Origin of the sequence: uncultured Dokdonia sp. (assembly GCF_947496725.1) — a bacterium.
GTDB lineage: Bacteria > Bacteroidota > Bacteroidia > Flavobacteriales > Flavobacteriaceae > Dokdonia.
The window spans coordinates 1-230,686 of the sequence record NZ_CANMDS010000003.1; the positions used below are offsets into that span (position 1 = coordinate 1).

The window sequence follows — 230,686 nt, forward strand, 5'->3', positions numbered from 1 at the left end:
GTAATTGATGTATTAGATAATGATGGTTTTGATCCTGCTGCTGATGTAGAAGTAACTGATGTTACAGATCCTGCAAACGGAACTGTAGTAATCAACGATGATGGAACAGTAACGTATACTCCAGATCCTGATTTCAACGGAGAAGATACTTTTGAATACACAGTAACTGTAACAAACCCTGATGGAACAACAACTACTGAGACTGCTACTGTAGTAGTAACAGTAACTCCAGATAATCCATCACTAGATGTATTTAAAGAAGGTAATTATGAGGATACAAATGAAGATGGAGTAGTGAACCTTGGTGACTCAATTATATACAACTTTATTGTTTTCAATAATGGTGATGTACCATTGAGCGATATTACTTTAACTGATGAACTAGTTGATGTAATGGGTGGACCTATCGATCTTGAAGTTGGAGAAAGTGATTCAATGACTTTTACAGCTATATATGCAATAACTCAAGAGGATATTAATACAGGAGCTGTATACAACCAAGCAATTGCTACAGGTCAAGATCCAGCTGGAGAAATAGCAACAGATGCGTCTGAAGATCCAACTGGTATAGATCCTAATAATCCTCTTAATGATCCAGATTGTATGGAATGTACTATTACAGTTCTTAATCAGGATCCGGAGATTGCAATCGTTAAGACTGGAACGTTCAATGATGAGGATGGAGATGGCTTTGCACAAGCTGGTGAGACAATTACTTATAACTTCACAGTGACAAATACAGGAAATGTAACAGTAACAAACATTATTGTAACAGATCCATTAGTAACAGTAACTGGCGGTCCTATTGATTTAGTACCTGGAACTAGTGATGATACTACGTTTATTGCTGAGTATGTATTAACTCAAGAAGATGTAGATGCAGGTATGGTAGAAAACCAAGCGCTTGTAACTGGTCAGGATCCAAATGGAGATGATGTAGTTGATACTTCTGATGATAATAGTACAGTAGAAGGAGAAGAGGATATAACAATCACAGATTTACCAGAAGATCCAGGAGCAATAGCAATTGTTAAGACTGGAACGTTCAATGATGAAGATGGAGATGGTTTTGCAGAAGCTGGTGAGACAATCACTTATAACTTCACAGTGACAAACACAGGAAATGTAACAGTAACAAACATTATTGTAACAGATCCATTAGTAACAGTAACTGGCGGTCCTATTGATTTAGTACCAGGAGCTAGTGATGCGACAACGTTTGTAGCTGAGTATGTATTAACACAAGACGATGTAGATGCAGGAATGGTAGAAAACCAAGCACTTGCAACTGGTCAGAACCCAAGTGGAGATGACGTAGAAGATACATCAGATGATGATAGTACAGTAGAAGGTGATGATGATATAACAATCACAGATTTACCAGAAGATCCAGGAACAATAGCAATTGTTAAGACTGGAATGTTCAATGATGAAGATGGAGATGGTTTTGCACAAGTAGGTGAGACAATCACTTATAACTTCACAGTGACAAACACAGGAAATGTAACGGTAACAAACATTATTGTAACAGATCCATTAGTAACAGTAACTGGCGGTCCTATTGATTTAATACCAGGAGCTAGTGATGCGACAACGTTTGTAGCTGAGTATGTATTAACACAAGACGATGTAGATGCAGGAATGGTAGAAAACCAAGCACTTGCAACTGGTCAGAACCCAAGTGGAGATGACGTAGAAGATACATCAGATGATGATAGTACAGTAGAAGGTGACGATGATATAACAATCACAGATTTACCAGAAGATCCAGGAGCAATAGCAATTGTTAAGACTGGAACGTTCAATGATGAAGATGGAGATGGTTTTGCAGAAGCTGGCGAGACAATCACTTATAACTTCACAGTGACAAACACAGGAAATGTAACAGTAACAAACATTATTGTAACAGATCCATTAGTAACAGTAACTGGCGGTCCTATTGATTTAGTACCAGGAGCTAGTGATGCAACAACGTTTGTAGCTGAGTATGTATTAACACAAGACGATGTAGATGCAGGAATGGTAGAAAACCAAGCACTTGCAACTGGTCAGAACCCTAATGGAGATGACGTAGAAGATACATCAGATGATGATAGTACAGTAGAAGGTGATGATGATATAACAATCACAGATTTACCAGAAGATCCAGGAACAATAGCAATTGTTAAGACTGGAACGTTCAATGATGAGGATGGAGATGGTTTTGCACAAGTAGGTGAGACAATCACTTATAACTTCACAGTGACAAACACAGGAAATGTAACAGTAACAAACATTATTGTAACAGATCCATTAGTAACAGTAACTGGCGGTCCTATCGATTTAGTACCAGGAGCTAGTGATGCGACAACGTTTGTAGCTGAGTATGTATTAACACAAGAAGATGTAGATGCAGGAATGGTAGAAAACCAAGCACTTGCAACTGGTCAGAACCCAAGTGGAGATGACGTAGAAGATACATCAGATGATGATAGTACTGAAGAAGGTGATGATGATATAACAATCACAGATCTACCAGAAGATCCAGGAACAATAGCAATTGTTAAGACTGGAACGTTCAATGATGAAGATGGAGATGGTTTTGCACAAGTAGGTGAGACAATCACTTATAACTTCACAGTGACAAACACAGGAAATGTAACAGTAACAAACATTATTGTAACAGATCCATTAGTAGCTGTAACTGGCGGTCCTATCGATTTAGTACCAGGAGCTAGTGATAGTACAACGTTTGTAGCTGAGTATGTATTGACACAAGCCGATGTAGATGCAGGAATGGTAGAAAACCAAGCACTTGCAACTGGTCAGAATCCTAATGGAGATGACGTAGAAGATACATCAGATGATGATAGTACTGAAGAAGGTGAGGATGATGTGACAATTACAGATTTACCTGAAGATATTGGATCTATTGCAGTTGTAAAAACTGGAACCTTCAATGATGAGGATGGAGATGGTTTTGCACAAGCTGGTGAGACAATCACTTATAACTTTACAGTATCAAATACTGGAAATGTTACGATATCAAATATTGTTATAACAGATCCATTAGTAGCTGTAACTGGAGGTCCAATAGATCTTGAGCCTGGAGCTAGTGATAGTACAACATTTGTTGCTGTATACACACTAACACAAGAAGATGTAGATGCAGGAATGGTAGAAAACCAAGCACTTGCAACTGGTCAGAACCCTAATGGAGATGACGTAGAAGATACATCAGATGATGATAGTACTGTTGAAGGTGAGGAAGATGTTACAATTACTATCTTACCTACAGGAGCAAATTCAATAGCTCTTGAGAAAACAGGTGAGCTTATCGATCTTAACGGTGATGGAGTATTTGAACCAGGAGAGATTATTCAATATACATTCACAGTGACAAACACTGGAGAATTAACTATTGAAGATATTGTAATTACTGATCCACTAGTTGATGTAGATGGAGGTCCTATTACATTATTACCAGGAGAATCTGATAGTACAACATTTACGGCTACATACCTTATCACTGAGGAGGATATCGAAAATGGAACAGTTATTAACCAAGCTACTGTAAGTGGTATATTACCTGATGGAGTAGAGTTAATTGACCTATCTGATGATCCTACAGATGATACAAATGTTGATATTAATGGAGATGGTAACCCTGATGATCCAACAATAACAGTAATACCAAGTGTTCTTAATGTAACAGATCTTGAAGTATTTACTGGTATGTCACCAGACGGTGATGGACAAAATGATGTATTTATTATTGAAGGAATTATAGACTTCCCAGATAATAATGTTCAGATTTTCAACAGATGGGGTGTTCAAGTGTTCGAAGGAAATGGTTATGATAACACATCAGTAGTGTTTAGAGGTATTTCAGATGGAAGAACTACTATCAATGCTGATAAGGAACTTCCAGAAGGAACATATTACTACCTAATCAACTATCAAACCGAGGACGGATTGAAACGATTAAGTGGATATTTATATATTAACCGATAATTAGAAAACCGCTTTCGCGAAAGCGTAATAACAATAACATCTAGTAAAATGACGATTCCGTTCAAACAACGGAAGTCATTTTACTAAATGATTTAAACTAAGATTAGAATGAAAAAGCTACATCTCATCGTATTGCTAGTGATTACGATGCTAAGTTTTACCGAAGTAAATGCTCAGCAAGATCCACAGTATACGCAGTATATGTATAATACCGTGGCAATCAATCCAGCTTATGCTGGAAACAGAGGAGTTACAAGTATTGTAGGACTACACAGAAGTCAATGGGTTGGTCTAGACGGCGCACCACGTACACAGAGTTTAAGTATACACTCACCTATAGGTGAAGGTAAAGTAGGGCTTGGACTTTCTATTGTAAATGATGCACTTGGACCGTCGCAAGAGACTTATGTAGGGGCAGATTTTAGTTATACAGTTAATACTTCAGAGTCTGGAAAATTAAGTTTTGGACTTAAAGCTGGAGGACACATACTAGATGTAGACTTCACTAAGCTTACATTATTTGATGTGACAGATCCTAGATTTTCTCAAAACATTGATAATAAGATCTCACCTATTATAGGTGCTGGTTTATACTATCACACAGATAATTTTTATGCTGGTGTAAGTGTGCCTAATCTTATTCAAACAGAACATTTTGATGTAGGTAATAATAGCAATGGAGCTAGTTTTATAGCAAAAGAGCGTATTCATTACTATGGTATAATGGGATACACATTTGATATAAGTGATCAACTTAAATTTAAGCCTAGTACTCTTGTAAAATTGGTTCAAGGTGCGCCATTACAAGTTGATCTTACTGCAAACTTTTTGGTAATGGAAAAGCTTCACCTTGGAGCGGCTTACAGATGGAGCGCTGCATTAAGCGGTCTTGTAGGTTTTCAAGTATCAGACAGTATGTTAATAGGGCTTGCTTATGATAGAGAGAGCACAGACTTAGGGGATACTGTCTATAATGACGGTAGTTTTGAAGTGTTTTTAAGATTTGAGCTCTTTAACGAGTATGATAGAATGTTAACACCACGATTCTTTTAATACAGTACTATGAAAAAAATTACATTATTTATATTTCTTCTTACTGCATTTTTTGGATACGCGCAGGAAAAGAAGATAGAAAGAGCAACAAAGAGATTTAATCAATATGATTATGTAAACTCTCAAGAAATTTATCAAAAAGTAGTTGATAAAGGATATGAATCTGGTGACCTCTTTAAAAGACTTGCAGACTCATATTATTTAAATGCAAAATATGATGAAGCAGCAACATATTATGGAAAGCTTATAGAGCAATTTCCAGAGGATGTAGAGCCAGAAGTATATTTTAGATATGCAACGTCATTAAGAGCAACAAAAGATTATTCATTATCTGATAAGATGATGGCTCGCTTTTATGACCTTGGTGAGGATGATACTAGAGCTGTATTATTTAGAAAAGCACCTGATTATCTTAGAGAGATTGAAAAGCAAAAAGGAGCTTACGATGTTTCTATCACTCAAATTAACTCTGGATACTCAGATTTTGGATCTGCATTGTATAAGGACAAATTGATTTTTGCCTCAAACAGAGATACAGGCGGTTATACAAAACGTGTGCATAAATGGAACGGTCAACCATTCTTAAACTTATACCAAGTAGATACTAGTAAAGTAGGTCAAGATGGTGGAACTAAGTTTGCTAAGCCATTTAGCGCAAACCTTAATACGCAATATCACGAGAGTTCTCCTGTATTTGCAAAGGGAGATAGTGTTATGTATTTCACACGTAATAACTATAGCAATGGCATCTTTAGTAAAGATAGTACAGGTACTAACCAGTTAAAGTTGTACCGCGCAAGTTATAAAAATGGCGCTTGGGGCGGAGTTAAGGAATTACCATTTAATAGTGATAATTATACCGTAGCTCACCCGGCTTTAAGCCCAGATGGTAAAAAATTATACTTCTCTTCAGATATGCCAGGTACTTTAGGTCAAGCAGACTTATGGTATGTAGTAATTAATGATGATGGTACGTATGGAGAGCCAGTAAATCTTGGTAATAGAATTAATACTGAAGGAAGAGAAAGTTTTCCATATGTAAGCGCAGCAAATGATCTATTCTTTGCTTCAAACGGTCACCCAGGTCTTGGAGGTTTAGATATTTTCTTAACTAATCTTGATGCAACTGGTGAGGATGTAACTATACTTAATATTGGAGAGCCTGCAAATACATCTAAAGATGATTTTGCATTCATAATTAATTCTGACACTAAAACTGGATTTCTTTCTTCTAACCGTGGTAAATCTGGTATAGATGATGACATCTATATGATAAGAGAGCTTAGAAGGCCAGAACCTCTTTGTGAAATATTACTAACTGGTAATGTAACAGATAAAAACACAGAAGAGCTTTTAAAAGGTGCTACTGTAGCTTTATATGATGATAAGAGTAATCTTATTGAATCTATAGTTACTGGTAGAAAAGCAACTTTTGAGTTTGAGCCAGAATGTGATGCAAAATATCTTTTAAGAGGATCTAAAGATGGATACACTACAGTAGAGAAAAGAGTGTCTACGCCTAATCTATCTGGTGAAATTCAAGAGTTTTTACAATTAGAACGTGCTGTTCAAATTGCAAAACCAGGAGACGATATTGCAAAAATATTAAATCTTAATCCTATATACTTTGATTTTGATAAGTACTATATAAGACCAGATGCAGAGATTGAGCTTGCAAAAGTACTAGTGTATATGGAAACGTATCCTTCTGTACGTATAGACGTAAGATCACACACAGATAGTAGAGGTAATGATGAGTACAACCGTACACTATCTCAAAACCGTAATGTATCTACTAGAGACTGGCTTATTGCAAAGGGAATTAATCCATCTAGACTTTCTGGTCGCGGTTATGGAGAGTCTCAGCTAGTTAATGAATGTTCAAACGGTGTTCAGTGTAGTGAAGAACAACATCAACTTAACAGAAGAAGTGAGTTTATAGTTTTAAGTAATAACTAACCTTACTTTCAATAATTTCAAGAGCGTCTCATATGAGGCGCTTTTTTTATGAGTTATTTGTATTTTTACAAAGCTTATGAAAGAAGAATTAGTCATCTTAGTAGATGAAAATGATAATAAAATAGGGTTAATGCCCAAAATGGAAGCTCACGAAAAGGCCTTACTACACCGCGCTTTTTCTGTATTTGTCTTCAATGATAAAAACGAGCTTATGCTCCAGCAGCGAGCGCTTCATAAATATCACAGCCCCGGCCTATGGACCAACACCTGTTGTAGTCACCAGCGCGATGGTGAGAGTAATATAGAAGCTGGTACCCGTAGGTTACAAGAGGAGATGGGTTTTACCGTTCCTCTAGAAGAAAGCATTTCTTTCATATACAAAGCGCCTTTTGACAATGGCCTTACAGAGCACGAGTTAGACCATATCCTCATAGGTCACTCAGAGCAAGAACCTGTTATAAATAAAGATGAAGTAGCGGCCTGGAAATGGATGGATTTAGAAAAGGTTAAACAAGATATAGCAAGTCACCCAGAACTATATACAGCTTGGTTTAAAATTATATTTGATAAATTCTATAACCACATTAAGCAATGAGAATAACTGCACACAGAAAAGCACATTTTAACGCTGCACATAGGTTATACAGACCAGACTGGAATGATGAAAAAAATAGCCAGATTTTCGGTAAGTGTAGTAATCCTAATTTTCACGGTCATAATTACGACCTTACAGTAAGTGTCACTGGTGATATAGACCCAGAAACCGGATTTTTGATAGATCTTAAAATTTTAAAGGATATTATAAAAGCTCAGGTAGAAGACTATCTAGATCATAAAAATCTTAATCTTGAGGTACAGGAGTTTAAAGAGCTTAACCCAACGGCAGAAAATATTGCGGTTGTCATTTATAATAGAATCAAAACAGTGTTAGAACCTAAGTTTGATCTGGAGGTGACTCTATATGAGACACCGCGCAACTTTGTAACCTATAAAGGAGAGTAAATGGCATTAAAAGTAGGAGATAAGGCACCAGGCTTTAGTTTAAAAAATCAAGACGGTACAGATGTTTCTATAGACTCACTACTAGGTCAAGTACCTCTAGTAATTTATTTTTACCCTAAAAACTTCACACCCGGTTGTACTGCGCAAGCCTGTAGTTTTAGAGATCAGTATCAGGATTTTACAGATGCAGGGGCAAAAGTATTTGGTATAAGTGCAGATAGTGTAGCGAGTCATAAACGATTTAGAGCAAAGCACAACCTACCTTTTGACACCCTTTCAGATCAAAAAAATAAAATACGTCGTTTATACGGTGTAAAGAACGAACTTCTAGGTTTGTTACCAGGACGAGAGACCTTTGTTATAGATGCCACAGGCACCGTTAAAATGCGTTTTAATAGTATGATGGCTGGCAAGCACATTCCTAAAGCACTTTCTGTAATAAAGGGGCTGTAATCTTTTTACGCTTTCGCGAAAGCGTGCTCACATTTACTTTTAATAATCGTAATGGTTTTAAAACAAAAAAGGCCTTCTATAAAAGAAGACCTTTTTGAGCCGATGGAGGGACTCGAACCCACGACCTGCTGATTACAAATCAGCTGCTCTAGCCAGCTGAGCTACATCGGCATTGCGGGTGCAAATATAATAGCATTTATATCATATTTGCAACCTCAATTTGAAAAAAAATTAAAGCTTATTAATTCTTTCAATAAGACCGCTTGCATCTCTCTCAAGATCAGTGCGTACGGCTTCTAAATTTTTTCCTCTATTTTCAACCTTACGGTCATTTACCTTTGCAATAAGGGTATCAAATGTCTTAATTGCGTCATCTATAATCGCTTCACCTTTAGCGGCATCTTCTTTTGGGTTAAGCGCTTCCCATACGTACACGGCATCAATGATGTCACCTAGTACAAAATTGATATCTTTCTTTAAATCTCTAATATTTGCCATAGTTCTTATTTTGAATGCAAAAATACTGTAATTTCTGAAGATGAGCTTCAGTTTGTGATGGTAAATTGAGCGTTGTTTATCAACAGAGTGGCATTAATTTGCCTTGCGCTCTTCGAGTAATCTTTTTACCTGTTTACCATATAGAGATTGCTTAGTCTTTCTCGGGAATGTCTTGTAAAGGGTATCTAGATAAGAAGTTGTAGCATCAGGAATCTGTGTCAAAAGTAGGTAAGGAGCTACCTCTTTGTCTTTATGTACAGATGCAAAGTTACCTGTGTAAAGATACTTCCTTTTAACAAGGCTTTGTAGTGAGTCATCATAGGCTACAATATCTTCTTGTAAACCGCTCTGTCTAGCCTCAAAAGAGCCCTTTATAAGATCAAGGTTTTTATCATTAAACTGCTTGTTCATATTTTGAAACTCTTGCCAGTACATTTGGTTTTCTGACCCTATTACTGCTGCAAATCCTTCAAAGTTTTTGAGTGATGTAGTGATGTTGATAGCTCCCTCTTCTGCAAAGAAAGGTATGCGATCATCATAGCCAGACTCATTTTCTTTACTTAGGTGTAAATAGTAAACCTCTGGCTCTTTTATGTCTAGTATAAATTCAAACTCTGGCTCTCCATCTATTTCTAGAGAGTCTATATTTACTAGTGCAGTGTCTTGTATATGCTGCACATAAAGAGTCCCTTTTTTAAGGCCTTTTACGGTTCCTGTAAGTGTTAAGTTACCAGATTTTGAACACGAGATAATTAAAAAGCTTACTAATAAAAGGTATGTAATTCTAGTCATAATATAGTCTTGTTAAGGCCGCAAATATCTCATTATTTTACAAACAAAACTAGCCTGCAGAGGCCATTTCCATTAAAATTGTACACAATATCGCACCATAGGTTCCTACCACGTAGCCAAAGACCGCTAGCAACACTCCCACACTCGCTAGTGACGGGTGAAACTCTGCTGCAACAACAGGAGCAGAGGCTGCTCCTCCCACGTTTGCCTGACTTCCCACAGCAAGAAAGAAAAAGGGCGCTTTTACTAGTTTTGCCACAAGTATAAGTAGGCCAGCGTGTATACCCATCCAGACAAAACCTATAGCTATAAGCCCTGGGTTATCAAGTATACTTAGTAAATCCATCTTCATACCTATGCTTGCAACCAGTATATAGATAAAAACACTACCTATCTTACTTGCTCCAGCGCCTTCATAGTTTTTTGCCTTTGTAAACGAAAGCAAAATACCTATTGCCGTAGCAATTGTAATCATCCAGAAAAATGTAGAGCCAAAAGACGCAAGGGCAGAGTCCTTAGGTATATCAGAAAACAGTGCAGACATACCACTCGCTCCCCAGTGTGCAATACCTACAGCGCCAAAGGCAAGTCCCAGCATTACCATAAGGTCATTAAGAGTAGGGTTGCGTTTTACACCTTCGGCAAAGGTTGATACCTTTTCTTTTAATTTTTCTATAGCTGTGTTATCTGCTTTAAGCCAGTTATCTATGCGTTTTGATTTTCCTATTCCTAGAAGTAATACTGCCATCCATACGTTTGCTACTACTATGTCTACGAGTACCATTTGCCCATACTTGGCAGGATTGTATTTATAAATTTCTAGCATAGCTGCTTGATTTGCACCACCACCTATCCAGCTACCTGCTAGTGTAGACAGCCCTCTCCATATCGCATCTGGACCAGCACCGCCCACCGTCTCTGGTGAAATGGCTGAGATTAATAAAATAGCAAGCGGCCCGCCTATTACGATACCTAAGGTCCCTGTGAAGAACATAATAAGTGCCTTTGGGCCTAGATTTACAATAGCTTTAAGGTCTATACTTAATGTCATAAGTACAAGAGAGGCAGGTAGCAAGTAGCGACTCGCTACATAATATAGCTGGCTACTCTCTGCATCTATTAATCCTACACTATTAAATATTGCGGGGATCAAATAGCATAATAGTAAGGCTGGTACAACGCCATAAAACTTACCCCAGAAGCCTGTTTTCTTTCCAGAGGTGTAAAATATGCCCGCTAGTGCAAGAGCTATGAGGCCAAAGACGATAGCATCATTTGTAAAATAAGGTGTGTTCTCCATAGTTGTGAGGGTGTTTACGCTTTCGCGAAAGCGTAAAAAATAATCGCTCCTAATTTATCTAGAAGCGTCCCGAAAATATGAAAATCCCTATAAATAGAGCCAGTAAGTGAGCTTTAAATTTATACTTCTGAAGCGTGGAGCAAAGGTGGTATCTGTAAAATAGTTGTCATTATAAACCAAAAATAAATCTGATAAAGGAGCAAAACGCCACTGCAATCTAGAGTTGATACCAAAGTTGTCTTGCAAGGTACTGTATTGAAGCAAGGTGTTCCAAAATAGATTTTTTGTAAATGTCACTTCCACACGAGGGCTTACGAGCCAGATGTCATTATCTGAGTAGGGGGCAGGAAGGTTTATTTTATCATAACGCGCATTAAAACCTATAATTAACTTAGGTTGTAAACGTAGTGTTGCTCCTGCTCTTAGTGTTAAAATCTCACCATTAAAGTAGTCTCCATAGGTAGCATTTGAGGTATATGAAAGTGCCTTTCTTCTATCTGAATTATACTCAAGCTCTATGCTATTATAACTATACTCACTGCCTTCTGGAAGTTCTAAACCTTCAGAGCGCGACGGGTCAAAGGTGTCAAAAAGCTTAGTAAAACGTGCTCGTGGCTTTACAGCGAGGCTGGCTGTATTTTTAAACTCTGCCTCCCACTGTGGAGAGAGCGTGCGATCACCTAGTGTGAAGTCTAGCTCTGGTCGCCACACATAAAATGAGTTGAGAGAGAATATATGTCTATTTATTGCTCCAGACTTGGGGAATATGAGGCGTTCAAGTTTTGAAAAATTTCTAAAGATATCTTTACGGGGTATAAAACCTAGGTCTGAGTTAAAGTCTTCGTTTACAAAGAGGGTAGCGCTGGTTGCTCTCCAGTTATTTCTATTATACTCAATTCGAGCTCCTCCAGAAAAGTCTTTGCGCTCTACACCAGGGGTAAAAGATTTGTGTAGGTAAAATTTACCGTTCCAACTGTTATCCTCATTTGCAAGATTATAATCTAGACCTACTAGTCTGTTATATTGCTCGCCAGGTTCTACAAAAGTTTCATTACCTGTGGCTTGTCTGTTTACAAAAATAGCAGAGATGTTTGACCGGCTAAAGACTCTATGCTGTAAGGCAATAACAGTATTATTATTTGCAGAGATCTCATTGCGCTCATCCTTTTCGGTTTGCATATTAAGTAGACCTACGCGCAAGTTATTATTCACTTTGCCACTTAGTCTTGCTCCAGCTACAATGTTATTTATAATGGTATTTCCCTCAAAGTCTTCTGCGATACCTATGCGTCTCGAAAAAAATGGATTTGCCGCTCTAGGATCTCCAAAATCTGCAAAGAGGTCACTATTTTCTATAAAAAACTGGCGCCTCTCTGGTAGCCCCACCTCAAAACGTGAGAGATTTGTGATGGCATTATCTACCTCTACCTGTGAGAAGTCTGGGTTAATGGTGACGTCTAGATTAAGACTATTACCTATAGTAAAACGAGCATCACCGCCCACTTTTACTTCTGTAAAATCATCTGGTAGTTCTCTATCTTGACCTGCTATCGCATTTATATATGGAATAATTGATATGGGACTTTTTGAGTTACCTAGCGGTTTTTCAAAAACCATATCTCCCATATAAGCCAGATTAAATATAAACTGATTTTGAGGTATGTTTATCCACGTGTTTCTAGTATTATCTTGAGTGTCAAACTGGTAACTGTTAAAGCGCCACCTGGTCTCGCCTTCTCTAAATTTAAAGGCACTCATAGGGATGGCCCACTCACAAATGTAATAGCCATCATACTGCTTAGTCTCACCTACCCATTTTGTGTCCCAGCTAGTTGTAAAACCTCTTAAGTCTGTACCACCTCCAGATACGAGAGCCTCGCGACGTATACCTAAGGGATTTGAGCCAAATAAGAAAGCATTGTTTCCATCATTAAAAGTGTCAAACATTAAAGTGGTATTATCACTTCCGCCAGCTCTAAAGTCACGCTTTAGCGAGGGTATCACATAGTCATCTCCTTGAGAAAATACTTTAATACCTACATAAAGTGTCTTGTCTGTATATAAAAACCTTATTTCAGATTGATATGGAGCCTGTATGGTATCTGTAGGGAAGTATTGCCAGAAGTTTGTTGCTGGTTTCGTCTCGTTCCATACTGGCTCATCTAGCGATCCGTCTACGGTAATGGGTGAATTTATAAATTTTACACCTACCTCCTTAGTCTGTGCATAGGTAGTAAGGCTCGCAACTAGTATTGCGATAGATAAAACGTATTTAAGCATTAATATTGATTGGTTATGCCTAAAAGTAAATAAAATGGCTATGCTATAACTTAAATTTAAGAAGCTTTTAACCCCATATAATAATCTTTATGCTTTCTGTTTAACGCTATAGGCATTACTCACGATTTATAAACGCACTTATTGTATCTATAAGCGCAGAGGCAATAGGTAAGGCGGTATTATTATATGTTTTTGAGTTTTCAAGATTGTCTTTACCGGTAATACGTAAGACGTGATTCATCCCCTCTATGTGGGATAAACTAGCTGTAGGAAGGGCAGCTTGTAGTTTTATAGCTTCTTCTGGAGAAGTTTGTAAATCATTTGTACCATCTATAATGAGAACAGGTATCTTAAGTTTTGCAATCTCTTCACTGGGGTTATAACGCATCCAGCTTGCCATAAACGGTTGCACGGCTGGCCTAAAAATAGATCCTAGGGCTGGAGAGTAGTCTTTTACCTTTCCTTTTTCTTTAAGTGTTTTAAAAGCTGTTGCCGCTTTGTCTTTAAGGTCTGGCATTTGCAATGCTATTTGATTAATAATAGATTGATCTATGGATTGTCCCGCTCCAGTGAGTGATATAAAACCACTTGTAGTTGTTTGTTGAGCAGCCACCATCCCTATGAGTGAACCTTGCCCGTGACCTATGATAAACACTTCTTTAAAACGCCCTTGTTTATTAAAGTAATCTATAACAGCCACTGCATCATCTATAAACATTGTGAAGTCCAGTTTATCTTCTTGAAGCGCATTTTTCTTTAGTAATGTAAGTACCCTCTTGTCATATCTAAAACTAGCGACACCCTCTTGAGCAAGACTTTCGGCGAGAAGTTTTAAGCTGTTATTACGCATCATTTGCTGGTTTCCATCGCGATCTGTTGGGCCTGAGTCTGGAATAATTATCGCAAGTTTTGAAGTGGGAGTTTCTGGGGTAAGCAAGGTTCCATAAACCATATCTGTGATACGCAGGTCACTTCTACCACTATAACTTTGAGAAAAGACACCAGTTTGTACGAGTAAACAAAGTATCGGTATAAGTAATTTTAGCTTTAGTGAAGTTTGCATTATTATATGAATTTATAGAGTTAAAGATAGTGTTGTTTACGCTTTCGCGAAAGCGGACTTATTCTTAATATTTTTATAACACAGAAGAAGGTTGATTCATTGTACTTTTGCTCAAAATTTTATACAATGCGTTATTCTTTACTTTTAGTTTTTGTTTTACTTTTTTCACTACAAGCCACTGCTTTTGACTGGGGAAAAACGGGTCATAGAACCACTGGTGCTATTGCTGAAAAGTACTTAACTAAAAAGACAAAAAGAGCTATTGCAGAATTACTAGATGGGGAGTCTCTTGCACTAGTATCTACCTATGCAGATGAGATTAAGAGTGATAAAAAATATAGATCTTTTGGACCTTGGCACTATGTAAATGTACCTTTTGATAGTTCTTTTGAACAGCACCCTAGAAGTGAGAAGGGAGATATTATAAGCGGTATAGAGAAGAGTATAGCTGTTATAAAGTCTGACACTGCTACAAAAGAAGATAAAGCATTTTACTTACGTATGCTTGTGCACTTTATAGGAGATTTACACCAGCCACTGCATAACGGAATTAGTGAAGATAAAGGTGGTAACGATTTTCAAGTACGATGGTATAATGATGGTACAAATCTTCACAGAGTATGGGACACACAGATGATAGAAAGTTACGGGATGAGCTACTCAGAACTTGCAGATAATATGCCTAGTCTTACTAAAAATCAAGAGAAAGCAATCGCCCAGGGTACTTATGTAGACTGGATGAAGGATAGCCGCGTTCTTGTAAAAGAAATCTATGCAAATACTGAAAAAGGTGAAAAGCTAGGGTACAGATATATGTATGACTACTTTAATGTTCTTAAAGGACAATTACAAAAAGGAGGTATACGTCTGGCTACTTTACTTAATGAGATTTTAGGCTAGTGGCCTAGCTTCTTCTTGCTTCTTAAACTGTTTTGGGGTTAGACCGTTATATTTTTTAAAGATACGCGTGAGGTGACTCTCATCTGTAAAGCCTAGTTGATAAGCTATTTCAGACACTGTAAAGTCAGTATTTTTGAGTCTATACTTAACTAGCTGTATTTTATACATTAAAATATAGTGATGTAACGAGTCTCCAGTTTTCTTTTTAAAATAGGCGCTTATCCCACTGCTAGTCATATTAAACTTATCTGCAATAGCACTTATTTTCATAAGGTCTGTGTCATATACGTGCTGTCGTATATAATTAAGTAAAGACTCTATAGTGGTATGTTGATCTTTATTACCTGTTTTCTTAACAGGTTTAATATCTCTCAGAATGTTTCTAGCTATAATACTCAAGGTGGTACTCACCATATTTGAGATATTATGCTTGTAAAATTCTTTACCCATCTCATACTCTTGTATAATTACATTGTGCATATGCCAGATGAGTGCCTTGTCGTAAGGATTTGTAATAATATCTCCCGGCATCTGGTTAGGACTATGTATAATACCTTCTATGCGATGTAGCCAGTACGACCTATCTGGTAGGTTCATTTTACTAGAAAATAATGACTCTGTAAATTGAAAATAACAAAACGAGGTAGTACCATCTATTTCAAACCAGTACTTATCTTCTGGTGCGATTAAAAATACATCACCAGTTGTATAGGTTACTATAAACTCGTTTACAAAATGACGACCCTTACCTTCTTCAATAAAAATTATTTGAAAATAAGATCTGAGGTCTGTATCCTGATGCTTTCCAGTTCTCTCAAACTGTTTAATAAGGAAAGTGTCTTGTAGGCTAAATTGTTGCATATTATGACTAAGTAGGGGCTTTAAATAGTGTACCTTAAGATACAAATTTAATTTTAGATTGCATAATTACTGCTTATTATCAGATTGTTACAAGTTTTTTACAATTTTTTATCAATATTTTACTAGTTTAGATTTACTATGCGTGCATAGCTTTGCGCCCGTTAGAATAGACGAGTGTAAGAGTACAAAGTTTGAGGTATTGTCACGTTTGGTTTTAAGGTTAGTTGTTAGTTCCTTTTTGCTCTTACATTCTATATATGTTCATAATATATACACTGTTTATCGCTTAGGTTGACTTTTTTCTGAGTTCCCTAGTTTTTTAGTTAATGATTTTTTTTGGTGACAATACCTCTTTTTTAAATCATAACAGTATCACATCCCTAGTAGAGATGCGCGATTATAATTATTTGATATAGTGACTTAGAAGTAAAAAATTGATGCTTAGTAACCCCTAAATTACTTATTGTTTTAAGCTTCTAAGTCTTATGTAAATTGGCTTTCATCCCAAGAAAGAATTCATCTACTCGTGACTTTAATCGGGTAGATAACTAAGGCAAACGTACCCCCTAAGCGTTTGCTTTTTTTATTTTACAACCCTAAAGGTTAGATTTATACGCGGCGTTACTTGTTTTGCAGTTTTTGGTACTGTATGCTGCCAGCACTCTTGCGTAGATCCTTTCATTAAAAGTAAACTTCCAGAGTCTAGCATAAGCTTTTTATTAATACTGTGATCTTTCTTATACCTAAGTTTAAAAGCTCTAGTTGCACCTAAGCTCACAGATGCTATTGCAGGGTTCTTGCCTAATTCTTTCTCATTATCTGAGTGCCACCCATTGCTGTCATTTCCATCTCTATATAGGTTAAGCAAGCAAGTAGAAAATGTAATACCCGTGACTGCTTCGACTCTTTTTTTTATTTCGCTTAAAGCGAAAGTAAATTCGAGCGGGTGCATCGTGATATTAGAGTAGGAGTAGGGCTTGCCATTATTACCATAGAGCGCAGTGAGCCTAGGTTGTGCATAGGTTTTTCCAAAAACGGTAATATCATCTTGTTGCCAGGGCGTTTCCTTATAAAGTATATTATAAAAGTGTAGCGCCTCTTCTTTTGAGAGAAAATCTTCATAATAAGTGATATCTCCATCCGGAATATCAAGATTGTATGGCTCGCTAGAAAATAAAGACATTTATAAGTATTGATAAGCCCAGTACATAAGTAAAAATTGTAACGGTAGTCTTAACCATAGTAACCACATTGGGAATTTACCTTTGTGTTTTTCATTAGTAATCATATCTATATGAACCGTAAAAAATACAAGGAGCATTAAAATAATACCCCACGCGGCATATACTCTGGTAGTATCAAAAAGAAGACCCACACCAAGTACAACCTCTGCCACACCACTCCAGAATACCATTGCTTTCTTATATGGTATGTAAGGAGGCATTATTGCTCCGTAAACACGTGGTTTTATAAAGTGCATCACACCTGCAATGATGTACATTGCAGCCATAATATATAAATGCCAGATCATAAATTTCTTTTGTTTTAAAGATACGTACTAAGGTCGTTTTATGAGATCTTTACTGGTTAAATATACTTCTTACTGCTCTCAACAACCGTTTCATTTGTAATCTGTAAATGTTTTGGTAGTCGGTTATCGCGAGGGAGTACGGCTAGGTAGCGATCTGTATTGCTAGTAAATACATTTTTATAAATAGGTTTTCTATTAAGATCGAGCATTATCACCAGCTCGTGTATAAACTCCTTGTGGTGTATGAGATCTGTACTACCTAAATGAAAGATACCAGAGAGTTTTCTATTTATAATATAATGTATCTGCTGGCGTAGTTTTGCATCTGTGGTAGTATTCATCACAAGATGCGGAAAGACCTCTATGGGATCACCTAGTAAGAGCTCATTTTTAAGAGCTTGTATACGTGGTGAGCCTACCCCAAAAACCATAGGCAATCGCACAATGGCATATTGTTCTTCTGGTAGATGTCTCATAAGGAGTGTCTCCACACGTATTTTTAACTTTCCGTATATGCTTTGTGAGAGGGTTTTATCATTTTCATAACTTGGGTAGTTTGAAAATGCGTCAAAAACATTTGCGCTTGATAAAAATATAATACGGCAACCCGTTTCTTGGGCATAACCCACCATAAGCTCGTGTGCCTCTAGCTGGTCTGTAAATGGACCTCGCAGCGCAGAGATAATTACAGAAGGCTGTATTTGTCGCAATAACTCATACACATCATCATTTACAAGGTCAAACTTTAAATAGTGCTTGTTATCACTATAAATTTTACCAGAATGATAGGTGCCATAGGTGTTATAATACCTGTACAATTCCTTGTATAGACCATTGCCTAAAAAGCCACTGGCTCCTAGTATGAGTATCTTATCTTTTGACTTTTTAAATGCGATAGCGTACTTATTTTGTATAAAAAATCCCAAATTTCAAAAAGTAATCCTTTTTGAAATTTGGGATTAATCTTTCGGTTTTTCTATCCTTTATAAAATGGAGTCTTTACAACGGTTGCAGGTACTCTTTTCTTGCGTATCTGTATAAAGATTGCTGAGTCCGCTTTCGCGAAAGCGGTATCTACATACCCCATACCAATACCTTTATCTACAGATGGGCCCATTGTACCAGAGGTAACGTGGCCTATTTTTGTACCTTCTTCTGTAACGATATCATACCCTTGTCTCGGTATACCACGCTCTGTAAGTTCAAAACCTACAAGGCGTTGCTTTAATCCTTCTTCTTTTTGAGCCTTAAGTGCATCGCTGTTTACAAAGTCTTTTGTAAATTTTGTTACCCAGCCTAAACCAGCCTCAAGAGGCGAGGTAGTCTCGTCTATATCGTTACCATATAAACAGTATCCCATCTCTAGGCGCAAGGTATCACGAGCCGCAAGACCTATGGGTTTTATACCCCAGTCTGCACCAGCTTCTAGAACCTTGGTCCATAGTTGCTCTGCCTCTTCATTTTTACAATAGATTTCAAACCCTCCACTACCAGTATAGCCTGTAGCACTTATAATAACGTTTTCAAGTCCAGCAAAAGGTGCTACCTCAAAGGTGTAAAATTTAATACTAGTAAGATCTACTTCTGTAAGGCTTTGCATTGCCTCGATAGCTTTAGGTCCTTGTATAGCCAGTAGCGAGTGCCCTTCTGATATGTTTCTAAGATCTGCATTAAAACCCTTTTCTGCGTTTTGTTTTTCTATCCAAGCCCAGTCTTTATCTATGTTGCTCGCATTTACAACGAGCATATATTGATCTTCTTTTATGCGGTAAACAATGAGGTCATCTACAATACCGCCCGTAGCATTTGGGAAGCAATTGTACTGCGCACCACCTACTTTTATTTTAGAAACATCGTTTGAGCATACCCATTGTAATAGGTCTAGCGCCTTTTCTCCAGAAACAAGAAATTCACCCATATGTGACACGTCAAAAACACCTACACCGTTTCTTACGGTATCGTGCTCTGCATTTACACCCTCATATGATACGGGCATATTATAGCCCGCAAACGGGACCATTTTTGCCCCAAGGGCTTCGTGTACTTTTGTTAAGGCTGTATTTTTCATATAAAATCTACTTCTTTTTGATACACAAATGTAAGGAAAGGTCCTTATTTGATAGATAAATTAAATCTAAATTATCTACGTATATCGAGAGTGATTTTTTAGCCTTATTAACGGGCAATTTTTATGCTTGAGTGTATGTGTCATTTTTTAAAATGCAGAGCTTAGCACTTTTTCCATCACTTCATAACCTGCTTTATTACAATGCACACCATCATAGGTGAGTAATGACTGCATCCCGTTTTGTGCATCTATCATCACACTGTGATAATCTATGTAGGTATGACCATTTTTAAGGGCGTAGTCTTTGAGTAATGTATTGAGTTCTGTGATTTTGTTAGCAGGTTGTAAACCAGTTTTCCAAGGGTAGTCATATACTGGAAGAATAGAACTTAAGACAACATCTATATTATGAACTGTGGCAAGCTCTGCCATCGTAATGATGTTATCATAAATAGTTTGATTTGAGGTAATCCCGGTGTTACCCGCAATATCATTTGTACCTGCGAGGATAACTACTTTTTGTGGTGCTAGGTTGATTACGTCTTTTCTAAAGCGTAGTAGCATCTGTGAGGTGGTCTGGCCACCTACACCACGATTTATGTAATGAGGATTCTCTTCCCAAAACTCTGGACTTGTACTAGACCATCCCTCAGTGATAGAATCTCCCATAAAAACAATACGTTGTGAGTTATTTGTAGTTTTTAACCGTTCATTGTCTTTTTTAAATTTTGTGAGTAGGCTGCTTTCAGAAAACTTGAGCCACTCTGGTGTGCAGTCTTCAGTGATTACCTCTGGTGTGTCAGCTGGATCACCTGTTTCTTTAGTATGTCCATATACCCACGAGAAGAAATCTGGCTCATTAAAAGCATTTGTCCAGCTGTCGTGGTTTACGTTAGGATATAAAGAAAATCTAGGTGTTTGACCGTTTTGCAGCAATGATTCTACCATAAGTTGAGAGTAGATTACTGGCACAACAGCATCTACCTCTCCGTGAAAAATCCATACCGGTGTTTGTTGTGCCCATCTCGCAGTATTTGCAGGATAGCCACCTCCACATATTGCCGTTGCAGCCGCAAAGGTATCTGGCTTGCTGGCGAGTAACTCATATGTACCCATACCTCCCATAGAGAGTCCACCTAGATAGATACGATTATGATCTATATAGGACTCGTCAAGCGTTTCTTCTAGTAAGGCAGTAACCGCTTGCATTGCCCAGGTAGGAGTAGGATTTGCAGGGTACTTAAAGACATTTTGGTTTTCTCCTCGCGTGACCTCAACATCTGCCCAGTAGTCACCTTTAGGACATTGCGGAAATATAACCACAGCAGGGTATTGCTCATTCATCTTCACAAAGAGATCACTGCCGTGTACAAGCTGAGCTTGGTTATCACTACCACGCTCGCCTGCGCCGTGTAAAAATAAATGTAAGGGGTATTTTTTACTCGTATCAAAATTCTCAGGATACAGTATTCTATACGGAAGTTCTTTGCCTTTATAAGCGTAGGTCTTAGCCTCAAAGGCTTTTAGTGCTTCACTAGACACTTGTTGAGCAGACATTTGTAAAGTTATGATACATAGCAAAAGCGATATATAATATTTCATTGCACTGGATTTTTGGTCTATTATCGGGTATAACAACTGTAGAAAGTTACTATTTTTTTGCACGATAATGATGCCGCTACCAGTATGATGAATGAAATAGGGTTATACACGCTTTCGCGAAAGCGTTATTCTAACAGGTAATTTTTAAGTTCTTGATAATCACTTATGGCGAGGGCATCTTTTTGAGCATTCATAAGTTCTTTTATTTGCTCTGGAAGGGCTAGCGGTCCTACTACTGGCTCTACAGCTGGTAAAAATTTTATAGGATGCGCTGTTTCTAAAAAGATACCGTGCGCATCTGGATGGTCTTTAAGGTATTCTTTTAGCCCCAAGTATCCCACAGCACCGTGTGGATCTGCAGTGTAGTTGTGTTCCTTATATATATCAAGCATCGCACCTCTAGTGGCATTATCACAGTATGAATATGATGAAAACTTAGTAGATAAAAGCTGTCTACTATTTTCAAAAAGCTGAAGCACTCTCACAAAGTTGCTAGGGTCACTTACATCCATCGCGTTACTTATGGTAGGTACGGTAGGAGTAGGGCTGTAATGACCCGTTTTCATAAACCTAGGGATAGTGGTATTGCTATTTACAGCAGCTACAAAGTGATGCACGGGCATCCCCATAAGGTGTGCCACCATACCAGCACAAATGTTTCCAAAGTTACCACTAGGTACAGAAAACACAATCTTATCTGCCTTGCCCTGTTTTTTTAATTCTTTATATGCAAATAGATAATACAGTGATTGTGGTAACCACCTAGCAACATTAATACTATTTGCAGAGGTAAGCTGTTTTATACTAGTGATGTCTGTGTCTAAAAATGCTCTTTTTACCATAGCCTGACAGTCGTCAAAGGTGCCGTCTACCTCTAGAGCAGTAATATTTTCTCCTAGCGTGGTGAGCTGTCGCTCCTGCACGTCAGACACTTTACCAGAGGGGTAGAGTATGACTACTTTTATACCGGGTACTTTATAAAAACCTCTTGCCACAGCGCCGCCAGTGTCACCACTGGTAGCCACTAGTACGGTTACTTCTTCTTGCTGGTTTTGCTCTTTAAGAAAATGACCTAAACATCTAGCCATAAAGCGAGCACCCACGTCTTTAAATGCCATTGTAGGCCCGTGAAAGAGTTCAAGCGTACCTATATGGTTTGTTATGGGAACGATAGGAAAGTCAAACGATAATACATCTGCTACAATTTCTCTAAGCGTAGTCTCATCCATCGTGTCACCTACGTACGGTTGCATCACTTGGTAAGCAATCTCTTCTTTAGACAGCTCTTCTATAGTTTCCCAAAACTGCGTAGGTAGTGTAGGTATGCGCTCAGGGAAATACAGTCCTTTATCTGGCGCAATTCCTTTTATAACTGCGGTGTCAAAGGTTACCTGTGGTGCTTTATTATTGAGACTGTAATAGTGCATTATTAAGAGAGTTACTTTATTGTTATAAGGTGTATCATTAAAAAGTAAATCTAATAGGTTTTACGGGATTTTTCACCATTTTACCGGTAAAAGGATAGATGTTAATATAGAATTATAAACTCATTACTAATTGAATAACAGTAGTTTGTGTAAAAAAATAAACGCTATTCATAAAGAATAGCGTTTGAGATTATACTTTGTTATTGCAAGCTTACTCTGCAAATGTTCCGTCTGCAGGTTTTTCAAATAGATTTTTATCTAGTTGAGTAGGTGTAGCTGTGGGTTTTGTAAAGTTCATTGCGTTGCGCATCTCGGTAGGTTGTCCTTCCTCTACATTATACCATTGTAGCTCACTAGGGAGTTGTAATCCATTTACTTCTTGCCACTTGTCATATTTAATGTAGCTGTAACGCTCGCTTGGACCTTCCTTACCATAGGTAACTGTATATGCTAGCCACGCCATTTGGTTTGTACTAGGATCTCTATAGATGATATAATTATCATCAGACGCGTCACCTACACCGTCCTCAAAGCTAATTTTTGTACCAGGGTAATCTACACCATCTTTAGATAGGGCAGGAGCCTCACTATACGTGATACCTTCATCACCTAGTACAAACGGCATTGCATAAAAGTAAAACATAAGATTGTGGTAAAAACGTGCTCTTTCTGGTTTAAAAGCAAGACTATCTTGCTTGAGCCATACTTTTTCTCCGTCAAAACCTAAAGTATATGCTGGTGTCTCGATACGTGTTTTTCTAGATTTTAAATCTACAGTATGTACTTCTTCTATATCACCTTTAGGAAGTGTAAAGCATAAGTTGTTCATTGCATTCCAAGTGTCAATACCTCCGTGCGCTTTAAAAATAGCGGCTATATCTTCTGGATATTCTCTTAGCGGTGTCTCAGCTACAGTTTCTTCTGTAATGGTAGTTTGCTTTGTTTCTGTCTTGCAACTTGCGAGCAGTACGATAGCTGCTAGTACGAGTAGATTGTTTTTCATTTTGAATTAGTTATAATTAGCTTGTTTTGTAGTAAAAATAGGCGATTACTTACAAAGGAGTTTAATCTTCTTCGGTGAGTTTAAAAAAATCGTTTACGGGTTTATTAAAAAGCGCAGATAGTTTTAAAGCAAGTACGGTAGATGGTACGTACCTATTCTTTTCTATTGAGTTTATAGTTTGTCTTGAGACGCCTATTTTTTTTGCGAGATCATCTTGAGTGAGATCTAGTATAGCGCGTTCTACCTTAAGAGAGTTAGTCATTTGCAGTGCTTTTAAAAACGTGAAAAACTAATATCTGGCAAAATAGTAATACCCATAGTACAAAGAAGTCGTTTACCGGTTTTAGTGTTGAGCCACCATCTACTATAGTCTCAGCACCTAGCGTAATAAATGGCATAATAAGCGTTTGTATCACTCCTAGTATAAAAGCAATCATATATGACTTCATACGCATACTCTTGATAAACTCATCTTCAATAGGCTCTTTGGCTAGAGAGACTATAAGTAAACCTATGAGCATCGTGTATTTTACAATCACCACTATTGTTGATTTTAGACTCTCATCTGTGATGATTATGCTAGATGCAAATAGCGATATAAAAGAAACTATAAATAGTACCCAACCCACTTTTTTAAAATGATGTGGTAGTTGAAACTTGCTAACCTTCCCTAGACTCCTGCGCTCGCACGCAATAATTTTCTTTATACTCATACTGATTTTCTTTAAGTAATTATAACTTAACTTTCCAAAATGGAAAGATATTTTATTATAATGTCAAATATACTTTACATTTTGTAATTATCAACTATTTTGAGCAACTATTTATCTAATCTTCAGAATATTCTACATTTGCGCTATGTCAAAATATATTTCTAGTCTTCAAAACCCAACGGTAAAACGTTTACTTCAACTTCAAGAAAAGTCACGCACTCGTAAGAAGGAAGGTGGTTTTATAATAGAAGGTAAACGTGAGATTAAGCTCGCTATCGCTGGCGGCTATACCATTACTGAGGTGTATTATGACGAGCAACTTATAACGCCATCTTCGGTAGAAGAACTTGTGGGGGCCAAGATATCCCTTACGAGCCTAGCAACCGAAGTTTATAAAAAAGTAGCTTACAGAGCAGGTACTGAGGGGGTGATCGCTTTCGCGAAAGCAAAAAAAACCACATTATCAGAATTACAATTACCAGTAAACCCACTCATACTAGTTGCCGAAGCACCAGAAAAACCTGGTAACATAGGCGCACTACTTCGCACAGCAGATGCTGCCGCGGTCGATGCCGTTATTATAGCAAACCCCAAAACAGATTTATATAATCCTAACATCATACGCTCTAGCGTGGGGTGTGTGTTTACAACACAAATTGCTACTGGGAGTACGGAGGAGGTTATCTCTTTCTTGCAAGAAATGGATGTTGCTATATACAGTGCCATATTACAAGAGGCGGTAGACTATGCAACGCAGGCATATACTGGTGGTAGTGCTATTGTAGTAGGTACAGAGGCTACTGGTTTATCTCCAGAGTGGAGAACGGTGGGTACAAATATTAAAATCCCTATGCGTGGTAAAATAGACTCTATGAATGTATCTGTAGCAGCGGGAATATTAATCTTTGAGGCTAGAAGACAGCGCTCATAGAGTAACGATTATTCTATAATCTCAATAGTCATATACACATTTTCTAGTGGCCACTCACTGCCGTCTACTTCTAGTTTATTAATTTCATCTATCACGCTCATACCTTTAGTCACGTGGCCAAAAACGGTGTGATCTCCATCTAGGTGATGTGCACCGCGAGAAGGTTGTACTATAAAAAACTCAAAAGGAGCGGTTGCATTACTTACATTTTGCTCGGTGTACTTAGCAGAAGAAAAAGCCCCTCTAGTATGCGTGTGTGAGGAATTTGCCTCATTAGGAATCAAGTAACTCCCAAAGCTTGACCGGTTGCGCGCAGTACCTTGTGTGTCATTATTACCACCCTGCACAACAAAGTTAGGCGAGACTCTATGAAACTGTGTTGTGTTAAAATAGCCATTCTTTACAAGCATAATAAAATTTGCTCTGTGTAGTGGCGTGTCCTCATAAAGTTGTACCTCAATATTTCCAAAACGAGTCGTAATTCTCACCTTAGTCTCAGGGTTGTTTTCTCCATAGGTAGTAAAGAAATCAATAACATCTTCTTGCCCTTTTATAGTAGGCTCTTTTATAGTGCCCATATCTGGTGAAGGATCTTGTTCATCAAGAGTTTCTATAGGTGTGATGGTATCTTGTATCACAACCTTTTTGGCTACAGATTTACTTTCAGATTTCTTATCTTGACAACTTGTGCTTAGAGCAAAAATTATAATAATCCAGAGAAAGGTGCGCATATATGAAGTTTGAGTCATTTTTAGAATTAGTTTCAAAAATAAGAAAACTACCGCTTCCCGGGCGTGATGTACAGCTTGAGATGGCACCACAAGAGCGGCTTAAAGAGCTTAAGGAAGAAGATATTGCAAAGCACAACCCTAGACAAGCTGGTGTGATGTCCCTTTTTTACCCTAATAATGAGGGGGAGACAGAGCTTATACTCATACTGCGTAAGACCTATAAAGGAGTACATTCTAATCAGGTAGGGTTTCCGGGAGGGAAAGTTGAGCAAGAAGATAGAGACCTCGCACATACCGCCTTGCGTGAGACAGAGGAGGAGGTAGGTGTTGCTCAAGATGCGGTCACACTCGTGCGTGAACTTACTAATATTTATATACCACCCAGTAATTTTTATGTACAATCATTTATAGGCTACGTGCAACATACTCCCGCTTTTAAAGCTCAAGAAACAGAGGTAGAAGATCTCATACCCGTACCACTCTCAGAATTCTTGTCTGATGAGGTTGTAATTACCCAGCGCCTCACTACCTCGTATATGGATGAGGTAGAAGTACCAGCCTATATGTTGCAAGGTCACGTAGTGTGGGGAGCTACTGCAATGATGCTCAGTGAGGTAAGAGCTCTTGTTAAGAAATCTTTAATATTGTAAGGTCTTTTGTATATTTACAGGCTGTTTGTAACCAAGTACGCTTTCGCGAAAGCGCACTCAAACGCACACAACTTTAAACTATTAAATGGGGCTATTCAAAAAAAATCCATTTGGACATATACTATTCTTAAAACGCTGGCTCATTCGTATTGCAGGAGCAATGACACACAGGCGTTACCGCGGCTTTAATGAGCTACAGATAGAAGGTTCAGAGATACTCACAAATTTACCAGATACTAACGTGCTTTTTGTGTCTAACCATCAGACCTACTTTGCAGATGTGGTGTCTATGTTTCACGTATTTAATGCGAGTCTAAGCGGTCGTACAGATTCTATAAAAAATATAGGTTACCTCTGGAGGCCAAAACTTAACTTATACTACGTTGCGGCAGGCGAGACAATGAAGTCTGGTTTACTACCGCGCATACTGGCTTATGCAGGAGCCATTACCGTGAGTCGTACCTGGAGAGAAAAAGGTAAAGAGATAGAACGTCAAGTAAACCTTAAGGATACAGAAAACATAGGTATCGCTCTGGATGATGGCTGGGTAATCACCTTCCCACAAGGAACCACAAAACCGTGGAAACCTATTAGAAAAGGAACGGCGCACATTATTAAAAATTACAAGCCTATTGTAGTGCCTATCGTGATAGATGGTTTTAGAAGAAGTTTTGATAAGAAAGGTTTGCGTATTAAAAAACGTGGCATCTTACAATCTTTTGAGGTAAAAGAACCACTAGAGATAGATTATGAGAACGACTCTGTAGAGAAGATTGTAGAGCAGCTAGAATATGCAATAGAGCAACATCCTTCTTTCTTAAAAGTGATCCCTACAGAAGAGATAGAGGCAGAAGAAGCACTCAATAAGAAAAGACAGTGGGAATACTAGCCTAGTCTAGAAATCCAACTAAAAAAGTAAAGCGATAATACCAGCAGGTATTATCGCTTTTTTTATGGTAAGGCAACAGCTTGACCTATTGCCTTGTATAGAAATTTAAACCCCCTACAGTTAAATTTCTAATTTCTTAAGTTCTCTATAATTTCTATTGAGCTTTCTTAATAATAACCCATAAATAATTCTATAAAGTCCCCATAGTAATCCAAGGGCTATAGTTATTACAATAATAAACTTGAGTGAGAGATACAGTAAATTCTCATCTGCAAGGGCTGGGTTATTTTGTATCATAATTGCATAAGCAATAGTAGAGGCAATCGCTACAAATGCCATACTAAACCAAATGTAGTACTTTACCGTATTACGCGTTTTGATAATATTTTTCATTAATACTTTTGCAGAGTCTGTGGCTTGTATTTTTTTGAAGTTTTTATAAAACCACACGGCAAAAACCACAAGAGCCGTAAGATGCACAACAAGTACGATAGTATCAAAGGTTTGTAACCCAAACTGTTTTTCAAAAGCTTTTGTCTCATTGTCGTTAAAAGCAAATGAGAGTACAATCCAAAAAGCAAATTCTATAAGACTTACAATAAATATAAGCTTCACTATAGAAGAAGACTTCTTAAGGAGCATAGGGTACAAATCTTCCTTTGTGTATTTAGGAAGGGTGTCTTCTTGTTTTTGCCAATCTTTTTTTAGCAATTCTAATTCGTCTACCATATGATTATGGGTTTAATATTTTCTTGAGCTTTTTCTTCACTCTATTCATCTTTACTCTAGCATTTACCTCTGTGATACCTAAGGTTTCTGAGATCTCGCTATAATTTTTATCTTCTAGATATAAAAACACAAGTGCTTTATCTATATCGTTAAGCTCCTTTACAGCACTGTACATTAACTTTAATTGTTGTTCTACCGTATCATCATACTCCTCAGAAGAGATGCGGAACATCACAGAGTCAAAATCTTGTGTTTGTACCGTTCTCTTAGACTTACGATATAAAGTGATGGCAGTATTGAGACCCACTCGGTACATCCAGGTACTGAATTTTGAATCTCCTCTAAACTTAGGGAAGGCACGCCATAACTGTATCGTTATCTCTTGAAAGAGGTCATTGTGCTGGTCGCGATTGTTTGTATACAACCTGCATATTTTGTGCACAATATTCTGGTTCTCCTCCAGTAGGGTAACAAATTTTTCTTCGGTGGTTTTGTCCAATGGTTGGTGGCTTTGTTATCTATAAGTAGGTTATTCTTACAAAGTGTTACACGCTGTTGTAAAAAGTTTTTTTATTTATTGAAGGACAGTGTGTTGGTGTGTGGTTTTCTTTATTACGCTTTCGCGAAAGCGTAATAACACCTGTTTTCTTAAAAAGAAAAAGCTCCTTTACCCAAGATAGGCAAAGGAGCTTTAATAGTAATTGTTTTTACTTAGTTCTTGATAATCTTCTGGCTTGTGCCATCTTCAAAGTTTACAATATAAACACCTGTGGTAAGTGTACTAATGTCTGCCTGTGTTACTTCCTTAGACGATATTAATACTCTACCTAAAATATCTATAAGTGTAAAGCTTGTGTTTTTTGTAAAGTAAAGTGTGTTACCTACGGTAGGGTTAGGGTAAGCCAAAGTTTGGCTAGCTTCTGCATTAAAGTCATCTGTTGTGAGTACATCATTTGCGAGTGTGTACACAGATACTGTAGAGCTTACCTCATTTGCCACAACTATAAGTCCCGTGTTTGTAGCGTTATCTTCTGGCTGTATGTAAACAATTCCTTCTGGAGCAAGATCACCTGCAGGATCTTCGGCATCTGGTGTTACATCGCGATTATTTACATAGGTTTCAAATACCGGTGCCTCTGGATCTGATATATTAAATACAGCTACACCACCTATGCGCTCAAGACCTACAAAGGCATACCAAACGTCATCTATCATTGCAAGGGTTACGGCTTCTGGTTCTGGTCCCTTATCATCAGATCTGTTTTTAAACGCATTTTCATCATCTGTAGCGTTAAAGATGGCTCCGTATACTTCATCTTCAGAAGTTATGCGCTCTAGTAAATCTCCACTGTCATAAACAATAGCACCTGTCTCTGCATTAAGAATAGCAAAAGAACGTCCACCATAAGAGTAAATCTGGTCTATATCTCCATCACCATCTATATCACCAGTAGCGCTTGTTGTTTTAAGTCTTCCCAGTGTTTCATTTTGTTGTAAGATACTTGCATTAGGATATGCAGTAGGATCAAGGTCAAGATCTTTTACACGCTCTTCTTCACTGTAGCCGTCATAATCTCTTGAGTCACCTTCATTTGCAATTACAAGGTATTGTGTGCCATCTACAGTATAGTTTGCAATAGCATCTGGTTGATACATTCCTAAAGTTTGCCAAGTAGACATAAAGACAAAGTCTAAGCTGTTTGAAGCATCTATAGCATTTTCTGGTAATTGGTGATCTTTATATCCATAAGGTATTATAGATGTGATTGTTGCAGCAGTGATATCTACTACCGCATATGCGTTGTTTTCTTGAAGTGATACATAAGCAGTAGCACCGTCGTCACTTACAGTAATATATTCTGGCTCTAAGTCTTGTGATACAGTTGCTCCTGGACCATAGATACGAACCCCAGCATCTGTAAGTTCTGTAAGTTGTGAATCAAAACTTGTAAAAGAAAGCGAAGTCACGTCATCTTGTACCACAGCCGCAGCGCCAGCTGCAAGGTCTATAATTGATACTGATCCTTCTGGGTCTACTGTATAATCTGCATTAGGCTCTCCTTCATTTGCTACGAGTACTTTTGATCCATCTGGAGTAAAGGTTAACATATCTGGTAAAGACCCTACCATTACATTTGATAAAACTGTACCGTCTGTATCCATAAATACAACTTGGCCATTACTTTGGTCTTCTGCACGTACAGCTACCGCTACAACACCATCATATGAAGATACGCTTGTTACCTCACTACCGTACGTGTCTAAAACAATAGAGTTTAGTACAGTAAGAGCAGTAGGGTCTGTAAAGTCTAAAATCTCTACAGCAGCATCACCAGCATTTGATACAAACAGTCTGCTTGATCCAGCGTCAAATGTTATAATCTCAGCTCCGTTTACTTCTATGTTATTTGAGAATACCATACCTAGGGTATTTGTTGCTGTAGGGGCGTGAGCCTCATCATCTACTACATATATTGCGTGTGATACTGTCTCACCCCCTGTAGCTCCTGTAATATCTGTAAGACTTAATGATACATAATAGTCTATAGAAAGGTCCTCATTATCTACAGGTGTAAAAGTTACTTGCTGTGTGGTAGCCTCACCTGTTACAAAGTTTACAGCATTATCTACTGTAAATGATTCATTCTCATCATTTGTATAACTTACTTCTACTACAGCACTTACGGTTGCAGACTCAGATATTGTAACTTCTAGTGTTACCGCACCTTCGTTTTCTGTAAGTTGTGTTTTTTCTTCTGTAAAAGTAATAGTAGGTAAAGTGGTTGTAGCAGCTTCATAAGTAGCTATTGGCCACGCGTTTGTTGCTGTTGCTTGTGTAGCCATATTATCATCATCATTTTCATTAGGCCCGCTAAAGCTCCAGTTTGCAATTACAAAAGTACTTCCATCTGGTCCTGTTTCATTTACTCTAGAAGCCCATCCATCTAGATATTCCCAAGCTTCTCCGTTTCCATCTACGTTTATATCACCAAAGGTGTCAATAACCGCATCATTCATAAAAAGCTCTACGGCATCATCTCCATTTATACCAGCAGCACCATTTACATAATCTGGATCAAAACCAAAGAACGTATTAAAGTTAGGTTGCTCAGACGCGATGTAAATAAAATCTCCGGCAGCTGCGCTTCCTTCTAGGCTAAGCTCAACACCATCTGTACCGCCTCCATTATTTGCAGAGCCAACACCATATATAGATAGGTCAGAAATGTCATTAAGTACATAAAGCTCTATAGCTTTAGGAGTTCCTCCAGATAGAGGCCCGTCATATACGCCCGTAATGATGAGGTCTTGAGCTTGTATACTACAGCTCAATAAGAATGTAAAAAGTAATAAAAAGTAATGTTGTTTCATCTGTGTGATTTTTGTGGTTGATTAATCCCTTAAAAGTAGAAATCTACCCACTAGATGATGAGATGTAAACGTTAGTAAACCTTTACATTTTGAGAAGTTTATCGCATATTTTACGTCTATAAAACCCTATGATAACTTAAAATTAAAACAAGGTTATTCGAGACTATGAAGGCTATTATATTCTGAATTATAAATAATTACGCTTTCGCGAAAGCGTAACCACATCAAACAAAAAAAATCCGTTGCCCTTTCAAACAACGAATCTTTTATGCAATCCTGAATTATAACGGGATAAAAGTATATCTAGAGCGTTACTCAATTGCAATGTTAAGGTTAAGAATGTATTAATACTTGGCCCTCATATAGGTAATCGCTCGTTCTATAATCTGTTTAAGTATGTCCAGATCTACATCTGCTAGTTTATTTATATACAGGCAGGCTTTACTCGTTTTATGTTTACCTAATGCCGGCAGAAGGTCATCTATAACACTAAAACCTGGCATAATATATATGCTCAAATTTTGCTTGCGAGGAGAAAACCCCACCATAGGCCAGTGTGCTTTTCTTCCAGAGGCATACACCATCTCATACTCATCATACCCTACAATACTATCTCCCCACATTACCGGCTTCTTTCCGGTTACGGTTTCCATAAGCTTAAGTAAGTAAAGACTGTCTCCTTTGCGAGTGGTATGTGCAAGAGCATTTATAAAGTCTACTGGAGACTGGTCATTTTTTTTGGTTTTTACGTCAGACACGGTGTAGGTAATTTTAAATTAGTTTTTCTTCCAGAGTGCATCTATTCCTTTACCTTCAAGTATAAATGGGATACAGCGATCTAGTCTCTTGCGCTTTGTGGCCTCTTGCTTTGCCTCATTTATATAATCTGCATAGGCGCGTTGTTTCGCTTTTGTGAGTGCAGTAAAATGTAGTTTAAGCTGTGCATCGTTATAGAGTTCATTTTTAAGCATTGTAGGCAATAGCACTTTCTTTACAGAGCGCACCACAGGCATTTTTTTACCATCTCGAGCATTTTGTATAGCCTCATCTACATAAGATGTAATGAGTTTTTCATCTATAATATCATCTTCTGTAAAGTGTAAGTGGCGCATTGCCTTGGTTTTTCCTTCTTGTGCATTACGCAGTATCTTACCAGCATCTGTAAGATAGACACCTTGATAAAACCATAAGCCATAGTGCTGCTTAAAAGAAGCAACACCTACTACATTATCATTATTAATGGTGTACACTGGCATTCCCCATTTTACATCTTCTACCAGATCTGTACTCTTGAGAAGCCCTCTTATTTTCTTTAAACTCGCTAGCCAAGGCACTTCTTGATTATAAAAATTATTCAGCTTTTCATCTTTAGTCATAACCTCAATGTACAAAATATTACAATTGAGTTGCAGATTATGACGGTTGGGAGTATTACGCTTTCGCGAAAGCGGGATTCCCTTCATATTTGTCCCACAATCAATCTAACGAACCACTTATGAAACCTCTTTTATCACTCTTACTCATTTTATCAAGTTATTTTCTCACTGCCCAAACCACCGTTTCTGGCGTAGTGACAGATCCCAAAGGCGTGCCAATAGAAGGTGCAAATGTATTTCTGGACGGTACTTATGACGGTGCAAGCACAGACGCAAGAGGCATATTTTCTTTTACGACTACAGAGACTGGAGAGCAGCTACTTAAAGTCACCTTCTTATCATACGAGCCTTATGAGATTTTTATGAATGTAAGCACTTTTAAAAACCTTAATATTAAACTACGAGAAGATATAAACTCACTAGAAACGGTTGTACTCTCTGCAGGTACTTTTGAGGCAAGTGATAACAGTAAAGTATCTGTTTTAAAACCACTAGATGTGGTTACCACAGCAAGTGCGCTAGGTGATTTTGTAGGTGCTTTACAAACCTTACCAGGTACCACCACAGTGGCCGAAGATGGTAGACTCTTTGTGCGTGGTGGAGATGCTGGAGAGACTCAAATTTTTATAGATGGCATACGCGTTTTTACACCCTATACACCTACGGCAAACAATACACCTACAAGAGGCAGGTATAGCCCATTTCTTTTTGACGGGATCACATTTTCTACCGGAGGATATTCTGCCGAATATGGGGAAGCCCTGTCTAGTGTTTTATTACTTAACACGGTAGATGAGCCAGATCAAAACAAAACAGACATCTCTATAATGTCTGTAGGGGCAGGGCTAGGTCTTACTAGAAAATTTGAAAAAAGTTCGCTCAGTTTGAGCACCTCATACATCAATCTGGCGCCTTATGTCGCGTTATTTTCTAATCGTAATAACTTTAACAAACCCTTTCAAGCACTGGCGGGAGAGGCTGTATATAGATATAGAACTACAGATGGACTTTTTAAACTCTATGCCGCTGGAGATCGCACTAGCTTTGATATCACACAAGAGGATATAAACAACCCAGAAGGATTTAATCTAGGGCTTACTAACAGTAATGTATATGTAAACTCATCATACACGGGTATGCTTAATGATACGTGGAGTATACAAACAGGAGGTAGTTATACGCTTGCGCGAAATGAAGCCAACATACAATCTACAACCCAGGTTCTAGACACAGAAAACAGTGCACACCTCAAGCTCAAACTAAAGAAAAGGTTTTCAAATAGATTTAAACTCTCCTTTGGCGCCGAACAGTTTATCACAGATTTTGATGAAGATGTCACCGTTGCGGTTAATGACAATATGTTTACTGCAAACTATGATTTTAAAAGTAACATCACAGCCGCCTTTGCCGAAAGTGATATTATCTTCTCCAGAGACTTTGCTATAAAACTAGGAGCGAGAGCGAGTTATACAGACTATATGAAAGATGTTACATTTTCGCCTCGAGCGAGTATAGCCTATAAGACAGGAGCAAAGAGTCAACTATCGCTAGCATATGGTGACTTTTATCAAAATCCGCTTAATGACTTTTTGAAGTTTAGTCAAGATTTTGAAGCTCAAAAAACTACACACTACATTGCAAACTATCAATACAGTGATAACGGTCGTATTTTTAGAGCAGAGGCTTATAGAAAGTCGTATAGTGATTTAATCACTTCTACAACAGAGTTTGCTAGCCCAGAGAGTGTTTTTACAAACGAGGGGAGCGGCTATGCACAAGGTGTAGACGTATTTTGGAGAGATAATACCAGTATTAAAAATATGGATTACTGGGTGAGCTATTCTTATCTAGATTCTGAGAGAAAATATCTCAACTATCCCGAGCAGGCGAGGCCTACTTTTGCTAGTCCTCATAGTGTCTCTATTGTGGCAAAGTATTTTGTAGAAGACTGGAAATCACAAATAGGGATGAGTTTTCAGCACAGTTCTGGTAGAACCTATACAGACCGAAACACCCCAGGTTTTTTACAGGCAAATACAAAGTCTTTTAATGACTTGAGTGTAAACTGGGCCTATCTTTTATCACAACAAAAGATATTATACTTCTCTATCAATAACGTGCTAGGTTTAAGAAACATAAATGGCTACCAGTATGCAGATACCCCAGACACAGCAGGAATGTTTAATAGGCGAGCGCTTAGGCCAGCAACAGATCAGTTTTTCTTTGTAGGTTTCTTCTGGACCATAAGTGATGATAAAAGTAGTAACCAGCTTGATAATTTATAAAACGCAAACTTTTTATAAATTAAGTATCTTAGTAAAAAAAAATGTAACTATTATGAAATACCTACTTTTTGTCTTTTGCTTTGTAACTTTAATTGCTTGCGGAGGTGATGATGATCAAGACACGCAGGATCCAGTGGCAGACTGTACTACAGAGATTCTACCTACTTTTAGTATAACCATACGTGATGCTAGTACTAATGCCTTGCTAGAAGATGTATCCATAACCGTTATGGACCAGACTTTTACAGCAGTATTAACAGAAGTTTCTCCAGGTGTTTATGAAGGCCCAGATGAGCGAGATGGTAGCTATACAATTAGAATAGAAAAAGAAGATTACCAGACGATAATTACAGCACAAATTACTCCACAAGAAGATGAGTGTGGTCTAGTAACTGAGGTGTTAAGTTATGAGCTAGAAGAATTATAAAACGTAAGATATATTTATATATAACAAGGCCTACAACAGTGTTGTAGGCTTTTTTTTATGCGAGTTTTGTAACATAGCTTTCTATATTACTACCTATAGTCACAATCAAAAACTTTAAAAATGAACGCACACGAAATAGATTATGAAATCTTCGGCGAGGAGATGCAGTATGTTGAGGTAGAGCTAGATCCTCAAGAAGGAGTCATAGCAGAAGCAGGAAGCTTTATGATGATGGAGGAAGGGATTCGTATGGAAACTATTTTTGGCGATGGCTCTGCAAAGGATACGGGGGTAATGGGTAAGATCTTTGGGGCAGGAAAGCGACTCCTTACTGGAGAAAGCCTGTTTATGACTGCATTTTATAATGATGTTGTGGGTAAAAAGAAAGTAAGCTTTGCTTCTCCATATCCCGGTAAAATCATTCCGATAGATTTAGGAGCGATAGGAGGGAAGTTTGTGTGTCAAAAAGATGCATTTCTTTGTGCTGCAAAAGGCGTATCTGTCGGGATAGAATTTTCGCGTAAGCTAGGTAGAGGGCTTTTTGGAGGAGAAGGTTTTATTATGCAGCGCCTAGAGGGCGATGGCATCGCGTTTGTGCACGCAGGCGGTACAATGCTTAAAAAAGAACTTGCTCCCGGTGAGCGCCTCAAAGTAGATACAGGTTGTATTATAGGCTTTGATAGCTCCGTAAACTATGATATAGAGTTTGTAGGAGGTATTAAAAACACCATTTTTGGTGGTGAAGGATTGTTTTTTGCAACCCTAACAGGTCCAGGAACGGTTTACATACAGTCCTTACCTTTTAGTCGTCTGGCAAATCGCGTACTAGCAATGGCTCCAAAAACTGGAGGAAATAAAAGAGGCGAAGGTTCTATACTAGGAGGACTTGGAGATTTACTAGATGGAGATAATAGATTTTAGATAATTAACTATTTTTTAAGAAGTTATAACGCCGTTTGTTAACACTTTTGTGATCATTATGTAGTATATTTATAGAATGGAATTCAAAAAAACCAGCCTATTGTTATAAAACTACCTTTAAAAGTCTAACCTATAAAAACCTTCGAATATGGCGAGAGCAATGTTTGAATACACGAAGACTATTCTTGATAAGGTAAGTTTTGATAGTTCATTATTTTGTAAAGAACTAGAAAAGGCTATTAAGAGATTATTACCTTACGAGATAGATGAATTAAGAATCTGGATCAATACACTTGTAGAAACAAGGCCAGATTTAGGACAATGTTTAATATATCTAAAACCGTAAAAAAAGCCCCGTACTACGGGGCTTTTTTAGTTATATATCTATTGTAATCAACCTATTTGTTAAGCGGACTTATAATCTGTACGTTTTGAAAAGTAATTGCACCTTTTACAACACCAGCTATGGTAGAACGCAACGCCTCAATAATCTGCATTTTTAGTTCACTTTTATGAAAAATGATACTCACTTCTCTAGCGGGAGATGGCTCCTTAAATTCCTTAAATAATTCTTTTTCCTTAATAGGCATATCTAAAGTATGTAGATAAGGTAAAAGCGTCATCCCTAGTCCCTCGTTTGATAACTTTACAAGTGTTTCAAAACTTCCACTTTCTAGTGTAAATTTTTCTTCGTCTTTGTTGCGAGGAGTAGTACATAAGTTAATAACTCCGTCTCTAAAACAGTGACCGTCCTCTAGTAGCAATAAGTCTTGAGTATCTAGATCACTAGGTTCTAACACCTCTTTACTTGATAATCTATGGTTGTTTGGCACATATGCCATAAAAGGCTCATAGTATAATGGTCGTTCTTTTATGTTTGGGTTTTCTAGAGGTGTTGCAGCTATGGCTGCATCTAGATGCCCCTCTTCAAGACGTTCCATTATTTGATCTGTATTAAGCTCTTCTATTTTGAGAGTAACCTTAGGGTATTTCTTTATAAAATTAGTAAGAAACATAGGTAATAACGTAGGCATTACTGTGGGTATTACACCTAGCTTAAACTCTCCACCTATATATCCCTTTTGTTGATCTACAATGTCTGTAATGCGATTTGCTTCATTTACAATATTACGCGCCTGGTGTACAATTTTTGCACCTATATCTGTAAGCTCTATGGGCTTCTTACTACGGTCAAATATTTGTACATCCAGCTGGTCCTCTAGCTTTTGTATTTGCATACTAAGCGTGGGTTGCGTAACAAAAGTTTTTTGAGCCGCTCTAGTAAAGTTTTGATGCTCTGCAACAGCAAGCACATATTTAAGCTGAGTTATAGTCATTGGTAAGGTTATCTATCACAAAAATAAGAAATGATTAATTATAACCCTCTACAAAGGTGATGAGAAGTAAACACCACAAACAAAAAAAGTCTGTGTACAAGACACAGACTTTTGAGTTGTTATATGATCCCAACATTACATTTTAATCTCAAGTTTTAAATCATCAGATGCTACTGTAAACTTAGCATCGTTCCAAGTAGGAGGACCAAAACCAGCACCACTTCCAGAAATTCCATAATCTTCTTTAGGCATACCATTTGCTTCAAAGTCCATACGGTTATTGCCATTCATATCGTGTAATGTGATAATACCATACTCACCTGGTTTTACATTTTCAAAAACGAGTGTAACTGTTTTATTTTCTGGTGTTGCAGACTGTGTGTCGAGAGGAGCTGCCTTCATAAAAGTTCCTTCTGTGTATAATGAGGCAGAGGCAGCTCCGTCATTATTTGTTAGGTTTGGGATAGTAACGGTTACAGTTACTCCAGATGCTTCTTGCCCAAAAGAAAAAGATGATACGGCTGCTAGTAATAAAAAGATAATTGTTCTCATAATGATTAGATTTTTAGAGTTGTTGTTTTTAATTGATGATGTAAATGTATCACCACACTTTCGTGAAAACAATCTGCTGTTACCCAACCGTCATTTTATGAGACTGAGTTGTAATAATCTAAATGTAAGAGCTCATTTTTAATAAGATAACCCTATTTGCGCTCTTATTTTATCTAGCATCATAATGAGTTCTTTACTCTTAGAAAATGTCATTACATCACTCTCAGTCTTTTTTAAGGCAAGCATCTCTTGACAATGTAGTATCTCATAATGATATCCATTTACATCATTAGGCGTAGAAAATTCTAGTGTTTCTGTCACTCCATTTTCGGTAAGGGTTACTGAGCTCGGTTCGTGAAAACGGCTGTTTATGATAATTTCTCCTTTTTCTAAAACAATATGGCAGCGTGTAGGTGTCTCCTCATCTATCGCCGAAAATAGTTGTGCCTCCACCCCAGTAGGGTAACGCAGTTTAATAGTACAGTTATGATCAACGCCAGTAGGGCCTAGAGTAGCCTTAGCATTTATATCTTCTGGATAACCAAGTAAAGAGAGCGCTGCAAAAACAGGATAGATACCTACGTCTAGTAAACTACCGCCACCAAGGGATTTATTGTACAGCCTAGAAGTCGTGTCAAACGGACTATTAAAACCAAAATCTGCTTTAAGTGATTGTATCTCTCCTAGGGTGCCACTAGCTACTTTGTCAAGTACAAATTTATAATGTGGTAAAAAGTGTGTCCATAATGCTTCCATTAGGAATGTTTTTTTCGCTTTCGCGAAAGCGATCATCTCCTCAACCTCATTAAGATTCATAGCAAAAGCTTTCTCGCAGAGCACAGCCTTGTTATTTGATAAACAGAGGAGCGTATTTTCCTTATGAAACATATGTGGCGTAGCGATATAAACAATGTCTATGTCTGGATCTTGCGCCATCTCTTCATAACTACCATAAGACTTTACAGCTTTGTAGGTGTTACCAAAGTTTACAGCCTTTTCTTTATCACGACTCGCTACGGCATATAAGTTTGCACCTTCGGTGAGGAGGAGGTCATTTGCAAATTTGCCAGCTATCTTTCCGCAGCCTAGTATTGCCCAGTTTGTCATAGTGGTTGTTATTTATAGGAGTATTTTGCTTTCGCGAAAGCGTTCAAAAAAGAAAATTACACATAGTCCTTATTAGAACTCCCAAAGCTTGCCTGTAGCAACATTGCTAGCCCCATCACAAGACCACAGCCTACTACATTAAGCCACAAGTACGGAAACTCTATAATATCATAATGTATCAAGCCGTAAACGATAATAATAATTACCTGCGTGATAAGCGCTGCGATAAATACGGCATTGCTTTTTACAAATTTGATAAAGAAGGCTAGTAAAAATATCCCTAAGATATTTCCATAAAAAATAGAACCTATAATGTTTACTAGCTGTATTAAGTTTTCAAAAAGGCTGGCCGTACAGGCTACAATAATGGCGAGTATACCCCACATAAGTGTAAAACCTTTGGTGCTTTTTACATATAACGCATCTGTCATCTCTCCTTTGTAGTTGCGCTTGTAAAGATCTACGGCTGTGGTTGCACCCAGTGCATTGAGCTCAGATGCGGTAGATGACATTGCAGCACTTAATATTACAGCAAGAAGCAAGCCTATAAGGCCATTAGGTAAGTTGTTAAGTATAAAGTGAATGAAGACATAGTCTTTGTCATTATTCTCTACTTCTGGAGCAGCTTTTGAGATAATAGTTTTTCCTTTTTTACGTAACTGTTTATCTCTAGTTTCATAGGTAGTGATGTAAGATAGCGTCTCACCATCTCGCTCATAAGTGTCAAGAGTAGGGTCTTGAGCATAGTTAAATGCTGCTTGTTTTTGTAGTTCTTGGTTTGTAAGAAGTTGTTCTTCTAGCGAGGCAAATTCACTTGCATAAATAGATGATTTAACTGCATCTGTCGCCGCGGGATTAAAGTGCAGCGGTGCACTATTAAATTGATAAAAGACAAAAACCATCACACCTACCAGTAGTATGAAAAACTGCATAGGTATTTTAAGAGCACCGTTAAAGAGAAGACCCATTTGCATTTCCTTTACATTTTTACCAGAGAGGTAACGCTGCACTTGACTCTGGTCTGTACCAAAGTAAGAGAGCATTAAAAAAGTACCTCCTAACAGACCTGTCCAGACTGTATATCTGTTACTAAGGTCAAAAGAAAAATCTAGAAGGTTCATTTTTTCGCCAGCACCGGCTATGCTTAGCGCATCTGTAAAGTTTATGTTTTCTGGAAGTTTGTCAAGTATGAGGTAAAAAGCAATTGCCATCCCTGCAAAGATGACTGCCATTTGTTGCTTTTGTGTAATACTCACCGCCTTTGTGCCACCAGAAACGGTATAGATAATCACAACGATACCTATAAGAATATTGAGCATTGTAAGATCCCAACCTAATACGGCAGAGAGAATGATGGCAGGAGCATAGATAGTAATACCTGCTGCGAGACTACGCTGTATTAAAAAGAGGATAGCAGCTAGTGAGCGTGTTTTAAGATCAAACCTACTCTCTAGATACTCGTAAGCAGTAAAGACCTTAAGCCTGTGGTATATAGGGATGAAAACAAGACATATAATGACCATTGCAATAGGCAGTCCAAAATAGAATTGTACAAATCCCATTCCATCATAAAAACCTTGCCCTGTGGTAGATAAAAAAGTGATGGCACTTGCCTGTGTTGCCATAACAGATAGACCTACGGTCCACCATTTTGATGAGTTACCGCCTTTTATATATTCTTCGGCATTTTTACTTCCTTGTGTTTTATAGGTTCCATAAACCACAATAAAAATTAAGGTAAATGCAAGTACAGCCCAGTCTATAGTTTCCATATTATGAGAATGAGGTCATTAAGAGATAGAAAGCAATAAAGTATGCTAGATTAAGCAATAAGATGATTGTGTATTTCTTCTTCCAGGTGTATGAGGATGGCTTGTTCATAATTACTGTTTAATATCTTGCTGCTCTTGTTTACCTACACTAAGCATATTTGCAAATAGCTTGTATGCCCCAGATACTCCAGCTGGTAACTCTCTAAAAAAGCTTAAGCCAGTGTAGATATAATGTCCTTTACCATATGCTGCGATGAGAAGACTTCCATCTTTTGTAGTTTCTCCCTTATCGTTCATTGATAAAATAGGCGTGTACTCACTAGACCATTTATTCGGAAAATAAAGACCTCGCTCTTGTGTCCATCCTTGAAAATCTTGTTGAGACAACTTGTTAGGAAAATTCATAAGTGGGTGATCTTTTGCTAGGATTCTCACCTCGCTATTTTCATCTGTCACACGGTCTCTAGAGAGTGTAAGCTCATACGGAGCGCCTATTTTTGTGTTGCCCCAGCGTCCAGAGGTGTTGTATTGTGCGATAAGTGTTCCGCCATCTTTTACATAATCTAGTAGTAGTGGTTGTTTTGCTTGCATCTCATCTACCACATTATAAGCACGTATACCTACAACCACAGCGTCAAACTGTGATAGCAACTCTGGTGTTATGGTCGCAGGATCTATCACTGCAACTTGATAACCTATCTGCGCGAGGTTATCTGGTACCGCATCTCCAGCTCCTTGTATGTAACCTATGTAGTTACCCTTGCGTGCAATGTCTAGTCGTACAACACGTGCTTTATTAGGCAAGAATAATGACTGCAGCGGGATGTGCGCGTAGTCTATTTTTATAAGCTCTTTAGTATACGTCTTTCCGCCAGAAACCACACGCGGACTCAAATCACCCTCGCTATCACCAGCCGGTGGTGTTACTGTAAATACAAACTCTTTTTCTTCTCCCTTATTTGCTATAGAAACATCATAACTAGCAGGTGATACCGTCCATCCAGATGGTTTATTTAGTAGTACAGTTCCTGTAAAATTAGCTTGATGTGCTGTGACTGTCACGGGTATTTTTTTTGATTCCGCTTTCGCGAAAATGATCACCTTAGACTCTAGTCTAGATGACACAGCTGGTACAATTTCAAAAGGCTCATACACTTCACCTTTTACTCTGTCATTGTATTTATAGACGATAGGTTTTGTAATACTTATAGGCACTCCCGAAATGACAAGGTCAAATGTGACTGTGTTTTCTTGTGGTGTTTCTGGTTTACCTATCATTTGCTGGTCTGCAACCTTGTACATACCTAAAGTACCTTCTTCTCGTAACCAGTATGCAGAGGTATCTTTAAAGTCATCACTTACTGAAAGGGTTGTTGATGTAGTATAACGCTCATTATTCGCTAGTGGTTGATTAGACGCCACTACGTTATCTGTAACTGTTACGGTAGCTTTTTTGAGAACTACAGACTGAGTACTTCTATTTATAGCTTCTATATCCAGTTTTATTGAGCTGCCTATGGTTGCATAATTTGTATCTGCTTTTGCTTCTAGGTATAGGCCTGTCACTGCAGTGATAATTGTCTCAAGTTCTTTAGACTTTATGTTTTTCCAGTGTGTGTCTTCTAGTTGTTGTACGAGGGCATATGCCTTCATAAGTTGTGGTATACTCTTATCTGGCGCAGTGAAGTCATAGGTGGCAACTACGTTGTCTAGTATTGTCTTTATTGCTTTTCCTCCTTTAACACGTGTCCAAGTGGTGTTAATACCTTGAAAAACATCATCGTTAGTAGGCATTTCTCCACGTAGTAACTCAAAATAAGTATCACTAGTACCACGCGAGCCTGTATTACCAAATCCTTGAGACTTATGCTGACTTCTACTAAGGGAAGATATTTCTGTATTTGATAACCCTAAGCCAGGGTAGAAGGTACCTACATCTACTTTTACAAGGTTAGACTTATCTGCTGCTTCAAATTTTTCTCTACTTCCATAAAACCACCAAGAGGTATTAAAGAATTGTCTTTGTGGTGACCAGGTATCTGTGTATTGTAATTGATTTGGATATTTTGCGGCATCTCCAGCAAGATCATATGCTTCTACAGAGAGCATTGCACTAGAGGTGTGATGGCCGTGTGTGCTTCCCGGTGTTCTGTGATTAAATCTATTAATGATTACATCCGGCTTAAAAGTACGTATCGCCCATACTACATCACCCAGTACTTCTTCTTTGTTCCAGATGGCAAGTGTCTCATCTGGGTGTTTTGAGTAACCAAAATCGTTTGCACGTGTAAAACGTTGCTCTCCACCATCTGTTGCGCGAGCGGCAAGTAACTCATTAGTGCGTATTACTCCTAAAAGTTCCCTTAGTTCTGGGCCTATAATATTCTGGCCACCATCACCTCTTGTAAGTGATAAGTATGCCGTTCTTGCTTTTACGGTATTTGCAAAGTAGGAGATAGCTGTTGTGTTCTCGTCATCTGGGTGTGCAGCAACATATAGTACAGAGCCTAAGAAATTTAGCTTTTTTAGGTCTTCATAAATTTCGCTAGCTGTAGGTTTACTGGGCTGTACAGTGATTCCTTGTGAGTACGCTTTCGCGAAAGCAAAAAAAGAAATCAGAACAAAAATCACATAGGATTTGCGTGTCATATTGAGAGTGTTGTTATCTCTCAAATATACCTAATATCAATGCCTAGGACGTTTTCTTTAAGTTTTCTTTAACGATTATACAGGCTTGTTAAAGTGGTCATTATCTGATGTAGGATCAATAGGCTCTACAATGCGTGTTGCGACTCCATCTTGTACTAAGGTGACTCCTTTTTGCATAATAAGACTGTTAGGGTAGGTGTGTAGACCGCCATCATCTGTGCGCAAATTCATATGGAAGCCTTTAATGTCTTCTATAATGGCAATAATGGGAAAATCCTTATCGTGTATCTTAATGCGATCACCTATCTTGTAGGGAAGGGTGAAAAATATAATTACACCAGAGGTCATATTACTTAATACAGACCATTGTGCAAAAAAGCCTACACCTATAAGAGCAAAAACCGAAGAGGCATACACGCCTATATCTCTAGCATTAAGGCTCCAGATAAGAAAAGCAAACACAGAGGCAATGAGGATAAGAATAAAGTCTACATACTTCATTACTAGATTTGCACGTTGCTTTACCTTATTTTTTCTATCTGAAAAACGATTTACAAAGTAAGAAATCACCATACGTAGGCCTATCATAACAACCGCTACGATGGCACTTTCTATAAGTTGCTCTCTGTATAAGTTTATAAAATCTATAGCCATTTTTTACGCTTAAAGTATATGATAGAACCTATAAAAATAAATACCATCGCTCCCCAGAAGTAGTAGTAACCATTTTGCATTTGTAACTCTGGAATGTGTTGAAAATTCATCCCATAAATTCCTGCTAGAAAAGTCATAGGTATAAAAATAGTAGCGATAATAGTAAGAACCTTCATCACCTCGTTCATACGGTTTGCAATGTTTGTTGAGTTCATATCCATTAGTCCTGCTATGGTGTCTCTATAAACCTCTACAGTCTCAATTACCTGTATGGTATGATCATAAAGATCACGCACAAAAACTTGTGTTTTTTTAAGTATGAGGTGATTATCTACTTTTTCTAGCTTATTTACAACCTCCCGTAGCGGAAAAATTGACCTACGTACTTGTATCACCTCTTTTTTGAGCTGTTGTATTTCTTGCGAATAGTTTTCTGAAGGGTTTGTATATATTCTTTCTTCTAGCTCTTCTATTTTATCACTTAGGGTCTCTATGATTATAAAGTAGTGATCTATCACCGCATCCATAAGTGCATACATTAGATAATCTGCTCCAGTAGTGCGCACCCGACCTTTAGACAGGCGTATACGATCTCTAATTCCATCAAAAACGTCACCATCATACTCTTGCATAAGCAAGACATAGGTCTTGCCCAGAATAAGGCTTATGTGCTCCGTGTTTAATTTACCATCTGTATCGTGATAGAGCATTTTAAAAACAATAAATAAATGATCTGGATACTCATCTAGTTTGGGTCGCTGGCTGGTATTTGCCACATCTTCCATCACCAGTGGGTGTAGGTCATACTTGTGTGATATATCTGTAAGTGCCTGTGTGTCAGAAAGACCATTTACATTTACCCAGGTAACCGTTTTTTCGTCTGTGTCTTTTGTGTAGCTGGATAACTCGTGTACCGTTTCTTCTTCTACAAAGGTTGCATTGTAGTCAAAAACATCTATGAGGACATCTTTTACTTCCTTTGTACCCGTATAAACTACGTGACCCGGGGCGTGCGACATTTGCTCTTTAATGACGCTTTTTGATATAAGGTTTACCGCTGTAAAGGGGTTAACTTTATTGAGTTGTTTACGTAACCTTCCCATTAGTTTAATTCTAATTCTGTACGCAAAGCTTCATCTGCAATACTTTTTTTACCCCAGTAGGCACTTTTAATGGTTTTCATCTTAGTGGCTGTCGTTGTCATAGGAGTGCCGTCACGCCCTTGAGGAAATGTCTCTGTCCAGCCCTCTATAGTATGAGGGAACTCAGGCGTAAATTGTATAGTAACTGTGCGTTTTAATTCTGGATATTCTATTGTGTAAGAATCCCCATTTAGGCTTCCTGTTGCTTGATATGCTGCAAGATCAATATGTGAGTTACGTATAAATTCAAGATTAGGTATAGCCTTAAATGATCCTGTAGGGAGCGAGGTTGGGTCAAGGCGTATTTGTGTCCATAATTCATTTTCTAGTATATCTTTTGGGAGACCCATTTCTTGGTCTGCCTCAGATTGAAAGTAGGAGTGAGAGGTCACTTCAAAGTCTTCTCTGTTATTAAGTTGTGCATATACGTGACCGCACCATTCTTGTGTGCTCTGTGATACTTTTATAGCGTGTTTTTTTTCGGTAATGGGATAAAATGTGCTGGTCATTATGGAATAGGGGTAGATGCCTGTTACAAACTTTTTGGTAGCATTGAGCTTTAGGACAGGGATGTTGCTATCGTTTTGGGCATCTGCTTTTACTTGTTCTTTTGGCAAGAAATCTTCGGTTACATAAATCAAGACTGCTGTGCCTGGTCTTATCTCGCCATATCGTGCTTGATCTAGTTTATAAGAAGAAATTTCGGCAGTGCCGGCATACCAGTAATCTTTCCACTCTTGAGATAAATTACGTTTTTCTGAGGTGGTGGTTTTAGCTGAGTCCGCTTTCGCGAAAGCGATATTATCCCCAGTCTCTTTTTTACAACTTATAAGTATCGCAGGTAGCGCAATAGCGGCTATAAAAAAGAATATAGTACGCTTTTGTGTAAACATTTTTTTTAAGAATCCCATAATTTATTTTTAACTAAAAGTACAGAAAAGCTACTAGTCTGCCAGCTGCATTAACGTTTCATAAACTTTATGCAGGGGCATACCCATCACATTAAAGTATGAACCCTCAAGACTTGTTACGGCTATGTAGCCAAACCATTCTTGTATACCATAACCACCAGCTTTATCATAAGGCTGGTAATTATCAATGTAGTAATTAATCTCTTCTTCTGTAAGCTCTTTAAAGGTGACGGTGGTCGTATCGTTTATCACGGTCTGACCTTCTTTTGTAGTAAAAGCTACAGAAGTAATAACCTGGTGGCTATTACCAGAAAGGGCTGCTATCATCGCATAGGCTTCATCACGATCTTCTGGTTTGTTAAGTGCTACACCATTAAACCATACTATGGTATCACTGGTTACGAGTATATCTGTTGCTTTTAAGTCTGTAAAAGCTGCGGCCTTAAGTTTTGCTAGATAATCTGTTATCTCTGGACCTTGTAAATGGTCTGGAAAGGTCTCGTCTACAGGTTTAAGTTGTATGGTAAAATCTAGGTCTAGTTCTTTAAAAAACTGCTGGCGTCTAGGAGATCCAGAGGCTAGTATGAGATTGTGATTTTTTAATTTTTCTTTAAGCATAGTAAATAGCGTGTATAAGTAATGGGATGATACATATACCTACAAACATAATTACTTTAAGGATGAGTGATATGTGTGAGAGCTCACTTTTTTTAGTCGCCTCCCATAATTTTGAACAGCAATATCCTAATGGTGCGATAATGGCAAAAAATACAGTAGCCACAGCTATTTTATAATCGTATAGAAATGTAAATGTATACCAGCTTATAAATGTGATTATTATAAGTGTAAGTATGACAGAAACTCTTGCTGTGCGTTGTGCGCCTAGTAATATGGGTAGCGTTTTATAACCAGCAACGTGATCTCCTTGTATGTCTTCTATATCTTTTACAAGTTCTCTTACAAGTGTGATAGCAAAGGCAAATATAGCGACCGACGTAAATACTGTAAATGCACCTAGTTGCTCCTCATTATTACTTGTGTCTATAGCAGGTATAAGTTCAAATAGTGGTACTAAAATAACCGAGAGAGCTACTAAGATACTTACAAGCAAATTACCTAATAAAGCATACTTTTTTATAAACCTAGCATAGAGGTATAAAAACCCTGCACTAAGTAAGAAGTATATAAAGTATATGGGGTGTCCCATCAGGCTTGTGAGGATAAAACCAAGCCCTAAACCAGTAAAGGTGAGTCCAAAATAAATGAGTTTTGCTTGTTTCTCATCTATAGAGACACCTACGGTGCGTTTTTTGGGCTTATTAATTTTATCTGCCACAACATCATAGCTGTCGTTAATGATGTATCCTCCTGCTGCAATTAACACCGTAGCAAGGATAAGGAACAACAGGCCTAGATTGCTTAATGTGATGTCAATATCATCTATTTGAGCAATGGCATACCTTATGACACATTGCATAACAATGATCATAAGAAGATTATTAAATCTTATGAGGTTTAGATACTTCAACTAGGGGTTAGGTTGTTTTATTAAAAATACATAATATCTCGTTAATGAGCTGCTGCATCTATATTTTTCATCCAGTTGCCTTGCACTTTAAGAACTTGCTCTATCACATCTCTCACACAGCCCTGACCGCCATTTTTATGTGAGATGTAATTTGAGATGTCTTTTATTTCTTTTACAGCATCTTGTGGGCAGCAGGCGAGACCTGCAAATTGCATTACGGGATAGTCTGGTATATCATCTCCCATATATAGTATGTTTTGTGCTGCGATATCCTTGTCTTTAAGATAAGTGTTAAGGTGTTCCATCTTATTGTGAGCACCTAGAGCAACGTCACTTATGCCTAGTTTTTGTAGCCTTGAGCGCACACCCTCATCAGTGCCTCCACTTATGATACATATATTGTATCCAGCATCTAGCGCTGCTTTTATGGCATACCCATCTTTTACATTCATCGTGCGGTGCATCTGGCCTTCTGTGGTAATATGTAGTTTACCATCTGTAAGGACACCATCTACATCAAATATAAAGGTGGTAATATTATGTAAGTATTCTTTATAACTTTTTTCCATAGGTAGTGTGTATCGCTTTTGTAAGAGCGTTATAAATATCTTTGTGATCTGGGTTTTCTAGTAAATCTAGTTGATTGTTTATGACAGCTATGTCACCTCTTTTTGCAGGGCCTGTTTGACTATTTGCAGGTCCATTTTCTAAAGCCTTTTGAGCTGTTTTTAAGATAAGTGGGTGTAGGGTTTTTACATCTACCTCATATTGCTCGCAGATGTCTTGAGCGATGGTATAGCAGTGGTTTGTAAAATTATTTGCAAACACGGCAGCTAGATGGAGCTGTCTTCTCTGTGTGCTATTTATTACTTGTACTGTATTAGATATCATCGCACCTAGCTCGCGCAAGGTTTTTTCATCTTCATCGTTATCTGCCTCTACTAGAATTGGTATTTCGGCAAAGTTTATAGACGTATCATCTTTAGAAAAACTTTGTAAAGGGTAAAAAACGCCTTTATTATGCTTTCGCGAAAGCGTACTCATAGCCGTATATCCAGAAGTGTGTACTACAAGTGTGTTATCAAAAGGAATTTGACTAGACACCTCTGCAATCACATCGTCACTCACAGCAATGATAGTCACGTCTGAAGGAGAAAGCTCCTCAATACTTACCGTATGACGAGCCATATTTTTAAAAGGCTTAAGGCTAGCCTCAGTACGGCCAGCTACTTGCATTACGACTGCACGGTTTTGTGCACCTAGTGCCTTTGCCAGATGCCACGCTACATTACCAGTACCCACAATGTTTACTTCTATCATAGTAGCAAAAATAGGCTTTTTTAAAACTGTTGAGGTTTCATATTTTATGAACCCTAGGTTTAAGGTTTTTAAGCCGTCGTAGGTTATCTTTGCACTCGTTAAAATTTGCCTGAATTATGCAAAAGAAAATCGCTTCTATTTTATTCTCCACACGCTTGATGGGGATCCTTTTTATAGCCTACTTTGTTGCAATGGCAGTAGGAACATTTTTAGATATAGGTCAAGAAACTTCACCTACGCCATACTCAAGATACTGGATTTATGATGCTTGGTGGTTTACACTTATTCATATTCTGTTTGTAGTCAACTTTATAGGAAATATATTCAGATATAAATTGTTGCGCAAGGAGAAGATAACGACATTAGTTTTTCACCTTTCATTTGTACTTATTTTAATAGGAGCGGGTATTACAAGATATATAAGTTATGAAGGTGTTATGCCTATTGAGGAGGGTTCGACCGAAAATTCTTTCTTAAGCGAGAAAACCTACCTTGATGTTTTTATAGATGGAGAGCAAAACGGCCAGCCTATGCGCCGTGCAATAGAAAAGGAGTTATCACTATCGCCTAGATTAAATAATGATTTTACGTGGACAGAAGATTTTGTGCACGATACAAATAACAGAAGTGACAAGACCACTTTTACTTTTGGTTTTAACAAATTTATAGATGGTGCTCAAGATGGATTTGTAGAAGATGAGAGCGGGTTATGGCACCTTAAAATTGTAGAGACAGGTACAGATAACCAGCGTCACGAGCACTTTCTAGTAGAAGGTGAGCTAGTGAATATTCACAATGTACTCTATGCCTTTAATAAGCCTACAGATGGCGCTATAAACATAGGGTTTGACGGTGAAAACTACACTTTTAAATCACCATTTGCAGGTTCTGTTACTGTAATGGCAACACAAGATGAGAGTGAGGTGCCAGAAGATGTAGAGCAGCCACTTAAACTACGAGCACTTTATAACTTAGGCGGCAAGTTACTCGTTATACCAGACCAAGCTATACGTGGTCGTACTGGTATTGTTGCAAAAGAGGTAAAAGAAAAAAATCAAGAGGATGCACTCTTTGTAGATGTAACCGCAAATGGCGAGACCAAAACAGTAGGACTACTAGGTGGTAAAGGCTATAGTAATGATAAAAAACAAATAGAGGTAGGAGGGCACAAAGTTTATCTAGCATACGGAAGTAAGTCTATGCCACTACCGTTTTCGATAAAGCTCAACAAATTTATCGCTAGAAGATACCCTGGTACACAAAATGTATACTCGTCTTTTGAAAGCCAGATAACGGTAGAAGATCCTGAAGAAAATTTTGATTACGAAATTTATATGAACCACGTTTTAGACCACAAAGGATTTAGATTTTTTCAAGCAAGTTTCTTTCCAGATGAGTCTGGTACGATACTTTCTGTAAGTCACGATTTTTGGGGAACTTGGGTTACATACATAGGTTACTTTTTACTGTACATAGGTATGATGATGATTCTTTTTGATAAGGGATCACGTTTTGGTGAGCTCAAGCGTCGTTTAGATAAGATTAAACTTAAGAAGTCTAAACTTATGATGATTGTGTTTTTGATTGCTTTCGCGAAAGCGGGATACGCACAAGAAGATATATCTAATCAAACTACCGAAGTAAGCAACGGAAACGTAGTCGTAAAAGACACCGTAGCTGTTACTGGAGAAAATATAAGTGACATTTTAGGACTTGACAGTCACCAAGGAGAGCCACACGAGCAGGCTATGCCCTCACAAGAAGAGATAAAAAGACTCATTGTAGAAAATGCAGTACCACTAGAGCACGCAGAAAAGTTTGGCCGTCTTATCATACAAGAAGATGGGCGTATGATGCCTATTAATACATACTCAAGTATGTTATTACGTAAGTTAAGTAGGAGTGATACTTATGAAGGCCTTACTGCAGACCAAGTAATGCTCTCAATGATGGAAAACCCGCAAATATGGAGTTTTGCAGAGATCATATACCTTCAAAAAGGAAATGATAGTTTACGTAATGTAGTGGGTGTACCGTCAGACAGAAAGTACTTTAAACAAATGGATTTCTTTACCTCAGACTTTAGGTATAAACTAGCTCCATTTTTACCAGAGGCATATGCAGAGGCAAACCCTACAAAAATTTCTAAAGAATTTATAGACGTCTCAGAGCGTATGAATCTCCTAGACAGAACACTGGTTAAAGAAGTTTTAAGAATATTCCCAAAACCAGATGATTCAAATAACACGTGGATCTCTCCTATAAAAGTAAAGGATGTCCCTTATCGAGCTACAGACTCTGTCATTGCAAATCAAATTTTTCCTGCTTATTTATTGAGTTTAAAGAAGGGTAGAGCTACTGGAGATTACACGGATGCAGATAAAGTTTTGCAAGGTATAGAGAAGTTTCAGCGCAGTCATAGTAATGATATAATGCCTTCTATAGAGAAGCGTGATGCAGAGATTTTTTACAATAAGTATGATGTCTTTACAAAGCTTTACTGGATGTACATGCTGGCAGCCGTATTTATGATGATTTTTGTTATTGCTGCTATTTTTAACAACAATAAGTTCATCAACTGGATGACTAAGCTCGGTGCAGCTGCGATTGTTGTATTATTTATTGTACACACCATAGGCTTGATATGGCGATGGTATATTGCTGGGCACGCACCGTGGAGTAATGCTTATGAGTCTGTACTATATGTAGGGTGGGCAACGGTATTTTTTGGCCTAGCCTTCGGGAGAAAGAGTCAACTTACTATTGCTAGTACTGCGTTTGTAGGTGCTTTTATATTATGGGCAGCCTCTATGAACTGGATGAATCCAGAGATAGAGAATTTACAAGCTGTACTAGATAGTTACTGGTTAATGATTCATACTGCAGTAATTGTAGCGAGTTATGGTCCTTTTACGCTAGGAGCTATTCTAGGAGTTGTCTCATTATTCTTAATGATATTTACAACTGAAAAAAATAAGGAAAAGATGGATCTTAATATTAAAGAGATAACCATCATTAATGAGCTTGCTCTTACAGTAGGTATGGTATTACTTGCCATAGGTACCTTCTTGGGAGGTCAGTGGGCAAACGAAAGCTGGGGGCGTTACTGGGGATGGGACCCAAAAGAGACTTGGGCGCTTATCTCACTTATCGTTTATGCCTTTGTGATACATATGAGATTGATACCTGGATTGAGAGGTAGATGGCTATTTAACTTTGTCTCTATTGTAGCATTAAGTAGTATTATGTTTACTTACTTTGGGGTAAATTACTACTTATCTGGACTGCACGCATACCAGAGTGGAGGTGATATAGCAGACCAGAAGATACTCATCACAGCGGTTATTCTTACGGTGTTTGGTACGGTATCATATATGAGATACAGAAAGTATTATATAAAGAAGAAAAAGGCTTAAAAAGCTAGATTTTGTAAATCACCAGAAGTCTCTAAACCAAGCTTGGTATAGAGACTTTTTGTTAATTGGTTTAAGCGATCTGTAGTTAAGTTATATTTTGAAGCAATAGCTTCATTACTTAAGCCCTTAGCAATGTCATCTAGTATTTTTACCTCTATATTTTCAAGTTTAAATTGGTAAATAAGAGATTCTAGATAATCATCATCTGTATCTTGTATATTTCTATAGGTATTTAATTCTTTTAGCTCTTCTACATACCTTTTTATTTTGTGCTTCATTATTACGCCCGTAGTTTGGATACCATAAAAGGAGAGTAATAGGAGTACGGCAATTAGGGTAAAGTTTAGTAAAGCAATCCCTGCTCCATCAAAAGTGCTACGCTCTAGCAGTGTGATTCCTAATAAATGAAAAACAAATACATTAACTAAGAAAAACAGGTTTACAGAATAAATTAGTAGGAGTATGTAACGTTTAGGTCCACTAGCAATTCTCAATATAAGAATCCAGAGAAGTGCAGTTGCTAGTATAGAACAAGAGTTAACCAGTATAAGCCCCCAAAGCATCTTAGTAATCACAAAATATATTAATGAAACGGTAGAGACAGCAATTATAGAGATCATTGCATATTTAATCCATTGCTGGTTTTTTCTCAAGTTGAGATAAAAAATCATAAAAAACAACGCCATTATACCTACAGAATAATGACCAAGTGCTTCCATATATAACGGATTACCTAGATTAATATCTAAAAAATTAAGGATATTATCTTGAGCTATTACACTGAGCAGTATGCCAAAAATGATAAATGCAAAAAATAGAAATTTTGTGTTTTTGACTATAAAGAAAAATATAAGCGTTGCAATAAGTAAAGCTATACTGGTCCCATAAAAGAACCCTATACCTAGCATATTCACTCGATCATTTTTTGCATACTCGCCTTCGTTAGAAATTGTTATAGGGAAGTAGGACTCCAGTGGGAAGTTACCTTTTAGATAAAGAGGAAAGCTGTGTAAATCTTTACTTATAAAATACGAGGGAAATCTCGTGTTATTCATTACAGAAATAAGCGCTCCATTATTATCGAATAATTCAAGATCAGTAACGTGTGCTGTCTGAAGTTCTAATATAGCTCTAGATTGAGATATATTATTTATTTTAAACCAGTAAACACCATTGTCTAATCCTAAGTTTTCTGATTCTAAGTCTGTAAAAACAGCACTTTTTGCACTTGTTATGTTATGTGTGCCAGAAGCATCCTTAAGATAAGTTATGGTCTCTGGTGGTAGGCTCACACTGCAAAGCAGGAAGCTTAAAAGAACCAATAGTAGTTTCATTTCTTATGATTTGGGACCATAAAGATATGATAAGCTATTGATAAAAACAAGTTAATCGATGAATTTGTGTATTTCATCGATTAACTTGTGTTTGCTACATAAGAATTAAACCATATCTTCAGGTCGTACCCACTCGTCAAATTCTTCGGCGGTTACGTATCCTAGATTTACAGCTTCTGTCTTTAATGTTGTACCATTTTTATGTGCCGTATTTGCTATTTCGGCAGCTTTGTAATACCCTATTTTTGTGTTTAAAGCAGTTACTAGCATTAATGAGTTATCTAGTAATTCTTTAATTCTTGCATCGTTTGGCTCAATACCTGAAGCACAGTGCTCAGAAAAAGAAACACAAGCATCACCTATAAGTTGTGCAGATTGTAAAAGGTTTGAAGCCATCATAGGTTTAAATACATTAAGCTCGTAGTGTCCTTGCATACCACCTACACCTACAGCGACATCATTACCCATAACTTGAGCACAAACCATTGTAAGTGCCTCACATTGTGTAGGGTTTACTTTACCTGGCATAATAGAAGATCCTGGTTCATTTGCCGGGATACTTATCTCACCTATACCACTACGTGGTCCAGAAGCCATAAGACGTATATCATTTGCAATCTTATTGAGAGATACCGCAAGTTGTTTTAACGCACCGTGAGTTTCTACGATTGCATCGTGAGCAGCAAGTGCTTCAAACTTATTATCTGCAGTACGGAACGGGTGACCAGAAAACTCTGCCATATACTCAGACACACGCTTTGCATATCCTTTAGGAGTATTAAGACCAGTACCTACAGCTGTTCCTCCCAGAGCAAGCTCTGCGAGGTGATCTAGTGTATTTTCTAAAGCTTTAAGTCCGTGATCTAGTTGTGATACGTATCCAGAAAACTCTTGACCTAGTGTGAGGGGAGTGGCATCCATAAGGTGCGTACGACCTATTTTTACCACGTTTTTAAAAGCATCAGCTTTCGCTTTAAGCGTGTCACGTAATGTGCGTACTCCTGGTATTGTGTTTTCTACAATCTTTTTATAACCTGCAATGTGCATTCCAGTAGGGAATGTATCGTTAGAAGATTGTGATTTATTTACATCATCATTAGGCGCTAGTGTTTTATCACCTTCACCTATTGTTTTTCCTGCAAGTTGGTGAGCTCTATTTGCAATCACCTCGTTTACATTCATATTGCTCTGTGTTCCAGATCCGGTTTGCCAGATTACTAGTGGGAACTGGTCATCGTGCATACCTGTAAGTATCTCATCACATACAGCAGCGATAAGATCTCTCTTTTCAACCGGTAGTACACCTAGCTCACAGTTTGTATAAGCAGCTGCTTTTTTAAGAATCGCAAAGCCGTGTACCACTTCAATAGGCATAGAGCCAGGAGCTCCTATTTTAAAGTTATTGCGAGAGCGCTCAGTTTGTGCTCCCCATAATTTATCTGCGGGTACTTGTACCTCGCCCATTGTATCTTTTTCGATTCTATATTCCATTGTGAATTATGTTAGAAATTTGGAACACAAATTTAAACATTTGGCTTCATTTTGCATCGTTGATAAGCTGTCAATAAATCTATTTTTTCTCTTGTGTGACATATATATTATCAAGTATCTTTGCTACAAATTAGAAAAGACACCATCCTATGTTCGATTTTGACCAATATTTAGGTTTTCTCGCATTTTTAACCATCCTTACTATAGGATTTTGGTTAATGATTTTCCTTCTTACTTTTGTAATCCCTTACTGGGTAGGAGGTTCATTTATTGAATTTATGAAAGAAAAAAGAGAAGAACGTAAGCTTAAGAGAGAGCAAGAGAACAACTAGTATCTCTCGCTTTTACGATATGTAACCTCCTGCAATTACTGTAGGAGGTTTTTTTATGCGCTTTCGCGAAAGCGTAGCTATACCCACAAAAAAAAGAGCCTCCGAAGAGACTCTTTTCATATTTATAATGGATTGTGGTTATTGTTTCACCTTTGTAAGGTCTACCTCATTACCATCTTTGTCTAGCATTTTTACCTCATCAAAGCCCATATCTTTAAACTGAGAAAACTGCGTGGCAGCATCACCTACTACTAGGTACGCCATCTTGTTTTCATCAAGATATTTATTTGCTAATGCTTTGTGCTGGTCTAGTGTCATATTTCTAATGACATCTTCTTCCTTCTCAATATAATCTGTTGGAAGGTCGAAAGCACTGCGCTCTTGAAGCATACCTAGAAGGGCAAACTGCGTCTCAAAGCGACGAGCATTAGATTTGATAAGCGCATTTTTTGTAAAGTCAAGGTCATCTTGCGAAATACCGTCTTTATATGCCTTAATCTGATCTCTAAAAATCTCAACAGATTCTCCTGTCGTATTAGTACGTACGCTAGATGATGCAGTAAATGTCCCTGGTATTTTAGATCCATTAAAGTAAGTACGTGCTCCATAGGTATATCCTTTTTCTTCACGTAAAATAAGATTTACAGCTCCAGAGAAAGATCCTCCCAGTTTATAGTTCATCACCTCTGCAGGGTAGAAATCTTTGTCTGTACGAGCCATCCCGATGTACCCTATATTTATTACAGATTGCTTTGCATTAGGAATGTCTACAAATAGGAGTGAAGACTTATCTCTATTATTTGCTACTGGATATTCTGGTATGGTAACTTCTTTTGCTTCCCACTTAGACTCTAGGTCACTTAGGGCTGCAAGTGCATCGCTCTTATCTATTTTACCTACAATATGAAAACGGCTCACAGATGGTGAGAAGTTATTTGCATAAAAATCTTTAAGATCTTGCATTGTAATTGCTTCTACAGACTCTTCTGTACCGCTCGTAGGGTATGAGAAGATGTGGTCTTCACCATAAAGCACTTTGTTATATACGTTGCTTGCCACCGCATTAGGGTTTGCAGAGCGACGTTTAATACTGTTTATAGTAGCTGTTTTGATACGACCTAGTTCTTCTTCATCCCAGCGTGGCTCAAACAGAATTTCTTCTACTAGATCCATAGTTGCGGCAAAATTTCGCGTAAGCGTGTTACCTTGTATTGTAATAGCCTCGCGAGAAGTGTACATATTAATACTTGCTCCCAGTAACTCGATAGCTTCTTCAAGCTCTTCTGGAGTTTTATTTGCAGTACCCTCCATCATTATATCTGTCATAAGGTTTGCAACCCCATTCTTTTCCATACTATCAAGTAGGTGACCTCCTTCTATTACCAGGTTAAAGTTTACTGTAGGAATCTCATTTTGAGAAATACCATATACATCTATCCCGTTAGACAACTCTGCTTCCCAAGATTCTGGAATACTTAGTTTTGGCGCATCTCCTACTACTGGTGGCGTAGAGCGATCTATTTTTGAAGGTGTTTTTACAATTTCCTTTGCCTCATCTTCTACAACCTTAGTAACATTCTCTGTGATTTCTTCTTCTACCACCTCTGCTTTTACAGAGTTCTCTACAATGAGATCCATCTGTCCTTTAGGTACAAAACTAGTTTGTACAAAAGGCTTACCTTTTATGTAAGTGTTATACACACGCATTACATCTTCTTTAGTAACCGCCTTGATGTTTTCTATGTCTTTTTCTATAAAGTCTGGCTCTCCAGCAAATACATTGTAACTCGCTAGTTGAAACGCTTTACCGTTTACACTACTTATACCATTGTAAAACTGAGTTTCAAGACCAGCTTTAATGCGCTCTACATCTTTATCTGTAACGCCTTCTGCTTCAAACTTTGCAATACCTTTATCTATACCTGCTTCTACTTGGTCAAGATCTACACCGCTATTTGCAGTAATGATGATGTGAAATTCACCAGCAATCTCTTGACTACTATTATAAGCAACTGTTCTAGAGGTAAGGTCTTTGTCTTTTACTAGCACTTTATATAAAGGTGCCTTTTTACCACTTGAGATGATTTCTGCTAGAAAGTCTAGTGCATATGCATCATTTGTGTATTGCTGTACTGTAGGATACACACGGTGTAGTTGTGGTGCTTGTGCAAAGTTATCTTCGTGGTATAGCTTCTTTGTTTCTGCTATAGTTACTGGCTGTGCTTCAAGTGGTGCAACCTCTTGACGTTTTTTAATCTCACCAAAGTACTTTTCAATAAGCGCCTTTGCATCTGTAGTTTTAAAATCTCCTGCTAGTACAAGTGTCGCATTATTAGGACCGTAAAACTTGTCATAAAACTCACGTACATCATCTACCGTAGCATTTTGTAAATCTTCTAGCTCGCCTATAACTTGCCAGTTATATGGGTGACCTTCTGGATAGATATTTTTATCAAGTACCCAGCTCGTATGCCCGTAAGGATTGTTATCTACACGTTGTCTTTTTTCGTTTTGAACAACCTCTTGCTGGTTTTCAAAGGCACTCTCTGTTACCGTATTAATTAAGAATCCCATACGGTCAGACTCTAGCCATAAAATAGTCTCAAGTGCATTATTTGGTACCGTTTCATAATAGATTGTACCATCTTTCCAGGTACCACCATTAAGGGTTCCTCCTGCATCTTGTACCGTTTTAAAGAATGAGTCTTGTGGTACATTTTCAGACTCTTGAAATAACATATGCTCAAAAAGGTGAGCAAAACCGGTGCGTCCCGTCTTCTCGCGGTTAGAACCTACCGCATACTGTATCGCAAGTGATACAATAGGGTCACTACTATCTTGATGTAAGATCACGTCTAGACCATTCTCCAGCTCGTACTTCTCATAATCAATAGATAGTTTTGCATCTTCTGCTACGGCGGTATCTTTATTACCCTCGCAAGAAGTACATAAGAGAGCAGTTACCATCACGGCAACAGCAATCATTTTAAAACTGTTTGATTTGATCATTTTTAGTGTTTTTTGATAATCCTCTAAGATAGTGAGACGGTAGTTTTTGAGTCTTAATTATTTGTTAAAGAGTGAGCTAGCTTTGAACACCATTGCTAGGTCTATCATTTTTTAATTTTAAATATCATACAGATTGGGTATATGTGTATCTATAAAAAAATATGAATAACTTTGACGCCTATCACAGCTTAGCACTACGGTAAACCTATGTTGCAAGCTTTTGTCTGTTACTACAACATTGTCATCAATACTTATAAATGAAAAAGATAAAAAAACCGCTCATCGCCATATTCATCATTGCAAACTTATATGCCATCCTTTGTGGCGGACTGTATTTTTTTCAAGACAACCTCATTTTCCACCCGCAGCAATTGCCGCAGGAGTATGCTTTTGATTTTGATGGCGATTATAAGGAGGTTTGGGTAGATGCGCCAGATGGAGCCCGGCTTAATGGCTTGCACTTTACGGTTACAAACCCAAAGGGCGTGATACTTTATCACCACGGTAATGCAGGCAGTCTCGCGCAGTGGGGACAAATCGCCCAGCCATTTGTACAAAAGGGCTACGCGGTTATTATTATGGATTACAGGCAGTATGGAAAGAGTGGGGGAGCACTCACAGAGGCGGCGCTTTATGATGATAGTTTGCTGTGGTACGCTTTCGCGAAAGCGCAATATCCCACAACACCCATAACGAGTTACGGCAGGAGCCTGGGGACGACCTTTGCAACCTATGTGGCGTCAAAAAAAGAAGTCACTAAGCTGGTGCTTGAAACTCCTTTTTATAGTATACTAGACGAGGCACAATCCCGCTTTTCGATCCTTCCGGTTGAGAAACTGCTCAACTATAGATTGCCTACGTATAGCTTTATAAATGAGGTGACGGCTCCTATAACCGTGATACACGGCACAGAAGACAGTGTGGTGGCTTATGAGCACGGTAAAGCCCTTTATGATAGCATTAGGACAACTACAAAGACTTTTGTAACTGTACCTGACGGTGATCACAATAACCTAAGCGATTTTGAGGCGTATCAAAAAGCGACGGCTACACTTTTTGAGTAGTTAGTCATTGGTATGCTCTTTAATCCACTTTGTGATAAAGGCAAGAACCTTTGGCGCCATAGTTTGTTCTATCTCTGAGTATTCAGATAGGGCACCGGTGGTGCTTTCTTGAAAGAGATGATTAAGATCGTCAAAGGCAACAGTTCTAGCATTCTCATTATTTCCAGCAGCAAAGGCTTCTTTTATAGCCGCAATATTTTGCTCATAAGGAACCTGAAAATCTTTCTTGCCATTGAGCGCAATAACAGGTGACTTTATAGCACTCAGGTAGCTCGCTGGTGTAGCTTTAAGGAGGCTTACTATCTCTGGGGTGGTGATTTGATCTGTAATAGCTTCTACTTGCTGTAAGGGAACCATAGGTCCCAGTTTCTCTTTGAGAGCGAGATTTACAGCATCTTTGATAGCCGCATTTGTACCGTCATTTTGTATAATAACATCATAAGCATAACCTAAGAGGTCTTGACCTTGTTTAATTTGTGCTTCTGGGACGTTCATAAGGCGCTCCATTGCTTCTTTTTGCGAGAGCATAAGTTCATTACCAGGTATGCCTGGTCCAGCAAGCATAACGGTAAAAGCCACATCTGCATTTGTAGCTGCTATTTGAGGAGCGATGATACCTCCTATACTGTGACCTATAAGACCTACTTGAGAATATTTGGTTTTCTTATACTTCTTTAAATAAGCTATAGCTGCTGTGGCATCACTTGTAAACTGTGCAATACCTGCCGTTTCAAAAGTACCTGTAGATGCACCCACGCCACGTTCGTCATAACGCAATACACCTATACCGTTACTTGATAGGTAGTCTGCAAGTACGTAGTATAGCGAGTGTCCAAACATATCTCCATCTCTATTTTGTGGGCCGCTACCACTTATAATCACCGCAATAGGCGGGTTTTTTATATCCTTAGGTAAGGTAAGTGTGCCAGCAAGGGTGATATTTTCTTCTTTGTTCTTAAAAGTCACCTCTTGTACATCATAATTAAAAGGAGCCTTAGGTTGCTGTGGTCTATTAAGTACGAGCGCACCTTTTGCGAGAGTAAGCGGTACGGGAAAGTTATTCTGTATCAAGTTACCTTGTATGCTATCATTTTTGGTCACGCCTATGTAGCGCATTTTAAACTGCGGAAAGTCTACCTTAAGAGTATCGTTTGTATAGGCCGTGTTTGCTGCTTTACCACCTGTAAGTCCTTGGCTCGGGATGTCCATTGTGGTGTGTAGGCTATCTTGTGGCTGCGTGATGTGAAAGGCAAAGTCTATGCTTTGACCTTGAAAGTTTACCGTTCCCTTCCAGTCGCCTGTGACGTTTTGGGCGTGTGATATAAAGCCAGTAAGGCAGGTAACGGCAAGAATGATAAGAGTCCTCATAGGTTTACTGTATATAAGTCTGTGACTAAGGTAGTTGTTATTATTGTGTTTTGATAAAGGGAAGGCACTTTTTCGCGAAAGCGTAAAAAAAGAAACCCGAGGCTCTCGCGCTCGGGAATCTAACCAACCAAAGTTGTTTTGCGTTTATAAACGCAGTGGGGGAAATGTATTACTTATACATTTTATCGTTTGGTTTAACTTCATAGGTGATGGTTGTTACCGTATCATCCTTGTCATTATATTTTTCTGACACCATATTTCCATTTTTGTCAAAATAGTTTACAGAGATACCCTCCTTTGTTTTCATAAGGTATACGTCACCTTTTGCCAGTTTACGCATTGTACCATACTCAGAGGTGTTGTTTTCTCTTGTTCTTTTTATGGCGTATCCATTTTGAGTTTCCTCTAGGCGAAAGTCTGAGTCGTTATAGGTGTATGTCACCTCTTTTTTTACCATTGTCTTACCACGTTGTAAGGACTGGTTGAGTTGCCCCTTGTCACTTTTTTTAACTGAGGTAGGGGTTACCTCAGTTTCTTTTACCGTTTTATATACGGTCTCATTACCTAGTGAAGACTTTACGGTCGTTCTAGTTTTTGTGATTTTTTCTACTTTTTCTTGTGCTTGTACGGCTGTTGCGGTACATACAGCTAGTGCTGCTATGATAAGTGATTTTTTCATCGGTCTTGTTTTTTGTTTGTACAAATTTAAGATCCTTTTCTGCTTATGATAGCCAACGGGATGGTAAGACTTTATTAAGCCTTTCCCAATATTACTGGGCTCGCAAGGCGATTAACTTAAATTAACACAAAAGTGATGCTTTCTGTGGCTCGTCGTATAAGCCACTCGGTAGATCAATAAAATAGGATTATCTTTGCACCCTAAAAATAAAGTGGAAAGAATGGTTTTCCGCTTTCGCGAAAGCGTACTACTAATACATACTATTATATGAAAGCTGGAATCGTAGGATTACCTAATGTAGGGAAGTCAACCCTTTTTAACTGTCTGTCTAATGCCAAAGCACAGAGTGCAAACTATCCGTTTTGTACTATTGAGCCTAACGTGGGTGTGGTAAATGTACCAGATAACAGGCTATCAAAACTAGAGGAGCTCGTAAGCCCAGAGCGTGTGATCCCTGCTACGGTAGAGATTGTAGATATTGCAGGTCTTGTAAAAGGGGCAAGTAAGGGAGAAGGACTAGGAAACCAATTTTTAGGAAACATACGTGAGACGGATGCAATACTGCACGTGCTACGTTGTTTTGATAATGATAATATTGTGCACGTAGACGGGAGTGTAGACCCTATACGTGATAAGGAAACGATAGATATAGAGCTACAACTCAAAGATCTTGAAACAGCCGATAAGAAACTTGAAAAGGTAAAACGTGCGGCTCGTACGGGTAATAAAGAAGCCCAGGCAGAAGAAGCAGCTTTACTTAAAATAAAAGAAGGTCTAGAAGCAGGTATTTCTGTACGTGCGATAGATATAGATGAAGATACACGCGAGGAGTTTGTAAAGCCTTTACAGTTTATTACAGACAAGCCAGTACTTTACGTATGTAATGTAGACGAAGATGCTGCTGTAGCTGGTAATGAGTATGTAAACAAGGTACGTGAGGCAGTAAAAGACGAAAATGCAGAGGTGATTGTACTTGCCGTAGGTACTGAGGCAGATATTACAGAACTAGATGATTATGAGGAACGCCAGATGTTTCTTGCAGATATAGGTCTTGAGGAGCCAGGAAGCGCCGTGTTAATACGCGGAGCTTACAAGCTGCTTAACCAGCAAACGTATTTTACAGCAGGTGTAAAAGAAGTACGTGCCTGGACGGTAAACATAGGAGCAACGGCACCACAAGCTGCCGGAGTGATACACACAGATTTTGAAAAAGGCTTTATACGTGCAGAGGTTATTAAGTATAATGACTTTGTGGAGTACGGTAGTGAGGCAAAGGTACGTGAGGCTGGAAAGCTAGGCGTGCAGGGTAAAGATTATATAGTAAATGATGGTGATGTGATGCACTTCTTATTTAACGTATAAACGATACTACTATATAAGACAGTAAAAAGCCTTTCTCAGCAATGAGAAAGGCTTTTTTTTGTGGATACTTTAGTATGCGACTATCTCAACAGTGTTGAGGAGTCTTGAGATTTTATCTGAAGTAGAGGAGACGATGGCGTGTTTTTTTACATACGCCTTGATATCATCAAGCACCTCACTATCTTCTACCTTGAGAAACTGCGAACTGTAAGACGTAAACACGGGGTCGCTACCTTCTTTATGTATCACTTCAAAAATGCTATGATGCCTTGGGTCTGTTTTTATTCTATTCTCATAGAGGTCTGTGAGATAAGCCTCGTCACCTTCTAGCACCTGAAAAAAATTACCCATCGTATGTAGTAAGATGCCACATACGCCTTTTTCATTATTTTGGTGATAGGTATGATCAAAGATCTCTTGTATCTCCTCATCTGTAAGATCTGGAGCTACTTTGCTAAAATAGCAAATGGTATACATTGGTTAGGGATGATTTGTTATGAGGTAAAGATACTATTAAAAGCGTTTTGTTGTTTATCAATTTTTTAAAATAGATAAACAAAATATATAAATTAATGATAGCTAGGGGAGTAGTGGCGAGAATAAAAGGGTGTATTGTGAGTGATGAAATTATTTTCAAAAAAACTCATTAAAAGGTTTTGGTAATTAAAAAAGCGCTGTATATTTGCACCCGCAATCAAGCAGATAGCTTGGTGAGACACTCAAGGAGAAATGGCAGAGTGGTCGAATGCGGCAGTCTTGAAAACTGTTGAGGGTCACACCTCCGGGGGTTCGAATCCCTCTTTCTCCGCAAAAGAAACCTGTAACGTATGTTACAGGTTTTTTGTTTTATACCAAGCCCCAAGCTCGCTTGGAAGGCGAAGGGATAAAACAAAAAACCTAACGAGCAGCGCTCGTTATGGTTTTATGCTTGCAAAGGATACCCACCCGGGATCACCGCAGGTAATCCCATTGTAATTTTTCTAACTAAAACAGAGGTAATAGAATTTCGAATCTCGAATAAAGAATTTCGAATAACGACCACAAATAACTAACAGCTAAGAACTACCGTCTACCGTCTACCGACTATTGAATATCAAATAAAGAATATAGAATGTAGAATAACGACTATAAAACAGCTCACGGCTTAGAGCTAAAATCTAAAAGCTAAGAACTACCGTCTACCGACTACAAACTACTAATAGCCAACCCCCTCAATTAAGCACCTCCTTAAGCGTTCCTTTTCTATAGCAGCGTTCTTCACCTAGGTATAGCGGGTTACCGTGTTTTTCTGACCAGAAGCCTTCTAATAGATCTTTGGTGATGCATTGATAGACCACGACGCCTTTATAGATAGTCTCATCATCTCCCTTGTAGTTAAAATTAATCACGAGGATGTTGTTTTTAAAAAAACCAGTTCCTTGTTGGCTCTGGCTACCGCTTATGAGCCAGTTTGCAATTACTCTATTGTTTTTATCTAGCGCTAGGGTGAGCTCACCCGTGTAAGGAGCAGCGTCTGGGCTTTGGTTGGTCCCTGTGATGGTATAGGTGCCTACGAGGTCTTTTAGGGTCATTGTGGTGGTGTAAGACGCTATTTAATTATTATTCAAGAAATTTACTAGATGTAGATAACAATTATATAGTGATCTCAAAAAATGGACTATTTTTTATTTTTTTTAAAATTCTCTGCTTGTGAGAAGATTTCCTCATAAACTTCATCTCTCTCAACTGGAGGATATCCAAATTCATCCAAGAGTAGAATGAGTCCAACTTTTAAAGCTGCTTTAATATCATTTCGCTTGCTCCAATCAGGAAATTTTGCTTGACTGTCTACAAGTTCTTTCACTTTCTTAGCTAACTCAATTAACTTGTCTTCTGGATACGTAAAATCATATTTAGCACACAACTCAAGAAGAATATCATAAAAAGCTTTTTCTTCAAAGTCTATTCCTAGTTCGTCGCCCGCATTAAATTCTTCTCGAACTTGCATTATCATTTCTGTTAATGCTTCAGCCATTTCATCATAGACTTCACTTCGTAAGATATCATTTTCGCTTCTATCATTATATTTAGCTACCAGAGCATCCATTTTCTTAGTAAAATCGACACCTTTTACCTTATTTACTTTCTTCATTTCTCCAATAGCCCTTGCTAGTAGTTTTTGAAGTAGTTTAATTTTTGTGTTAGGTAATTTAATCTTGTCTATTTTGGCTAAATAGTCATCATCAAAAATATCTTGTTCAGCTTCAGATTTTTCTCCTATTTTAAATATTTCTTCTACACCGTCACTTTGTAATGCATCTTTTATCATATCACGCACTTTTGCATTCATTTGTGCGGTGTCTGGTGCATCACCTTTTGTTAATTTGAAAACGATAGAACGAACTGCTAAATAGAAATGCGTATAATCTCTTTCCTTTTGGGTTAGCTTTTCACTTCCTGCACAAATGTCATAAGCCGCTTTTAAACGCTTTATTAAGCCCATAAAGCGAGTTTCAGCTTCTTTGGTTACTTGTGCAAATTCGGCGGCTTGATTCAAGGTATTTAATTGATCTAATGCAGAACCATTAAAGTATTTGCTATAATCAAACTTGTGAAAGAATTTACTTAATAGATCCAGGTGATTACGAACTATAATTAAGGAAGACGCTATATCTTCAAAGTTATCTTGGTCGCCTTTTCCGTATTTGGCTAAAGCCATATTCATAGCTTTTTTAATACCAATATAATCCACTACTAAACCTTTATTTTTACCTGCAAACTTTCTGTTAACACGAGAAATAGTTTGAATTAAGTTATGTTGCTGAATAGGTTTGTAAATATAAATACTGTCTAAAAACGGAACATCAAAGCCAGTTAACCACATATCTACCACAATGGCAATTTTAAAGTTTGACTTTTCATTTTTAAATTGACGGTCTAACTCTTTTCGATATTCTTTTGTACCTAAAGCTTCATACATTTCTTTAGGGTCATCTTTACCACGTGTCATTATCATTTTAACACGTTCCATTGGTTTTATTTCTCGTTTGTCTTTATCGGTTAATTCTACTCCGTCTTCAGCCTGCTTAATTTCGGCCCATTCTGGTCTTAATGTTATTAGGTTTTTATACAATTCATAGGCAATTGGTCTGCTAGGACAAACAAATAGTGCTTTTTCTTTTACAGTAGCGCCTTCAATAATTCTGTTTTCATAATGGTTTACAAAATCTACTGCTATTTTTTTGAGCACGTCTGGGTCGCCCAAAATGGCATTCATATTTGCCGATTGCTTTTTACTTTCTTCTACTTGATATTCATTAGCTCCTGCTTCGGCTGCTTCTTCGTAATATTCTTCAATTTTTGCTAGTTCGCTATTGTTTAAAATTACTTTTGCAGCTCTTCCTTCATATACAATTCTTACTGTTATTTCATCTTTTACAGATTCTGTCATTGTATAAGAATCTACTACTTTACCAAAGACATCTAATGTCGCATCTATTGGTGTTCCTGTAAAACCAACAAAAGTCGCATTTGGCAACGAATCGTGTAGATATTTAGCAAAACCATAGGTTTTTTTAACCCCTTTCTCGGTAACTTTTATTTTTTGGTCTAGATTGGTTTGACTTCTATGGGCTTCGTCGCTTATACAAATGACATTGGTGCGTTCTGTGAGCAATTCTAAGTCTTCGGTAAACTTATGTATGGTAGTCAGAAATACACCGCCAGATTCGCATCCTTGCAGTAATTCTCGCAAATGGTCACGACTTTCTACACTTACAATGCCATTATCACCTACATAATTTTTTGCGTTTGTAAATTGTGATGATAATTGGTCGTCTAAATCTGTGCGATCTGTGATGAGTACAATGGTTGGATTCTTAAAATATTCGCTTTTCATTAATAAGCGCGTTAAGAACAGCATTGTAAAACTCTTGCCACAACCTGTAGCACCAAAATAGGTCCCACCTTTGCCATTTCCACCTGGTTTTTGAGCTAGTTTTATATTGTCATATAATGCTCTTGCTGCATAATATTGTGGATAACGACACACAATTTTTTCGTCTTTTTTACTACTATCTGGTAAGTAAATAAAATTGCGAATAATATCTCTTAATCTGTTTTTATGCAACATTCCTTGAACAAGCGTAAACATTGAATCTATACCATCTACATCTTTCGCTAATCCAGAAACTCGTCTCCAAGCATAGTAAAACTCATAAGGTGCAAAAAATGAACCCGCTTTGTTATTTACACCATCACTAATAACACAAAATGTATTGTAGATAAAAAGTTGTGGAATATCTCTCTTATAACGTGTTGTTAATTGTACATAAGCATTGTGAATGGTAGTGTTTTCTTGTATGGCTGTTTTGAATTCAAACACCACTAAGGGTAAACCATTGATGTAGAGAATACCATCTGGAATACGTTTGTGTGTACCTACAATTTCTAATTGATTGACAAATTTATAGATGTTATTGTCGTCATAAGTTAATTCAGGTTCTGCAACTTTAATCGTTTCTATGCTTGCGCTTTTAACTTGTTTTTCTAAACCTGAAAAATCGATCAATTGCACATAGATATCCTTTTCACTTGGATCTTCCCTTTTTAGAATAAACCCGTCTGAAAGCATACGCATAAAACGTTTATTGCTTTCATATAAATCTGAGCTAGGTAATGTTTTTAATTGCAGGATAATACCATCTATCTCTGTATTAGAAATGTTCTCTATAGCATACTTAGAAGCTAAAAATGACCGTAAATCGTCTTCAAGAATAACTTCATCTTCTGCACGATTTAGTGTGTTGCCTAGATGGTGTGGATAGCCTTCATTTTCTAATAGTTCAGAAAAAGCGGTTTCTAGTTGTGCTTCTGTAAATTTTTGACCCATCCGTTATATTTATAAACTTTCGTAATATGCTTTTAATTGTATTATTTTTTGAAAATACGTTGCCCAACAATTGCAGCTGTTGACGCTGTAATAGATTGCTGCTTATCTATTAATACTTTTTTTACCTACCGATAACTCTTCATTTTTTAACTTAACATCAGGGTTACGCCAACTTTATAATGTTTTTACGGGTTGTTGGTGTACACTATATTTTGCCATAATTTTATGAATATCAAAGTATGTTATCTTTAAACCAAGCCTCACTAATGTTACAATTTTCAGAATTTGGTGCTGGACTGGCTTCATTAATTCTAATGTGAAGAGGCATAGGTACACAATTACCAAAAACAAGAGCTTCTCCTGGAACTTGCTGCTTTATTTTAATTGTGTAATCATCTGAGAAAAAAGGTAGTACAGAATATATAAACCTCATATCAACTTCATTTTGTATTCTATGAATTATGTAATTACCACATTGCGATAAGACTGTTGGTGAAAGTTCTGATGGACGTTGAGAAGAAATTATTAAGTACAGAGAAAATTTTCTACCTTCTCTAGCAATTCTTTCAAATACATTTTCTTTAAGAAGGTAGTCTACATCTTTCTTAATATATCTGTGTGCCTCATCAAGAATTAAGTGTACTGGGTTGTTTCTTCTTTCTTCTCCGATTTTAAATTTTCTATTATCAAAAATCATTCTACTAATAACACCAGTCATTAATTCTAATGCATCATTACCTACTTCACTTGAATCTACTACAACTAATTGACTTTCGTTATTTTCACCAATCCCAAATACTTTCTGTAAATAATCACTTGTATTATCATATTTGATATCATTGAATCGCATAAAATCGCAATCAGGATTTGTAATAAAATAATCCAATCTACTTAACATAGTGGAAGTAAACTCTCTAATCCGAGAATTTCCTTTTGCTTCCTCGTCTAAAAGAACAATATCAACAGCTGTCTTTAAAAATTTATGGTCAAAATATTCACCAGCTTTTAATCTTAAACTATTTGTATTTATTGCTTTGTCTTCTTCAACTTCTATTTTAGATAAATAATCAATTAAATCATTGTGATTGTTACCAAAACTGATATTACAATGAGAATCTAGTTCTTCTAGAAATTCAGTTAACTCTTCATATTTATACTCAGCATTAATTTCTTTGCATTTAATGATAATCCCTTTTGCTGCTGTAATTTTGGCAGTATCACTGTCTACCTGCGAAACAACATTTGCAAGAATATTTCTGAATTTCCATTTAAAATAGTTTACAAATTCTTCTTTTGCTGCATCAGCATCAGAATTGAAAATCTTATAAAATTTAAAGCACTCTTGTAGCACTTTATCCCAAAATGGTTTTTGTGTTCTATCTGATGCTAAAAGAAATCCTAACCATTCATCTAAATTCATTAAATAATATGGAAGATGAAATTTCACATATGGTGCTAAAACGGTGTTTGGTTTATAAAATCTAGTTGTGATATTTTCAAATATAGAATCGTCAAATGCTCGTGCATATTCACCATTTACATCGAATAGGATTGTTTTTGCTCCTTGTGCATAGTTTTCTTTTTTACGAAATACCTCCTGTAAAATATGTGCAATTGTATTTGATTTGCCACTTCCGCTATTACCTAATATTGCAGTATGAATATTAAAAAACTTATTAATGTTTAAATTAATTTTATAATTTATCATATTCTTACTCAAACCAATTTCTATTTCTTGGTGAATTTTAGGAGTATCATCTTCATCAGAGTGAGAGCTAGATAGAATTGCTTTAATATCATTAATAGTAACAATGTTTACATCACTATAAATTGATGGAAATATCCCTATTCCCATATTAAAATCACTTTTTGTTAAAGTACCTATTGGTTTTATAACTAGTTCTCTTGAACTATCTAAGTTATATGTTGAATATAATTTGCTCTCTGTATTATGGTCTAATACTGCTATTACTTCACAAATAATTGTATCACCTGATGGATTCTGAGTTTTTAAGTAGCTGCCAATATTTCCAAAATAATAAACTTGTCCTTCCAAACTCACTGTTGAAGTCTTGGTAGTATGGAAAAGCTTTATTCTGAACTTGTCAAATTCAACTGAGATGATTTTACCTATTTTCATTTATTTAGGTTTTCATTATAAAATTTCACAAATTCATTCAAACTATTGCTTTCTGATTTAAAAGCATTTACATTAGGCAAAATATCTTTTATGATGTTGTTGAAATAATGTAATTTTTGACCATCTGATTTTTCTCCCCATATTTTAAAAATCCTATCATCTTCTATTTTAAAGATATCTCTATCTGAAACATCATTAATTATAACAAGATTCATTGTTGAATTAGTCGCTAAAGCCTGATAAATGATATTGTTTACGTGTTCATCACTAAAACTATAACCAATTACAAATAAAACACTTAAAGGCTCTAAAAGCTTTCTTTGAAACTCTCTAAACATTTCAACATAGGGACTACCTAAACTTTTATTTTGCTTTGTAGGTGTAGGATAAACTAATACATTATTTTGTCCTTTTTGGGGATTATAGGTTTCTTTAATTTTAAAAAAAGTGTTTGCATTTTTTGTGTCTTCTATCCAATTTATAGAACCGTGTATTTTATAAAGGTGAACCATATTTTCTACTGGTTCAAACTTATCAATACTTGTATCCATTCTTTTTGAGAATGTATAATTAAACAACGCAGGATTAAAATATCTATTTAGACCACCATTAAACCCATTTATATAATGAATATTTAAACTATCTAAAGCTGTTTCATTAAACAAATCATTGTTGGTTGTAAACACATTTATACGTGATAAATCTTTATTTCTTAAAGCTGTTTTTCTATAAAATCGTTGGTAGTTTTCAATATTATCTTTGTATTTAACATCATCAAAGTCAATATTAATTTCATCAAAAATTATAGTTTCAATAATCTCAATTAATGATAGACACACTTTTAAATCGCTATTATCTTTATCGCCATCGTTAAGATAAACTCTATGCGAGTATAGTATACCTAAAACATCTTCAAGATTTTTGTCATCTACTCTAAGCTTAATTTTCTCAAATTCTTCTTTTATAAACTTATTGAGTGGTAATTCCAATCCAGCAATATGAGTTTCCACTTTGTCATACAATTGAGCCATTGTAGGTATAGCTCCAGCACTTGTGCCTGAACCAAACAAGAAGTGGATATTTTTCATATTGAATAATTCACTTATTTTGTTCTTTATAGACTCAATAGATTTATTTTCAACTTCTTCATTTGTATTTTTAATTTCAGTTAGTAAATCTGATTGCCCTTGAAAGAAATTTATTTTTAATTCACTCATAACTGATTTGATTTTAAGCTAGCTCCGTCTTAATATGTGATTGTGTCATTTTAGCTAACAATAGACTTTGGAGTTCTTTGAGGGTTTTAGTTTGAGAAATGGCACTTGATATATTATTCAAAATAGTATTCACTTTAATATCAAAATGTTCTTGTAACACAATGCTAGGTGTTAATATATTTCTAAAACCTAAATCGCCAGTTGTGATTTGAGATTGTGCAGAACCACTATCTAATTCACGTAAATTATCATTCTTCAAATAGAAATATAGAAAGAGTTTTTTTAAGATACTTTTATCAGGTTGTACAATAATACTAAGGTTGGTTATATAAGACTTTGGTGGCGATAATTCAACTCTTCCCGTTCCGCTTACGCCTCTGCATAATACTAAAATTTGTCTTTCTTTATACATATATTCAGAGTAGTAACCTCTAATTCCATAACCAGAAAAAACAGGGTAACCTTCAGGCAAAAACAAATCAGAATTAAGCATTTTTCCATATTTCAAATTAGAAATATCACCCAACCTCTCCACACTCCACCCAACAGGAATATCGGTATCCAATTCTTCATTATAGACCATTTTCCCACCAGAAGATTTATAAGGCATCTCGACTCCGCTCGATGTGACATAAGGAAACTCAAAATCTACAAACCAATGTTTGTATAAAGCTTGTGCAGTAGCTTCTAGGTTGGTGTTTATTTTTTCATTGAGTTGTATGCGGTTGGTTACCGTGTTGTACTCGGCTACTATTTGTTGTTGTTTTTCTATGGATGGGATGGGTAATTCAAAATCTAAAAAATCTTCCCATTCTAAACTACCTCTAACACCACCAACTGCGTGAAAAGTTGCTTCTCTGTCAAATTCTGAACGAGTAAACCACATCATTAAATAATCAGGTAAAAGTTCTTCTTCATCAATTACTTGAAAAACTGGATACGCTTGAGAAATGATTGCTTCATCAAAATCTTTTAATAATGCAACTGGCATTTTTCCATCTCTACGCACCTGCATCACACTACAAGCAAATTGGTTTTTTCGAATTATTTTATAATTCTTCATATTTGTACCAATGGTATTGGCTACAGAAGGAATGAATTGTTTCGAAATACTTAAACCTAATAAAGTAGTTACTTTTAACTCTTTATTTCTTTCATCTACAAGTTCTATATAATCACCAATTCGCTTATAATTCATAGCCAAGAGAATTAAAAACGTTTTGTAAATCGGATTTTGAGGCTTCTTCTTGTGCTAACAAGTCTTTAAGTTCGGTTTGCAAGCCTTTCATTTTGGTGTCAAAATCTATGTTTTCATCTCGGTTTACAAATTCAATGTATTTACTTGGTACTAGAGAGTAGTCTTTTTTAATGACCTCGTCTTTGGTGGCGCTGTAGCAATATTCAGGTATATTTTCAAAAGATTCTTTATCTGTTTGCCACGTATGGAAGGAATTGGCAATATCCTCAATTTGGGTATTCGAAAATTGTATGTACTTTTTCTCAAACGGTTCGCCCTTTTGGCGTAAGTCCATAAATAAAATTTCACTTTCGCGAAAGCGGTATTCTCTAGTTTCCGTTCCTTTACTAACAGTTTTTTCTGTTTTGTTCTTGTTTAAAATCCAAAGCGTTACCGAAATATTTGTGGTATAAAACATATTTTGTGGTAAAATGATAATGGCTTCTACCAAGTTGTTTTCAATGAGTTTTTTACGAATTTTATATTCTTCGCCGCCGCCAGAGAGTGCACCATTTGCCAATATAAAACCAGCAACACCGTTATCAGATAGTTTAGACACCATATTTAAAATCCACCCGTAATTGGCATTAGATTTTGGAGGTACCTCATACCCTTGCCAACGTGGGTCGTCTGTGAGTTCGTCTTTACCACGCCAGTCTTTTTGGTTAAACGGTGGGTTTGCCATTATAAAATCGGCTTTGAGATCTGGGTGTTGGTCTGCTCCAAAAGTATCAGCTGCTTTTTCGCCTAAGTTGGCAGATATACCACGTATGGCTAAATTCATTTTTGCCAGTTTGTAGGTGGTATTGGTATATTCTTGTCCATAAACAGAAACCTCTTTTTTGTTTCCGTGGTGGTTTTCTATAAACTTAACAGACTGTACAAACATACCACCAGAACCACAAGCAGGATCATAAATAATACCTTGGTAAGGTTCTATCATTTCTGCAATGAGGTTTACAATACTCTTAGGTGTATAGAATTCTCCTTTTCCTTTCCCTTCTTTAATAGCAAATTTGGCTAAGAAATATTCGTACACACGCCCTACAATATCGTTTTGCTTATCGGCAATGGTGTTTATTTCACTTATTTGGTCAATAAGCGAAGCCAGTTTGGTTTTATCTAATCCCAAACGCGAGAAGTAATTGTCTGGTAGTGCTCCTTTAAGCGCAGGATTGTTCTTTTCAATATTGTGAAGAGCGGTATCTATTTTAAGCGCTAAATCGTCTTGTTTGGCGTTTTCTTTTATAAAGCTCCAGCGAGAAGTTTCATTTAAGAAAAAGACGTTTTTCATATTGTAGAAGTCTTTCATTTCTACATACTTTTCTTTGCCTTCTTCAATGAGTTCTTTTTTACGTTCTTCAAATTTATCGCTGGCAAATTTTAAGAAGATTAAACCTAGCACAACGTGTTTGTATTCACTAGATTCTACAGAGCCTCTAAGTTTATCACAGGCTTGCCATAATGATTCTTCTATAGATTTTTCTTTTACTTGCTTTTTAGCCATTAATAGTATTTTCTGTTATTGATGTATTGGTTTGTTTTTTTTTCTTAAAACAAAGCGTCCTATTTTAAAAACTGTAATATAAGCACAATGAATTTTTTAAGTTTACGTGTTTCCGTAAAAATGTAAGATTTTACTGTTAAAATTTAATAATTTACTAGTTGGAGTTTAATGTCCAAACGCACAAAACCCCGCAACAATTTTACGGGGTTTTACATATCAAAAGTTTACTTTCTACAAGCTATTTTTTAGCTACTAACACCTACTCATTATCCACGGCAAACTCAGCCGTGGTATTTATATATAAAATCACTCCTTTTGCGCCAGCGGTAATCTGGTGTTGTGATACACCTGTAGCGCCAAAATAGCTGCCAAGCATCGTAGTTACCGGAGTAGTCGCTGTGGCTGCATTATAGCTCGCATCACCACTCACAATGACTGCTTTAAAATCTCCTTCACCTGTGGTGATGTTTCCGGTAAAGCCAGGCGCGAGGCGTAGGTAAAAACCTTTGTGCTTTTTATTAGTTTGTGATTGCCATAAGGCCGCCAGTGACACGCCGTCTAGATTGCCTGTTTTGTTAAGCCAGTTTATGTCTTTACCATTTAGCCATACCACATTTATATCGTGTACGTTAATAGGGCGCTCTGTGGTTTCAAAAGCTTCCTCAACAGGTTTTACTACGTAAGGCCCGTTATCTATCTCTACAAAAGCCATATTAGTCGCTGCGCGTGCCGCTGTGATGTGCGTCTCTCCAGAAGGTTGCGTCCAGAAGGATCCATCTGGCATCCAGAACTCACGGGCATCCTTATCTGCATTGTGAATCTCCCCATCTAGTACAACCGCTCGATAGGTCGCATCGTGTATGTGTGGAGGAGAGGCAAACCCTTCTTTAAATTTTACCAGCATACCAGAAGGTCCTTCTTTGGTGCGGTCTCCCCATAAGTTGGTCGCGCGCGGTCCATTCTCACCACGTGCAGGGTTAAGTGCACCCCAAGTAACATCTGTAGCGAGCATAAGCTCATAGGTAGCATCTTCATATGATGGTGCTTCTATAGCTGTGATGGTTTCTTTTTGTGTAGTTTGCTCTGCACAGCTAGCCGAAAGTATGGCAAAGGCTGCTGTGGCGATAAAATGTTTCATAGGCATCGCTTTTTGTGATTTATAATATGTTTTTTAAAATCTGTTGTGTCGTGGTGATTAAGTGTGTGCGTTTTTCCTCGCTGTAGGCATCTGTGTGTGCCCTGCCAAAGCTTCCTTTATCATTATCAAAATAATCACCGCTATGGCTTGCATAGCTAGGGTTTGTGGCTAAATCATATAAAATGCTTGCTCCTTTATCTGCTGGTGACCAGTGGTGACCATAGGCTTCTTTTACCATATTGGTATTAAGTAAAGAACCTGGGTTTACAGGGATAACCGTAAGTGCTGGTTCTTGTATTGCTAGGTGAAAGCTCCACATTAATAAAGCAAGCTTACTCTGTGCGTAGGTCTCTTGCTGGCTCTCTTCTTTAGTACCCGCTAGCACGCTATCTATTACAGATGACTGTGCTGCAGAGCTCAAGTTTATAATGCGCGTGTGATCGCCTTTTTTGAGTAATGGGAGTAGGGAAGTGGTGAGCAGGTAAGGCGCTATATAATTTACTGCCATACGCATATCAAGCCCATCTGCCGTAAACAGTTGACGGCTTTTAAAAATCCCTGCGTTGTTTATGAGCACATCTAGCGTTGTGAGTTTTTCTTTTACCTCACTAGCCATAGCACGCACTGCTTCCATACTAGAAAAATCTGCTACAAAACCGTCTATATTTTTGTTGTTAGATTCGGCTTTTATGGTGGCGATGGTCTCTGCTACTTTTGTAGCATTACGGCCGTGTATATATACGGTATGTCCCTCACTTGCGAGTTTGCTGGCTGTGAGTTTACCTATGCCGTCAGTACTTCCGGTAATTAATATGGTGTTGCTCATTAATATATATTTATGTTGATAAAAACTGGCAATAGTTGTACTGCCAGCTTTTTTAATTCTAGTGTTTCTTTAAGATAATAATTACGGCTACGTTACTTAAAAAGGTGCAACGGTATCTTTTGGGCCATCTGGTAAACTCCATCGCTGGCGAGCGGTCACGCTTTCTAACGCCACATCTTTAATGGTGTCGCTGTTGCTACTATTACCGTAGCTGCTATTACTACCACGTGGTATTTGCATACGGTCTCCATATAACCATACTACTAAATTACTGCGTTGCCCGCTGGTAATAGGGTGTGTTGCGTGTGGCACATTACCTCTATGGATGATTGCTTTACCCGGCTCAAAAATAGCTTGTACCGTTTTTCCTGAAGCTTTATCATAAAAATCGACCTCAGATCCTGTAAACTTTTCGTCTGGTAAGTTGATGTTGATATTTAAGGTAGCTGCAGAGGCATCTGTATGTGCGTGTAAATCTTTGTCTTTATCTGGGTTATACTGGATTGAAAAACCAAAAGTCTGATTGTCATAACCGTAAGTTCCTAATAACAAACGCGCTATAGGACGCATAAAACGGTCCATCATATCATTATAAAATGCCTGAAAATGAGGTGCCGCCAGATGACCTTCAGAACGCGGGTCTAACATCATTCCATATCGGTTTAACTGTATTCCGTAAGGCGCACGTTTTGGCACTCCAGAGTTTGCTACAGCTTCTAGATAATTACGAAAATCTGCTAAACGATCTAGATCAAAAAACTGTGCTACATAAACACCAGGTATAATTTCTTCCCACAAATCGGCAACAGCAGATTCTTTTTCTGGGTTTTCCCAAGCATCTTTAATGGCTTTACGTAATCTTGGGTCTAGCAAGGTTTCATCAGGAACTAATACATCATCTTTGTTTTCTATTTCCCATTCTGCCCAAGCAGCTTCTAGTAATTTACGATTTTCGTTCCAAAATTGAGAAACAGATGGATCGCGTCTTAATGATAATTCTCGTGATGGTACTTCTAAAGCACGAGCTTCTGCAAGTGCATTTGTATGTTCTATGGTACTCATAATATTATGTTTTACATATAGCTACTGCTATTATATTTTAAATTTATAACAGAACTGCGCACAAATGGCTGTTGGCTTTGGTAGTTGAAATGGTGGTTGTTGTAAAAAGCAAAGTTCTGTATTTTTTTAACCTTAAACACCTATAAAATAGATGTTTAAGGTTTAAGTCCTGCCATAGTAAGCCTATGGATGTGGTCTTAGTTAGTTACAACTACTTTACCTATTGCTTTACCACTCTCTAGTCTTGCATAAGCATCACCTACATTATCTAGCGCAAATGTGCTGTCTACTAGAGGTACTAGTGCTTTGTCTTGTGCGATGTTGCTTAGTTCTTTTAAAATCGCTCCGTGCTCTTCTCGCTTGTAGTTGTGTAACATAGGGATGAGCATAAACACAACGTGTAGTGATAAGCCTTTAAAGTGTGCTGGAGTAAGATCTAGGTTGCACATAGATACTGTAGTAGCAATTTGTGCATTAAGTGCTGCTGCCTCAAAAGACTTCGTAAGGTTATCTGCACCTACGGTATCATAAATAAGGTCAAAACCTGCACCATCTGTATATTTTGCTACATATGATGCTACCGTTTCTTCTTTGTAGTTAATTGCTGTTGCTCCATAACCTTCTATAATCTTTTGTTGTTCTGGTCCTCCACAAGTAGCATATACATCTGCGCCAAAGTGAATAGCTAGTTGTACCGCAACGTGGCCTACACCTCCAGATCCACCCTGTACAAGTACCTTTTGTCCCTTTTTAATCCCTGCACGCATTAACCCCTCATAAGCAGTAATTGCTACAAGTGGTAGTGATGCCGCCCCTGTCATAGATAAGTTGGCAGCTTTGTGAGCAATAAGTTTACTATCTGCTACGATATATTCGGCTAGCGTACCCTGTAAGTCGGCAAGGCCACCTACACAACCGTATACCTCGTCACCAACTTTAAAGTCATTTACACCTTCGCCTACTGCTTCTATCACTCCTGCAAAGTCCATTCCTAATATAGCTGGTGCTGCTGGTGATAAAGGTAGGTCTGACCCCATCTTGCGTATCATTGTATCTACCGTGTTCACACTAGAGGCTGCAATCTTGATACTCACGTGACCTGGAGTTACTGCTGGTTTTGCTACTTCGCTTGCTGTGAATGCGGCATTCTCACCGTATTCGTTTATAATCATTGCTTTCATATATGCTTTCTTTTTATAGTTTGTGTTGTGTGATTTTTTTATTGTATTTCTTGAAGGTCTAATAACATTCCTTCCCAGTTTTTCTGATTGTTATGGTCAAACTGAGCTCCATTTTCATCTGCGATGGTAAAACGTTTTATCGCCGGAGTTCTGCTAGTAGCTTGATAAAGTTGGTAAGCTTCCTCTTTTAAGGCCTCTTTTATAGGTAGATCTATAGATGCATATACGGCACGTTTACAAGCTGTAATTGCCTCTGCAGGAAATTTTGATATGCGTGTGGCAAGTGCGTCTACATAAGGTCCTATTTCATCTGGGTCTAGTGCTTTGTTTATCGTACCATACTGCTCTGCTTGGTCTGCATCCCAGTCTTGTGCACCTAGAATAATCTCTAGTGCTTTACCAAGACCTGCTTGTCGTGCCATACGTGATGCGCCTCCTCCACAAGGAAGAATACCCATACCTACTTCCATCTGCATAAACTTAGCTTTTCCTCTAGCTGCAAATCGCATATCTAGCGCTAGAGCCATTTCGTGTCCACCACCACGTGCAAATCCTTCTATTTTTGCGATAGTAGCTTGTGGTAAGTTGCTTAAACGTTCTAAAACCACTTGTAGATCTAGTAATGCCACTTCATCTCTGTGTACAGCCTCTGTAGACATATCTCTTAAAAGGTTGGTATCGTAATGACATACCCAGTAATCTGGATTTGACGATTCAAAAACAACTACTTTAACGCTTCTATCTCTCTCGAGACGTAGTGCAAGGCTGTTGAGGTCTGCTAGCATTTCTTGTCCTTGTACATTTACAGGGCCAAAATTAATTGTTACGGTGAGTACGCCTTCTGTTTGTGAAGCCGTAAATGTTTGGAAGTTTTTGTAATCCATCTTAGTACGTTTTAGTTTGTGAGTTTGTTTGATGATACAAATGTAGTGGGATAGGTCGCTGGTTTATTTGTATATAAAATGGTTAATTAGGTATAAATAGAGGTTATTAAGTATGTTATGATAATTTTAACGCTATAAAACCCTAAATTTGTCCCTAAATCATACTATTATGCAAGTATTAGAAGCTTATAAACCTTTTGAAATACAAGAAATGGAGTTGTCTGAGTGGAAACAACGCCCAGTTAAAAACAATTTTTTTGAACTTGTACTTATTGAAAGTGGAGAGGGTACGCAGTGTATTAATTACAACTTTTATGATTATAAAAAGGATAGTATCTTTTTACTACCTCCCTTAAAGTGTCATTCGTTCAATATAGAGAAGCGTACAAAATTTGTCTTTTTAAAGTTTACAAATTCGTTTTTCAAAAGCTCTAATAAAATGACGCTGGATAAGTCTGAGTGGTTTAAAGAAGCCGCCTATATCTTGTCTAACTATAACCAGCTGCCTGGCGATATCATTAAAAGTGATGTAGATAGGGAGCATCTCAAACAGCTTACAGCAATTATTTTGAGAGAGACTAGAAACTATGGAGAGGTCTCAGTATCGCTTATCTCAAGTCTTATGGTAAGTATATTAGAAGTGGTTATTAGAAATATAAAAAAAGGGAGTCACTATGAGATTGTAAATACAACAAGTGATGATAGAGCAACAAAAATGCTCACCTACATCAACGAGAATATTGCAAAAAGTGAATTACTTAAAGTAGATAGACTTGCAGAAACATTTATGATGTCTGCCACCTACGTAAGTGAGTTTTTTAGAAAACAGGTAGGGATGTCTTTGCGTGAGTATATTATGAAAGCCAAACTTAGACTAGTAGAGATACGTCTTCTCAATTCAGATTTTACCCTTACTGAAATCGCAGATGAGCTAGGCTTTACAGATGTAAGTCACCTCTCAAAAACATTTAAACGCTATACAGGCACTTCTGTAAGAGAGTTTAAAAATGCTGGGGAGTATATGCTACTTAAAAGAGCCTCTTGTGCTGTGAGTGCTTAAGATGTACTCGTTTTTTATAACCAATCAAATATTAATGTATGAGTGGAGGAATACTTTTTGAAGCAATTATATTTCTAGCCGGTGCCGTGATATGTGTGCCACTAGCAAAAAAACTAGGACTCAGTTCTGTAATAGGATATTTACTAGCCGGGATGCTCATAGGACCTTATATTTTAGGTTTTGTTGGGCAAGAAGGGCAAGATATACTGGAGTTTGCAGAGTTTGGCGTAGTGGTAATGCTCTTTATTATAGGGTTAGAGATCAAACCAAGCAGCTTCTGGGAGATGCGAAAACTCGTTATAGGTATGGGGAGTATTCAAGTATTTGGGACGATGCTGCTCACGTATGGCATTCTGTACCTAGCTGGCGTAGATTGGAAAATTGCACTTACCAGTGCAATGGCAGTCTCGCTATCATCTACAGCGATTACTTTACAAACTAATAAAGAAAAGGGCTTGATGGAAACTACCTACGGTACTTCTTCATTTTCTATTCTGTTATTTCAAGATATTATTGTCATTGTAATGCTTGGTGTGTTACCTCTTTTATCTAATGTGAGTGATGCTACTACAGCAAGTGAAGGTGGTCACGGTGGTCACGTGAGTCTACTAGATGACCTGCCTCTAGGACTGCAAGCTCTGGCTATTCTATTATCTATCGCTATTATTATAGTAGCGGGTAGGTATCTTATTGTCCCTATGTTGCGTCTGGTGGCGAGGTCAAAGGTGAGAGAGCTACTCGTAGCCTCTGCTTTACTTATAGTAGTGGGTATCTCGTTTCTTATGGAGTTAGTAGGGCTCAGTCCTGCTCTTGGAGCCTTTTTAGGCGGGGTCGTTCTGGCTACTAGCGAGTTTAAGCACGAGCTTGAAAGTACGCTAGATCCTTTTAAGGGATTATTACTAGGCTTATTTTTTATGGCAGTAGGTGCCTCCATAAATTTTATTGTTATTGCCGAAAATCCTTTATTGATTACCGGTCTTGTGGTGGGTGTCATCCTTGTAAAGGCAATTATATTGCTCATCACGGGATTAGCCTTTAAGCTTAAACTTGACCAGCGATTACTACTTATTGTAGGACTAGCACAAATAGGGGAGTTTGCCTTTGTATTGTTATCCTTTGCTTTCCAGCTCAATATATTTGAGAGAGAGCAGCTAGATATTATGCTCGTGGTTACTGCCCTCACAATGACTATTACACCTGTACTCTGGATTGTAAACGAGCGCCTTATTTTACCCCGCAAAGGAACTAAAGAACAAGAAAAAAGACCTATGGACGATATACAGTCTAACCATAAAGTGTTGCTTATAGGTTTTGGTCATTTTGGGAGTACTGTGGGCAGATTTTTACGTGCCCACGGTATAAAAACTACAGTACTTGATCTAGACTCAAATAGAGTAGACTTCTTGCGTAAAATGGGGTTTGAGGTATTTTATGGTGATGCAAATAGAATGGATCTTCTTGAGTCTGCTGGTATTGCAGAGGCAGATTACCTTATTTGTGCCATAGATAACCCAGAGCTGGTACGACGCATTGTAAAAAAGGTAAAGGATAAGTATCCTCACATTAAACTACTCGTGCGCGCCAGAAATAGATATGATGCTTACGAGCTTCACAATATGGGAATTGATCATATTTACAGAGAGTCCCTAGATACATCTGTAAAGATGGCGAGTGATGTATTGCACTTTATGGGCTTTGATCGAGAGGCTACAGATGAGCAAGCAGCCAAGTTTATACAGCTGGATGTAGATAGTCTAAAACGTCTTGCAGTAAGCCCAAAAGACGAGAAAGAATACATCTTTAGAGCAAGAAAGGAAATTGCACAACAAGAGGAATTGCTTAATAGTGACCTCCATATGGGAAGTAGTAGCCTGGGAGGTAAGCGTTCATAAAAAAAGCCCATCATAACGATGGGCTCAACTAGCAGACTAATTAAACAACTTAGTTAAAAGTTGTTTCGCCTTCATTAGGGTTATAGACATAGTTAAATGTGTAATATCTACTCGCGTCTGTCTGTGGGTCTGGACTGGCAGGTGCATCTTGATAGTAGCTCAGTATCTCAACTTTTGCATAGTTACCCTCGGTAGTTTTAAATACAAGTATTTGTCCTGGTATTGGAGAGACCACGTTGTTTTGAAAGTTGTAATTGTACCATCCATTATCACTTCCTGTAGGGATAGCAAACTCGCTTTCTGAGTCTTGTGTAAACGTAAGACCTTCTGCTGTAGTCACATTATCAAAAGTACTAGTAATGATAGCTGCTGCCGCATCACCAGTGCGTGTAGGCTCATCATCTGTGCCTGTTGCTACACCACCATTTACAGCAATGGTAGTACCTCTAAAGGCAATGTCCCAGGCTGTATCACTTGTAGTGATTGCTCCTGTCTCAAAGTCAAATTTTGTGAAATCACCTCCTATAGGTGCTCCTTGTCCGCCCGTTTGTGGCGCATATAGATTACTTACTTGCTCTGCCTCAACAGGGGCGAGTGTAACCGTAGTATCATCATCGCTGCTGCACGATGTAAAAGCAAGGATAAAGAGGGTTGCTAGTGTAAAAAAGTTCTTGTTCATTGTGTGTGTATTAAATAGTTAAAATTGATAATTAAGTGAGGCATACCCTTGTATGCCCGGTAAAGTTGGGATGTTACTATCTTTATAATCAAAGAGGTTATTTGCTCCTACTTGAAGCGTGAAGTCATTATAAAATGTTTTTGAAGCAGCAACATTGGTCGTTAGGTAACCATCTACAAAGCTGGTGTCGTAGCGATCTATTAGGTTATTACCGTTTGTGTCAAACTGTGCGTACTTACTACGGTAGAGTAGGCGTACATTCATAGCTATATCTAGCGATGGGATGTTATAAAATAGCTTTGCATTTGCATTATGGCGGGATCTATTAATGAGTCCAAAATGGTCTTGCTCTTCTATAACAACCGTCTGGTTAGTCGCTGGGTCTCGTGCAAAAACTTGCCCATCTCGCACCGCATCCCTGTTTGCATTGTTATATGCATACAGCAACTGGTATCCCGCACTAAGACGAAGATCTTTTGAGAAGGTGTAGGTGGCATTAAGCTCAAAGCCTGTGGTAAATACCTTATCAAAATTTGCATAGCTAAAGACATTTTGACCATTTTGTTTTCTAGCAATAATGCGTGTATCAATCAGATTTTTAAAGTCATTTCTAAAGCCATTGAGCTCTCCATTCCACTTTCCTTTTTTATAGGTGACGCCTAGGTTGTAACCTACAGAACTTTCGGCGGCGAGCGGTTGTGATAAGTCATCTTGAGAGATGAGTACATCTAGTATCTGGTCTTGATCTTGCAGTTCTTGAAGCTTACTTAACGCCACATTATAGCCCAATACGGTGTAACCCACGGCCGCATTTGTAAAATCAAAGTATAGCTGTCTAAAGTCTGGCGCTTTAAAGCCATACCCCACAGAGCCCTTAATGGCAATAGCATCTGTAGCCTCGTAGCGTAGGGCAATTTTTGGACTAAGTTGATTACTATATTCAGAGTGATTATCATAACGCAATCCTGCTATAACATTCAGTTTGTCTAGGGGTGTGGTGTCATATTGTGCATAGATGTATTGCGAGTTAAAACGTACTGTCTCGTCAAAAAAGGTACGATCTAGCTGGTCATACTGTAAGCCTATACCTGTTGTGAGTGATCCCGCTTTCGCGAAAGCGTAATTACCACGTACCTCTGGCCGCCATAATTTCTGGTTAAAGTCATTATCACTAAGCACTCCTGCCGAAATAGGGTCTTGTAGCAACTCCCTCGCTTGATAGTTTGTGTAGTAAAGTTCATAGGTAGTAGTGAGTGGGGAATCAAATTTTTGGTCTAATTTGAGATGGGTGTTATACTCACGCTCGTCTGTATCACCCTCGTATCGCACATTATCTACCGTAAGGCCAGCTTCCTGCTCTTGATCATATAATCTAGCAGAGCCAAACAATGAAAGCTTGTCACTAAAGTCATAATACACACGACCATTTACAGTGTAGTTTACAAATGGATTTACGGTCTGTCCTTCATTTTCTGGTGTGAGATCATAACCATTGCTAGAGTTTCGGTTTGCAAACAGGGCATATCTCAATTTTTCAAACCCCTGCTTGATGCTGGCTTGCACGTCTTGTGTGGTATTTGAGCCTATGCGATAGGTCACATCACCATCTAGCTGTTCTGATTGTGGCTTTTCTGTAATAATATTGATAACTCCGCCCAGCGCCTCAGAGCCGTAAAGGCTACTAGAGGGACCTTTTACCACTTCTATCTGTTTGATATTACCTACGGTGAGCCTACTCAAATCAAAGTTTCCCGCACTACGACCCACTAGTGGCACACCATCTATAAGGATAAGTATATAGTCTGATGAGATTCCTTGTATTTGCACCCCTTCAAAACCGCTCTCATCTGCAATGGTGATAATACCTGTTTGCTCATTAAGTATCTCTTGTAATCGTAAACTTCCAGATTGCTTTATGGTTTTTTGTGAGATTAAAGTTGCGGGTAGAGGGAGGGAAGATAATTGTCGTTTTGTGCGCGTAGCTGTCAGGATCACTTCTTCTAGTTCTTCTGGTGTTACAGCCTCTGGTTGCTCTTGAGAAAAAAGTGTTTGTGAGGTTATAACAAGTACTAAGCTTATTGCTAGTGTTTTAGGGTTCATTTTATTTAGATTGATTCTTAATAGTGGGCAAATATAGTATTTATTGTTATTTAGATTTAATAAAAATAACTATTTTTACACCACAAATTACTTAACAACATACCGATCAGATGAAAAGAATATTATTTACCCTACTTATAATAAGTATAGGATTACAAACCACAGCACAGACTAATAAAAAGGAGCTCGATAAAGAAGCTATAAAGAAGATGTGCGGCTGCTTTGAAGTGACTTTTAACTTTGCAGAGACCTTTACTTATAGCAATGACTCATTATATAAACCTTCAAAAAATAAGGTAAGCAAAGGACTAGAGTGGGCGCAACTCGTTACAGATAAGGAGAATCAAATTGAGATACAACACTTATTACAAGTAGGAAGCCCAGAACAACCTATGATTGTAAAACACTGGAGACAAAACTGGCTTTATGAAAACACAAACCTCTACTCATACAATGCAGATAATGTGTGGACTTACGAAAATAAAAGTGCAGATGAAGTAGCTGGACAGTGGACACAAAAGGTATATCAAGTAGATGATAGTCCGCGTTATGAAGGCTCTGCAACCTGGGTACACGTAGATGGTAAGAGCTACTGGGAGAATACCGCAAATGCACCTTTACCTAGACGAGAGTATACTACTAGAAGTGACTATAATCTTACGGTACGTGGTAATCGCCAGGAGATTACTCCTTATGGATGGGTACACGATCAAGATAATAGTAAGGTAGTGCGCACCGCAAACCAAGAAGATCAAGTAATAGCCAAAGAAAAAGGATACAATACCTACAAGCGCGTAGATGATAGTAAATGTGCTGCTGCTGCACAGTGGTGGGTAGATAACCAAGAAAAATGGGCGCTTGTGCGCACTAAATGGGATGAAGTTTACAACAAGAACAAAGACCTACACCTAGAGCAAAAAGTAGATAATAAAGTACTATACAAGCACCTTTTTGGCGAAGGATATGAAGATCAGGAAAGTATAGACCAACTTATAGAATCATTTGTAAAAGAATAATTATGAAAAGAGCACATAACATATTACTACTGGCTATTCTTCTAGCAAGTACACTAGTAAACGCACAAGACGATAACATTTTTCTAAATAGAGATTTTTGGAAAGGTGATGTCACAGTAAGTACTGTCGCACAAAAAATAAAAGAGGGTAACAATCCAGCAATACTCAATGCAAACGCCTTTGATGCTACGGTGTATGCACTACTTGAAAAGAAAGATGTAGCTGTAATTAAATATCTCCTCGCACAGCCAGGTAATGACGTAGCAAAAAAGACACACGACAGCCGTATCTATTTACACTGGGCTGCATATGCGGGTGATGTTGTGACTGTAACCTATTTACTTAAAGAGGGGTCTAGTACAACAGCACTAGACAGCCATAGTTTTACTCCGCTAGCTTTCGGGATTAATGCTGGGCAGGTTCATCCAGCCATCATTGATGCTTTTGAAGATGCAGGCGTAAACCTCACCGCTCAACAAAGTGATGCCGGTGTAAACTTACTTTTACTCGCAGCACCATCATTAAAAACAGATGCAGGTCTTGATTACTTTTTAAACAAAGGTTTTGACATAAATGCTACAGATACTAAGGGGAATGGCATTTTTAACTATGCCGCAAAAAAAGGAAATATAGATTTTCTTAAAACCCTTGTAGCACGTGGTGTGGCTTATAAGGAGCTTGCCAGTGATGGAGGTAATGCATTTATGTTTGCAGCTCAAGGTGGTCGTGGTTATAGTAACTCACTAGCCGTTTATGAGTATCTACAATCGCTAGGTCTTGTGGCAAATGTGGTTACAAAACAAGGTACGACACCTTTACACCGTCTTGCGTATAGCAACAAAGACACAGCTATTTTTAACTTCTTTATAAATGCAGGCGTAGATGTAAACCAGAAAGATAAAAGTGGTACAACCGCCTTTCATAATGCTGCTGCCAGAAATAATCTTGCAATCGTGCAGTTACTCGCAAAGCAACTTACAGATATTAATACAGTAAATGATAAGGGGCAAACACCACTTATGCTTGCTGTGGGCGGTAATGATATGAGTGTTGTACAATATATACTAGATAATGGTGGTGACGCTTTCGCGAAAGATAAAGCCGGTAACTCACTAGCATCATACCTTGTACAATCATATAGGGCTAGGAATCCAAAAGCTTTTGAAAGTAAGCTTGCTTTGTTATCAAAAAAAGGAGTGTCTCTTACCACTACACAAGCCGAAAGAAATACACCATTACATCTTGCAGTCTTAAAAAATGATGTAAACCTTGTAAAGCAGCTTCTCGCATATAAACCAGCCATTAATGCAAAAAACAGTGAAGGACTTACCGCACTTCACATTGCAGCAATGAAGGCAAAAGACGACCGTCTTATGAAGTTGCTTATAGCGAGTGGCGCAGATCACAAAGTAAAAACAGATTTTGAAGAGTCTGTACTAGACCTCGCTACCGAAAACGAACTATTACAGCAAAATAACATCCCTCTAACATTTTTAAAATAATGAAAAGTATCTATAAAATCATACCAGCCCTGTTACTCACGGGGCTTTTACTAAGTGCGTTTACTACAGCAACTACAAAACCTGTAAAGTGCCTTATCCAGATGACTAACTATAGTGGAGAAGGAGCCTACCTTGTAGTATCGCTTCTAGATCCTACCGGTGCGTATCAAGAGACACTTTATGTGCAAGGTAAAGACAGCGAGTGGTATAGTGAGATTACTGCCTGGTGGCAATTTTATGGGAAGCGCCGTCCTAATATAGATGCAATTTCTGGGGCTACCATAAGTGGTGGTGAGCGCACAGTAACTGTATTACAAATACCAGAAGATAAAATTGATCAAGGTTATAGTTTACGTTTTGAAACCTCTGTAGAAGATCAAGAATATTATGAAGATGATATTCAATTTGAACTTACTTCAGAAAACCTGAAAGCCAAAAAAGAAGGTAAAGGTTTTATACGCTACGTAAGAATGTTACCTCAGTAAGATACCTATGACCCTATCTATCTGGCGATATAGTCACTTTGTACTAGCCTTAGTTTCATCTTTATTTTTACTCGTCGCAGCTATAACGGGTGTTATACTTGCGGTAGAGCCTATTGCTCATCAAGCAAAAGGATATGATGTACGCGAGCTAGATAGCATCTCACTAGGCACTACAATAGGTGTAGTTAAAGAAAACTATGATGAGGTTTTTGCCCTAGAAGTAACCACTGCCGGATTTGTAAAAGCGGCCGTGCTTACCTCAGAGATGGAGACGCAAGATGTCTACATAGATGCGCTTACGGGTGAAACCCTTGCCATTGTACAAGAGCGCCCTTCCATCTATAGCTTTGCGACTAACTTGCACAGATCACTGTTTTTAAAAACCCTAGGGCGTGTCTTTGTAGGTATAATAGCGCTATTATTACTCGCTATAGCTCTTACAGGGTTTCTATTGCTTATACAGCGACAAGGTGGCCTAAGAAAGATATTTGCTAGAGTTCATAAAGATTACCCAGAGTTACGATATCACGTCTTGCTTAGTAGGTGGTTTATCATCCCCATAATTATAATTGCTTTTACAGGCGTCTATCTCTCTGCCGAAAAGTTTGAATTAATACCTACTCCACAAACAGAAGTAGCGGAGTACACCCCTCAAGATAATGCTGTGAGGTATAATCGTGTTACTGAGATACCCTTTTTTAAAGAAATAATGCTCAGTGACGTGCGTGAGGTGGCTTTTCCATTTTCTAGTGATCCAGCGGAGTATTATGAGATTGCACTTTCAGATAAAGAGGTTTATGTAAATCAAGCTACTGGTGAGATTGTAAGGAGTACTACATATCCATTTATAGAAGCTGTATCTAAGATAAGTTGGGTATTACATACCGGAGAAGGAACCGTCTTATGGTCTATCGTACTACTACTGGCTAGTATTTCCATTTTATATTTTATGTACTCGGGTTGTGTAATGAGCATAAAACGACTGTCAAAGAAGGGGAGAACGCTCAAAATGCCAGATAAGGATGACTGTGAGTACATCATTCTTGTAGGTTCGGAGACGGGTACAAGTCACTCATATGCACGCGCGTTGTATCACGACCTTACTGCTGGCGGTAAAAATGTGTTTATGACGATGCTTAACACGTATTCCGCTTTCGCGAAAGCGCAACACATCATCATTTTTACATCTACATATGGAGAAGGTGAGGCACCTACAAATGCCAGAAAGTTTATAAAAAATTTTAAAACCATATCACAACTCAACGAGATTGCTTATGCTGTGGTAGGTTATGGATCACGTGAGTATCCAGACTACTGTAAGTTTGCCATACAAGTAGATGCACTTTTACAAGCTCAAGCCGGTTTTATACCACAACTGCCGTTACATAAAATTAATAATGGAGATGTGGCTCAAGTAAAAGAATGGGGTGCACAATATGGAAAACGTATAGGTGTAACATTACCGCTAGACACTAAGAAAAAAGTAAAAAAGGCAGCTTTACAAGACTTCAAAGTCCTTAAAAGAACTGAAATAAATGTAGATGAAACCTTCATTATTACCCTACAGCCTGTAAGAAAGACCTCATTTACATCTGGCGATTTATTTGCAATCACACCACCAGATACAACAGTCGCTAGGCAGTACTCCATTGCTAGGGTAGGAGACACCATAGTTTTAAGTGTAAAAAAGCACAGTATGGGTAAAGGGTCTTCTTATTTATACAGTCTTAATGAAGGTACCGTTATTAAAGCAAGTATAAATCATAATAGCCCCTTTCATTTACCTAAAAAGGCTAGACAAGTGGTAATGATTGCAAATGGTACTGGTATCGCACCTTTTATAGGGATGCTAGATACAAAAGCACCTACGGAGTTTTACGTGTTTTGGGGAAGTCGTACAGCGGCATCTACTGCACTTTATGATGATTACCTCTTAGAAAAGTATGCAACAAACCCACGTGTACATTTTTATAAAAGTCACTCCAGAGAGGGAGACAAGCAATATGTGCAAGATGCTTTAAGAGTACGTCGCGACATTCTCCTTAAAGCGATTGAGGATAAGGGCGTCATAATGATATGTGGATCGCTGGCGATGCAAAACGATGTGCTTGACCTTCTAGAAGAAACGCTTGCTCAATACGGCACAACAGATATTGCAAGCCTTAAGGAGTCTGGACAGCTAAAAACAGATTGCTATTAAAAACAATGCTTATGTGTACTAATCTCAAAACACTTTCAAAAAATATAGAAGGAGAGCTCTCATACTGCAAGGGGTGTAAGGTATATCATCTTTATTTTAATAATATATACCTTCAGTTTACTCCTAGAGAGTTTAAGGCGTTTACCAAGTTTGTGTATGAGATAGATATAGATTACTGGGAAGCTTCTTGCCAGCGCGCATTGCTCAAGCGTAAGATACCTATACAATCTATGCAACAAAATCTGGCAATGGTTTTTAATCAAAGCGAGCTTAACGCACTTAAGGACTTATTAAAAGTTAGGACCAAAACAAACCGTTTACTCAAGCCTCACGAGATAGACTATATCTCTTTTCTAAATTAAACAAGCGTTAGATTTTCTTTAAGGATGTCCTTGAGAAAAAAAAATGAGTAATTGAGAGCATTATAATTACGACATTTGCTAAGTATTTCAAATTCAGCATATAAGTTGTTGTGAAGTAATATACTAGTAGAAAATATCATTTTGCTTTCGCGAAAGCGTAAAAAACACTCATTTTTACCACTCGTCGACACTTTTCTACCATCCGTCTACAGTAAAATGTGTGTTCAACTATTTTTCATCTAAGAATCAATTTTTAATATTCATATTTGTTGACATTTAAAAATAATGATTTGGGGTCAAAAAAATTAAAAGTTCTTTTAATAGAGGACGATGCTATTGAAGTTATGAAGCTTAAGAGAGCGATAAAAAAGCTCGAGATGCAACACGACCTCATAGAAGCAAAAAATGGAGAAGAAGCGCTTGCTATTCTTAAGGATGAAAATGTGGTTCCAGATATCATATTTTTAGACCTCAATATGCCACGTATAAATGGCATTGAATTCTTGAAAATTTTAAAAGAAGATGAGGTGTTAAGGTATTTACCTACCATCATACTTACAACATCAAGTAACCGAAAGGATGTACTAGAATGTTACAAACACGGAGTTGCTGGTTATATCTTAAAGCCGCTTAAGTATGATGATTACGTTCAGAAAATAGAACGCACACTTAATTACTGGAGTCAGAACGAACTAATAAAAGCATAATGAAAGGAATTGTATTTACAGAATTTTTAGATCTTGTAGAAGATAAGTTTGGACTAGAAATGGTTGACACCCTTCTTGCTAACTCAGAACTTCCGTCTAATGGAGTTTATACAGCAGTAGGTACTTATAGCTTTGCAGAGATGGTGAGTTTACTTACTAATCTAAATAAGGAAACTGGTATCGCTATAGACGACTTATTATTAGTTTATGGAGAGCACTTTTTTAGTGTAGTAAAGAAGAGTTACCCAGAGTTTTTACTTCAATTTAAAGATCCTTTTGATATGCTAGGATCTATAGAAAACCACATACACGTCGAGGTTATAAAAATATATCCTGATGCAGAGTTGCCTACCTTTGAAATTGTTAAACAGACTGAAAATGAGCTGGTAATGATTTATACGTCTAGTAGGGCGATGCACTCTTTTGGTAGAGGATTAATGAATAAAACATTTGAGCATTTTAATCAAAAAGCTACTATCTTAGTCGAGAAACTAAACGATAAGGGTACTGAAGTTAAATTCAGTATCACTGCAGATGAGTGAAGAAAAAATAAAAATGTATGAACGAGCGCTAGCTCGTGAAAAGGCGGCCCGAAAAGAGGCCGAACGTATTCTTGAAGATAAGTCTCGTGAACTTTTTTATAAAGGGCAAGAGCTACAAAAGGCAAATGAACAACTCGAAGGCCTTGTGCGGGAAAAAACCTCAGAACTTAAAGGGGTTTTTGAAAACATAGTTGATGCTTATGTAGTGACCAATCTTTTTGGTGACGTTTTAAAAATGAATGAAGCTGCAGAGCAGTTACTAGATTTTAATCTTTCAGAAAAGAAAAACCTCCTAGACACTTTACATAAAGATGATGTAGAGAAGGCTGCTACTGCTTTTCAAAAATTATACAGCACAGGCTCTCTCACAGGTTTTAATGTAAGGATTGTCGCTCACGGTAAAACAGTACTACTTGAACTCAATGCAAGTATCGTTTATGATGAAAATCAAATCCCAATAGCTGCACAAGGGATTGTACGTGATATAACCGCACAAAAAGCCGCAGAGCGTAAACTTCTCAATTCAGAAAACAGACTCTCTGCAGTGATCTCAAACCTTGAGAGCGGGATATTACTAGAAGACGAGAACAGAAAAGTAGTGATTGCAAACGAGCGTTTTTGCGACTTCTTTAATATGGCTAGTACTCCAGCTGAGCTCATAGGTCAAGATTGTACTAATGCAGCAGAGCGATACAAACACCTTTTTGAAAATGAAGAGCGTTTTGTAACTAGAATTAACACACTTATTAAACTTAAAGAGCAAGTAGTAGGTGATGAATTGCACCTCAAAGATGGCAGAATATTAGAAAGAGATTTTATACCCATCTATGAAGAAGGCATTTACAAAGGTCACCTTACCACTTACAGGGATGTAACATTACATAGAAGGTTTAGAAAAAATATTGAGGCAGAAAGGGCTAAGTACAGTAGTATCATTGCAAATATGGAACTGGGTCTTGTAGAGGTAGATAATGACGACAAGATTCTTATGGTAAACCAGAGTCTTGAAGAAATGTCTGGTTATACTGAAAATGAATTAATAGGCAAGAAGGGTAGTGAAGTACTTCTTGATGAGAGCTCAAGACAGGGACTCATAGAAGAAAATCAAAAACGCCTTGAAGGCTCATCAAACTCTTATGAGGTAGTCGCAGTGACTAAAAAAGGAGAAAAGAGACACTGGCTTATAAGTGGAGCGCCAAATTATGATCTAAGTGGTAATATTATAGGCTCTATAGGTATCCACCTTGACATTACAGCTATTAAAGAACTTGAATTACAAAAAGAGAGTTTATTACAAAAGCTAGCTTCTAGTAATCACGAGTTGCAAGAATATGCACACGTGGTTTCTCACGATTTAAAGTCTCCATTGCGTAGTCTTGATGCACTATTAACCTGGGTGAAAGAAGATAATGCAGAGGTACTGTCAAGCGATAGTTTAGAAAACTTAGACTTGATGGGTACCACGCTAGAGAAGATGGAGCAACTCATATCTGATGTGCTTGAATACTCAAGTGTCTCATCAGATGATAAAGAGGAGGAAGATGTATCTGTCTCTGGAGTAATAGATGATATAGAAAAGTTACTCCACATCCCTGATAATATACGTATAGAGCGAGAAACCACTTTACCTATTATAAAAGCAGATAGAGTGCGTATACAACAGCTCTTTCAAAACTTAATGAGTAATGCCATACGTTACTCAGATAAGGAACAGGGTGTTATTAAAATAGCTTGTAAAGAAGGAAAAACACACAATACATTCTCTGTATCTGATAATGGGATAGGTATTGAGAAAGAATATCATCATAAGATATTTGAGATCTTTCAATCCCTTAATAAACATAAGGACTCTACAGGTATAGGTTTATCTATAGTTAAGAAGATAGTAGACTTGTACTCTGGTGAAATTTGGTTAGAAAGTATACAGGGAGAAGGAACAACATTTTTCTTCACATTAAAAAAATAATAATATGAAAACAGTACAGTTACAGCGACAAAAAGATAAAGAATGGCAGTACCTGTCTGAAAATGTTTCATTAAAATCGCCTTTGGTTCTCGTTTTTGGTAACAGGTATTTGCTTGAGGATGCTGCTATTTATGAAGAAGTACGATCACTGTTTCCAGATGGCCACCTCATTTTTGGTTCTTCTAGTGGTGAGATTGTTGCTGGTGCGGTAAATGATGAGCACATTACAATTACAGCAATTGAGTTTGAAAAGACGCGATTTGAAGTACAAACAACGTCTATTATAGAAGCTCATAATGATAGTGAGCAAGCGGGAAGAACTGTGGTAGAAAAGCTGAGTAAAGAGGGGCTTAAGCACATTTTTGTAATTTCTGAAGGTAGCTCTGTAAATGGATCTGCACTTACAAAAGGAATGCAAGAGGCCGCACCAGAAGTTCTTATCACTGGAGGTCTTTGTGGTGATGATGCTCGTTTTGAGAGAACGCTTGCTTCATATAACCAGCAACCCAAAGAGGGAGAGATTATAGTCATAGGTTTTTATGGAGAAACCTTTGAAGCCTCCTTTTCAATCTATGGTGGCTGGACGCCTTTTGGTCCAGAGCGACTTATTACTAAGTCTGAAGGAAACGTTCTTTATGAAATAGATGGGAAACCAGCATTAGATTTATACAAGAGATACTTAGGAGATAAAGCAGAGGAGTTACCTGGGTCTGCACTCATATACCCGCTCAATGTGAAAAGTCAGGAAAATGAACAATCTTTTGTGCGCACCATACTTAATATAGATGAGGAGCAAAATGCGATGATACTTGCTGGTGATGTTCCTGAGAAGGCTACAGTACAACTTATGATGACTAATATGGATAACATAGCCATTGCATCAGAGACTGCAGCAAGTAGAGCGATGGAAGGAAGAAAAACACCACCAGAGCTTGCGCTACTTATAAGTTGCATAGGGCGTAAACTCGTACTAGACCAGCGTGTAGAAGAAGAGGTAGAGGAGGTAATGAGCGTGATAGGTAATGATACCACCATAGCCGGTATGTATTCTTATGGTGAGATTGCACCATTTTATGGTGAGCAAAGTTGCAAATTGCATAACCAGACAATGACTATCACTTTAATAAGCGAATAGATGAACCCGCTCTTAAAAAGACAAATACGAAAATACCTCCCAGAAGACTTAAAAGATAGAGAAGATCTAGCTGTGTTTATGGATGCTATTAGTGGCTCTTATGACACCTTAGACAATCAGTTCAAAATGACTCAGAGAGCAATGATGCTCAGTTCAGAAGAGCTTTTTGAGGCAAATAAATTATTAAGACAAGAAACAGCTCAGCAAAAGTCATTACTAGATAGGTTACAAGCTGTAATTCATAAAGCAAATCCAGATAATATTGATGAGAATGCAGAGGAGAGAAACCTAGCAGAGTACATAAGTGAGCAAGCAGAAGAGCTTATACGAGTTAATGAAAATCAAGAGTTGTTATTACAAGAACTTGCATTACAAAATCAAGAACTTAACGATTATGCTCATATCGTTTCTCACGACTTAAAATCACCACTACGTAGCATAGAAGCTCTCATAAGCTGGCTACAAGAAGATTATGAAGAGGCACTGGGTGATGACGGTAAAGAGCAAATAAAACTCATCGTATCACATCTAGAAAAGATGGATGCCCTCATCTCTGGTATATTGAGCTACTCCTCTATAGATAAGGACTTACGCAAAGAGCGAGAGATAGATCTTAATGCATTACTAGATGAAGTAGTAAATCTACAAGCTGTCCCTAGTAATGTTGAGGTGATTATAAAAAAGCTACCCGCGATCGTGGCAGATAAGGTAAAAATCCAGCAATTATTTCAGAACCTCGTAGGTAATGCCATTGCAAATATGGATAAACCAGAAGGTAAGGTGACCATAAGTTGCGAGATAGTCGCTCGGGCTCCCAGATTTAAAATAGCAGATAATGGTAAGGGTATCAACAAAGCTTACTTTGAGAAAATTTTTCAGATTTTCCAAAAATTAGATAGTAATACCTCAGGTACCGGCATAGGCCTCTCCATAGTAAAAAAGATTATAAACTTTTACGGCGGTAAGATCTGGCTTGAGAGCGAAGAAGGAGTAGGAACAACTTTTTATTTTACATTACCACATACTACATAAATGGAAAAGCCTAATCTAAGCTACATACAAGAACTTTCAGGTGGAGACGCATCTTTTGAAAAAGTACTCATCGGGGTGGTACAAGCAGAGCTTCCTGTGGAGATCGCAGAATATGAAGAGAATATGAAAAATTCCGCTTTCGCGAAAGCGGCAGAAAACGTACATAAAATCAAGCACAAGCTAGGTATAGTAGGCCTCGTAGATGGGTACGAACTTGCCATCACTTATGAAGCCGAACTTAAAGAAGATAACACACGCCTGGAACAAGCATTTAAAGACATCTTAAATAGCGTCATAGATTTTATAAAAGATTTATAATCTGTAAATTGCATATACAACAATAAATGCCTCATATGTTGAATTGTATAATTGTAGATGATGAAACTGCTGCGAGAACTATAGTCTCGCATTTATGTAGTCAAGTAGATAACCTTACTGTAGTAGATGACTTCCCTAACGCGATGCAAGCGATTAAGTTTTTAAATAAAAACGAGGTCGATCTTATATTCTTGGATATACATATGCCAGATTTTACGGGTTTTGACTTTATAGACTCGCTTAAAAATCCGCCAAAGATTGTTCTCACCACTTCAGACCGTGACTTTGCTATTGAGGCTTTTGAGTACGATTGTATTGTAGATTACCTAGTAAAACCTATTACATTACCTAGATTCCTTAAGGCAATGCAAAAGGTAGAAAGCTTTAAAGCACCTGTGGTTCAAAAAGCAGCTCCTGTTGTACAAGAAGCAAAGCAAGAAGAGTCAGAAAAAGAGATGTATGTAAATATAGACAGGCGTCTCATAAAGATTGTATTTGATAACATATTTCTTATCGAGGCAAAAGGCGACTACGTACTCATAAAAACCGAAGGGAAGAATTATACAGTACACTCTACACTTAAAAAGATAGAAGAAAAACTGCCAGACAGCTTGTTCTTAAAAGTACATCGCTCTTATATCATTAATATTAAGAAAATAGTTGATATTGAGGATAATAGCGTCCTCATAGCAAGAGATGTAATCCCTATAAGTCGTTCTAATAGACCAGAACTTATGAAGCGACTCAACTTGTTGTAATTTAGGTATTTCCATTCGTCTACAGTAAACTACCACTCGTCGATATCACGACTAGTGCTATCGAAAATTAAAAAATACAGAGTATAAACGACCTAATTTTGTTTCTATAATCAAATCCATAGAAGCATAATGAAATCAAATCTTTACTCACTAGCACAACAAGTTTTCTTAGTAGCTTGCTTAGTATGTACTTTTAATGTAAGTGCACAAGACACTCCATTTAACTGTGATTACAGTGCATACTTATTTCAGTATAATGATGTATATGCGATAGACCTAGCCTCTGGAAACTCTTTTCTAGCGGCCGAAAATATAACTACTGGTAACATTAACGCTGCAGCATATAACCCTGCAGATGGTTTTATATGGGGGTATTTATCTAGCCCATCAAAATCTATTGTGAGAATAGGTCAAGACTTTAGCACAACCGTTTTTACTATAGATGCACTTACCACGGGTAATAAGTATATAGGAGACATAAGCGCTACGGGACAGTATTATTTTAAAGCTGGAGGTAGTACGTATTATAAAGTAGACTTAGACCCAACCTCAAGTACATACACAGAGTTTTTAAGCACAGAGACGCTATCACAAAGCATTAACGTGCACGACTGGGCTTTTAATGCAGTAGATAATCAACTATATACTGTAGAAAAAAATTCAAACATACTATACCGTATTAATCCAGAAAATGGAGTAGTGCAGTCACTTGGAGAAGTACCTATCTTATCTGGTCTTAAATACACCTATGGTGCTGTATATTTTGATGCATCAGGGAGATTTTATGTCTCTGCAAACCAGACAGGAACTATCTATGTAATACAAAGTGTGCAAGACCTAACGGGAAGTAATAGTATGGATTCAAACCTCTTTGCTTTTGGACCATCTAGTAATAGTAATGATGGCGCTCGTTGCCCTACTGCACCAGTTTTACAAGAAATATGTGATAACGGTATAGATGATGACGGAGACGGTCTTACAGATTGTGAAGATCCATCTTGCTCTGGATATGGAGACTGTGCAACTATAGATCCAGAAGCTTCTACTGGAAATAAGGGCGGTCTTGAGAGTAACAATAGATTATCTAATGCAATTGCAAAACGTAATTTTAACCGTGCAAAAGAGAGCTATACATTTAATAAAGACCTAGCCCCACTTAAAGAAAAAACAGCAAACTATGGAGTGAGAAATGCACAGTCATTTACACTACAAGATTTTATCCCTCTAGAAGAAATAAATGAAGACTATGTAGTAGAGTCTACTCCAGAAGACCTTGTTGATATTACAAATGCTACAGAAGTATATGCTGTAGACTATATTAAAAATGATATCTCTACCGCTTCTATACTAGCACTCAAAACTGAAAATGGCGTATATGAGCACACTAAGTATATCTGTGATCGTTTACTAGGAGCAGAGCTTACCTCTGTGTCTACCATAGAGATTAATGGACAGCAGTTTATCAAATCCCTTATAAGAAATATAGACGGCAGTGTAGAATTTGTTTTAAGCCTTTCGGCGAAAGAAGTAAATAACGGAGCAGAGTTTGCCGTAGAGAGCCACTGGAATCTAGATCGCTATGAAGAAGAGGTAACCTTTTATAACTTCCAAATATGGGCAAACTCAATAGATGACCTTCATAAACTAGGACAACAATTATTAAACTTACTTGAAGTACAAAAACCAGTAACATCTTATGAGGTTACAACACCACCTACAGTTTTTGTAAAAAGCGGTAGCTATACAAATGGTGCATTACAACTACAGATTGTAAACACAAATGCAACAGAGAGTGTAACCTTTGATGCAGGTATAAGAGCTACAGAGACAAGTGATCTCGTGACAACTACCTCTATAATAGATCTAGGAGAACAGTACATCACAGAAGTTACTATTGACACAGGTTATTTATTTGACATAGGCTTTAGAATAGGAGATGGTATAAACACACCAGATGACTTATTTCTATCTGATGGGCCTTGGGGAGTAGATGCTTCGCAAGATGGTACAGAAGTACTCTCTTATGAGATTACAGAAAATGAGAATACCTATAGTGATGAGGTATATGCTATAGAGCGTAACCTTGCCTTCACAGCAACAACAACGAGTTATGTAGGAGCTTACAGAGCACTTACTCCACGTTTTCAGGCAGTAGATGTAAGTAACTATAACGCACTACAGATGAGTGTAAAAGGAACGGGTAACCTAGAAGTAACCTTTGTAAAAGCAAGCATAGAAAACTGGGAAGAACAGTACAAAGCAACCATTGAGCTTACAGATAGCTATCAAGAGATAGACTTCTCACTAGAGAACTTTGTAAACGGCTCTGGTGCACCACTAGTGCTTGATGATCTTGTAACGATAGTATTTACAATGGTATCTCAAGATGGAACAACACAAACTAAAGAGATGTTCCTTAATGACATAAGATTTGCAAACTCAGAAGCCCTTTCGGTAGAAGATGTAGATGCTACAGTAGAGGCGCTAGCCTTAACAAACTATCCTAATCCTTTTATAGGAGAAACTACGATAAGCCTAGCAAAACCAAGTGCAACGGTACAAATCACAGTAGTAGATATGCTAGGACGCATAGTAGACACGCAAGATATAACAACAAATAATGGAGGGTTAACAGCTGTATACACAGCTCCAAACCTACAGACAGGCATCTATACCTATAAACTAGTAGATAGTGCCTCACAACAACACAGTGGCAAGTTTGTCATAAAGAGATAAGTAAGTAGTTTTTTTGATTTGATTTGATGTTTGGCCATCACCGGGGACGGTGGTGGCTTTTTTTGTGGGGTGGGGTAAAATCTACTTCTAAACGAGAATACTACATTGCTGATTGCGCTTTCGCGAAAGCATACCTCAAGTAAGAGAAATAAAAGATCTTAACGCAGTGTTAAACAAGCTGTTAAAACAAGTCTTTATCTTCATAAACTCAGGAAGTCCTTATAATGAAAATTATAGGTTAAGATTAACTTAGAAGTACTTATTGAGGAGAATTGGACTAGGCTTGTGTTTTAACTTAGCGACTGCATTTAATCAATAAATTTATAAACACTAAAAAAGGTTTTTAAATAATTCTCTCTTCCAAAACATTCTAAATCGGCACTTTTAATCATTTTTGCATTTATTTCCCAAACGAAATCGCAATTTGCCTCTGTTCTTTTAATTCTATTATAGTACAATTTCCCATCTAAACTAATTCCATTTTTATCATTAGCATTTTTTAAAATACAGCAATGCTTAGGGTCAAGAGGTATTAATATAACATTCTCTTTATTAAACTGTTCCTTGAATTTATGGTTAATTAACTCTCCTTTGGGATTAAGTATTAAAAGGGGGTTGTCGCTTGTTATAAATTCAGAGTTATCAACTATTTTTACTATTGTTATTGTTTTGTACTCGTGTGTTTGAATAAAGTCAATGAGTGTATTTCCAATATGACTCGTTTTGTAATCTTCTTTTATTAAATCAATTCTATTTTGAAAACTTTCTGGAACTGATTTAAAGAAATAATTGAATTGTTTCGGTGTTCGACAATGAAGAGATAAGAGGCACATTAAAATTCTTGATCTATCGTCAAGAGATTCTAATTTTGATATTTTTGGGTTGATTAATAGTTCATAATATTTTGGATAATAGTTTTCTATTTCTCTAGAGTAAAATATTGATTCAACAACCATTGGTTCAGTTCCCTTGTCAATAGTATAGAAATGTTCTTTTGTGGTTGCTTTTTTTTAATGACGTAGGTTTCCTTAGCTCAATATTTGTTAATTCTACTTTAGAAACTTTTTTAAATTTTCGAAATATACTGTATCCATCATCAGAGAAGTTTTTTAAGTAACATTTTGGAATTGTATGTTGATCTTTAACTTGTTGCATTCTGATATTACAGTTAATTGCGCACAATAAAGTGAATGAAGCCCCCAATACCTATCGAGATTGCTAGTTTACTTTAATTTGCGGTCTTGTTAGTTTGACCTAAATATACAATGAATATTGTAGTTCTATGTTTCTTAAAACTAATAGTATACTAACACTATGAAGAAGTATAATCTGTATGTTATAACAACAAAAAAACGCCCAGCTGGGCGTTTTTTTAATATCAAATAGCGTCTTCAAGATTACATCTTTATAATTCCTTTTTCAAGCACTTGCCATCTCAGTTTTAAGCCTACTTCCATAAACTCAAATCCTGCTGCGGTTGCAGAGGCAATGTTACTGTACTTACCATAAGCACCCATCTGGAAGCGGTTTGATATCGCATACTGTACTCTGGCTTCTACGCGAAAAAGGGTAGTAGCCTCATCATCTTCTACTACTTGTAAACCTCCTGCTGCGTTTGCAGCATAGCTCCACTTTCCTGCCTGCCCGGTAAGATCTAAAAATAACTCAACTGCTTGGTATTTTGATGGACTGAAGTACAACGTAGGCACTTGATCCTTAAAACCTACATACTGGTAATTGATACCACCTTTAAGCGTTGGGTTTTTTGTAAAGTTGTAGTATAAAGAAGTGAATAGTAAGTTACGAGAGTTTCCATCTGTTTGCTGCGTGTGCATTAAACCAGTATACCACCCTAGATTTATGTTTGTTCCCATATTGTAATTAAGGGAATAGTTATTCATAAAGATTTTTTCATCTAGCAGTGCGGCGTTAAAATCTTGTAACGTCCTGCTGTAACCCACCTCTAAAAACTGAAGCGGAAAAGGTCTTGACTTTACAAAAATAGATCCATTTACATCTGTATACTCATTTGCATCTGCATCTGCTTTTACAAACCCTAGTGTTCCTTCTAGCCAGGTATTATTTATGACTCTATAATGAGCTCCAAGGCTTGCATTTGTGTTATAAGCCATCGTGTTTGTAGTCATATTTTCGGTAGTACGGTAGTTGTAAGAAAATATAGCCTTAAACCTACTTGTAAATGGCAAGGTAGCGGTAAGACCAGCCGAGTATGCTTGGTTATCACCATTATCTTCGGTGTATGCAGCTCGTGTTTCAATCACGGGAGCGAGGCTACTTTCTATAGTTTTCATTAACCCAGTAGCATCTTTCTGGTTAGGGTAGAAGGTTAAGGTATTTTTCGCGAAAGCGTAAGCCTCATCCAGATTACCCTGTGCACGGTATGCATTTGCAATCCCAAGATTTCCGTCAAAAGAGGCACTGTCCTTCTCAAGGATACCGTTATACACCTCGATACTCTTTTTAAAAGTCCCCGTGTACATCCCTAAAGTTGCCTTAAGGGCAGCCACGCGCGCATTAGTCGGGAAGGTGCTTTTAAGATCTGCAATGGCAGTTCTTGCTGTGGCATATTTTCCGTTCCAGATGAGTGCTTGTATGTAGCGCTCGTTTGCGGTAATGATTTTTGTAGTGTCCGCTTTCGCGAAAGCGATACTCTCCTGCGCCAGTGATAATGCAAGCTTGTCGTCCTTCTGTAAGTGAGCAACTAATGATTTACCCACTTGCGATGTTAAGGTATCAGAAAGCTTGCTGTACATTGTGTTTGCATTCTCATAATCCTTCTTTGCGATATAGGTATTTGCAAGCGCGCTTATGATTTGCTGATCGTTAGGCATATCCTCAAGAGCACTTTTAAGTAATTGTATTGCCGCATCATATTGAAAGGCAGTTGTGAGTTGGTTTGCCTTACCTAAACGCATAAACTTTTTTGACACCGCAGCATTTGCATTACCAGGTTGTACGGTAAGTGCCTTGTTTACATAAGCGATTGCCGCGTCATATTCTTTAAGGTTAGAAAGCGTGTTTGCATAACCGAGTAGGGCAGAGAAGCTTGTACTGTCTTTGGCAACGAGGGTTTCATAAAAGTCTTTTGCAGCGCCAAAATCACTATCCCATAAAAGAGACTCGGCATAGTTTAAGCCCACTTCAAAATCTGTAGGGTAGTCTGCTTTTAGGTTTGTAAAAAGTGTTCTTGCTTTGCCACTCTCACCACTCAACCCTAGAGCACGACCGTAACAGAGTCTTGCCGTTTTATTATCTGGGTAGTCTTCAAGCACTTCGCCAAAAAATGTTTTTGCCTCCTCATATTTCCCAGTTTCTAATAAAGTGAAACCTGCAGACATATCTTGGCTGTATGCTGTTGCACCTAATAGGAAAAGAATAATATATGTTAGTTGTCTCATTGCGTATGTTTTACAAGTGCAAGTTATGGCAATATACAAAGGATTCAATCTTAATGTATCTGCAATTCGTCGACACTTATCGTCGACTGGTGGAGGTTGCGTAGAGTGTGAGTGGAGTTTTGAGAGAAGTGTGCTGCGAACATCTCCCCAAGGTTCTATTTATTGTTCCTAAAGTCACTTGCCTCCAACATCTCCCCAACCCCTCTTCAAAGAGGGGCTTTCATCTTTGTGTACTCCTCCTCTTTGAAGAGGAGGCTGGGAGGAGATGTTTTGAGTTTGAGTTAGAAGATGGCTGCGAACATCTCCCCAAATGTGCCTTCCTCTCGTTCATACTTAACTCGTCGGAGGCAAGTTCAAAGAGGGGCTTTCATCTTTGTGTGCTCCTCCTCTTTGAAGAGGAGGCTGGGAGGAGATGTTTTGCGTTCGAGTGAGAAGTTAGTTGCCAACATCTCCCCAAATGTGCCTTCCTCTCGTTCATACTTCACTCGTCGGAAGCAAGTTCAAAGAGGGCTTCAAGTTGTCACTCCTCCTCTTTGAAGAGGAGGCTGGGAGGAGATGTTTTTGGGTTTGAGTGAGAAATATATAAATGTCGGGAGGAGATGTTTTGAATACGAGTAAGAAACAGAGAAGTTTACATAAGACCTTCTACACCCCAAAACCCACTCCTTATATAGTATCACATTAAACTTTCGCGAAAGAGACATAACCACAAAATATGCTTTAAAGATAAAACACGACCACTCGTCTACAGTAAAATTCTACTCATCGAAATTTCAACCGAAAGCCTCTTAATTGCTTGCATCTTTGTACCAGAATCAAACAACAAACTATTATGGGACTTACAGTAATAAATAACTCAAACACATTAAGAGTAGTACACAACGCTAGAAATACACAAGCTAGTAATACATTAAGTGTAGTACACAGAAAGGTAGATAAGCCGGTTATCCAGTTAATGACTTATTAATCATTAGTTATGATCGCTATACAACACAAAATCAAAAAGATACTCTCTCCCGAGCAAATATTTATGCTCAGTGCCTTTGTGGTAAATGGAGGAAACTACCTCTATAATTTAGGACTGGGTAGAGTACTAGGCCCTGGCGCCTTTGCAGATGCGGCTATACTTATCACCTTGCTACTTGTACTATCATTTGTTGCAATGACTTTTCAGCTAGCAGTTGCAAAGTTTACGACGGAGTTTGACAAGTCAAAACAAGAAGCATTTGTACAAAGAGCTTATAAACAAGCTACCACCTTTGGAATCATATTGGGTGCGGCAATTGTAGTTTTTGCAGGATCGCTGCAAACACTTTTTCAAACAGAATCTTCTGTAATGTTTACCATTTTTGGAATAGCAGTCCCACTTTATTTCATAATGAGCGTAAACAGAGGAAACCTTCAAGGACGTAAATCCTTTATTGCATTATCAATCACCTATCAATTGGAAATGGTATGCAGACTCGCACTTACATTTGCATTATTACTTTTCTTCAATATAGAATCGTCTGTCGCGGTAGCTACAGCAATCGCAATCTCTTTTATAGCAGGTGTATTTCCATTTAAAAAATTAACGTCTAAAAAGGCAGTGCAATCTGCCCTTACCTCAAAAGAGAGCAAGGCAGTTATGAACTTCTTTGTACTTACTGCGTGCTATGAGCTTACCCAAATCATTTGTAACAACAGTGATATACTCTTAGTAAAACACTATTTTCCATCTTATGATGCAGGATTATATGCATCTCTAGCGCTTATAGGTCGCGTAGTTTACTTTGTAACCTGGATGTTTGTAATGTTACTATTACCTACAGTAGTTTCTATGCGCAAGGAAGGTAAGAACTCTGTACCTGTACTTATGAAGTATGTAGGGTACATCACAGCCCTTGCTAGTGGTATTGTGTTATTTACATTTCTGTTTCCATCATTTGCAGTACAAATATTATTTGGAGAACAGTATATGTCTATTGCTCCATTATTAGGTTGGTATGCACTTGCGACATCTTTTTTTGCCCTATCTAACATTTTTGCCTACTACTATCTATCCCTAGATCATTATAAACCTATTGTAATTGCTGCCATTTTTGGAGTGTTACAAATAGTGTTAATCATATTATTCCACGATTCATTGTTTGAAGTTGTTTTAGCCCAAGTAGTTGCAATGGGAAGTTTACTCATTGCTCAATTACTTTATTTCTGGAAGATGCAAGTAAAGTAACAGTTTCCCCAAATTGTAGTTGCCCTCTTACATAAGCATTTGCTTTTGTGAGAGGGTTTTTGTTTTGACTAACTCAAGCCTATTAGGGAGGTCTATAAGATCCTTTTATATACTCCTTATCTATATCAAATCTCTATCTGGTGATATCTAATCTTAGTTACTGCATTATAGTGACTTAGCCTATGTGAGCTGTAATTGTAAGAAAGTGCAAAATCGTTTATCGAAGGTCAAATACCATTCGTCTATACTAACGGTCGAGTAAACGTTTTTCGTCCGCTTTCGCGAAAACAAAGTCCCATATTTGTACTATCAAAAAAACATAACTACTTATAAACAAACATTATGGCACTAGAAATAAACAACATTTACGGAGTAACTTGTATCAAAGGAAAAGTATCAAACACACACGTACAAGAAGTAAAAGGATACTTTAAAGCATTATTATCTGTAGAAGATAATGTCATCATAAATTTATGTGAGGTTAAAAAAGGAGCAAAGAAACTAGTAAGAGTTTTAGAAAGCTTACAAGCCGAAATCTCAGAACAAAAATCACTTAAGTTTTTCAGCTATCCAGAGCCAGCAGTTGCCGAATTATATGCGCAAATTAATAACCAGTCCAACTATTACCAGGCAGCAGCATAAGACAACACAAATTACTATAACAACATCAAATCTATATATTATGAAACTAGCAATCGTAACGGCCTATCCACCGAGCAAAGTAACTTTAAACGAATATGCATACCACTTAGTAAAGCACTTTCGTCAAAACCAAGAAGTAACAGAACTGGTACTTCTTACAGATGTAACTCCAGACCAAGCAGATATCACTTTTGAAGAAGATGGATGTGAGATTACAGTAAAGCAATGTTGGAAATTCAACAGCTTAAAAAATGTATTTTCTATCGCAAAAGCCGTAAGAGCAACTCAACCAGATGCAGTACTTTATAACCTACAATTTATGAAGTTTGGAGATAAGAAGGTAGCTGCAGCGCTAGGATTGTTTTCTCCTTGGGTATCAAAAATGATGGGAGTAAAAACAACGGTATTACTTCACAATATAATGGAAACTGTAGATCTTGATAGTGCAGGTTTTACAAGTAATAAATTAAAAATAAAGGCATATAACTTCATAGGCGAGATGCTTACTCGTGTGGTACTTAAAGCAGATACTGTGGCGCTTACCATCAGTAAATATGTAGACATACTAGAAGAGAAGTATAACGCAAAAAATTGTGTACTGATCCCTCACGGTACCTTTGAGATTCCAGAAGAGCCATCTTATGATGTTGCACCAGGTCCTTTAAAAATAATGACGTTCGGAAAATTTGGGACCTACAAGAAAGTAGAGATACTTATAGAAGCTGTTCAAATCGTAAGAGAGCAAACTGGTCGTGATCTTGAGATCGTAATTGCTGGTACAGATAGTCCTAACACGCCAGGATACCTAGCAGAAGTTCAAGAAGTATACAAACACGTTCCTAATCTTACATTTACAGGTTATGTGGAGGAAGAAGATGTACCTGTAATCTTTTCAGAAAGTGCGATGGTTGTTTTTCCATACACATCTACTACGGGAAGCTCAGGAGTATTACACCAGGCTGGGAGTTATGGTAAGGCAGTAGTAATGCCAGACTTAGGAGATCTAGGTATTCTTGTAAAAGAAGAAGGATATAGAGGTGAGTTTTTTAACCCAGAGAGTTTACATAGTCTAGCTACAGGAATCCAAAACCTTGTAACAAACGACGCTTACAGAACAGAAATAGCAAAGGCAAATTATCAAGCAGCTACAGCATTACCTATGAGCCGTATTGCTCAAATGTATATAGATGTTTTTAATGGCACATCAAGAAGAACAAAAAACACCACATTAATGGCAGCATAATTACCGGTTCTTAATGACCAAATAGGCATCGTCTTTCACCCCAAGTGTATTAACAATTCCAAAAAAAGCCTGTTTGTTCTTTCGCCACGGTAATCTACCAGCCACTTCACTCGGTATATCCCTAAAATCATAAAGTGTCCAAGAGAGATAGTGTATACTATCTCTTTTCTGGGTTTTATAAAACTCAGTATAATAAGCCGCTTGGTCTTCTTCATCTGGACCTATGGGATTCCATAAACCGTGATAAGCGGCAAGACCAAATTCTTGTAAAACCACAGGTTTACTAGTTACATCTGTAATTGATTTGTGAGCAGCACCTAGATCTTTGAGCTCTTTGTAATAATGATAAGAGACAATGTCTACTTTGTTTTCTAGATGTAATGCCGCCTCTGGAGAAGACCAGCCTATAGTTACTGGATGTGTATTATCTATAGTTTTGAGATAATCTATCGTTTGACTCAGCCACGATAATACCTCGCGTTGCCCACGACTTTCAAAATCTAGATTAGGCTCATTTTTTATATCCCACCCTAATAAAGCAGGATGGTCTTTTAAATGTGTTACGATACTATATAGATGAGCATTTGTAATAGTCCAATCTTGTATGCGATAATCTCCATAAAAGTCAAAAAGGGTGACCACAACCTTAAGATTTGCTGCTTGTGCTTCATCTAGAAGTGATGTGAGTTTTTCAAGCTTTTCTCGCGGAACACGCGCTTTGCCAAAATCCTCAAACCCAACAAAGACTCTTATAGAATTAAGCTTAAGATCATTAATAATTTTAAAATCTGTGGTGAGGGTATCTTTACTAAACGTAGCTCCAAAGGTATCCCAAGGGCTCCCTTGTGGGTAATAGTTAATTCCTTCTAACAATGCAAGATCAAGCGGGATTGTCTCTTTTTCACCATCATCTACTGGATGTGAGGCTACTTTTTCAAAATGTCGCACTCTCCAGAAGCCATCTTCCAGTAATAGTATGATTTTATAATCATCATTAAAAGAGCGCTCTACTAGAAATTGCTCATTTTTAAAAACTCGTTCTACACCTGTGACATTGCGATCTGTAAGTACAACCAGTGTACCGTCTGCACTATAAAATTCTAGCGAGAGATGATGGGTGAGGGTCGTACTTTCTATATATACGTTTGCCTCATTGTTTAAGGTGATTAAGTCCTCAACCTTTCCGCGGGCTTGCTCTGTAAAATGATCAAAAACTCCAGCATTTTCACCTGTGTAAAAAGCTCTATTTTTTACATACCAAGCGTCTAGATAATCTTCTTCTATGCTTTTAAGGTTTGCTTCTTCCATAGGTCTACCAGGATTCTCAATAGACTCCCACGTAACCTGAGGGACATAGTGACGCTCTTTTGTTTCATCTAGGTGAAGCATCTTACTTCTGTCTGCACCCGTGTTTAAAAAAGCAATCACCTGACTGATACCATAGAGGATACCTGCATTTATGAGAATAAATCCAGCCAAGATTAAGATACGATATAGCGTTTTATTGGTTTTCAATCTGTAATGGTGATTTTGTATGTAGCCTCGAGTCCTAGGGTCTCAACGTTTACATTATATGTTCCTGCTGGATAGTCTTCTTCTTTTAAATAAAAGACGGCAGATCCATTTTTGGTTAAGCCGTTGTAGGTGTTATTGTTTACAGTAACTTGTACGTCTATTCCATTTTGCACTAGCTGGCCTAGGTAGCTCGTAAGTGGGCCTACAGTTAGATTCCTTTCGGTGATTTGTGGTGCTGGGATGCTGTCTATGATAGCTGTAAACTCTTGAGTAATGGTTTTACTCTGTGCAATGCCTGTCGCTGCTGCTCGTACATTCCAAGTGGTAGGGAAGTGTGGGTGTAACGCTTTCGCGAAAGCGTACCCATTTATAGTACTCGCCGTAATCTGCCATTGGGCACCTGTAGCATTTGTCATAAAAAAGGTGACGAGTGTCCCGTCTGTCATTACATTACCGTGTGCATCGCGTATTTGCGAACTATTAAATGTGATGATTTCATTACCATCTGCATAGTTGTGATTACTACTTGCGGTGATAGTAAAATCTTGAGCAACATCTGGAAATACATCTGCTACCAACTCCTTAGACGAAATATTTTCAATCGTACTTCCCGTACTTACTCGGCCGGTCTTGAGTGGAGCATAAATACGTTTCCACACAAAGCCAGATGTAACCTCGTGAGATGTAGTTGTAATTTTAGATTTAAACTGTGACTTGAGAGCCACTTCTGTATTATCTGGCAGCGTGTTATCTAGTGTATCTGTAGGGATACTCACTAGCATCGTGTAGTCACGCACATTTGCAACAATACTACGTGGCCCAAGATAAGTTTCTACAGTGCCTAGTTGAGTAGGGTTGGATAGTAGTCTAAAACTTCCTTCTTGCGTAACATTATCATTAAGATATAGGCTATAATTTACCACACCACTACGTTTTGTAAAACTAGGAGGAATATAAAACTGTGGTGTATTATTAATCGCTTCGGGCTCTATAACAATCGTAGCATAGGTGCTAGAGAGAATGAGATAAGCCTGTCCCGTGGCAATAGCAGTGTCACCCATCGTGCTAATGTAGATTCCCTTTTCTGTAACTGTAGTATCCTCTATGTTATTTATAGATAGTGTTATAGGCGTAGCTGTTACTTCAACGGGTTCTTCTTTGCAACTAGACATACCGAAGCATATGAGTATACTCATATATAAAAGTAAATGCGATATGTGGGTGTGTCGCTTCATTATTTTGGATTACCTACATAGTTATTTGTGATGATGGTGATATATGCATACGGCATACCTGCTACAGATATAAACGTACGGTTAGTCCCAGCATCATTGCGTTGAGGCACCACCTTATCAGAGATACTCTGGTTAGGTAGTCCATTTACAGAGGCCGTAGCTAGTCCAGATGCAACCTCTGTAGGTAATGCATCTGTATAAAGTACTTCAGAAAAAGGGCGTTTGCGTTGCTGGCGCACACTCTCATCTATATATCTGCTTTCTACCCATAACAACTCCTTGTCTTCATTATAATAACCTATGAGTAGTTGTGGTATGGTCGCTTCCTCTATACTCGTATTAAAGAGAAAACCATTTAAGGTTGTGTCTTTTTGTGTGACATTAAAAAGGTCTGCAGCTTGGTAAAGATCTGTTGTTGCTACGTTTGCGCTTACTTGTACCTCAAAGTTTACTGGGATATCGGTAAGATCTACCTCTGTAAATGTATCTGGCTCGTAGGTAGTAGGCTTTTCTTCTAGCGCAGATGCCCAAGCAATACCCTCAAAGTTTATACGATATAGCGTTGTTTCCTTAGGCAGTAGTTTATGCTTTACTACATCTTTTGCATTAAATCTTGCCAGCTCCTCATTTTCTTCATTATATAAAGCTCCTGTCACAGAGATATCTGCAGGGATATTATCTACATTCTGTATTTCGCCTACAATAGCATAAGTTGTGTCTAGCTGTACCAGTCTTGCAGAGAGTACCTCTACAACGGGCTGTTTAAGTACATCTTCGTGAAAGGTTTGCTCTGAGGTGACGGCACGCTTACCGTGATTATAATACCTAGTGCCACTTTGTATGAGTAATTGCTCTGGTGGGATGTCTGGATCTACCTTTTGAGGTATAATGTACCACTTGCTTTTCTTCTTAATGAGCTCTAGCTCATCTTGAGTTTGTATCTCCTTGAGGGGTGTAATCCAGGTGGCATCTACGACACCTTGTGCAGTTGTGTCTGTCTTAGGGGTTATATCTATGTGCAAGCTATCTAGCTTTGCATATGAACTTAACAGACCATCTGAGACTGATATCTCAAGCATAAACTGGGAGAGTTTTTTATCACTCTCTGGATCAAGATAAGAGTGCGCACGCTCAAACTCTTTAAAATCTACAGCATCATAATAGGCCGTGACCACATTTCTTGCAGAGAGTTGTGTGGTGTTTTTTACATAAAATAGATATCCTGCATAGGCTATTATAATGAGTAAAACAATCGTCCATAAAATAGAAGCCCAGTATAATAAGGAGGGTGCTCGCTTGTATTTTGCCGCAAATGCAAAATATAATGGAAGCTCATTTTTTCTATTAAAAGATCGCGTCCACAAGGCACCTAGATGCAATAGTATTGCGAGTATTACTGTTGAGAATGGAATGATGCCCCACATAAGCTTTAAAACTAGCGGTGCATCTTCTCTAGGCAGCACACTAGGTAAGGGAGCAATACCTGCTTTTTCCCAAACCATAATACCGTTTTCTAGTAAGCTTAATCTGTGCCAGCCAGCAAAGTAGAGTAGTGGGTCATAAAATTTATCATTAGAAAACACATATTTTAAATGATACTTCTCCGGTACCGTAAGAAACTGCTGTAGTGAGCCTATTCCTTCTATACCTCTATATTTTGAGTTTTCGAGACGCTCTACCGCTCGTGTGGTAAGCTCTGGCAGCCTTCTAGCAGAGTGGTAATCTCCATCTACCGTGGTTGCCTGAGTTTGTGCAGAGAGCCACGCCATCTGGTCTCCAAAACCTAGTGGTAAGTAACGCCATTTATAATGCTCATCTTCATTTAAGAAGTTTACAATAGGCGTCATCTTAATTACATCTGGCTGGCTCGGTCTAAATTTTCCTAGGGTAATTGTAAAAATGGCAATAAAAATAAATAGTAGTGATAAAAATGCTCCAGATGCTCTATGCACCAGCGTTCCCCATTTTTCTTGCAAGTAGTCCTTATAATCTCCCTCTACAAAGCGATAACAAAATTCGCCAAAAACCGGCAGTGCCATTATAGATGCCCATAATGTAAAGCGGTCTAGTGTAAGGATATTAAAGGCATTTTCGCCTAGCATTGCCAGCGGTATAGGTGTAGTACCACCAGTACCCAAAATAAAAAGTAAAGTAAATGAGATGCCAAAAAATAGAAGGCGCTTGCTATAATATCTATAAAAGAAATAAGGAAGCAAGAACATTAAAAGTCCCCAAGGGATCACAAAGAACACCAGTCCAGAGGAGAGTACTTCAAGAAAGCTGTCACGCGACCCGTGCGGTATGGGCACCTGCGTGATGGGATTATTTTTAGTATTTACCCAATACGGTAAGATGCACGTGATGATAAGAAACAAGGAACATCCTCCAAATATGATGATGCGTCTTAGGTGGGTCCATACCGCTTTCGCGAAAGCGATAACAGTCACCTCTTTTGTACTATTAACCTTTTCTCTCGCGGCATCCATTACCACCATTCCTAACAGCGGGAATATGAAGAAAACCATACCAAAGATAGGAGTCACGTGATGTGAAGTAACTGTTACCGAGAGTAATGCCAGTGCTTTAAAGAGGTGTCGTTTGCGTGCAGTTTTTACCCAGAGATATATCTCCGGCAGGCAATGCATTAATACAGAGATACCTATAATGCTAGGAAGTTGCCCAAATATATGGAGCGTTTCTACAAAGGAAGAACTAAATACGGCTAGCACCGCAGCATAACCAGCGACCTTTTTATTAGGTATAAGCACCATCGTAAAGCGATACACTCCAGTAATAAATAGTACGACTCCCGTGAGGGCGACGGTAAACATCCCAAATTTAAGACCACCTATATAAGAGAGTGCTCCTATAGTTTGATGCACCAGTGGTGGGTATCCCATTACTGTAAAGCCAGTATACCAGCTATAACTCCACGGCTCAAACCAGTTAGTCGCATAGTGATTTGCAAAAAACAGGTGAATAAGAGCGTCATAAGTGCGCTCTACAGTAAAAAACATAGCCGTCCCGTGGAAAATCATTCCGAGGAGTACGGCACTTACTAAATATTTGTTAGTTCTAGACTGTTTCATTTGGGAGTGAAAAGATACCCTTTTTAATATTCTGATTCAAAGATAGTTCTTTCGATGAATGGTTCATCCTTCGACGAATGGTAACCGTCGATACAAAGAATCCAGCCATCGAAAATTCAAAAAAATAGCTGCAATCTGGGGGTATGTTTGTCTTGTAAAACAATAACAACACACAAAAACACACATTATGAAAACTGGAATAATCATCCCTTGCTACAACGAAGAAAAGAGACTTAACACAGAAGCATTTGTAAAATTCATTAAAGAAAACCGCGATTACCACCTATGTTTTGTAAACGATGGAAGTAAAGATAAAACGCTAGAGGTTCTTTATAGTATGAAAGAACAAGCGCCTAATGCAATAAGCATTGTAGATGTAAAAAAGAACTCTGGTAAAGCAACCGCTGTAAGAGCAGGAGCTAGATTCTTATACAGCAAGTCTACTATCTCTACGATAGGATTTATGGATGCAGACCTCTCAACAGACTTCAGAGATTTTAAGGACCTCGTTAAAACTCTGAAGACTGAGGGAAAGCTCGTAGTTTTTGGTTCTAGAAACGCTTTAGGAAGCGGTGAGATAGAGCGTAACTTTATGAGAAATATGTTTTCAAAATTTGTGAAGCAGTTTATCTTATTAATCTTAGGATTACCTATAAGAGACACGCAGTGTGGAGCAAAAGTATTTACAAGAAGCATCGTGCCTGTAGTATATGACAATGCTTTTACTAGCAGATGGTTGTTTGATGTTGAGATCTTCTTACGTCTTAAGAGCTACCTAGGAAAAGAAAATACAATGACGAACATCTTTGAGCAGCCACTTATGAGATGGGTACACGTAGATGATTCTAAGTTAGGAATGAAAGACGCTTTACAAATCCCAATGAATCTTACACAAATCTGGATGAACTATGCTTTTCAAAGCAATACAGCAGCCAGCGCAATCCCTACAGAATTTGCATTAGACACTATGTCTCAAGAATTTTCTATAGCAGCATAATAATTACTGTTTCCTAGTCCCCATAAAACATCATTATCCACATCAAATCTACTATTATGAACATCTATCCAATAAAATTTGAGCCTATTCTTCAAGAAAAAATCTGGGGAGGATCTAAACTACAATCGGTACTTAACAAGAAATGTACTAGCGATACGACTGGTGAGAGCTGGGAAATATCTGGAGTAGAAGGAAATATATCACAGGTAGCAAACGGATTATACGAGGGAGAATCACTGGTTTCTCTTTTAGAAAACCACACAAGTGAATTTGTAGGAGCTGCAAATTATGAACGATTTGGAAATGAGTTTCCGTTGCTTATAAAGTTTCTAGATGCAAAGACAAATCTTTCTGTTCAAGTACACCCAGATGATGAGATGGCACAAAGAGATCATAACTCATACGGTAAAACCGAAATGTGGTACATAATGGATCACGAAGAAGAAGCAGAGATCATATTAGGTCTTAAAGATAAAAATGCAAATACAGAGATCTTACGTGATGTGACAGGAGATAATGTATATGATGTATTTAATAAAGAAAAAGTAACAAGAGGCGATGCATATTTTATCCCTGCAGGAAAGATACACGCCATAGGAGCGGGGGTACTCGCAGCAGAGATACAGCAAACCTCAGATATCACCTATAGAGTATATGACTGGGATCGCACAGATAAGGAAGGTCAAAAAAGAGATTTACACCTAGACCAGTCTGTAGCAGCTACTAAGGAGTTTACTGAAGAGTGTAAGAAAGATTGCAAAGTAGAAGATAATGTATCACAGAATGTTGTTGCTTGTGATTATTTTACAACAAATAGCTTTAATGTAAATAGTACATTTCAAAGATCATTTACTAACCTAGATTCGTTTGTTATTCTTATGTGTGTAGAGGGTACAGCATCTGTAACTGTAAATGATAAAACAGAAATTATATCTATGGGCGAAACTATTCTCTTACCAGCACAATGTGATGAAGCTTCATTTTTTGCTCAGAATGCAAAGTTTTTAGAAGTGTATATTGATTAAGAAATAGATCTAGGGTATCACTGTGATGTAAACCTAATAATGTACGTTGTTGTTATTGTTACATTAAATAGATTAAGCATTACAGAGTAGAACTATTAGATCATAAATAAATCCGCATCAACTATAAAAAGTTGTTTGCGGATTGTTTTTTTAAATTCCTCATCGCCGTTTTTAAGAATTAATTTATAGTTATGTACGAGAGGGTAAGAGCTACGTAATATGTACTTCTAGTAACTTTACACCTTTTGTTATAAAGTCTATATGCTCTATAGTAGCTGGAATTAAAATAGTCTCACCTTTACTAAGTTCATAAGTAGTATTAAAACATTGTAAACTAGTCTTTCCTTCTACACATATATATATCACAAATGATTTTATGGAGCTGAGATCTCTAGAGAAACTATCTTTTAGATGTAATGAGTTCGTTTTAAAGTATGGGCTAAAAATCAGTTTATTAACCTTATTAGGGCAGGTTTCATAACCTGTTGCATAAGAGGCATAATGATTATAATCTATAGCGTCTAGCGCTAGATTGGTATGTAAGTCTCTCTTTTTACCAGTGGTTTTATCTACTCTGTCATAATCATAAATCCGGTAGGTGATATCTGAGGTTTGTTGTATTTCGGCAAGTAATACTCCCGCACCTATGGCGTGTACTCGTCCTGCAGGAATGTAATAAGCACTACCTTCTTTTACTTTTTCGGTGTTAAGAATTTCTGGGAGCGTGTTGTCTTGCAAATGTTCTTGATAGTTTTCTTGAGAGACTCTCTTATTAAATCCTACTATAAGTTCGGCATCTTTTTCGGCCTGCATAACGTACCACATCTCGTTTTTTCCATACGAGTTATGTCTTTGTCTTGCGAGGTCATCGTTAGGGTGAACTTGTATTGATAATGGACTTTTTGCATCTATAAATTTGATTAATAGCGGAAATGTCGAACCAAAGTTGTCATAAACACTTTGACCTACTAGCTCATCCTTATAGGTTTCTATCAGATCTTTTAGGGTTTTTCCGGATAATGGTCCTTCACTCACCTTAGTCTCGTTACCTGGCACACCAGACACTTCCCAAGATTTACCTATTGAGTTTTGCTCATAGTTTTTATTGAGTTCAGTTTTTAATTTTTCACCTCCCCAAATACGATAGCTGTAAACGGGGGTGAATTTAAGGGGATAGAGTGTCATCTTTATAAGTATTTTGTTGCAAATGTGCTTGCTATGTGTTGTAGATGGTATTCCGCTTTCGCGAAAGCGTCATTAAGATCTCTAGCTTTTTCCATTACAGAGGCTGCATATACAATCCCTATATGCTCTAGTTCAATTTTATCAAGATCAATTGCCCCACAGAAAGCGGCAACTTTACTGTTGTTTCTTTTTGCAGAAGTGATTACTCCTTGAATGGTCTTTCCAGAGAGTGTCTGGCTGTCTAATTTACCCTCACCAGTGATAATCCAGTCTGCATCTTTGATACGATTGTCAAAATCTGAAAGTGATTTTATAAGGTCTATGCCCGGGCTAAGCTTACCATTCAAAAAAATCTTTGCGGCTATGCCCATACCACCAGCAGCACCTGCACCTTCTATAAGTTGTGGGTTTATATTAAAATGGTTCTCTATTACTTGCGCTATATCTTTAAGTCCTTGGTCTAGCAAAGTGATATCATCTCGTGTTGCTCCCTTTTGAGCTGCATAAACCTGGGCAGCACCGTTTGTGCCGTAAAGGGGGTTTTTTACATCACAGGCGATTTCAAAATTTACATTTGCAAGACCTGGGTGTATTGCACTAGCGTCTATTGTGACAACGCTAGAGAGATTTGCACCTATGGGATGTACTGTGTTGCCATTTTTATCTAGAAACTGATATCCTAATGCTGTAGCCATACCCATACCACAGTCATTTGTTGCACTACCGCCTATACCTAGTATAATTGTTGTAGCGCCTTTATTTATAGCATCTACAATCATCTCACCAGTGCCTAAGGTGGTTGCGTTTTTACAATCTAATTGCTGCTCTGAGAGTAATTTTACTCCAGAAGCTTCTGCCATTTCTATAAAGGCTGTTTGAGTTTGTGATGCATATAGGTAAGTGGCTATTACTTTTTCAAAAAAAGGATTACTTACAGCTACATCTATATGCTCACCTTTAAGATAATAGTTTACAACCTCTATGGTACCATCTCCACCATCTGCCAGAGGAAGTTTAAGTATATCAATATCTGTGCAAACAGAATGTATCCCATTTATTACGGCATCACAAAACTGTAATCCTGTAAGGGAATTTTTGAACTTATCTGGTGCTAAAACTATCTTCACAATATCTCAAATTAGCTTAAAATACGTTGCATAGACATTGCAAGAATCACAATAACTATAAAGTAGCTCAAGAGGATAATTACTTCTCTTTTCCCTGCTTTATAGAAGAAGACTTCAAGACCTTCTTTGCGCTCTCGTTTTATAATGAGACTTATACTGTAAGCTACTGCCATAGTAACAATACATCCTATAGCGTTCCACCAGAACCAGAATATGGCAGGTACATAAAGCCATAAATACATATTAAAGAGTACACCCGCTACAATACCTATGTTTGCGCCTAGGGCGTGTGTCTTCTTAGTTAATATAGCAAGTATAAATGCGGCAAGAATAGGTCCATAAAAGATGGAGCTTATTTTATTAATAACTTCTATTACAGTACCTTCTATACTACCTGCAAAAAAGGCAAAAAATAAACATACTAGCCCCCAGAATACCGAAAGTAAACGAGAGTTCATTACATATTGCTTATCTGTCATATTAGGTTTAAAACGTTTAATAAAATCCTCAAGAGTCACTGCAGATAGCGAGTTTACCGTAGAACTCAATGAAGACATCGCTGCAGACATAATTGCCACTATAAGAATACCTATAATACCATTAGGTAAATACTTGATGATAAAAACAGGCACCATCAAATCTGCTTTTTTACCTTCTAAGGAAGAAATGTTAGTTTGATACACACTATCTAAAAGCTCTTGAAAACCTGCGTCTTGTATAAGTAGGGTTCCTAGCACGAGACCCATTATACAATAGGTAAGCGTTATGGGGAATCTAAAGAGGCCATTTGCAAGTAGTAATTTCTTTATGGTAGGCATTCCTTTTGCAGAGAGAAGGCGCTGCGACTGTGTTTGATCTGTACCGTAATATGAGGCGTATAAAAAGAAACCTCCTATTACCATAGGCCAGAACCCAAATTCATCATTCTTATCTGCATTATCAAATCCCCACTTAGAAAAATCTACAGCGGTAAGCCTATCTTGATCTACATTAGTCAAGAAGTTTTCAAAACCACCTAGCTCACTTATTCCATAAACAAGACACACTATAATACCAAAAAAGAGAATACACATTTGTATCACATCTCCCCATATCACAGCCTTCATACCACCTTGAAAAGAATATATCATCGTGATGACACCTATAATAAGCACAGAAATCCAGAAATCTATACCAATAGTGGCTTGTAAAATAAGCGCCATAGTATACACCATCACACCTGTCGCAACAGATCTACTTATCTGGAATACAAAACTTATAAGCAAGCGTGAGGAGGCGTCAAATCTTTTTTCTAGATACTCATAAACACTTACGATACCAGACTTATATAAAGACGGGATTATAGCTATAAGCAAGAACGCCATAGCCAGTGGTACTCCAAACTCATAAGTTAACCACTGTAAACCTCCACCATCTTTAAGCCCTACAAATGCCGGTGCCGAAATAAAACTTATGGCAGACAGCTGTGTAGCCATAGTCGATAAACTGAGCGGAAACCACCCCATAGACTGCCCTCCTAGAAAGTAATCTTTTGAGTTGTTGTTTTCTTTAAAGAAATAGCCTATTCCTAAGAAACCGAGGAGATACACGACAATGATAATGTAATCTATATAATTCATTTCTTATGCTTTGATGATTAGTAGTTGTGATATTTACGCTTTCGCGAAAGCGTAATACTCCCTGTAAAATACTTAAAAGTAATGTATTAGACTTCTTATAAGAACCTACAGGGAGATACATACTTAGAGTAAATGGGGGAACTTGGTATGTTTTAATCTTTGCTCAATAAATCTATTAATAGCGCTGCACTCCAAGAAAAGTCATTACCACCATAACCGCCGCTGCCGTCCGTGTGCATTTCCTTTCTTGAGTCAAAATATTCATAAAAACCATTTTTTTCTATAAGAGCAATGGTATCTTCTTTTACGCGCGCTGCGATATCATTGTATCCATAAGAGATGAGACCCTTATAAAGCATCCAGTTGAGGTTCACCCATACTGGTCCTCTCCAGTACTTTTTTGGATTAAAGCGCTCGCTAGTAGGATCAAATGATGCACATAGATATTGATGGTCACCTCCAAATTTTTTCATCATAGTCTGCACCATTGTTTCTGCACGTTCTCGTGAAGGAATACCGGCAAATAAAGGAGCAAATGATGATGAGGATAGATAGGGTAGCGGCTTTTCATTACGTAAGTCGTAGTGAACGTATGCACCCATCTCTTTATCAAATAACTTGTTATCAAATGACTTTACAGCCTTGTCTTGCCATTTTTTGAGTTGTCCAATTTTATCATCGTTACCTCCTAACAGTTTATACAATTCGATAAGACATTTATTAGACTTTATAAGAACTGCATTAAAAAGAGGGTCTTGTACGAGAAAAGGAGACAGCTCTGCAATTTTTGCATCATCATAGTTATGTGCTTTTGCAATCTCAATAATGTGAACATAGTGGTCATATTCTCTTTTTGATGGTCTCTGAGCGGCATCTACGTGTGTAGTATCTTTTCTCTCAAAGTTATAATCTGGCGGATTCATTGTTTTCCAGATATCATCCCATATAGGAGAGTTATCTGTGCCAGACTCCCAGTTGTGATAAATGTAGACAAGTCCCTCATCTTGAGGGTCACGTTTATTATAAAAGTATTTGTGATTGTGATATACCTTATCTATTACAGATTGTATAAAGGCTAGTGAAGCTTTTTTGTTAACACTGGTATCATAGAGTTCTTTAAGTACAAATCCTGTAACTGGAGGTTGGGTCATTCCAGTAGATTTATATTTTTTTGAAGACTGTGGATGTAAGCTTGATTTATGAAAATCTGCTCCTGGAAAATAGGTGTCTGTTTCTGTATGAAAAATGATGTGAGGTATAAACCCATTATCCCACTGTGCATCTAGTAGTGTTTCTATCTCTTTTTCTGCCTTAGGCATATCAAAATGGGCAAAACCAATAGCAATCAAGCCAGAGTCCCAAAACCATTGAAAAGGGTAGAGGTTTGCACAAGGAATACTAAAGGCATCTTTCCAGTTTTTATTTAATACATCAATCGCTCTTTGCTGTAATGTTGTCATAGGGTTATCGTTAAAGGGATGTATTATTAAATAATACACTTAATTGGTTTTGAAAGTAAATATATTTTCATATTCATAATTATCACATCGCTTTTTTACTTTATTATTATGCAAACGTTTGCGGTAACGTTTGCAATTTTATTATTTTTAGATGATGAAAAAAGAGGTAACTACTCTTAAAACTATAGCGAGAAGATTAAATATCTCAATATCTACAGTTTCAAGAGCACTTAATGATCATCCAGATATAAATAAGGAGACAAAGGCAAAAGTGAAGCAGCTTGCAAAGAAGTTGCACTATGTGCCTAATATATTTGCAAAGGGCTTTAGAAAACATAAGTCTAATATAATAGGTGTCATTGTACCTACAATAACACACTATTTTACAACTACTATCGTGAGGGGCATATTAGAAGAGGCCGCTGTAAAGGGATATCGTGTTATTATATCTGAGTCCAATAACGATGTAGACATCCAGAATGAGATGCTTAACACTATGATTCAGTTTGGGGTAGATGGTATACTAGCAAATCTTACAAAGACCACTCGCAATATAGATACCATATTACCCATCGCACATACAGTACCACTAATATTATTTGATAAAGTCTCAGAAAAAATACCTTGTACTCAAGTAACTATAAACGATGAGCAAGCCGCTTATAATGCAGTAGAGCATCTTATTAATATAGGAAAGAGAAGAATAGCTATTTTAAAAGAAGGTGAGTTTTCTTATACCTCACAGAAGCGTTATAAAGGATATATAAAAGCCCTAGAAGCTCATAATATTGCTGTAGACGATAAAATTATATTAAGTGTAGATGACATCTCTCTAAATCAAGGGAAGCGTATGACTAATATTTTATTAAGTCTCAAAAAAAGACCAGATGCTATTTTTGCAATAACAGATAGTGCCGCAATAGGGGTCATACAGACTCTTAATAAATCAAATATTAGAATCCCAGAGGAGATTGCCGTTGTAGGCTTCAGTAATTCTAAAAGCTCAAAAATAGTAGAGCCTAATCTCACTACTGTAAGTCAGCCTGGTAATTTGATAGGGAAGACTGCAGTATCATATCTTATTAGCGAGATAGAGAATGAGAGCGATACAGAAATGACCACTAGTAAAACCGTAGAGATTAACACGGAACTTATAGTAAGGGAATCTACATTAAAATTAAGCTAGTTTGCAAGCTTCTTTTTACGCTTTCGCGAAAGCGTACTACAAAAAACATCAATTATGACTATTTATAGTACATTAGTATGCCTTAATGATTTTTAAAATAGAGCAATTTTTCTAAATTGAAAATGGTCTAATAAATCACAAACACTCGCAATAATGGAGGATCTTCTTACTTTTTCTTTAACCGTATTTACCGGTTTTTTTGCCATTACAAATCCTATATCAAATATGACAATTTTTTTGTCGCTTACAGAGGGTGCCAGTAAGAAGGTAAAAAGGGATATTAATAAAAGAGCAACAATAGTGGCCTTCATTATCGTAGCACTGTTTGTACTATTAGGTAAGTTTATTTTTGAATTATTTGATATCACCATACCTGCTTTTAAAATTTTTGGAGGGATACTCGTCTTTCTTATAGGTTTTGATTTACTTCAGTCTAAGAAGTCTAGTGTAAAGCACCTCAAAACGGTAGATGTAGATGAAAATATTGCAATATCACCTCTAGCTATACCTATTATCGCGGGACCCGGTACAATTGTTACTGCAATGAACTCTGTTGCAGATGCGAGTTATATGCAAATAGGTCTTGTGATTTTCATTTTTGGTTTAATGTGCTTATTAACTTATATCACCTTTCGTGCGAGCGATTTTATCGTAAAAGTCTTAGGTAATAATGTGATCTCTGTGATAGGTAAGATTATGGGATTAATCATTGGTATAATAGGTACTGGGATGATTATTGAGGGAATTAAAATTTCGTTTAACTTATCTTAAGTAAGCTCTTTATAGAGGTGAGTTGTGAGATATATTGTAAATTATAGTTCTATAAATCAATCCTCAGATTATGAAAATAGCAATACGTTATGTACTTGTTCTACTTTTTTTAAGCAGTTGTACATCAAGTAAATTGATACCTTCTCAATATGTTTCTGACGCTTTTAAGGAGGCAAGTCTAGATCGTATTCTCATTTTTGGAAATACAGAAGATAAAGAGCTTCAAAACAGATTTGAAAACAAGATGGCTGTTATAATGCAGGCAGAAGGTATCGTTCCTTACAAAATGCACGAAGTTTTTCCAGATGTAGTCTATAAGGAAGAACGTACTCAAACAGAGATAGAACAGTTTATTGTAAACTGCAAATCAAAAAATATTGACAAGATTCTTTTTGCCTCACGTAAGTCTATTACTGTAGATACGGTACTATCAAAGTCTCTGCATAATTATATGAACTCCCTAGAACCACTTAGAATGGGGAGCTCGTCTTCACAAGATCTTTCATATGATAAAAAAGAAGTTGTCACCTATATCATCGAGGCAGCTGTATATGATATTGCCACAACCTCAGAAGATAAGCCTATTGCTACAACTACCTTAAAAGCTGTAGCACCAAAATCTCTAGATGACCTAGAAAACAAGTTTATAAAAGCAATAGAAAAACTATTTAAGAGTAGATAAATATAGACTTACTCATTTTTACTTTTAATAATATAGAAAGGGACAGCTGCCTTACTCCCTAGTTTATTTACTACTGGCTCGTTTATAAGGTTCTCTATAAAGTTATGCTTGTATACAATCATTACTAACATATCGATATTAAAATCTTCTATAAAGGATCCTATAAGCATTCTCTTTTTTGCAGTTGCTTCTACATAATTTATATCTGTTTCAATAGGGTGTAATAATCGCTTTAAAGAATTTAAATTGTTGAGTTGTTCTATATGTAGACTCTGTTTATCGCCTATATGTAGTATTTGAATTGTAGTATCGTCAAGCGCAGATGTTTTTTTTAATGGAGCAATATCATTATCAAACGAACGTGTAAAATCTGTGGGAAAGGCTATTTGCTGTAGTGGTTCAAATTGATAATTATCTGGTATAATAAGTACGTCACATCGTTTAGTATTTTTGACAACCTTAATGGTATTACTCCCAAAAAAAAGCTCTTTTGCTCCTGTAGCTCCTTTGGTGCCCATTACAATAAGGTCAATGTTATGTTGGTTAATGCTCGCTTCAATGCCATTAAGTAGCGAGGTATCTGTGTGTACAGCCCTAAATGTATGTTGTGCGTTTTTATGTGATTGTGCTATTTGATCTTTATAAGCAGACAATTTTTTTTCTGAAGCTTCCTTCATCTCTTCTACATAATGTGAGGTGATAGTTGCTCTGTTGCTATCAGTAGGGAAAGACCACGCGTGAAATATATAAAATGTGCAATTTTCTTGTGCATATAACTTAATTGCATATTGTATTGCACTAAGTGCATTATTAGAAAAATCGGTAGGGAGTAGTATAGATTTCATAGGTTTATTTTTCTCAAAATTATGACCATCTTATTAACTCTAAAATGACTTTGGTCAGTGTTTAAAACTTATATATACTGGTAATTTGTATCACACCTTACAAATCATAATACATTGCTATGCGTTATTATATTTTTCTAATTTTTATGCTAGTTAGCTCTTGGTCTACAAGTGCTACACAAGTAGAAAACCGCTACTTTGATATAATACATAACAATAAAGTTATAGGGAGTTTAAAAGCCGAAAAAACCATAGATGACAACAAAACTCTTTACCAGAGCACCACAAATATTACAGCAACGATTATATGGGAAACACAAATAAACTATAATTATAAGGTGTTATTTGAGAGTGGGCTACTACAAACCTCAGACGTTGATATTTTTGTAAATGATAAACCGCGTGCTCAAACATATACAAGAAAACAAGACAGCCTTTTTATAATCTCTAGAGATAATAAAAGACCTCAGTTTTATAAAGAACCTATTAATTATACGACCATCCAATTATATTTTGAACAACCCACAACTATAACAAGCTGTTATTCTGAGCAGGATGGAAGTATTAATAAACTAGTAGCGCTGGGTAATCACTCGTATAAAAAGGTAAATGCCAAAGGCCGAGAAAACCTTTACTTCTATAAAGATGGGAGACTTATAAAAGCAAGTATAGACGGTGGGATTATACAATTTGAACTCGTAGCCACGGCTAAGATGTAAAAGTTCAATTATAAGAATGTGTAGAAATAAAAAAAACCTTACAATCATTTGATTGTAAGGTTTTTGTGACCTCGACAGGATTCAAACCTGTAACCTCTTGAGCCGTAATCAAGTGCGCTATTCAGTTGCGCCACGAGGCCTTTTAGAAACAATAATTACTTGTTTGTTTCGGGGTGCAAATATACAATCATTTTATTGTTACACACAAGAAAAAGATAAAAAAAATGAGATTGTTTTAAACTCAAAACGATAGTTGTCATTCATTCAGCGTTTTACAATATTGATTAATTTATAGCACAAACTTTTGTATATCTTAGTACTATAAATACTCGCTTTATCTATGCAAATTTCAGACTACATAAGAGACGTTCAAGACTTTCCTAAAGAAGGAATTACTTTTAAAGATATAACACCTCTGCTGGGAGATAAGACCGCTTTCGCGAAAGCGGAAGAAATTCTATACACACTAGTGCCAGAAGTAGCAATAGATGTTGTGGTAGGAATTGAAGCGAGAGGTTTCTTTTATGGACCACTACTTGCAAAAAGACTCAATGCTGGATTTGTACCCGTACGCAAGCCTAATAAACTACCTTATACTACCATTAAGAAAGATTATGATCTCGAGTATGGTACAGATGTACTAGAGATGCACAGTGACGCTATAAAGCCGGGAGATAAAGTGTTATTACACGATGATGTACTCGCAACGGGAGGAACGGCTGCTGCGGTAGTTGCAATGATTGAGGAGCTAGGGGGAGAGGTAGTACAGTGTAATTTTATTATAGAACTCGATTTCTTAAATGGTAGGAGCAAGCTGCCAGGCAAACACGTTGCTGCTGCTATAACGTATTAAAAACTGTACTGAAGACTAAAGTTAGGAGTGATGCCTAAAGATTTTACTGTAATTTTTTGAATTTCATCATTGCTATTTATGAGATAATAGGTGTTGAGTATATTATTGTTGTCTAGTAAATTCCATATAGAGGCTCCTACTTGTACATTTTTAGAAAACAGCTCAAATTTATAAATAGCAGATACGTCAAATCTCAAAAAGCTATCTGAAACACTACTGTTAGGTAGGTCATATATGATTTGACCATCTACAATAGGGTTTTCTTCTCTTGGGCTGGTGAGAGGTGTACCCGTACGCCAGTTAAAGCCTAGTGAAAATTTAAAATCATTAATAGTATAAGTAGAGCCGTAGGTGAGTGAGTGCCTTATATCTGTATTATTTGGGAAGCGTCTACCATTATTTAAACTCTCAAAATCAAAATTATTCTTACTAAAAGAGTAGGAGAGCCAGGTTCCAAATTTTTGAAACTGTTTGTTTACCAAAAAGTCTATACCCATCACATCATATGAGCCTACCGCATTTGTAAATTGAAACTGATTTTGAAAACCTTGACTACGTGAAGAAATTCCATCTACATTTTTAATATATCCTTCTACACTTAACAGCCATTTACTCTTTGTATAGTCAAGGCTTACAGAAGCTTGTTTGCTTTTTAAAATAGGAAACGAATCATCATTTGCCGCAATCCAGCGACTACGTTGCAATCCTAAAAAGTCATTTGGTTGATCAATTATTTGAAAAATAGACTGACTTTTAAACTCTCCCAAAGCACTTATTTTTAAAAAACTCAAAAACCGCTGGCTAAAGCGTACTCTAGGCTCTATAATGAGGGTATTAAAAGTATCGAGATAATTACCTCTTACTCCCGTTATAAATTGTGTCCCTTTTGAGGGAGAGAGGTAAGAAAGTTCAGAATAGAGGCTATGTGTACGTATTACGTCGCGCTCATTACTAAAAAAGATGGGCCTATTAGTTTGTGCTAAGTTACGTGCGCCCACCTCTGTAAATTGATAGCCATTGTTCCAGATAAAGGTATCGGAGAGTTTGCTGCTTAGCTGAAGTTTTACTCCTACATCTAGTACTTCGTTTTCTTGATCTAGTTGTTGTCCGTTTTCTAAGTTAAAATTACGTGCATTAAGATTGTAATTTGATAGATAAAGCTCTACATCTGTCGTGTGTTTTTTGTTCCAGTTTCTGGTGTAAACTAGTCTTGCACCATTGTTACTCTGGTTAATACCGCTACGCTCATTTATTTCTAAGGCTCTAATGGTCTCATCATACCCTAACTTATTATAGATTGTGGTTGCACTAAGCTTAAGTTTGTCCTTTTTTGAAATATCATAAATAAGATTTGTACTTACATCATAAAAGTAAAAATTGAGATCTGAGACTTGTGATTCTTTATCACTATTTATACTCAAGTCTGTATCTTGAAAAATACGATCGGTATAGCTTGTATATGTAGGGCTTTGTATGAAATCAGTATTAGAGCGTCTTGCAGAAAGAGAGAGGGTAAGTTTTTTTGAGACCGGAAGTGTAGCAAATCCTTTAAGATGAAGCAAGTTAGCACTCACACTGCCCTCATAATCTGTAGCGACTTTATCATCTAGTTCAATATTTATAGTACCAGATACACCATCTCCGTATCGTGCGCTTGTGCCATTTTTAATAACTTCTACACGCTTTGTTAAGTAAGGATTAAAGGCAGATATAAGACCAAAAAAATGTCCAGATTGATACATTTTAATACCGTCCCATAAGATAAGATTTTGATCATTTGTGCCTCCACGTATATTTACATCAGACACAGTTTCTTCTGTGCTAAAAATACCGGGTAATGCTTGTACAGCTTGCAAAACATCAGGTTCTATTATGCCTGGTAGTATCCCAAATTGTTCTGGGATGATACGCGTGATTCCAGATCTGGATTTTGAAATCCCGGTAGTAAGAAGGTTTGAGATGTAAATCTGGTCAAGCTCTTGTACCTCATTAATGATATTTTCTGTAATAACTATAAATCGCTCATTAAGAAAATCAAAAGTGAGATCTGTATTGTTCTCAATATATTCAAGTGCTTTCGTGAGTGTAGACCCTTTAGATATATCTTTTATATATGTGGGAGCTACAATATGATCTGCATAAGAAAAGCTTACATTAAAAATAGCCTCTAGATTATTTAAAACTGTAGCTAGCGGAAGCGTTGCTGTATTTTGTTCTTGAGATTTTAGATCAGAAAAAAATAAACAACAAAGTAAAGTGAAGAATGTAAGTACACTTTTTTTAGTCACGTGATAAAGTTACCTTATTTCCCTGTTTTTTATGGGATAAATTAAACGGTAAGCTTATTGACTTTAAAGCAATCTCCATATCAAGATGTGTAAATGTACCTGTAAAGAGTAGGTTTTCTACTTCTTTATCTAAAGATACAGTTACGTTATAATGTCTCTCAAATTCTTTAAGTACTTCACCTAGAGGTGTTTTTTCAAACGAGGTTTCATTAACTATCCAAGAGGGTTGAGATAGCGCAGTACTTGTATTTGTACTAGCTATTTTTACGCTTTCGCGAAAGCGGTCTCCAGGTTTTAATATCACAGTATGCTCACCAGTATCAACTTGTACTGATCCCTCGTAGCAGTATACTTCAAACTTATCATCTCTATTGCGCACATTAAACTGGGTCCCTAGTACTGAAATCACACCATTAGAAGTCTCAACGCTAAATGTAGCACCCTTTGCCACCTGAAAGTAGGCTTCGCCATCTAGTGTCACAGCTCTAAATTCATCCCAAGTCGCTGGATCATAATATAAATCAGACATTGCATTAATCGTAACAATAGAATTATCTGGTAAAGTCACAACCTCTTTTTGAGCAATGGCAGTTGTTATCTCAACGGTTTGTTGTGATAATGTAGTAGCATAATAAATACCTGCAAACAAGATGAGAATTGCTGCGACTTTAAGAAATGGCTTGAGATAGATTATTCCAGATTTTTTCTTGGTGTCTAAGCTAGTCTGTAATCTCTCATACTCTTGTGTAGCCTTATATGCTGGTGGTACAAGCTGTTTTGTGGTCTCTGCGATACGCACAAGATCTTCGTAATCCTCAAGACGCTTAAACTCCTGAAGCTCTGCCTCAGACAGCTCATTGTCTAACCACTTTGTTATTAATTGTTCTCTTTCCATAGTATTACCTGTGTATATAACAGTGTGTGTTGAGAAAGTCCTACTTAAGTTCTGTAATTTCTTTTTTAAGCTTTGCCAGCGCCCCGTAGATGCGCTTTTCTACAGCCTTTTTTGAGATGCCTAGCATCTCTGCTATTTCTTTATGTTTTTTACCTTCTATTCTGTTTAATAGAAATGCGCTGCGTTGTGCCTCACTTAGTTTTGCAATGGCCGCTTGTAATCTTGCATTGTATTCTTGTTCTTCAAGCACAAACTCTGGCGACTCATTTGTATAATTTTGAGGTTTCGTTTTCTGAAACTTTAAAACAACCTTTTGATGTGCATAAGCATTTAACGTGAGATTATTTGCAATGGTAAAGAGGTAACTTTTTGCTTTTTCTTCAGGTACTTTTGAGCAATTTTCCCATAACTTCACAAATGCTTCTTGCACCTTATCTTCAGGGCTGTAGAGGCTCCCGTACTTGTAATATAGAAAATTAAAGAGGTTTTTAGAATGCGCCATAAAGACTCTGTTATAAACAGTTTCCTTACATACGCCTTCTGTGTTTTTTGTGCTCATTAATAGTGCAATATTAAATAAACGTACATAATTACTGCGGTTAGGTAGGAGTTTTTTAAATCTAGATGTTCTATAATTGTAATCATAGAATCGATTACCAAATTATGAGTACTAAAAAACTGTCTTTGCATTTTATCACTACAAGCCTTCTTTTACTAGGAGTGCTTTTAGGTACCTCTAGTTGTCAAGATGACTTATCTCAAGATGAAGACTTTGTTGACGTTATAGACGAGGCAAATGCGAGCGCACAGTTATTACAGTATATTAATAATGTAGCACTTAATGATGGCTCTGTAGATAATATCATAGACAGAGCGAGCTGTCTCGAGATGGTACTGCCTATGACTATAGAGTTAGGACCATCTACGTTTACAGTAGAAAATGAAGAAGATCTTATCACGGTAGAGGAGTATCATTATGAAAACCCTGCAGATTCTATTACGATAAACTATCCAGTAGATGTAATTTTAATGAACCACGAGGTGGTTACTGCTAGCTCACAAGATGAAATGGATGCGCTTGTAGCAACTTGTAGTGACCCTAGTATTGCAGATATAGATATAGAATGTGTAGACTTTGATTACCCAATCACGTTTAATACGTTTGACCCAGAGTTTCAAGTAGCGACGACTGTTACCGTTACGAGTGACGCAGAAATACTTGAGTTTATAAACACGTATACAGGTACAAGTACGGTGATAGGACTTACGTTTCCCATCACTCTTATTAACCACGACAGTACAAGTACAGAAATAGTAAATTATAATGAACTAGAAGAGGCACTTGCTACTGCTATCTCAAGTTGTGATGAAGATGATGGTATAGACTTCGAGACACAACAAGGCTGCCCAGAAGAGCAAATAGATCAATATCTCACAAGCTGTTACTGGCAAATCACATCATATAATGATGAAAATACGTTAAGTAATTATACCTTTTTCTTTAGTGTAGATAATGGTTATATGTTCTTTTATGATGTAAATACATTTGTTGAGTCTACCTGGTCTACCTCACAGTCTGATCAAGGAGGTGTACTCTCTTTTCCGAGTATCGCGGTGCTTAGTCAAGAGTTACAAGGCGACTGGATAGTTACAGAGTGCAGCGCCACCACATTATTAATGCAGCGAGGTGATAACACACTAGTTTTTGAACGTAACTGTTTTAATGAACCACTTGACTGTTTTACAAGTTCCATACTGGGTGTTTGTGATAACGGTACTACAAATGAAGGTAGCCTAGATCTTGAAGCAGCTCTTTTAGGTTGTGATACCACAGAGGTAAATGTAGATTACTACATTTCTGAAGCAGATGCAATGGCAGAGATAAATGCTATTCCAAATCCAGAAACGTATGAGTTTACTGGTGATATAGTAATCTGGTCACGTATAAGTTTACTTAGTGATCCTAGTGCATATAAAATTATATTCTTAGACCTCACTGTGGTAGATTGTTGTGATAATCCACAATTATACTTGGAAGATGCTATTATATATATGCCACTTTCTGAGTATCCACTTGAGCTTATAAGTGGTTATTACAATGAGAATGCTCTTAATGAGTGCGTGGTAGATAGAGATGGTAACGACCACTGTTCTATCGCTTTCTCACAAGACGACTTTACTATACCAGTGACAGATGAAAATATGCTTGTACAAGGAAATGCATATTCTATAAGTATATGGTTTAAAATGCAGAATGAAATTGCAGGAGATTACGAGGTGTTTTTTCAAAAAGGAACCACAACGGGAGAAGGCTTTCAGCTGGGAGTATATGACTTAAACACACCTTTGTTTTCATCTGGAAACTTTAGCATATGGGATGAAGACTGGGCAAACGAGACAGACGTTGCTTGGAATAATACAGACTGGCATCACCTAGTTGTTACCGTAGATGAGGGTAACACTGTAAAGCTTTATAGGGATGGCATTTTACGTAATGAGGTAATAAATGCAACGCTAGATATAGGCAACACAGCGCTTAATGTATACACACTTGGACAGGGCTTTCAAGGTCATCTAGATGACCTTAGAGTTTATAACAGTACTTTAAATCCTACTGAAATCAATCAACTCTATGCTTTAGAGGGAGATTGTTACACCTGTCTATAGAGCAGCTCAATTTTTAAGGTTATTGAGCTGTATAAAGGGCTATCTTCTCAGATAGCCCTTTATTTTTGATGGTTCTTACAGTATTACGCTTTCGCGAAAGCGTAACTATGAGCATTTCTTAATTAGTATCTCCTGTGGTTTTTTCTACATTAGGTAATCTATAGCTTTTTACAGCTCCCAGAAGTCCTATTATGGATAGTGCAAGTATCACACTCTCAACAGAGACTAGTGATAATACAGCACTTAGACCACCAGTGACTAGAAGTATAAGACCTATAATTGTATTACTTACAGAGACATAATTTGTTCTCTCATTACCACTTGCCATATCTATAATGTAGGTTTTTCTCCCTTGACGCACACCGCTATGAGCAACTCCTAAAACAAAGAAAGCAATAGGGTATAGCCAGAGTTGCGTTTTAAAATCACCAGCAAATGTGATTATCAAAAAAAGGATTAAACCACAAAGCGATGCTATGGTAACGGCATAAGCCATTGTGTTTTTACTAGACTTATCTGCCAGTTTACCCCAGTACGGAGAGCTCACGATAGATGCAAGGCCATTTGATATAATAAGTAAGCCTAGTAAATAACTGGTGTCTTTTACACTATTTTGTGCAACAGTAACATAAAACGGTGCAGAGAGTGCAGAGCAGAGCAAAAGAGATCTTGCTATAACAAAATCTCGTAGATGTTTATCATCTTTTAATAGTTTAAGATTATCTGCTATACTGTTTTGCTCGCCAGCCTCATTTTCAATAGGAGTGGGAAACTCTTTTACAGAAGCATATATCACAGAAGCAATAATCCACATTGAGGCTGCAAAGAAAATTAGGTTAGTATAAAACTGAATGTTTTCTGTTGTTTTTGAAGTGTAGGTTATATAGAGCCCGGCTATAAGTACTAATATGCCAGAAAAGGAAGAGGTATAACCGCCTAGTCTCCCTCTACGAGTTTTTGGTATCGTTTTACCCTTAATATCTTTAGAACTTACTGAGGCAAGACTACGAGCTAAACTAAAAATGATTAAACAAACTATGATTAACCAGCCAGCCACTTTTTTATCAAAGTGTAATGAGACGAGACCTATAGCAGCAATGGCTACCCCTTGTATTATAGAACCTACTACCCATATGTATTTACGTATAGGTTTTTTCTTTACGTAATTTGAGATTGCTACCTGCGGGATAAGAGCGCCAGACTCGCGTATGGGTACAATAAGACTTATAAGAAACACAGGAGCATTTACATAATTCATTAACCAAGTGAGTACTGTTTTTGGGTTACTGAGGGTGTCACCTAGTTTTGTAAAAGTGTGAGTAAAGAGTATGGTAAAAAAATTACTAGCTACGTGATTGCAAGCCTCATCTGTTATGCCCTTGCATACACGATCTTTACTTTCATTATTCAGGTAATCATAAAGTTTATTAAGAGTAGATGTAAGCATATGGTATGACTAAGTAGGAGGTATGTTTCTTATACTGATTCTAAATATACGTTATTTTACAAGGCGTTTATATAGAATGATATGTTACAGTTGTGTATACGCTTTCGCGAAAGCGTAAAAAAAAAGAAGACCTTACGATCTTCTTTTTTTTAATTGTACTCTAACTACCGTTATACCTATAAGGATAAGCAATATGCTTGCGGCGGCTATTTTGCCAAATATAAGCCATAGTAGCCAGTAGGCTAGTAGCAGTGCACTAGCATAAAAAGAGACTGCTAGTAGCATTACAAAGTATAAGGCTATTGTTTTCATTTACTCGGTATTCTTATTTTGTCTTAGGCTCAAATACTGGTAATAGCTTAGTTGATACTTCGCCAAAACCTATGCGCGGGTAATCCTTAGACTTAGAGTAACCACGTATAATTACCGTATCATTATCTTCTATAAACTTGCGGTCACCACCTTCTTTAAGTTTTACAGGTTTCTCACCTCTCCACGATAACTCAAGCATAGAACCATATGAGTCTGGTGTAGATCCAGATAGTGTACCACTACCCATCATATCTCCAGCATTTACAGGGCAACCATTTACTGTATGGTGTGCAAGTTGCTGGCTCATATTCCAGTACATATATTTAAAGTTAGACTTACACACAGTAGTCTCCTTCATACCTTCTGGCTGTAATGCCACCTCAAGGTTAATGTCAAAACTCTTTTTACCTTCAAACTTAAGGTAAGGTAAAAGCTCTTTTTTAGGCGCTGGACTCTCTACTCTAAAAGGCTCAAGCGCATCTAGTGTCACAATCCACGGTGAGATAGATGAGGCAAAGTTTTTTGCAAGAAACGGTCCTAGTGGCACATATTCCCATTTTTGAATATCACGCGCACTCCAGTCATTAAAGAGTACAAGGCCAAAAATATTTTCTTCGGCTTCTTCTGTAGAGATAGATTCTCCCAGATTATTTGCATCTGTTGTTATAAAAGCCATCTCAAGTTCAAAATCTATAAGTCTTGATGGGCCAAATATTGGGTTTGTCGCACCGTTAGGTAGCTTTTGTCCTTTTGGTCTGTGTACTGGTATTCCAGATGGTATTACAGAAGAGCTACGACCGTGATATGCGACAGGTAGGTGTAACCAGTTAGGCATAAGCGCGTTTTCTTCTCCACGGAACATTGTACCCACATTAGTCGCGTGCTCAATACTTGAGTAAAAATCTGTGTAATCACCTATTTGTACTGGTAGTTGCATTTCTACCTCTTCTAGTTTAAAAATAACCACGTCACGATCTTTTGCATTGTCACGCAGTGCAGCATTGCTCTCCTCAAAGATTTCAGAAATGCGGTTACGTACGAGTCGCCACGTCTTGCGACCATCTGCAATAAAGTCATTAAGGGTATCTTGTAAAAAGATATCATCTGTAAGAGGTATGCCCTCAAAGTATCCTAGTTGGTGTAGCGCACCTAGATCTATTGCATAATCACCTATGCGTGTGCCTATTGTGATTACATCATCACGAGTTAAGAACACCCCAAAAGGAATATTCTGTATGGGAAAATCTGTATTCTTAGACGTGTCTAACCACGTTTTTCTAGAAGGATCGTTTGCAGATAGAGGCATTCTATATGTTTTAATAAGTTGTTTGTAAATCTCTTCCTCAAATATATGATTTATAGCATTCTTAAAAAGAGATTGTAGTATTTTTGTATCACTTTAACAAACATCTTAAATATGCAACGAGATACCGCCATTTTTGACCTAATACAAGAAGAAAAAGAACGCCAACTTAATGGCCTTGAGCTTATTGCTTCAGAAAACTTTGTGAGTGACCAGGTAATGGAAGCCGCAGGATCTGTACTAACTAATAAATATGCAGAGGGGTATCCCGGTAAGCGCTATTATGGTGGTTGTGAAGTAGTAGACGAGGTTGAGACACTAGCTATCGAGCGTGCAAAAGAGCTTTTTGGCGCAGCTTATGCAAACGTACAGCCGCACTCAGGTTCTCAAGCAAACACGGCCGTTTTTCACGCTTGTTTAAAACCAGGAGATAAGTTTTTAGGTTTTGACCTTGCTCACGGTGGTCACTTAACACACGGGTCGCCAGTAAACTTTTCTGGTCGCTTATATAACCCTGTTTTTTACGGAGTAGATAAGGAAACAGGATTACTTAATTACGATAAAATACAAGAAATAGCAACTGCAGAGCAGCCTAAAATGATCATAGCAGGTGCCTCTGCATACTCACGTGAGATTGATTATAAACGCTTTCGCGAAATTGCAGACTCAGTAGGCGCCATCCTTCTTGCAGATGTTGCTCATCCAGCAGGTCTTATTGCAAAAGGAATCATAGCAGACCCTATACCACACTGTCACGTAGTAACAACTACTACGCACAAAACACTAAGAGGGCCACGCGGTGGAATGATACTTATGGGTGAAGATTTTGAAAACCCTTTTGGGATCACACTTAAAAGTGGAAAGAAACGTATGATGTCTTCTCTACTAGATAGTGGTATTTTTCCAGGTAACCAAGGAGGACCATTAATGCACGTGATAGGAGCAAAGGCAATTGCCTTTGGAGAAGCACTTACAGATGAGTTTTTACACTATATGGTGCAGGTTAAGAAAAATGCAACTACACTAGCAGATGCACTTGTGCTTAAAGGGTATGACATTATATCTGGAGGTACAGATAACCATATGATGCTTATAGACCTACGCAATAAAGATGTAACGGGTAAAGCTGCCGAAGAAGCGCTAGGTAAGGCAGACATTACGGTAAACAAGAATATGGTGCCATTTGATGATAAGTCACCATTTGTAACTTCTGGTATACGCATAGGTACTGCTGCAGTAACTACACGTGGTCTTGTAGAAGGTGATATGCACGAGATTGCAAACTTTATAGACAAGGCAATACAGCACCACGATAATGACGAGGTGCTAGAAAACGTAGCAAAGAGTGTAAACGAGATGATGGGGCACAGACCATTGTTTAAAGCATAATAAACACATATATTATATAAAAGCCAGTAATTATATTGCTGGCTTTTTTTATGTTTGTTTGTAACAAAAGCTTAAAAGCGTACACCTACCGTAAGAGATTAAGATTTATGAAACATATACATTTTAACAAGAATAATTGGTTCTGGGTAACACTACTAGTGCTTTCTCTTGTATGCATACTCGCAGGCACCTTTGAGTTTTATGAATTTGAAAATCCTGGTATAAATAGGAAGATTGCTGCAGCTGGCTTCTTGCTACAGGTGATATATTTTTTTCGATTTTTTATCTATAAGAATGATGTACAGGTTACTAAAAATATAATAATGATACGTCTCAACTCGTGGAATGGTAAACGCATATATTTTGACCACATCGCTAGTACAATTCTTACAGAAAGCTCTCTTATAGTAACTAAAACCAATGGCGAGCACATCACTTTTGATGCAAAAGGAATTCACCCAGATGATTTGCAAAAGTTAAACGAACTCTTATTAAGTAAGTTAGAAAGCCCCATAAATATAGGGTAGTGCCCTATTTTAGACTTGTGAGTATCTATCCCGATTAAGGTTTTAAAACCAGTTTAATTAAAAACAGAAGTACTACAAACCCTATAAAACCTAGCAATACCCATTTACTTCCTTTGTATTGCTTTTTGTGTAGCTTAAGATCTTTGCGATAGCTCCATATAATGAGTGTTATGAAAGCAATCACAAAAAAAAGTACGAATATAACCTGACCAGTGCTAAACATTTGGAGTATTTTAGAAGTGTAAAAATACGTATGAGTACGCTTTCGCGAAAGCGTAATAAAACAAATTTAACTTATGAAAAATAAAATAGCAGCTGTAACCCTTTTTCACGATACTTATGGGCTGGATAGAAAGGCTACGCCTACAGCTCAACTCTCTAAAGCCAAAAATGAGTTACGTTATAACTTGATGAAGGAAGAAAATGAAGAGTATCTAGAAGCAGCAAATAATGGAGATCTCGTAGAAGTGGCAGATGCGCTAGGGGATATGCTGTATATTTTATGCGGGACTATTATAGAACACGGTATGCAAGATAAGATAGAGGAGGTTTTTAATGAGATACAACGTTCTAATATGAGTAAGCTGGGGGAAGATGGAAAGCCTATCTATAGAGAGGATGGTAAAGTACTTAAAGGACCTAACTATTTTAAGCCAGACATTGCAAGTATACTTAACAAGTAAAAACTATAAAAAAAGCCGCTCTCTTAAGAAAGCGGCTTTTTTTATGAAGTAGTAAGGTTTTTACTCCTCTACTTTGATACCCATTTTTGCAAGTACAGCCATTGTGATGTCTGATGCAGGATCTGCATATGCAAAGTTGTTATTGTTACCTATAGTAAGGATGTGTGAGAAGCCTTGCTCTTTTGCCACTGTAGTTACAACTTCACCTATTTTTTTATAAAGTGGTTGTACTACTTCAGATTGCTTAAGTTGTAAGAGCTGTGCTCCGTTCTGACGAAATTTTGAAATATCGTCTTCTAATGCTATGATTTCTCCTTGCTTAGTTTTTCTTTCTTCGTCTGTAAAGCCTGCTTGTCCCGCTTGGTATAGTTTTACTTTAGCTTCATAATCTTCAATCTTTACCTTCATTTGAGACTCAAGATCAAGATTGTATTTTTTTACTTCTTCATTTGCAGCAGTAAGCTCTGGCATTTTTGTGAGGATAAAATCTGCATCTACAGTTCCTACTTTACTTTGTGCAAAAGCTGTTGCTGTAAATAGCACGACTAACATTGCGAGTACGAGTTTTTTCATTGTATGTGTTTTGTTAAGGTTTATCATTTGCGCGTGCAAATATATGTGATTGAAGACAATATCTGTGCCAAGGGCGCTTTTTTAAGTAAAGAGCTGTCCTCTGTGGGGTTTTAAGTCGTCTCTCACTGGTTTCATTGCTTCTTTGTCTACTACAAGGTAAGCAAGTGCAAAGTCTTCAGATTGTTTTTCTACTCCTGTAATAGGGGTGGCTAGTTCTTTTGCACTTGCATACTCCTTTAAGTGTATCTCGTGGTGAAGAGCAATCTTCTCTGCGTCTGGACCTCTAAAGTCCCATATAAGTTTAAGTCTTTCCAATGGTGATGATCTTAATATTATTATGCCAAAAATATATAATATGCTTCTTACTCAAGGGTATATATGTACTAAAGATTACTTAAAACCGTTGGTATTGCACAGTAGTTGATTATGCCTATTTTTGCAATTATCTAAACCCTCATATGCGTTATCTTTTTATAGTATGTTTTTTATTCTCTTTTGCTTTAATGGGGCAAGAAAAAGTGCTACTTAAAGTAAATGATGAAGAAGTAAGTACAGAAGAATTTATACGTGTTTACGAGAAAAATTTATCACTCATTAAGGAGGTGGAACATAACTCTCCAAAACAGTATCTTGATCTCTTTATAGATTATAAGCTCAAAGTGCAAGAGGCATATAAGCAAGGGCTTGATAAGAAACAGGCTTATCAAAAAGAGATTGCATCATATAGGTCACAACTAGCAAAGAATTACCTTAATGATGTGCAAGTAACAGATGATCTTGTAAAAGAGGCATACTTTAGGAGTAAAAATGAGCTTCGTGCTCGACATATACTTATACGACTTCGTCCAGATGCATTGCCTAAAGACACTCTCGTAGCCTATAATAAACTTATAGCTGCTCGTGACCGTATCATTAAAGGGGAGGATTTTAATAAGATTGCCCGTATTTACAGTGAGGATCCATCTGCAAAGCAAAATGGTGGAGACCTAGGTTGGTTTAAGGCTTTTAAAATGGTTTATCCATTTGAAAATGCTGCGTACAGTACACCGATACAGGAAGTCTCAATGCCTTTTAGAACAAATTTTGGTTATCACATTGTACAACCTACAGCGACAAGAATATCACAAGGAACTGTACAGGTAGCACACATTATGGTTTCTTTAAATCAAAAGGATAGTACAGTCTCACCAGCGGCTAAGATCATTAAAGTAAAAGAACTTCTAGATTCTGGAGCAGATTTTGAAACGCTAGCTCTCAATTACAGTGATGATAAGAATACAGCAAAGAAAGGCGGTGTGATCAATGCGTTTGAAAAAGGACAACTTAGTAGTGATGTTTTTGAAAAGACAGCTTTTAATCTCAAAAGCATAGGAGAAATTTCAGAGCCTTTTAAAACAAAGTTTGGCTGGCATATCCTTAAGTTAGTAAAGAAAAATCCACTACAGGCATTTGAAGAGATAGAAGCTTCCTTAACACAAAAGGTTACAAGAGATGCCAGAGCACGTGTTTTATCTGAGGCTTTATATGAAAAACTACGTAAGAAATATAATGTAACAGAAGAGGTAGCAATTGTAGAATACTTTACAAGTGTCTTGCCAGAAGTGTATAACAGAGAGGAACAATTATTTACAGATAAGAGCGCATTAACAAGAACAGCCTTTACCATAGGTGACGAGACTTTTTTATACAGTGATATAGCAAAGGTGATTGATAACAAGCTTAAGCGAAAAAACTATACATCACGTTCATATTTTGTAGAAAATGAGGTGGCAAATTTTATAAATGACGCGCTTAAAACATATCATCTAGCACATTTAGAAGAAGAAAATCCTGGATTTAGGTCTCTTATTAATGAATATAAAGAAGGATTGTTGCTATTTGATCTTTTAGAAAGCCAGATTTGGAAGAAAGCGCAAAAGGACTCTGTTGGGTTAAGAGCTTTTTATAATGCAAATGCACAAAACTATAAAACTCCTAAAGTATATAACACACGAGTATTTACTACAAAACAGAAGGAAATAGCAACCACGTATAGAAAGCGTCTACTTAAGGGAGAAAAAAGTGAGATAATTATAGAGGCACTTAAAGTGAAATATAAATCACCCTTAATTGTTTCTAACAGAGAGATTGTTGAAGAAAACCTCCCATTTTCGGGAGATAATAATCTTGGTATAAAAAAAGTAATAACAGAAGGAGACAATTATATCTTGTACGAGGTTTTGAGCATAGATGAAGCAAAGTTAAATACACTAGCAGAGTCGCGAGGGGCAGTAATGAGTGATTATCAAAAGTACTTAGAGACTAATTTTGTGAAAGAATTGAGAGAAAATAGTGAGATCAATGTTAATACAACAATCTTAAACAACCTTGAAAAAAGATATGATGAGTAGATATATAACGGTCTTACTATATAGCTGTGTTGCTCTGCTCATATCTAGTTGTAGCTATTTTCAGAAAACTGAAGAAGAGACTGTCATTGCTAGAGTAAATGACCATACACTTACAGAAGAAACATTAAAAGATATTCTATCATCAAATACAATTACAGATAGTGCATCTTTTGTGCAAAACTACATAAATAATTGGGCGACAGACCAGTTGTTGCTTGATGGAGCAATGCGCAATTTACCCAAAGATGACCAAGAAGAATTTGAAGCGCTAGTGGCAAATTACAGAAAGGATTTATACATACGTTACTATAAAGATGCGCTTATTAATAAGCAGCTTGACAGTGTTGTTTCAGATGTAGAAGCTACGACCTTTTATGAAGACAATAAACAGAATTTCTTGCTCAATGAGCCCTTGTTGCAGTTTAAGTTTATACAAGTAGAAGAGGACTATAATGGCTTAAACGATTTGAAAAAGAGATTTAGAAGTTCAGATTATGAAGATGCAAAAATATTAGACTCTCTTAAGTTTCAATATAAAAATCATTTTCTTAACGACTCTATATGGGTAAAAGAGCGGGTTGTCATAAACCAAATAAATATTATTAACAACGAAAATTCAAAACAGTTGTTAAAAAAAACCAATTTCATACAGCTACGAGATTCATTAGGATTATATTTGATCGCTGTAAAAAATACGTTAGGTCGCAATGATATCGCACCATTAGAATATGTGCGCCCTACTATCAATCAGATTATTAATAACAAAAGGAAGTTAGCCCTTATAAAAAGGCTTGAAAAGGAGATTAAGGATGATGCTATTAAAAACAAGAAATTTGAAATTTACAACTAACATATTAGTCCTACTTTTTGCTATACAAATAGGTTTTGCACAAACTACAGATGTAACATCAGAGCCTGTAACTACGCAGGTTGAAGAAGTGGCAGTAGTAAAAAAGGATACCGTAAAAATATCTTATGATAAATTTAAGGTAGACGGAGTAGCAGGTGTAGTAGGTGAGTACCTTATACTTGAGAGTGATATAAATAAATTTCTTTCAGATATAAAAAACCAAGGGCAAGCAGCTTCAGAGGTTACACCTTGTCAAGTAATGGGTAATTTACTTGAGAGTAAATTACTTGCACACCAAGCGGTACAAGATAGTCTTATAGTGCAAGATGCTAGAGTAAACGGAGAAGTAGATCAAATTATACAACGTTTTTCGAGCCAGTTAGGTTCAGAACAAAAGGTTGTAGAATTCTACAAGAAAGATAATATGGCAGATCTAAGAGCCGAACTTTTTGGAATTAGAAAAGACATTATCTTATCAGAATTAATGAATGATAAAATCATTGAGACGGTAGATGTTACACCAGACGAGGTTAAGACATTCTTTGAGAGTATTCCAGAAGATCAAGTACCTACAGTAGGAGTAGAGTTAGAAATATCAAGAATCGTAATTGAGCCTAAAGCTTCAGAAGAAGAGCGTGAGAAGGTGATAGATCGTCTTAAAGGTTTCCGTAGTGACATACTTGAGAACGGGAGTAGCTTTGCTACAAAGGCTGTACTATATACCCAAGATCCAGGTTCAAGACCAGAAGGAGGACTTATGGTAATAGACCGAAATACACCACTTGTAAAAGAGTTTAGAGACGTTGCCTTTAGCCTTCAAGACGGAGAGATAAGTGAGCCTTTTGAGACAGAGTTTGGGTTTCACATTGTTTATGTAGAAAAAACAAGAGGAGAACGTAAGGACATACGTCACATACTGCTTGTACCAGAAATTAAAGAAGCTCAAGAAGAAGAAGCAAAAGATCTTGTGAAACTCGTAAGAAAGCGCATTATAGACGGTGAGTTAACTTTTGAAGAGGCTGCAAAGGAGTTTTCAGATGAAGAAGAAACTAAGTATGATGGAGGTACGCTTACAATACCACAAACAGGTAGCAGACGTTTTGAGCTTACTAAAGTAGATCCAGACATTTACTCAAAAATAGATGACCTTGAGGAGGGTGAAGTATCACTTGTTTTTACAGATCAAACTAGAACAGGGCAAAAGCAGTATCTTTTGTACTCAGTAAACAATAGACTTGAAGAGCACAAGGCAGACTATGTAAATGATTACATAAAGATTAAAGAACTTGCCTTACGCCAAAAGCAAATTAAAGCCATAGAGAAGTGGCAAGAAGAAAAAATTGCAGAAACTTATATCAAAATCAATGGAGAAAACCGTGATTGTGATTTTGTAAGTAACTGGTTAAAAAAATAAAGAAATAGATGTCTGACGTTGCAGCCATAAAGAATCTCGTGCAAAAGCACGGATTACTCAAAACAGAAATATCAAAAATAATAGTAGGTCAAGAAAAAGTGATAGATGAGATTCTTCTCTCTATTTTTTCTGGTGGACACGCTTTATTAATAGGTGTTCCTGGGCTTGCAAAGACATTAATGGTAAACACTATTGCTACTACCTTAGGTCTTGATTTTAAACGTATACAGTTTACTCCAGATTTAATGCCTAGTGATATATTAGGATCAGAGATACTAGATGAGTCTAGACAGTTTAAGTTTATTAAAGGCCCTATCTTTTCTAATATTATTCTAGCAGATGAGATTAACCGTACACCACCTAAGACACAAGCAGCCCTTCTAGAAGCAATGCAAGAGCGTGTGGTTACAGTTGCTGGGCAGAGATACCCTTTGTCATTACCTTATTTTGTACTAGCTACTCAAAACCCTATCGAGCAGGAGGGTACCTACCCACTGCCAGAGGCACAGCTAGATCGCTTTATGTTTTCTATTAATCTTGATTACCCATCTTTTCAAGAAGAGGTAGATGTTGTAAAAGCGACCACATCAGATAGTAAGCCTACAGTAAGTGCATTATTAAATGCAGCTCAGATTATAGAGTTTCAGCAACTAGTGAGACGTATCCCTGTTGCAGATAATGTGATAGAGTATGCAGTAAATCTAGTAAGCAAGACAAGACCTAAGACAGAAAAGGCAGCTCAGATTGTAAATGATTACATAGACTGGGGAGCGGGACCACGTGCATCTCAAAACTTAATACTGGGAGCAAAGACACACGCAGCTGTAAATGGTAAATTCTCTCCAGATATAGAAGATGTGCAAGCCGTAGCTACCGGTATCCTTAGGCACAGAATGATTAAAAACTATAAAGCAGAGGCAGAGGGACTCACTATAGAGTCTATTATTAAAGATCTTTTTTAGTACGCTTTCGCGAAAGCGCTATTACCTAATTCTTCATATACAGCAAGTGATTGATAAACAGTACAATGTTTATTATGGGGCTTGTATTGTCTAATTTTTTTCTCAATATCTGCCATATTTAAGGTATTTCAACACCTAAGTAAAAACACAAATTTGTGTATTTCATCGAATATTTGTGTTTTTCAACGATGATTTGAGGTGTTTATTATACATTTGAATTATACGCCCCAAATCATAAGTATAATGAAGAAATATATATACTACACAGCTTTAAGTTGTTTACTAGCTTTTACCTCTTGCTCAGTAGAAGAAACGGTACCTAATAATACATTGGGTAATGAGAACGGATTTCAGTACAATAGCGTTGCTTACATTACAGATATGGTATATGTAACACCACAGGGAGACGTGATACTTTCTAATAGTAATCTCTCTGATGATGGATCTGCAAGTGATGTAGATGTGGCTGTATTTAAAACTACTGAGAATAACTTGCTAGAAAGATCATATTATGTAGGAGGTGATCTCACAAATTTTGTTACTGTAGCAAATGGTAATCTTAATCAAGGAGAAGTGACAGACGGCGACTTTATTCTTGATCAGGATAATGTTTCTTCTGGTTTTTTTAGAATTGTTTCTGTAGATAGAAATAAGAAAGAAATCCACATCATTTTTGAATTTCAGCGCACAGATGGTGATCTAGTAGCTGGCTCTTTTGATGGAAATTATGCATTAAGTACATTTTAATACAACGTTTTCGCGAAAGCGTAATTATCAACATATAAATTTAACCCCTTCAAATTATTAATATGATAATTTGAAGGGGTTCTTTTTTAGAATTGTGTAATCTGAAGTTTAATTTTTATGCACCTTCATAAATCTCACTTTCTCTAGATGAAGCGCCCATTGTACTATTGCTATTAAGTAGGGTATTTTGTACTTTCGTAGACCGTTTTTAGAACGGAATTATTTAACAACCTAATACATAAATATATGGCATTTGATATTGATATGATCAAGAAGGTTTATGCAAGTATGGCAGAGCGTGTAGACGCGGCTCGTGATCTTGTAGGTAAGCCCCTTACACTTTCTGAAAAGATTTTATATTCTCACCTTTGGGATGGGAAGCCTTCTACGGCATTTGCACGTGGTAAAGACTACGTAGACTTTGCTCCAGATCGTATCGCTTGTCAAGATGCTACGGCGCAAATGGCGCTATTGCAGTTTATGCAGGCTGGTAAGGATAAAGTAGCAGTACCTACAACGGTACACTGTGATCACCTTATACAAGCAAAAGAAGGTGCAGCAACAGACCTTAAAAATGCAAACAATGTCTCTAGCGAGGTTTTTAACTTCTTAGAGTCGGTTTCAAATAAATACGGTATTGGTTTTTGGAAACCAGGAGCTGGTATTATACACCAGGTAGTTCTTGAGAACTACGCATTTCCAGGAGGAATGATGATAGGTACAGATTCTCACACAGTAAACGCTGGTGGTCTAGGTATGGTAGCGATAGGAGTAGGTGGAGCAGATGCTGTAGATGTTATGGCTGGTATGGCTTGGGAGCTTAAATTCCCTAAGCTTATAGGTGTAAAACTTACAGGTACTATTTCTGGATGGACAGCGCCAAAAGACGTTATCCTTAAAGTAGCAGAGATTCTTACTGCAAAAGGAGGTACAGGTGCTATTGTAGAGTACTTTGGCCCTGGAGCAGAGTCTTTATCTTGTACTGGTAAAGGTACTATTTGTAATATGGGAGCAGAGATAGGAGCAACCACTTCTACATTTGGATATGATGCTTCTATGGAGCGTTACTTACGTGCTACAGATCGTGCAGATGTTGCAGATGCTGCAAACAATGTAAAAGAATATCTTACTGCAGATGCAGATGTTTATGCAAATCCAGAACAATATTTTGACCAAGTAATTGAGATTAACCTTACTGAGCTTAACCCATTACTTAACGGTCCTTTTACTCCAGACCTTTCTACAGCTGTAGGGTCTGATATGACAGAAAAAGCAACAAAAAATGAGTGGCCACTAGAAGTAGAGTGGGGACTTATAGGTTCTTGTACTAACTCTTCTTATGAAGATTTATCTAGAGCTTCATCTATTGCTCAACAAGCAATAGATAAAGGAATAAAAATGAAAGCAGAGCTTGGTATCAACCCAGGGTCTGAGCTTGTGCGTTATACAACAGAGCGTGATGGTATCTTAGATATTTTTGAAAATCTAGATGCTAAGATATTTACAAATGCTTGTGGACCTTGTATCGGGCAGTGGGCTCGTTATAGCGATCCTAAAAATGCGCCAAAAAACAGTATCGTACACTCGTTTAATAGAAACTTTGCAAAGCGTGCAGATGGTAATCCAAATACACACGCCTTTGTAGCATCACCAGAGATTACTGCTGCTATAGCAATTGCTGGTAGATTAGATTTTAACCCAATGACAGATACGCTTCTTAATGAAGATGGTCAAGAGGTTAAATTTGATGAGCCTACAGGATGGGAATTACCTCCTAAAGGATTTGAAGTACAAGATAATGGTTACCTAGCTCCGGTAGAAGATGGAAGTGGTGTCGTTGTAAGTGTATCTCCTGATTCTGAAAGGCTAGAGCTCTTAACGCCATTTACACCTATCCAAGATAGTGAGATGCAGGGTATGAAGTTACTTATCAAAGCATTTGGTAAGTGTACAACAGATCACATCTCTATGGCAGGACCTTGGTTACGTTATAGAGGACACTTAGATAACATTTCTAACAACTGTCTTATAGGTGCTGTAAACGCCTTTGGAAAAAAGACAAACTTTGTTAAAAATCAACTTACAGGTGAGTATGGTGGAGTGCCAGACACACAACGTGAGTATAAAAAGGCAGGAATTAAAACTGTAGTTGTAGGAGATCACAACTATGGTGAAGGTTCTTCTCGTGAGCACGCGGCAATGGAGCCTCGCCACCTAGGCGTAGCTGCAGTGATTGTAAAATCTTTTGCACGTATACACGAGACAAACTTAAAGAAGCAAGGTATGTTAGGTCTTACCTTCCAGAACGAGGCAGATTATGACCTTATTCAAGAAGATGATACTTTTAACTTTGTAGATATTGCAGATTTTACTCCAGATACTCCACTTACAGTAGAGATCGTTCACGCAGATGGAAGCAAAGACACTATTAAAGTAAACCACACGTACAACGATGCTCAAATCGCTTGGTACCGTGAGGGAAGTGCTCTTAACTTAATCAAAAAAGAGAACGCTGCATAAGCACATCTCTTTTAAGTATATAAAAAAACTCCGCTAGTAATAGCGGAGTTTTTTTTGTTTAAGCTGGTTTGCCTGTGTAAGCTCCAGATGAGTAGGTTAACTCATAACTATGTGTGTATACCTCAAAAACAATCCCAAAAGGATCTTCTACATAACACATCTTAAATGGTTTCTCTTTTGGGTAATACTCACGTATAGGCATTCTTTGTTTTCCTCCGTGAGCGACTATTTTATCTACTAGCTCTTCAATTTGTGGATCTTGTATACAAAAGTGAAATAACCCAGTATGAAACGGATTAAAAGCAGGAGCTTTTTTGACTCCGTGCGGAAATGAAAATAGCTCCACACCGATACCGTCTGATGTGGCTAGGTGTGCAATTTCAAATTCTTCCCAATCTGTCCCAAAAACATCAATACACATTTGCCCTATCGCAGTATCTGTTTCTTTTTTTACGGTAGATGGTTCCATAATTACATACCATCCCATAACCTCTGAGTAAAATTGTACTGCAGCTTCTATATCTGGAACGGTGAGCCCAATGTGGGAAAATGACTTTGGATAATTATTTTCTGTTTTCATAGATTGTTATTTTAAAGTCAAAATTAGAGTATATTGTATCTTAAGGCAATAACGCACCATAAAGTATGATAGTTACTAAAAGGTGTAAAATAATGATTGTTAATTAAGTAAAAATAAAACTTTTGGAAAATAATAACATTTGCCCACTCCATTATACAATGCAACTTATAGGCACAAAGTGGAAACCGCTAGTTCTTTTTCATTTACTTGACCAGCCACTTAGATCTGGTAAACTCCAAAAGCACATTAATGGGATATCAAATAAAATGTTTACTCAAACGGTAAGAGAGCTCGAGAGGGATGGACTGGTTTTTAGAAAAGTATATCCTGTTGTGCCTCCTAGGGTGGAATACGGTCTCACTAAGAGAGGAGAAACGCTTAGAGATATATTACTCAGTTTAGATAAATGGGGAGTAGATGATGCTGCGAGTAGTTAGTATTTATAAGATACTCTTGTGATGATTAGTAGTTTTGAGTACGCTTTCGCGAAAGCGTGATTCACCTTTCAATATTTACTATAGTTGTAAGAAAATGTTAAAATGTTCGACAGAGCTTATGATCACTAACTTCATATTGCGATGTCAAAAATTTGGTTTTTAGAAGATGTAAATGTTTTTGGAGCCTTATGCCCACACAAAACAAAAAGATATAGAGAGCGTAATCATTTTTGCCAATACGGAAAGCAAGATTATATCTACTTTGAAGAAGATGCGGCTACAAAGGTCTATCTTATAGAAAAGGGTAAGGTAAAACTAGGTTACTATGCCGAAGATGGTAAAGAAGTGGTACGTGCAATACTTACAAAGGGAGAATTATTTGGCGAAAAAGCAATACTTGGTGAGGAGTCTCGCAGTGAGTTTGCACAATCGCTAGATGCTCAAACTATGGTGTGCCCAGTGCCAGTAGGGCAGATGCAGGAGTTAATGCGATCTAACAGAACCTTTAGTCTCAAAGTATATAAGTTTTTAGGAATGCGTTTTAAAAAATTAGAACGTCGCTTAGATTTATTACTTTTTAAGGATGCCACGACTCGTGTAAAGGAATTTCTTGATGAACTTGCCGACGATTTTGGCTACTGCTGCCCAAATACTGGAGACACAGTAATAAAACACCCATATACACAAAAAGATATTGCCAGTCTTATAGGAACCTCACGTCCTACTTTAAATGCTATAATGAATGATCTCAAGGCAGTAAATTTTTTAGACTTCTCGCGCAATGAAATTAGACTTAAAGTCGCATAATTTTTCCAAATGTAAGCTAGCTTACATTTAAAGATAACAGATGGTAATAGTTTTACAGTATAAAAAACAAATTACTATCAAATGAAAAAACAATTGCTATTAGGATGCTTAGCTCTAGGAGCTTTATTTGCATCTTGTGAGTCTGATGATGACAACACAAACACAATCACTCCAGAGGCAGGTATGCTAGAAGGAGGTCCATTTACATTCTTTGTAGACGGTATGCCAGATATGGTGACAGGAGTCTCAGTGAGTGGTGAACTTGCCGGTGACGTTACTACCTTTGTGGTAACAGATGCAGATCGTAATATTTTAGGAATCCCACCTACAATTGATGCCTTAGAAGGAGTAAACTTTGATGATGCTGGAGTAGGTGCTTGTTATGTGTACCATCTTGCATATCAAGACGGTCTAGCTGGACTTGCAATGGGTGAAAATCTAGATGACTTTTCTGGAGATTTTGATTTATCTAACTTTATTATCGTAAATCGTAATGCAGGACCTATGGCAGCAGAGATTGTAGGAGGACCTTTTGAGTTTTGCGTAGATGGAACACCAGATATGGTGAGCGGTTTATCACTTACTGGTGATTCTGTAGGATCTGAGAGCACGTGGGTAATAACATCAGACACAGGGGAGATTTTAGGATTACCACCTACACTTGAAGCAGTACAAACTGTAGTAGATTTTGATGCTGCCGGACCAGGAGTATGTCTTATATGGTATATGAGATATGAAGAAGGTGTAGAGGGTCTAGAAGTAGGAGGAAATACAAACGATCTCACTGGACCTTTTGATCTTTCAGAACCTGTAGAAGTTGTGCGTAACCAAACCCTAGCTGCCGAAATTACGGGAGGTCCTTTTACCTTTACTGTAGATGGCACGCCAGATATGGTTTCTGGTTTAGGCCTTACAGGTGACAGTATGGGGTCGCTTAATACTTGGGTAATTACATCAGATACTGGTGAGATTTTAGGATTGCCACCTACGCTTACAGCTGTAGAGGGAGTAAACTTTGACGATGCAGGTACAGGCGTTTGTCTTATCTGGTACCTACGTTATGAAGATGGACTTGAAGGTTTAATGGTGGGAGCAAATGCAAATGATCTAGAAGGATGTTATGATCTTTCTGAGCCTGTAACGGTTACTCGTAACTAGCGGTTACACCATTTTAATAATAAAATATGTAAGTTTAATGCGTGTATACGACTCTTGTATACACGCATTATTTTTTATGAAAAAGCAAAAGAAGTTTACCTGGCAAAATGTTCTATTTATAGTAGTGATATTGTTGTTACTTATACCACAAACTAGAACGCCTATACAGGTGGCCTTAAATAAAGTTAAGATGGCAATTTTTTCTCCTTCCGCTTTCGCGAAAGCGGACCAGCAACAACTTAAACCATTTACATATAGCCTTACATCACTAGATGGAGCGCCCAAAGAAGTATCTATAGGAACAGGAAAAGTAACCTTTATAAGTTACTGGGCTACCTGGTGCCCGCCTTGTATAGCAGAGCTACCATCTATAGAAGCTTTATATGAAGATTATGGCGACAAAGTAGAATTTTTACTTATCACAAATGAAAACCCAGAAGTAGTAGCCCGGTTTATGGCAAAAAAAGATCACAAACTACCGGCAGTCTTACCAGCTATGGAAACTCCAGAACAACTCTTTGAGCGTTCTATACCTACAACATATATTATAGATAAAACAGGTCATATCATTATAAAAGAAAAAGGAGCATCAAACTGGAATAGTGATGCTGTGCGTACTACACTAGATGAGCTTATTACCGAAGATTAATCTTCCATTCTCCAGAAGATAAATGGAATCTCTGTATCCTCTGCAGAGATGGTCGCTGTGAGCACATCATCAAAGTACGAGTACGTAATTACCTTTGGAAACTCATTATCAGGATTTACAGCTGTAAATGCACTGTTTGTATGTTGAGTAATTTTAAAAAGTGTAGGGTTTTCATTAGGACCACTTATAGAAAGTATCCACTGTTCTTGCTTTTTGTAAATGCGCATACGTTCATTAAAAACTGTATCCTCATCTTCTATGGTATAACCGTGACCTCTCAAGTCCTCGCTAGTTGTCACCCTCCAGTGTTCTGACGTTGCACTACCACCTTTACTATTAGTACGTTCCCAATCACCTATGAGGTAATCAAATTGACTAGTAACAACAGTGTGTTTCTCTTCATTTTTACAAGAGTAGAGAAGGAGTGTAAAGAGAGATAATAAAAGTAATGTGTAGCGCATAATGATGACGATTATACCTTATCCGTGCATTGTTTCTTTAACGCTTAGATCTTTCATTACTTGCTTTTCAAAATCAAGTAATTCTTGCCACTTAGCGTCTACCTTTTTGCGTTCTCCATATTGACGGGCAAAATTTAAGAACATTGTGTAGTGTCCTGCCTCACTTATCATAAGCTTACGGTAAAACTTTGCGAGTTTTTTATCTTCTAGTTGTTCAGAAAGTAATCTAAAGCGCTCACAACTTCTTCCTTCTATAAGTGCTGCTACGAGTAACCTATTTATCAAGCTTTCTACTCTTGAGCCACCTTTTGGGAAGTAAAAACGTAGTTTATGTACATATTCATCTTTACGTTCTCTACCTAAGTGTAAACCTCGTTCCACCATAAGGTCGTGCACCATTTTAAAATGGCTCATCTCCTCGATAGCTAGATCACTCATTGCTGCTACAAGCTCTGAGTATTCTGGAAAACCTATAATAAATGAGATTGCGCTAGAGGCTGCCTTTTGCTCACAGTAAGCGTGATCTGTAAGGATTTCTTCTATGTTTTTTTCTACTATATTTACCCACCTAGGATCTGTAGGTAGTTTAAGATGTAGCATCTGTATTGCTTCTTTATTTTCCATAGCAAAGGGTTTTATAAGTCTAGGTCAAAGGTCTTTCTCAAAATATCCAGAGCAGGATTTTGCTCTCTTAATTTATCGTATTTTTCTTGAGGAGTGTAGGCATATTTGCGCTGTACTTCTTCATTTACAGTGATATCAAGGGTGATATCATAGTTTTTTAAGCTTCTTTTTAAATATTCAAGTAGTGGGCCTTGTGCTCGTTCTACCTCAATTTTCATTGTTTCGTTAGGGTACTCTAGTTCTATAGTCGTACCGTTAAGAGTAGGTTGGTCTGCCTCAAGGTTTGAAGCGATGATGCGTTCTCCTTTTTGTAGTAATTTTTGTACGTAAGAAGCCCAAGCGGCTTGCATTGCGATTTCTGTAAAAGGTTCTGATGGCAAGTTTTGCACATCTACTTTTTTATCTGCCTTTTGTTGTTCAAGTTCTTTTTTGCGTTGCAATCCTTTTAGAGAAAGCCCTGATACTCTGTCTTTACGTATAGATAGGCTTGGAGTTGCCTGTGTAGTAGGTGAGACTTGAGCAGATACAGGTTGCTCTGGTTGAGCAGGAGTAGCTGGACTTGTTTGCTCTGTTGCTGGTACAGTTGCATTAGTTTCAACGGTGGTTGGTGAAACTTGCGTAGTCACTTGCGACTCATTATCGCTTACTGGAGTAGCTATGTTGTTATTTACGGGCTGCTTTTCTGTAATAGCTGGTTCTTGTACCTGTTGTACAGGTGATGTTTGTTGAGCTTGCGTAGGGCTATGTACGGCTTGCCCTTGTGGAGTTTGAGGTTGTGCTACCTGCTGTACGGCCGGAGTGTTAACTTGAATTTGTGTTGTTTGTGTAGCACCTACCTTATAATAAGATGGCGGAACTATGAATGGACCGTCATTTTTTTTTTCTCCATCAAAAGTGATAGAGGCAAGTTGCATAAGGCTTAGTTCTACCAGTAATCTCTGGTTGCGACTAGTTCTATACTTGAGATCACAACTGTTTGCAATATCTATCGCTTCCATTAAGAAAGCCATTGTTGTTTTTTGTGATTGCTCGTAATATTTTTTCTTAGTACTGTCACCTACTTCTAGTAAATGTATTGTAGGTGGGTTTTTACAAACCATTAGGTCTCTAAAGTGGGATGCAAGACCCGCGATAAAGTGATGCCCGTCAAAACCTCTTGCTAGGATATCATTAAACTGTACGAGTACCTGCGGGATATCATTTGCAAGTAAAAGATCTGTAGTTGTAAAGTAGGTGTCGTAGTCTAATACGTTTAGATTTTCGGTTACCGCTTTTCGCGAAAGCGTCTTTCCACTAAAACTTACTACTCTGTCAAAAATTGATAATGCGTCACGCATTGCTCCATCTGCTTTTTGTGCGATAATGTGCAGTGCTTCTTCATCTGCTTCTATCCCTTCTTCGTCAGCGATTTGTACTAAGTGCTTGCGCGCGTCTGCTACTGTGATACGTTTAAAGTCAAATATTTGACAACGTGAGAGTATAGTAGGTATGATTTTATGCTTCTCTGTGGTGGCAAGTATGAATATGGCGTGCTTAGGTGGTTCTTCTAGTGTTTTAAGAAAAGCGTTAAAAGCAGCTGCAGAGAGCATATGGACCTCATCTATAATATAAACTTTGTACTTACCTACTTGAGGAGGTATACGTACTTGATCTATGAGGCTTCGTATATCATCTACAGAGTTATTTGAAGCGGCATCTAGCTCAAAAACATTGAAGGCAAAGTCTTCATCTGGGCTAGTATTTTCGTCTGTGTTAATCTGTTTTGCTAGTATACGTGCACAACTCGTCTTTCCCACTCCTCTAGGACCACAAAAAAGTAGTGCCTGTGCTAGGTGGTTGTTTTGAATCGCATTTTCAAGCGTGTTAGTAATAGCCTGTTGTCCCACAACATCTTTAAAGGTGGTAGGGCGATATTTTCGAGCTGATACTATGAAGGGTTCCATACTCACAAATATAAAGGGGTATGTAAAATTATACTAGTGAGTATGGCCTCTTTCTTGTTTACTTATTAACAGTAAGGGCAGATACTTTTTGATCTATGACCTTTACCATTATTTGATAGCTGTGACTTGCCATCTCGTCTGTACCGTTCCATTTTTTTGCATTTGAGATTGCTTTTTTACGGTACGCTTTTAAGCGCCTCAGTTTTTCTGAGGAATAGAATAGGGATTTCATATAAGAGTGTTTAAGGTTTGCTGTTGTAAAATAGAAAAAATCTTACAATACTTAATAGAAAATCAAAACATTATGTTAAAAAGTTATGAATGTCGTGATATCTCTTTTTCTATTTCGGCAGCTTCTGCATATAGCTTATCGCTTGCACTTCGGTCACTCTTAGATAGTTGGAAGGCTTGTTCTAGTATCTTTTTGTGTTTTTCTTGTAGTTTTTCAACTGGGCTTTTCTTTTTAAATAATCCAAACATTTCTTTTTTTTATTTTAAAGATACGGCTTGTAGCGGTCTTTTTCAAGGCTATATATGTCCGTTTTACAATTGAGGGCATATTTTCTACAATTCGGTAACTGCAACTTTAAAAAGAAGCAATTTGATATGATATTTACACCATCAATCAATAACAAAGTAATTATGAGAACTTCAGATCAAGAAAACAAATATCAAAGAGCACAAGCGAGAGTAGGAGAACTTAAAGAGTTTTATAACCATTTAGGCATTTATTTAATTTTTGTCGTATTCTTTCTAGCGCTTAACTATTTTACGAGCGCTTATTTTTGGGCAATCTTCCCTATATTAGGTTGGGGGCTTGGTATATTAGGCCACGCAGCAAATACCTTTAGATGGAATCCTTTTTTCTCAAAAGACTGGGAGCAGCGTAAGATAGATGAGTACTTACGTAATGATGATTTAAAATAATAACATATGGAAACGCCACAAGAAAAATATCAAAGAGCTGCGGCTCACGTACAAAAGGTGCGTAAGTTTTATGGTAAAATCATAAATGCTGTCATCGTTTGTGCCGTTATCGCGGGGATAAATTATTATGTAAATGAGTTTAGAAATCCTTGGGTGCTGTGGGTAGTAGGCTTCTCACTTCTAGGTATTGTGATAGATGGTCTCAAACTGTTTGGTCTAGGTATCTTTTTAGGAAAAGGATGGGAACAGCGCAAAATACAAGAACACCTAGAGAGAGATGAAAGAGAAAATTCTTCAAACCCTATAATAAGAAAGTAATGGAGTATAGCAAAGAAAAATATGAACGCGCAAAAAAACGCGTAGCAGATGAGAAAGGTTTTTATAATCACCTTACCGTCTATCTAGTAATAAACACCTTACTACAGCTGTTTTATTCAGGTATCTTTTTTGACTTACATATCGGTGAGTATGCGCCGTGGTGGGTGCGATTTACAACACCATTTTTCTGGGGATTGTCTCTATTTATACATTGGATTTATGTTTTTAAAGGCTTTAGATTCTTAAAAGGTATACGTAAGTGGGAAGAGCGCAAGATTAAAGAGTTTATGCAAGAAGAGGAGGAAGAGTTTTCTTCACGCTTTCGCGAAAAATAGAAGCTATGAAAACACTACTACTCACGCTCCTGCTAGTTATAACTTCTATAACTAGCGCTCAAGGAGATTTTGTTATAAACAATGTAACACTATTTAATGGTGAAGAAATTTTAGAAAACCGCTCTGTAGCAGTAAGTAACGGAACGATAACTAAAGTATCTAAAAGACCCCAAAAAGCCGAAACCATCATAGACGGTCGAGGTAAATTCTTAATGCCAGCTCTTACAAATGCACACGTGCACACTTGGGCATTACCACAGCTTAAAGAAGCAGCTCAAGCGGGAGTGCTCAACCTACTAGATATGCACGGTATGGAACCTATGCAAAAAGCAATGGTAGAAGCCAGAACCTCTCTAGATGGTGCCAGATTATACAGAGCGGGATATGCTGCCACGACAGAGGGTGGTCACGGTACACAATATGGATTTCCTATACCCACTTTAAGCAAACCAGCAGATGCTGAACCGTGGGTGAATGACAGAGTAGCTGCAGGTGTAGATTATATTAAAATCATAGTAGAGCCGTGGAAGAAAACTCTAGATAAAGAAACGGTAGCACAGATTATAAATGAAGCACACAAAGCAAGTAAAATTGCAGTTGTACACGTTTCAAATGAAGAAGATGCTTATAATTCCTTAATTAGTAATGCAGATGGACTCGTACATATCTATCACGATAAACCTATGACAGACCAGCATTTGCAAAAGCTGGTAGGAGAGAAGGACTTTTTTGTAATTCCTACAATTTTAACCACAGTATTGATACAGCCTTTATACTTTAATAAAACTACAGAGGAGACAGCTCTTATAGAAGCAAATCTTTTAAAAGAGGTAAAACGTTTGTATGACGCTGGTATACCTATACTAGCAGGTACAGATCCACCTAATGCAAATATTAATATAGGAAGTGATTTGTATAAAGAGTTGGCTTTTTTCGCGAAAGCGGGATTACCCATAGAGGCTGTACTAGCAAGTGCTACGTCACTACCTGCAGAGAAGTTCTCTCTAGAAGGAGTAGGGTACATAAAGAAAGGTTATAAAGCAGATTTGCTATTGCTGGAGCAATCACCAGTAAATGATGTAATGAAGCTCAATACATTATCACATATCTGGAAAGAAGGTACCCTTGTCGAGCAAGAATAAGAATTAGTATTTTTACGTAAATCAAAGCACAAATAAATGAATGTACTCATCATAGAAGACGAAAAACCATCTGCTAGAAGACTTAATAGAATGCTAGCTGAACTAGGAGTAACTGTAAACGAAATGCTACACTCTGTAGCAGAAGCAGTGGCTTGGTTTAAGTCTAATGCGCATCCTGATTTGATTTTTTTAGATATCCAATTATCTGATGGCTTGTCTTTTGAAATTTTTGATGAGATAGAGGTTAAGAGTGCTATAATTTTTACTACAGCTTTTGATGAGTATGCTTTACAGGCTTTTAAACTTAACAGTGTAGATTATTTACTTAAACCCATAGATGACGAAGATCTTGAGAAGGCGGTAAACAAGTTTAAGGAGCGCACACCTAAGCCGCAAAATGTAGCTCTTAACTTTGAAGATATACGTAAGCTTCTAGGCGCTACGCCGGTAGAGCGGGAGTATAAAAAGCGTTTTACTACTAAGGTAGGGCAGCATATAAAAATGATTCCTATAGACGAGATTGAGTGTTTTTATAGCGAAAACAAAGGGACCTATGCCGGTACTATAGAGGGGCGCAATTACTTGCTAGATACTACGCTGGAGCTTCTGGAAAATGATCTGGAGCCTGAGACATTCTTTCGCGTAAGCAGAAAGTATTATGTAAATATTAATGCCATTGCAGATATTATAGCATACACAAATTCTAGACTTAAGATAAAGCTTAACAACTGGGATGAGCAAGAAATAATTGTGAGCCGTGAGCGCGTAAAAGATTTTAAAACCTGGATTGCTTAATCTTCAAGATTTTCATTAAAAGCACTTGGAAGCATTTTTGGGATAAGTCGCACGAGTATAGGTAGTAACAAACCACCTCCAGGTAGTAAAAATACTGCGAGTGACGGTATACTTTTACAAATATCTAACAGCTGATTTTTCACCAGTTTACGTTCGTCTTTAGATAAATCCCGCGTGGTAGATTGCCCCAGTAATATGACCAGATCGCGGCTCTCACGTATCTCTCTTACTAGTCTTTTACTATTGCGAGAGATGAGATTACTTACCGTGCTAGTGGTCTGGTTATAAAAATGCTTTACAGGATTACTGTAGTTGAGATAGGCTACTTCATCACTATGCTCGGTAAGGAAGGTTTTTACAGCAAGTACACCCTCTAGATAGCCTTTTTCATCTAGGCCCATTACAGTGCAAAATTCCATAATAAAAAGACGCTCGTGCTCATCTATTTTTTGATCATCCCAGAGGGATAAACTACATAAGTCAAGTAGGTATTGTTGCTCTAGCGGTTCTGTGACTATACTTAAGTCTATCTCTGTAACCCGTGTATGTGTGTGCTTAATTAATGAGTTATAACGCAGCGAACTTTCAAAAAGCTTTATGAGTAGCTTGTTGTACTCATCTTTACTTTCTTTTTGTTGCAGGGCTAACCAGATGGTCTCAGTAAGTACGGCTTCTAGCTTTTTTGCATACTCATAAGGATCTTCTTGTGTAATAAGGTAGTGGTCAAAACTTAAGATGTCTATATAAACCAGTGCATTAGTTATAATGTGACTAAAGTTTTTTTGTAAAACAGACTCGTTAGTCTGTACACGCTGGTGTATGATTTTTTCTACCTTATACTCAAGTGACCCTTTACCTATAGGGATATTTATGATGTACTGTTCCTTCTTATCAAGTAATTTGTAAAAAGCGATGATGGCCTCAAGGCAATCTTCTTTTCTTGCATTTGTAATAGTATCGTAATAGGTGAATGCAAGTGCGTCAAAAAGGTTCACCTTTGTCTTTTCTTGAGTAGTCCAGGTAAGACCTTTAGGTTGTTTTTCTGTTATGGTATCTAGAGAGTGCCCATAAATAAATCCCACCGCTCGCAATGCCTCATAGAAGTCTTCTTCATCCATCGTATTCTTGTCTATAAAATCAAGAAATGATGAGAAGTGCTTTTTTACCCAGCCAGTTGCAGAGGGATTCATTTTATTTACTTTTTAAATAGATTGCTACCTGTTATGCTTTCTTTTGAGCAGTAAGCTCTGCAATTTTTACAATGACCTCAACGGCCTTCATCATACTCTCTACAGGAACATATTCATATCTACCGTGAAAGTTATGACCGCCAGCAAAAATATTAGGACAAGGTAATCCCATAAAAGATAGTTGCGATCCATCTGTACCACCACGTATAGGTTTTATGAGTGGCTCTATATCAAGTGCCTTCATAGCTTCTTCTGCAATGTCTACAATGTGCATTACAGGTTCTACCTTTTCACGCATATTAAAATATTGATCTTTTACCTCAACGGTAACGAGCTCTTTTTCTAGCTGTGCATTAAGCTCACCTGCTAGTTGTACCATCATAGCTTTGCGAGCTTCAAAATGTCCTTTATCGTGATCTCTTATGATGTACTCAAGTTTTGTGCTATCTACACTCCCTTCTATATTATGAAGGTGAAAGAATCCTTCTCTATCTGAGGTATGCTCTGGAGTTTCTAGTCTAGGTAAGCTATTTATATAATCTGTAGCGATATACATACTGTTTACCATCTTACCTTTTGCATAACCGGGATGAACTATTTTACCCTCTATGGTAACCACAGCACCTGCGGCATTAAAATTTTCATACTCAAGTTCACCTATCTGGCTACCGTCCATCGTATATGCCCAGGCAGCTCCAAATTTATCTACATCAAATTTATGCGCTCCGCGGCCTATTTCTTCATCTGGCGTAAAGCCTACACGTATCTTACCGTGTTTTACTTGAGGATTTGCCAGCAAGTATTGCATTGCTTCCATAATCTCAGTAATCCCAGCTTTATCATCTGCTCCTAGAAGGGTAGTACCATCTGTAGTTACAATAGTTTGACCTTTGTATTGTTTAAGATCTTCAAAATAATCTGGAGATAATACAATATTCTGCTCCTTGTTAAGCATAAGATCGCCTCCATCATAGTTTTCCCATATTTGCGGTTTTACATCTTTACCCGTAAAATCTGGAGTGGTGTCAAAGTGTGCGACAAACCCTATAACTGGCACCTCATAATCTACATTGCTAGGTAATGTAGCCATTACATATGCATTCTCATCTATAGTAACCTCTGTCATCCCCATTGCTTCTAGTTCATCACGCAGTTGTCTTGCGAGGTCCCACTGGCACTCAGTACTAGGGGTTGTGTCACTTGCGGGATCACTTTCGGTATAGGTGGTTACGTAGCTTATAAATCTTTTGAGTAGTGCGTCTTTATCTATCATTGTGGGTGGTTATGAGTGCGCTTTCGCGAAAGCGTAAAAATCATCATTCAGTTCTACTTCAAAAATACCTCTTTTTGGAGTATTTTTGCACCACAGAAATCACCGAAATGTACAAACTCCTTATACGCCCGATTCTATTTTCTTTTGATCCAGAAAAAGTGCACTATTTTACCTTTAGATGGATAAAACGACTGCATAAACTCGGACTTTCTGGAATACTCAATAATATGGGTAAAGTAGAAGATAAGCGCCTAGAGAGAAAAGTATTAGGTCTTACCTTTAAAAACCCCGTAGGTCTTGCCGCAGGGTTTGATAAAGATGCAAAACTTTTTAATGAGCTAGGGGATCTTGGTTTTGGTTTTATAGAGATAGGTACGGTCACGCCTAGAGCTCAAGAAGGAAACCCAAAGCAACGCCTCTTTAGACTAAAAGAAGATCAAGGTCTCATAAACAGAATGGGATTTAACAATGGCGGTGTAAAAGAAGCAGCAAAGCGACTTAAGACTAGAAAAAATAATTCTATTATAATAGGAGGGAACATAGGTAAAAATACCGACACAGACCCAAAAGATTATACAGAGGACTATCTTACGTGTTTTCACGAGTTACATCCCGTGGTAGATTACTTTGTACTCAATGTAAGTTGTCCTAATGTATCTAGTCACGCAAAGCTTAATGATAAGGATTACCTAGAAGAGCTTATACAAGCAGTACAAAAAGCAAATGCGTCTTATGAGATACAGCGCCCTATTGTTCTTAAAATCGCACCAGATCTAAATGACCAGCAACTAGATGAGATTGTGGGACTTGTAAAAGACACAGGCCTAGATGGTGTAATAGCGAGTAATACATCTGTAAATCGTGAGGGACTTAAAGTTACAGATGCTAGACTAGAAGAGATAGGTAACGGTGGTTTAAGTGGTAAACCTGTAACAGATCGCTCTACAAGAGTTATAAAATATCTAGCAGATAAGAGTAATAGATCATTTCCTATTATAGGGGTAGGTGGTATACACAGTGCGCAAGATGCGCTAGATAAAATAGAAGCTGGTGCCTCGCTGGTACAATTATATACTGGCTTTGTGTATGAAGGGCCAAGTCTCATAAAAGACATAAATAAAGCAATACTAGCGAAAGGATAAGAAACAACTCTCGTCTACAAGTTTTTATTTATAACTATGAGAAATTCTCACAAACTTATTTTTGCCTCCATTGCCGTTATGCTTTTTGTAATGAAGCCAGATGTGGCTGCATTTATTCCACAATGGCTCAAACTTGCAGTTGCGGGCTTGTTACTAGTTTTAGGTTTTTACACAATGTGGAAAGAACGACAGTGGTAATCGTGTTTGCTTTTTCCTTATTTTAGGGCTTCATAAACCTACCTATCTGTGATAGCATCTTTACTAGCCTTTCTTGCAGCAACTGCCTTACTAGCATTTTCGCCTGGACCAGATAATATATATGTACTTACTCAGAGTATTGCAAATGGGAGTAAATCTGGACTAGCAACTACAGCTGGGCTTATTACGGGTTGCATTGTGCATACAACGCTAGTTGCCTTTGGACTCTCTGCAATTATAGCAGCTTCTCCTTATCTGTTTCTCGCAATAAAAATTGTAGGGGCAGTTTACTTACTCTACCTGGCTTACAAAGTGTTTAAAAGTGATAGTACTATAAACCTAGCAGAAGCAGCGCCAAAGAAAACATATCTCGCACTCTTTAAACAGGGCGTACTTATGAATATCCTTAACCCCAAGGTCACCATATTTTTTCTAGCGTTTTTCCCAGGTTTTCTCTGGGATCCTGAGGGTAATACGGTGTTTCAATTTTATGTGTTAGGTATTGTATTTATGGTAGAGTCGTTTTTGATTTTTGGATCTATAGCTATTGTTGCTGGTAAAATATCACATATACTACGCACCAGTGAGAAAGCTGGGGTTGTCTTAAAATGGCTACAAATTATTGTATTTATTGGTATTGCGATATTTGTACTATCAGACTACTAGTTTTCTAATTTATATACAATAGCTTGCCAAGGTCTTAATAAGAATTCTTTAAAAGTTTTATCATCAAGTATCTTGTCATTTGAGATGAGTTTTATCTTTCTATTGTAACTTAATGATAAGGGTAATGAGAATCGCTCCACCTCGTTAGAAAAATTGAGAAGGATAAGGAACCTCTGGTCCTCTTGGGTTCTTGTATAGCAGTATACACGCTCGTGCTCTGGCCGTATGCACTCATAATCTCCATATACTAGCGCTGGGTGCGTTTGTCTAAGTGCAGTAATATCTTTAAAATAAGAAAGAACAGAATGCTTGGTTTTAAGCTGTGCTTCTACATTTACTCCATTTTCATAATCTGGATTTACTTTTATCCAGGGAGTTGCGCTTGTAAATCCAGCATTTGTGCTTGTATCCCATTGCATAGGTGTGCGTGCATTTTCTCTAGCTGCGTGTTGCTCACTTTGCATAAAGGCTTCTAGATCGCCACCTCGATTTTGTACAGTTTTATACCTATTTATTGTATTTATATCTCTATAATCTTCTATATCTGTAAAGCATACATTAGTCATACCTATCTCATCACCTTGATAGAAGTAGGGGGTACCTCGCATAGTGAGTAAAAAGGTGTGGAGTAGGGTAGCGCTGTTTTTCCAGTGTTCTGGACTATCATTCCCCCAGCGGCTTACAGACCTTGGGAAGTCGTGGTTTGCGAGAAATAAGGAGCCCCATCCAGCTTTTTGAAAAGCAGCATCCCAGTCACTAAATACTTTTTTAAATTCCACAAGACTATATCCTCCTTCCCTCATTTTAAAAACTTCTCCAGGAGCTCTATCTAGGCTCATCAAGTCAAAGTGAAAGAACATATCCATCTCCTTACGATCCTCGTGTACAAAATCCAGCGCTTGGTCTATAGCTATGCCAGGACCTTCACCTACGGTAAATGCATCATACTTTGAGATTACCTCTGTATTAAGTTCATTAAGATACTCGTGTACCTTAGGCCCATTTGCATAATAGGCAATATACTCGTGCGGCTCTGTCGCATTAATCTCTGGATAGCTAGTGTCTTTACTTATAAAGGGAATAACATCCATACGGAAACCATCTACTCCTTTTTTAAACCAGAAATGCATCATATCATATACCTCCTTGCGCACGGCTGGGTTTTCCCACTTAAGATCTGGTTGCTTTACGGCAAAGTAGTGTAGGTAGTAAGCATCTGTTTGCTCATCATATTTCCAGGCATTTTGTTCTACATCAAAGTAGCTCCATCTTTTAGGCGGCGTTCCTTTTTCGGCAGGCCACCAGTGAAAGTAATCTCGATAGGCATTATCTCTAGAAGATCTACTCTCTTTAAACCACTTGTGCTCATCACTGCAGTGATTAACTACAAGATCCATAATGAGACGTAACCCTCTTTCTTTCATACCAGAGAGTAGCTCATCAAAATCTTCCATAGTGCCAAACTCTGCCATTATCTTGCGATAATCACGTATGTCGTACCCATTATCATCATTTGGCGAGTCATATATAGGGTTTAACCATATAATGGTAACACCAAGACTTGCTATATAATCTAGTTTTTCTATAATACCACGTAAATCTCCTATACCATTTCCGGTAGTGTCATTAAAAGATCTAGGGTAAATCTGGTATACAATACCTTCTTTCCACCAGGTTTTAGTTTGCGACATAATGTGTAAAATAAGATGAGTTACGAAGTTAGGTATCTATACGCTTTCGCGAAAGCGTAAAAAGATCTTCTCTTCATCTAAGCTCGCGTTTTGATAATCAAGGCATTAAACAAAAACAGCAGATCTAGGCTTTATTAATTCATTTTTGTAAGAATAATCATCAAAATAAATTGCTAAATTTTTTAAAAAGTAGTTAATGTTAAATTCGTAAAACGTTGAAAACGTAGCTATTAATCGAGTGTTTAAAAAGAATTTTCTCACGTTATCGAAAAATTGTAAGAATTTACTTTTTGTTTAGCATTCTGTTTTAGCTTTACAATGTTGATAAAGATCAAACGCCTTCCCCCTTTAGTTTGTATCTCAACGTCCTCCCCCGTAGTAAATTGATTAAGCGCACATTAGTGCACTCCATACTATTGTAAAATAGTAGAGATAGACTGTATTTATTAACCATTTATTTATTAATCTAATTTTTTATACTATGAAAAAATTAATGATCAGTGCTGCGGCGCTAGTATTTGCTACAACAGTTGTAGCGCAAGACAATGTAAGCTCTGTAGAGCAAGTAGGAGATGCAAACCTTTCTACAGTATTACAAGTAGGATCTATTAACAACAACAAACTAGTTACTAAGGGGGACAATAACACTGCAGAGGTAGTATCTCTAGGTAGAAACAACCGTAATGTAAATAGTCAAGGTGGAGATGATAACAACTTTGAAGTATTACAAACAGGAAGTCACAACTCTTCTAGAGTTAACCAAGGTCAAGTATCTAGTAACGGTGCTGTGACACGTGTAGGTAATGACAACGAGGCTCGTTTATTACAAGATGGAGTAGGAAACTCTTCTGTAATTAATCAATACTCTGCAACTCCTGGACAACTATCTAATGACAATGAGGCTGTTGTAAGTCAAGTAGGAGATGGTAATGCAAGTGTTGTAGGTCAAGACGGAGATTTTAACTTTGCAGACACTGCTCAAAATGGAAATGATAACGACGCTATCGTAAGCCAGGTTGGAGATTCTAACTTTTCTGAAGTAGATGCGCAAGGTAACTCTAACGTTGCAAGAGTATACCAAGGTGGACAGTCTAACACTAGTACAATTCTTTCTTCTGGAAACGGAAACTTTGCAGATACTGCTCAACAAGGAACTCTTAATGATTCTACAGTAGATCAGTTTGGAGACGGAAACTCTTCTGAGGTAGACGCACAAGGTAACTCAAACATTGCACGTACGTACCAAGGTGGTAATAACAACGACAGTTCTATATTTTCTACAGGAGATAGCAACTTTGCAGATACAGCACAGCAAGGTAATGGTAATAGCTCTGAAGTAATCCAGACTGGAGATTCTAACTTTTCTGAAGTAGACCAACAAGGTAACGGAAACTTAAATTTTGTTTCTCAAGTAAGTAATAATAGTAGCTCTGACGTTTTTCAAGTAGGAGACGGAAATGATACTCGTGTAAGCCAGTTAGGTGAGAGCCAGGTGTCTTTTGTATCACAACTAGGTGATTCAAATGTTGCACGTGTTTATCAAGGTGGAGATTCTAACTTAAGTGTTATTGCTCAAGACGGTACTTCAAACTTTGCAGATACAGCACAGCAAGGTACTAATAACTTATCTGGAGTTTTACAGATGGGAACAGGTAACCAGTCTGAAGTAGATCAATTAGGAACTGCAAACCTTTCTTTAGTAGGTCAATTTGGAGCAGGAAACGTATCTACAGTATTACAAGACGGTACGTCTAACGGGTCTCTAGTAGGTCAGTTAGGTACAGGTAACACAAGTACAGTTTCTCAAACAGGAACTGGTAACGCTTCTGTAGTATTACAAGCTGGATTCTAAGCATAAAAACATAAAGCCATTATAGACATTGTAGTTATTATTAATTAATAATTATATAAATGGTGAAAGCACTACCGTATGGTGGTGCTTTCTTTTTTTAGAGAAGGGGTTGCAGAGTACGCTTTCGCGAAAGCGTAACAAACCCTACCAGTAAACCTTAATATTGTGTAACTTTGTCCTCCGAACAGATTTCGGAAATATCTATGAGCCAAAAAGTACTTCTTAACGCGACAGAGATCAACATCATTCTCAATCGTCTGGCTTGTCAACTCATTGAGAATCATCTAGATTTTAAAGAAACCGTTTTAATAGGTATACAGCCCAGAGGTGTCTACTTAGCCGAACGTATTAAAAAGTTATTAATAGAAGAATATGCCATAGAAGAAATAAGGCTAGGCTATCTTGATATCACTTTTTATAGAGATGATTTTAGAAGAACAGAGAAGACGCTAGAAGCAAATAAGACCAAGATTGATTTTGTAGTAGAAAAGAAAAAGGTAGTCTTTATAGATGACGTTCTTTATACAGGTAGAAGCATTAATGCTGCTCTTACTGCAGTACAAAGCTTTGGACGTCCAGAAGAGGTAGAGCTACTATGTCTTATAGATAGAAGGTTCTCTCGACACCTACCTATACAACCAGATTACAAAGGGAGACAGGTAGATGCCATAAACGAAGAAAAAGTAAAGGTGTGCTGGAAAGAAAATGAAGGCGAAGACACCGTATATCTTGTAAAAAGCTAATTTTTGAGTATGAGTGAGCTTAGTGTCAACCATTTGCTGGGTATTAAATATATCACTGCTGCAGATATTGAACTTATTTTTAAAACGGCAGATCATTTTAAGGAAGTGATTAATAGACCTATTAAAAAAGTTCCTTCTTTGCGTGATATTACCATCGCAAATCTATTTTTTGAAAACAGCACCCGTACAAAGCTCTCTTTTGAGCTAGCCGAAAAGAGACTAAGTGCAGACGTAATTAACTTCTCTGCTGCAGCCTCCTCTGTTAAGAAGGGAGAAACACTTATAGATACCGTAAATAACATCTTATCTATGAAGGTAGATATGGTGGTAATGCGTCACCCTAATCCTGGAGCAGGTATATTTTTATCAAAACATATTAAGGCAAGTATTGTAAACGCTGGAGATGGAGCACACGAGCACCCTACGCAAGCGCTACTAGATAGTTACTCTATACGTGAGAAACTAGGTGACGTTGCTGGAAAAAACGTGGTTATAGTGGGCGATATTTTGCACAGTAGAGTAGCACTCTCAAATATTTATGCCCTTAAGCTACAAGGAGCAAATGTAAAAGTTTGTGGACCCAAAACATTAATGCCTAAGTACATTGAGTCACTAGGCGTTGAGGTAGAACTAGATTTAAGAAAAGCACTAGAGTGGTGTGATGTGGCAAATATGCTTAGAGTACAAAACGAGCGTATGGACATAAGTTACTTCCCTAGTACTAGAGAGTACACCCAGCAGTATGGAGTCAATAAACAACTGCTTAACTCACTCAATAAAGAAATTGTAATAATGCACCCAGGTCCTATAAATCGAGGTGTAGAGATTACCAGTGATGTTGCAGACTCAGACCAGGCTATTATTCTAGATCAAGTACAAAATGGGGTAGCCGTGAGGATGGCTGTCATCTATTTACTTGCGTCAAAAATTAAGCAATAATGAAAATTATAGAAAAAGATACATACACTATACTAGGAGACGAGCGTGATGACGTGTTAGACTTTGCGATGTATCTGGAGAAAATAGTACCATTACATTACGATAAAAAAAATCTTGTTATAGATTTATTAAAGTATGAGAACCTCACTCTAGACCAGCTAGTGCAGTTTATAAAACTGTCTAACTACCAGCGTGGTGGTAAGCTCTCTTATGTGATTGTAAATACAGGTATAGATTATGACCTTGTACCAGACGAGATGGTGGTAGTCCCTACGCTAGAAGAGGCTGGAGATATTATCGCGATGGAAGAGATAGAGCGTGATCTCGGTTTTTAAAAAGTAATATAATGTCTAGCAATCTACATCTTACCATATTAGGTTGTTATGCAGCTGCGCCCGGTAGTTATAAAAACCCCACCTCTCAAGTTTTAGAAATACGCAACAATCTATTTCTCATAGACTGTGGTGAAGGTACTCAAGTAGCCTTACGACGCAATAAGATTAAGTTTGCCCGTATTAAACACATTTTTATATCACACCTGCACGGTGATCATTTTTTTGGTCTTATGGGCGTGATAACAACTTTTAGTTTACTTAAACGTACTGCACCACTTACCATTTATGGACCTAAGGGTATAAAAGAGCTTATCTTACTGCAATTAAAACTCACAAAAGGATTTACAAGCTATCCCTTACACTTTCGTGAAATAACAAGTAAGGAGCCAGAAGTGATTTTAGAAAATGAAGAGATTACGGTAACCACTATACCACTCAAGCATCGCATCTATACAAATGGTTTTTACTTTGAAGAAAAACTAGGTGAGCGCAAGCTAGATATAACTGCTTGTTTAAAACTAGATATAGATCGTGCATATTATAATAAAATAAAGCAGGGGGGAGATATCACATTAGATAACGGGACAGTTGTAAAAAATGAACAACTCACCTTTGATCCGCCGCAACCTAAAAGTTATGCTTATTGTAGTGATACTGCTTATTATGAAGAAATTGTACCACAAATACAAGGGGCAACAGCATTGTATCACGAGGCTACATTTCTAGAAAGTCACGCACACTTGTGTAAACCTACTGGGCACAGTACAGCAGCACAAGCAGCTCAAATAGCAGCTATGGCTGGAGTAAAAAATTTAATATTAGGTCACTACTCTGTACGATATGGTGATTTACAAGAATTTATAAAAGAAGCCACACCCTACTTTGAAAATGTACACCTAGGTGACGATGGTAAGAATTTTACCTTTTAAAAAAAGATTATGATGGAAGAAGAAGTAAAGAAAATAGCAAAACCTATTTTAGCAAGATTACAAGTACATTTTGATGGTTTAATCCCTCGTAACCTGTTTCTTGTTAATCCAGATATACGTCTTAAAAAAGTTAATAAAACCTACGGTTCTACCTCTGTAAAGGATAGCATAAGTATTGCGTTTAAGGTTTTCATTTTTGAAGATCAATATATCTGTGAGTACTTTTTAAATGCAGATGGATACACTGAGCACCGCAGGTATAATATAGATAGAGATCAGGTAGAAATGCTTGAAAATTTTGAGGGGCAGTTTGGTGCAGAAGATTTTGATGATGATGATATGGACTATGAAGAATTTACCCGTATTAGAAAACACAATGATAAGGTGAGAAAACTCTTGATAAAGAAAGGGTTTATGAGGAAATAATACTGCCACTTCCACTTTTAATTTTATAGCGGTCTTTGTACATTTACTACAATGAACAGGGACTTACACGACTACAGAAAATCATACGAAAAAGGCGAGTTACTTATACAAAACGTCGCACAACATCCTATAGATCAATTTAAAACTTGGTTTAAAGAGGTAGAAGAAGCTGGAGGTATTGCAGAGCCTAACGCGATGACTATTGCCACGCTAGGCGATGACGGTTTTCCAAAATCAAGAATTGTACTTCTTAAAGAATATGACCAGCAGGGATTTGTATTCTACACAAACTACACGAGTGAGAAAGGAGTGAGTATCGCACAACATCCTAAAGTGGGTGTTTCTTTCTTTTGGCCTAATTTAGAGAGACAAGTCATTATAAAAGGTGATATAGAAAAAGTTTCAGACGCTCGTTCGGATGCATATTTTAATAATAGACCTAAAGACAGTCAGCTAGGGGCTTTAGTTTCAGACCAAAGCACTGTTATAAAAGATAGAACTGTTCTTGAGGAAAAGATGATTTCGCTTAAAGCGAAATATAAAAATCAAGATATACAGCGTCCCTCACACTGGGGTGGTTACATTATAAAACCAGTTACAGTTGAGTTCTGGCAAGGTAGACCAAGTAGATTACACGACCGTGTGCGCTATCGTAAAGAAGGTGATAACTGGATAATAGAGCGACTAGCACCTTGATATGAAAACATTATACCTAGTACGACACGCAAAGTCAAGTTGGAAATTTGATGTAATAGACCACGAGCGACCGCTCAATGAGCGAGGCCTTGAAGATGGACCAAAAATGGCGGCACATATTGCGGCTACAATGCCTAAGCCAGATCTTTTAATGAGCAGTGACGCCTTAAGAGCAAAGACTACTGCAGTATTTTTTGCAAAGGCATTTACTATTCCAGATAAAGAGATTATACTTAATCATAAAATGTACGATTTTGAAGGACGTGATGTGGTTGAGGTGATAAAGAGTGTAGGTGATGAGGTAGATACACTTATGGTTTTTGGTCATAATAATGCAATGACAAATTTTGTAAATTCCTACGGTGATTTACGAGTAGATAATGTAGCTACTGCAGCATTTACGGCTATCACATTTGAGATTCATAATTGGCAAGATTTAATACCCGGAAAGACAATTTATCATAAGGCTCCAAAAGAACTTTAAAATGACGCAAACTAAAGAAAACAGGTATATAAATAGAGAACTAAGCTGGTTACAGTTTAACGCACGTGTGTTGCAAGAAGCAGCAGATGAGAGTGTGCCGCTTATAGAACGCTTTAGGTTTTTGGGGATTTTTTCAAATAACTTAGATGAGTTTTTTAAAGTACGATATGCTACCGTACGTAGAATTGTAGATGCGGGTAAAACGGGTAGAAAAGCACTAGGAGTATACTCTGCCGAGGAGTTGCTCGGTAAAATAACCGAGATTGTTATTGAGCAACAGACAGAAAGTCTCCAGATTCTAGAAGATATTTACAAAAAGCTAGAAGAACAAAATATTTATATGCTTACTGAGGAGGAGGTAACACTTCCTGAGCATAAGGCATTTATAAAAGACTTTTTTACAGATAAAGTAGCCCTTGCGGTAGAGACTATTATATTACGTGAGGATTTAGAATTGCCACGTATACAAGACCTTGATGCCTACCTTATGGTAAAGATGAATCTTACAGAGGAGCAAAAACCGCTATATGCACTTCTGGAGATTCCTAGTTCATTAGACCGCTTTGTGGTACTCCCACAGGTAGATGGTAAAGATTATATAATGATTCTAGATGATTTGATTCGTTATAATCTAGATACCATTTTTAGCATTTTTGAGTACGACAGTATCTCTGCACATATGATTAAAATTACTCGTGATGCAGAGTTAGATATTGAGTCAGATCTTGGTAAGAGTTTTTTAGAGAAACTCACTCGTAGTGTAAAGGGGAGAGAAGATGGTGAGCCTGTACGTTTTGTTTTTGATAAAACAATAGAGGATGAGACCCTACAATTTTTACTTAATAAATTGGGTATTAAACGTAAGGATAGTATTATACCTGGCGGGCGTTATCATAACCGTAAGGATTATATGAACTTCCCTACATTTGGTAGGCAAGAACTTTATTACCCTAGTGTAAAGCCATTACCCATACCAGGTATAAGTCTCGAAGACAATCTATTTTCTATAGTTGCAAAAAAAGATTTCTTACAATATACTCCCTATCAAAGTTTCTCATATACCATCAAGTTTCTTAGAGAAGCTGCTTTAGATCCAAAAGTGAGATCTATAAAAATCACTATTTATAGGCTTGCAAAGCTTTCAAGTATAGCTAGCGCATTAATAAATGCGGCTCAAAACGGTAAAGAAGTAACCGTACAGATTGAGCTTAGAGCAAGATTTGACGAAGAGTCAAATATGCGCTACGCAAAAAAAATGCAAAATGAAGGAGTACGACTCATATTTGGCGTACCTGGTCTTAAAGTACACAGTAAAGTCTGTGTGATTGAGCGTGAAGAAGAAGGTAAAATTGTACGCTATGGTTTTATAAGTACGGGTAATTTTAACCACGCTACAGCACGTATATATACAGATTACACACTATTTACAGCAAATAAAGAAATACTTAAAGACCTCTCAAAACTCTTTAACTTTTTTGACACAAATTATATAGTAAATAAGTACAAACATTTAGTAGTGTCTCCACACTACTCACGTACAAGAATGTATAAGCTCATTCAAGAGCAAATAGAGGTGGTTCAAAATGGGGGAGAAGGCCTTATAAGACTTAAGCTCAACAGTATCTCAAACTATGATATTATAGATAAGCTATATGAAGCAAGTCAGGCTGGGGTAAAAATAAAAATGATTGTTCGTGGTATTTGTTGTCTCATTCCAGACGTTCCTGGTATGAGCGAAAACATTGAGGTTATAAGTATTATAGATAAGTTCTTAGAGCACCCTAGAGTATACATTTTTGGTACTGCTGGAGAAGAAAAGGTATTCTTATCATCATCAGACTGGATGAGTCGTAATCTAGATAATAGGGTAGAGGTTTCTGTCCCTATTTATGATGAAGATGTAAAGCAAGAAATTATAGATACACACGAGATATCGTGGAGTGATAATGTAAAGGCGCGCGTTCTTAACAAACAAATGGATAATAAGTACAAAAAAGACGAATTACCATTCGTGAGATCACAATTTGCTACTTATGATTATTACGTAAACAAACTCACAGACTTATAGTGCTTAACATATTAAAATACGCTGCAATAGATATAGGTTCTAATGCAATTAGATTACTTGTTGCAAATATAATTGAGCAAGAAAACGGGCCCACATTATTTAGAAAAAATGCCTTAGTACGCGTGCCCATACGCCTAGGAGAAGATGTCTTTATTAATGGAGAAATCTCTTTGAAAAATCAGGCACGTATGGAAGATGCGATGAAAGCCTTTAGACTACTTATGAATGCACACCAGGTAAAAGAATACCGTGCCTGTGCTACCAGTGCGATGAGAGATGCAAAAAATGGTCACGCTTTCGCGAAAAAAATAAAAGAAACCTCAAATATTAATATTGAAATTATAGACGGAGAAGAAGAGGCACAAATTATCGCCGCTACAGATCTTCAAAGTTTTATAAAAGAAGATAGAACATACATCTACGTAGATGTAGGAGGTGGAAGCACAGAGATAACTATTTACCATATGGGTAAAGTTGTAGCCTCAAGGTCCTTTAAAATAGGAACAGTAAGACTTCTTAATGATTTGGTTTCTTCAGAAGATTGGGAGGTATTTAAAAACTGGATACATCAGCACTGTAAAGATTTTAATCACATAGACCTTATAGGCTCTGGAGGTAACATTAATAAAGTGTTTAAACTGAGTACAAAAAAACCAGGTAAAACGTTATCATATTTATTCTTATCACAACTATACAAAGATTTAAGTGATATGAGCTACGAGCAACGCGTGATAGAATTACAGCTTAATCCAGACCGTGCAGACGTTATAATACCAGCTTTAAGAATATACCTACAAGCAATGAAGTCGTCAAAAGCAAAGCAAATTATTGTCCCAAAAATTGGTCTTGCAGATGGTATTATCAAAAGTTTATATCTTTCAAAACAAATGTTAACATAAATAAAATGATGTATATTTGTGTCCTAACCCTCTGAAAATTCGATAAATGAAAAAATTATTACTCAGTACAATTGTCTTTAGTTTATTTGTGTTTACCGCTGTAAATGCTCAAGTTACATCTGGATTTAAAGCCGGAATTAACTTCTCAGATGTTAATAGCTTTGAGTTTAGTAATGATGGTTCTTCTGCGGCAAATACGATAGAAGATCAACTTGATGGAAAACGTACAGGTTATTTTGTAGGTTTTTTAGTTGATATTCCACTTACTGAAAAGTTAAGTTTTGTTCCAGAATTTATCTTCTCACAACAGGGTAAAAATTTAGAGAGCTTTAGACTTGATTATTTAAATCTTCCACTTGGTCTTAAATTAGAAATAAGCGATTTATATGTAAATCTAGGGCCACAAATAGGTGTGAGGGTTTGGAATCCAGATAGATCTGGTGAATTTGCAAACTTTGAAGCTTCGGCATTTGGAGGTATAGGATATATTTTTAAATCTAATATATTTATTGAAGCTAGATATACGCTAGGATTAACAGATATTTTTCAAGATAACAACAGTACAACCTTTAGTAATGGAGGAGGAACAACTTTCTCAAACCTTGAAGGTAAAAATGCAGTAATACAATTAGGTGTTGGTTATAGACTTTAAGTCTTAAAGTGCACCTTATCGATTGTATGTTGTTTTTTATAGTGTGTAAATAGCTTTGTAGTTTAAAAGCCATATTATCTAATATATAGCATTTATCTTTACATTCTAGTAGTTTCCCAGCGACTTAAAATGTTATTAACGACTATTATATTATTGATATGAAAAAACTAGTACTTTCTTTATTATTCTTTGCATTTTTATGCAGTACACAATTGTTTGCTCAAGGAGCAAGACTTGGCTTTAAAGCTGGATTAAGCTATAGTCAAATAACCGGTTATGAGTTTAGTCTCTTTAATCAAGCAGGCGAGACCGCTAGACAAGCACCTACTGGAGCCGAAGAAGGACGTTATGGATTTGCAGTAGCATTTCTTGCCGAATTCCCGATTAATGATAAAATAAGTTTTCAACCAGAATTTGCGTTTTCTTCTCAAGGTAATAAATACGAAGGAACACGTTTTGATAACTTACAATTACCATTAGGTTTAAGAATAAATTTCAATCAGCTTTTTGTAATTGCTGGTCCACAAGCAGGAATAAAAATATCTGACCCATTGCAGTCTGAAAATTATAAGTCTATAGACTTCTCTGTTTTTGGAGGTATAGGATATCACTTTAACGAGAGTGTTTTTATAGAAGCACGTTTTACAAGAGGGTTTTTAGAAGTATTTGAAGACGACTCTAAAATTGTTGTTCCTTTCACACCTAAGGATGGTGAGTCTGCAAATAGCAATAGCTTAGTAAACAGCGATAACTTCCTTGTAAATAATACAGGAAAAAATCAATACTTTACTTTAAGTGTAGGGTACAGATTATAAGATGACAATGATTAACAAAAAAGCCCAGACTAGTTGCTAGTCTGGGCTTTTTTATGCGCTATAGTCAGATTGATTAAAACTTCATACGTAACAAGATACAAATGGGTACCAGTATCGTGTAACCTATAAAAAATGGAATAATAACCTCAGGCAGCTGGATTACCAGAAGTACAGCCATAATGAGAAGTTGAAATCCTAAACCAAAGGTTGACACAAGTGTCATTAACCAGTTTGGAATTATTTTACCATCAGAGGCTTTAGGATCTAGCGTGTATATAAGCTTGTCAAAAAGCCCATACAGTATTTTATAGGTGTAAAAAAGGATATTTACCGTAGTTTGCTCTTCTCCTGGTAATGCGGTAGGAGAGCCGGTCTCAATAATACGACTAGTGGTGTCTCCATCTAGTTTATTGCGTAAAATAACATAATAGTAGTTATACAAAGTGCCTTGTACTTGTAAGGCAATAAATGCTAGAACAATGTACATAACAGAAGATCCAGTCACGTATCCTATCATAAATAAAAATAGAGCATTGAGCACTATGTCAAGTATAGAATCTAGATAGCGCCCAGTGTATGAAGGTGTTTTTTTAACCCTGGCCAGTTCTCCATCTGCGGCATCTAGTATAGATTTCAACACTAAGAAAATTGCCGCTAGTACATAGTGTCCAGTATAAATACAATAAAGGGCGACAATTCCAGATACAAAAAATAGTAGGGTAACTTGTACAGGTGTAGTAGTTGTGTTTTTAAGAATGTTTACAAGGTACTGAGCAGGTTTTCTGCCATAGTCTGATAGATCTGTAAAGCGGTGAGCTTTAGGTAATTTTGACATATATTCTAGGTTGTAGCATTTTTAAAAACCTAGAAGGGCAATTTAAAACAGCAATTCTTGATTAAATATAAGTATTAAAGATGTCTTTTTACGCTTTCGCGAAAGCGTAATTAATAACTTATTTATTTATTTGATTAGTTATATATGGGTACATAGATAGCATCATAAACATAAGCACACTAAGTACCACACTTATAGATATAAAGCTGAAGATTACGTCAAGATTAAAGAGGATGATAGCTATGGGTTGAAATACTCCAAAAATTACCAGAAATACAAATAATGTAAATGCCAGTGTTATAATTTTTGGAACTCGTTTTACAGATTGTACGGTCAACCCGAGTAACTGCGGTATTACTTCATCTGAGAGCTGGATACCTAGCTTTGATATAAGTTCTTCACTAAATCCTACATTTTGATAACGCAGGGGGTCAATCTGCACGGCATACTTCATTATTTTTTCTTGGTGTCGTTCATATATACGTGACACATCAAGCTCTTCTTTAAACTGATTATATTTAAAACCAAAGTAATGGCTCCATCCAGTTCCTACTTTGTGATCTCGCCATTTTTTGAGCATACGGCGATCATACTCTTTAGGATTCATATAATTATCTACCCTCCCTTTACTAGGGTCATTAAGAAGTAATGCTTTAGTCTCTAGATATAGTATTTCGGTCTCACCATATCTGTCTTTTTCTTCAATATATTCTAGTGCAAGTTTTGATCTTCCTTTGTAAAACTCCTTTACTAAAAAGTAGTTGAGATGTGTAAACTCGTCATCTATATATTCTTTTAAGCCAGGAGCCCAAACCTTAGAACGTACGAGTATATCTGCAATATCTCTAAAGTAATGCATTTGTTGTGTGAGCTTCTCAATCTCTGCATTAGTAGAGTCTCCTGTAAACTGTAACTGTGCTGTTTTACTTAAAATAAAACCTATAATAACGACTACAAGTACTATACTTATAATGGCAATAATTTGTAATGCAGATGAGAGTTGTGCGACGTTTTCAAGAGGGAAATAAAGTATGAGCCCTATAATAGAGAGCATACCTCCACAAACGCTTATTAACGCCGGGATAAAGGGTGTGACCAACTTGACAAAATTGCGCAATTTTATCTATCTTTTTAATAATTAAGTAGTTGGGCCCCTTACCGTAAGGTAAAACAAGGTGAGCAAATAAACAATTTATAATTGGATCTACAAAATTGTAAGAAAATGAATTGTAATAGTCGTATTTACCAGATATACGATGGGTATTAAGTAATCAATATTATAACCCTCACTCATTTATAAATGCTACACTGTGAGAGGCTACAATAGCTGCAGTCTCAGTGCGTAGTCTACTATTACCTAGTGATACTGGAGTGATACCTTTTTCTAGCGCTAGTTGTATTTCAGTTATAGAGAAGTCTCCCTCTGGACCTATCAAAATTGTGTAGTCTGTTGCGGGTGATAGTTCGTTTTTGAGTAGGCTCTTTTTATCATCTTCACAATGAGCTATAAATGTGTTACTTTGAGTACCTGCTACAAAATCTTTAAAGGAGGTGAGAGGATGTAATATAGGTAGGTGATAGTGCAGTGACTGCTTCATTGCACTTTGCAGGATTTTAAGAAAGCGCTCTTCCTTTATAACTTTGCGTTCACTATGATCGCAAAGTAGTGGCGTGATTTCTGTAACGCCTATCTCTGTTGCCTTTTCTAAAAACCACTCAAACCTATCATTGAGTTTTGTGGGAGCTACGGCAAGGTGTAAATTATAATCTCTGGGATTTTGGTACGTGTAACTTGTGATGGATAATTTACATTTATTTGGATTTGCATCATATATCTGTGCAGTAAATAAGTATCCCTTTCCATTAGTAAGATAAATGCTATCACCTGGTTGCTTGCGTAGTACACGTATAACGTGCTTACTCTCATCCTTAGGTAAAGTGTACGAGGTACTTTCTATATCAAGACTCTTGCTGTAAAATAGTTGCATACTTATATTTTCAATCTAGATTGAGCACTTACTTCTAAGTTTTGAAAAGAATCTCGTTCTACAAGGTCTTTGTACTTAAGATATCCTACAATCCCTATCATAGCCGCGTTATCTGTGGTGTATTGAAATTTTGGTAAAAAGGTTTTCCAGCCGTGAGTAGTTTCGGCATTTTTGAGAGCTGTTCTTATACCACTGTTTGCAGAAACACCACCACCTATAGCGATTTGAGTAATTCCGGTTTCTTTTACCGCTTTCTTAATTTTATCCATTAAGATATTTACAATTGTATATTGTATTGAGGCACATACATCGTTTCTATTTTCTTTTAAAAAGTCAGGATTTGCCTCCTGTTGTCTTTGTACAAAGTACATTATTTGTGTTTTAAGACCGCTAAAGCTAAAGTTAAGACCACCAACTTTTGGTTTTGTAAAAGGAAAAGCTTTTGGATTACCTAGTTGTGCATACTTATCTATGAGCGGTCCTCCAGGATAGGGCAAATCCATAATTTTTGCACTTTTATCAAAAGCTTCACCCACAGCGTCATCTATGGTCTCACCTATAACCTCCATCTTAAAGTAATCATCTACACGTACTATTTGTGTATGTCCACCAGAAATAGTTACTCCTATAAAAGGAAAACTAGGTTTATCATACCCTTCTTCACCTATGAAGTGAGCGAGTATATGTGCTTTCATATGGTTAATATCTAGCAGGGGTATATCTAGTCCCATCGCAAAAGACTTTGCAAATGAGGTGCCTACCAGAAGGGAGCCAAGTAAGCCAGGTCCACTAGTAAAAGCAATGGCGCTTAGTTGTTTTTTGTCGATATTTGCTTTACGTAATGCAGCGGTAACAACTGGTACTATATTTTGTTGATGTGCTCGCGAGGCAAGCTCTGGAACTACACCTCCATATTCTTGATGAATCGCTTGGTTTGCAACAACATTTGAGAGTACCTTATCGTTTTGTAATACGGCAGCAGCAGTATCATCACAAGAGGATTCAATAGCGAGAATGTAAGTTTTTTGAGAATCTGTATTCATAAGGCACGTAAGTTGCAATAAGTGTACAAAGTTAAAACAATAAGCCCTATCAAGAAATTTAAAAAAATAGCACTTCGCACTCTTTTGGTGTTGTTCTTACTATTTGGGCTCATTGTGCTGCTTTTTTCTATTCCCGCGGTACAAACTCGTATTGCAAAAAATGCAACAGATCGTATTAATGATAAGTATGGTACAGAGATTCATCTAGAGCGCGTAGGTCTTAAATGGAATGGTGATGTACTCGTAAAAGGTACACTTATAAAAGATCACAAAAATGACACGATGATTTACGTGCGTGAGCTAGCCACAAGTGTTTTTAGCTTACAAAAAGTATTAGATAGTGATCTTGAACTGGGAGATATAAGCCTAGATGGTGTGCGATTTTATCTTACTAAATATAAGGGCGACACCTCTGATAACTTATCATTGTTTTCACGCAAGTTTGCTTCTCAAAATCCTAAAGGCAGTACAAATTTCCTTCTCTCATCAGACGATGTAGATATTACAGATGGTAGATTTATGTATATAAATGAGGAGCTTGATGACCCTTTTGTGCTAGATTATCAAAATCTCTCTACAGACTGGCAAGACTTTGTACTTAACAATGAGACGGTAGATGCTCATATAAGAGCACTCTCTTTTGATGCCATAAAAGGATATCAAATTAGGACACTAGATGGCCTATTTCACTACGATCCAGATTTAATTTCTCTTAAAGAATTTTCATTAACTACAGATGATTCTTCACTTGAGGGCGACATTACCTTAGATACCTCAGATGGTGCACTAGATGATTTTAACACACTGGTAGAGGTGGAGGCCGCTTTCGCGAAAGCGGAAATATCAACAAACGATATACGCCCTTTTTATAATGACATCGCACCAGATATTATATTAGATATAAAAGGTAACCTCACGGGACATCTCAATGATTTTAGGGTTCCTAATCTTGAGGTCCGAGGTTTAGGGAAATCCCTGATACGAGGAAATGTTTTTTTTGAAAATTTACTAGACAGTAATGGCTTTAGAATTTCTGGTAATTATCAAACCGTACAAACAAGTTATTTTGACCTTAAAAAGTTACTGCCCAAGCCACTTGCGAGTCTACCTACAGAAATAACACAACTTGGAACAATACGTTTTACAGGAAATAACGCACTTACAAGTGAGGCTGTTGTGACAGAAGGTATTATAACCACAGATCTAGGTACAGTAAACCTTGACCTTGCAATGACTGGCTTACAAGATGCAGATAATGCTGGTTATGAAGGTACCGTGATAGTAGATGATTTTAACCTAGGTAAGTTATTTAATGATGAAAGGCTAGGTAATGCTACATTTAACCTAGATGTAGATGGTAAGGGATTTATACAAGAAACGGTAAACACAAAGCTTTCTGGGACGATTGCAAGCCTAAATTATAACGACTATACGTATAAGGATATTACAATTTTTGGAAATCTTAAAGCTCCAGTTTTTGACGGAGAAGTACTCATAGATGATCCTAATGCTCGGGGTAAGTTTAATGGACTGGTAGATATCTCAAAAGATGTAAATAGTTATGACCTAGAGGCACAAATAGATTATGCAGATCTGGTAACCCTCAATTTTATTAACGATAGCATCTCTATTCTTAAAGGTAATGCTGTTGTAGATATGAAGGGTACAGGTATAGAGAATATGTATGGCCGTATATCTTTTGAGGATGCTAGTTATCAAAATAAAAATAACACCTATAGCTTTAAAGATTTTGAGATTACTTCAAAGTTTGATAAAAAGCAAGTACGCACCATTGCTATAAACTCTACAGATATCATAAGTGGAGAGGTAAGTGGTATATACAAGTTTAGTGAAGTGGTTCCTCTTTTTAAAAATGCCATAGGCAGTTTGTATACAAATTACCAACCTGAGATTCTTACAGAAAATCAGTTTATGGATTTTGAGTTTACGATCTATAATAAGATTGTAGAAGTCTTTGTGCCAGATTTAAAACTAGAGCCAGAGACTATTATAAGAGGTAGTGTGGTGGCAGACGACTCTGAGTTTAAACTCACCTTTAAGTCACCACAGATAGATGCCTTTGGGTATATGGCAGAAGCCATAGAAGTTCGTGTAGATAATAAGAACCCACTATTTAATACATACGTCGCTGCAGATAGTATAAACGCAGGATTTTATGCTGTATCAGACTTTAATCTCATTAATGTGACACTTAAAGATACACTCTTTATGCGCTCAGAGTTTACAGGTGGTAAGCGCAATGATGACTCTTTTGACCTATCATTATACCATACAATTAATGAGGAAGGAAACTCTGTATTAGGTTTTAAAAAATCTGAAATCGTTTTTAAAGACAATCCTTGGTTTATTAATGAGAAAAATGATCAAAATAACAGTGTTGTCTTTGATAATAACTTTAAAGATATAGATATTAAAACGCTGGTGTTAAGTCATAAAGATGAGCTTATAGATCTCAAAGGACAAATACGTGATAGCACCTATAAGAACATAAAAGCAAATTTTAAAAATGTAGATTTAGCTAAGGTTACTCCAGAGCTGGACAGTCTTAATCTAGGAGGCCGTATTAATGGACAGCTAGATGTACTTCAGAAAAATGGAGCTTACTTACCTGTAACTTCTCTAGCAATTTCGGACTTCTCTGTAAATGAGACTAATCTTGGTCAGTTAGATATAAATGTAAGAGGTAATGCAACTTTATCAAAATATGAAATAGATTCCCGTCTTGCACGTGAGGGACTTAAATCTTTTACTGCTAGTGGTACTATAGATGCCGCAGGTACTACACCTATCATAGATATGGCTGTGGGTCTTCAAGATCTTGATCTAAGTCCGTTTAACCCTATGGGACAGGGCGTGATAGATAGAATACGTGGTTTAGTGAGTGGTAGAGCAAAAGTAGAAGGTGACTATCGCAATCCTGAGATAAATGGTGATTTAACACTAAAAGATGCTGGGCTACAGATTCCTTATCTTAATGTGGATTATGATTTTAAAGGTATCTCAAATGTAGTACTAAGAAAACAAGAGTTTGAGTTTCAAGCAGTGCAGCTAGAAGATACAAAGTATAAAACACTAGGTGTTCTTAATGGTAAGATAAGTCACAAGTCTTTTAGTGACTGGAAACTCGACTTAGGTATAAGTGCTGCCAGAATAGCTGTACTAGATACAGAAGAAGATCTAGAGTCACTCTATTACGGTACAGCTTTTCTAGAAGGAGAGGCATTTATAAAAGGCCCTACAGATAATCTGGTTATAGACGTTTTTGGAGAAACAGCAAAGGGTACCGTTTTTAAAATCCCTATCGACGACTCAGAAACTCTAGGAGACAATTCTTATATCAAATTTTTGAGCCCAGAGGAGAAAGAAGCTCGTATTAATGGTGAGAAAATTATCACAGAAGCTGTAAAAGGTCTTTCTGTAAATTTTGACCTAGATATAGATCCAGATGCAGAGGTAGAGGTGGTTGTAGATAAAACTAATGGAAGTACTTTGAGAGGTAGAGGAGTGGGTACCTTACTTATACAACTTGATACTAATGGTAAGTTTATAATGAACGGGGATTTTATTGCCACCGAAGGGGTATTTAATTTCCGTTATGGAGGCTTTGTGACTAAAGATTTTATATTACAACAAGATGCAAACATACGCTGGGATGGTGATCCAGCAAAAGCCATACTAGACGTAAGTGCGATTTATAGAACGCAGGCTAACCCAAGTACATTACTAGAAACTTCTACCGTAAATAGAAAAATACCAGTAAACGTAATTATTAATCTAGCTGGCGAGCTGTTAAAACCAGATATTACTTTTGACATTGAGTTTCCTGGAGCTGGTAGTACAGTGGTGTCAGAGTTAGAATTTTTATTACAAGACCGTAATGCAAAAGAGCTTAACGCTATATCTCTTGTTTCACAGGGAGCGTTCCTAAGTTCAGCTAGTGTAAATACCGCTACTGCGGCTGTAAATAATCTTCTTGAGACTACGTCTTCTATACTATCTGGTATTCTTTTTAATGATGACGATAGTATTTTTGACGTGGGTGTAGATCTTGTGCAAGCAGAGCGCGACCCCACTGCAAATATCCAGTCTGCAGGTAGAGTGGGAGTGACCTTGTCTACTCAAATTACAAACCGAGTTCTCATAAATGGTAAGGTAGGAGTGCCTACAGGAGGTATTAGTGAGAGCGTGATTGTGGGTGATGTAGAGATAGATTTCTTACTCAATGAAGACGGTACACTGCGAGCAAAAGTTTTTAATCGCCAGACAGATATCCAGTTTATAGGAGAGACAGAAGGATATACGCAAGGAGTAGGGCTCTCTTATGCTGTAGATTTTAATACTTTTGAAGAACTCTTGCGCAAAGTTTTTAAGGGTAAAGTAGAAGAAGCTGTTCTTCAAGCTCAAGGCGAAAGAGATGTGCCAAAAAAGATTGGACCAGACGGCGTTCAATTTAATAAATAGGAAAAGTCTTTTTTTACGCTTTCGCGAAAGCGTAATTCTTCCTCATTTTATCAGTTTAAGCTTCTTTTTGATGTGTCATTATTAAGAATTCCAAAAAACTTTTCAACCGAAAACGTTTGAAATTGACAATCCAATAAATTACACCCCAATTCATTGATTTTTCTACATTAAGTTTGCTAAATTTAATCTAAAATTGTGCTTATATGAGTAAAAAAATCACCAAAATAGCAGTTATGACCTCTGGAGGAGACGCCCCAGGAATGAATGCTGCAGTAAGATCTGTTGTACGTGCTTGTGCCTATCACGAGCTAGAATGTGTAGGGATACACAGAGGGTATGACGGTATGATTGAAGGTGATTTTATTCCGCTAGACGCAAGAAGTGTACGTGGTATTATTAATAAGGGAGGAACCTTTTTGAAATCTGCCAGGTGCCAGCGTTTTAGAACTACAGATGGTAGACAGATTGCACATAACCAGATGGTAAAGGCAGGTGTAGATGCGCTTGTAGTTATAGGTGGTGACGGTACGTTTACGGGAGCACTTCATTTTAATGCAGAGTTTGACTTCCCAGTGATAGGTATACCCGGTACTATAGATAATGACATAAGTGGTACAGATCGCACACTAGGATATGATACAGCCCTTAATACTGCTGTAGATGCAATAGATAAAATACGTGATACTGCACACTCACACGACAGGCTCTTTTTTGTAGAAGTAATGGGCCGCGATGTAGGACACATTGCTCTTAATGCGGGAGTAGGTGCTGGGGCCGAAGAGATTTTAATACCAGAAGAAGATATGGGTATAGAACGACTAGTAGAGTCACTACAGCGTTCTAAAATATCTGGAAAATCATCAAGTATCGTTGTCGTAGCCGAAGGTGATAAAATAGGTAAATCTGTTTTTGAACTTAAAGATTATGTAGATGAAAATCTTGAGGGGTATGACGTACGTGTTTCTGTACTAGGGCATATGCAACGAGGAGGATCTCCTACTTGTTATGACCGCGTGCTAGCTAGCCGTATGGGAGTAAAAGCTGTAGAAAGTCTTATAGAAGGTAAGAGCAACTTTATGGTAGGTACCATACACGATAAAATGACACTCACACCGCTAGAACAAGCAATTAAAGGTGAGAGTAAAATAAATAAAGAATTAATCCGTGTGTCTGAGATAATGACCACATAATAATAGAGAAGAACAATGGCAAATTTAAAATTAGGAATAAACGGTTTTGGACGTATTGGACGTATCGTATTTAGAGCGACAGTAAAGCGTGATAATGTAGATGTAGTAGCAATAAACGATTTACTGGATGTAGATCACCTAGCGTACCTTCTTAAATATGACTCTGTACACGGACGTTTTGATGGAACTGTAGAGGTAAAAGATGGACACCTTGTTGTAGACGGTAAAACGATACGTGTTACTGCAGAGCGTGATCCTAAAAATCTTAAGTGGGATGAAGCTGGAGCAGACGTTGTTGCAGAGTGTACAGGTATCTTTACAACTCTTGAAACGGCAAATTACCATATAGAAGGTGGAGCAAAGAAAGTCGTAATATCTGCACCTTCTAAAGATGCACCTATGTTTGTAATGGGAGTAAATGATGCAGATCTTACTGCAGAGCACACCGTGGTGTCTAACGCTTCTTGTACTACAAACTGTCTAGCACCTATGGCAAAAGTTATAGAAGATAACTTTGGACTTGAAGAGGCGCTTATGACTACAATACACGCAGGTACTTCTACACAGTTTGTAGTAGACGCACCTAGCCGTAAGAACTACCGTCTAGGCCGTAGTGCTTTAAATAACATTATACCTACATCTACAGGAGCTGCAAAAGCAGTAGGGAAAGTATTACCTGCAGTAGATGGAAAACTTACAGGGATGGCTTTCCGTGTACCTACGGCAGATGTTTCTGTGGTAGACTTAACTGTGAAGACTTCAAAAGCAACTTCTGTAGAAGCTATCAAAAAAGCATTTAAAGATGCTGCCGAAGGTTCTATGAAAGGTGTGGTAGGTTATACTGAAGATGCTGTGGTATCTCAAGATTTTGTAAGCGAGACACGTACTTCTGTATTTGATGCAGATAGTGCAATAGAGTTAAACCCAACTTTCTTTAAGCTTGTGTCTTGGTATGATAACGAGTTTGGATATTCTAATAAACTAGTTGATCTTGCAGAAAAAGTAAATACACTTTAAGATGCATTAACGCGCTTTTGTAGTAATATGTGCTTAGCTGCTCTTAAATAGGAGGTAGGTGTATATTGCTGTAAAAGCGTTTTTATATTATTTTTCTTCATACACGTATTATATGATTTTAGTAGTAGATAGCGGTTCGACAAAAACAGACTGGATTGCGCTAACTGATGATGGTAAAAGTCTTTTTCAAACACAAACTTTAGGATTAAATCCTCAAGTTTTATCTCGAGAAATTTTAAGAGAACGTATTGTAAACAACTTTGAGCTTTATAAACATAGAAAAGATGTAAAAGCACTTTACTTCTATGGTGCTGGTTGTGGTACAGAGCGCCCTCGTGTTTTAATGAGAAGTGTTTTTGATGAGATATTTACTCAGGCTACTGATATTGTTCTTAAAGAAGATACGTATGCAGCATTATATGCTACAGCCACAGAGGGAGAGAGAAGTATTGTGTCTATATTAGGTACAGGGTCAAACTGTAGTTACTTTGATGGTACAGACATCATTCAGAAAGTAGTTTCTTTAGGTTATGTAGTAATGGATGATGCTAGTGGTAATTACTTTGGACGTCAACTCATACGTGATTATAAGTTCGGGAAAATACCGGCTGCACTAGCCCAAAAATTTGAGTCAGAATATGACTTGAGTTCAGAAAATATAAAGAATCACCTTTATAAAAATCCTAACCCTAATACGTACCTAGCAACCTTTGCACGTTTCATTATTGAAAATAAAGATGAGGAGTATTGCCAGAGCGTTATAAAGGAAGGGCTTTCTGTATTTGTAGAGCACCAGATTGTTCTTCAATTTCCAGATGCAAAAGATATACCTATACACTTTGTAGGATCTATAGGTTTTTATTTACAAGCCGAACTTAAGGAAGTATTAGGTAGTTTTGGACTTACTGCTGGTAAGATTCTTAAACGACCTATAGATGGCCTCGTTGCGCATCATAAAGAACACATACTTGCCAAGTAGCAACACTATTAATTATAAAAAGAAAACAGCTGGAGTATATTAAGTTTTAATACCGTTATACAGAGAATTATAACCCATAAAACAACACGTATCCAGTTTTTTGAAACAAGTGACCTAAGATCTCCATCTGTGTGAGTATTTTGGGTCACTTTTTTATGTAACGGTACAAATATAAGTGCAGTGGTAACCCAGGTAGATAATACAAAGACTAGATAAATAGTCCCTATCATATATAAACCACCGGCAAATACAGTATAAACGGCTAGTAAAAGTTGTATGACCATAAGCGGCCCTACTATTACAGCAATCTTACCTGTATACTTGTTATGCCAGCTTACAAGATTATCACGAGTATAATATAAGAAGCTAGGGTATATTATGAGCTGTACGATTAAAATAAGTACAACAAGAGCCGCATCTACTGCAAGACCTATGAGGCTTAGTGAATCTATCATAATTGTGTCAGCCGTATTAAGTGCTATAAATCCTTACGGTAGGTTCTTCTACGTTTGTGAAGCTTGTGTTCGTAATTTTTCCAGAGCTGTTGTATGGCTTTATTTTCTTCTAGTTCTGGGTTTGTTTCAACTTGAGTAATTCCTCTAGAGTTAAATAGTTCCTGCATTTTTTGAAAAATAACAGCTGTTACCCCTTTGTTTTGATACTCTGGATCAATACCTATAAGGTAGAAGGCAGCAGTGTCATTTTTCTTTTTTGCTTTAAGCAAGTGATAAAACCCAAAAGGAAAGAGCGATCCATTTGCTTTTTTGAGCGCTTCATTAAAAGATGGCATTGTAATAGCAAAAGCTACTAGTTTACCCTCCTTATCTTGTACACACTTTATAAAATCTGGGTGAATATATTTTATATATTTCTCCTTATAATGATCTATTTGATACTGCTGTATAGGTACAAAGGTGCTAAGAGTATTATATGTCTTATTAAGTAACCCAAACATCTCATCTACATACGGCTTTACATCTGCAGAGGTTTTAAACTCTAGCGGGCTAAGCTCGTAGCGCTTTGCAATAATATCTGCAAACTTCTTCACTTTAGGGTTCTGCTTTTCTGGTGGGTCTATTTGAATTTTATATTCAACCCATTCGGCAGCTTTTTCAAAACCTAGTTGCTCAAAGTGATCCTTGTAATACGGGTAGTTATACCAAGTAATCATTGTGTTGAGATACTCAAACCCCTCTATCAGCAATCCTGCTTTCTCCATATTAGAAAAACCTACCGGCCCTTCTATAAACTCAAGATTGTTTTCTTTTCCTATCTCTGAGACTTTGGATAACAGTGCTTTAGTCACCTCTATGTCATCTATTACATCAAACCAGCCAAAACGCATTTTTGATTTCTTTTGCTCGTTGATTTCTATATGATTTATGATAGCACATATTCTTCCTACGGCTTCTTGTTTTCCGTTTTCCGCTTTCGCGAAAGCGAGAAAATAACGTGCCTCTGCATTTTTAAACACAGGGTTTTTTGCCGGGTCCATACTATCTAGCTCATCTGCTACAATAGGAGGTACCCACTTAGGTTCATTTTTATATAGGGAAAATGGGAACTTAACAAATTGTTTAAGTTCTTTTGGGGTAATCATTTCCTTAAGCGTAATCATCTGCAATATTTAGGGGTATTATTTAATGCCGTCACCGTCAGGATCTACTGCATCTTTACGTTTTCTGTTTTTATTTATGCGCTCTGCTTGACGCTTTGATGAGCTTTTTTTATCACCATCTGCATCTCTATCTTTTATAATCTCATCCTTCTCGTGTAAATCTAGTCTATAAGAAACTCCTGCAGAGACGTTCCAGCGTGTAGGAGTGTCTTTAAAGTTTGCCAGACCACTAAGGTCTACTTGTAGATTTTTTGTGATAAGATATGCAGCTCCTGCTCGTACTAGATAATCTGCATAGAGATCACCATCTATAAGCTGGTACTCTGCAAAGCCAGCAAATTTTGAATTAAAGGAGTGTGTTAAGGTTGTAATCCAAGAGTTAGTAGGGTATGTGGTACCTGCTCTATCTACTATAATATTATTTACCCACACCCAGCGACCCCAGTTATGCTGGAGTATAAGCGCTAAGTTAGGACTAATACCATCCTCACGTATAGAATTAAACTGGCTGTTTTCAAAATCAAAAACACCTCCAGCATATACTGTTACAGCAGGGATAAGTGACTTCCATTTAAAACGTCTATTTGCGTGGTAACTGTATAGATTTACCTCGTCACTAGCATATTTATATGGGTCATAGATAAGATATTTAGCACCTATTTGTACCGTCTCTAGTCCTGCGATAACATCTGGCGTGGCAGATCCAGAAATAAATGATACCTCATTGCGCTGGTATCTCATAAACCCGTTAAGCTCTAGTTTTTCAAAAAATAAACCGTAGCGTAAATTGAGGTTATACCCCAGTATATCTGTATCAGTTTGTAAAAGCGAGTGGGTGTCATTCCCAATGTCAAAACCAGTTTCTACCTGTAAAACACGAGTCCCTACACTAAAAGCGCCTTGAGATTCTCCAGGTCTGTTTGAGTTAATTGTCTCTGTGTATTGTGCTGTAATGGAGCTTGTTGTAGCGACACAAATTAATAGAGTAACAATAATACGTACGGTGTGCATAAAGGTTATGGGTTAGTCGTTCAAATATAGAAGAATTTATCTTTTTTTTAGGCTTCTACATCTCTTTGTTGCAAGCTATAATTACTAATTTTGAAAAAAAAGTAAAGATTATGCTGCTAGTTGCAGAAATTCCAAGTTTTATTAAAACGATTGCCATCATACTTCTGGTATATTTTGGACTTCGTTTCTTGGCAAAATTAGCTTGGCCATACATTGTAAGGTACATTACAAAAAAAGCCGGTCAGAAAATGGAAAATGCCTTTAAAGGCTTCCAGCAACAGACGCAACAATATGGGCAATCACAACAAGAGCCCACAAGAGATGTTCCTAAAAAATCTTCAAAAGTAGTAGGAGAGTATGTAGACTATGAGGAAATAGATTAATGTTGAGTACGCTTTCGCGAAAGCGTAAAAACCACATTTCTACCACCATTTTTTAGAGTCATTAGGCACTTCAAGATTGCAAAGCACTTATCTTTGCGCTATGTCTACACTTGTACAAATAAATGTTCTCCCACACCAAGCCGAAGATGATGACTACATCGCAGAGGTTGCTTTTAAAAAAGCCCGACTTCGTGCAGACGATGTGCGTGAGTGGGATATACGTAAGCGCTCTATAGACGCTCGTAAATCACCGGTAAAAATATCACTACAAATAGAGTTTTGGAAAAAAGGCGAGGAGCGACCTAGTATTCCTCCATTTGTACCTCAAGATGTTTCTAACGCTCCAGAGATAGCCATTATAGGAGCTGGTCCTGCTGGACTGTATGCCGCATTACGCGCCGTAGAAGGGGGACTAAAACCCATAATTTTTGAGCGTGGTAAAGATGTAAGAGCTAGAAGACGAGATCTTGCGGCTATAAATAAAGATCATATTGTTAATCCTGATTCAAACTACTGTTTTGGAGAAGGAGGTGCAGGCACCTACTCAGACGGAAAACTTTATACACGATCAAAAAAGCGTGGTAATGTACTTAAAGCTCTAGAGTGGTTTGTACATTTTGGCGCGGTAGAAGATATACTGGTAGATGCACATCCTCACATAGGTACAAACAAGCTTCCTAAAATTATTACAGCGATGCGTGAGGCTATTATAGCACACGGCGGAGAAGTACGTTTTGATACGAAACTCACAGATCTCAAAGTGGTGGATAACCAGATTGCCGCTATACAAGTAAACGATACAGACTGGCTAGATTTTGATAATGTGATACTAGCGACTGGTCACTCGGCGAGAGATATATTTTACTTACTGCACAAGCGTAATATTAAGATTGAGGCAAAGCCATTTGCCATAGGTGTACGTATAGAGCACCAGCAAGAACTTATAGATGATATACAGTATCACTCAGATGGTGATAATCCTTATTTACCTCCAGCGTCTTATAGTCTGGTACAGCAGGTAGACGGTATGGGGGTCTACTCTTTTTGTATGTGTCCAGGTGGTATTATAGCACCTTGTGCAACAAGTCAAGAAGAAGTAGTGACAAACGGCTGGAGCCCCTCTAAGCGTGATAACCCCTATGCAAACTCAGGCATCGTAGTGAGTGTGACCCCAGAAGATTTGCCTAATTATAAAAAGGATGATCCCTTTGTATGTCTTGATTTTCAAAAGTCTGTAGAGCGTGCTTGTTGGGAAGCCGCAGGTAAAACCCAAGCAGCACCGGCACAGCGTATGCGCGACTTTGTAGACGGTCGTGTCTCAAAAAACTTCCCAAAGACGTCGTATCAACCCGGTATTGTTTCTGTAGATCTCAATAAAGTTTTACCAGATATTTTATCCAAACGTTTAAAGAAGGCGTTTAGAGCCTATGGTAGAAAGATGAAGGGCTACCTTACTAATGATGCCGTAATACACGCACCAGAGAGTAGAACGTCATCACCCGTATCCATACCGCGTGAGTGGGAAACCCTAGAGCACGTAGAGGTAAAAGGCCTTTATCCTTGCGGGGAAGGAGCTGGATATGCTGGGGGTATCATCTCTGCAGCCATAGATGGTATAAATTGTGTTGATAAGATTATTGAAAAGAAGCAGGCGTAAAGTAACACAACTCTTACAAGTCCGTTTTTAAAATCCTATTTTTACAAAGTGAGTAAAAAGGTAAAAATAATAGAGTGTCCTCGTGACGCGATGCAAGGCATAAAAGATTGGATTCCTACGGAGTCTAAAATCCAGTATATCCAGTCGCTACTGCGTTGTGGTTTTGATACGATAGATGTAGGTAGCTTTGTGTCTCCTAAGGCAATCCCTCAGATGAAAGACTCTGCAGAAGTATTGCATAGCCTTGACCTCTCAAAAACAGATAGTAAACTCCTTACCATAGTCGCAAATCTGCGTGGTGCGCAAGATGCTGTACAACACGAGATGGTAGACTACCTAGGTTATCCTTTTTCTATCTCAGAAAACTTCCAAATGCGTAACACGCATAAAACCATAGACCAGTCTATAGATTTACTACAAGACATTATAGAGCTCGCAGACTCAAAAAATAAAGAGCTTGTGGTTTACATATCAATGGGATTCGGGAATCCATATGGAGACCCTTGGAATGTTGATATCGTAGGGGAGTGGACAGAACGACTAAGTAAGATGGGAGTTAAGATATTATCACTATCTGACACGGTAGGAACCTCAGACCCAGAAACCATAGACTACCTTTTTTCAAACTTAATACCAAGGTACTCAAATATAGAATTTGGGGCACATTTACATACTACACCTACTACCTGGCACGAAAAGGTAGATGCGGCGTACAAGGCAGGTTGTGTTCGTTTTGATGGAGCAATACAAGGTTTTGGCGGTTGCCCTATGGCAAAAGATGACCTTACCGGTAATATGCCTACAGAGAAGTTAGTTTCTTACTTTGCCTCTGTACAAGCATATGATAACATCAACACGATGAGTTTTGAGAGCAGCTATAACGAGGCGCTCAAAATATTTCAAAAATATCATTAGAAGAAAATAGTTTTAGGGACGCTTTCGCGAAAGCGTAATCTTACTCCCTACGAGCAAATCTATAAAAGGCAATAGACGCCAAAAGCCCCACTGCCGAAAAGATGGCTAGCATCCAAAAAACAGCAAAGTGACCTTCTTTACCAGGAATGCCATCAAGGTAATAACCTATCATAGGCCCTGCAAAAATATCTGGAGTATAGCCTATAAAAGAGATAATACCCACCGCCGTACCGGTTAACTTAAGCGGTATTTTACCCTCTTGCATAACAGCAAAGTAGAGGACTCGTGCTGCATAAACTCCAAGAGCTGTGATAATGATAGTTAAGAAGAAAAGTACGGTAGTATCTTCACTAAGTATGTCTGAGGCAAAAAGTATGGCTCCTATAATAGATAGTGCAAAGCCCATACATAGGTAAAGTGAGGCACGCGACCTATCTGCTAGAAAACCAACGATAACACCCACTAGCGGTCTTATAAATAGTAAAAATGTACCCGTCTTTGCGGCGTCTACCTCGCTATAATTCATCACATCTTTTGCATATAGAGAGAAGATGTCTGTGATTTTATAACCTACATAGGCACATAAAATGATGATCATAAGTAACCACACAGATGGTAGTTTAAGGACTGTTTTTATAGCATCTAGCGTAATGGTTTGCGTGTTATTTTCTTGTTGAGCCACATTAGTTTTCAAAAATAAGAGTACAATAATACCCACCAGAGCTACTATTGCAGAAGAGGCATATACAATAGTTTGGAAAGCTTCTACTTGTTGTGCACTTGTAAGTGCTACATTATCTTCTACTATAAATAGTGAGAAGATAACAACCCCAAGCAACCCAAAAGATGCGCCTACCAGACCACGACCGCCGTCTAGAAAACCAAAGGCTTTACCTTGGTTACTAGCTCCACCCCATACACGTGTAGCTTTAATCATCGCAGCCCAAAATAAAAATATAGTCGTAAATCCCCAGAAACCGTAAAGTACCTGCAATGTTAGCAATGATGGATTACTAGCATACACGATCCCGCCCAGAGCTGTGAGTATAAGACCTATACCCATTAGGTTTTTTGGCGGATATTTATCGGCTAGTGGGCCGCCTATGATGTATGATATTAAAGCAACAATCCCATAAATGGAGAAGCAATAACCTAGTTCTGTATTTGTAATTTGAAATACGTCAAGCACTGTTGCTCTAAAAACTCTTGCTAGTACAAAAGGAAGTATAAATACTGCCTCGCCAGCTAGTACAAGTAGTATAATGTAAAAAAGAGATTGATAACGTGTGGTACTTTGCACAGAGCTGTGTATTAAATAGCTTGATAGTTTTTAGAACTATTACGCCTCATATAAGCGTCGAGCAATCCGTTTGTTTTCTGTTGGATTTTTTTACGCATAAAGCCTGTCCAACCTAAAAGTAGTCCTGGAGTGCCCAGTGCCTGTTTTGACCACTTGTACATATCAAAGGTGTCGTGATGTGCTATAATTTTTCCATCCTGAAGCTCAAACGCCGCTTGGACGTGGTTTACAACCTTTCGCTTTTTTGGGCCGTAGGTATAATGAGCCGTCCATTTTGCTGTTGCTGTATTACCAGAAACTTGGACATCACCATAATCTATAGTCATAGCGCCGTTTGAGCGTTCTATAAGCATATGCCACATAGCTTTTGCTCGATTGCCTTGAAGCTCTCCAAAAGCAGGATCTGAAAATACGATATTATCGTGATAGCAAGCAGTCATCCCGCTGGCATTACCTTCTTGAAATGATTTGTAAAATGTCTCTATGATATTCATATTCTTTTGCTTTCGCGAAAGCGTCATTAAGTTTATATGGCTACTATAACAGTTTGCTGTTCTGGTAATCTAAGTATACAGCAATTAGGTGGTAAGATACTTATTAAAAAAAGCAATTGTTCTATCCCAGGCTAGGGTTGCAGCTTTCTCATCATATCTAGGTGTTGTGTTATTATGAAAACCGTGATTTGCACCTTCATAAAAATGTGCGGTATGCGGGATATTATTTGCTGTGAGTACTTTCTCATAAGCAGGCCATCCAGCGTTAACACGCTCATCAAGACCACCATATTGAAGTAGTAGTGGGGCTTTTACCTCTGCGGCTTGCTCATCGTCTGGTTGTCTACCATAAAATGGGACCGCAGCAGCAAGATCTGGGACGAGTACTGCCATCATATTAGAAATCCATCCGCCAAAACAAAAGCCTACAACTGCTACCTTGCCATTACAATCTTTGTGGTTTTTGAGATGGTGATATGCTGCAATAAAATCTTCTAGCATCTCCAGTCTATCTCTCTTGCGTTGCATTGCACGACCCTCATCATCATTACCAGGATAGCCGCCCAGCGGCGATAGTGCATCTGGGGCTAGTGATAAGAACCCTGCCTTTGCAGTACGCCTGCCTACATCTTCTATATAAGGATTAAGACCTCTGTTCTCGTGCACCACAATGACCCCTGGTAATTTACCAGAAGCATTTGCAGGTTTACTATATAGCGCCTTGATAGACCCACCTCCTTTTGGTGAGTCATAGTTTATAAATACACTTTCTATGGTAGGATCATTTTTTGAGACCGTTTGTGTAGTTTCATAATCTGGACTTATAAAACTCAAGAGCGCTGGAAGGGTTACCGCACCTACAGCAAATACCGATAATCGCTCAATAAAAACTCTGCGATCTATTTTATTGTGAGCATAGTCATCATAAAGGTCAAAAACTTCTTGTGAGATATCTTCTTTGCGTAGTGGTTTCATATAATAGGTGTTTAATTATTATGAGTTAATCAAGTCCTCCTTTTCTTATGGGAGAACGAGGCGTAGGCCATTCTCTTTGTTTACCAGACCTTCTATCTAGTGGGAGCACTGCTTGCTCACGAGAGGTAAATTCTGGATCTTCACTAGCCATATATGTAAGTATTGCAGTAAGGATTACATTATTGCGTACATCATCAAAAACGATCTTGTCATAAGTGTCACGGTTGGTGTGCCACGTATAATTCCAGTACGACCAGCTCAAACTACTGAGACTAAACCCTGGAGCTCCAGCAGCTTGAAATGAAGCGTAGTCTGACCCTCCTTGTGCTGGCGCACCAGGAAATGTAGTTTCTATCTCATCTGTTATTTCCTTAGGTACAGCATTTAACCATCTGTTTAAATAATCATAACTACGTAAGAAACCGCCACCATTAAGGCGCACAACACGACCTGTGCCATTATCTTGATTAAATGATGCTTGCACTTTTGCTACAATTTCTGGGTGATCTTCTACAAAGGCTCTTGAGCCATTAAGCCCTTGTTCTTCACTTCCCCAATGACCTACTAGTATAGTACGTTTTGGGTTAGGATAGATTTTTTTAAGTACACGCATAGCTTCCATCATTACAAGCGTACCCGTTCCATTGTCTGTAGCTCCTGTACCGCCATCCCAAGAATCAAAATGAGCCGATAATATGACATACTCCTCTGGCTTTTCTGTCCCCTTTATTTCTGCTATGGTATTAAATGTAGGTACGGTACCCAGTTCTTTTGAGATTGCTGTAATATTAATTTTAGGAGTATTACCAGATTCAGATAGTCTATAAAGCATACCGTAATCTTCTAGTTCAAGATCTACGGTAGGTATTTCTTTTGTTCTAGCACTAAATATCTTATTAACTCCAAAACCTCTTGACCAGTTAGAAGTTACGATACCTACGGCTCCTGCATTTTCTAATGCTTCTGGTAAACCTCTACTAGTGTATCCCGTGCGCTGTATGTTGTCATTCCATAAGTTTGATAGAGAGTCGCGTTGTTTTTTCATTTTGGCAAACGACTTTTCGGTAGCAAACTCTTCCCAGTTATAATCTGGGCGTCCCGTGATTTGCGGTTTTGAAATAAGAACAATCTTACCCTTTACGGTTGGCAGCCATTTTTTAAACTCCGTTGCGTTTTTAATAGTAGGTAGGGTGATAACCTCTGCAGTAACACCTTCCTTTGAAGTACTTGGATTCCAGGCTAGTTGCGTACCTCTTAAACTCTGTACTCTGGGCTCAAGCATATCTATGTGAGAAATTCCTCGTTCCCATCCTCGCCATTCTCCCCATTGCTCATTGCGAGCCTCTATACCCCAAGATGCATATTGTTGTACAGCCCAGTCATTTGCAGCTTGCATTTGTGGTGTACCCACAAGTCTTGGGCCAAGCACATCTGTGATCTGGTGGGCAAGCGATTCTAACTGTGAATTTTGTGTGGCTTCCTTTATTAAAGCCTGCACCGTAGCATTGTCTCTTTGAGCTGTGAGTATTGAGCCCATAAACATACAAAGTACAAGTGAAGTAATACGTATTTTCATTTGGATTGATTTTAGACGTAGAAGTTACGAATGATAAATCAAACTCAATTAGAAAAAGAGGCAATTAACCTCATATATGCTTTGTAATGACTAGCTGGTGCTTAAAATTTTAGGGATAAAGTTTCCGCTTTCGCGAAAGCGGAATTCGCCCTACTCATTAGTGATAATCACGTTCTCACCATTCTCTTGGAATGAGATTTTAAAGCGATTTGTTTTAAGGTTTGCTTGTAATACCACCCTGTTTACATCATTAGACCACGCGATATGTATTTCGTTTGCAGTACTGTTTGATATGGCCATCGTACCATTAAAAGCAGGAGATGTGTTACGTAATCGTAGCATCGCTAGTTGCATTTGTACCACTGGTTTCTGTAAGCCAGATGTAATATCTTCTTGAGTAAGAGTTGTACGATTAATCTCTTTATGACCACCTGTGCCTGCAGCGTCTGCGGCGGCATAGTCATTTTTACCAGCAAAGAGGTCTAGGTACCACACCTGTGGGATACCTGGCATAAATATTTGTAACGCTCTTGCCAGTAGTAGCTTATTATCGTCTTCACCTAGCGCACTGTAAAAGGTTGCATTTACTTGGTAGTATGAGATTTTATTACCCTCTGGGTCGTATATATTTTTAACACGACCACCACGGTCAAGTATCGTATCTATAATATGCTCAATCTCTCGGTCTTTAAGTAGTCCTTGGTGTGTATTTCCTTTTTTATCTATGATGCCCTTAAGGTCTAAAACAGGAATCCCGTCGTGGCAACCTAGCATATTTACGGTCTTATAGCCCTTTGTAACGACTTCTTTTGCCCATTTTGTGAGTGCCGTATTATCACCAGTCTCAATGGTATGAATCACTAGACCCGGAAAGAAAAAATCATAAATCTGATATCCCTCGCTTGCCACCTCGTCGTGTAAACCTAGTCCATACTCTGAGTGTATTTCTGGTAAAAGGGTAAGATCATACTTTTCGGCAATCTGGCGTATGCGCTCTAAGTAGGTCCAGGTGCCAGGTTTATTAAAAAAATTAGTCTGTCCTACTTCTTTATGTAAGTAAGCAAAGGCATCAAGACGTAGTATCTTACATCCAAAACTTGCCACCTTGCGAAGTGTTTCATCATAAAAATCCCACACTTCTGGCGCATTTGCATTTACATCCATCTGGCCCAGGTATGATCTATTTTTATGTACTATGTTTAATACATCTTGCTTGTGGGGTTGTACGCTTTCGCGAAAGCGTAATTCCTCTAGTATTCCTCCTGCCTCAATGGTCTCATTAATAAGAGTTATAGCGTGATCTTTATCATCTTGTGACAGACCTAGATGTGCTATGTCTTCAAGAGTAATGGGTTGTAGGGTGATTTTTTGGTAAAAAGTATTCCAGTAAGGGCGCTCTGTGCCGTCTGGAAAAAGTACGTTAAGCACAGGTAAGCCTGGCTTACGCATAAATAACTTGTCCAAATATTGTTTTTCTGGAACTGCAACGCCATCTTTATAACTTGCGGTATGATTTTTCCAAAAGTTATTCCAGTCTATAAAGAAGTCTTTATAAGGTGATGCGTCACCGTTTTTTAATATATCCTTAAACTGTGGAGAACCTACAGAAAGGTGGTTGAGCACAATATCAAATTTGAGCATAATATCTAGCTCTTTAAGTGCGTCAAGATCTGCTTGAGAGACAAGCTCTTTATTAATATTGTAATCTACGATAGAAAACCCTCTGTCTAGATCACTATTAAAAAAGGTGGGTAAGACGTAAAATAGTGAAAATACATCCTTAAGCGCTGGTTTTTGAAGCAATGTTACGACATCACTGAGGTTAGTACCTATGCTATCTGGATATGCGTTAAGCATAACGCCGTTAGGGATTTGCGAAGTATTTTTTGCCATATCGGTAGTTCTTTGTGTTAACAGCTAAAGACCGTGTTTGAGTAGTTAAAAATAAAGAAACTTAGCTAGTCACAAATAGATATGCACCTACAATTATAATGTTGTATGCTACATTACCCGTAGTAAGCTATAAAAAGAAGTTACAGCACTAAAAGTCCTTTTTCTTTAAGTGTTTCCAGAGGTTTTGAAAACCAAAAAAGCTCAAAGTGCTCAAACTGTTCTTCATACGAGCTTTTAAGTTTTGAGTAAGTCATTAGCTGCTCACTCTGAGGGCTTAGAGCCGGTAGTATAGCAATAACCCATCTGGCTTCTCCCTCACTGAGAGTAATCGTAAACTCATCACTTATGGTGTGAAATAGGAGCGTGGCAAGCTGTCTCTTTTTCTTTGAGAAGTAACTCACGATAGGCGTTGTACCTATCCAAACTATTTTTGCCGTAGGTTTTACACTTAGATTTACCTCTGTGTTGAGACAGTCTTCTATGTAATATGGATCTATAGTAGATGTAGGAATATCAAAATCAAACCAGTCTTGTAACGGCATCTCAAAGCCTATACCGTGCATATAATTAAAGAGTGATTTCTTGAGTCCGTAGCTAAAGCTAGCGTGGTCTATCCCTGTGCTATCTGTAAAGTCTACATCATTATTTGCGAAGGTAATCTCGTTATAATGGGGTGTCACGCCATATGCTTCTGGATCTTGCCCTACAGGACTGTGAGCTGTGAGCGCAAACTGATGCCAAAATCCAGATTGTATAATACCTAGCTCAAAGAGCTGTCTCACCATCTCAAGGCTATCTACCGTTTCTTGTACCGTCTGTGTGGGATATCCATACATAAGGTAGGAGTGCACCATAATATTTGCCGCTGTAAAGTTGCGAGTAACTTGTGCCACTTGTGCAACCGTCACGCCTTTGTCTATAAGTTTAAGTAGCCTATCTGAAGCTACCTCAAGCCCTCCAGACACTGCAATACATCCAGATTCTTTAAGAAGTAGACATAGATCTGCAGTAAAGTTTTTTTCAAATCTAATATTTGTCCACCAGGTTACTACAAGCCCTCTACGAAGTATTTCTAGTGCTACAGCTTTCATTAGAGCTGGAGGAGCAGCTTCATCTACAAAGTGAAAACCGTTTTCGCCCGTTTGAGCGATAAGGGCTTCCATACGGTCTACAAGCGTGCGTGCTGCAACAGGTTCATAAATCTTTATGTAGTCTAGTGAGATATCACAAAAAGTACATTTACCCCAGTAGCAGCCGTGTGCCATTGTGAGCTTGTTCCATCTGCCATCACTCCACAGGCTGTGCATAGGGTTTGCAATCTCTATCACAGAGATATACTCATCTAGTAGCAAGTCATTATAATCTGGAGTTCCTACTTGTGCTTGCTTATAGTCTTGTCTTGCCGTGTTATTTTTATAAACCACAGCACCATTTTCTATGAGAAACGTACGTTTATAGGTTGGGTTTTCAACTTTATGTATCACTGCATCTATGAGTAGTGCAACGGGTAGCTCGCCATCATCTAGGGTGATAAAATCTGTAAACTCAAAAACTCTGGTATCTGTAATAGAGCGCAACTCTGTGTTAGGAAATCCACCGCCCATAGCCACTTTTACTTCCGGGTAATTTTTTTTGATGTAAGCACCACATCTCAGTGCACTGTATAAATTTCCGGGAAAAGGTACTGAGAGTAGTACTAGTTTTGGAACGCTTTCGCGAAAGCGGGCTTCTAGCAATCCAATTGTTATCTCATCTATATATGTGAGTTCTTGCTGTAACTCATCATATAACTCGTCAAAGTTATTTGCGCTTTGACCTAGACGTTCTGCATATCTACTAAAACCAAAATTTGGGTCCACACATTCTACTAGAAAATCTGATAAATCTTCTAGATACAAGGTAGCAAGATGCTTTGCTCTGTCTTGCATTCCCATTTCACCAAAAGCCCAAGAGAGATCATCTAGTTGCTCAAAACGAGAGGCACGCGGTAAGAAGTTATCTGTACAAATGAGTCTAGCAAGCGTCTGGTTTTTACCTTGTAAGAAGGCAATTATTCTATCTAGCGGTTGCACGTACTGCGTACTAAGTGCAAGTATGCGCTGTGCATTTTCTGAGAGTGCTAGGTCTTGGGTTTTAACACTATCAAATATTTCTTGAAAGCTATCACTGGTAAATAAATTAAGTATTACCTCAATACCCAGATCCATCTGGTAGCTTGTGATATCTATAGTATTAAGAAAACCTTTTATGTATGCTGTTGCCGGGTATGGCGTGTTAAGCTGTGTAAAGGGTGGTGTTATGAGTAATACGTCTTCCAATAGATTGAGAGGCTCTTTTGTGAGGTGCAAAGATAGCTTAATATCTTACTATCGTTGTGCTGCGATTATTTCTCCTACGGCTTTTTGATACTTCATAGGGTTGCTTGCTTTTTTTATAGCCTTAAAAACCTTCTGTGGGTTGTGTGTAGACTGTGCAAAAAACTCCCAGAAGCCTTGCATTTTCATTTTGATAGGAGTGGGGCCAGAGAGGGCAGCATCATATTGTGTATAAATCTCATCGTGAAATTCTCTAAAGATTGCCCATCTATTTGCAGGATAGGCAGTAGTATCTGCCTTAATCATACTTGGTAAAAAAGGATCTGCAATAAGACCGCGACCTATCATAAAATGCTCGATAGAAGGGAAGCGCTCTCTCATTTTTCTAAACTGTGCTACCGTTGTGATATCACCGTTGTAATATAATTTGTGTTTTGCCGTGTCTATGCATTTTTGAAAACCCTCAAGATCTACCCCACCTTTATATAACTGCTTACCTAGACGTGCGTGTATAGCCACACTCTTGAGCGGGTATTTTTCAAGAATAGGAAAAGAATTAATAATCTCTTCTGGACTTTCATAGCCCAGTCGCATTTTCATTGAGATGGTAACATCTGTTTCCGTATGCGCACGGTCAAGTATGTGGTCTATTTTTTCTGTATTGCAAATAAGTCCAGATCCCATACCGCTTTTTGTGACCATAGGATAGGGACAGCCTAGATTCCAGTTAAGTTCTTTATAACCTAGCGACTGTATATATTTAATCACAAAAATAAAGTCATCTGGATCTGCCGTCATTACTTGCGGGATGACCTCTAGCGATGTGTTTACTTCTGGATTTAAGTCTCGCTGGTAAGAGCCTTTTATGACTTGTTTTTTATTAAGTCGTATGTAAGGAGCATAGTAAGTGTCTATACCTCCAAAATATTTTTGTTGTGCATTGCGAAAACGAAAATCTGTAAAGCCCTGTAAGGGCGAAGAAAGGAGGTGGTAACTCATTAAAACTAGTATCTGCTGCGAAGATAATTTTAATACACCTTAGTCTCGTTATTTTGCACAAAAAGTTACACCCCTATGTATGACATTGTGCCTTACATAGGGGTGCAATAATAATACGTGTTATCTCGTCTATATCTTTACGAGCATCTTACCGGTGTTTTTACCATCAAAGAGGTCTATAAACGCTTGCGGTATATTTTCAAAACCTTCTACAATAGTATCTTCGTGGTGCAGTTTACCTTCTCCGTACCACTTACTAAGTTGTTGTACCCCTTCTGGAAAAGAATCCATATAATTAGACACTATAAATCCTTGCATCAAGGCACTATTCTTAATTAAAAATACCTGCGGACTCACACCAGTAGGCACTTTATTATCATTATACACGGCAATTGCACCACAGTTTATAATACGTGCTTTCTGGTTAATATTAAAGAATACAGCGTCTGAGAGTTCTCCTCCCACGTTATCCCAGTATACATCTACACCATCTGGGCAGGTTCTCTGTATAGCAGCGTTTAGATCATCTTCTGTGTTGTAATTGAAGCCATCGTCATAGCCAAAATCTTTCTTAAGCTTTTCTATCTTTTCATCAGAGCCTGCAACACCTACCACGCGGCAGCCTTTTATTTTTGCTATTTGCCCTACGATACTTCCTACGGCGCCTGCTGCACCAGATACGAGTATGGTTTCTCCTTCTTTAGGTTTTCCTATTTCTTTAAGGCCAAAGTATGCAGTAAGACCGGTCATACCTAGCGTACCAAGATATGCGGGTAGGGGAGCATTGTCTTTTGACACTTTGTGTAATTCTTCTCCAGTAGATTTCTGTACCTCTTTCCAGTCTAGCATACCAGATACATAATCTCCTTCTTTAAAGTTGTCATTTTTGGTCGCTATAACTTTTGCCACTACACCAGAGTGTATAGGCTTATTAAGCCCAAATGGCGGCACGTAAGATTTGGCATCTTGCATTCTTCCTCTTAGGTAAGGATCTACAGAGACGTATGTAGTTTCTAAGAGTATCTCACCATCATTTATTTCCGGCACTTGCTCTTCTGTAAATTCAAAATCACTAGATGACGGTTTGCCGCTCGGTCTATTTTTAAGTAGTATAACTTTTGTAGTATTCATATCGATTTAGTTTTAATTTAAAGTACAAGTTGTGTTGTATAATTCCTATTCCCTAGGTGATATTAGGTTTTATTTAACGCCGGTTGTAAATATGAAGTTAAGGTACTTTTGAGATAGGGTTTTATTACGCTTTCGCGAAAGCGGACTCACAACCTGTAAAAGTACTTGTACTCTTGAGAACAAAAAAAGCCGCCTGTCAAGAGGCGGCTTTACCGAGTATCTCATCAAAAATTGTGAGATGCAGGGGGTGGCTTATTCAAGAGTTACAACGAGATCATCTTGAGACACCATTGTTCCATCTGTCACGATTATAGATTGTACTGTACCATCTTTAAAGGCAACAACGGTAGTTTCCATTTTCATAGCTTCTATTATAAAAAGTGGGTCATTTTCTTTGACTTCTTGCCCTTTTTTGACCAGCACTTTGTAAAGAGACCCTTGTAATGGAGCACCTATGTGGTTTTCATTATCTGGATCAATTTTTACGTTTTCAACCTTTTTGATATTAAGGGAAGTGTCGTGTACCTCTACAAAACGATTTTCTCCATTTACTTTAAAGAATACCGTGCGCATTCCCTCATCATTAGGAATACCAATAGAGAGTAACTTGATGATCACCGTTTTTCCTGGTTCTAGCTCAATAAGTGTTTCTTCACCTAGTTTCATACCAAAGAAGAAATTCTTAGTAGGTACGAGCGCTAGGTTACCGTATTTCTTATAGTTTTCGTGTGCTTGCTCAAAAACCTTAGGGTAGAGCATATATGATAGAAAATCTTCTATCTCTAGTGGTCTGGTAAACCCTTTTTGGAAGGTCTCTGTAAAGACTTTATACTCCTTATCAAAATCTACTGGCGCAAGGTGTGCATTAGGTCTATCTGTATAAGCTTCTTTATTTTTTAAGATAATGGCTTGTAGCTTTTTTGGGAAACCACCTACTGGCTGACCTAGATCTCCTTTAAAGAAGTTTATAACAGACTCTGGGAAGGAAATGGTATCACCACGCTCCATCACATCTTCTGGTGTGAGGTTATTGGTCACCATAAAAATGGCCATATCACCTACCACCTTAGAACTAGGCGTAACCTTTACTAGGTTGCCAAACATTTTATTTACAGCGGCATACATCTTTTTTACCTCTGTAAATCTATCTGCAAGACCTAGAGCAGTTGCCTGAGGGCGCAAGTTTGAGTACTGCCCACCTGGTATCTCGTGCTGAAATACTTCTGCCGTTCCGGCTTTAAGTCCAGACTCAAAAGGGTAGTAGAGATCACGCGTATCTTCCCAATAATTAGAAAATTGATTGAGTTTTTCCATCTCAAATGGGTGTTCTCTATCTTGATACTTAAGCATCTCGACTACAGCATTAAAGTTTGGTTGAGAAGTTAATCCAGAAAGTCCTCCTAGAGCCACATCTACCACATCTACATTTGCCTCAATGGCCTTGAGGTAAGTAGCTGTTTGTAAAGAAGACGTGTCGTGTGTGTGTAAGTGTATAGGTACATTTACCGTCTCCTTAAGCGCTGTAACAAGTTCTGTCGCTGCATATGGTTTTAATAATCCTGCCATATCCTTAATGGCAATCATATGTGCCCCAGCATTTTCTAGATCTTTTGCAAGTTGTGTGTAGTACTTGAGGTTGTATTTAGTTTGCTTAGTATCTAGAATATCTCCCGTATAACTTATGGCACCTTCGGCTATTCCTCCTGTAAGATTACGCACGTATTGTATACTAGGTTCCATCGCTTTTACCCAGTTAAGAGAGTCAAAAATACGGAAGAGGTCTACACCATTCTCCCAAGACTTCTCTACAAACTTTTCTATAAGGTTATCTGGATATGCTTTGTAACCCACACCATTAGAACCACGAAGGAGCATCTGGAACAAGATGTTAGGTACTGCCTTGCGTAACTCTCGTAAACGTGTCCAAGGGCTCTCGTGTAAGAATCGCATACATACATCAAAGGTTGCACCTCCCCATACTTCCATACTAAAGGTGTTAGGGTGATTTTTTGCAAAACTTGATGCTACTTTGAGCATATCATAAGAGCGCATACGCGTTGCCAGTAAAGACTGGTGTGCGTCACGCATTGTGGTATCTGTAAAGTGTATTTTTTTCTCCTCTAGTAACCACTTACAAAATGCCTCCGGACCTAGCTCTGTAAGCATATCTTTTGTCCCTTTTGGAAACGGATCAGACAGGCTGTAAAGTGGCACCTTAGGGTTTGTAAATACCTTTTTTGGATCTTTTGTTTTTACATCACTATTACCATTGACACTCACATCTGCCAGAAACTGAACAACCTTAGAGGTACGATCTTGAGAAAGTTTAATATTAAATAGGGAAGGAGTATTCTGAATGAAATTTACCGTGGTCTCTCCATTTTTAAAAACGTCTGTCTGTATGACATTTTGAAGAAAATGAATGTTAGTCTCTACACCACGTATTCTAAATTCTTTTAAGGCGCGCACCATCTTACGTATTGCACCATCCAGCGTTCTACCGTGAGCAGATACTTTTACAAGCATCGAATCAAAAAACGGACTCACTTTATACCCTTGATAAATGCTACCGGCATCTAGACGTATACCCATACCAGAAGCGCTACGGTAGGTTGTTATCTTTCCGTAATCTGGTGTAAATTTGTTAGTAGGGTCTTCTGTGGTAAGTCTACACTGTATGGCAAAGCCGTAAGTACCTATAGACTCTTGTCCATAAATCTTTATCTGCTTATCTGATAGTTTATAACCGCCAGCCACAAAGATTTGTGTTTTTACAAGGTCAATACCTGTAACCATTTCGGTTACTGTGTGCTCTACTTGTATACGTGGATTAACCTCGATGAAGTAAATATTATCATCTGCATCTACGAGAAACTCTACGGTGCCTATGTTGTTATAATTTACCTCTGTAGCAATAGCTACAGCATACTTATAAAGGTTATCGCGTAGCGTTTGTGATAGGTTATATGAAGGAGCCATTTCTACCACCTTCTGGTGCCTGCGTTGTACAGAGCAATCACGTTCATAAAGGTGTCTTATATTACCGTGTGTGTCTGCTACTATTTGTACTTCTATATGTTTTGGGTCTTCTACATATTTTTCTAAAAACATTGTATCATCTCCAAAAGAGTTGAGCGCCTCATTACGTGCAGAGTCAAAACTAAGCTGTAAATCTTCTTCCTTACGTATAATACGCATACCGCGACCACCGCCACCAGAGGCAGCTTTGAGCATTACTGGATACCCTATTTTTCCAGCTTCACTTAGGGCAGTTTCTAGTGAATCTAAGGCTTTCTTATTACTCTCTATTATAGGTACCCCACAAGATTGTGCTACTTTTTTTGCGGTGATTTTATCACCTAGTGCATCCATTACTTCTGGCTCAGGGCCAATAAATATAATACCGTTTTTTGCACATCTTCTTGCAAATTCTGAGTTTTCAGATAAGAAGCCGTAGCCGGGGTGAATGGCATCTACATTTTTAGATTTTGCTAGATCAATGATTTGATCCATATCTAAATAGGGTTTGAGCGGCTCATTATCTGCTCCTATCTGGTAAGACTCATCTGCTTTGTTGCGATGTTGTGAGTATCTATCTTCATAGGTGTAGACAGCTACGGTTGCAATATTAAGTTCTGTACAGGCACGTAGTACTCTAATAGCAATTTCCCCGCGATTTGCGACGAGGACTTTTTTAATTTTCATTGTGTAAAATAGGTTGTTGTGTTACGAAATCGTTGTAGTAGTAGGGTACAAAAAAAGCCACTTCGATAGGGAAGTGGCTTCTGTTGATATTAAATTTTCGCGCAGGCGAATACATATACATTTAAGTCATTTTCAATACGTAATCTAGTACACATAGTTTTAGTGACTTAAAAAAATATATTATCCGTCAAAGCGGTATTTACCATTTTCTTCAACATCTGCAGCAATCTGGTTGCGCAGTGCGATTACATTAGGCTGGTTTGTGTACTTTGTAAAACGTTTAAGTCCCATAAGCATCATACGTTGCTCATCACCTTCGGCAAAAGAGATAATAGCTTCTTTTGCTTTAGTCTGGATGATATCTACAGCGTTAAATAGGTATAGTTGAGACATTGCAACTTGTGTTGCTTGACTATCTAGACCAGTGCGCTTAATGTTTTTCTCAGTACGTAGTATAGCACTCTCTGCCATATAGATTTCTATAAGAATATCTGCAGCTGCCATAAGTAGTTGCTGATTTTTCTCTAGCTCTGTTCCAAACTTTTGAGCTGCAGATCCTGCAACCATAAGGAATACTTTCTTAAGGCTCTTGATAAGTGCTTTTTCTTCAGAAAGTGTCTCAGAGTAATCTGGAGTGTCAAAAGAAGGGATACCCATAAGCTCATCCTTTACAGCCATTGCTGGTCCCATAAAGTCTACGTGTCCTTTCATCGCTTTCTTTACCATCATACCTACAGCGAGCATACGGTTAATCTCGTTTGTACCTTCATAGATACGAGAGATACGTGCATCACGCCAAGCAGACTCCATAGGAGTATCTGCACTGAAGCCCATTCCTCCAAAAATCTGGATACCTTCATCTGTAGTATTCTGTACATCTTCAGATACTGCAACTTTAAGGATAGAACACTCTATAGCATACTCCTCAACACCTTTAAGCTCTGCTTCTTGGTGTGTGTTACCTTCTGCCTGACGCATAGCGATACGGTCTTCAATGTTTTTGGCAGCACGGTAAGATGCAGACTCATCTACATAGACGTTTGTAGCCATAAGCGCAAGTTTTTGCTTAATTGCTCCAAAGTTTATGATAGGAGTTTTAAACTGTACACGCTCTTTTGCATATGTTACAGCCTCGTTTATCACACGTCTCTGTGCATCAAGACAAGCAGCAGCAAGTTTAATACGACCTACGTTAAGTGCGTTCATCGCGATTTTAAAACCGTTACCACGGTCAGAAAGCATATTCTCTACAGGTACTACTGTATCATTAAAGAATACCTGACGAGTAGAAGAAGAGTGTATACCTAATTTCTTTTCTTCTTCACCTAGTGTGATTCCATTAGAAGGATCATTTTCTACGATAAACCCTGTAATGTTTTTATCATCTTCTATTCTAGCAAAAACGATAAATAGGTTACAGAAACCAGCGTTAGAAATCCACATTTTTTGTCCAGAAATCTTGTAGCTCTTTCCATCTTCAGATAAAACGGCTTTTGTTTTTCCAGAGTTTGCGTCAGATCCAGCACTAGGCTCTGTAAGACAGTATGCTCCAAACCACTCACCAGTAGCAAGTTTTGGCACATATTTCTTCTTTTGCTCTTCGTTACCATAAAGTGTGATAGGCATTGTACCTATCCCAGTATGTGCTCCAAAGGCAGTACTAAAAGATCCAGTAGCTCCAGAAATGTAATCACAAACAAGCATTGTAGATACAAATCCCATCCCAAGACCATCATACTCTTCTGGTACAGCAACACCTAGTAAACCTAGTTCACCAGCTTTGCGCATAGTCTCCTCTGTGTATGCATAATCTTTCTTTTCAAAACGCTCCCAGTGTGCCCAAAGATCGCGGTCTACAAACTCTCTTGTAGAGTCGCGCATCATCTTTTGCTCTTCATTAAGATCTTCCATTGTGAAGACATCTTCACAAGCTGTTTCCTTTACGATAAATTGACCACCGCGTAGGATATCATTTTTTGTTGTTTCTGTGCTCATTGCTATTGCTAATTAATTTTTTTCTTTCTCTATAAGAAATATGTACTATATTTTTTTGTTTTTACGCTTTCGCGAAAGCGGAATTACTTCAAGAATTCATAAATCCCTGCAGCTCCCTGTCCGGTACCTACACACATTGTAACCATACCGTATTTACCTGACATATCACGCTTGCGCATCTCGTCAAATAACTGTACTGATAGTTTACCTCCAGTACATCCTAGTGGGTGACCTAATGCAATCGCACCACCATTTACGTTTATAATATCTGGATCAAGTCCTAACTCGCGTATTACTGCAAGTGACTGTGATGCAAATGCCTCGTTAAGCTCAATAAGCTCAATATCATTTTGCTTAAGTCCAGCTTGTTTAAGGGCTTTTGGAATGGCAGCTACGGGACCTATACCCATTATACGTGGTGGTACACCTGCTGCTGCATAATTTACCATACGTGCGATAGGCTCGATGTTAAGTTCTTTTACCATCTCCTCACTCATAACCATTACAAAGGCAGCACCATCACTCATTTGTGAAGAGTTACCAGCAGTTACACTTCCTCCAGCTGCAAATACTGCTCTAAGTTTTGCAAGTGCTGCTTTATTTGTTCCTGCACGAGGACCTTCATCCTTGTTTACTGTGTAAGATTTTGTAGCTTTCTTACCGTTTGCATCTATATACGTTTGCTCTACGTCTATAGGTACAATCTGGTCTTGAAAACGATCTTCGGCTAGTGCGCGTAGGGCTTTCATATGTGAGTTATATGCAAACTCATCTTGATCTTCACGAGAGATTTTATACTCATTTGCTACTGCCTCTGCGGTGTTACCCATTCCCCAGTAGTAATCTTCGTGTCCAGACTTTACTACAGTATCGTAGTTAAGTTCTGGTTTAAATCCTGTCATAGGTACAGAAGACATAGACTCTGCTCCACCGGCGATAATACAATCACCCATACCAGCTTGAATCTTTGCTACTGCCATTCCTATAGTTTCTATTCCAGAAGAACAAAAACGGTTTACAGTTACACCAGGTACGTCTATAACGTCTAGTCCCATAAGAGATATAAGACGCGCCATATTAAGACCTTGAGATCCTTCTGGCATTGCGTTACCTACAATGACGTCATCTATTCTCTTTTTATCAAATTCTGGCAGCTCCTTCATCATATACTGAATCGTTTCTGCGGCAAGCTCATCTGCTCGCTTGAATCTAAAGACACCTTTGGGAGCTTTCCCAACGGCTGTTCTATATGCTTTTACTATATATGCTGTTTTCATTTTAGTTTGCTTTTGGCTATAAGCTGAAAGCTTTAAGCGGTTTATCATTGCCTATAGCTTAGCGCTTAAGGCGTATTGCAGAAACTTTAGTTTCTTAATGGTTTTCCTTTTTGTAACATATGCTGTATACGCTCAAGTGATTTTCTCTCAGTAGCTAGAGATAAGAACGCTTCACGCTCTAGATCTAGTAAATACTGCTCAGAAACTCTTGTAGGCTCAGATAAATCTCCTCCAGCCATTACATAAGCAAGCTTGTTTGCAATTTTCTTATCGTGCTCTGATATATAGTTAGATGCTTGCATAGAGTCTGTTCCTACTAAGAACATACCTAGTGCCTGCTTACCTAATACTAGTACATCATTACGTTTTACAGGTTGTGTGTATCCCATATCTGCCATTTGGCGTGCAACAGCTTTTGCTGTAGCAATCTGGCGATCGCGGTTTACAACTACAAGGTCTTTACCGTGCTTAAGGATGTTAAGATCGTACGCCTCGTGTGCAGAGGTAGATACTTTTGCCATACCTATAGTAAGGAAGTGCTCCTGTAATACGTTAAGTTGTACATCACCTTTATCAAACTTATCTGATGCTCTAAGGGCCATTTCCTTAGATCCACCACCACCTGGTATTACACCTACACCAAACTCTACAAGTCCTATGTAAGATTCGGCAGCTGCGACAACTCTATCTGCGTGTAGTGTCATCTCACAACCACCACCTAGTGTCATACCGTGAGGTGCAACAACTGTAGGGATAGCAGAGTAGCGTAAACGCATACACGTATCTTGGAAATATTTTACAGCAGCATTAAGCTCATCATACTCTTGCTCTACAGCAAACATAAAGATCATACCAATGTTTGCTCCTACAGAGAAGTTTGTACCTTGATTACCTACTACTAGACCGTCAAAGTCCTTTTCGGCTAGATCTATTGCTTTATTTACTCCTGCAAGTACGTCACCTCCTATAGAGTTCATCTTAGAGCGGAACTCAACGTTTAAGATTCCATCTCCTAGATCTTGTACAGATACTCCCGTGTTTGAGAATACTTCTGTTTGCTTTCTAATGTTATCAAGAATGATAAATGAATCTTGACCTGGTTTCTTTACGTGCGCTTTCGCGGAAGCGGAATACACATAAGTAGCACCATTTTTTACAGAGTAGAAAGTCTCACTTCCAGCAGCAATCATATCTGTTACCCAAGTGGCAACTTCAAGACCTTCTGCCTTCATAAGCTCGATACCTTTTTCTACACCTACAGCATCCCAAATTTGGAATGGTCCGTGCTCCCAGCCAAAACCAGCCTTCATAGCATCGTCTATCTTGTAAAGCTCATCTGTAATCTCAGGAATACGATTTTGTACATAAGTAAATAGGTGTGCAAAAGACTTGCGGTAAAACTCACCAGCTTTGTCTTTACCACCTACAAGCACTTTAAAGCGATCGTAAACGCTGTCTATATTTTTAGTAAGCTCTAGGGTAGCAAATTTTGCTTTCTTGTTAGAGCGGTACTCCATAGTGTCAAGGTCTAGTGTAAGAATTTCTTTCTTACCAGCCTCATTTACACTCTTTTTATAAAAACCTTGACCAGTTTTAGACCCTAGCCATTTGTTTTCCATCATTGTACTAATGAAGCCTGGAAGCTCAAAAAGAGACTTGCGCTCATCATTAGGACAGTTTTCTGCAATACCGTTTGCAACGTGTACAAGGGTATCAAGACCTACAACATCTACCGTACGGAAGGTTGCAGATTTTGGACGTCCTATAACTGGACCTGTAAGTTTATCTACCTCTTCTACCGTCATACCCATATCTTTTACAGTATGGAAAAGTGACATAATAGAGAAGATACCTATACGGTTACCTATAAAGGCAGGTGTATCTTTTGCAATAACAGAGGTTTTCCCTAAGTATTGCTCGCCGTAGTTATTTAAGAAATCAAGAACGCTCTGGTCTGTTTTAGGCCCAGGTATGATTTCAAATAATTTTAAGTAACGTGCTGGGTTAAAGAAGTGAGTTCCACAAAAGTGCTTTTGGAAATCTTCACTACGTCCTTCAGACATAAAGTTTATAGGGATACCAGATGTGTTTGAAGTAATAAGTGTACCTGGTGTTCTATGCTTTTCAAGGTTTTCAAAAACTTGTTTCTTAATATCAAGTCTCTCTACTACCACCTCAATGATCCAGTCTACATCTTTTACTTTTGCGATATCATCTTCAAGGTTACCCGTTGAGATTCTTTTTGCAAAAGCTTGGTTATAAATAGGTGACGGCTTACTCTTAAGTGCTGCAGTAAGCGAGTCATTTACCATTCTATTACGTACAACTTTGTCTTGAAGTGTAAGTCCTTTAGCTTCTTCTTTTGCAGTAAGCTCACGAGGAACGATATCTAGCAAAAGAACGTCAACACCTATGTTTGCAAAATGGCAAGCAATACCACTTCCCATTATTCCACTACCGATGACGGCTACTTTCTTTATTCTACGTTTTGCCATTATTTTATTGCGGTTTCTTTTTGGTTAAATACTCTTCTATTTTGAATCAAGTCATTAATAGTTTCAATGACTTCGTAAAAATTATTAATCTTTTCGTCAGATATATTGCCACGTACGGCATCGTTAAAAGTTACAACGCGGTCTTTCGAAAAATCTCTTTTTTCAAGTCCAAACTCTGTGAGATGTATAAGAACGCCTCTACCATCTGCAGGGTTAGGTTTACGCACTATAAGACCTTTTTCTTCCATAGTCTTAAGTGTACGAGATAGGGAAGTAGCTTCCATACCCATACGAGGTCCTAGTGCTGTAGAGGGAGTTCCCTCTTCTGGATCAATACTAAGGAGTGCAAAACCTACCGCCATAGTTACATCGTATTCGGCAGCTTGTTCATTATACATTTTCATAACTGCTTGCCAGGTGGCTCTTAAACAGTAGTCTATAGTTTTATCTTTCATATAGTTCTTCACAATGTGATTGTAAAGATACTAAAAATATACTATGCACGCACAGTAATTAATGCAAATTTATATGAATATCTTGTGAATATGATAGTTACGCTTTCGCGAAAATGAGAACATCATAAATATACCCCTTATTATTTAATAAAACCGAAGTCTAACAAATAGATAATTGTAAGAGAATTCAATAGCGTTAACATATTATGCAATAAAGCAAAATTGTTTAAGGTTGAATGTTATTTTTGTATATTCTATCTTAGTTACTTAAACAATATATTGTTTTTTAAATAGTACATTCTTTATGATCGCACCAGATTTCCCTCTTAATGAAAAGCAACGTATGAAAACCTTATTAAGCTTAGGGTTACTAGACACAAATCAAGAGGAAGATTTTGATTACATTACTAAGCTTGCTGCATACATATGTGGCACTCCAGTTGCATTAGTAACCCTTGTAGATGAAGATAGACAGTGGTTTAAAAGTAAAGTAGGTATGGCATTATGTGAGACTTCACGTGATAGTTCTTTTTGTGCGCACGCCATTTTGACTCCTGATGAGATATTAGAAATACCAGATGCAACAAAAGACTATCGATTTATAGATAACCCACTTACAAAGCTTGAAGATCCTGTTATATTTTATGCAGGCGTCCCGCTACGCACAACAGATGGTATGTCTATGGGGTCTCTATGTGTTATAGATCATAAGCCTAATAAACTTAGTCAAGAACAAAGAGCCGCGCTTATAACTCTTGCAAAGCAGGTGGAGCGACTTTTTGAATTGCGCATTGTAAATAATCAATTAGAACAGGCAAAAGCGAGTCTCACAAAACATAATACATTGCTCAAAGATTTTGCAGGTACGGTATCACACGATTTAAAAATGCCCCTTGCAAACCTTATTCTCACCTCAGATATATTAAAAAAGAAGTATACAGCATCACTAGATGAGTCTGGAGTAAATTACCTAGGTTATCTCAAGAAGTCTTCACTCTCTATGAGTAACTATATAACAAACATACTTGCTCACTACGAGAGCACGGCATATGATAGAGAAGATGCCCACGAGTTTATGTTTAACGATATGCTAGAAGATCTAGTAGATCTATTAAATATAAACTTTGAGTGTGAATTTCACTTTCCTGAGGTAAATATAGAACTTAGATGTAACCGGTCTGCACTTGACCAGATATTCTTAAACCTTATAGGTAATAGTATAAAGTATAATGATAAAGCGCATACAGTAATACATATAGATGTCCTAGAGCAAGATGAGCACTTTGAATTTTCTATAAGAGATAATGGGCGCGGTATAGAAGAAGAAAAGATAGAAGGTATATTCACTTTATTCAGTACCGTAGGGCACCTAGATAAAAATGGAGAGAAAGGCCACGGCATAGGATTATCTACAGTAGAAAAACTAGTGCATAATCTCGGTGGGACCATAAGTGTTTCTTCAGTGCTAGGTGAGTATACAAAATTTACGTTTACAGTTGCCAAAAGTTAAAGTATATTAAATATTCGGTTCTGGTGCGCTTCTTCTGTTAGTAAAGCGTTAATGGATATGGATGTTGCTGTATACTCTATTACCTTTAGTTCACACTATCCAATCTAACCAATAAATGATCAAAATTTACAAAGCATTTCTTGTGATATTATCTTTTACTATCACGAGTCAACTTGTTGCTCAAGACTTACCCGTAGCAACTATCCAGAAGAATATCGAATCTTTTAAAGAAAATCCGCGAGGCCCTTATAAAAAAATAGAGTGGTTTTGTGAAGATGGTACGATGCGAGAAGCACGTGACCCTTGTCCAGATGATATAGGTGGTGGTGTGCAGCACGCAAGTTATAGCGAAGATCTAATAACGCTAGGTACTAAGTATCACCTCTTTTTTGCAGATATACTTGCAAACACAAATAAGGTAGCTTTCTGGGATGTAACAAATGATAATAGCCGCATCAAGCAATATCAACTAGCGAGATACCTTGCAAGTGTAGATAATGGTTGGGTACAGCGCAAGTCACAGTTTTACCGTGGTGCCATCCAGTCTGAAGATGAGGAGGCGTGGGGCGTTGAGTTTTATGAGTGGTTATTGCGTAGCGATACTCGTTTTAGACAAAACTACTATTTACTACGCCAGACCTTACGAGATATTCCTCACGATGGCGATAGCAACATTGCCCAGCGTATGCGTAGTGAGTCAAAAATACTCGCAGAGACCTACCCAAAGTTTATGGATGCCCGCATTAAAATACACGGCAAGCCCAGTGTGAGTGACATCCAGATGGTTCAAGAGTTTAGAGCAAAACATAAGGGAGACCTCTCTGATGAAGTGAAGAAGCAGTTTGACCAACTAGAGAAAACGCTCGCCGAATTTTATACACCTATCAATTTCAAGGAACTACAGAGTCAAGTAAACGCTATCTCTGTAAAAAATGATCTAACAGAACGCATTAGCACGTTTTTAGAAAAAGCTGCTCAAGATACTTCTGCGCAAATACTTGTGCCAGAAATTGCAGATGTGCTCTGTTATATACGTCAAGACGTACTTTCTTTACGTAGGTCTAGTGACCGTCTTGCGATGCTAGATTTATCTAATGAGCTGGAAGATATATTACTCATAAAGACACAAGAGTGGCAACCAGAAACTTTAAAGGAGCTACTTTATAAAATACAAACCCTTTCATATGCAGCAACAGGTACAGGACTCATTGAGTTAAATGAGTGGGCAGCAGTAGAGCCGTATTTACAAGCAGATAGTTACCACAATGACAAGAGTGTCGAGCAGCTTAACGATTTCTTGGCGACAGCTAGAGGTGTTGTAGAGTGGAGCGCTTCACAAGTAAAGGCAAAGTATCAAGAAGTAGTTGACACTTACGCAACTTTTGAGCCTAAGGCTTACGGTTTTATAGATGACCGCGTGCGCTCCTCTGTTGCATTAGATTTAGGTGAGAGTGTGAGCACGCTTGGTGCATTTATAGCAAAGCATTCTGGGCTTGAAAATAAGGTGATGGATATAGATGGACAGTCTTCTGTGAGAGGATTAAATCCTGGTTATGCCTACGGTGAACTTGTTGTTATAGAAGGTTCTCCAGAAGGTATAGAAGTGGATACAGAGAAGATATACGTCTTTGAAAAACCGCCGTCAGACCTCAAGCCTGTGGCTGGTATTATGACGGTATCAGAAGGTAATCTGGTTTCACACGTGCAGCTACTAGCTCGTAATTTAGGAATCCCTAATGCGGCATTATCCCAAGAAAATCTTCAAGATTTGAGCAAGTATAGCGGTAAGAAGGTCTTCTATGCAGTTTCAAATAAAGGAAGTGTGATTATAAAAGGCGAGGACGATATTACAGATGAGGAGCGTGAGTTATTCTCAAAGAAGCAACGTTCTACAAGTCAGGTAACCGTGCCTGTAGAGAAGATAGCACTAGATAAGAAAGACATCATAAATATGCGTGATCTAGATGCAAGCGCGTCTGGAAAACTAGTAGGCCCTAAGGCGGCAAACCTTGGGCAACTCAAGAAGATGTTCCCAGAGCAGGTGGTAGAAGGTCTTGTTATTCCTTTCGGCATTTTTAAGGACCATATGGATCAAAAAATGACCAATTACGAGGGTTCTTATTGGGAGTTTTTAAATAGCGCTTTCGCGAAAGCGGAACAAATGAAAAGTAACGGCGCGTCATCAAAAGAGATAGAGACGTACCAACTGCAAGAGTTGAAGCGATTACGTGAAGCTATAAATATGATGACGCTAAAGCCGTCATTTGTAAATAGCCTGCGTGCAGATTTCCAAAAAGTCTTTAAATCGCCTATGGGTAAAACTCCTGTATTCTTGCGTAGTGATACAAATATGGAAGACCTTGAAGAATTTACTGGCGCAGGATTGAACTTGACGCTTTTTAATATTCTTGATGAGGATAAAATATTAAAAGGAATTAAAGATGTGTGGGCTTCTCCATATACGGAGCGTAGTTTTAAATGGCGCCAGCAGTATCTAAGCAACCCAGAAAATGTGTTTCCTTCTATACTTATCATTCCTTCGGTAGATGTGGAGTATAGTGGTGTGATGATTACAAAGGGTATTAATCAAGGTACAGATGAGGATCTTACTATTGCCTTTAGCCGTGGGGCAGGAGGAGCTGTAGATGGACAAGCCGCAGAAACTAGACTTGTTACCGCTACAGATGCACGCTTACTATCGCCAGCTAGACAGGCAGATTTTATTAGACTGCCAGCAACGGGAGGTGTGAAGAGAAACATCGCAACCTTTGACGAAGAGATTCTCAATGAGAAAAACATAAAGGATATACGTGCCATTGCCCAGTCTATAAGAACTAGATTACCAGAAATGACAGGTTCTGACTATGATGGGGCTTATGATGTGGAGCTTGGTTTTGAAAATGACAAACTATGGCTATTCCAGATACGACCATTTGTAGAAAATAAAACGGCAAAGTCCTCAGAATATCTTGAGGCAATCTCACCAAAAATTGACAAAGACTTTTTAATAACGCTTGATGCACCTATAAACTAATGAAAACATATATCACATTGACATTCATCGCTTTATCGACTTTATTTGTAGCGATGCTTTATCCTATAGACGGCTATGATACGACGGGTATAAAACGATTGTACCGACTTCAGAAAATGGAGATGGATAGTATTGCAAACAAGCGTATTCCTAATGGCGCTTACTTAAAACTAGAGGATATCAAGCTCAATTTGCTTTCGCGAAAGCGTGATTCTCTTGGAGCAATACTAGTAGAAGACAATGATTTTGCCAGAAAGATTGCGAGAATTACACCCGGCGGAAACTACTCACTTGCGGTACTTGATATGACTAATCCAGATAGTTTAAAATATGCGGCTCACAGAGAAAATGTAGGGTACCAGCCAGGAAGTGTGGGTAAAATTGCTGTCCTTAACGGTTTCTTTACAGAGCTTGCAGAGGTATATCCAGATAACTTTGAGTTGCGTACGGGGCTTATGTGTAATAAACGAGTAAAGGCTCGCTACTGGGGAACAGGAGATCACCACACAATACCTGTGTATGATATAGACAGTGATAAGTTAACAAAGCGACAAGTGGTTGCTAGTGATGAGTTCTCACTGTATGAGTGGGCAGATCATATGGTCTCTGTGAGTAATAACGGGGCTGCGAGTGTGCTGTATAGAGAGACAATGTTGCTAGACGCCTTTGGACGAAAATATGCAGACCTCACCGAAGAAGAAGCAGAAAATTACTTTGTAGAGACCGATAGAGACTCTCTAACGAGTCAAGCAAACCGAGTGGTGAATCAGCCATTAAGAGATCTAGGAATTACAGAAGACGACTGGAGACTAGGAGGGATGTTTACACGTCCTGCTGGTAAGTACGTAGGTCGTGAGGGTGGAAGTATAGGAACACCTAAAGGACTTATGAAATTTCTAGTAGCCCTAGAGCAAGGAAATGTAATAGATGAAGAAAGCTCGCTTGAGATGAAGCGATTATTATATATGACAGACAGACGTATACGTTATGCACACTCTAATAGACTAGATGACGCGGCGGTGTACTTTAAATCTGGCTCGTTTTATAAATGTGATCGAGAGAAAAACCCTAACTGTAGCGACTATGCAGGTAATGTGTTTAACTATATGAACTCAGTGATTATTGTGGAGCAGCCTAATGGTAAAAAATACATCGTATGCCTAATGACTAACGTACTTAATAAAAATTCTGCAGGTGCACATATGTACCTAGCAAGTAGTATTGATAAGGTGGTAAATCCCACATAAAAAGCATTTACAGTTCTATTAAAACGCCTTCTAGTTGTTACTAGAAGGCGTTTTACTTTTGTTGCTGTTTTACCCGTTGTAGACTTGTAGATACACGCGTAGCAAGTTTTGCAATGTTCGTGTTTTTATGCTTTGTAAAAGATTGAGTAATGGCAGTATACTTTGTGTCTTCTAGTATCTCAATAAGGTGGAGCATAGCGATATTCATCTGTCTGCTGCGATTACGAATTAAGCTTCGCACAGCATCAAATTCTGTTTGTTCTATCATTTCTTGAGAATGTATATTATCAACATCTGTGTCAATGATATGTACTTCAAGCAATGGCAGGATCTTATTTTTAAGTTTGATATGTAAGAGGTTGTCTAGAAACTCTATGGCATTGATTCTCGCTGTATCATCTTTACTTTTAATACCCAAAAATGCAGCACTAATATCTTCTTGATTGTAGCGTATACTTAAAAGTGTAAAGATGCTATGTAGACTTTGATCTACTTGTTCTCTTAATATGAGAACTATGGCTTCACGGGCGAGTAAAACCTCTGTTTCTTTAGCTTCCTCTGGTGAGTCTGCTGGCGGATTGTTTACAAGTTTTGTGAAGGTAGCAAGGGCGTTAAACGTGCTTTGGTAGTAGTTGCTCTCTAGTAATATGTATCTAGAGATCTTGCGCTTATCAATAGTAAGCGATGGGTTTTTACTACTTAGTTTTAGTAATGATTTTGAGGCATTTTTACGTACGATGAGGTTGTTACTACCTAAAAATTTGAATAAGATTTTTACCGCATTTTGAGAGTTAAATGTAGCGATCACCTTAGGTAGATTTCTTTTTATGTCTAGACTAAAGGCATCTTCATTTTCTAGCCTGAGAAGTGTTTTTGTAATCTCTGGCCCATATTGAGTAAGGCTTTTTATGGCTGCTTTACGAAGTTTTTTATTTTCTAGAAACTGGAGGAGATTCCCTACAAAGAGTGGGTCTGTGGTAATGCCTGCAGCTTCAATAGCTTTCTTTGCTACCTTTTTATTTTTATTGCTAAAATGAATAGAGATAAAGTAGTAAAACTCATTAAGCCCTGAGTAGGCAATGCTAAGAAGCAGATCTGAAGTTTCGGCAACATTTTCTAGTCCTTCTGGTGTGCCTAGCCGTTCTATTTGAGTCGCGATACGGTCTCTTAAATTAAACTGCTTTCCAAGATTTGTATTGAGGCGTGCATCTTGTGCCAGGCATAACAGCGCGGCATTTGCAATGGGCTTTTCTGGATGGTCTAGATAGGTTGTAAATAATTCTTGATCGTCTATTTTGGTGTGATGAAGTAAATACTGTAATGTGGCTATAATGAGTGCGCTGTCGCTAGTGTGAAGGAGGGCTTTGATTTTATGTAATGCAGTACCTTCTTTATAATAATACAACTCCTCAATAGCCGCTATTTTTATAGCATTAGAAGGATGGTCTAAAAGTGCTACTATTTGCTTTTTTAAGGGATTAAGTCGAGCCGATGATAATCTAGATAATAAAGTGAGAATCTCGCTTTCTTCACCATTTTGTAAAATATGTCTTGCAGTAGCGATGGTGCGTTCTTTTCTGAAGTTTCGTTTGGACTCATCTTTATTGAGCAGTAAACTCTTGAGGTTGGACCTAAACGAATCAAAGTAGGCATCTCTTAGCTTGTAGATTAACAAGAGCCATATAAACAAGAAAAAGATAGTAAGAATGGTCACAAACTTGGTGCCTAGCTCCATACCCTTAATTACAAAAATGAGTAGAAAACCAGCAATACCTGTGGCTACACTATCTACCACAATATCTATAAACGATTTTGCTTGGTTCTTTATAGCATACGGTATGGGTAAAATAGAAAGCTCTGCAGCTGCTTTGTTTATAGACTGCTTAAAACTACCGTCTAGTCCTTTTATGATAATAAGCACCCAAAGCTCAGGAACCGTAAGAAATAGGAGGGAGCCTAAGGCAATACCTAATGGTAGTATAAGCATTGTTGAGGTTACTCCTAGATAGCTCAATACTCTATTAGTAACAAAAAGCTGTATCAGTAAAGCCACCACATTAAAGGATGAGAACCAGAACCCTAAAAAAGAAGCAAGCTCATCTGAGTCAGGAATGGCCTTGTGCGCAAAATCACTAAATTGAAAGTCAACCAGCTTTGCCACCAGCACACTTATCCCGATAATAGATGCCAAATACAGTAAATGCTTAGATTTTAAGATGATTTGAAAAGCATTACGATCTGGGTTAGACACTTGGTGTATCTCTTTCTTTCTCGTGTACATAGAAAGCGTGCGTAATCTTAAATTCCAAATACGATAGATTATAGGCACACAGCATAAAATGAGAATCCCTGCGATAAGAATAGACGTTTTATTCCCAAAAGCCGCCGAAATTAAGGTCGTTAAGTACCCACCAAAAATTCCACCAGCAATAGCGCCAGAGCCTATAAAACCAAAGAGTCTTTTTGCCTCTCTCGCATTATAAACCATATTTGCCAGTATCCAGAATTGTGAGGTCACCACCACGGCAAACAAGGATATGAGAACGTAGTAATAGTAAAGCAGCCAGACCTCAAGAAATTTATAATGCAAGGCGACAGAAAGCAACATAAAAAAGAAGCCAAAAGCGCATAAGGTTATCGTAGCGACCTTTTTAAAAGAATATCGTTTTAGAGCTTTGTTGTAAAAGTAAGAACTTAAAATAGCCACAGCCGCAACAAGAAGATACCCGTAAGGTAATCGCTCTGCACCTAGCGCAGATAGGAATAATGCGTTTACAGTGGGCTTTACAATAAGTAGCACTGTAATCACCAGAAAGATGTACAGCTGCATAAAAAAAGAGATGGTGATCTCACCATCTCTTATATCAAAGGCTTTCTTGTAAAGACTTTTAAGCATTCATTGCGTTTATAATGAGGTTCCCTAGTTATAGGCTAAAGCTCGTGATTTTTTCATTGCTTTTTCTAAAGGAATTACTAAATCTCTTACAATTTGCTCACCCTGTGCATCTTCTATAAGAGCTACTAATATATACTTGCGCTCAGGTCCCCATACCAATACAGAGTCAGAGTGCCAGTTTTTCCACGATCCAGACTTTCTATAAATATCTGCCTTAGGAGCAATTTTATCTAGCGTGTTTACAAATTTGTGGTGTAGCGCTGGGTCTTTCATAATATCCAGCATCTCTTCAGACTTTTCTGTACTTACTAGATTACCCATTGCAAGCTGGTAGTAAAAACTACATACCTGTCTAGCTGTAGCCGCGTGACTTAATCCCTTCATAGGGTCTGGGTTACGTTTTCCGCCAGCGGCATATCTCTTGCCTACCCATAAACCACCGCCTACTTCTTCATCATATAGTTTGAGCTGGTCACTGCGCAGTACTTGTTCTATTTTATCATAGCCCACACGGTCTATCATACGAGTAGAGGCAGCATTATTAGACTTACTTATCATAAGTCGCATATCCTTACGTATTTCTCTAGAGTCTTGTAGTTCGCCATTTTCTATAGCATCCATAGCGGCAAGAAGTATGGCAATCTTAGGTAAACTTGCGGCATACATCATAAACTCATCATTGATACCTGCATACTCTATATTCTCTAAGTTGGACATATCTACAACGCCTATAGACATTCTATTAGACTTCACTAGATTTTTCCATTTTGAGTTTTTATTAATCTCTTGTATTAAAAGCTCTCTCAATATAGGACTCGTATGAGTCTCAAGAGGCTCTACAGAGTCCATCTGTATAGGAAGCTCCTGAGCATTAAGTACAGAAGACATTATAACGCACACTATAAGCGTGATATATTTCATAAAATTCTATGTATTTATAGTTCAACCTAAGTATACAAAAAGGCTGCCAAAGATAGCTAGTATTACTGTTAATTCCATCCCAAACTGTTAATGTTTACAGCGCTTAATTCTTAAGACTAGTAACGGGAATTATATGTGTTTGTTGTAGGTGGTATTTGATAAACTACGCTTTCGCGAAAGTGGAAAATCAGAAAGTTCGTATAGTGAAAATTATAGATCAAAAAGAGCTTAGAATTTTGTGTTTATTAAAGTTGAGGTTGTTGTGTTTTTAACTCAATGCTTTGGTGCCATTTGGCATTATTTCATTATTTCTGTCAGATAAACGATCCCGAAAATCCAACCAACATAGAGCAGCGTATAAGTCAGCGAGTAAATTGCTGAGATTCCCATATTTCCTTTTGTTTCTTTTGATTTATTAAAAACAAATTTTAATGCTCTAAAAAAAATCCAATATAGCATTGCCAAAATTATAAATAAGGAAAACCAAAAAACGACTTCGAAAACTACTAGTAAAATTACAAACAAAATTGACATCGCAATCCACAACAGAATTGATAAAATAAGTCCTCCGATTCCATCTCCCACTGACGGTAATTCCATTGTTGGCCCTAGGTCGTTATGGGGAATGAAATTTCCATTTTTAAATTTTTTAAAACTTCTAAATTTTGGAAAATTATCAATTAGTCCGATTCCAGTGTAAAGTCCATAAGTCATAAACAGAAATAGAGCTGCAGCTATAATTCCAAGTGACAAATAAAGATTGTAAGTCAGGCTCCGATGGTAATTTACTCCAGTAAGATAGACAGTCAGAATTGTGATTCCTATTACAAGTAATGAAACTATAAAAACAGATTTTCCTTTCAGATATGGTCGTTTGACTTTCAATTAAGAGTGTTTTTAGACTATTGGTGGCAAGATCTTAGAAGCTGTCGAGACTGATCGTGCGCCTATGTTTTTGTTTTTTAATTGATGTTTAAATATAACTTATTTGTCATAGATAATGCTTTCGCGAAAGCGGAATTGCTATTTTGGATAAACGATAAAATTTTTAATTCTAAATAAATAGCAACACTTTATTGCTTTATAAATTGCGTTTCAATTTTTTGAAACAATAGTCATTTTTGAATAGTTTGGAAATTGATCTAATTAGTTTTTTAGATTGCTTTGTACTCTTAATAGGAATAAATATATCATAAAATTCTTTCGACTCTTTATACAATATCAGATTCAAAATCATTTTTGAATCATTCCAGTTGAATGTATCAAATGACCTTATATTTTCGTAGGTGTTATTTTCAATATTTAAGTATAAGTTTTCTAAATATTGCTCTGATTCTAATAGATAGATAAGTTTTGAATTCTTAATTGAATCTGTCTTTATATCGCCACATTGTTCCATTGTTAAGTCCTCAACTTCCCAATCTTCAGTATAAATTCCAATAGAAAAATCTTCAGTTGGAATTATCAAATTCATACATAAAGTACGTTTAGAACTTTTTATTTCAATAAGAATATCTTCATAATTAACAACTTTCTGAGCAGAGGCAGAAGCTGCTATGACAAGAAATAAGATATTGCAGACAAACTTCATATTTAAATACCCCCTAAAACCCTACCGCAGTATCATCACCACGTCTATCTGCGCCGCCTTCTAGTGTGCCATTAGGCAGGACTAAAATACCGTCTACTTTACCTATTACGGGAGAGCGCTCCTCGTTGGTTTCATAACCTTTTTCTTGCAGTCCGCTTATGATGGCTGGATCAAAGCTGTTAGGTTCAAATAATACCACATCTGGTAACCACTGGTGGTGAAAACGTGGTGCGTTTACCGCCTCCTGCATTGTCATCCCAAACTCGTGTACATTAAGCACCGTTTGTAACACAGAGGTAATAATGGTAGATCCTCCAGGCGTACCTACGGTCATCCAGAACTCGCCATCTTTTTCTACTAGGGTAGGTGTCATACTAGACAGCATACGCTTGCCTGGCTCAATTTTATTTGCCTCGGCGCCTATAAGCCCAAACATATTAGGAACTCCTGGTTTACTAGAGAAGTCGTCCATCTCATTGTTTAAAAAGAAGCCTATGTCACTCGCATATAATTTAGATCCATAAGCGCCGTTAAGCGTGGTCGTTACTGCAATGGCATTACCATACTGGTCTACCGCGCTGTAGTGCGTTGTTTCCATACTCTCATAACCTGGCAAGGCACCGTGTGTCATATCACTAGACTTTGTAGCGGTGTCCCAAGAGAAGGTTTCCATTCTGTTTTTTGCATACACATCAGAGATGAGTGTATCTATAGGGATGTTTACAAAATCTGGATCTCCTAGGTAAAAACTTCTATCTGCATACGCGCGACGCTCTGCCTCTGTAAGTAGTTGTATACTCTCCACACTGTTGTGATCATATTGTGAGATGTCATACGGTTCTATCATCTGCATAATTTGTGATAAACAAACCCCACCAGAACTAGGCGGACTCATAGAAATCATTTTTAAGTTATCATACTCAAAGGTTACCGGTGTGCGCCACTTTGCTTCGTATGCCGCAAGATCTTCCATTGTGATAATCCCACCTTTAGATTGTAAGAAGTCTACCAGTTTTTGGCCTGTCTCACCTTTGTAAAACTCGTCTTTACCATTCGCTACGATGCGCTCTAGTGTTTGTGCGAGGGCTTCGTTTTTAAGGGTGTCCGCTTTCGCGAAAGCGTTTACATATATAATACTATCTCCGTTAAGCTCTTTAAATTTATCTTGTAAAGCGCCAAACCTTCCTGCTTGGTTTTCTGTAATCACATACCCATTGCGAGCAAGGTCTATTACGGGCTTGAGAATGGTCTCCATAGGTAGTGAGCCAAATTTCTCGTGCACGGCAAACATACCTGCAAGACCACCTGGTACACCCACAGCAAGACTTCCCTCTGTGCTTAAACCTGGTATTACATTACCGTCTTCATCTAGGTACATATCACTTGTAGCCGCACCAGGTGCCATCTCGCGATAGTCTAGCGCTCCTATATCACCATCTTTAGTACGATATACTAGAAAACCACCACCACCTAGACTGCCGGCAAACGGGTATGTCACATTGAGCGCCATATCTGTAGCAATCATTGCGTCAAAAACGTTACCACCTTTCTTCATAATCTCAACGCCTATGCGTGAAGCCTCTTCTCTCGCCGAAACGACCATAGCCTCCTGAGCAATAAGTCCCTGTACGGGTGCAGGAGCAGGCGCTTCTGTCTTACAGTTTATAAATAATAGGGGAACGCAGAGTAAGAGTAAATACTTCATAGGTTGGATTTGTAATGGATATTAAAATTTAATTTGTCCTGGTAGATATTTATAAATACCTCTGTCAAATGAACCCCAATAATAGAGTGTACCTGAAAACCAAAAGACAGTAATTTCATCGTTTATTTCAAATGGTTTTGAATTGCTACTTGCGTATTTCAGCTTTCTTAATTCAGATGTATTATCATTAATAGACACATAAGGATATGGTAACAATGTATAATCATTTCTCATAGGTCCTTTCTCATTTCTATACTCAACAACTTTTGCGGTTAAGGGCTTGCTTGCATTGCGCATTTTTAAAAATGTGACTTTAGAGTTCCACAGGGTTAAATATAACAGAATCAGTATGAATAACAATCCCCAAATCATAAACTTAAAGCTCTTCTAGTTTTAATGCAACAAAGGCTTGTAATTCTTTAAAAAAGCGTGTGAACTCATCTTCAAAGCCTTCATAATGTTCGGCAAGGTCTTCTATGGCTTTATCCATCGCCACGCGGCGTTTTGTGCGTATGTTCATATTGTAAAGCACAGTGCCTATACCTTCCATAGTTGCATAACTGAGGAGCCAGTTTTGCTCCATCATAGGGATCATCATTTTCTGTATGCGACCCGTGAGCAAGTGGTGATGGTCTTGTAGTAGCTGGTAAAAGTCATCTATGTACACATCTAGCGATGTGTCGTGATAGTTGTTCCAGTTTTTGGCTAGAAAGTGATCATAAATAATATCTACTATCACACCAGAGTAGTGGCCATACTTTGCGTGCAGGCGTTTTGTACTCTGCTTTACAATAGGGTGACTATCTGTGTAGCTATCTATCCAGCGATGCACGAGTATACCTCGCTGTATATCATCACTATACTTGAGGTACTTTTTACCTTTTATACCATCTGCCATAAAGTTGCCTATAGTTTCCATAGGTAAGCCATCGGTAAGGTAAATGTGTGCGAGAAAATTCATAGTGGTGAAGTTAATAGGAAAAATTAACCTGTTCAAAGATTTTATGAGGCATTGTGAAGCAATGCATTCTTGTTAGGCTGGTACGTATGTGTTTTAGTACTTTTGTTTAACAATCAAAAAAACGAAGATTAATGACGCTTTCGCGAAAGCGTACTCAAAATTTACATATGACATTAATAAAATCTATATCAGGAATACGTGGTACCATAGGAGGTCGCACGGGTGAAAACCTTACACCAGTAGATGCAGTAAAATTTGCTGCAGCATACGGTGCGTGGCTCAAAAATGATCGTAATAAAGAAACCTACAGAGTAGTAGTAGGGCGTGATGCACGTATATCTGGATCTATGATACAAGAGCTTGTGATGAACACGCTCGTGGGTATGGGAATCCATATTATAGACCTCGGTCTCTCTACCACACCTACGGTAGAAGTTGCCGTACCTATGGAACACGCAGATGGTGGTATTATACTCACTGCCTCGCATAACCCAAAACAATGGAACGCGCTTAAACTATTAAACAGTAAGGGAGAGTTTCTTAATGGAGTAGAAGGGGAGAAAATTTTAAATTATGCAGATAATGAAGATTTTACCTTTGCAGAGGTGGATGATTTAGGTAAAATCACAAAAAATGATGCCTACATAGATTTGCATATAGAAGAGGTAAAAAACCTTGAGCTTGTAGATGTAAACGCTATTAAGGATGCCAAGTTTAAAGTTGTGGTAGATGGTGTAAACTCTACGGGAGGTATTGCCATACCAAGATTACTAGAAGAGCTAGGCGTAGAGGCAGTAAAATTATACTGTACACCTAATGGGGAGTTTCCTCACAACCCAGAACCGCTTAAGGAGCACCTAGGTGACATTTGTAAAATGGTGGTAGATGAAAATGCAGATTTTGGAATCGTAGTAGATCCAGATGTAGACCGTCTTGCTTTTATAGATGATAAGGGAGAAATGTTTGGAGAAGAGTATACCCTCGTTGCTTGTGCAGATTATGTACTAGGAGAGACTAAGGGTAATACGGTGTCAAACTTATCTTCATCACGTGCGCTACGTGATATCACAAGAAAACACGGCGGAGAATACTTTGCAAGTGCCGTAGGAGAGGTAAACGTAGTACAAACTATGAAGGACCAAAACGCTGTAATAGGCGGAGAAGGAAATGGTGGAATTATCTACCCAGCATCGCACTACGGTCGTGATAGCCTGGTGGGTACAGCGCTTTTCCTTACACACCTTGCAAAGCTTAAAATCTCTGTGAGCGAACTCAAAGCTAGTTATCCTCCATACTTTATGAGTAAGCAAAAGATCCAGCTCACACCAGGTCTTGACGTAGATGCATTACTAGAAAAGATGGCTGCCAAATATGCAAACGAAGACGTGTCTACGGTAGATGGTGTAAAAGTAGATTTTGAAAATCACTGGGTACACCTACGTAAGTCTAATACAGAACCTATTATACGTATTTATACAGAGGCAAGCACACAAGCCGAAGCAGACCAAGTTGCAAATGATATGATTGCTACTATTAAGGAAGTAGCTGGTATCTAGACAGATATAGGGATTAAAAAAAGAGGGCAATCGCCCTCTTTTTTTGTGCTTAATTTTAAATATCTTTACAGTGCAAACTATTGATTATGAATACATTAAAGTCTACTAAGCCTAGCGGTAAACTAGAGAATTACTTTTCACGCTTTCGCGAAAACATCATTGGTATTAACCAAAGTTTTCAATCTCCATACGGAACAAAGCAGCTTTTATACACGGACTGGACCGCCTCAGGAAGATTATATGGTCCAATAGAGGAGAAGATGTTACGCGACTTTGGTCCATACGTAGCAAATACCCATACAGAGACGACCGTCTCAGGTACTGCTATGACAATGAGCTATCATAAAGCAAAGCACATCATAAAAGAGCACGTAAATGCAGATGAGAATGATGTACTCATAGTAGGTGGTAATGGTATGACGGGTATGATTAATAAATTTCAGCGCATACTTGGATTAAAAGTGCCAGAAAACATAAAGAAATTTACAGAAGTACCTGCAGAGATAAAGCCCATTGTTTTTGTAACACATATGGAGCATCACAGTAATCAAACTACGTGGCTAGAGACCACGGCAACAGTAGTGGTCGTGCCTGCAAAAGAAGATGGACGCTTTTGTATACAGATGTTTGAACAAGAACTACTCAAATATGAAGATCACCCTTTTAAAATAGCATCTATTACTGCTTGTAGTAATGTAACAGGTATACAGACACCATATCACGATGTGGCGAGACTTATGCACGCTCACGGTGGTTTATGTTTTGTAGATTTTGCGTGTAGTGCGCCTTATGTGCATATTGATATGCATCCAGAGAATAAAGAAGAGCGCCTAGACGCTATTTTCTTCTCTCCACACAAGTTTTTAGGAGGTCCAGGCTCTTCTGGAGTTTTAATCTTCAATAAAGATTTATATAAAAACGTGGTACCAGATAACCCAGGTGGAGGCACCGTATCGTGGACAAACCCTTGGGGTGAGCATAAGTATATAGATAATATAGAAGAGCGTGAAGATGGAGGTACTCCGGGTTTCTTGCAAACCATACGTACGGCCTTATCAATTAAAGTAAAAGAAGAGATGGGTGTAGATAATATACTCGCTCGTGAGCACGAACTTATAGACATCATTTGGAGTGAGCTAGAAACGGTAGAAAACGTAAAAATTCTTGCAGGTGATCATAAGGATAGACTAGGTGTTATTTCTTTTTATATAGAAGAGTTGCACTTTAATCTAGCGGTAAAATTACTCAATGACCGTTTTGGGATACAAACTAGGGGCGGTTGTAGCTGCGCCGGAACTTATGGGCATTATTTACTTAATGTAGATCAAAAAACATCAAACTCGCTCGCTTGTGAGATAGATGCAGGTAACTTAATACAAAAGCCAGGATGGATACGTATGTCTATACACCCTACCATCACAAATGAGGAAATAGCTTATGTATGCGCGTGTATAAAAGAACTAGCCTTACACCATAAAGACTGGTCTCAAGATTATATATACCAACCTTACTCAAACGAGTACTTACATAAAGACGATAGGGCAACCTCTTTAAGTCGCAGTACTGCTATAGACTCTTGGTTTGAATTTTAATGCTATTTCTTAGACTTATTTATTTCAGAAAGGACTTCCTCCTTTTTGCCTAAGAGTTTAAAACGTTTATGAGTCCAGAGGTAATACTCTGGATTTTTACGTATTTGAGCTTCAAGGGCGGCGGCATAATTTGTCATAATCTCGCCATCTTCTGTTTGAGAACCATCTGGTGTAATGAGTTGGAAAGATCCTTTGTAGTAGCCACGTTTTATCTTTTCTGTACCGTAGTAAAATACGGGTAGTTTAAACTCTTTTGCAATACGTTCTACCCCAGTAAAAAAAGGCAACTCGTGACCTAAAAATTGTGTCCAGTAGCGAGCACGGTGAAATCTAGGCGATTGATCTGCTACAAAGCCATAACAGCCTGTTTTATTCTCACTCTCATTTTTTCTTATAAAGCGCATTGTATCCTTAGAGTCTATAAGATAGGTGTTCCATCTACTACGTATCTTGCGTATGAGGTTATCAAACTGTTTGTGTTTTATCTTTTTATATACTCCGTAACCCGGATTTTCCATAGATAGTTGTAGTGCAAATATCCACTCATAGCTTGCGTAGTGTCCCATCATAAGGAGTGAGCTTTGTCCTTCCTTATCATATTTTGTAATGAGTTCCTTGTTAGAAAATTGGTAACGTTCAAGGAGGTCCTCCTTTTTTATATTCATAGATTTTATCATCTCTAGAAACATATCACAGAGATGGCTATAAAATTTACGTTCTATGGTATGGAGTTCTTCTTTAGATTTTTCTGGGAAGGTAGTCTTTAGGTTATATCTCACTACTTTCTTACGATAGCCTATAACTTTATAAATAACGAAATAACAGAAATCTGAGAGCAGGTAAAGCCCTTTAAAAGGGAGTATGGAGATGAGCCATAATAGCGGGTAAAACAACCAGAAAACAATAGCTTTCATTCAGATATAGTTAAGATATTAATCTCACAAATATAGCTATCTTTACAAGTAAAACTTAGTATTTATGGCGGATTTACATCCAGTTACAATTGCAATTATCTTAGCAAATGTCTTATTCTCTATGAGTGGTTTTAAAAACTACTCAATGTTTGAAAAATATAAATTTAACGTAGGAGCTATACGTAGAGGAGAGCAAGTACGTATGGTATCTTCTGCCTTTTTACACGCAAATACGCAGCACTTGTTATTTAATATGCTCACGCTATATTTCTTCGCAAATGCTGTTATCTACACTATAGGCGTACCTAGATTTTTACTTGTGTATGTTTCTAGTTTACTATTAGGAAATTTACTTTCTTATTTTCTACATAAAGATGAGTATCACTACTCTGCAGTAGGAGCTAGTGGTGCAGTAATGGGTGTAGTGTATGCTGGGATACTTCTCAACCCAAGGTTAGAAATTTACTTTATGCCAGGTTGGGTATTTGGAGTGGGGTATATGATTTACTCTATTTATGGTATGGTGAAGCGTAATGATAATATAGGGCACGATGCCCATTTTGGGGGAGCTATTGCTGGATATGTAATTGCAATTATCTCTGCGCCTATACTCCTAGAAGAGCGACTTTTAATAGTTATTGCCCTAGCTTTACCTATTATTGCTTTCTTTATTCT

General features: G+C 37.7%; 197 protein-coding genes, 3 tRNA genes and 1 pseudogene (1 of these 201 cut by a window edge). 92 read left to right on the forward strand and 109 right to left on the reverse strand.

The features are described 5' to 3' along the window. The 6 genes from Q0948_RS06865 to Q0948_RS06890 form a co-directional block, all read left to right on the forward strand. Positions 1-3,993: gliding motility-associated C-terminal domain-containing protein (locus tag Q0948_RS06865; RefSeq protein ID WP_298572873.1), on the forward strand; the 3,993-nt coding region annotated here is incomplete at its 5' end. Positions 3,994-4,101: 108 nt separating this feature from the next. Beyond that, positions 4,102-5,046, forward strand: coding sequence for a type IX secretion system membrane protein PorP/SprF (locus Q0948_RS06870; RefSeq protein ID WP_298351359.1), 945 nt, complete (start codon positions 4,102-4,104; stop codon positions 5,044-5,046). Between the two features lie 9 nt (positions 5,047-5,055). After that, a complete protein-coding gene (locus Q0948_RS06875; protein ID WP_298351357.1) occupies positions 5,056-7,005 on the forward strand; it encodes an OmpA family protein in 1,950 nt (649 codons plus the stop codon). A 76-nt stretch (positions 7,006-7,081) separates the two neighbouring features. Further along, complete coding sequence (idi, locus tag Q0948_RS06880) at positions 7,082-7,600, forward strand: isopentenyl-diphosphate Delta-isomerase (RefSeq protein ID WP_298351354.1); 519 nt, start codon at positions 7,082-7,084, stop codon at positions 7,598-7,600. Then, positions 7,597-8,007, forward strand: a complete 411-nt coding sequence (locus Q0948_RS06885; RefSeq protein ID WP_298351351.1) for a 6-carboxytetrahydropterin synthase — start codon at positions 7,597-7,599, stop codon at positions 8,005-8,007. The genes idi and Q0948_RS06885 overlap by 4 nt, the downstream gene beginning before the upstream one ends. Next, complete coding sequence (locus Q0948_RS06890; RefSeq protein WP_298351348.1) at positions 8,008-8,460, forward strand: peroxiredoxin; 453 nt, start codon at positions 8,008-8,010, stop codon at positions 8,458-8,460. A 97-nt stretch (positions 8,461-8,557) separates the two neighbouring features. Here the strand turns inward: Q0948_RS06890 and Q0948_RS06895 are convergent. From Q0948_RS06895 to Q0948_RS06920, 6 genes are all read right to left on the reverse strand, one after another. After that, a tRNA-Thr gene (locus Q0948_RS06895) sits at positions 8,558-8,631 on the reverse strand. Positions 8,632-8,691: 60 nt separating this feature from the next. After that, complete coding sequence (locus Q0948_RS06900) at positions 8,692-8,958, reverse strand: hypothetical protein (protein ID WP_021779448.1); 267 nt, start codon at positions 8,956-8,958, stop codon at positions 8,692-8,694. Positions 8,959-9,051: 93 nt separating this feature from the next. Continuing rightward, positions 9,052-9,750, reverse strand: a complete 699-nt coding sequence (locus Q0948_RS06905) for a DUF4369 domain-containing protein (protein WP_298351341.1) — start codon at positions 9,748-9,750, stop codon at positions 9,052-9,054. Positions 9,751-9,799: 49 nt separating this feature from the next. Further along, positions 9,800-11,050: a DUF819 family protein gene (locus tag Q0948_RS06910; RefSeq protein ID WP_298351339.1), complete on the reverse strand. Its 1,251-nt coding sequence runs from the start codon at positions 11,048-11,050 to the stop codon at positions 9,800-9,802. A gap of 87 nt (positions 11,051-11,137) precedes the next feature. After that, on the reverse strand, positions 11,138-13,330 hold the full coding sequence (locus Q0948_RS06915; RefSeq protein ID WP_298351337.1) for a DUF5916 domain-containing protein: 2,193 nt from the start codon (positions 13,328-13,330) through the stop codon (positions 11,138-11,140). 115 nt (positions 13,331-13,445) lie between these two features. Next, the gene (locus Q0948_RS06920) at positions 13,446-14,393 is read right to left on the reverse strand and encodes an alpha/beta hydrolase (RefSeq protein WP_298351334.1); all 948 of its coding nucleotides are present in this window, start codon (positions 14,391-14,393) and stop codon (positions 13,446-13,448) included. Between the two features lie 126 nt (positions 14,394-14,519). On the opposite strand from Q0948_RS06920, the gene Q0948_RS06925 reads away from it, so the two are divergent. Then, complete coding sequence (locus tag Q0948_RS06925; protein WP_035325063.1) at positions 14,520-15,293, forward strand: S1/P1 nuclease; 774 nt, start codon at positions 14,520-14,522, stop codon at positions 15,291-15,293. On the opposite strand, the gene Q0948_RS06930 is transcribed toward Q0948_RS06925, so the two are convergent. From Q0948_RS06930 to Q0948_RS06975, 10 genes are all read right to left on the reverse strand, one after another. Then, positions 15,285-16,154, reverse strand: a complete 870-nt coding sequence (locus Q0948_RS06930; protein WP_298351329.1) for an AraC family transcriptional regulator — start codon at positions 16,152-16,154, stop codon at positions 15,285-15,287. The two genes, Q0948_RS06925 and Q0948_RS06930, sit on opposite strands and share 9 nt — an antisense overlap. Positions 16,155-16,737: 583 nt before the next feature. Further along, positions 16,738-17,337, reverse strand: a complete 600-nt coding sequence (locus Q0948_RS06935) for an alpha-ketoglutarate-dependent dioxygenase AlkB (protein ID WP_298351325.1) — start codon at positions 17,335-17,337, stop codon at positions 16,738-16,740. Further along, complete coding sequence (locus tag Q0948_RS06940) at positions 17,338-17,685, reverse strand: MauE/DoxX family redox-associated membrane protein (RefSeq protein ID WP_298351321.1); 348 nt, start codon at positions 17,683-17,685, stop codon at positions 17,338-17,340. Positions 17,686-17,741: 56 nt separating this feature from the next. Beyond that, positions 17,742-18,611 (reverse strand): sugar nucleotide-binding protein, encoded by an 870-nt coding sequence (locus Q0948_RS06945; protein ID WP_298351318.1) that lies wholly within the window; start codon positions 18,609-18,611, stop codon positions 17,742-17,744. Between the two features lie 50 nt (positions 18,612-18,661). Next, positions 18,662-19,753, reverse strand: a complete 1,092-nt coding sequence (gene gcvT / locus Q0948_RS06950) for a glycine cleavage system aminomethyltransferase GcvT (protein WP_298351315.1) — start codon at positions 19,751-19,753, stop codon at positions 18,662-18,664. A 147-nt stretch (positions 19,754-19,900) separates the two neighbouring features. Then, positions 19,901-21,310, reverse strand: a complete 1,410-nt coding sequence (locus Q0948_RS06955; protein ID WP_298351312.1) for a GDSL-type esterase/lipase family protein — start codon at positions 21,308-21,310, stop codon at positions 19,901-19,903. 170 nt (positions 21,311-21,480) lie between these two features. Then, entirely contained in the window at positions 21,481-22,782 is a 1,302-nt protein-coding gene (thrC, locus tag Q0948_RS06960; RefSeq protein WP_298351309.1) for a threonine synthase, read from the reverse strand. A gap of 211 nt (positions 22,783-22,993) precedes the next feature. Beyond that, on the reverse strand, positions 22,994-23,785 hold the full coding sequence (locus Q0948_RS06965; RefSeq protein WP_298351306.1) for a DUF6503 family protein: 792 nt from the start codon (positions 23,783-23,785) through the stop codon (positions 22,994-22,996). Between the two features lie 61 nt (positions 23,786-23,846). After that, positions 23,847-24,047, reverse strand: a complete 201-nt coding sequence (locus Q0948_RS06970; RefSeq protein ID WP_298351303.1) for a helix-turn-helix transcriptional regulator — start codon at positions 24,045-24,047, stop codon at positions 23,847-23,849. Continuing rightward, positions 24,040-24,498: a hypothetical protein gene (locus tag Q0948_RS06975; RefSeq protein WP_298351300.1), complete on the reverse strand. Its 459-nt coding sequence runs from the start codon at positions 24,496-24,498 to the stop codon at positions 24,040-24,042. The genes Q0948_RS06970 and Q0948_RS06975 overlap by 8 nt, the downstream gene beginning before the upstream one ends. Before the next feature lie 145 nt (positions 24,499-24,643). Here Q0948_RS06975 and Q0948_RS06980 point away from each other — a divergent pair, with 145 nt between their 5' ends. Beyond that, positions 24,644-25,429, forward strand: coding sequence for a TrmH family RNA methyltransferase (locus Q0948_RS06980; RefSeq protein WP_298351297.1), 786 nt, complete (start codon positions 24,644-24,646; stop codon positions 25,427-25,429). 8 nt (positions 25,430-25,437) lie between these two features. On the opposite strand, the gene Q0948_RS06985 is transcribed toward Q0948_RS06980, so the two are convergent. Further along, positions 25,438-26,160: a peptidylprolyl isomerase gene (locus Q0948_RS06985; protein ID WP_298351294.1), complete on the reverse strand. Its 723-nt coding sequence runs from the start codon at positions 26,158-26,160 to the stop codon at positions 25,438-25,440. A gap of 2 nt (positions 26,161-26,162) precedes the next feature. Between Q0948_RS06985 and Q0948_RS06990 the strand changes: the two genes are divergently transcribed. Next, a complete protein-coding gene (locus tag Q0948_RS06990; RefSeq protein ID WP_298351292.1) occupies positions 26,163-26,810 on the forward strand; it encodes a CoA pyrophosphatase in 648 nt (215 codons plus the stop codon). A gap of 85 nt (positions 26,811-26,895) precedes the next feature. Continuing rightward, positions 26,896-27,699: a 1-acyl-sn-glycerol-3-phosphate acyltransferase gene (locus Q0948_RS06995; RefSeq protein WP_298351289.1), complete on the forward strand. Its 804-nt coding sequence runs from the start codon at positions 26,896-26,898 to the stop codon at positions 27,697-27,699. 120 nt (positions 27,700-27,819) lie between these two features. Here Q0948_RS06995 and Q0948_RS07000 read toward each other — a convergent pair whose 3' ends face one another. The 5 genes from Q0948_RS07000 to Q0948_RS07020 all read right to left on the reverse strand — a co-directional run bounded on the left by Q0948_RS07000 (position 27,820) and on the right by Q0948_RS07020 (position 33,263). Next, positions 27,820-28,428 (reverse strand): hypothetical protein, encoded by a 609-nt coding sequence (locus Q0948_RS07000; RefSeq protein WP_298351286.1) that lies wholly within the window; start codon positions 28,426-28,428, stop codon positions 27,820-27,822. A gap of 4 nt (positions 28,429-28,432) precedes the next feature. Then, entirely contained in the window at positions 28,433-28,927 is a 495-nt protein-coding gene (locus Q0948_RS07005; RefSeq protein ID WP_038596653.1) for a sigma-70 family RNA polymerase sigma factor, read from the reverse strand. Positions 28,928-29,139: 212 nt separating this feature from the next. Continuing rightward, positions 29,140-31,800 (reverse strand): choice-of-anchor I family protein, encoded by a 2,661-nt coding sequence (locus Q0948_RS07010; protein ID WP_298351282.1) that lies wholly within the window; start codon positions 31,798-31,800, stop codon positions 29,140-29,142. Positions 31,801-32,144: 344 nt separating this feature from the next. Then, positions 32,145-32,558, reverse strand: a complete 414-nt coding sequence (locus Q0948_RS07015) for a DUF1801 domain-containing protein (protein ID WP_298351279.1) — start codon at positions 32,556-32,558, stop codon at positions 32,145-32,147. An 18-nt stretch (positions 32,559-32,576) separates the two neighbouring features. Beyond that, entirely contained in the window at positions 32,577-33,263 is a 687-nt protein-coding gene (locus tag Q0948_RS07020) for a DUF1801 domain-containing protein (RefSeq protein WP_298351276.1), read from the reverse strand. A 32-nt stretch (positions 33,264-33,295) separates the two neighbouring features. On the opposite strand from Q0948_RS07020, the gene Q0948_RS07025 reads away from it, so the two are divergent. From Q0948_RS07025 to Q0948_RS07040, 4 genes are all read left to right on the forward strand, one after another. Further along, on the forward strand, positions 33,296-35,461 hold the full coding sequence (locus Q0948_RS07025) for a TonB-dependent receptor (RefSeq protein ID WP_298351273.1): 2,166 nt from the start codon (positions 33,296-33,298) through the stop codon (positions 35,459-35,461). Between the two features lie 52 nt (positions 35,462-35,513). Next, the gene (locus Q0948_RS07030) at positions 35,514-35,888 is read left to right on the forward strand and encodes a hypothetical protein (RefSeq protein ID WP_298351271.1); all 375 of its coding nucleotides are present in this window, start codon (positions 35,514-35,516) and stop codon (positions 35,886-35,888) included. A 120-nt stretch (positions 35,889-36,008) separates the two neighbouring features. After that, positions 36,009-36,809 carry a TIGR00266 family protein gene (locus Q0948_RS07035; protein ID WP_298351268.1) on the forward strand — a complete coding sequence of 267 codons (801 nt, stop codon included), beginning with the start codon at positions 36,009-36,011 and terminating at the stop codon, positions 36,807-36,809. A 148-nt stretch (positions 36,810-36,957) separates the two neighbouring features. Beyond that, a complete protein-coding gene (locus tag Q0948_RS07040) occupies positions 36,958-37,155 on the forward strand; it encodes a hypothetical protein (RefSeq protein WP_298351263.1) in 198 nt (65 codons plus the stop codon). 52 nt (positions 37,156-37,207) lie between these two features. On the opposite strand, the gene Q0948_RS07045 is transcribed toward Q0948_RS07040, so the two are convergent. The 12 genes from Q0948_RS07045 to Q0948_RS07100 all read right to left on the reverse strand — a co-directional run bounded on the left by Q0948_RS07045 (position 37,208) and on the right by Q0948_RS07100 (position 49,781). Then, on the reverse strand, positions 37,208-38,146 hold the full coding sequence (locus tag Q0948_RS07045; protein ID WP_298351260.1) for a LysR family transcriptional regulator: 939 nt from the start codon (positions 38,144-38,146) through the stop codon (positions 37,208-37,210). 135 nt (positions 38,147-38,281) lie between these two features. Then, on the reverse strand, positions 38,282-38,698 hold the full coding sequence (locus Q0948_RS07050) for a DUF2141 domain-containing protein (RefSeq protein ID WP_298351257.1): 417 nt from the start codon (positions 38,696-38,698) through the stop codon (positions 38,282-38,284). A gap of 138 nt (positions 38,699-38,836) precedes the next feature. After that, on the reverse strand, positions 38,837-39,805 hold the full coding sequence (locus tag Q0948_RS07055) for a Gfo/Idh/MocA family oxidoreductase (RefSeq protein WP_298351252.1): 969 nt from the start codon (positions 39,803-39,805) through the stop codon (positions 38,837-38,839). A 56-nt stretch (positions 39,806-39,861) separates the two neighbouring features. Beyond that, on the reverse strand, positions 39,862-41,577 hold the full coding sequence (locus Q0948_RS07060) for a sodium:solute symporter (protein ID WP_298351249.1): 1,716 nt from the start codon (positions 41,575-41,577) through the stop codon (positions 39,862-39,864). A gap of 111 nt (positions 41,578-41,688) precedes the next feature. Next, positions 41,689-44,226 (reverse strand): PIG-L family deacetylase, encoded by a 2,538-nt coding sequence (locus tag Q0948_RS07065; protein WP_298351245.1) that lies wholly within the window; start codon positions 44,224-44,226, stop codon positions 41,689-41,691. Between the two features lie 75 nt (positions 44,227-44,301). Beyond that, entirely contained in the window at positions 44,302-44,880 is a 579-nt protein-coding gene (locus tag Q0948_RS07070; RefSeq protein WP_298351243.1) for a mechanosensitive ion channel domain-containing protein, read from the reverse strand. Then, complete coding sequence (gene corA, locus Q0948_RS07075; protein WP_298351240.1) at positions 44,871-45,983, reverse strand: magnesium/cobalt transporter CorA; 1,113 nt, start codon at positions 45,981-45,983, stop codon at positions 44,871-44,873. Before corA ends, Q0948_RS07070 begins: the two co-directional genes overlap by 10 nt. Then, a complete protein-coding gene (locus Q0948_RS07080; protein ID WP_298351236.1) occupies positions 45,983-46,933 on the reverse strand; it encodes a septum formation inhibitor Maf in 951 nt (316 codons plus the stop codon). Before Q0948_RS07080 ends, corA begins: the two co-directional genes overlap by 1 nt. Positions 46,934-46,966: 33 nt before the next feature. Beyond that, positions 46,967-47,551 carry a Maf-like protein gene (locus Q0948_RS07085; RefSeq protein ID WP_298351233.1) on the reverse strand — a complete coding sequence of 195 codons (585 nt, stop codon included), beginning with the start codon at positions 47,549-47,551 and terminating at the stop codon, positions 46,967-46,969. Beyond that, on the reverse strand, positions 47,544-48,461 hold the full coding sequence (locus Q0948_RS07090) for a geranylgeranylglycerol-phosphate geranylgeranyltransferase (protein ID WP_298351230.1): 918 nt from the start codon (positions 48,459-48,461) through the stop codon (positions 47,544-47,546). Before Q0948_RS07090 ends, Q0948_RS07085 begins: the two co-directional genes overlap by 8 nt. 41 nt (positions 48,462-48,502) lie before the next feature. Continuing rightward, positions 48,503-49,030 (reverse strand): HAD hydrolase family protein, encoded by a 528-nt coding sequence (locus tag Q0948_RS07095; RefSeq protein WP_298351228.1) that lies wholly within the window; start codon positions 49,028-49,030, stop codon positions 48,503-48,505. After that, positions 49,014-49,781, reverse strand: a complete 768-nt coding sequence (locus Q0948_RS07100) for a Rossmann-like and DUF2520 domain-containing protein (RefSeq protein ID WP_298351225.1) — start codon at positions 49,779-49,781, stop codon at positions 49,014-49,016. Before Q0948_RS07100 ends, Q0948_RS07095 begins: the two co-directional genes overlap by 17 nt. Before the next feature lie 116 nt (positions 49,782-49,897). On the opposite strand from Q0948_RS07100, the gene ccsA reads away from it, so the two are divergent. Beyond that, the gene (gene ccsA, locus Q0948_RS07105) at positions 49,898-53,197 is read left to right on the forward strand and encodes a cytochrome c biogenesis protein CcsA (RefSeq protein WP_298351221.1); all 3,300 of its coding nucleotides are present in this window, start codon (positions 49,898-49,900) and stop codon (positions 53,195-53,197) included. On the opposite strand, the gene Q0948_RS07110 is transcribed toward ccsA, so the two are convergent. Next, positions 53,194-54,531, reverse strand: a complete 1,338-nt coding sequence (locus Q0948_RS07110; RefSeq protein WP_298351219.1) for a hypothetical protein — start codon at positions 54,529-54,531, stop codon at positions 53,194-53,196. The genes ccsA and Q0948_RS07110 overlap by 4 nt on opposite strands. Positions 54,532-54,636: 105 nt before the next feature. Next, positions 54,637-56,022: a class II fumarate hydratase gene (gene fumC / locus Q0948_RS07115; protein ID WP_298351216.1), complete on the reverse strand. Its 1,386-nt coding sequence runs from the start codon at positions 56,020-56,022 to the stop codon at positions 54,637-54,639. A 149-nt stretch (positions 56,023-56,171) separates the two neighbouring features. Between fumC and Q0948_RS07120 the strand changes: the two genes are divergently transcribed. Beyond that, positions 56,172-56,354 (forward strand): hypothetical protein, encoded by a 183-nt coding sequence (locus Q0948_RS07120; RefSeq protein ID WP_021779402.1) that lies wholly within the window; start codon positions 56,172-56,174, stop codon positions 56,352-56,354. Between the two features lie 138 nt (positions 56,355-56,492). Here Q0948_RS07120 and Q0948_RS07125 read toward each other — a convergent pair whose 3' ends face one another. Next, positions 56,493-59,363 (reverse strand): pitrilysin family protein, encoded by a 2,871-nt coding sequence (locus Q0948_RS07125; RefSeq protein WP_298351209.1) that lies wholly within the window; start codon positions 59,361-59,363, stop codon positions 56,493-56,495. A 257-nt stretch (positions 59,364-59,620) separates the two neighbouring features. Between Q0948_RS07125 and Q0948_RS07130 the strand changes: the two genes are divergently transcribed. Continuing rightward, complete coding sequence (locus tag Q0948_RS07130; RefSeq protein WP_298351206.1) at positions 59,621-60,427, forward strand: alpha/beta hydrolase; 807 nt, start codon at positions 59,621-59,623, stop codon at positions 60,425-60,427. Here Q0948_RS07130 and Q0948_RS07135 read toward each other — a convergent pair whose 3' ends face one another. Together Q0948_RS07135 and Q0948_RS07140 are read right to left on the reverse strand one after the other, a co-directional pair. Next, positions 60,428-61,795 carry an alpha/beta hydrolase gene (locus Q0948_RS07135; protein WP_298351203.1) on the reverse strand — a complete coding sequence of 456 codons (1,368 nt, stop codon included), beginning with the start codon at positions 61,793-61,795 and terminating at the stop codon, positions 60,428-60,430. A 169-nt stretch (positions 61,796-61,964) separates the two neighbouring features. Further along, on the reverse strand, positions 61,965-62,474 hold the full coding sequence (locus tag Q0948_RS07140; protein ID WP_298351200.1) for a hypothetical protein: 510 nt from the start codon (positions 62,472-62,474) through the stop codon (positions 61,965-61,967). Between the two features lie 267 nt (positions 62,475-62,741). Between Q0948_RS07140 and ychF the strand changes: the two genes are divergently transcribed. Continuing rightward, positions 62,742-63,836, forward strand: coding sequence for a redox-regulated ATPase YchF (gene ychF / locus Q0948_RS07145; protein WP_298351197.1), 1,095 nt, complete (start codon positions 62,742-62,744; stop codon positions 63,834-63,836). A gap of 69 nt (positions 63,837-63,905) precedes the next feature. Here the strand turns inward: ychF and Q0948_RS07150 are convergent, their stop codons facing one another. Continuing rightward, the gene (locus Q0948_RS07150) at positions 63,906-64,313 is read right to left on the reverse strand and encodes a BLUF domain-containing protein (RefSeq protein ID WP_298351194.1); all 408 of its coding nucleotides are present in this window, start codon (positions 64,311-64,313) and stop codon (positions 63,906-63,908) included. Positions 64,314-64,559: 246 nt separating this feature from the next. On the opposite strand from Q0948_RS07150, the gene Q0948_RS07155 reads away from it, so the two are divergent. Further along, a tRNA-Ser gene (locus Q0948_RS07155) sits at positions 64,560-64,644 on the forward strand. Positions 64,645-65,047: 403 nt separating this feature from the next. Here the strand turns inward: Q0948_RS07155 and Q0948_RS07160 are convergent. The 11 genes from Q0948_RS07160 to Q0948_RS07210 all read right to left on the reverse strand — a co-directional run bounded on the left by Q0948_RS07160 (position 65,048) and on the right by Q0948_RS07210 (position 79,898). Further along, positions 65,048-65,407, reverse strand: a complete 360-nt coding sequence (locus Q0948_RS07160; protein ID WP_298351191.1) for a hypothetical protein — start codon at positions 65,405-65,407, stop codon at positions 65,048-65,050. A gap of 86 nt (positions 65,408-65,493) precedes the next feature. Then, a complete protein-coding gene (locus Q0948_RS07165; protein WP_298351187.1) occupies positions 65,494-68,706 on the reverse strand; it encodes an HsdR family type I site-specific deoxyribonuclease in 3,213 nt (1,070 codons plus the stop codon). A 232-nt stretch (positions 68,707-68,938) separates the two neighbouring features. Beyond that, entirely contained in the window at positions 68,939-70,846 is a 1,908-nt protein-coding gene (locus Q0948_RS07170) for an ATP-binding protein (protein WP_298351183.1), read from the reverse strand. Beyond that, positions 70,843-72,063, reverse strand: coding sequence for an SIR2 family protein (locus tag Q0948_RS07175; protein WP_298351180.1), 1,221 nt, complete (start codon positions 72,061-72,063; stop codon positions 70,843-70,845). Before Q0948_RS07175 ends, Q0948_RS07170 begins: the two co-directional genes overlap by 4 nt. A 13-nt stretch (positions 72,064-72,076) precedes the next feature. After that, positions 72,077-73,261: a restriction endonuclease subunit S gene (locus Q0948_RS07180; RefSeq protein WP_298351178.1), complete on the reverse strand. Its 1,185-nt coding sequence runs from the start codon at positions 73,259-73,261 to the stop codon at positions 72,077-72,079. Next, positions 73,251-74,807 (reverse strand): class I SAM-dependent DNA methyltransferase, encoded by a 1,557-nt coding sequence (locus Q0948_RS07185; protein ID WP_298351175.1) that lies wholly within the window; start codon positions 74,805-74,807, stop codon positions 73,251-73,253. The genes Q0948_RS07180 and Q0948_RS07185 overlap by 11 nt, the downstream gene beginning before the upstream one ends. A 259-nt stretch (positions 74,808-75,066) precedes the next feature. Next, positions 75,067-75,945, reverse strand: a complete 879-nt coding sequence (locus Q0948_RS07190) for a DUF4437 domain-containing protein (protein ID WP_298351170.1) — start codon at positions 75,943-75,945, stop codon at positions 75,067-75,069. Between the two features lie 19 nt (positions 75,946-75,964). Then, the gene (locus tag Q0948_RS07195; protein WP_298351167.1) at positions 75,965-76,771 is read right to left on the reverse strand and encodes an SDR family NAD(P)-dependent oxidoreductase; all 807 of its coding nucleotides are present in this window, start codon (positions 76,769-76,771) and stop codon (positions 75,965-75,967) included. 96 nt (positions 76,772-76,867) lie between these two features. Beyond that, positions 76,868-77,833 (reverse strand): 2OG-Fe(II) oxygenase, encoded by a 966-nt coding sequence (locus Q0948_RS07200; RefSeq protein ID WP_298351164.1) that lies wholly within the window; start codon positions 77,831-77,833, stop codon positions 76,868-76,870. A gap of 197 nt (positions 77,834-78,030) precedes the next feature. Beyond that, complete coding sequence (locus tag Q0948_RS07205; protein WP_298351161.1) at positions 78,031-79,014, reverse strand: zinc-dependent alcohol dehydrogenase family protein; 984 nt, start codon at positions 79,012-79,014, stop codon at positions 78,031-78,033. 38 nt (positions 79,015-79,052) lie between these two features. After that, the gene (locus Q0948_RS07210; protein ID WP_298351159.1) at positions 79,053-79,898 is read right to left on the reverse strand and encodes an enoyl-CoA hydratase/isomerase family protein; all 846 of its coding nucleotides are present in this window, start codon (positions 79,896-79,898) and stop codon (positions 79,053-79,055) included. A 169-nt stretch (positions 79,899-80,067) separates the two neighbouring features. Between Q0948_RS07210 and Q0948_RS07215 the strand changes: the two genes are divergently transcribed. Continuing rightward, the gene (locus Q0948_RS07215) at positions 80,068-80,958 is read left to right on the forward strand and encodes an AraC family transcriptional regulator (protein ID WP_298351156.1); all 891 of its coding nucleotides are present in this window, start codon (positions 80,068-80,070) and stop codon (positions 80,956-80,958) included. Between the two features lie 38 nt (positions 80,959-80,996). Next, positions 80,997-82,850, forward strand: coding sequence for a monovalent cation:proton antiporter-2 (CPA2) family protein (locus Q0948_RS07220; protein ID WP_298351154.1), 1,854 nt, complete (start codon positions 80,997-80,999; stop codon positions 82,848-82,850). A 49-nt stretch (positions 82,851-82,899) separates the two neighbouring features. Here Q0948_RS07220 and Q0948_RS07225 read toward each other — a convergent pair whose 3' ends face one another. Both Q0948_RS07225 and Q0948_RS07230 read right to left on the reverse strand, forming a co-directional pair. Beyond that, positions 82,900-83,529 carry an HmuY family protein gene (locus tag Q0948_RS07225; protein WP_298351150.1) on the reverse strand — a complete coding sequence of 210 codons (630 nt, stop codon included), beginning with the start codon at positions 83,527-83,529 and terminating at the stop codon, positions 82,900-82,902. 18 nt (positions 83,530-83,547) lie between these two features. After that, a complete protein-coding gene (locus tag Q0948_RS07230) occupies positions 83,548-85,629 on the reverse strand; it encodes a TonB-dependent siderophore receptor (RefSeq protein WP_298351147.1) in 2,082 nt (693 codons plus the stop codon). Positions 85,630-85,739: 110 nt separating this feature from the next. Here Q0948_RS07230 and Q0948_RS07235 point away from each other — a divergent pair, with 110 nt between their 5' ends. The 13 genes from Q0948_RS07235 to Q0948_RS07295 all read left to right on the forward strand — a co-directional run bounded on the left by Q0948_RS07235 (position 85,740) and on the right by Q0948_RS07295 (position 100,388). Then, a complete protein-coding gene (locus Q0948_RS07235) occupies positions 85,740-86,645 on the forward strand; it encodes a DUF6607 family protein (protein WP_298351144.1) in 906 nt (301 codons plus the stop codon). A gap of 2 nt (positions 86,646-86,647) precedes the next feature. Beyond that, positions 86,648-88,147 carry an ankyrin repeat domain-containing protein gene (locus Q0948_RS07240; RefSeq protein WP_298351142.1) on the forward strand — a complete coding sequence of 500 codons (1,500 nt, stop codon included), beginning with the start codon at positions 86,648-86,650 and terminating at the stop codon, positions 88,145-88,147. Then, positions 88,147-88,632: a DUF2271 domain-containing protein gene (locus Q0948_RS07245; RefSeq protein WP_298351139.1), complete on the forward strand. Its 486-nt coding sequence runs from the start codon at positions 88,147-88,149 to the stop codon at positions 88,630-88,632. Before Q0948_RS07240 ends, Q0948_RS07245 begins: the two co-directional genes overlap by 1 nt. Before the next feature lie 7 nt (positions 88,633-88,639). Further along, positions 88,640-90,832 (forward strand): PepSY domain-containing protein, encoded by a 2,193-nt coding sequence (locus Q0948_RS07250; protein WP_298351136.1) that lies wholly within the window; start codon positions 88,640-88,642, stop codon positions 90,830-90,832. A gap of 11 nt (positions 90,833-90,843) precedes the next feature. Beyond that, on the forward strand, positions 90,844-91,194 hold the full coding sequence (locus tag Q0948_RS07255; protein WP_298351133.1) for a DUF6686 family protein: 351 nt from the start codon (positions 90,844-90,846) through the stop codon (positions 91,192-91,194). A 290-nt stretch (positions 91,195-91,484) separates the two neighbouring features. After that, complete coding sequence (locus Q0948_RS07260) at positions 91,485-91,901, forward strand: response regulator (protein WP_298351130.1); 417 nt, start codon at positions 91,485-91,487, stop codon at positions 91,899-91,901. After that, positions 91,901-92,443: a heme NO-binding domain-containing protein gene (locus Q0948_RS07265; protein WP_298351126.1), complete on the forward strand. Its 543-nt coding sequence runs from the start codon at positions 91,901-91,903 to the stop codon at positions 92,441-92,443. The genes Q0948_RS07260 and Q0948_RS07265 overlap by 1 nt, the downstream gene beginning before the upstream one ends. Further along, a complete protein-coding gene (locus Q0948_RS07270; RefSeq protein ID WP_298351123.1) occupies positions 92,436-94,409 on the forward strand; it encodes a PAS domain-containing sensor histidine kinase in 1,974 nt (657 codons plus the stop codon). The genes Q0948_RS07265 and Q0948_RS07270 overlap by 8 nt, the downstream gene beginning before the upstream one ends. 4 nt (positions 94,410-94,413) lie before the next feature. Then, positions 94,414-95,544, forward strand: a complete 1,131-nt coding sequence (locus Q0948_RS07275; RefSeq protein WP_298351120.1) for an FIST N-terminal domain-containing protein — start codon at positions 94,414-94,416, stop codon at positions 95,542-95,544. Further along, complete coding sequence (locus Q0948_RS07280; protein WP_298351118.1) at positions 95,545-96,576, forward strand: ATP-binding protein; 1,032 nt, start codon at positions 95,545-95,547, stop codon at positions 96,574-96,576. It abuts the gene before it with no gap. After that, positions 96,577-96,894, forward strand: a complete 318-nt coding sequence (locus Q0948_RS07285; RefSeq protein ID WP_298351116.1) for an Hpt domain-containing protein — start codon at positions 96,577-96,579, stop codon at positions 96,892-96,894. Between the two features lie 38 nt (positions 96,895-96,932). Beyond that, positions 96,933-97,652, forward strand: coding sequence for a LytTR family DNA-binding domain-containing protein (locus tag Q0948_RS07290; RefSeq protein WP_298351391.1), 720 nt, complete (start codon positions 96,933-96,935; stop codon positions 97,650-97,652). A gap of 129 nt (positions 97,653-97,781) precedes the next feature. Then, positions 97,782-100,388 carry a T9SS type A sorting domain-containing protein gene (locus Q0948_RS07295; RefSeq protein ID WP_298351113.1) on the forward strand — a complete coding sequence of 869 codons (2,607 nt, stop codon included), beginning with the start codon at positions 97,782-97,784 and terminating at the stop codon, positions 100,386-100,388. A gap of 308 nt (positions 100,389-100,696) precedes the next feature. Here the strand turns inward: Q0948_RS07295 and Q0948_RS07300 are convergent. Together Q0948_RS07300 and Q0948_RS07305 are read right to left on the reverse strand one after the other, a co-directional pair. After that, positions 100,697-101,386 (reverse strand): annotated as a pseudogene (locus tag Q0948_RS07300) (DUF4238 domain-containing protein); the annotation flags it as partial. 399 nt (positions 101,387-101,785) lie between these two features. Further along, positions 101,786-103,807, reverse strand: coding sequence for a tetratricopeptide repeat protein (locus tag Q0948_RS07305; protein WP_298351110.1), 2,022 nt, complete (start codon positions 103,805-103,807; stop codon positions 101,786-101,788). 832 nt (positions 103,808-104,639) lie between these two features. On the opposite strand from Q0948_RS07305, the gene Q0948_RS07310 reads away from it, so the two are divergent. The 4 genes from Q0948_RS07310 (at position 104,640) to Q0948_RS07325 (ending at position 107,907) form a co-directional block, all read left to right on the forward strand. Then, positions 104,640-104,774, forward strand: a complete 135-nt coding sequence (locus tag Q0948_RS07310; protein ID WP_262485442.1) for a hypothetical protein — start codon at positions 104,640-104,642, stop codon at positions 104,772-104,774. 9 nt (positions 104,775-104,783) lie between these two features. Then, positions 104,784-106,022: an oligosaccharide flippase family protein gene (locus Q0948_RS07315; protein ID WP_298351105.1), complete on the forward strand. Its 1,239-nt coding sequence runs from the start codon at positions 104,784-104,786 to the stop codon at positions 106,020-106,022. 342 nt (positions 106,023-106,364) lie between these two features. After that, positions 106,365-106,664: a hypothetical protein gene (locus Q0948_RS07320; RefSeq protein WP_298351102.1), complete on the forward strand. Its 300-nt coding sequence runs from the start codon at positions 106,365-106,367 to the stop codon at positions 106,662-106,664. Between the two features lie 40 nt (positions 106,665-106,704). Further along, on the forward strand, positions 106,705-107,907 hold the full coding sequence (locus Q0948_RS07325; RefSeq protein ID WP_021779323.1) for a glycosyltransferase: 1,203 nt from the start codon (positions 106,705-106,707) through the stop codon (positions 107,905-107,907). Here Q0948_RS07325 and Q0948_RS07330 read toward each other — a convergent pair whose 3' ends face one another. Genes Q0948_RS07330 through Q0948_RS07340 form a run of 3 tightly spaced genes read right to left on the reverse strand, consistent with a single transcriptional unit; the run spans position 107,908 to position 113,746 of the window. After that, on the reverse strand, positions 107,908-109,422 hold the full coding sequence (locus Q0948_RS07330) for a glycoside hydrolase family 2 TIM barrel-domain containing protein (protein WP_298351098.1): 1,515 nt from the start codon (positions 109,420-109,422) through the stop codon (positions 107,908-107,910). Next, on the reverse strand, positions 109,419-110,618 hold the full coding sequence (locus Q0948_RS07335) for a hypothetical protein (protein WP_298351095.1): 1,200 nt from the start codon (positions 110,616-110,618) through the stop codon (positions 109,419-109,421). The genes Q0948_RS07330 and Q0948_RS07335 overlap by 4 nt, the downstream gene beginning before the upstream one ends. 38 nt (positions 110,619-110,656) lie before the next feature. Beyond that, positions 110,657-113,746 (reverse strand): hypothetical protein, encoded by a 3,090-nt coding sequence (locus tag Q0948_RS07340; protein ID WP_298351092.1) that lies wholly within the window; start codon positions 113,744-113,746, stop codon positions 110,657-110,659. Between the two features lie 187 nt (positions 113,747-113,933). Between Q0948_RS07340 and Q0948_RS07345 the strand changes: the two genes are divergently transcribed. Next, positions 113,934-114,743, forward strand: coding sequence for a dolichyl-phosphate beta-glucosyltransferase (locus Q0948_RS07345; RefSeq protein WP_035336596.1), 810 nt, complete (start codon positions 113,934-113,936; stop codon positions 114,741-114,743). A gap of 56 nt (positions 114,744-114,799) precedes the next feature. After that, positions 114,800-115,768 (forward strand): type I phosphomannose isomerase catalytic subunit, encoded by a 969-nt coding sequence (locus tag Q0948_RS07350; RefSeq protein WP_298351088.1) that lies wholly within the window; start codon positions 114,800-114,802, stop codon positions 115,766-115,768. 210 nt (positions 115,769-115,978) lie between these two features. Here Q0948_RS07350 and Q0948_RS07355 read toward each other — a convergent pair whose 3' ends face one another. The 4 genes from Q0948_RS07355 to Q0948_RS07370 all read right to left on the reverse strand — a co-directional run bounded on the left by Q0948_RS07355 (position 115,979) and on the right by Q0948_RS07370 (position 121,159). Further along, positions 115,979-116,953 carry a type I phosphomannose isomerase catalytic subunit gene (locus tag Q0948_RS07355; protein WP_298351086.1) on the reverse strand — a complete coding sequence of 325 codons (975 nt, stop codon included), beginning with the start codon at positions 116,951-116,953 and terminating at the stop codon, positions 115,979-115,981. A gap of 2 nt (positions 116,954-116,955) precedes the next feature. Then, complete coding sequence (locus tag Q0948_RS07360; protein ID WP_298351083.1) at positions 116,956-118,080, reverse strand: glycerate kinase; 1,125 nt, start codon at positions 118,078-118,080, stop codon at positions 116,956-116,958. Positions 118,081-118,091: 11 nt separating this feature from the next. Further along, complete coding sequence (locus tag Q0948_RS07365; RefSeq protein WP_298351081.1) at positions 118,092-119,699, reverse strand: sodium:solute symporter; 1,608 nt, start codon at positions 119,697-119,699, stop codon at positions 118,092-118,094. Between the two features lie 152 nt (positions 119,700-119,851). Next, entirely contained in the window at positions 119,852-121,159 is a 1,308-nt protein-coding gene (locus tag Q0948_RS07370) for a trehalase family glycosidase (protein ID WP_298351078.1), read from the reverse strand. Positions 121,160-121,310: 151 nt separating this feature from the next. Between Q0948_RS07370 and Q0948_RS07375 the strand changes: the two genes are divergently transcribed. The 3 genes from Q0948_RS07375 to Q0948_RS07385 all read left to right on the forward strand — a co-directional run bounded on the left by Q0948_RS07375 (position 121,311) and on the right by Q0948_RS07385 (position 123,798). Next, positions 121,311-122,345: a LacI family DNA-binding transcriptional regulator gene (locus tag Q0948_RS07375; RefSeq protein WP_363317820.1), complete on the forward strand. Its 1,035-nt coding sequence runs from the start codon at positions 121,311-121,313 to the stop codon at positions 122,343-122,345. Positions 122,346-122,498: 153 nt separating this feature from the next. After that, positions 122,499-123,116, forward strand: a complete 618-nt coding sequence (locus tag Q0948_RS07380; protein ID WP_298351076.1) for a MarC family protein — start codon at positions 122,499-122,501, stop codon at positions 123,114-123,116. 70 nt (positions 123,117-123,186) lie between these two features. Next, positions 123,187-123,798: a hypothetical protein gene (locus Q0948_RS07385; protein WP_298351073.1), complete on the forward strand. Its 612-nt coding sequence runs from the start codon at positions 123,187-123,189 to the stop codon at positions 123,796-123,798. Positions 123,799-123,806: 8 nt separating this feature from the next. Here the strand turns inward: Q0948_RS07385 and Q0948_RS07390 are convergent, their stop codons facing one another. After that, positions 123,807-124,643, reverse strand: coding sequence for a universal stress protein (locus tag Q0948_RS07390; protein WP_298351070.1), 837 nt, complete (start codon positions 124,641-124,643; stop codon positions 123,807-123,809). A 146-nt stretch (positions 124,644-124,789) separates the two neighbouring features. On the opposite strand from Q0948_RS07390, the gene Q0948_RS07395 reads away from it, so the two are divergent. Beyond that, positions 124,790-125,362: a DUF6134 family protein gene (locus Q0948_RS07395; RefSeq protein WP_299231282.1), complete on the forward strand. Its 573-nt coding sequence runs from the start codon at positions 124,790-124,792 to the stop codon at positions 125,360-125,362. Positions 125,363-125,428: 66 nt separating this feature from the next. Here the strand turns inward: Q0948_RS07395 and Q0948_RS07400 are convergent. Then, positions 125,429-125,502: transfer RNA gene (locus Q0948_RS07400), tRNA-Arg, on the reverse strand. A 200-nt stretch (positions 125,503-125,702) separates the two neighbouring features. Here Q0948_RS07400 and Q0948_RS07405 point away from each other — a divergent pair. Next, entirely contained in the window at positions 125,703-126,215 is a 513-nt protein-coding gene (locus tag Q0948_RS07405; RefSeq protein ID WP_298351065.1) for an adenine phosphoribosyltransferase, read from the forward strand. Here the strand turns inward: Q0948_RS07405 and Q0948_RS07410 are convergent. Genes Q0948_RS07410 through Q0948_RS07420 form a run of 3 tightly spaced genes read right to left on the reverse strand, consistent with a single transcriptional unit; the run spans position 126,212 to position 129,957 of the window. Beyond that, a complete protein-coding gene (locus Q0948_RS07410) occupies positions 126,212-128,503 on the reverse strand; it encodes a TonB-dependent receptor plug domain-containing protein (protein ID WP_298351062.1) in 2,292 nt (763 codons plus the stop codon). The two genes, Q0948_RS07405 and Q0948_RS07410, sit on opposite strands and share 4 nt — an antisense overlap. Further along, positions 128,496-129,398 carry a FecR family protein gene (locus Q0948_RS07415; protein WP_298351060.1) on the reverse strand — a complete coding sequence of 301 codons (903 nt, stop codon included), beginning with the start codon at positions 129,396-129,398 and terminating at the stop codon, positions 128,496-128,498. Before Q0948_RS07415 ends, Q0948_RS07410 begins: the two co-directional genes overlap by 8 nt. A 40-nt stretch (positions 129,399-129,438) precedes the next feature. Next, entirely contained in the window at positions 129,439-129,957 is a 519-nt protein-coding gene (locus tag Q0948_RS07420) for an RNA polymerase sigma factor (protein ID WP_298351057.1), read from the reverse strand. A gap of 104 nt (positions 129,958-130,061) precedes the next feature. Here Q0948_RS07420 and Q0948_RS07425 point away from each other — a divergent pair, with 104 nt between their 5' ends. Next, the gene (locus Q0948_RS07425; protein ID WP_298351053.1) at positions 130,062-132,065 is read left to right on the forward strand and encodes a LamG domain-containing protein; all 2,004 of its coding nucleotides are present in this window, start codon (positions 130,062-130,064) and stop codon (positions 132,063-132,065) included. A 118-nt stretch (positions 132,066-132,183) separates the two neighbouring features. Here Q0948_RS07425 and Q0948_RS07430 read toward each other — a convergent pair whose 3' ends face one another. The 3 genes from Q0948_RS07430 to fahA form a co-directional block, all read right to left on the reverse strand. Then, a complete protein-coding gene (locus Q0948_RS07430) occupies positions 132,184-133,512 on the reverse strand; it encodes an MFS transporter (protein WP_298351050.1) in 1,329 nt (442 codons plus the stop codon). Between the two features lie 132 nt (positions 133,513-133,644). Beyond that, complete coding sequence (locus Q0948_RS07435; RefSeq protein WP_298351047.1) at positions 133,645-133,824, reverse strand: hypothetical protein; 180 nt, start codon at positions 133,822-133,824, stop codon at positions 133,645-133,647. A 13-nt stretch (positions 133,825-133,837) separates the two neighbouring features. Further along, on the reverse strand, positions 133,838-135,130 hold the full coding sequence (gene fahA / locus Q0948_RS07440) for a fumarylacetoacetase (RefSeq protein ID WP_298351043.1): 1,293 nt from the start codon (positions 135,128-135,130) through the stop codon (positions 133,838-133,840). 111 nt (positions 135,131-135,241) lie between these two features. Here fahA and glyA point away from each other — a divergent pair, with 111 nt between their 5' ends. The 3 genes from glyA to Q0948_RS07460 all read left to right on the forward strand — a co-directional run bounded on the left by glyA (position 135,242) and on the right by Q0948_RS07460 (position 137,726). Continuing rightward, on the forward strand, positions 135,242-136,516 hold the full coding sequence (gene glyA, locus Q0948_RS07445; RefSeq protein ID WP_021779294.1) for a serine hydroxymethyltransferase: 1,275 nt from the start codon (positions 135,242-135,244) through the stop codon (positions 136,514-136,516). A gap of 107 nt (positions 136,517-136,623) precedes the next feature. Further along, complete coding sequence (locus Q0948_RS07450) at positions 136,624-137,043, forward strand: hypothetical protein (RefSeq protein WP_298351038.1); 420 nt, start codon at positions 136,624-136,626, stop codon at positions 137,041-137,043. 296 nt (positions 137,044-137,339) lie between these two features. After that, the gene (locus tag Q0948_RS07460) at positions 137,340-137,726 is read left to right on the forward strand and encodes a nucleoside triphosphate pyrophosphohydrolase family protein (RefSeq protein WP_298351031.1); all 387 of its coding nucleotides are present in this window, start codon (positions 137,340-137,342) and stop codon (positions 137,724-137,726) included. Between the two features lie 60 nt (positions 137,727-137,786). Here the strand turns inward: Q0948_RS07460 and Q0948_RS07465 are convergent, their stop codons facing one another. Both Q0948_RS07465 and Q0948_RS07470 read right to left on the reverse strand, forming a co-directional pair. Beyond that, positions 137,787-138,299, reverse strand: coding sequence for an OmpH family outer membrane protein (locus Q0948_RS07465; RefSeq protein WP_298351028.1), 513 nt, complete (start codon positions 138,297-138,299; stop codon positions 137,787-137,789). A gap of 81 nt (positions 138,300-138,380) precedes the next feature. Then, positions 138,381-138,614 carry a hypothetical protein gene (locus tag Q0948_RS07470; protein ID WP_298351025.1) on the reverse strand — a complete coding sequence of 78 codons (234 nt, stop codon included), beginning with the start codon at positions 138,612-138,614 and terminating at the stop codon, positions 138,381-138,383. A 143-nt stretch (positions 138,615-138,757) separates the two neighbouring features. On the opposite strand from Q0948_RS07470, the gene Q0948_RS07475 reads away from it, so the two are divergent. From Q0948_RS07475 to Q0948_RS07500, 6 genes are all read left to right on the forward strand, one after another. Beyond that, positions 138,758-140,689: a peptidylprolyl isomerase gene (locus Q0948_RS07475; RefSeq protein WP_298351023.1), complete on the forward strand. Its 1,932-nt coding sequence runs from the start codon at positions 138,758-138,760 to the stop codon at positions 140,687-140,689. After that, positions 140,682-141,539, forward strand: coding sequence for a peptidyl-prolyl cis-trans isomerase (locus tag Q0948_RS07480; RefSeq protein ID WP_298351020.1), 858 nt, complete (start codon positions 140,682-140,684; stop codon positions 141,537-141,539). The genes Q0948_RS07475 and Q0948_RS07480 overlap by 8 nt, the downstream gene beginning before the upstream one ends. After that, a complete protein-coding gene (locus Q0948_RS07485) occupies positions 141,523-142,953 on the forward strand; it encodes a peptidylprolyl isomerase (protein WP_363317818.1) in 1,431 nt (476 codons plus the stop codon). The genes Q0948_RS07480 and Q0948_RS07485 overlap by 17 nt, the downstream gene beginning before the upstream one ends. A gap of 8 nt (positions 142,954-142,961) precedes the next feature. Then, positions 142,962-143,915: a MoxR family ATPase gene (locus Q0948_RS07490; RefSeq protein ID WP_035324651.1), complete on the forward strand. Its 954-nt coding sequence runs from the start codon at positions 142,962-142,964 to the stop codon at positions 143,913-143,915. Positions 143,916-144,158: 243 nt separating this feature from the next. Next, positions 144,159-144,662 carry a hypothetical protein gene (locus Q0948_RS07495; RefSeq protein ID WP_298351014.1) on the forward strand — a complete coding sequence of 168 codons (504 nt, stop codon included), beginning with the start codon at positions 144,159-144,161 and terminating at the stop codon, positions 144,660-144,662. A gap of 246 nt (positions 144,663-144,908) precedes the next feature. Further along, positions 144,909-147,182: an aconitate hydratase gene (locus Q0948_RS07500; RefSeq protein ID WP_298351011.1), complete on the forward strand. Its 2,274-nt coding sequence runs from the start codon at positions 144,909-144,911 to the stop codon at positions 147,180-147,182. A 58-nt stretch (positions 147,183-147,240) separates the two neighbouring features. Here the strand turns inward: Q0948_RS07500 and Q0948_RS07505 are convergent, their stop codons facing one another. Continuing rightward, a complete protein-coding gene (locus tag Q0948_RS07505) occupies positions 147,241-147,762 on the reverse strand; it encodes a VOC family protein (RefSeq protein WP_298351009.1) in 522 nt (173 codons plus the stop codon). A 158-nt stretch (positions 147,763-147,920) separates the two neighbouring features. Between Q0948_RS07505 and Q0948_RS07510 the strand changes: the two genes are divergently transcribed. The 4 genes from Q0948_RS07510 to Q0948_RS07525 all read left to right on the forward strand — a co-directional run bounded on the left by Q0948_RS07510 (position 147,921) and on the right by Q0948_RS07525 (position 150,813). Next, on the forward strand, positions 147,921-148,199 hold the full coding sequence (locus Q0948_RS07510; RefSeq protein WP_298351385.1) for a helix-turn-helix domain-containing protein: 279 nt from the start codon (positions 147,921-147,923) through the stop codon (positions 148,197-148,199). Between the two features lie 141 nt (positions 148,200-148,340). After that, a complete protein-coding gene (locus tag Q0948_RS07515) occupies positions 148,341-149,006 on the forward strand; it encodes a Crp/Fnr family transcriptional regulator (protein WP_298351006.1) in 666 nt (221 codons plus the stop codon). An 81-nt stretch (positions 149,007-149,087) separates the two neighbouring features. Continuing rightward, a complete protein-coding gene (locus Q0948_RS07520) occupies positions 149,088-150,164 on the forward strand; it encodes a hypothetical protein (RefSeq protein WP_298351003.1) in 1,077 nt (358 codons plus the stop codon). A gap of 76 nt (positions 150,165-150,240) precedes the next feature. Then, positions 150,241-150,813, forward strand: coding sequence for a TlpA disulfide reductase family protein (locus tag Q0948_RS07525; protein WP_299231288.1), 573 nt, complete (start codon positions 150,241-150,243; stop codon positions 150,811-150,813). On the opposite strand, the gene Q0948_RS07530 is transcribed toward Q0948_RS07525, so the two are convergent. From Q0948_RS07530 to Q0948_RS07550, 5 genes are all read right to left on the reverse strand, one after another. Further along, on the reverse strand, positions 150,810-151,274 hold the full coding sequence (locus Q0948_RS07530; RefSeq protein WP_298350999.1) for a DUF6265 family protein: 465 nt from the start codon (positions 151,272-151,274) through the stop codon (positions 150,810-150,812). The genes Q0948_RS07525 and Q0948_RS07530 overlap by 4 nt on opposite strands. 18 nt (positions 151,275-151,292) lie before the next feature. Further along, positions 151,293-151,874, reverse strand: coding sequence for a tRNA-(ms[2]io[6]A)-hydroxylase (locus Q0948_RS07535; protein ID WP_298351382.1), 582 nt, complete (start codon positions 151,872-151,874; stop codon positions 151,293-151,295). 35 nt (positions 151,875-151,909) lie between these two features. Next, positions 151,910-153,841 carry a DNA polymerase III subunit gamma/tau gene (locus Q0948_RS07540; RefSeq protein WP_298350997.1) on the reverse strand — a complete coding sequence of 644 codons (1,932 nt, stop codon included), beginning with the start codon at positions 153,839-153,841 and terminating at the stop codon, positions 151,910-151,912. A gap of 58 nt (positions 153,842-153,899) precedes the next feature. Continuing rightward, positions 153,900-154,073, reverse strand: coding sequence for a hypothetical protein (locus tag Q0948_RS07545; protein WP_298350994.1), 174 nt, complete (start codon positions 154,071-154,073; stop codon positions 153,900-153,902). 83 nt (positions 154,074-154,156) lie between these two features. Continuing rightward, positions 154,157-154,321 carry a Lacal_2735 family protein gene (locus Q0948_RS07550; RefSeq protein ID WP_021779273.1) on the reverse strand — a complete coding sequence of 55 codons (165 nt, stop codon included), beginning with the start codon at positions 154,319-154,321 and terminating at the stop codon, positions 154,157-154,159. Between the two features lie 162 nt (positions 154,322-154,483). On the opposite strand from Q0948_RS07550, the gene Q0948_RS07555 reads away from it, so the two are divergent. Genes Q0948_RS07555 through Q0948_RS07575 form a run of 5 tightly spaced genes read left to right on the forward strand, consistent with a single transcriptional unit; the run spans position 154,484 to position 157,358 of the window. Next, entirely contained in the window at positions 154,484-154,768 is a 285-nt protein-coding gene (locus Q0948_RS07555) for a 2TM domain-containing protein (protein WP_298350989.1), read from the forward strand. Between the two features lie 6 nt (positions 154,769-154,774). Next, on the forward strand, positions 154,775-155,086 hold the full coding sequence (locus Q0948_RS07560) for a 2TM domain-containing protein (RefSeq protein ID WP_021779271.1): 312 nt from the start codon (positions 154,775-154,777) through the stop codon (positions 155,084-155,086). Next, positions 155,086-155,421: a 2TM domain-containing protein gene (locus Q0948_RS07565; RefSeq protein ID WP_021779270.1), complete on the forward strand. Its 336-nt coding sequence runs from the start codon at positions 155,086-155,088 to the stop codon at positions 155,419-155,421. Before Q0948_RS07560 ends, Q0948_RS07565 begins: the two co-directional genes overlap by 1 nt. Before the next feature lie 5 nt (positions 155,422-155,426). Next, positions 155,427-156,563 carry an amidohydrolase family protein gene (locus Q0948_RS07570; protein WP_298350981.1) on the forward strand — a complete coding sequence of 379 codons (1,137 nt, stop codon included), beginning with the start codon at positions 155,427-155,429 and terminating at the stop codon, positions 156,561-156,563. 36 nt (positions 156,564-156,599) lie between these two features. Then, positions 156,600-157,358 (forward strand): LytTR family DNA-binding domain-containing protein, encoded by a 759-nt coding sequence (locus Q0948_RS07575; RefSeq protein WP_298350978.1) that lies wholly within the window; start codon positions 156,600-156,602, stop codon positions 157,356-157,358. Here the strand turns inward: Q0948_RS07575 and Q0948_RS07580 are convergent. Further along, positions 157,355-158,548, reverse strand: coding sequence for an LETM1-related biofilm-associated protein (locus Q0948_RS07580; RefSeq protein ID WP_298350975.1), 1,194 nt, complete (start codon positions 158,546-158,548; stop codon positions 157,355-157,357). The genes Q0948_RS07575 and Q0948_RS07580 overlap by 4 nt on opposite strands. A gap of 31 nt (positions 158,549-158,579) precedes the next feature. Beyond that, entirely contained in the window at positions 158,580-159,821 is a 1,242-nt protein-coding gene (gene pepT, locus Q0948_RS07585) for a peptidase T (protein WP_298350972.1), read from the reverse strand. Positions 159,822-159,928: 107 nt separating this feature from the next. Between pepT and Q0948_RS07590 the strand changes: the two genes are divergently transcribed. Genes Q0948_RS07590 through Q0948_RS07600 form a run of 3 tightly spaced genes read left to right on the forward strand, consistent with a single transcriptional unit; the run spans position 159,929 to position 161,827 of the window. Continuing rightward, a complete protein-coding gene (locus tag Q0948_RS07590; protein WP_298351379.1) occupies positions 159,929-160,963 on the forward strand; it encodes a quinone-dependent dihydroorotate dehydrogenase in 1,035 nt (344 codons plus the stop codon). A gap of 36 nt (positions 160,964-160,999) precedes the next feature. Further along, positions 161,000-161,161, forward strand: coding sequence for a hypothetical protein (locus Q0948_RS07595; protein WP_298350969.1), 162 nt, complete (start codon positions 161,000-161,002; stop codon positions 161,159-161,161). 48 nt (positions 161,162-161,209) lie between these two features. Continuing rightward, positions 161,210-161,827 (forward strand): LysE family translocator, encoded by a 618-nt coding sequence (locus Q0948_RS07600; protein ID WP_298350966.1) that lies wholly within the window; start codon positions 161,210-161,212, stop codon positions 161,825-161,827. On the opposite strand, the gene Q0948_RS07605 is transcribed toward Q0948_RS07600, so the two are convergent. Continuing rightward, positions 161,824-163,518: an alpha-glucosidase gene (locus Q0948_RS07605; protein ID WP_298350963.1), complete on the reverse strand. Its 1,695-nt coding sequence runs from the start codon at positions 163,516-163,518 to the stop codon at positions 161,824-161,826. The two genes, Q0948_RS07600 and Q0948_RS07605, sit on opposite strands and share 4 nt — an antisense overlap. 481 nt (positions 163,519-163,999) lie before the next feature. On the opposite strand from Q0948_RS07605, the gene Q0948_RS07610 reads away from it, so the two are divergent. The 12 genes from Q0948_RS07610 to Q0948_RS07665 all read left to right on the forward strand — a co-directional run bounded on the left by Q0948_RS07610 (position 164,000) and on the right by Q0948_RS07665 (position 174,356). Further along, the gene (locus Q0948_RS07610) at positions 164,000-165,370 is read left to right on the forward strand and encodes a hypothetical protein (RefSeq protein ID WP_298350960.1); all 1,371 of its coding nucleotides are present in this window, start codon (positions 164,000-164,002) and stop codon (positions 165,368-165,370) included. A 203-nt stretch (positions 165,371-165,573) separates the two neighbouring features. Further along, positions 165,574-166,113: a bifunctional pyr operon transcriptional regulator/uracil phosphoribosyltransferase PyrR gene (gene pyrR / locus Q0948_RS07615; protein ID WP_021779260.1), complete on the forward strand. Its 540-nt coding sequence runs from the start codon at positions 165,574-165,576 to the stop codon at positions 166,111-166,113. Positions 166,114-166,122: 9 nt separating this feature from the next. Continuing rightward, positions 166,123-167,052, forward strand: a complete 930-nt coding sequence (locus tag Q0948_RS07620) for an aspartate carbamoyltransferase catalytic subunit (RefSeq protein ID WP_021779259.1) — start codon at positions 166,123-166,125, stop codon at positions 167,050-167,052. Continuing rightward, positions 167,052-167,387, forward strand: a complete 336-nt coding sequence (locus tag Q0948_RS07625) for a ribonuclease Z (RefSeq protein WP_298350956.1) — start codon at positions 167,052-167,054, stop codon at positions 167,385-167,387. Before Q0948_RS07620 ends, Q0948_RS07625 begins: the two co-directional genes overlap by 1 nt. A gap of 11 nt (positions 167,388-167,398) precedes the next feature. Then, positions 167,399-168,316 carry a ribonuclease Z gene (locus tag Q0948_RS07630; RefSeq protein ID WP_298350953.1) on the forward strand — a complete coding sequence of 306 codons (918 nt, stop codon included), beginning with the start codon at positions 167,399-167,401 and terminating at the stop codon, positions 168,314-168,316. 9 nt (positions 168,317-168,325) lie between these two features. Then, the gene (locus tag Q0948_RS07635; protein ID WP_298350950.1) at positions 168,326-168,742 is read left to right on the forward strand and encodes a hypothetical protein; all 417 of its coding nucleotides are present in this window, start codon (positions 168,326-168,328) and stop codon (positions 168,740-168,742) included. 51 nt (positions 168,743-168,793) lie between these two features. After that, positions 168,794-169,438, forward strand: a complete 645-nt coding sequence (gene pdxH / locus Q0948_RS07640; RefSeq protein WP_298350948.1) for a pyridoxamine 5'-phosphate oxidase — start codon at positions 168,794-168,796, stop codon at positions 169,436-169,438. A gap of 1 nt (position 169,439) precedes the next feature. Continuing rightward, complete coding sequence (locus tag Q0948_RS07645) at positions 169,440-169,922, forward strand: histidine phosphatase family protein (RefSeq protein ID WP_298350944.1); 483 nt, start codon at positions 169,440-169,442, stop codon at positions 169,920-169,922. Between the two features lies 1 nt (position 169,923). Further along, positions 169,924-171,990: a polyphosphate kinase 1 gene (gene ppk1, locus Q0948_RS07650; RefSeq protein WP_298350940.1), complete on the forward strand. Its 2,067-nt coding sequence runs from the start codon at positions 169,924-169,926 to the stop codon at positions 171,988-171,990. Then, entirely contained in the window at positions 171,990-172,889 is a 900-nt protein-coding gene (locus Q0948_RS07655) for a rod shape-determining protein (protein WP_298350937.1), read from the forward strand. The genes ppk1 and Q0948_RS07655 overlap by 1 nt, the downstream gene beginning before the upstream one ends. Positions 172,890-172,935: 46 nt before the next feature. Beyond that, positions 172,936-173,541, forward strand: coding sequence for a porin family protein (locus tag Q0948_RS07660; RefSeq protein WP_298350934.1), 606 nt, complete (start codon positions 172,936-172,938; stop codon positions 173,539-173,541). A gap of 158 nt (positions 173,542-173,699) precedes the next feature. Beyond that, positions 173,700-174,356 carry a porin family protein gene (locus Q0948_RS07665; protein ID WP_298350931.1) on the forward strand — a complete coding sequence of 219 codons (657 nt, stop codon included), beginning with the start codon at positions 173,700-173,702 and terminating at the stop codon, positions 174,354-174,356. 73 nt (positions 174,357-174,429) lie between these two features. Here Q0948_RS07665 and Q0948_RS07670 read toward each other — a convergent pair whose 3' ends face one another. The 4 genes from Q0948_RS07670 to tsaD all read right to left on the reverse strand — a co-directional run bounded on the left by Q0948_RS07670 (position 174,430) and on the right by tsaD (position 178,222). Next, positions 174,430-175,191 (reverse strand): CDP-alcohol phosphatidyltransferase family protein, encoded by a 762-nt coding sequence (locus Q0948_RS07670; RefSeq protein ID WP_298350929.1) that lies wholly within the window; start codon positions 175,189-175,191, stop codon positions 174,430-174,432. 118 nt (positions 175,192-175,309) lie between these two features. Then, positions 175,310-176,290: a hypothetical protein gene (locus Q0948_RS07675; protein ID WP_298350926.1), complete on the reverse strand. Its 981-nt coding sequence runs from the start codon at positions 176,288-176,290 to the stop codon at positions 175,310-175,312. A gap of 187 nt (positions 176,291-176,477) precedes the next feature. After that, positions 176,478-177,179 carry a 16S rRNA (uracil(1498)-N(3))-methyltransferase gene (locus Q0948_RS07680; RefSeq protein ID WP_298350923.1) on the reverse strand — a complete coding sequence of 234 codons (702 nt, stop codon included), beginning with the start codon at positions 177,177-177,179 and terminating at the stop codon, positions 176,478-176,480. Positions 177,180-177,181: 2 nt separating this feature from the next. Further along, positions 177,182-178,222, reverse strand: coding sequence for a tRNA (adenosine(37)-N6)-threonylcarbamoyltransferase complex transferase subunit TsaD (gene tsaD, locus Q0948_RS07685; protein WP_298350920.1), 1,041 nt, complete (start codon positions 178,220-178,222; stop codon positions 177,182-177,184). An 87-nt stretch (positions 178,223-178,309) separates the two neighbouring features. Between tsaD and Q0948_RS07690 the strand changes: the two genes are divergently transcribed. From Q0948_RS07690 to Q0948_RS07705, 4 genes are all read left to right on the forward strand, one after another. Beyond that, on the forward strand, positions 178,310-182,704 hold the full coding sequence (locus Q0948_RS07690) for a translocation/assembly module TamB domain-containing protein (RefSeq protein WP_298351376.1): 4,395 nt from the start codon (positions 178,310-178,312) through the stop codon (positions 182,702-182,704). Between the two features lie 203 nt (positions 182,705-182,907). Then, positions 182,908-183,894, forward strand: coding sequence for a 6-phosphofructokinase (gene pfkA / locus Q0948_RS07695; protein ID WP_298350918.1), 987 nt, complete (start codon positions 182,908-182,910; stop codon positions 183,892-183,894). 15 nt (positions 183,895-183,909) lie between these two features. Next, on the forward strand, positions 183,910-184,911 hold the full coding sequence (gene gap / locus Q0948_RS07700; RefSeq protein ID WP_035337213.1) for a type I glyceraldehyde-3-phosphate dehydrogenase: 1,002 nt from the start codon (positions 183,910-183,912) through the stop codon (positions 184,909-184,911). Between the two features lie 112 nt (positions 184,912-185,023). Beyond that, positions 185,024-185,890, forward strand: coding sequence for an N-acetylglucosamine kinase (locus Q0948_RS07705; RefSeq protein WP_298350913.1), 867 nt, complete (start codon positions 185,024-185,026; stop codon positions 185,888-185,890). Positions 185,891-185,898: 8 nt separating this feature from the next. On the opposite strand, the gene Q0948_RS07710 is transcribed toward Q0948_RS07705, so the two are convergent. The 3 genes from Q0948_RS07710 to Q0948_RS07720 are packed head-to-tail and all read right to left on the reverse strand — an operon-like array spanning position 185,899 to position 188,519. Beyond that, positions 185,899-186,345 carry a hypothetical protein gene (locus tag Q0948_RS07710; RefSeq protein WP_298350910.1) on the reverse strand — a complete coding sequence of 149 codons (447 nt, stop codon included), beginning with the start codon at positions 186,343-186,345 and terminating at the stop codon, positions 185,899-185,901. A gap of 23 nt (positions 186,346-186,368) precedes the next feature. Further along, positions 186,369-187,508 carry a GNAT family N-acetyltransferase gene (locus Q0948_RS07715; protein ID WP_298350907.1) on the reverse strand — a complete coding sequence of 380 codons (1,140 nt, stop codon included), beginning with the start codon at positions 187,506-187,508 and terminating at the stop codon, positions 186,369-186,371. A gap of 18 nt (positions 187,509-187,526) precedes the next feature. Beyond that, positions 187,527-188,519 carry a transporter gene (locus Q0948_RS07720; RefSeq protein ID WP_298350904.1) on the reverse strand — a complete coding sequence of 331 codons (993 nt, stop codon included), beginning with the start codon at positions 188,517-188,519 and terminating at the stop codon, positions 187,527-187,529. Between the two features lie 110 nt (positions 188,520-188,629). Here Q0948_RS07720 and Q0948_RS07725 point away from each other — a divergent pair, with 110 nt between their 5' ends. The 3 genes from Q0948_RS07725 to Q0948_RS07735 all read left to right on the forward strand — a co-directional run bounded on the left by Q0948_RS07725 (position 188,630) and on the right by Q0948_RS07735 (position 191,474). Further along, positions 188,630-188,902, forward strand: coding sequence for a hypothetical protein (locus Q0948_RS07725; protein ID WP_038596790.1), 273 nt, complete (start codon positions 188,630-188,632; stop codon positions 188,900-188,902). A gap of 100 nt (positions 188,903-189,002) precedes the next feature. Continuing rightward, on the forward strand, positions 189,003-190,559 hold the full coding sequence (locus tag Q0948_RS07730; protein WP_298350894.1) for an NAD(P)/FAD-dependent oxidoreductase: 1,557 nt from the start codon (positions 189,003-189,005) through the stop codon (positions 190,557-190,559). 48 nt (positions 190,560-190,607) lie between these two features. Then, positions 190,608-191,474 carry a hydroxymethylglutaryl-CoA lyase gene (locus Q0948_RS07735; RefSeq protein ID WP_021779234.1) on the forward strand — a complete coding sequence of 289 codons (867 nt, stop codon included), beginning with the start codon at positions 190,608-190,610 and terminating at the stop codon, positions 191,472-191,474. Positions 191,475-191,514: 40 nt separating this feature from the next. On the opposite strand, the gene Q0948_RS07740 is transcribed toward Q0948_RS07735, so the two are convergent. From Q0948_RS07740 to Q0948_RS07800, 13 genes are all read right to left on the reverse strand, one after another. Then, entirely contained in the window at positions 191,515-192,774 is a 1,260-nt protein-coding gene (locus Q0948_RS07740) for a nitrate/nitrite transporter (RefSeq protein WP_298350890.1), read from the reverse strand. A gap of 11 nt (positions 192,775-192,785) precedes the next feature. After that, positions 192,786-193,268 carry a nuclear transport factor 2 family protein gene (locus Q0948_RS07745; protein WP_298350887.1) on the reverse strand — a complete coding sequence of 161 codons (483 nt, stop codon included), beginning with the start codon at positions 193,266-193,268 and terminating at the stop codon, positions 192,786-192,788. A gap of 84 nt (positions 193,269-193,352) precedes the next feature. Further along, a complete protein-coding gene (locus Q0948_RS07750) occupies positions 193,353-194,243 on the reverse strand; it encodes a dienelactone hydrolase family protein (protein ID WP_298350885.1) in 891 nt (296 codons plus the stop codon). 25 nt (positions 194,244-194,268) lie between these two features. Continuing rightward, a complete protein-coding gene (locus tag Q0948_RS07755; protein WP_298350882.1) occupies positions 194,269-195,819 on the reverse strand; it encodes a M20/M25/M40 family metallo-hydrolase in 1,551 nt (516 codons plus the stop codon). A gap of 150 nt (positions 195,820-195,969) precedes the next feature. Next, the gene (locus Q0948_RS07760) at positions 195,970-197,712 is read right to left on the reverse strand and encodes a glycosidase (RefSeq protein WP_298350880.1); all 1,743 of its coding nucleotides are present in this window, start codon (positions 197,710-197,712) and stop codon (positions 195,970-195,972) included. Positions 197,713-197,852: 140 nt separating this feature from the next. Next, positions 197,853-200,030: a radical SAM protein gene (locus Q0948_RS07765; protein WP_298350877.1), complete on the reverse strand. Its 2,178-nt coding sequence runs from the start codon at positions 200,028-200,030 to the stop codon at positions 197,853-197,855. Positions 200,031-200,078: 48 nt separating this feature from the next. Continuing rightward, positions 200,079-201,026, reverse strand: coding sequence for a tRNA-dihydrouridine synthase family protein (locus Q0948_RS07770; RefSeq protein ID WP_298350874.1), 948 nt, complete (start codon positions 201,024-201,026; stop codon positions 200,079-200,081). A 129-nt stretch (positions 201,027-201,155) separates the two neighbouring features. Then, positions 201,156-202,157, reverse strand: a complete 1,002-nt coding sequence (locus Q0948_RS07775) for an NADP-dependent oxidoreductase (protein ID WP_298350872.1) — start codon at positions 202,155-202,157, stop codon at positions 201,156-201,158. Between the two features lie 252 nt (positions 202,158-202,409). Beyond that, on the reverse strand, positions 202,410-205,862 hold the full coding sequence (locus Q0948_RS07780; protein WP_298350869.1) for a pyruvate carboxylase: 3,453 nt from the start codon (positions 205,860-205,862) through the stop codon (positions 202,410-202,412). A gap of 180 nt (positions 205,863-206,042) precedes the next feature. Next, a complete protein-coding gene (locus Q0948_RS07785; RefSeq protein WP_298350866.1) occupies positions 206,043-207,857 on the reverse strand; it encodes an acyl-CoA dehydrogenase family protein in 1,815 nt (604 codons plus the stop codon). A gap of 83 nt (positions 207,858-207,940) precedes the next feature. Further along, positions 207,941-209,134, reverse strand: coding sequence for an acetyl-CoA C-acyltransferase (locus tag Q0948_RS07790; RefSeq protein ID WP_038600741.1), 1,194 nt, complete (start codon positions 209,132-209,134; stop codon positions 207,941-207,943). An 86-nt stretch (positions 209,135-209,220) separates the two neighbouring features. Beyond that, positions 209,221-211,629 carry a 3-hydroxyacyl-CoA dehydrogenase/enoyl-CoA hydratase family protein gene (locus Q0948_RS07795; RefSeq protein WP_298350862.1) on the reverse strand — a complete coding sequence of 803 codons (2,409 nt, stop codon included), beginning with the start codon at positions 211,627-211,629 and terminating at the stop codon, positions 209,221-209,223. After that, positions 211,629-212,084 (reverse strand): MarR family transcriptional regulator, encoded by a 456-nt coding sequence (locus Q0948_RS07800; RefSeq protein WP_298350859.1) that lies wholly within the window; start codon positions 212,082-212,084, stop codon positions 211,629-211,631. The genes Q0948_RS07795 and Q0948_RS07800 overlap by 1 nt, the downstream gene beginning before the upstream one ends. Before the next feature lie 304 nt (positions 212,085-212,388). Between Q0948_RS07800 and Q0948_RS07805 the strand changes: the two genes are divergently transcribed. The 3 genes from Q0948_RS07805 (at position 212,389) to Q0948_RS07815 (ending at position 217,875) form a co-directional block, all read left to right on the forward strand. After that, entirely contained in the window at positions 212,389-213,594 is a 1,206-nt protein-coding gene (locus Q0948_RS07805; protein ID WP_298350855.1) for a GAF domain-containing sensor histidine kinase, read from the forward strand. A gap of 115 nt (positions 213,595-213,709) precedes the next feature. Continuing rightward, the gene (locus Q0948_RS07810) at positions 213,710-216,628 is read left to right on the forward strand and encodes a PEP/pyruvate-binding domain-containing protein (RefSeq protein ID WP_298350852.1); all 2,919 of its coding nucleotides are present in this window, start codon (positions 213,710-213,712) and stop codon (positions 216,626-216,628) included. Then, positions 216,628-217,875 carry a serine hydrolase gene (locus tag Q0948_RS07815; RefSeq protein WP_298350849.1) on the forward strand — a complete coding sequence of 416 codons (1,248 nt, stop codon included), beginning with the start codon at positions 216,628-216,630 and terminating at the stop codon, positions 217,873-217,875. The genes Q0948_RS07810 and Q0948_RS07815 overlap by 1 nt, the downstream gene beginning before the upstream one ends. Positions 217,876-217,927: 52 nt before the next feature. On the opposite strand, the gene Q0948_RS07820 is transcribed toward Q0948_RS07815, so the two are convergent. The 7 genes from Q0948_RS07820 to Q0948_RS07850 form a co-directional block, all read right to left on the reverse strand. Further along, positions 217,928-220,771 (reverse strand): Npt1/Npt2 family nucleotide transporter, encoded by a 2,844-nt coding sequence (locus tag Q0948_RS07820; protein WP_298350845.1) that lies wholly within the window; start codon positions 220,769-220,771, stop codon positions 217,928-217,930. 24 nt (positions 220,772-220,795) lie between these two features. Then, a complete protein-coding gene (locus tag Q0948_RS07825) occupies positions 220,796-221,692 on the reverse strand; it encodes a serine hydrolase (protein WP_298350841.1) in 897 nt (298 codons plus the stop codon). Between the two features lie 297 nt (positions 221,693-221,989). Beyond that, on the reverse strand, positions 221,990-222,577 hold the full coding sequence (locus tag Q0948_RS07830; protein WP_298350838.1) for a hypothetical protein: 588 nt from the start codon (positions 222,575-222,577) through the stop codon (positions 221,990-221,992). 196 nt (positions 222,578-222,773) lie between these two features. Further along, the gene (locus Q0948_RS07835; protein ID WP_298350836.1) at positions 222,774-223,283 is read right to left on the reverse strand and encodes a hypothetical protein; all 510 of its coding nucleotides are present in this window, start codon (positions 223,281-223,283) and stop codon (positions 222,774-222,776) included. 13 nt (positions 223,284-223,296) lie between these two features. After that, positions 223,297-224,988 carry a gamma-glutamyltransferase gene (ggt, locus tag Q0948_RS07840; protein WP_298350833.1) on the reverse strand — a complete coding sequence of 564 codons (1,692 nt, stop codon included), beginning with the start codon at positions 224,986-224,988 and terminating at the stop codon, positions 223,297-223,299. A gap of 21 nt (positions 224,989-225,009) precedes the next feature. Beyond that, on the reverse strand, positions 225,010-225,360 hold the full coding sequence (locus Q0948_RS07845) for a hypothetical protein (protein WP_298350830.1): 351 nt from the start codon (positions 225,358-225,360) through the stop codon (positions 225,010-225,012). A gap of 4 nt (positions 225,361-225,364) precedes the next feature. Next, positions 225,365-225,949, reverse strand: a complete 585-nt coding sequence (locus Q0948_RS07850; RefSeq protein WP_298350828.1) for an acyl carrier protein phosphodiesterase — start codon at positions 225,947-225,949, stop codon at positions 225,365-225,367. Between the two features lie 167 nt (positions 225,950-226,116). On the opposite strand from Q0948_RS07850, the gene glmM reads away from it, so the two are divergent. Further along, positions 226,117-227,505 (forward strand): phosphoglucosamine mutase, encoded by a 1,389-nt coding sequence (gene glmM / locus Q0948_RS07855; protein ID WP_035337156.1) that lies wholly within the window; start codon positions 226,117-226,119, stop codon positions 227,503-227,505. A gap of 86 nt (positions 227,506-227,591) precedes the next feature. After that, positions 227,592-229,097, forward strand: coding sequence for an aminotransferase class V-fold PLP-dependent enzyme (locus Q0948_RS07860; RefSeq protein WP_298350824.1), 1,506 nt, complete (start codon positions 227,592-227,594; stop codon positions 229,095-229,097). A gap of 2 nt (positions 229,098-229,099) precedes the next feature. On the opposite strand, the gene Q0948_RS07865 is transcribed toward Q0948_RS07860, so the two are convergent. Further along, complete coding sequence (locus Q0948_RS07865; RefSeq protein ID WP_298350821.1) at positions 229,100-230,011, reverse strand: lysophospholipid acyltransferase family protein; 912 nt, start codon at positions 230,009-230,011, stop codon at positions 229,100-229,102. Between the two features lie 64 nt (positions 230,012-230,075). Here Q0948_RS07865 and Q0948_RS07870 point away from each other — a divergent pair, with 64 nt between their 5' ends. Further along, positions 230,076-230,686, forward strand: the 5' portion of a protein-coding gene (locus Q0948_RS07870) for a rhomboid family intramembrane serine protease (protein WP_035324710.1). It continues 22 nt past the right edge of the window; 611 of the gene's 633 nt are visible here — the first part of the coding sequence; the start codon lies at positions 230,076-230,078; the stop codon falls past the right edge of the window.

Bases quoted from the DNA above. Each gene is read 5' to 3' on its own strand.
- Q0948_RS06870 (WP_298351359.1), top strand. From the start codon at position 4,102: ATGAAAAAGCTACATCTCATCGTATTGCTAGTGATTACGATGCTAAGT.
- Q0948_RS06875 (WP_298351357.1), top strand. From the start codon at position 5,056: ATGAAAAAAATTACATTATTTATATTTCTTCTTACTGCATTTTTTGGA.
- idi (WP_298351354.1), top strand. From the start codon at position 7,082: ATGAAAGAAGAATTAGTCATCTTAGTAGATGAAAATGATAATAAAATA.
- Q0948_RS06885 (WP_298351351.1), top strand. From the start codon at position 7,597: ATGAGAATAACTGCACACAGAAAAGCACATTTTAACGCTGCACATAGG.
- Q0948_RS06890 (WP_298351348.1), top strand. From the start codon at position 8,008: ATGGCATTAAAAGTAGGAGATAAGGCACCAGGCTTTAGTTTAAAAAAT.
- Q0948_RS06900 (WP_021779448.1), bottom strand. From the start codon at position 8,958: ATGGCAAATATTAGAGATTTAAAGAAAGATATCAATTTTGTACTAGGT.
- Q0948_RS06905 (WP_298351341.1), bottom strand. From the start codon at position 9,750: ATGACTAGAATTACATACCTTTTATTAGTAAGCTTTTTAATTATCTCG.
- Q0948_RS06910 (WP_298351339.1), bottom strand. From the start codon at position 11,050: ATGGAGAACACACCTTATTTTACAAATGATGCTATCGTCTTTGGCCTC.
- Q0948_RS06915 (WP_298351337.1), bottom strand. From the start codon at position 13,330: ATGCTTAAATACGTTTTATCTATCGCAATACTAGTTGCGAGCCTTACT.
- Q0948_RS06920 (WP_298351334.1), bottom strand. From the start codon at position 14,393: ATGCAAACTTCACTAAAGCTAAAATTACTTATACCGATACTTTGTTTA.
- Q0948_RS06925 (WP_035325063.1), top strand. From the start codon at position 14,520: ATGCGTTATTCTTTACTTTTAGTTTTTGTTTTACTTTTTTCACTACAA.
- Q0948_RS06930 (WP_298351329.1), bottom strand. From the start codon at position 16,154: ATGCAACAATTTAGCCTACAAGACACTTTCCTTATTAAACAGTTTGAG.
- Q0948_RS06935 (WP_298351325.1), bottom strand. From the start codon at position 17,337: ATGTCTTTATTTTCTAGCGAGCCATACAATCTTGATATTCCGGATGGA.
- Q0948_RS06940 (WP_298351321.1), bottom strand. From the start codon at position 17,685: ATGATCTGGCATTTATATATTATGGCTGCAATGTACATCATTGCAGGT.
- gcvT (WP_298351315.1), bottom strand. From the start codon at position 19,753: ATGAAAAATACAGCCTTAACAAAAGTACACGAAGCCCTTGGGGCAAAA.
- Q0948_RS06955 (WP_298351312.1), bottom strand. From the start codon at position 21,310: ATGTCTGCTCAACAAGTGTCTAGTGAAGCACTAAAAGCCTTTGAGGCT.
- thrC (WP_298351309.1), bottom strand. From the start codon at position 22,782: ATGCACTATTACAGTCTCAATAATAAAGCACCACAGGTAACCTTTGAC.
- Q0948_RS06965 (WP_298351306.1), bottom strand. From the start codon at position 23,785: ATGAAAAACAATCTACTCGTACTAGCAGCTATCGTACTGCTCGCAAGT.
- Q0948_RS06970 (WP_298351303.1), bottom strand. From the start codon at position 24,047: ATGACTAACTCTCTTAAGGTAGAACGCGCTATACTAGATCTCACTCAA.
- Q0948_RS06975 (WP_298351300.1), bottom strand. From the start codon at position 24,498: ATGAGTATAAAGAAAATTATTGCGTGCGAGCGCAGGAGTCTAGGGAAG.
- Q0948_RS06980 (WP_298351297.1), top strand. From the start codon at position 24,644: ATGTCAAAATATATTTCTAGTCTTCAAAACCCAACGGTAAAACGTTTA.
- Q0948_RS06985 (WP_298351294.1), bottom strand. From the start codon at position 26,160: ATGCGCACCTTTCTCTGGATTATTATAATTTTTGCTCTAAGCACAAGT.
- Q0948_RS06990 (WP_298351292.1), top strand. From the start codon at position 26,163: ATGAAGTTTGAGTCATTTTTAGAATTAGTTTCAAAAATAAGAAAACTA.
- Q0948_RS06995 (WP_298351289.1), top strand. From the start codon at position 26,896: ATGGGGCTATTCAAAAAAAATCCATTTGGACATATACTATTCTTAAAA.
- Q0948_RS07000 (WP_298351286.1), bottom strand. From the start codon at position 28,428: ATGGTAGACGAATTAGAATTGCTAAAAAAAGATTGGCAAAAACAAGAA.
- Q0948_RS07010 (WP_298351282.1), bottom strand. From the start codon at position 31,800: ATGAAACAACATTACTTTTTATTACTTTTTACATTCTTATTGAGCTGT.
- Q0948_RS07020 (WP_298351276.1), bottom strand. From the start codon at position 33,263: ATGAAGGGAATCCCGCTTTCGCGAAAGCGTAATACTCCCAACCGTCAT.
- Q0948_RS07025 (WP_298351273.1), top strand. From the start codon at position 33,296: ATGAAACCTCTTTTATCACTCTTACTCATTTTATCAAGTTATTTTCTC.
- Q0948_RS07030 (WP_298351271.1), top strand. From the start codon at position 35,514: ATGAAATACCTACTTTTTGTCTTTTGCTTTGTAACTTTAATTGCTTGC.
- Q0948_RS07035 (WP_298351268.1), top strand. From the start codon at position 36,009: ATGAACGCACACGAAATAGATTATGAAATCTTCGGCGAGGAGATGCAG.
- Q0948_RS07040 (WP_298351263.1), top strand. From the start codon at position 36,958: ATGGCGAGAGCAATGTTTGAATACACGAAGACTATTCTTGATAAGGTA.
- Q0948_RS07045 (WP_298351260.1), bottom strand. From the start codon at position 38,146: ATGACTATAACTCAGCTTAAATATGTGCTTGCTGTTGCAGAGCATCAA.
- Q0948_RS07050 (WP_298351257.1), bottom strand. From the start codon at position 38,698: ATGAGAACAATTATCTTTTTATTACTAGCAGCCGTATCATCTTTTTCT.
- Q0948_RS07055 (WP_298351252.1), bottom strand. From the start codon at position 39,805: ATGACAAACTGGGCAATACTAGGCTGCGGAAAGATAGCTGGCAAATTT.
- Q0948_RS07060 (WP_298351249.1), bottom strand. From the start codon at position 41,577: ATGGAAACTATAGACTGGGCTGTACTTGCATTTACCTTAATTTTTATT.
- Q0948_RS07065 (WP_298351245.1), bottom strand. From the start codon at position 44,226: ATGACACGCAAATCCTATGTGATTTTTGTTCTGATTTCTTTTTTTGCT.
- Q0948_RS07070 (WP_298351243.1), bottom strand. From the start codon at position 44,880: ATGGCTATAGATTTTATAAACTTATACAGAGAGCAACTTATAGAAAGT.
- corA (WP_298351240.1), bottom strand. From the start codon at position 45,983: ATGGGAAGGTTACGTAAACAACTCAATAAAGTTAACCCCTTTACAGCG.
- Q0948_RS07080 (WP_298351236.1), bottom strand. From the start codon at position 46,933: ATGGGATTCTTAAAAAAAATGTTTACACAAAAGCGTACTATATTCTTT.
- Q0948_RS07085 (WP_298351233.1), bottom strand. From the start codon at position 47,551: ATGCTTAAAGAAAAATTAAAAAATCACAATCTCATACTAGCCTCTGGA.
- Q0948_RS07095 (WP_298351228.1), bottom strand. From the start codon at position 49,030: ATGGAAAAAAGTTATAAAGAATACTTACATAATATTACCACCTTTATA.
- Q0948_RS07100 (WP_298351225.1), bottom strand. From the start codon at position 49,781: ATGATAGAAGTAAACATTGTGGGTACTGGTAATGTAGCGTGGCATCTG.
- ccsA (WP_298351221.1), top strand. From the start codon at position 49,898: ATGCAAAAGAAAATCGCTTCTATTTTATTCTCCACACGCTTGATGGGG.
- Q0948_RS07110 (WP_298351219.1), bottom strand. From the start codon at position 54,531: ATGAAACTACTATTGGTTCTTTTAAGCTTCCTGCTTTGCAGTGTGAGC.
- fumC (WP_298351216.1), bottom strand. From the start codon at position 56,022: ATGGAATATAGAATCGAAAAAGATACAATGGGCGAGGTACAAGTACCC.
- Q0948_RS07120 (WP_021779402.1), top strand. From the start codon at position 56,172: ATGTTCGATTTTGACCAATATTTAGGTTTTCTCGCATTTTTAACCATC.
- Q0948_RS07125 (WP_298351209.1), bottom strand. From the start codon at position 59,363: ATGATCAAATCAAACAGTTTTAAAATGATTGCTGTTGCCGTGATGGTA.
- Q0948_RS07130 (WP_298351206.1), top strand. From the start codon at position 59,621: ATGAAAAAGATAAAAAAACCGCTCATCGCCATATTCATCATTGCAAAC.
- Q0948_RS07135 (WP_298351203.1), bottom strand. From the start codon at position 61,795: ATGAGGACTCTTATCATTCTTGCCGTTACCTGCCTTACTGGCTTTATA.
- Q0948_RS07140 (WP_298351200.1), bottom strand. From the start codon at position 62,474: ATGAAAAAATCACTTATCATAGCAGCACTAGCTGTATGTACCGCAACA.
- ychF (WP_298351197.1), top strand. From the start codon at position 62,742: ATGAAAGCTGGAATCGTAGGATTACCTAATGTAGGGAAGTCAACCCTT.
- Q0948_RS07150 (WP_298351194.1), bottom strand. From the start codon at position 64,313: ATGTATACCATTTGCTATTTTAGCAAAGTAGCTCCAGATCTTACAGAT.
- Q0948_RS07160 (WP_298351191.1), bottom strand. From the start codon at position 65,407: ATGACCCTAAAAGACCTCGTAGGCACCTATACCATCACAGGGACCAAC.
- Q0948_RS07165 (WP_298351187.1), bottom strand. From the start codon at position 68,706: ATGGGTCAAAAATTTACAGAAGCACAACTAGAAACCGCTTTTTCTGAA.
- Q0948_RS07170 (WP_298351183.1), bottom strand. From the start codon at position 70,846: ATGAAAATAGGTAAAATCATCTCAGTTGAATTTGACAAGTTCAGAATA.
- Q0948_RS07175 (WP_298351180.1), bottom strand. From the start codon at position 72,063: ATGAGTGAATTAAAAATAAATTTCTTTCAAGGGCAATCAGATTTACTA.
- Q0948_RS07180 (WP_298351178.1), bottom strand. From the start codon at position 73,261: ATGAATTATAAGCGAATTGGTGATTATATAGAACTTGTAGATGAAAGA.
- Q0948_RS07185 (WP_298351175.1), bottom strand. From the start codon at position 74,807: ATGGCTAAAAAGCAAGTAAAAGAAAAATCTATAGAAGAATCATTATGG.
- Q0948_RS07190 (WP_298351170.1), bottom strand. From the start codon at position 75,945: ATGAAACATTTTATCGCCACAGCAGCCTTTGCCATACTTTCGGCTAGC.
- Q0948_RS07195 (WP_298351167.1), bottom strand. From the start codon at position 76,771: ATGAGCAACACCATATTAATTACCGGAAGTACTGACGGCATAGGTAAA.
- Q0948_RS07200 (WP_298351164.1), bottom strand. From the start codon at position 77,833: ATGAGTACCATAGAACATACAAATGCACTTGCAGAAGCTCGTGCTTTA.
- Q0948_RS07205 (WP_298351161.1), bottom strand. From the start codon at position 79,014: ATGAAAGCAATGATTATAAACGAATACGGTGAGAATGCCGCATTCACA.
- Q0948_RS07210 (WP_298351159.1), bottom strand. From the start codon at position 79,898: ATGGATTACAAAAACTTCCAAACATTTACGGCTTCACAAACAGAAGGC.
- Q0948_RS07215 (WP_298351156.1), top strand. From the start codon at position 80,068: ATGCAAGTATTAGAAGCTTATAAACCTTTTGAAATACAAGAAATGGAG.
- Q0948_RS07220 (WP_298351154.1), top strand. From the start codon at position 80,997: ATGAGTGGAGGAATACTTTTTGAAGCAATTATATTTCTAGCCGGTGCC.
- Q0948_RS07225 (WP_298351150.1), bottom strand. From the start codon at position 83,529: ATGAACAAGAACTTTTTTACACTAGCAACCCTCTTTATCCTTGCTTTT.
- Q0948_RS07230 (WP_298351147.1), bottom strand. From the start codon at position 85,629: ATGAACCCTAAAACACTAGCAATAAGCTTAGTACTTGTTATAACCTCA.
- Q0948_RS07235 (WP_298351144.1), top strand. From the start codon at position 85,740: ATGAAAAGAATATTATTTACCCTACTTATAATAAGTATAGGATTACAA.
- Q0948_RS07240 (WP_298351142.1), top strand. From the start codon at position 86,648: ATGAAAAGAGCACATAACATATTACTACTGGCTATTCTTCTAGCAAGT.
- Q0948_RS07245 (WP_298351139.1), top strand. From the start codon at position 88,147: ATGAAAAGTATCTATAAAATCATACCAGCCCTGTTACTCACGGGGCTT.
- Q0948_RS07250 (WP_298351136.1), top strand. From the start codon at position 88,640: ATGACCCTATCTATCTGGCGATATAGTCACTTTGTACTAGCCTTAGTT.
- Q0948_RS07255 (WP_298351133.1), top strand. From the start codon at position 90,844: ATGTGTACTAATCTCAAAACACTTTCAAAAAATATAGAAGGAGAGCTC.
- Q0948_RS07265 (WP_298351126.1), top strand. From the start codon at position 91,901: ATGAAAGGAATTGTATTTACAGAATTTTTAGATCTTGTAGAAGATAAG.
- Q0948_RS07270 (WP_298351123.1), top strand. From the start codon at position 92,436: ATGAGTGAAGAAAAAATAAAAATGTATGAACGAGCGCTAGCTCGTGAA.
- Q0948_RS07275 (WP_298351120.1), top strand. From the start codon at position 94,414: ATGAAAACAGTACAGTTACAGCGACAAAAAGATAAAGAATGGCAGTAC.
- Q0948_RS07280 (WP_298351118.1), top strand. From the start codon at position 95,545: ATGAACCCGCTCTTAAAAAGACAAATACGAAAATACCTCCCAGAAGAC.
- Q0948_RS07285 (WP_298351116.1), top strand. From the start codon at position 96,577: ATGGAAAAGCCTAATCTAAGCTACATACAAGAACTTTCAGGTGGAGAC.
- Q0948_RS07295 (WP_298351113.1), top strand. From the start codon at position 97,782: ATGAAATCAAATCTTTACTCACTAGCACAACAAGTTTTCTTAGTAGCT.
- Q0948_RS07305 (WP_298351110.1), bottom strand. From the start codon at position 103,807: ATGAGACAACTAACATATATTATTCTTTTCCTATTAGGTGCAACAGCA.
- Q0948_RS07310 (WP_262485442.1), top strand. From the start codon at position 104,640: ATGGGACTTACAGTAATAAATAACTCAAACACATTAAGAGTAGTACAC.
- Q0948_RS07315 (WP_298351105.1), top strand. From the start codon at position 104,784: ATGATCGCTATACAACACAAAATCAAAAAGATACTCTCTCCCGAGCAA.
- Q0948_RS07320 (WP_298351102.1), top strand. From the start codon at position 106,365: ATGGCACTAGAAATAAACAACATTTACGGAGTAACTTGTATCAAAGGA.
- Q0948_RS07325 (WP_021779323.1), top strand. From the start codon at position 106,705: ATGAAACTAGCAATCGTAACGGCCTATCCACCGAGCAAAGTAACTTTA.
- Q0948_RS07335 (WP_298351095.1), bottom strand. From the start codon at position 110,618: ATGAGTATACTCATATGCTTCGGTATGTCTAGTTGCAAAGAAGAACCC.
- Q0948_RS07340 (WP_298351092.1), bottom strand. From the start codon at position 113,746: ATGAAACAGTCTAGAACTAACAAATATTTAGTAAGTGCCGTACTCCTC.
- Q0948_RS07345 (WP_035336596.1), top strand. From the start codon at position 113,934: ATGAAAACTGGAATAATCATCCCTTGCTACAACGAAGAAAAGAGACTT.
- Q0948_RS07350 (WP_298351088.1), top strand. From the start codon at position 114,800: ATGAACATCTATCCAATAAAATTTGAGCCTATTCTTCAAGAAAAAATC.
- Q0948_RS07355 (WP_298351086.1), bottom strand. From the start codon at position 116,953: ATGACACTCTATCCCCTTAAATTCACCCCCGTTTACAGCTATCGTATT.
- Q0948_RS07365 (WP_298351081.1), bottom strand. From the start codon at position 119,699: ATGAATTATATAGATTACATTATCATTGTCGTGTATCTCCTCGGTTTC.
- Q0948_RS07370 (WP_298351078.1), bottom strand. From the start codon at position 121,159: ATGACAACATTACAGCAAAGAGCGATTGATGTATTAAATAAAAACTGG.
- Q0948_RS07375 (WP_363317820.1), top strand. From the start codon at position 121,311: ATGATGAAAAAAGAGGTAACTACTCTTAAAACTATAGCGAGAAGATTA.
- Q0948_RS07380 (WP_298351076.1), top strand. From the start codon at position 122,499: ATGGAGGATCTTCTTACTTTTTCTTTAACCGTATTTACCGGTTTTTTT.
- Q0948_RS07385 (WP_298351073.1), top strand. From the start codon at position 123,187: ATGAAAATAGCAATACGTTATGTACTTGTTCTACTTTTTTTAAGCAGT.
- Q0948_RS07390 (WP_298351070.1), bottom strand. From the start codon at position 124,643: ATGAAATCTATACTACTCCCTACCGATTTTTCTAATAATGCACTTAGT.
- Q0948_RS07395 (WP_299231282.1), top strand. From the start codon at position 124,790: ATGCTAGTTAGCTCTTGGTCTACAAGTGCTACACAAGTAGAAAACCGC.
- Q0948_RS07405 (WP_298351065.1), top strand. From the start codon at position 125,703: ATGCAAATTTCAGACTACATAAGAGACGTTCAAGACTTTCCTAAAGAA.
- Q0948_RS07415 (WP_298351060.1), bottom strand. From the start codon at position 129,398: ATGGAAAGAGAACAATTAATAACAAAGTGGTTAGACAATGAGCTGTCT.
- Q0948_RS07420 (WP_298351057.1), bottom strand. From the start codon at position 129,957: ATGAGCACAAAAAACACAGAAGGCGTATGTAAGGAAACTGTTTATAAC.
- Q0948_RS07425 (WP_298351053.1), top strand. From the start codon at position 130,062: ATGAGTACTAAAAAACTGTCTTTGCATTTTATCACTACAAGCCTTCTT.
- Q0948_RS07430 (WP_298351050.1), bottom strand. From the start codon at position 133,512: ATGCTTACATCTACTCTTAATAAACTTTATGATTACCTGAATAATGAA.
- Q0948_RS07435 (WP_298351047.1), bottom strand. From the start codon at position 133,824: ATGAAAACAATAGCCTTATACTTTGTAATGCTACTAGCAGTCTCTTTT.
- fahA (WP_298351043.1), bottom strand. From the start codon at position 135,130: ATGCCTCTATCTGCAAACGATCCTTCTAGAAAAACGTGGTTAGACACG.
- glyA (WP_021779294.1), top strand. From the start codon at position 135,242: ATGCAACGAGATACCGCCATTTTTGACCTAATACAAGAAGAAAAAGAA.
- Q0948_RS07450 (WP_298351038.1), top strand. From the start codon at position 136,624: ATGAAACATATACATTTTAACAAGAATAATTGGTTCTGGGTAACACTA.
- Q0948_RS07460 (WP_298351031.1), top strand. From the start codon at position 137,340: ATGAAAAATAAAATAGCAGCTGTAACCCTTTTTCACGATACTTATGGG.
- Q0948_RS07465 (WP_298351028.1), bottom strand. From the start codon at position 138,299: ATGAAAAAACTCGTACTCGCAATGTTAGTCGTGCTATTTACAGCAACA.
- Q0948_RS07475 (WP_298351023.1), top strand. From the start codon at position 138,758: ATGCGTTATCTTTTTATAGTATGTTTTTTATTCTCTTTTGCTTTAATG.
- Q0948_RS07480 (WP_298351020.1), top strand. From the start codon at position 140,682: ATGAGTAGATATATAACGGTCTTACTATATAGCTGTGTTGCTCTGCTC.
- Q0948_RS07490 (WP_035324651.1), top strand. From the start codon at position 142,962: ATGTCTGACGTTGCAGCCATAAAGAATCTCGTGCAAAAGCACGGATTA.
- Q0948_RS07495 (WP_298351014.1), top strand. From the start codon at position 144,159: ATGAAGAAATATATATACTACACAGCTTTAAGTTGTTTACTAGCTTTT.
- Q0948_RS07500 (WP_298351011.1), top strand. From the start codon at position 144,909: ATGGCATTTGATATTGATATGATCAAGAAGGTTTATGCAAGTATGGCA.
- Q0948_RS07505 (WP_298351009.1), bottom strand. From the start codon at position 147,762: ATGAAAACAGAAAATAATTATCCAAAGTCATTTTCCCACATTGGGCTC.
- Q0948_RS07510 (WP_298351385.1), top strand. From the start codon at position 147,921: ATGCAACTTATAGGCACAAAGTGGAAACCGCTAGTTCTTTTTCATTTA.
- Q0948_RS07515 (WP_298351006.1), top strand. From the start codon at position 148,341: ATGTCAAAAATTTGGTTTTTAGAAGATGTAAATGTTTTTGGAGCCTTA.
- Q0948_RS07520 (WP_298351003.1), top strand. From the start codon at position 149,088: ATGAAAAAACAATTGCTATTAGGATGCTTAGCTCTAGGAGCTTTATTT.
- Q0948_RS07525 (WP_299231288.1), top strand. From the start codon at position 150,241: ATGAAAAAGCAAAAGAAGTTTACCTGGCAAAATGTTCTATTTATAGTA.
- Q0948_RS07530 (WP_298350999.1), bottom strand. From the start codon at position 151,274: ATGCGCTACACATTACTTTTATTATCTCTCTTTACACTCCTTCTCTAC.
- Q0948_RS07535 (WP_298351382.1), bottom strand. From the start codon at position 151,874: ATGCTACATCTTAAACTACCTACAGATCCTAGGTGGGTAAATATAGTA.
- Q0948_RS07540 (WP_298350997.1), bottom strand. From the start codon at position 153,841: ATGGAACCCTTCATAGTATCAGCTCGAAAATATCGCCCTACCACCTTT.
- Q0948_RS07545 (WP_298350994.1), bottom strand. From the start codon at position 154,073: ATGAAATCCCTATTCTATTCCTCAGAAAAACTGAGGCGCTTAAAAGCG.
- Q0948_RS07550 (WP_021779273.1), bottom strand. From the start codon at position 154,321: ATGTTTGGATTATTTAAAAAGAAAAGCCCAGTTGAAAAACTACAAGAA.
- Q0948_RS07555 (WP_298350989.1), top strand. From the start codon at position 154,484: ATGAGAACTTCAGATCAAGAAAACAAATATCAAAGAGCACAAGCGAGA.
- Q0948_RS07560 (WP_021779271.1), top strand. From the start codon at position 154,775: ATGGAAACGCCACAAGAAAAATATCAAAGAGCTGCGGCTCACGTACAA.
- Q0948_RS07565 (WP_021779270.1), top strand. From the start codon at position 155,086: ATGGAGTATAGCAAAGAAAAATATGAACGCGCAAAAAAACGCGTAGCA.
- Q0948_RS07570 (WP_298350981.1), top strand. From the start codon at position 155,427: ATGAAAACACTACTACTCACGCTCCTGCTAGTTATAACTTCTATAACT.
- Q0948_RS07575 (WP_298350978.1), top strand. From the start codon at position 156,600: ATGAATGTACTCATCATAGAAGACGAAAAACCATCTGCTAGAAGACTT.
- Q0948_RS07580 (WP_298350975.1), bottom strand. From the start codon at position 158,548: ATGAATCCCTCTGCAACTGGCTGGGTAAAAAAGCACTTCTCATCATTT.
- pepT (WP_298350972.1), bottom strand. From the start codon at position 159,821: ATGATAGATAAAGACGCACTACTCAAAAGATTTATAAGCTACGTAACC.
- Q0948_RS07590 (WP_298351379.1), top strand. From the start codon at position 159,929: ATGTACAAACTCCTTATACGCCCGATTCTATTTTCTTTTGATCCAGAA.
- Q0948_RS07595 (WP_298350969.1), top strand. From the start codon at position 161,000: ATGAGAAATTCTCACAAACTTATTTTTGCCTCCATTGCCGTTATGCTT.
- Q0948_RS07605 (WP_298350963.1), bottom strand. From the start codon at position 163,518: ATGTCGCAAACTAAAACCTGGTGGAAAGAAGGTATTGTATACCAGATT.
- Q0948_RS07610 (WP_298350960.1), top strand. From the start codon at position 164,000: ATGAAAAAATTAATGATCAGTGCTGCGGCGCTAGTATTTGCTACAACA.
- pyrR (WP_021779260.1), top strand. From the start codon at position 165,574: ATGAGCCAAAAAGTACTTCTTAACGCGACAGAGATCAACATCATTCTC.
- Q0948_RS07620 (WP_021779259.1), top strand. From the start codon at position 166,123: ATGAGTGAGCTTAGTGTCAACCATTTGCTGGGTATTAAATATATCACT.
- Q0948_RS07625 (WP_298350956.1), top strand. From the start codon at position 167,052: ATGAAAATTATAGAAAAAGATACATACACTATACTAGGAGACGAGCGT.
- Q0948_RS07630 (WP_298350953.1), top strand. From the start codon at position 167,399: ATGTCTAGCAATCTACATCTTACCATATTAGGTTGTTATGCAGCTGCG.
- Q0948_RS07635 (WP_298350950.1), top strand. From the start codon at position 168,326: ATGATGGAAGAAGAAGTAAAGAAAATAGCAAAACCTATTTTAGCAAGA.
- pdxH (WP_298350948.1), top strand. From the start codon at position 168,794: ATGAACAGGGACTTACACGACTACAGAAAATCATACGAAAAAGGCGAG.
- Q0948_RS07645 (WP_298350944.1), top strand. From the start codon at position 169,440: ATGAAAACATTATACCTAGTACGACACGCAAAGTCAAGTTGGAAATTT.
- ppk1 (WP_298350940.1), top strand. From the start codon at position 169,924: ATGACGCAAACTAAAGAAAACAGGTATATAAATAGAGAACTAAGCTGG.
- Q0948_RS07660 (WP_298350934.1), top strand. From the start codon at position 172,936: ATGAAAAAATTATTACTCAGTACAATTGTCTTTAGTTTATTTGTGTTT.
- Q0948_RS07665 (WP_298350931.1), top strand. From the start codon at position 173,700: ATGAAAAAACTAGTACTTTCTTTATTATTCTTTGCATTTTTATGCAGT.
- Q0948_RS07670 (WP_298350929.1), bottom strand. From the start codon at position 175,191: ATGTCAAAATTACCTAAAGCTCACCGCTTTACAGATCTATCAGACTAT.
- Q0948_RS07680 (WP_298350923.1), bottom strand. From the start codon at position 177,179: ATGCAACTATTTTACAGCAAGAGTCTTGATATAGAAAGTACCTCGTAC.
- tsaD (WP_298350920.1), bottom strand. From the start codon at position 178,222: ATGAATACAGATTCTCAAAAAACTTACATTCTCGCTATTGAATCCTCT.
- pfkA (WP_298350918.1), top strand. From the start codon at position 182,908: ATGAGTAAAAAAATCACCAAAATAGCAGTTATGACCTCTGGAGGAGAC.
- gap (WP_035337213.1), top strand. From the start codon at position 183,910: ATGGCAAATTTAAAATTAGGAATAAACGGTTTTGGACGTATTGGACGT.
- Q0948_RS07705 (WP_298350913.1), top strand. From the start codon at position 185,024: ATGATTTTAGTAGTAGATAGCGGTTCGACAAAAACAGACTGGATTGCG.
- Q0948_RS07710 (WP_298350910.1), bottom strand. From the start codon at position 186,345: ATGATAGATTCACTAAGCCTCATAGGTCTTGCAGTAGATGCGGCTCTT.
- Q0948_RS07715 (WP_298350907.1), bottom strand. From the start codon at position 187,508: ATGATTACGCTTAAGGAAATGATTACCCCAAAAGAACTTAAACAATTT.
- Q0948_RS07720 (WP_298350904.1), bottom strand. From the start codon at position 188,519: ATGCACACCGTACGTATTATTGTTACTCTATTAATTTGTGTCGCTACA.
- Q0948_RS07725 (WP_038596790.1), top strand. From the start codon at position 188,630: ATGCTGCTAGTTGCAGAAATTCCAAGTTTTATTAAAACGATTGCCATC.
- Q0948_RS07730 (WP_298350894.1), top strand. From the start codon at position 189,003: ATGTCTACACTTGTACAAATAAATGTTCTCCCACACCAAGCCGAAGAT.
- Q0948_RS07745 (WP_298350887.1), bottom strand. From the start codon at position 193,268: ATGAATATCATAGAGACATTTTACAAATCATTTCAAGAAGGTAATGCC.
- Q0948_RS07750 (WP_298350885.1), bottom strand. From the start codon at position 194,243: ATGAAACCACTACGCAAAGAAGATATCTCACAAGAAGTTTTTGACCTT.
- Q0948_RS07755 (WP_298350882.1), bottom strand. From the start codon at position 195,819: ATGAAAATACGTATTACTTCACTTGTACTTTGTATGTTTATGGGCTCA.
- Q0948_RS07760 (WP_298350880.1), bottom strand. From the start codon at position 197,712: ATGGCAAAAAATACTTCGCAAATCCCTAACGGCGTTATGCTTAACGCA.
- Q0948_RS07770 (WP_298350874.1), bottom strand. From the start codon at position 201,026: ATGAGTTACCACCTCCTTTCTTCGCCCTTACAGGGCTTTACAGATTTT.
- Q0948_RS07775 (WP_298350872.1), bottom strand. From the start codon at position 202,157: ATGAATACTACAAAAGTTATACTACTTAAAAATAGACCGAGCGGCAAA.
- Q0948_RS07780 (WP_298350869.1), bottom strand. From the start codon at position 205,862: ATGAAAATTAAAAAAGTCCTCGTCGCAAATCGCGGGGAAATTGCTATT.
- Q0948_RS07785 (WP_298350866.1), bottom strand. From the start codon at position 207,857: ATGAGCACAGAAACAACAAAAAATGATATCCTACGCGGTGGTCAATTT.
- Q0948_RS07790 (WP_038600741.1), bottom strand. From the start codon at position 209,134: ATGAAAACAGCATATATAGTAAAAGCATATAGAACAGCCGTTGGGAAA.
- Q0948_RS07795 (WP_298350862.1), bottom strand. From the start codon at position 211,629: ATGGCAAAACGTAGAATAAAGAAAGTAGCCGTCATCGGTAGTGGAATA.
- Q0948_RS07800 (WP_298350859.1), bottom strand. From the start codon at position 212,084: ATGAAAGATAAAACTATAGACTACTGTTTAAGAGCCACCTGGCAAGCA.
- Q0948_RS07805 (WP_298350855.1), top strand. From the start codon at position 212,389: ATGATCGCACCAGATTTCCCTCTTAATGAAAAGCAACGTATGAAAACC.
- Q0948_RS07810 (WP_298350852.1), top strand. From the start codon at position 213,710: ATGATCAAAATTTACAAAGCATTTCTTGTGATATTATCTTTTACTATC.
- Q0948_RS07815 (WP_298350849.1), top strand. From the start codon at position 216,628: ATGAAAACATATATCACATTGACATTCATCGCTTTATCGACTTTATTT.
- Q0948_RS07820 (WP_298350845.1), bottom strand. From the start codon at position 220,771: ATGCTTAAAAGTCTTTACAAGAAAGCCTTTGATATAAGAGATGGTGAG.
- Q0948_RS07825 (WP_298350841.1), bottom strand. From the start codon at position 221,692: ATGAAATATATCACGCTTATAGTGTGCGTTATAATGTCTTCTGTACTT.
- Q0948_RS07835 (WP_298350836.1), bottom strand. From the start codon at position 223,283: ATGAAGTTTGTCTGCAATATCTTATTTCTTGTCATAGCAGCTTCTGCC.
- ggt (WP_298350833.1), bottom strand. From the start codon at position 224,988: ATGAAGTATTTACTCTTACTCTGCGTTCCCCTATTATTTATAAACTGT.
- Q0948_RS07845 (WP_298350830.1), bottom strand. From the start codon at position 225,360: ATGATTTGGGGATTGTTATTCATACTGATTCTGTTATATTTAACCCTG.
- Q0948_RS07850 (WP_298350828.1), bottom strand. From the start codon at position 225,949: ATGAATTTTCTCGCACACATTTACCTTACCGATGGCTTACCTATGGAA.
- glmM (WP_035337156.1), top strand. From the start codon at position 226,117: ATGACATTAATAAAATCTATATCAGGAATACGTGGTACCATAGGAGGT.
- Q0948_RS07860 (WP_298350824.1), top strand. From the start codon at position 227,592: ATGAATACATTAAAGTCTACTAAGCCTAGCGGTAAACTAGAGAATTAC.
- Q0948_RS07865 (WP_298350821.1), bottom strand. From the start codon at position 230,011: ATGAAAGCTATTGTTTTCTGGTTGTTTTACCCGCTATTATGGCTCATC.